Origin of the sequence: Rossellomorea arthrocnemi, assembly GCF_904424705.1 — a bacterium.
GTDB classification, from domain to species: domain Bacteria; phylum Bacillota; class Bacilli; order Bacillales; family Bacillaceae_B; genus Rossellomorea; species Rossellomorea arthrocnemi.
This window is the reverse complement of the sequence record NZ_CAJGBF010000007.1, coordinates 1-199,119: the sequence shown is the minus strand read 5'-3', so window position 1 is coordinate 199,119 and position 199,119 is coordinate 1. Positions and strand designations below refer to the sequence as shown.

The window sequence follows — 199,119 nt, the reverse complement described above, 5'->3', positions numbered from 1 at the left end:
TACCAGGAATGGAAGTAAGGTAATCAAAGTCAGGCAATTCACGGGCAAGGGCGATAAGTCTTTCAGTAAGCGAGTGGATCTGTGATTCATACATGGACAATTGGTCAAGTAACATCCTGATTTCCATACGTGCCATTTCCGGACTGTCTTGAAGTCCTATAGAATGCTTTGCCACTTGAAGTAGTCGTTCTACTTTCTTCTTTGACAGATAACGAACGCCCTTTTCCTGAAGAAAGCCAATCAGTTCTTCAGGAGAGAAGATCAAGAGGTCTTCTGGTAAAGGGGCATATTTCAAGATAGCCTGAGCCTGTTTTCCAAGACCTTTAATTACGGAAGCAAACTCAGGGAAATAAAGGTCAATCCATCGTCGGATGCGGTTTTGAATGGAGGCCGATTCTTCTTTTAAACGGGCCCGATAGGCCGTCCCCCGACGAAGCTCTGAATCGATTTGAGTCATTTCCCTTGGGATACTGTAATATCCTTGTGGCATCATTTTTGCGATAACCCGGGCATCTTTCAGATCGTTTTTACTCTGTAGGTTATCGTCTAGCTCTTTGGTTTGCTTCACGTGCAGAGGATTGACCAGGACATATGGAATGCCATGTTCTGTTAGAAAAGCTGCGAGGTTCATCCAGTAATGTCCGGTTGGTTCAAAGCCAACGATGATTTCCTTTTTCTTATGAATACCCATGAGCTTTAGGATTGTGGCGTAAAAGCTTTCAAATCCTTGAAGGGATTGACGGATGACAAAGCTTTTCTTGAGTTCACGCCCACGCTCATCCACGGCACAGGCGTAATGGTTACGCTTGGCTATGTCGATACCGACAACCAGTGTAGTGTCAGAAATTTGATTAATACGGTGATTTCGATTATCATGCATGTGAAGATCCTCCTTAGTTATGAGCGATTGGTTAGCACCTGCATCATAACGGAGGGTCTTTTTTTATGCAATAGATGAATTCTCATCTCACAGGAATAGCTCCTGCGGGAATAGCGGGAAATGCAGAAAAGCGGAGGCGGCTCGTTCAGTCCCGACAAGCATAAGATGAATGGGCTAAGAAGGCGTTCTTTGCCTTCTTGGTCCATTTAGCTTATGACCTCGAGGGGCTAGCCGCCGAAGCTAGACAAGTTGAGACCCCGGAGGGCAAAGCCCGAGGAGGCTCAACTCACGCCCCGCGGAAAGCGAGCACCTGGAGGGGAAATCAACTAGCACTCACTAATTAAAATGAAAAAAAGTTTGCGAAAACAGCCTAATGGAAAGAAGCAGCCGTCGTCTGATCGGTTGCTTCTTTTTTGAATTGATGCAGCACCAGTTGGGGCTTACTGACCCTCACTTTCCGTTTATTGACCGTTCATCATTTTCTTCAAAAATCGTGCATAAACTCCCGGCACTCAGTCAAACTAAACACCACCTTCAAAAACAAATGAAACCTCCCCGCCCCTTCATCCGTATATACACTATAACCACAATCGCAACCTTGAAAGGGGAACACTATGGGAAACATCTTACTATTTTCACTGATCGCCGGATTGGTCATGGCACTACTCCTCGTACCGATGGCCATCATGAAAAAACAAAATAAAAAAGAGGGATATCCATCCTTCTCGGCCCTGTTCGGAGCCATCCTGCTCATCGCTACCATTGTTGTATTCGTCTTCTATTATCTGACGAATCTCGATCAGAACTTTACAAGCATCTGGATTCTCTTGATCATTGCTTCAGGATTTGGGGCCATACTGGCAACGGGGAAAGAGCGTATGGTGAAAGGAATTCTGTTCCTGGCAAGTCTATTTGTCGGTGCCTACTTCCTGACAGCTTTCGTCTTCAATGCCGATGAGAAATTCGAATCGGCCAAAATGGAGGTCAAGACAGAGATAACAGCATTTGATGAAAAGGAAACGCCGGCAAGCGTACCTCCACAATTCGCCCGGAACAAAATGAAAAAAGCCTTCGGTCAAGTACCGAATACGAGCTATTATGAGCTTGGAAACCTGCAAATCCAGAAGGTGGACGGTGAGTATGTGTACATCGCACCGGTAGAATTCTCCGGTTTCTTCAAATGGTTCAAGGGAGATGAAACTCCTGGGTACTTTAAGCTAAGTGCCACGGATTCAAACGCTAACCCTAAATTCATCAAAGAAAAAATGGTGTACACACCGTCTGCTTATTTCAATAAAAAAATCGAACGTCACATTCGCTTGAATTATCCGAAGGAAATTTTCAACGGGGATGTGCAGCTTGAGATTGATGATGATGGAAAACCGTTTTATATCCAGACGTATGGTAACTTCATCTCCGCCCGTAACGGATTTGAGGTCGAAGGGATCGTCATGGTCGATCCTCAAACAGGTAAAACAAAGTCCTACACTATCAAAGACGTACCGGCATTCATCGATGGCGCGGTATCACCTGAAACAGTCAGCCTGCAAAACAGCTATTTCGGTAACTATGTGAAAGGTTTCTGGAACAGTCGCTTCGGTAAATCGGATGTGAAACTTCCTTCAGATGAAGGGACGGAAGCAAATGTGAGTCCAATTTTCGACGAAAATGGTGACATGTATTACTTCACCGATTTCACTTCTCCAAAAGAAGGCGTCGATTCCATGCTCGGCTATTCCCTGACGAACTCAAGAACGGGAGAAGCGACGTTCTATACTGGTAATCTGGAAGAGTCGTATATGGATTCACAGGGAGCCCTGCAGATTATCCAGAAGAAATTCATCGAGAAGAAATGGGACGGAGAAATGCCTGTGCTGTATAATTTCTACGGGGAAGCAAGCTGGCTGACACCAGTGCTCGATGCAAATGGTTTCTTACAAAACTACTTCATCGTCTCAGCCGCCAATCCTGAAATCTCCGCCTATGCAGGCACGCCGAACCAGGCATTGAAAGCCTATAAAACCGCTCTCCAACGTGGTGGCGGAAGTGTCGACGGAAGTTCAAAATCCGAAGAGAAACAGGCAAACGGAACGGTCGTCCGGGTATACAAAGAAAAATCCGGTGACTATACCGTCGTATCCTTCCTCCTCGATAACGGGAAAAACTATATCGTCTCTTCCGAAAATAGCTTACTTGCCATCTATTTGAAGGAAACCGATAAGGTCAACGTCACATATATGGATACAGGAGAAGCATTCCTGCCTGTAAAGGACATGACGATCGAAGGACTACAAGAATAAATGAAGGCCGGAATCATTTAATGATTCCGGCCTTTTCACCTATTCATTCTCCTGCATTCACATAGTACACCAGATTATCCGTCCACTTCCCAAACTCATAAATGAACCCTTTTCGCGTACATTCATACTGCATACCTACACTTTCAGCCAGGCGGATCGACGGCGTGTTATCCAGATTGATATGCGCTTCGATCCGATGATAATTTAATTTGACAAACGCCAGTTGAAGTGCCGCTTTCACCGCTTCTTTGCCGTATCCCCGACTCCAATAACGGTTGTGGATAGTGTAGCCGACTCTTCCCCAGTTGAAGTTGTATCTCATGAGCGTTGAGAAATCGATGGTCCCGATATTCGTCCCATATTCCTTCAGAAAGATTCCAAGAATATAGACCTGATCCCCAACAATCATGTGATCATGCTTCTCAAGCATCTCTCGAAACCAGAACTCCGTGCACTCGCTCATATTCTGATATCCCACATCGTATTTATGTTGTGAAGGGAGCCGGTTCAGATGTTCCCTTAACCAGTTTTCATAATCCCGGTTCACAAATGGCCGGATCACCAGTCGTGGTGTTTCGATGGTTAAGTCCTTGTGCTTCATCTTCTGCCCCCCCCTATTATGTGAAATTCACACTGTATTATGTTAATAGTACCAACCACCCCAGTAGAATGGTAGCTCTTTTTCATAAAAACGGGAGGCGTCCCTTCACCGAGAAACGCCTCCATCGTTATTTCTCTTTATTCCACTCTTCCTCTAATTCCTTCTCGATTTCCTCATCAGATAAATACTCCTCATCCATCTGCTGCACATGCTCGGTGATCCGGTTAAGCTTGGAATGCACGATCCAAAGGCTGATTACCACGAATACCATGAAAAAAATGATGATAAGACCCACATCCATATAATCGACGCCTCCTTTACCTATATTTATTAAAGAAATATAGGAAAAAGAAGACTTTAGTCAGAAAAAGTCCGGAACGGTCCGAAAGTCCCCCGCTTATCCGGAACTTACGAAATACCAGTGTTCATAAAGCTGCTCGATCTCAATGAAATCTCCTCCAAAGTCACCTGTCCGCGGTTTTTCCCCTGAAGATGAATAGACAAACCCGGAGAAAGAATCGAGAATTCCGCGAAAGGTAAAAAAGAGGACCATCCATTTCTGCTTCTTCTTTTCTACCAATATATCTCCCCCGCCACTGGATAACTTTTCATATCGTTTTGGCAGGTGAATAAGAGAATCATTGTAAGAGGCGTTTGAGGTGATTGCACCTTCTTGCACTTGCTTCACCACTGTCTCCCGTTCAGCACGTTTTTTCTCGAAATCCATGTTCAAAACGACTTTGGTGAACGGGAAAAAGATGATGAATACTATGGTCAGGGATTGAATAAGAACCGGTTTCCATCCTTGTCTTTTAATAACGGCAATGATGGAAAAAATCATTGTGACAAGGAAAAAGCCTCCTGCCATCAACCAAAGAAACGGCATTAAAAACGGTGTCAGGATGTGGACGAGGTGCCACTGAAAAAACGCCAGTGCCACCACCATCACACTGCTGACCACAGACAAAATCAAAATGATTTTCCCCATACTCAATACGCTTTCGCCCAATATACCAAATGTATCGCTTTATTTTCACAACACACACATGTATCGGATACCGGCTCCTGTTTGAACGGCATGCATCGTGAAGTAGCACCTGTTTCTTCCTTGATTTTGTCCTCGCATGCACGATCTCCGCACCACATCGCTTTGACGAAGCCGCCTTTTTCCTTTACGATTTCTTTGAATTCTTCAAATGTTTTCGCCACAATCGTTTTTTTATCACGGTGAATTCTCGCCTTTTCCAACAGATTGTGCTGGATGTCCTCGAGTAGTTCAGTGACTTTCCCCTCCAGCTCCTCCATCTTGGCTGTGATTTTCTCACCGGTATCGCGTCTTGCCAGCACCACTTGCCCTTTTTCAATGTCCCGCGGCCCGACCTCCAGACGTAGAGGGATCCCCTTCATTTCATATTCATTGAACTTCCAGCCAGGCTTTTTATCACTGGCATCGATGTCAGCACGGGCAACGCCTGCAAGCTGACTTTTCAGGTTATAAGCGAAATCAAGGACTCCCTCTTTATGCTGGGCAATCGGGACGATCATGAGTTGAGTAGGTGCAATCCTTGGTGGTACCACCAGCCCACGGTCATCTCCGTGGACCATGATCATGGCCCCGATGATCCGGGTCGTGAATCCCCAGGATGTTTGCTGAACATGTTGAAGCTTCCCATCACGGTCCGTAAATTGAATACCGAATGCTTTCGCGAATCCATCACCAAGGTGGTGAGATGTCCCTGACTGCAACGCTTTCCCGTCATGCATCAAGCTTTCGATCGTATACGTATATTTCGCACCGGCAAACTTTTCTTTTTCCGTTTTCTTCCCTTTGATGACAGGGATCGCAAGCAGCTCTTCACAAAGTTCGGCATACACCTCCAGCATTTTCACCGTTTCATCATGAGCCTCCTGATCCGTTTCATGACACGTATGGCCTTCCTGCCACAGGAATTCCAATGTGCGCAGGAATGGACGTGTCGTCTTTTCCCAGCGAACCACATTGGCCCACTGATTGTAGAGCTTAGGCAGATCACGGTAGGAATGGATGATGTTTTTGTAGTGCTCACCGAATAATACTTCTGATGTTGGACGCACACACAGTCTTTCGGCTAATTCCTCTTCCCCTCCATGGGTCACCCATGCCACTTCCGGTGCGAAGCCTTCAATATGATCTTTCTCCCGTTGCAGCAGACTTTCAGGTATGAACATAGGCATATACACATTTTCATGCCCTGTTTCTTTGATCTTGGCATCAAGAGCATCCTTGATATTTTCCCAAATCGCATATCCGTAAGGTCTGATGATCATCGAGCCGCGGACACTTGAGTAATCGATCAGCTCCGCCTTCTTGACGACATCCGTATACCACTGGGCAAAGTCTTCATCCATGCCCGTTACATCTTTTACAAATTCTTTAGCCATTCGTGAGCACCTCTTTTTTTTATTTGATTGGTATTATAGGAGAAAAATTAAATATATCTGTGGGATTTCTGTTTTATCAGCGATTCCCCCGATTTATAAGCGAAATTTACTCTTTCCCAGCGAATCTACCTTCTCCCTAAAACAAACAAAAAAGCCCTGCTTCTCATCAGGGACCATTTCTGGCGGTACCACCCTGATTCAAAGCAGGAGCTTTACACTCATTACATGATAACGGTTTCAGACCGCTGATATCTTCAATCGATACAGAACTTAGAGGCAGGTTCAAAGGTTCATCAATGGGAGCTTCTCACCAAATCGCTCCCTCTCTTTAAAGACAAGATCCCTTTACTGATCCTCTTCAATGTTTCAGTTATTTTAGATGATTATATAGAGATTTGGTGGAGGTGTCAATACTTGTTACATGGAATAAAACCTCTCCATCTCCCTGTCAAAGTAATCGTTCCCATTTCTCTCGTCAAAATCTCCCGCTATCTCCTCAGCCACCTCACTCATCACGTCAACGGCGAAGCCTGGACGATGCCCTGCTTCCACTAGCTTACGGTGGAGGACGATACTGCTCATATAAAAATAGAACATCCCATACGGGTCCTTCCCGCTGTCTGCATACTCGATGTGGCGCTCTAATACCTTTACGCCCTTAAGAGGTTCCGTTAAAGCAAGAAACCGGATATGCTCAGAGGCCTCAACAAGAAAGTGCGGTTTATCGTAAATGAAAAAGTATCCCTCGGACTGGTAACGTACGGCTTCCTCCACCAGGCCGTCCTCATGATAGGGAAGGAGCAGCTTACTATACGTAAGATGAGGAATTTCTCCGCAGCACACTTCTTTGGATAATAAAAGCTTTTCGATAGGTCCTGCTTTGCCCTTCTCACCTGTAAAATAGTAATACTCTAGCTCTGTCTGATATTCACACGCTTCACAGTCTGCAAGGGAATCACCTTCAGCCGCTATCCACTTTTGATAATACATTTCCGCATCAACCACTTCGCCTGTCTTCAAAGCCCGTTTGTGCTGGTACTGATAATAGGGGCGCAAACTATAGCCATAACGGTCATACGCTTCTTCAAAATCCTTGAAAAAAGCGTCCAGAAGCTCCATTTCAATACCCGGCATCTTCACGAGATGCTCCGCCATCCATTTATAAATCCAGAGGAAGCTTTCCACCCAATCCCCAAGATTCTCTTCATTATCCAAAAAGAATCCGTTACACCACTCGAAATGGTCGAATAATTCCTCATACTCCCCAAGGTAGTTGACGGTCCCCATAATCCCGAACCGGCAGCAAAATTCCTTATAGAGATCCCTTTCTTTTTGGGCGATGAACAACAGATCCTCTAATCCGTTCCATTTTTCAAAGCTCGCTTCACTCCGATTCATCAATTCTTCCCATCTGTCCCAATATTGATCCACTGTCATCTTCATCCGCGAACCCCCTTTTACCATCTTTTTTATTTATTATAACATTCAGAATTATAACGTAACTGTTTTCCCAAAGATTTCTTCCTTAATGATGCCCATAACACCAAAGTGATACCAAGCATGACTATCGAACCTGCCGCCACGGCAAATCGTATCGACACCATTTCTGCGCAAGCTCCAATGAGGACAGTTAACAGGATGATGAGTATCCCTTCAAGCAACCCGTACAGGCTGCCCACCCGACCCATGATCCGGACAGGAATGTGTTCTTGATAAAAGGTCTCGAACCCTGTCGTTGCAAAGGCCAACGCGAAGGATAAAAGAGCGAATCCAACCGCTGTCGTTATAAAATCATAGGAGTACGAATAGATGATATATCCCAGGGAAACGACCACAGAACCCACGCCCATCAGGTGCATATGATGAAATTTATGAGAAAACGCTGTATTCAGGAGTGATCCCAGTACAAATCCTCCCCCTGCAATGCTCACGAGATATCCGTACGTACTATCGGAGAGGTGCAGGACCTCTTTTGAAAAAGCGGCTTCTAGGGAATCAATTACGGCAGTCATCACCAGCATGCATGTGAACAATACATACAGCATCATCACATACGCTGCACGACGGCTAAAGGCCCATACCACTCTCCAATCATCCTTGATTACCTCCCATTTAGTACTGCTTGTGTAAACAGGATCTCCATCTACCAAATTCGGTAAAAAGAGGGTGAGCACACCTGATAACAAGAGGGCAAGGGCATTCATATAAAGGGCAAAGTAGGGGGTTCCCACTATGAACATCAACCCGGCAATCCCAGGTCCGATCAAGAATGCACCCGACCCGATCAGTCCCCGAAGAGCGTTGAACCGTTGCCTGTTCTTCCCCGGAATCAGAGTTGTGATGTAGGCCATGGATGCAGGATAAAAGACAGCACTCCCCATATTGATGAAAAGCACAACCGCATACATCCACCAATCCGAGGAAAGGAATGGTAACGCAGCAATCAATACCGCCCTAAAAAAGTCGAGAGACGCCATCAGGTTACGCTTGTTGACACGGTCAATCAAACTCCCCGCCCAACCGTTCGTGAAGAGTGCCCCAAGTGGCTTCAATACATATAACATCACAACTGCCACCGGAGACCCCCACTCATTCAACACAATCAAATTAAGAGCGATTAAATAAATCCATCCCCCTATACTCGAAATCCCGATTCCAATCAACAACAACACAGAATCCTTCCATTTTTTCATTATCTATTCCTCCCCGCGAATGTTGTAAAATAAAAAAATCCCACCCCCAAGACATTCATCTTGGGGGCGAGATTTCCTATCGCGGTGCCACCCCAGTTCGCCTGTATGTCACCATACCGGCCTTTTCGGGTACGGTCATAGACGTATACCCTAGCTCCATAACGGAAGCTCCCGTCACACCATCCCCATTCCGGTTCCGATGCGCTGCTCAGAGTCTTGGTTCAACATCGTCCTTCCTGCCCCTTTTCAGCTTCCGAGGCTCTCTTTAAAGAAGTCGGGATATCTACTCTTCTCTTCATGACATTTTTTTGAAATTTTTATAATGGTAGCATGGGTGGGGTGGGAAAGTAAATGAAAAATTACATAATCAGCTTTGGTTTCAGTATATTTTCAAACCCTGGTTTTTGTTTGATGATCTGAATGAGAATCTCACAGAGTTCATCGAGCTCTCTGGCGTCCGCAGTCGTATTGCAGTCTGAATAGCGGTATTCATGTGTTTCCTGATTCATTCTGATTTTCATTACAAAGCTACGACTCGGCTGAATGGCACAGTGTTTTCCAACTGAAAGGTTTTTCATTTCTTTGACATCCAAACTCTCCACTTTCGAATAAATCTCCTCTATTTCCTCCTTTGTGAAAATCAGCTCCTTCCTCTGTCCCTCCTCGCTTATTAGGGAGTCAGAAAAAGTACTTATCATCATCCCGCTGTCATATCGTATCTCTACATCAAAATTAGATTTATTAGTAAAGAAACCACTCAGCTTCTCACTCCCTAAGACCCCCCATTGCTCACCCTTCACTATTGAAAACACAAACATTAAGAGGAGGATCATCATCAAACTGATAAGTGGAGCATACCATCTGCGGCGATATTCCTTTTTCCGTGTCTCATCGCCTACTCTATTCCTAACCTCTTCCTTCATTTTATTGTTAAAATTGAAGCCGCTCAATCCCTCATCCGTCATTTTTCTAATCTGCCGTTGAAGCTCCCTATCCATTATAAGGCACCCCTTTTGGATACAATTTTTGCAATTTTTCTTTTCCTGTTTTCAATCTCGTTTTAGCTGTATTGATGTTTATTTCCAAGCAATCGGCGATCTCTGAGATTTTAAGCCCTTCATAATAAAATAAAAATAGAACTTCCCTATACTTAACCGGAAGAGACAGTAACTTCCTATGCAGCTCCCTGCTTATTTCTTTATACAGAGCTTGGTTTTGGGGATCATTTCCCCTGAACTCTTGAATTATTTCATTTAGTTTATTCGTAAACAGAAGCTTCCTTGTTTCCCATTTCTTAAGATGATCCTTGCTCTGATTAATAGCAATCCGAATGATCCATGTCTTTAAAGAAGATTCATTTCGAAACGAATCATACCGTTGATAAAATCTGATAAATACCTCTTGGGCAATATCTTCTGCCAAACGGTAATCCTTCACATATGAGTAAGCTACATAGAGCACTTCTTTACCATATTGACTCATTGCTTCTTCAAGTAGGTCATCCTTAGACAAAGTTGATTCGTAAACGGTCTCCTCATTCAATAGGGGATCACCTCTTTTCTAGTACTTGGACGACTGTGGAGGGAAAAAGGTTTGATTTTTTTCCACAAAAAAAGAGCACTCCCAATCCGAGCGCTCCTTTCCTTTAGCTTCCCATCTTACGGCGGGTATTGCTAGGCTTCTTCGTCTGCTGACTTTGCATGCGTTGGTTGGATGCTTTGCCGCCTGTTGACTGCTTACCGCCTGCCTGGGCTTCTTTCTTCTTCGCAAGCTGCTGTTTCATCGCTTCCTGGAGGCTGATTTTTTTCTTTTCTGGCTGTATTTGTTGATCATTATTATTCGACATGTTGGGATCTCCTTTTGAGACTACTAAATTTTTGAAACTATCTCCATTATAATACATCCTACAGAATAAAGACATCAGCCTTCCAAATAAAATAAGCCAACCCCCTAAAGGGATTGGCGAAATATTTCTAGTGGTATCCATTCTGTCCGTTTGCAGAACCGGATGTTTTGTGTTTTGGTTTGTGCTTGCCGTTTTGCTTTGTACCGCCGTCTTTTTTCGTTTTCTTTGTCATGCAGAATCACCCCTAAGACATGGTTTGTGAATCATTATTATTTTGTACAAAAAGAGAAAAGAGTTTCCCGGTAATAACCGGAAAACTCTCCATTTATGCTGCGGACTGTGGAACGTCTTCGTCGACCTTAATAACGCTTCCATCGTTTAAGCGCTTTCGCAATGTGTAGATAAAGGCAAGGATCGCCACGATGGTCACGATAGATGCACCCATATAAGCGGTACCCATTGAAAGTCCGAATCCGATCGGCGCGTTCAGGATATACGTGAACGTTACCATCGTCATGAAAATAGCCGGGATTGTCGCGACCCAATGTGGTTTCTTTTGCAAACCGAGATACATGGCGCCTACCCATAGAGCAATCATTGCCGTCGATTGGTTTGCCCACGAGAAGTATCTCCACAAGAGATTAAAGTCCATGCGTGTCAGCACGACAGAAATGACGAACAGTGGAATCGCAATCCACAAGCGGCTGGACATTTTCACTTGTCCTACCTTGATATAATCGGCGATGATCATACGCGCACTTCGGAATGACGTATCCCCTGATGTGATCGGCAAAATGATCACTCCAAGAATAGCAAGCGTTCCGCCAATTGAACCAAGCATCAGAACAGACACTTCACTTACGACTGCTGCCGGTCCGCCTTCTTTTAAGATAGCATTCAATTCACCAGGCTCAAACAGGCTCATCGCTGCTGCTGCCCAGATCATTGCAATGATCGCTTCTAAAATCATCATACCGTAAAATATTTTGCGTCCGTTCTTCTCGTTTTGCGTCGTTCTTGAGATGATCGGTGATTGTGTTGCATGGAACCCTGAGAGTGCTCCACACGAAATCGTCAAGAATAATAAAGGAAAAATAGCGACGGAATCAGGGTGCATATTTGTTATGGAAACCTCAGGAATATCTGCTCCCGTGATCACCAATCCTGCTCCGATCCCTACCGCACTGATTAAAAGCAGCCCTCCAAACAGAGGGTATACCTTACCGATGATTTTATCGATCGGTAAAAGCGTTGCAACAATGTAGTAAATGAAGATCGCTGCGATAATGACACTAATTGAAATCCATGCTGGTGTTAAATTCGCAATCAGTGCTGCAGGTGCTGTCACGAACACGGTCCCAACCAATACAAGTAAAAGAATCGAGAATGCATTCACCACATGCTTCATTGTTTTACCAAGGAATCGACCTGCAAGCTCCGGTAAATGAGCTCCCCCGTTACGGATTGAAATCATTCCAGTCAAGTAATCGTGAACTGCCCCGGCAAAAATCGCACCGAGTACGATCCATAGGAAAGCAACCGGTCCATATAACGCTCCCATGATCGGACCGAAAATCGGACCGACACCGGCAATATTCAACAGCTGGATCATAGAGTTCCGCTTCGTGTCCATTGGCACGTAATCAACACCGTCGGCCTTTGCATACGCAGGCGTCGAGCGCTTTTCATTAATTCCAAAAATCTTTTCAATTAATTTTCCATATGTGAAGTAACCAATAATTAAGACAACAATCGAGACCAGAAATGTGACCATGTATATGATCCCCTTTCGTTCATTTATGAATACGCTTTCATTATAGCAAGCGTTTTCACTATTTCGTCACATTCTGTTCAAGATGTTAAAAATCGGGGTTGAGATGTGGCAAGTGGTGATTGACGTGCATGGAAAATGACCGGTGCCAGGCACTAATCGGCTTTTTTGTGCCTGGCACCATCGAACCTATTTGTGCCTGGCACCATCGAACCTATTTGTGCCTGGCACCATCCAACCTATTCGTGCCTGCCACCATCGAACCTATTCGTGCCTGGCACCATCCAACCTATTTGTGCCTGGCACCATCGAACCTATTTGTGCCTGGCACCATCGAACCTATTTGTGCCTGGCACCATCGAACCTATTCGTGCCTGGCACCATCCAACCTATTTGTGCCTGGCACCATCCAACCTATTCGTGCCTGGCACCATCGAACCTATTTGTGCCTGGCACCATCCAACCTATTTGTGCCTGGCACCAACAAACCTATTTGTGCCTGGCACCCTTCAACTGGTTCTACCTGGTAAACTCTATAACTCCAACCGTTCCCTAAGTTCCTTCACATAATTCCGGCTCACAGGGATCGCCTCGTCCGCTCCGTAGACCTTCAGCTGGTACACTCCGCTCCCCCAGGGAATCAATTCTTCCACAAAGGGCAGCTGAACGAGATAGCTTTTGTGGATACGGAAGAAAGGATAGGTGGCGAGCTTCGTTTCCAGATCCTTGATCGGCAGTCGACATGTATATTTCTTTTTTTCCGTACAGATGACCGTTTCCCGCTCTTCCCGGAAAATATAGAGAATGTCTTCCGGACGGATAAACACAATCTTATCCTCATCCTGTACGGCCAGTTTCCCCAAGGATGGACTCTCACGGGTCTCTATCTTCAATAATGACTTCAGCCTCTCCATCGCTTGAGCCAGCTGATCCTCTTCAAATGGCTTTAGTAAGTAGGCGACAGCCTCAACACGGAATGCTTTAAGGGCATAATCCGGATATGCGGTGGCGAAGACGATTTCAGGCTTACGCTTCATTTTCTGAAGTGCCTCCGCAAGATCCACCCCGCTCATACCGGGCATCTCGATGTCCAGAAATAGGACGTCCGGTTCTTTTGTTAAAATAATCTCCAGACCTTTCTCTCCTGAGCTTGCTTCCCCGACAACCTCAACCCAGGGATAACTGCTTAGAAGATGCTTCATCTCCTCACGGCTGTATGGTTCATCATCGATTATTGCGACTTTCATTCCTTTTCACTCCTTACGGAAAATTCAACTGTAGTGCCGTTTTCTTTGGAAGATGAGATCGACAGTCCCGCTTCTTTTCCCATCATCATTTCCAGACGTTTGTTGACATTATAGAGACCAATGCCTGTACCAGACAGTGATTCCACAGGCTCTGACAAAAGTTTACTCACTCTGCTCTCATCGATGCCAGTCCCGTTATCCTCGATCCGTACTGTTACTGCCTCGCCGTTACTCATAATTGAAATCTTTAATACAAACCCTGCTTCCACATTCTTCATCCCATGCTTGATTGCATTTTCAACAAGAGGCTGCAGTGTGATGGATGGTACTCTTGCCTGTAAAGCTTCCTCATCTATTTGATACACGACCTCCAGCCTGTCAAAAAATCGTGCTTCTTCAATGGCGAGATACGCTTTTACATGCTGTCCTTCTTCTTTTAAGGTTGACGTTGATTTCGTGCTTCCCGTCAGGTTCTGCCGGACGAATTGAGAAAGGGAGATCAAAAGGGTCCTTGCCTTATCCGGATTGATCCGCGTCAAAGACACAATGACATTGATCGTATTAAAGAGAAAGTGGGGATTGATTTGAGCCTGCAGTGCCTTGACTTCCGACTCTTTCGCAAGCTCCTTATGTGTATCGATTTCCGCAAGCTCCAGCTGATGACTAAGGAGGGTGGAAATCCCCTTCGTGAGCTCCATCAGGATCGGTGTGATTTCCTTTTCTGAATGGAAATAAAATTTAAGGGTCCCGACGATCTCATCCCCTTTTAACAGTGGAGCCATAATGGCAGCTCCTAATGGGCATCCATTCCGGTCACATTGTATGTCTTTTCGCCCAACTTTCATTAATTCTCCGGTTCCGATGACCTTCTTTGTTGCTTCCGTTTGAATCGGACGCCCTTCATGGTGATGATCTGAAGCCAGTCCGACATGGGCGAGGATGTGTGTCGTATTCGTAATCGACACGGCCAGCGCATTTACATCCCTCATGAGGATTTCACATGTTGCCTGGGCTGACAATGCATTCAACCCTTTCCGCATATATTTCACTGTACTGTCTGCCAGGCGCAGTGCTTTTTGGGATTGAGCCGCGCCCATCCGTTCCTCTTCATAAAAAACGCTTTTAATAATAAGCAGGAAGATCCCGGTTCCAATTCCATTGGCCAGAATCATCGGCATTCCAATATCAGACACGAGTAAGTAGGCATCGTCAAATGGCTTTGACAACAACAGAATGAGAAGCATCTGCATTCCTTCTGCAATAAAGCCTACGAGAAATGCTTTTTGAGGGGACACCAGTCTGTTTTTCTTTTCCCTCTTCCCGATCCAGCCTGCCAATACCCCGGCTAAAACCGTTGAGATACCACATGAGAACGCTGTGAATCCCCCAAGGAAATAACGATGGACACCGGCCACCAATCCCGCACCGAGCCCGATCCATGGACCACCGAGCAATCCGGCTACCACGACGCCGATTACCCGTGAATTCGCAATGGCTTCATTCTGCTGTAGATGCCACTGCCATTTCGTATATTCCTCTTGAAACGGATTCACGATCAATCCTGTATATGTACCAACGATCCCAAAGAAACCAAACAGCATAATAAGGAGGAAGGTCTGTGACTTCTTAACATGGGTCCGTTTTTCGATCAGATGACGGAAGAAGCTGATCCTTGTCATCACAAAGGCTATCGTCACGATGATCCCAAGCCGTTCGACCATTGCAGCAATTAACATTTGTCCCCACCTCACTTTCTATATCGCATAAAAAAGGAAGACCCTTTTAAACACGTATGTTTAATAGAATCTTCCCCTGCTTCAACACTTACTATGTCCGGGGAGTGATTTCCCCTATTTTAACACGAATCATTATCTTTAATCGTGACCAATGCATTGATTTCTCCACCGATCATGATGATGATTCCCGTTAAATAGAACCAGATCATGAGGACGATGATTCCGCCTATGCTGCCGTAAGTGGCGGAATAATTCCCAAAGCTTCCCACGTAATAAGAAAAGGCCAAGGACGCCAATACCCAGCCAAGCGTCGCAAAGATCGCTCCCGGAAACGCACTTAAACATTTGATCCGTTTACTCGGAGCAAAATAATACAAACCGACGAATATGATGAAGAGAATGATGGGAGTGATCGCCCAGCGAATCCCGTTCCAAATCGTCAGAAATTGCTCTGAAAATCCGAATTGAGAAAATAGAAAAAGACCTATTTGCTTTCCAAATACCGGGAGTAAAAGTGCAATGACAAATATCAGGATCATGGCGAATGTCAATAGTATGGACATCAGGCGCGTGGCAATGAACGACCTTGTTTCCTCCACATCATAGGCCCGGTTCAGGCTTTTCACGATGGCATTCATCCCGTTGGAAGCCGACCAAATCGTGGCGATGATACTGACAGACAGTAGTCCGGAATTACGGTTGGACATGACATCCTGCAGCGTTTCCTCAATCATCGACATCGTTTCACCCGGAGCAAAGTCCCTCACCAGCCCCAAAATATCTCCCTGTTCAACGGGCAGATACGGTAGGAGTGTTACGATAAAAATCAGCAGTGGAAAGAGCGATAAAAGAAAGTAATAGGCTATTTGCGCGGCGAGCCCCGTTACGTCATTCGTACTGATATTCGCGAAAAGACTTTTCGAAAATCCTTTCCATCCTTTGACCGTCTCATCCGACATGCTTTCACCTCATTTCATTAATACCCCTTAAAAGAAGAAGCAACGGGCTGGTTTTCTTCATCCTGGGCAGTTAGTTCATTTGATGGTTCTTGGCCAGAAAACGTATCTTTGTATGCTTCGGAAGAGTCTTCAATCGTTTCTTTCGTCTCTTCGATGATCTCTTTCACCTGAGGGGTCATCCCTTTGATTTCATCTACTTTTTCACTGATGAAGTGGATGTCTCTGCTCACCTGATCGGCCGTCAAGCGTAATTTCTCATATACTTCCCTGGATGACTCGACCAATCTCTGAGGATTTTTTGAATAAGTGGAAATATAATTCCCGCTATTTTTTAAAGTGGAACCCACTTCCTGACGCGTCGATCTGTCTAAGAGTGAGAGAAGCCCTCCCGCAACAGCACCAAGCATAACCCCTTTGAAAAATTTATTACTTCCCATATATAGTACCCTCCTTCAAATGATTGTCATTTTTTATTGTATTCAGTAATCGGCTGCACCCGGTTTCCACAAGATCATACACTTCCTGAAAATTCCCGGTGTAGTATGGATCAGGGACGTCCTTCTCCCGGCTTTCGCCCACTAGATCGAGAAGCTTGAACACCTTCCCGTGAAAATCCCGATCAAGGATCTTCTTCATATTCTGTTCATTTGAAGCGTCCATGGCCACTATGTAATCATACTTCTTGTCTTTTCCATGGAATTGCCGCGCGATGAGGCCATCGCTCTTTATATTATTTTCTCTAAGAATGGCTAAAGTTCCTTCATGAGGTTTCTTTCCTACATGCCAGTCTCCTGTCCCTGCCGAATCCACTTCGATCACATCACCTAGATTCTCTTCTTCTACTTTAGCCCTGAATATAGCCTCTGCCATCGGAGACCTGCAAATATTCCCCAAACAGACAAACAACACCGTTACCATGAACTCATCCTTTTCTACCGTATTAGTGTTTCTACTCATTTCCCATTCCTTCATAGTGTAAAACATTCTCCGAAAAAAATCCTCCAAGAATCACCGAACCGAGGGCTTGTTGACAGGATGAGCGAATCATGGAAAGATAAATGGTAGTAAATGTACGTAGGAAAGGACGATTCAGAGATGAATTTATCACAAAACACAACGGAAAATATTGAATTCATGGTCACAGCCATTAAAGAGAAATTAAGAATGGTCAATGCAGGTGCCGTAAAGCCGGAAGACTTTAATGAAGAAATGTACGAGGACCTTCACGACCTGTATATCATGGTAAGTCGCAAGGATCACTTCAGCCCGAGCGAAATGAATGCCATCATCGAAGAAATGGGTAACCTTAGAAGAAAAGCGTGAATTGAATGGCTATAAAAAGGGGACATTCCCGCCAAAGGTTAAATACCTTGGGGAATGTCCCCTTTCATTCATCTTTCCTATTTAGAAAGCAGCGCCAATGATTCACGGTTGAATGCCGGAAGATCATCCGGTGTCCGGCTTGTTACAAGCTGATTGCCGCAAACGACGACTTCTTTATCCTCATACGTAACACCCGCATATTCCATATCGACTTTAATGGATTTGAATCCCGTCGCTTTTCGTCCTTCCAGGGCTTTTGCCGTGATCAATAATTGGGGACCATGGCAAATCGCGAATACCGGTTTCATCTCATCCATGAAATGCTTCGTGAATGTCACAAAACGGTCGTCTGCACGGAGTTGATCAGGAGAGAACCCGCCTGGTAATAACAGGGCATCAAAGTCTGATGGATTGACGTCCTCGATGCTTTCATCGATCTTCACCGTTGCCTCCCCCTGCTTCCCTTTGATTGATTTTCCTTTTTCCTTTTCAATGGTTACGACTTCGTGGCCAGCTTCTTTAAACGCTTTTTCAGGATCTGTAAATTCTACGTCTTCAAACATGTCTGTGATTAACGTTGCTATTTTAGCCATAAAATGAAACACTCCTATTTTTCGTTTGTATTTATCACATTTGTACTTTACCCTGCATTCAAAAAATAAAACCCTTATATATCCATCGTGAATTGAGAAAAGATCGTATTCCGTTGTACCTCATATACGTTTTCTCCGACAATGTCATTGATGATCTGTATATTTCGATCAACTGCCAAACCGAGATTCGTGGCCCCGGCACCGTGGGAATGCTCCAGATTTGTCACGGTGTAGAAATGATGTCCACGGTTTGATTCCTCTTTAAACTGAATCTTATAGTTTCGCGAGACTTTATATTTCTTCTCATCTTCCCAGACGATTTTGTCCTCGAATTCATCAAAGAACCATCCGGGGATATTCGGTTTGTAGCCTGTCGCTAAAATCACTTTATCACTTTGATAAGAAAAATCACGATCTTCCTGCCATTGTCGGCAATTCAAGACATATCTGTCCCCTTCTTTGCGAATCTTATTCACTTCCGTCAGAGGCTGAATCGTGATGCTCGGTGATTTGTCACTCACTGAATGGTTATAAAGGATATTATAGATATTGTTGAGTGTGTCAGGGTCGATCCCGTTCCTGAGCTGATCAAGGGTTTTCAATGCTTCCATCCGCTTTTCATACGTCAATCCATGAAAGTAGTCCACGTAATCAGGAGCGAAAAATTCCTGTCCAAGCTTTGACGACTCAAGCTGAAGTATCCCTTCGGAACGGGTTAACCACGTCAGCTGATAGGAATGATTTACTTGTTCTGTCAATAAATCTAAGAATACCTCGGCTGCACTTTGACCGGACCCCACAATGGTAATTGAGGACCCTTTTATCGTGGTGTTTTTATGAAACAGATACTGGCTCGTATGATGGACGTCTCCAACCGGCAGCCCTTTCATTCCATCCAGTATAAGCGGCTTGCTGCCCGTCCCCATCACCACATGTTTTGCATAATAAATTTCACGCTCATCCGTCAACCGGTTATCAATCAAAACCTTATAGCAGTCGCCTTCATCCGTGACACCGATCACTTCGCTGTGAAATTGACAAGAACGGAGCTGACTCACCACCCAGCGGGCATAATCATTGTACTCCTGTCTCGGAATTTCAAACTTTTGAAAAAAGAAAAATTTATATAAACGATTATGGGTATGTAAATAATTCAAATAACTGTATCGACTTTGAGGATTCGCAAACGTCACCAGGTCCGCGATAAATGGAACCTGCAAGTCCGTCTGATTGATCAGCATACCCGGATGCCACTGAAACTCCGGTGTCTGATCGAAAAATTTCACCTTCAATTCTGTCTTTTCCTCCATCAGTGCCGCCAAGCTCAAGTTGTATGGACCGATTCCAATCCCGATACAATCATACATTTCATGTCTACTCAATTGGCTCTCCTCCGCATTCAAGATCTACCTTTCTATTTTTACCCTAAAAAGGTAGGGGATTACCCTCTTTCATGAAAATAATTTTGAGGGTTGTGTGGGCATTGTGTTCAACTGTTGATTTCCATTAAATATTCAGAAGCTGATTTACCCCCACCCAGGAAAGCACACAGAACCATTAGACATTTCCACTCTAAACAAAAAAACCGATCCCCCCTTACCAGGATCAGTTTTTCCTGAATATCATCACATACCATCCTCCTTCTTTCACAATCGGTTCTACAGACTCGACCCTGAATTGGGTTTTCCCTGCAAGTGTCTCCATCTCCTTTTGGGAAGGGATCGGAAACAGGTTCTCGAATGTCATAAAGAAGCTGTTGAATGCGCTGGAGAATTGCTTACCGTGCTTGGACTTCTGCATCGGGGTCAATACGAAGAATAATCCTTCTGACTCGAGCCATGTTGCTGCTTTCTCAAAGAATTGCAGACGTTCAGATGGATCGATATAGTGAAAGAGATTGTTGGCCATGACCATCTCAAAGCGCTGTTCGGGTTCATATTCATGTAAGTCGCGACAGAGAATCTCTACATTATGAAAATCTTGAAGGGATTGTTCTGCCGACTTGGCGACTGCTTCATGGATCTCGATTCCCACCATTCTCTTTTCAGGATAACGATTTCCTATTCTCTTCACATACCCTCCCTCACCACAGCCTAAATCGAGGATGGAACCTACTTTGTATTTTTTTATTGCTTTTTCTACTTTAGGGAAGGCAAAGCGTTCTAATAGAATCGATGTCTTCGCTACCGTGGAGCCATGGACATCGGAGTTGAAATGCTGTTTCGTCTGATTCCGCAGTAATTGAGGATACGATAACAGGGCAGGTATATGCAGTTCCATCATTTCTTTCAGCAGAATCCCCGAAGAGTGGGGATCTTTTTTGGAAGTCGGCAGCTTCCATCTGTTTCTCGTCGTGATTTTCGCATCATCTACCCGCTTTAGATGCTTGATCGTAATACCGACCTCCACCCATTGTTCGAGGAGGTCCATTTCGATGTTTTTTGAAAGTGCCACTTCCTGAATGGAAGCAGGCTCTGTAAAATGGTCGAACAGGTCCATTTCATATCCGACATAGGCATGCCAGCTGTATAAAAATGGGACATTCTTTTTCATCCAGGTTCTTGCCCTCCATACTTTCACCATTTCTCCAATCATTGTAAGCCCTCCTTTCCTTTCCAGGGATAATCTTGATCTTCTGTAAATGCAGTCGACGTTTTCTCTTCTTCTGTTAATGAATCATGTCTGATCGGGAGCATCCCTCCTTGGATCATCCGGTCAAACAGGGTCTCCCTCCACATGCCGAGACCTGAGATATTCAGCATTTGTTTGTAATGGGAAATCGAATCTCTTTCCATCCTCTGAAGGCTCTTATTGCGCAGCCAGCCCACCGGCCGGTAAGGGTAGGAATAGACGAGTGCCGATAAGTGACTGAGGTGCATCTGATGTGCCACCCTCTTTTTTCTGACCTTTGGATACCATTCCAAATTGGAAGGATTTAATTTTTCTTCTGCATACATATCACATAATAGTTCCCCCAGGATGCTTCCATCCTGAATCGCCATATTCATCCCCTCCCCCGCCATGGGATGGACTGTATGAGCGGCGTCCCCGATGAGGGCTAGATGATTTTTCACATAGATATCAGCATGATATTTCAATGGGACCATGAGCTGGATCTTTTTCCAATCCTCTATCTGGTTCACATATCCATCCAGATCGGGGCACATTTCGATATAAAGTTTATGAAACTCTGAAACCGGTTTTTTCCGGAGTGTTTTGTATTCACCAGCAGGGATGAGGTAAACCGATCTTACTTCATTGTTTGGGAGCGGAAATAAGCCTAAAAATGATTGATATGTAGAAATGATGCGACCTTTCACCAGTTCCTTAGGGCGCGGGAAGGTGACCGTCAGGAAGTGATGATTATACTTTTTCTCCTTCACCTCCACTTCCATATAATCACGGGTGACCGAGTTCCTCCCCTCTGCTCCGATGATGAAGTCACTATGAATCTCCTGTTCTGCCTTCGTCTCCCGGTCTCGGATGGTCACGGTTTGACCATTTATCTTTTTACAGACCGTATTCCGCCGATAATGAAAGGACGGATACGCTTCCCCTTTTTTCCGCAGGATATCCTTTAACGTTTCATGATGGATCATGAGGGAAAATGGGTATGGAGTCGGAAGGATGGAATAGCTCATGGTTGAATGTTCGGCTTTCGATTTAGCACGTTTCAATTCAATCAGTTCCAATTCAGAAATGGTGTGCCCGTATTGAAGGACTGAGTCTAGGACACCGAGGGAATCGAATATTTCCAGACTTTTGGGTTGTAAGAGCTCACCCTTGTAGACGGAACCCCGCCCTGGCAATCGCTCCACAACGGTTACATCAATATCACACTGAGCTAGTTTCAGTCCGAGTGTCAAACCGCCAATGCCACCACCACTAATAAAAACGTTCGTCTTCATTTCCTCACCTCTTTCCATTCATTTATCCCATTTCCATAATGTTGAAACGTGCCGATGTGCTCTGCCATGAGGTGACACATTCTTTCAAAACAGATCCCCATGCAGAAATTTGTAGAACACACTATTTCCCGGAAAATATGCACTTTCTCTATGTGATTTCCACTTTTATTGTCGGAATATTCCCTTTTAAATATCGACATTAGACGGGGAAATAAAAAAACTCCACGACAAGATTCAACTCTCATCGTGGAGTACGTTCTATCTATTCTCTTTTGCAATTGGCAGAAGGATTGTGACAGTGGTCCCTTCGCTTACGTTGCTTTGGATGGATAATGATCCGTGATGCTCTTTGATGATTTTTTGACAAATCATCAGTCCGAGACCAGTTCCCTTTTCTTTTGTGCTATAAAAGGGCTCACCCAGATGCTTCATGCGCTCAGGTGGGATACCGCTTCCATTATCCTGGATCAAAATTTTCCCATAGCCGTCTTCTTTTTCAAGTTGAACATTCAGGAGTCCACCGGCAGGCATAGCTTCCAGGGCATTTTTCATCACATTCAAGATGACCTGCTTCATTTGATGGGAATCACAGTAGATTTCGGCTTCCTCCACTGAGAATCTCACATCGACTCCCTGCTTCAGGCACTCCATCTTAATGAATTCAACCGAGCTTGTCAGAAGAGTCGTCAAGGATGTCAGTGAGAACTTGACAGCCCTTGGTTTCGCCAACGCCAGGAATTCATTCGTGATGATTTCGATCCGGTCAAGTTCCCCCTGAATGACACCGAGATAGAAGTCATCCCCTGCGTTTTCCTTCATGAGTTGAAGGAAGCCTTTCAGCGTGGTCAGTGGATTTCTGATTTCATGGGCCACACCCGCTGCAAGCTGTCCGATCATCGCCAACTGCTCTGACTTCTTCAGTAAGTCCTCATTTCGCTTTTTCTCTGATAGATCACGTATGATGGCGGAAATCCCGATCAATCGTCCGCTGTCATTTAGGATGGGATTCATGTTAAAGGCGATTTCTACGGGGGAGCCGTCTTTCCTGTAGCGGACGGTTTCGTAATCTTTAATCCGTTTCCCTGCCTTTACTGTAGCCAGATTCTGTTTGAACTGGCCGACCTGATTTTCCTGATGCAGGAACGTGATTTCCCTGCCCGTAATTTCTTCTTTCGTCCAGCCGAACATGGATTCAAACTGTTGATTCACCTTCAATACGTTTCCCTCTGGATCCAGCAGGGCGATTCCGTCTCCTGCATGTTCAAAGTACGCTTCCAGTAATTCTTTCGCTTCTTTCAGTTCTTCTTCCATCTGCAGTTTTTCCGTGATATCCTGGCCGAAGCCGTAGATGCCAATGACCTCATTTTTGACGCGGATGGGAATATTGGTTACCGCTACATGGCTTTTGCCACCTTCTCCATTTTCGAAGGTGGTCACAAATCTTGATGCTTCTCCCATAAGGGCGACTTCAAATTGTTTGATTGCCGTCTCTTTGCTTCCTTTTGCAATGAAATTACTGAAGTGACTGCCGATCATATGTGGTGATATGTAATCCCACTGAGTTTTAACAGCGGGGTTCACTTCTTGGATGATTCCATCGGTGTCGACCATATAAATGTTGTCCGGACTGTATTTGACGATCGATTTATACTTTTGCTCACTTTCGATCAGCTTTCTCTGAATATCTTTGATCAGGGAGATATCCGATATGGAAACGATGATTTCCACCACTGCACCTTTCTGGAATACAGGGACAATGGAAGCCAAATACTCTAGTTCCTTGTATTCATCCTCATACGTCAGCTCTTCTCCTGTATCCCAGATCCGTTTAAGCTTCGGCTGTATCTTTCCTAAATGATGGGAATCGAACACTTCCTGGATGGTTTTTCCGATGACTTTGGACGGTGTCAGGTTCAGCTTTTTCAAGAGCTCTCCTGCTGCCATTTCAATGACGAAATCCTGATCGCTTTTTTTTATCTTATACGTGATCGTCTTTTGAAGGCGGAGTGTGTTTTCGAGTTCAACCTTCAAGGACATCAATTCATTTTCATACTTCTTCTTTTCCGTGATGTCGTGGAGAATGATTCCTACACTGTCCACGGTTCCATCACTTTTATAATTGGCCGGGGAAATCGTGATATTGCAAGTGATCTTACGTTTCCTCCCCATTTCGAAAGTCACTTCTTCACCTGTCGTATTCAAGCCCTTCAAACCATTCATGACGATGGTGATGAATGATTGATTCTGAAGCGGGGTCTGTTTGCACAAAGATTCACCGAGAATATCATCGGAAATGCGGAATAATTCTTGAAAGGAAGAATTCATTTCCATGACTTTTCCGTTTTTGTCAATGATGCACACACATGTCGGAGTATTGTGTATGAGGGATTCATAAACCGCCGAATGAGAGTGCGTCGAATCGTGTTTAACTCCCTGTGGGATCATCATGACAAGTTCCTTTGATTCTCCGAGTTGTTTACGTTTGAATCTGTAGGATTGATGATGTATGCGGATGGAATAGTCCTCATCTCCTATTATCTTCAAGAGAAGATTGTCTTCCTTCAGGATGATTCCTCTCCACTCTTCATTTTCTTCTATATACGATGGGCGCTTTACATCGATGATTGCTGCCGGGACGGGAATTGAATCAACATTCAATGCATGATAGGGGTGCATTTCAGCCATAGTACCTTCCTTTTTCGTAACGTTATTTACCATCATTTTACCCTACCTCTACCAACATATAAATGGCGAATGTCAATTCATTCAAAAAACCCGGGCATCCCTTTTTGCCCGGGTTCCGTACGATTATCCGAAATTAAAACGTTTCTACTCTACTCAGCTTAGTATATTGGACAGCAACCTCAGCCCCGATATAGGCATTATGCTTCACAAGGGCGATATTCGCTGTCAGGCTTTTCCCGCCGGTCAGCTCTTTCACTTTCCCAAGCAGGAAAGGCGTCGCTTCTTTGCCTTTGATTCCTTGTTCCTCCGCTTCTTTCAATGCTCGTTCAATGATGCGAGCCATTTCGCTTTCATCCAGGGCGTCCCCTTCTGGAATAGGGTTGGCGATTACTACCCCTCCCTTTAGACCAAGATCCCATTTTGCTTTTAAAAGCTCCGCTGTCTCTTCTGGCGATTCGACTTTATAGTTCACGGAATAAGGACTGGTCCGTGTATAAAACGCCGGCAATACGTCCGTTCCATACCCTAAAACGGGTACTCCCTTCGTCTCCAGATATTCCAGCGTTAAGCCGATATCCAAGATGGATTTTGCCCCTGCGCACACGACGGCTACATTCGTTTCAGAAAGCTCCTCAAGATCTGCAGAAATATCCATCGTCACTTCTGCATTCCGGTGCACACCACCGATCCCACCTGTCACAAAGACCGGGATGTCAGCAATTTCTGCGCAAATCATCGTCGCTGCTACCGTGGTCGCCCCATCCTTTTTCGAAGCAAGGATATAAGGAATATCCCTGCGGCTCGCCTTGATCACGTTGCTTGCCTGTCCCAAATATTCCAGCTCTTCGTGGGATAGGCCTATTTTTATTTTCCCGTTCAGAATGGCAATCGTGGCAGGAACTGCACCCTTTGATCGAATGATATCCTCCACTTCCCTCGCCGTCTGCACATTTTGCGGATACGGCATCCCATGAGAAATGATTGTGGACTCCAGTGCCACGATGGCCAGACCCTTTTTCTTAGCTTCCATTACCTCTTCTGAGTATTCTACATATGACTCCATATTCACACATGTTTCCCCCTTAATAATAAAGACTGAATTCCTGTTGCAGCTTGCTTGTGTTTAGAGTAGGTGCCACCGTATGTCTCGACTGAAGTGTGATCGATGAACAGATCACACCGATCCTGCACGCTCCGTCAGTATCTGATCCCTTTAAATAGCCAAATAATATGCCGGCGACGAGAGCGTCACCCGCTCCCGTCACATCCTGCACTTCTACCTTAGGAGGCAGGATGGCCGTTGCCTCTTTGTAGGTGGTGTAATAAATCAGCCCCTGGTCTCCACGGGTGATGACAGCACGCTCCGCACCTCTTAGAGTTAGTTCCTTGGCCGCTTTAAAGTAATCACCCTCGGTTTCAATCTTCATGTCCAGATACATTTCCGCTTCCCCTTTGTTACAGATGAACCAGGTAACTCCTTCTAATGAAGCGGGGAGTTTCTTAACCTTGGGAGCGGATACCGGAATCACCGTCAAGGGTATCCCTTCGGACTGACATCTCCGTATAATATATCTCAGCACCTCTTCTGGAAAATTCGTGTCCAACAGCACCATCTCAGACGATGAAATCACCCCCCACCTCTTCTCGATGAATTCAATGTCAACGCTTTCATAAATATTCATGTCAGCCAGGGCAAACATCATTTCACCGCGTTCATCCAAAATGGCCGAATAGGCTCCTGTACTTTCATTCAATTGCCTCTGGGAACCGGAAATTTCTGCGAAGGACTTCGTTTGCTGCAAGAGCCAGCTGCCTTCTGTATCCTCCCCTACCACAGTGATTAAACTGGAAGACTTCCCCAGCCTCCCTAGGTTCTCAGCAATATTCCTTGCTACTCCCCCACTCGTCTGTTCTGATTTAGCGGGGTTGGATGTCTCCGGGATCAATTCCCCCTTCAACTGCATCTTACGGTCAATATTCGCTCCCCCTATGCAGGTGATCCCGTTTTTCTTCGGCATCACATACGCACGCCCTAAAATTTCTCCCTGTCTGACCAAATTGGAAATATAGCCGGCCACTGCAGACCGTGAAATCCCACTCCGCTCTGATAATTCTTGCTGCGTCATAAACGGATTCTCTTCAATGTAAGACAATAAAAGCTTCTCTTTCTCGTTCACTTTCTCCCACCCCTATTAAGAAAAGTAACTTTTGTTAATATTCTAAACTTTTGTTTAAATTTACACAAGGTGGAAGGTAATAAATGCAAAAAAAATAGACTTGCTCTTCCCACCGGAAAAACAAGTCTATCAGTTTAAGATATTTTCTTTTCTTTCACTTTACCTGTGTCCTTCAAATAGTATTCATCCGAAGTAAAGAATTCATTAGTGAGCCTCTTGACTTCTTTACTTAACAGAAGGACCGCAATGATATTCGGGATCAATATGGCTGCAAGGGCTAAATCAAGGAACTGCCAGATGACCTTTGCCGCACCGACGGATCCAAGGATGATCGCAAGAGTATAAACCAATTTGATTCCCTGGGCCGCTTTCCATCCGAATAGGAATTCAGCCTGCTTTGCTCCATAAAAGACGATGACGATGATCGTGGACAGAACGAAGAAAATCAGCGAAACCGTGACAAGGATCCCTCCAAATTCACCAAAATAGTTCGTAAAGGCTTCGGTTGTTAAGGCTGACGGATCATCCAGAGCATTCTCTGCTGTCCAAACACCTGATGATAAGACAACAAACGCCGTCGCTGTACAGACGATGAGTGTATCGATCACGATTCCGACAATCGCCCAAAGCCCCTGTCGGACAGGGTGATCGGTTTGCGCCGCTGCATGGGCAATCGGCGCTGTTCCAAGTCCAGCCTCGTTGGAATACAATCCACGTGCAAACCCCCACCTGATCGTCTCAGCTACGGCCACTCCGGCAAAACCACCCATGGCAGACATAGGCTGAAAGGCGTTGGACAGTATCAGACTGAAAAATTCAGGTACAGCATCAACATTCATAAACAGAATCACTAATGCGCTCCCGACATAAATCAGGGCCATGAACGGAACAAAGATCTCTGTTACCTTACCGATTCGTTTAATCCCTCCGAAAACGATTAATACGACGATGAGGGCAACCACAATACCCGTGATCAGGCCGTCGACATTAAATGTTTCTTCTACCGTTGAAGCAACGGCATTCCCCTGCACCATCACACTTGGGATCAACTCGATCATCAGGGCAAAGGCGAACCAGACGCCCAGCCACCTCATGTTCAATCCTTTTGTCATATAGTACATGGGTCCGCCTACATACTCTCCCTTTTCATTCTTCTCTCGATAGCGGACCGCGAGCACACTTTCCGAAAACTTAAGGGCCATTCCGATGAGGGCAATCACCCACATCCAGAAAACGGCTCCCGGACCCCCGAACATGATCGCAGCCGGGACACCCACGATGTTCGCCGCCCCGATCGTAGACGACAATGCCGAGGTCAATGCCTGAAGTGGAGTGACCGTTCCTTCCCCCTTCGGCTTTTTAAACACACTTCCCACCGTTTGCTTAAAAATGTACAAAGGATATCGAAATTGTATGAATTTCAATAAAAATGTTAAGTACAAACCTGTCGCACCCAGGACGATGATTAACGGGGGTCCCCATAACCACGCCGAAACTTTACCTATGATGTCAAAAAACGTATCCAATCGTGCTCCTCCTTTTGCAGAGGCAGTGGCTAAATTTCGGTTGATAGTCCGGGGCATTCGTAGTACCAGAGTATGTATAAGTCTTTAATTTTTAACAGAGACCCCGAATCCTGACAAATTAGCCACTACTTCTAAATGCTTTCCAGACTTTTCCCTAAAATGGGAACGATGAAACATTTTTCAGAAAAATTCTTATAAAAAGAAATCACATAATCTGGTCGTCGATCTCATTCTACAGATAACGACACCCCCCCTCCATTTCCCCGGAAATACGTCAATAAGCGCACCAAAAAAAACCGCAGCCTATAATCAGCTGCAGTTACCTTTTTCTTATTCTGTCACCCTTGGCAATATCAACACTTCCACCCGACGGTTTTGTCCCCGACCTTCTGCTGTTCCGTTGTCAGCGATCGGTTCAAATTCTCCGAATCCCTTCGCGCTGAACCATTGGGGATCAAGGGCAGGATTGTCCAAGATGATTTTCATGAAATTGACCGCCCTCATGACGCTGAGCTCCCAATTCGAGTCGAATTCCGCATTCTTGATGGGCACATTATCTGTATGACCGCTAATGATGATGTTACGAGGCGGATTCATGACGAGGAGTTCCGATAATTCCCCGGCTACGCTCAGGTCACTCCCCTGAACCGTGGCAGACCCAGAGTCAAATAGTACATTATCACGAATCGTCAGAAGCAGGCCTTCATCAGTCAATTTAGTGATGAATTGAACCTCCAGATTATTCGTTTTGATGTATTCATTAATTTTTTTCTGAATCTCCTTCAGCTCTTCCTGATCCTTCAGAAAGGCCTGCTTATCCAGTTCTTCTTTACTCAGTTCCTTCTCTTTTTCCTCTTCTTTTCCTGATGAGGCCGCCTGCTTTTCTTCTTGGTCACTGGACTGCTGGGGTGCGACAGGACTCGGATACTCCATCATTCCCGTACCGCCTGTGAAAATCTCACTGAACACCTGGGAGAGTTCCTTAAACTTCTGAGCATCCACTGAACTGGATGCATACAAAACGATAAAAAGGGCCAATAACAGGGTGAGTAAGTCCGCATAGGGAATCAGCCAGGACTCATCCATATGCTCATCGTCATGTTTCTTTTTACGCCGCCTCATCCTCATCCCCCTTTAGTAACATGATTCGTTCACTTGCAGGTAAATAGGATGCAAGCTTCTGTTCGATGACCCGGGGAGATTCCCCCTCAATGATAGACAGGATGCCTTCCACCATCATCATCTTCATCTGAACCTCGACCTTCGATTTCCTCTTTAACTTATTGGCAAACGGGTGCCACAGGACGTATCCCGTAAAGATCCCGAGGAGTGTTGCAACGAATGCCGCAGAAATGGCATGTCCAAGTTCTTCGGTATTGTCCATATGACTGAGAGCAGCGATCAAGCCGATGACGGCCCCAAGCACCCCCAGTGTCGGTGCGTACGTCCCCGCCTGTGTAAAGATGAGGGCCCCTGCACTGTGCCGCTCTTCCATAGCATCGATTTCTTCATGTAATACATCTCTTATATAATCTGCACTCTGTCCATCCACTGCTAATGAAAGTCCGTCCCTGAGGAATGGATCGTCGACCTCCTGGGTTTTGGCCTCTAGTGCGAGAAGTCCTTCTTTACGGGCAAGGTCCGCCACCTGTGAGAAGAATTGGATCGTTTGTTTCGGATCCTGCAGTTTTTGTTCTTTGAACAGTATGCCGAAAAGCTTCGGTACTTTTTTAATTTCGTGGGTTGGAAACGCAATGGTCACTGCGGCAACAGTCCCCAGTACAATAATCAAAATGGCTGCAGGGTTCAATAAGGCAACCGGGCTTACCCCTTTGAATACCATCCCCACCCCAACCGCTATCAATCCTAAAATGACTCCTATTAAAGACGTCTTATCCATCTGATCGCTCCACCTTACTCATCGTAGTCTACTACTAATATCGGACGGGACCGCTGATTATTAAGTGGAAGTTCCATTCGAAATTTTCTTGAAAATACCTTAAAACGTTATAAACACACAACCTATTATTGTCGATATATGGAACATACGGGTTTTATTAAAAGGAGAGAAAATATCATGACCCCTAAGCAATTGAAAGAAGTCGATAGTAAAAGAAAGAACCTTCTGCTCTTGATAACGTACGGAATAAGCCTTGCATCAGCCCTCTCGTATTCGGTCATCAATGAGTCAGGAACCATTACCGTAATGATTTTCGCCCTGCAGATTGCTTTTCTTGCCGTCTATTTTGTTGTGCTGCAATTGATTTTAAAGAAGCCGCATTCCTATGTTTATTTCAGCATTCCGACTGTGTATGCCCTGATGGGGGTCTGGCTGTTTCTCGAAGGATCCAATCCGACCGATTTAGTCACGCTTCTCTTTTTAGCCGTGATCAGTGCCATTCACTTTGACCCTTTGATCTTTGGTATCGGTTACCTGTCGGGTCTTGTCCTGATTGTCTTGAATGGAATACTCGCACCAGAAGGCGATGTCATATTTGCCGAGTTATTTATTCCTGCCCTCCTTGTCTATATCCTGATCGGTGTCGTCCTTGGAGTCGTCATTCATTTAAACCGCACGCAATTCAAACAGCTTAAGGAATTTATTCACTTGACGGAAAATGAAAGCAGGAAAAAAGAGAACCAACAAACCTTTTTACAAAAGGAGTTATCCTCCATTACTGGAAGTATCCATCAAATCAACGAACAGATTCAAACCCATCTTGTCTCACATGATGAGATGAAAACAGCTGTGAATGAGATTTCAGCGGGAAGCGTCACCCAAAGTGATCAGATCAATAACATCGCTCTCGTCACAGAAATGACGATGAGTAAAATGGAAGAAGTCTCGAAGCTTTCTAATGATCTTACTATCCATTCCACGGATGCGAACAGCGTTGCCGTTTCAGGTAGTGAAAGGGTCATGGATCTTCAGGAAAACATGATCGAACTTAAAAATATCATTGAAGGCCTTCATCAGACCTTTAAAGAACTCACGAGTAAGATCGAAGAAACCAATACCTTCATCGGGAGCATTCAGGATATTACGGATCAAACCAATCTTCTTGCACTGAACGCATCCATCGAGGCGGCTCGGGCAGGGGAAGCCGGCCGAGGATTCAGTATAGTGGCAGATGAAATACGAAAATTAGCCGAGATCACCCGGAACACGGCAACCCGCATCAATGATAACCTTGCTTCCGTTAACGCAGTGAACTCTTCTGCTGTTGAAATCATGAATCTAAGCTCTGAAAAGCTCAATGAAAACGTAGGGGCAACAGGAGAGGTGACATCGTATTTCACGACACTCCGCGAGAAGCTTGATACCCTGTCAAATGAGTTCCAACGCTTAACGTCCACGGCTTCTGATGTAAGAGGACAGACTGAAGAAGCCGAGCTGTCAACGAAGGAACTGGCTGCTGTCATACAACAGACTTCTGCCGGTCTTGAAGAAATCAGTGCCACCATCGAAACCCTTCATGGTGACAATCGGATGATCGCTCAATATGTTCAAGATACTGCCACAAGTGCAGAGCGAATTCAGAACAGTGTCAACGCTTGATCTGTGGTAAACTAAGAGCAATAGTTTTAAAGGATGTGGCACTTTTGAAAAAACGATTCACCATGATCATACCCATCATGATACTCGTGGCCGTTGCATCTTATTGGATGCTGGGCAAATATTATTCCGAAATTGAGCTTGGTTCGAAAATCATGCTCATCATCGGAGGTACGCTCCTATCCGGCTTGATTTCCTTCTTCTTATTCAAAGAAGACCGGGAGACATAAAGAAAAACACCACTTTCCGGATGAAAGTGGTGTTTTCTTCATTTCAGAAGCCTGTTTTCCAGTTTATGCTCATAATTTTTGAACAATGAACTATTCGTATTAATGCGCTTCTTCGAAAGCATTGCATTGTATTTCAGCATTTTCTCATTCAGGTTCTGCTCCAGCTCATGCCTTTTGACATCATCATCACATACCTTGATCAAATCCTCGATCCGCATCATTTCTTTTTTTACGTTCATTTCATCCGTTGTATATCCTGCGTTCTTCATCATCCGGTGGGCCATCTTCAATTCCTGAGGCACACCTAAATCATCATCCAGATTAAGCGGTTTCCCATAACCGGGAAGTTGTTTAAACTCTCCGTCCTCATACGCTTTCTTGATTCGATGCTCCGATACAATCATTGAAAAATCCAACTAAATCCCTCCCTGGCGGAATCGATTGTTTCTTTAGCAGCGGGAATTCCCACATGTTACTACTAGTATATCCAATCGGACGGATTGCTGAACATAAGAGATGAGTCTATTTTCTGACAATTCATTTCACATATTTTCGTATCAGCTGGAAAAACTACCTGTATCACGAACGAAAAGGAGTGGCTGACATGGCACGTGGTAAATCATTCGAATCAAAGAAAAAGGGGCATCCAGGTAATTTCCTTCAAAATAGTACATCTAAAAAACATTCGGAAGATGCAGTGGGTGATGAAGAATTGATTGTCACACAGGAAGCATTTAAAAATCGTGAAGATAACGATGAACACCGCTACTGAATCAGAAAAACGCTAGGAATCCTAGCGTTTTTTTGGTTCCCCTATTGAAAGATGCCCCGTATTCAGGTTCAATTACATTTTCATTTTCAAAACTGATGATTTTATTTTCAGAAATTCCGAACTTTATTTTCAAATCGTTAAACCGTGACACTCTCTTTCTTACTTAAATCCATCGCCGGACCGAAGAATTCATAGCTCACCTTAGATACGCCCATTTCCGCCAACATTCCGATAACGGCCTTCATAAACGGTGCCGGACCGCACACATAGCATTCCGTCCCCTCGGCTACATACTGCTTCAGGATTTCTTTGTTCACGTATCCTGTAAAATGGGATCCGGATTTTTCCCGTGGATTTTCATAAATATAACACGCTTCCCCATTCACCATCTCGGTCATAAGTTGAGCGACTTCATCTCTAAAGGCATGAACCCCTTCATGTTTGCTCGCATGAATAAACGCTGTTCTCCGTGCCGGTGTGGTTTTTGCCACTTGTTCGAGCATACTCATCATAGGTGTGATTCCAACACCTCCGCTTATAAATGCAACAGGCGCTTCTCCATTTTCTAAATAAAAGTCCCCAGCTGGTGCACTGACTTCGATTTCACTTCCTTCGGCAACTTTGTCATGTAAGAAATTGGACACCTTCCCATGCGGATCACACTCTGCTTCCCTTTTAACAGAAATTCGGAAGAGATTCTCCATTGGTGCGCTTGATAAACTGTACTGACGAATATGAGTGAACTCTTCACCAGGGATCGTCACCCGCACAGAAATATATTGACCTGGCATGTAAGTCGGGACATTTCCGCCTTCTTTCGGTTGAAGATAGAAAGATGTGATAACCCCGCTCTCCTCTACCTTCTTTGCGACGATAAACGGTTTAAAGTCTCTGTATCCTGCGTCTTTGTTTTCCGTTTCTTTGTACATTTCTTCTTCTACATCAATGAATACTCCGGCGATGACACCGTATGCGTCCCCCCATGCTTCAATGATCTCATCCGTCGCTGCCTCTCCAAGGACTTGCTTGATTGCTTGAAGCAGGTGCTCCCCTACAATTGGATAATGTTCAGGCTTAACACCTAAACTTCTGTGCTTATGGGCAATCTGCTTCACTACAGGAAGAATACTTTCGAGTTTATCGATGTTCTGTGCAGCCGCATACACCGTATTGGCGAGTGCGGTTTGCTGTCTTCCTTTTTTCTGATTAGCATGATTGAAGATATTTAATAACTCTGGATGATTGGTAAATAAATTTTTATAAAAAGTGGACGTTATTTCCGTTCCTTTCACTTCTAAGACAGGAGCAGTCGATTTCACGATTTCAATGGTTTTTTGAGATAGCATGTAGGTCACCTCTAAAGATATATTTTAAATGCATCTTTAGACTACTCCTACTCATTTGTTAAAGCAATATATAAAATACATCTTTAACAAAACAGTCACATTTAGACACAGACTTACTTCCTTCTGTATAATGAAGATAATGGAACGGAAAGGTGAGATACATGAGACTAACTTTATACACTGACTACTCACTGAGGGTCCTGATTTTCCTGGCTTCAAAACCGAAGGACGAACTCTCTAATATAAAAGAAATCGCTGATGCCTACAGCATCTCAAAGAATCACCTGATGAAAGTGACGTATGAACTTGGAAAAATGGGGATGATTGAAACGATTCGTGGCAGAAACGGAGGAATCAAACTTGCAAAGTCCCCTGAAGATATAAATATAGGAAAACTGGTCCGTGCGACAGAGGAGGATTTCCATCTTGTCGAATGCTTCGACGCCGAAAACAACTCCTGCATCATCACGCCCGTCTGCGGATTAAAGCATGTTCTCGGCAAAGCATTGAACGCCTACCTTTCAGTCCTCGACGAATACACCCTGGCCGACCTGATCCACAACCCCATGGATTATCGTTTTCTCTTTCAGGAGCAGGAACGTGATGAAACGTCAACATGAGAAACTTTCCACCGACAACCGGTGGAAAGTTTTTTTATAAGGCTCTTTTCACAAAGATTGTTGTTATTGCTCAGACATTGAGTTTGTGCTGCAGGGTGGTGGGAACAATAATCAGAGTTTGTTATATGAAGAGGAATCCTGGTGCTGAACCTGATCACCTTAAAATAAAAAACCTGCCTCCCAACCGGAAACAGGCTCCTCTTTACTCTTTACTTTTTACTCTCACTGTACTTAAATGTCATCAATAAAAACAGGAAAAAGCTGAGTAACAACGTGCTTCCCCCGACAATATAAAAAACGGTCGTAAAGCTTGACGGAAAATTGAACGGATTTAAGTTGTACATCCACATCCCGGCGGTCAATCCAATAGAACCGATGATTGCTGTCCACACATGGGCAAATGCCAGTTTAGAAGACTTCGGTACTTGATAGGAACGATAATAAGACGAATAAGCAAATAAACTCAACCATCCGACAACTAATATATGAGCGTGGATGGGCTTGAATGCATACGATCCCGCTCCTGCCATATGAGACCCGAGAAATGCTCCGATAAACCCATATATGGCGGACATTCGTAATAATAGGACATTCCAAGGCACGTATCTTTTCCCCCTTTGATATAATCTTGCTCCCAACATTATAGTATAGTTGTCCGATTGTATGCCATTCTTCTTGACCCAATGCCATAGAACGTTCATATTCATAACGCTTCTTCACAAATACTTTTTCATTCATTTGCATACGATACAAAGATAGGTGTAAACACTTGCAAACCGTGTGGGCACTGATACAATAAGAATGTAATAGAACATTCTGAAAAAAAGGAGAATACATAATGACTAATTTTCAACAAAATCTTGAAAAATACGCAAGTTTGGCTGTAGAAGTCGGAGTGAATGTCCAGAAGGGTCAGACCCTTGTCATCAACACATCCATCGATTCTGCAGAATTTGTACGCTTAGTAGTTAAAAAAGCCTATGAAGTAGGAGCTAAGCACGTATATGTGAACTGGAGTGACGATATCGTCAACCGCACGAAATATGACCTTGCCCCGGAAGAAGCTTTCCAGGAGTTCCCTCAATGGAAAGCGCGTGAAGTGGAAGAGCTTGCTGAAGGCGGAGCTGCATTCATGAGCATCGTCTCTTCAAGCCCCGACCTGTTAAAAGGAGTGAATCCGGATCGCATCTCGAACTTCCAAAAGGTAGCCGGCAAAGCGATGTCAAAATACCGTCAGTTCATTCAATCGGATAAAGTCAGCTGGTGCGTACTGGCCGCTCCTTCGAAAGATTGGGCTGCAAAAGTATTCCCGGATGCTACGGAAGAAGAACAAGTGGACCTATTATGGGAAGCGATTTTCAAAGCGGTGCGTGCTGACCAGGCTGACCCTGTACAGGCATGGAAGGATCACGACGCAAACCTTCACGAAAAAGTCGAATACCTGAATGAAAAGAACTATCAAAAACTTCATTACACAGCACCAGGGACGGACCTTACCATCGAACTTCCTAAAGGTCACCTGTGGGTCGGAGCCGGAAGTGTGAACGAAGATGGAACGACTTTCATGGCAAACATGCCGACGGAAGAAGTATTCACTGTTCCACTGAAAACAGGTGTAAATGGTACAGTATCAAGCACGAAGCCACTTAGCTACGGCGGTAACGTGATTGACAACTTCACGATCACATTTGAAAACGGACGCATTGTGGACGTAAAGGCTGAAGAAGGCGAAGAAATTCTAAAGCGCCTTGTGGACACAGATGAAGGATCTCACTACCTTGGGGAAATCGCCCTAGTTCCTCACCAATCACCGATCTCTCAATCGAACGTGTTATTCTACAACACATTATTTGATGAGAACGCATCAAACCACCTTGCGATCGGTAATGCCTATGCATTCTGTATCGAAGGCGGAAAGAAAATGAGTGAAGAAGAGCTGGAGAAAAACGGCTTGAACAACAGTATCACTCACGTAGACTTCATGATTGGTTCAGACAAAATGAACATCGATGGAGTGAAGGATGACGGCTCGACTGAAGCAGTATTCCGCGATGGCGGTTGGGCGTTTTAAGGAGAATATGTAAGGTAGGATCCCGGAAGGCGGCTTGTGCTGCCTTTTGGGGTTTTATTTTGGAAGAGGGTTGGTTGGCGTTGGTTGACTGATACTTTTGTATAACGACGCAAATACCGAAATTTTGACGCAATTCCTTTCGATAATGACGCAAATATCAATAAAATGACGCAATAAATTTTATTTTGACGCAATCATCTTAAAAAATGACGCAATTCCCATTTAATCTAAGTTTGATTTGTCCACCGCCTTCAGCCAAACAACTAAGATCCGTTCGTATTAGAAATGAATCCTTATTATTTAGTAATCTCCTTCCTCTTTCAATCCAAAATTATTCTCTATCCATACTCTTTCGTCAAGGCTATTGCAGCAATTGTCGCACCTGCTGCCTGGGCATAGCTTCCGAATGCAGAGATCTGCAGTCCAGTATCCTTCATTTCCTTTAGAATATATACTTCTCCTATTGCTTCAAGGGCCGCCCCTAAAGATTGAATCGTGTTTCCAGCAGCGAGGAGTTTGGAATAGGCGCGTGTACTCAAGGTGGCCCCGAATGCTTCCAGTCCTGCTCCGACGGACTGTACGGTATCCCCGAATATATCCAGATTCAATCCCTCCAGCTCTTCCCCTGAAAATTGAATTTCAGCAGCAATTACATTCGTCACATTCCCGGAAGCTTGCATCCAGTCACCAATCATACGGTAGGTCTCCCCTATGGAACCATCTGACAACTTTTCGGCACCGACTGCCTGCAGGGAATTCCCCGCCGCCTCAAATCCATTTCCGATGGAGACCAGTCGAAATCCGACTGGCTCCTGGTCCAATCGTTCTTCTTGAATGATCATCGTTTCACCAATTGCCGCAATTACAGTCCCGACTACCTGAGTCCACACTCCCGTAATGAGAATTAGTCTATCTATCACCTCCGTCCACCGTTCCTTTCCCAGTCAGTACTATTAATGTATTCAAAAACGTGCGAATGGTATCTCAAGCTCACGAAACACAATGAGTAAATATTATGTAAATACCAGTAAATGAGTCTTGTTTATTTTGTCCTATCAGGCTATGATATTCTAGTTCATCTAGTGTTTCATGAGGGGAGGAATTTAGATGAGAATTCGGGATTGGGACCGCAACTTAAAGGTCCGGCTGTTTGGGGAAGCAGCAATTAACATTACGTTCTGGATGTTCTTTCCGTTTTTGACGATCTATTTTACAGAGTCGTTTGGAAAGCAGACGGCAGGATTATTATTGGTCCTGTCACAGGTTTTCGCCGTTCTCGCGAATCTGATGGGAGGCTATTGTGCGGACCGCTTCGGGCGTAAACGGATGATGGTCATTTCGGCCTTCGGACAAGGCTTTGCTTTTTTAATCTTTGGCCTTGCCAGTTCGCCGTGGCTGGATTCTGCCATGATCGGATTTATCTGTTTTAGTTTGGTCGGGGTATTCGGTTCGTTTTATTGGCCGGCAAGTCAGGCCATGGTCGCCGATGTAGTGGATGAGAAAGACCGGAGCCATGTGTTTGCTGTCTTTTACACATCCATTAATATTGCCGTCGTCGTAGGACCGATATTAGGGGGCATTTTCTATGTTCACTACCGGTTTCAATTATTAATTGCCGCCGCACTTATTTGTATGCTTTTAGCTCTTCTTCTATATAAAATGACGAGGGAAACGGCACCGGCAGATAAGAATAAACTACTTGTCACAGAAGGAAAAAAGAAAGCCTGGCATAGTGTGATGTCGGATCAATTCAAAGATTATAGTGTGATTTTTAAAGACAAAACGTTTTTATTGTTTATTTTAGCCGGGGTCCTCATAGGTCAAACGTTCATGCAATTGGACCTGCTGATTCCTGTATATATTAAAGATACTATGGATAAAGCCACTCTGTTCAGCTTTGGGGACTGGTCACTGACCCTCGTGAGCGAGCAGGTATTCGGACTGATCCTGTCGGAAAATGGCTTCCTGGTGGCGCTTCTCACCGTGGTGATCACGCGGTGGATCACGAAATTCCGAGAGCGAAATGTATTCATCTTATCTTCTATCATCTACGCAGTTTCGATCTTTATGTTCGGGCAGACCAGCTCTGTTTGGATGTTTGTAATCAGCATGGCGGTGTTCACTTTTGCAGAACTGATGACTGCCGGCATCCAACAAAGCTTCGTATCCAAGCTTGCACCGGATCATATGAGGGGACAATATTTTGCCGCAGCCAGCCTGCGTTTCACGATTGCAAGGACCATTGCACCTCTATCCATCACCCTGTCTCTTTATGTAGGGTATGATTGGACGTTCATTACACTATCGATTCTTGCCCTTGTGAGTGCCGGCCTCTTCTTCATCATGTTCGAGCGCTTTGAGAAAGAAGAACTGGAATTGAAGAAAGCTGTTCACTAAAAAAAAAGGAATGATCCACGCAGGATCATTCCTTCCTTTTCTATCACAGTCCTAAATCAAAACCTTCATCGTCTGACTGTAACATTGTATTTAGACCAAGATCTGTCGAAAGACCAAGGTTGAACTCACTGTCTGAAGACTCTTCATTTTCCCATTGAGTGTAGCTTGCATCTGCATTTACACCAAGGTTTGATAGAAGAGAAGATTCGTTGTCCTCATCAGAGGATAAAAATCCAAGAGCTGTATCCGTACCTGCATTTAAACCGGCACTTGTATACTCTTCTTCTTCAGAATCCATTGATTCAGCCCATAGTCCCGCTTCCACTGCGTTCATGACAGTAGCAGCCGATTCATTGTCTTCATCTTCCGTCATAGCTCCAAGCATCAGGTTATTCGCGGCATTCGCTTCGAACTTTGAATAGTCGTCGCTGTTTTCAACAGTTGTCATGACAGAAGTATCGTTCATTGCTTCTACTTTAGAAGAGTCACCATCTTCTTTGTCTTCTGACCCCAATACAAGACCATTTGCAGATTCAGTACCAAATGAAGCTTTAGAAGAATCATTTTCTTCGTTGTTTTCGGCACTTACCCAAACATTTGAATCGGTCATAGCATCAGCCATTACTTCTTTGTCTTCATCAGATGCAGAAGCATTCAGACCGGAAGTAAGGTTTCCAGAAGTAGTAGTGGCATAAGAATCTTCTTCTTCATTGTATATTGTTTCATTCATGATTCCAGCGTCAGCCATAGCGTCAACAGCTGCTGATTCGTCTTCTCCTTCAACTGCTGCATTTACATCCTGGGATGCTCCCGCTTCAGTCTTGGAAGTGAAAGAATCGTCTTCTTCACTGTATGTCGTTTCATTCATGACAGCTGCATCAGTATCGGCTTTCACTTCTGCTGATTCGTCTTCTCCTTCAACTGCTGCGTTTACATCCTGGGATGATCCCGCTTCTGTTTTGGAAGTAGCTGAATCTTCTTCTACTGTCGTTTCATTCATGACAGTTGCGTCAGTATCTGCATTTACTTCCGCTGATTCGTCTTCTCCTTCAACCGCTGCGTTTACATCCTGGGACGCTCCCGCTTCTGTTTTGGAAGTAGCTGAATCTTCTTCTACTGTTGTTTCATTCATGACAGTTGCGTCAGTATCTGCATTTACTTCCGCTGATTCGTCTTCTCCTTCAACCGCTGCGTTTACATCTGAATTCGCCTCTGCACCATTATTCGTTGTAACAGAATCATTTTCTTCATCAACGACGGTTTCGTTTACGACATTTGAATCAGCATCAGTACTGACATCCGTATTTGATTCTTCATCTGATCCACCGATGTTCAATCCATTTAATAGACCATCTTTAGAATCAAGGATGTTGACATTTTCCAATAATCCATCATCGCTGTTAAGCAGTGAATCATTCCCTGCCGCTAAGCTTGTGTGACCTCCGATAGCTAGACTTGCTGCTAATCCACCTGTCATGACTAATGTTCTAAATACACTTTTTCTCATTTTTAATTCTCTCCTTTTAAAAGTTTTTAATTTATATACTTTTGAAAAGAAGAGATTGTTGAGGTGGTTGGGACGGTGGTGCGTTTAACCACTGATCATAGTAGCGATTATTTTTCTCATACATATTGGCTGTTTGGAAGTTGACGGTAACTGCCTGCTGATCCGACACATACCATAAAGAGGTTGATCCGCTTACCTGGCCACTCACCCCACTTGTACTGGAAGACTGACTTGTAGAATTTAGAGTAGTGGTCGTGAGGACAGGTTCCATCTTTTTAACAGGTGTGAAGGGAAGTTCATGCTGCTTTTCTGACTCTTCCACTTTGGCAGGTTCTTTTTGCTCAACTTCAGCCGGATTTGTACGTAAGGATTCCTTTACTTGTTTTGCTTCGCTCAATCTGAGGGAACTTTTCTCTGCTTCTTCAGCAGATCCTTCGACTGGAACCTCTTGTTTTACCGGTTCCTTCGGAGCGTCTCCTCTCTCCACTTCGACTTCATCATTTTCTTTTGGCCTAGCCACAGAGGGCTCATCTTCCACTTTTGCTGATGGTTCGTTTGAAACATCGGCCTCGAGTCCCCCGGTTTCCACTTTCACCTCAGGTTCTTTTGAAACTTCAATATCGACATTTCCTGTATTTATTTTCACTTCAGGATGATCCGACAAGTCTACGTCCAATAGAGGCTTATCATCTGCCAATGAATCTGAGACAGATTTCGTTGTTTCTTCCACGGTATCGGTGACCGTCTTTGTCGTTGAATCCACCGTACCGGTTACAGATTTCGTTGTTTCTTCCACGGTATCGGTGACCGTCTTTGTCGTTGAATCCACCGTACCGGTTACAGATTTCGTTGTTTGTTCAACAGTATTTGTAACCGCCTTGGTCGTATTGTTCACCGTTTCCGTTACAGGAGCCGCTGATTCTCCTACGATATCTGTAACCGGTTTTGTCGTATGCTCAACGGTTTTGTCCACCGCATTTCCTGCGGTCCCAGTTGCGGCATCCACTGTATCAGCAACTGTTCCTGTTGTCTGATCAACCGCGGCTGTCACCGAATCAACCGTACCTGAAAGTAAGTTTCTTTCTGAGTGATTCTCATCCTCAGAGGTTTCTTCAGCGGACAGGACTTCGTTCGAAGTCGTCGCTTTGTCAGTGACTGCGTTGACTTCATTCGTCACATTGGAGAGGAGCCCCCCTTCTGCCGAGGCAAAAGTAGGAATACTGATGACTCCCAAAAAGAGAAAAGCCTGAATTAGGTGTTTTTGCACTGCGTCTTGTCACCTCCTTCTGATTCAATTATTCGGATGCTCATGCGCAAAGAATGTTTACCCTGGTATACAATGGATTAAACCCGACCTGTACACACTCTGCATCCCGTTTTCATAAAGCTAACGAAGGCGGTTCATATTTGGATCACTTTTTTTATAAAAAATTAATTTTCCCCGAAAAATTTTCAGAAAAGGATGAATCCGAAAAATTCCGTTTACCCCCTTTTCCCATAAAAACTGAGATGTTACAATGTACAACCGTAAGCAATCTTAACGTAGCTCTTAAGATCTTAAGCTGGAGCTAGTCGGAGATTCCATTTAATATAACGCAAAGAAAGGATGTTTATTTCAATGCATATCGGAAGCAAAGGCTGGTACGTAGAAGAACTAAAAAAAGCGGGAGTGCGCCGCTACGAAGAACGCAAAGTAGAATCCTACAAAAAACACGTTCTCGCAAACCTGTTAGAACGTACAAAATAATGGAAAGAGGGACGGACCTTCATTCCTATGACCAGGTCATAGGAATGAAGGTCCGTCCCTCTTTTTGGTAAAATAAAAAAACGGTTGTGGAGAGCTTTCATCCTGTGGTAGAGTAGAGAACATATTTTTAAATTAACTTCATACGAATTCCTTATATATCTATGGTGATATGGACCATAAGTCTCTACCTGGCAGCCGTAAAGTGCCGGACTATAAGGAAAGTCTGTTCTATATACTGTATAAAGGTGTGTGGAGACTTTCCCTGGTTTATTAGAGAATGTCTTCATGCACTTTTTTATTTTGATTTTTGAGAAGTCTGACATCATACGACATCAACGTGAGGATTCGATGAAGAAACCACTTTTGGAGGATTGGTATTGTGAGTTTAGTGTATGGCATCTTATCTTTACTTGGCGTTCTATTTCTGGCTTGGGCCTTGAGCAGCAACCGCTCGGCCATCCAATGGCGGACGACCATCATCGGCATCTGTCTTGAATTTCTGCTTGTTTTATTTGTTTTAAAGGTTCCATTCGGCCAAACGGTTTTAAAGAAAGCCGCTTTGGGTGTTCAGAAGGTCATTGATTACAGTAACGAAGGAATCATGTTTGTATTCGGGGGCTTCTTTGAAAAGGGGACGAACATTTCATTCGTGTTCGCCATCAATGTACTCGGGGCTATCATCTTTATTTCAGCCTTGATCTCTGCCCTTTATTACTTACGGATCATTCCGTTTTTCGTTAAATATATCGGAATCGGATTAGGGAAAATCCTTGGGACGACCAAAGTTGAATCGTTTAACGCAATCGGAAATTCGTTTCTCGGGTTAGCGGAAGCCCCCTTATTGATCAAGCCTTATTTAGTGAAGCTCACACGATCTGAACTTTTTGCCGTCATGGTCGGGGGAACGGCTTCAGCAAGTGGAGCTATTCTAATCGGGTACTCACTGATGGGGATTGATATGAAATTCCTTCTATTATCTGTATTCAGTGTTCCCATCGTATCCCTTGTCATCGCGAAGGTGATCGAACCGGAAACAGAGGAATCCCGGACAAATGGGGATATTTCATTAGGGAAAACCACTCATACGAATGTTTTTGAAGCGATTTCCGAAGGTGCCCTGAATGGAACTCAATTAGCGATTAATATCGGTGGTCTACTGATCGCATTCATCGGAATCCTCGCTGCCGTCAATGGACTATTGGGATTGGTCGATACGAGCCTTTCGACTGTATTTGGTTACGTATTTTATCCACTGGCTTTATTAGTCGGGATTCCGATGGATGAAGCATTCCGTGCAGCATCCATCATCGGAACGAAGCTTTCTGTGAACGAGTTTGTGGCTTACCAAGAACTTTCAGGAATGATGAGCGAGCTTTCACCAAAGACTGTTGCGATTCTTTCTGTCGCCCTCTGTAATTTCGCCAACCTGTCTTCCATCGGACAGCTGATCGTCGGACTTGGTTCTTTAGAGCCGACGCAAAGACCAATGGTGTCCAAACTAAGCTTAAAAGCCATCCTGGCAGGAACACTTGCAAGCTTTATCACAGCCATTATCATTAGTATATTTCTATAACTTTTTGCGAAATTTATGTTTCTTCCGTTGCTGTTTAGTGAATAGTATAAGGTAGTAATCTTTTTTCACATTGACAACGGAAGGTGAAACCATTGAGAGAAAAAAAGACGATGAAAGAAACGAAAACAAGTAAAACGACCCACGTTCTTCCACCTGATACGAACCATCACGGTACGTTATTCGGTGGAAAACTGATGGCCTATATAGACGACGTGGCCTCCATTGCCGCCACCCGTCATGCCCGCAAGCCCGTCGTAACGGCCTCTACGGATTCCGTCGACTTTCTTCAGCCCATTAAAGTAGGTGATGCTGTTACGTTAGAAGCGATCGTCACCTATACAGGACGCAGTTCCATGGAAGTTTCCGTAAAAGTGACTTCAGAAGTTCTTCTTACAGGCGAAACCAATGTGGCAGCCATTTCCTTCTTGACCTTTGTGGCACTGGAAGGCAACAAGCCGGCCATCATCCCTGAGGTCGTTCCTGAAACAGAAGAAGAGAAGTGGCTGAACGAAACAGCCAAAAATCGTGCCGAGCACCGTAAAGCACGCAAAAAGCACAGTGAAGAGCTGGCGGAATTTTTCCGTAAAGCCTATTAGCTTGAAGGAGATGCTTGTTAAAGAGCATCTCCTTTCTTATGTGGTAAAATTGAAAATTCTGCCGATCTCCTGTTCTGTAAGTACAGAATCTTCATCACTTCCCCCTATTACGATACGCCACTACCAGACACTAGCCGCTACCCTCCCTCACCTTATTTTTTTCTTTCTTCTCCCTTCAAAAAAGGTCCGTCCCTCCGATAATACAGAGGTACGGACATATAAAGTGTCTTATTATTACCATATTTGGAGGTTACGGTTTGAAGAAGATTATCAGTATGTTTCTTCTTGTCATGCTTTTTGTGGCAGGGTGTTCTACGCCTATGACGGAAGAAACCAACACAGAGAAACAGCATAGTATCGGGATCCTGCTCTCGGATACAGGACTGGGGGATGGCTCATTTAATGATTCCGCCTTCAGGGGACTGGAACGTGCCCGGGATGAATTAGGTATTTTATTTGATTATAGAGAAGCTCCTGACGGGGATTTTGAAGGCGCTCTTCAGGAACTGGTTGAACAGGATCATGAACTTGTGATCGGACTTGGTTTTTCAATTCAGGATGCTCTTGAAAAGGTAGCCAAGGAGAATCCGGATCAAAAGTTTCTTTTGATAGATGGTTTTTCAGAAATGGACAATATTACGTCGATTACGTTTAAGGAACATGAAGGAAGCTTCCTTCTCGGTATGGTTGCCGCAATGAAATCCAAGACAGGTACAATCGGATTCATTAGCGGGGCCGATGTACCGGTCATCCAGCGATTTGAAAAAGGCTATATACAAGGTGCGAAATATATCAATCCTTCTATTAACGTGTTAAATGACTCCGCCAATAATTTCGGTGACGCAGCACTAGGCAGACAGATTGCCGAGAAACAAATGAAACAGGGTGCTGATTTTATTTACCCAGCTGCCGGTTTTACAGGGGTCGGGGCAATCCAGGCTGCTCAAAAAGCAGGGAAATATTCTGGAGGAGTCGATTCTGATCAATATTTCATTGCGGAAAAATCCGTTGTTACTTCCATGGTCAAAAAAGTCGACAACGCTGTTTTTAACATAACGGAGGAACTCATGAACGATCATAAGATCTCTCAACATGCTTATGAACTCGGTCTTAAAGAAGATGGCGTCGGCCTTGCCCCGATCCGCGTCACCAGTCTGTCTCCTGAAGAAACAAAAAAACTGGAAGACGCTAAAAACAAGATCATCTCGGGAGATATCACGGTCAACATGGAATAAATTCATCTAAGGAGTAATGTCATGGCACTAAAAAAACGTTTACTGATTTTGGGGCTGATCCCCCTTGTCCTTTCTACCATTATCATTGGTTACATCGTCTCGCAACTGATTTCACTCCAGAATTCTGCAAAAGAAGACGTACAGATGCTACTCGAGACCGAAACATTACGAGGGGATCTCATCGTAACGAAACAAGCCCTTTCGAACTACTCGGTCAATTCGACGGAGGAAAATAAACAAATGGTAGAAAGTTTATTGGAACAAACCTCGGCTCAAATCACTGAGTTGAAGAAATCGATCTCAGTGAAAAATCAAAAACAGACCCTGTCTTCCATAGAGTCCAAATTCACCGATCTGAAATCGGCTTCGGATAAAGCTCTTAGTGAAATGAACAAAGCAGAGATCAAGCGACAATCGATACGGATTTCCGGTGTCCTAAACGATATGTATCTATTAAATAAACAAACAAGCGAATGGTATCAAAATTTGTTAAAAGAAAACAAGAGTCAGATCCAGTTCATCGTATGGGCTTCCATCATCGGCTTTATCGTGACGATTATCGTCTCTCTCACAGCATCAAATCTGCTCACACGGAGAATCGTGAATCCTTTGAACAAGATGGTAGCGAACGCTGAAAAAATGGCCGACGGAGATTTAACGATCACAATCGACTCGGTTAATGAGAAAGGCAGCCGATTCGAAGTCGATAAGCTCCAAACGGCGTTTCACCATATGGTAGAAAACCTTCGGAGTACGGTCCAATCCGTCCATGACATCGGATCTAATGTAGAGAGATTCACTCAAGATGTCCGCTCCCAGATGACGAGTCTGACGGAAAGCAGCCATCAGGTCGCTCTCTCTACGGAGGAGCTCGCCAAAGGAAGTCAATCGATCTCCGAGGATATCCAATCAACCGCTGCCCTTATGGCAGTAATGGGTGACGATTTCGCTCAAAATGTCAAACAGAGCGGGGAATCATCGGAGAGCAGTAAAGTGGCGCTGGAATCGGTCGGGCGCGGTCGTTCTTCATTGAATAAGCAGCAGGAATTTGCTGAAATGATCGCTGACTCTTCGACCTCCATCATGGATTCCGTCGAGTCCTTCGCTCAATATACAGGTGAAATCGAGAATGCCGCCCAGGCGGTCCGGGAAATTGCCGATCAAACCAATCTCCTTGCGTTAAATGCAGCCATCGAAGCCGCCCGGGCAGGTGACGCAGGAAAAGGATTCGCCGTCGTTGCCCAGGAAGTTCGTAAGCTCGCAGAAGACTCTTCCATTGCAACGGAACGTATCGGCAGTATGGTAGGGAGTATTAAACAAGGCATTCAGTCGATTATGGAAGCTTCACAAAAAGGGAAAAACCTGTCTACTCAGCAGGTCGATTCCATGAATGTGACCGAGCAGGCTTTTGAAGAGATTTCGGGAAATGTTTCTACTATTTTCGATACTCTTACGAAGCTCGAAAACGGAATGCTTGCTTCCACCGAGCGTACCAACCAGGTGACGGCCGCCATTGAAAACATTTCAGCCATTACCGAAGAAACCGCGGCTGGCACAGAAGAAATCTCATCCTCCACAGAAGAACAGCTTCGATACTTTGAACGAATGAATGAGCAAGTGGGCGAGCTGAACAAAATGACGATCGAGATGAAGAAACAATTGGAGCGGTTTACCCTTTAATAGAAGGAGAGAATGCCTTGTGATGGGGCATTCTCTTTTTTAGGTTTAGTTTCGCTGATAAAAAAGGATTTTCGCTGATATATCGAAATTTCCGCTGATATCCAGCCTCGGAACGCCCGTATGCCTGTCTTCACCACACAACTCCCAAATTCCGACAATAACTTCACACCATTCCCCTACGACTCCCCTCCCCGGGTTCGTTTTACTAGTCAAAATCACCCCTATCATTATTACAGAACGTTTAAATTTTTTTAACGAACAATAAGGAAAGGTCCGTCCCTTTATACATATGGAGGTATTCGAAATGGCTCTGTAAGGACGTTTTGTTTTTTTCACAGCGCTTTCACTTCTGTCACACTTTGTAACATTTTGTCGGTGGTAAATTTCTCCACATTCATAACCCTCAAAAATCTCCTATACTGTATAGAAGGTTATACTGTGTAGAATTCTTATAGTTGGAGGAATACTGATGTTATCAAACTCTGAAATTGGGATCGATTTAGGAACTGCAAATATACTTGTTTATAGTAAAAATAAAGGAATTATACTTAATGAGCCATCTGTTGTGGCGATTGACACGGAAAATAAAACGGTATTGGCTGTTGGAACTGAAGCCAAAAGCATGATCGGGAAAACACCAGGCAAGATTGTGGCTGTACGTCCCCTTAAAGATGGCGTGATTGCCGACTTTGACGTAACAACTGAAATGCTGAAACAAGTCATGAAAAAAGCGAGTAAAAAGTTAGGATTCTCTATCCGTAAGCCAACGGTGGTTGTTTGTACCCCTTCTGGTGCTACAAGCGTTGAAAGAAGAGCGATTCAGGATGCTGTTAGAGGAAGCGGCGCGAAATCCGTGACTCTGATTGAAGAGCCTGTCGCAGCCGCAATTGGTGCAGATCTTCCAGTCGGCGAGCCTGTTGCCAACGTAATCGTCGACATCGGTGGAGGAACGACGGAAGTGGCGATCATTTCTTACGGTGGTGTTGTTTCTTGTAATACCATTCGTATCGGTGGAGATCAAATGGACGAAGATATCGTTCAATATGTGCGTAAACGCTACAATCTGTTGATTGGTGAAAGAACGGCAGAATTAGTCAAAATCGAAGTAGGTCAAGCATTGATCGATCACGAAGAAAGAACGATGGATATTCGCGGACGTGATCTTGTCACCGGTCTTCCAAAAACGATTGAACTATCGTCGAATGAAATTCAGGATGCATTGAAAGAGTCTCTTCTTCATATCCTGGAAACGATTCGTGCCACATTGGAAAATTGTCCGCCTGAATTGAGTGGGGACATCGTGGACCGGGGTGTCATCTTAACTGGTGGAGGAGCCCTCCTTAACGGACTTCAGGATTGGCTGAGTCAGGAAATTGTCGTACCGGTTCACTTAGCTCCAAACCCGCTTGAATCTGTGGCAATTGGAACAGGACGTTCCTTATCCGTGATTCACAAATTGCAAAAAGTAAAATAAGTAGACCATCCCCCATTTTAAAATGGGGGATTTTTTTACCAACACCAACCCACCTGTTTACCCCACTAACATTTTCTCAAACACCTGTGATCCAATTTCTTATTTCCCTCGTTAGCTTATTAAAATTGAGTTCCTCACCGTTGTTTAGTATCCTTATTTTATATGTCAAAGATAAGGAGCGTAATATGCCCAATCATCGTCAGGATATCGAATTGTACCAACAAGTTTTAGCCAAAGATTCGACTGCATTACGACAGCTATACCAACAATATGAAAAACTGATTTATTCATTTTCATATAAGATGACAGGAGACAGGGAAATAGCAGAGGAAGTGATCCAGGAGGTTTTCATGAAGCTCTGGAAGAAACACTCCCCATATGACCATAGCAAAGGAAAATTTTCATCATGGCTGTTAACGATGACCCGGAACACCTGCCTGGACGCGATTCGCAGACGAAAGAAGCATGAATCTGTTGAATATATAGAAAAAGACTCTCTTCAGGTCACCTATGAGACACCCGCCGATCAACTGGAATGGAAAGAAAAAGGGATCGCTATCAGACAATGTATACAATCCCTGAAAGAAGATCAGCAAAAAATCGTACAATTATTCTATTTTAGGGGACATACACAGCAATCCATTGCTGAATCCACTGACACTCCAATCGGTACGGTTAAAGGAAGGATACGTTTAGCTCTTAAACATTTACACACGTGTCTAAAAGGGAAAGGAGGTACATTCGAATGACTACACAACAATGCGATCATTTACTGGATTACTACAACGGTCATTTATCTGAACTTGAGAAAGCTCAATTCGAGAAACATTTAAAGAGCTGCCCCCAGTGTCAGGAAGAACTTCTTGAACTGGAGCAGCTAATAGCATTTATGCCTTTCGCATCTGATGTTGTCGAACCTCCCAAGGACCTGGAAGACCGTGTCCTTTCCAATATTCTTGGAGATGAGAAAACAACGGCTGCCCATGAACCTTTCTCCAGAAAGAAAAAGAAGGCATGGTTCCTCCCTTCTATCGCGGCAGCATTAGCCCTTTCCCTTATCGGCAATGCGTATTTGTTTACACAGCTGGAAGATCAGGATGAAGTAGTGGAACAAGCAACGATCGATCAAGTAGTCCAATACGTCGACCTTGCCGCTGTTAATAGTAAAGCCAAAGGAACCGCAAGCATCATTAAACAAGGTACCCAAACGAGCATGGTCGTCCAGGCTTCTGAACTACAGGAACTTTCAGACGACGAAGTGTATCAGGTATGGCTCATTAAGGATGATAAGCCTGAGCGCGCAGGTACATTCGTCACGAGCAGGGATGGAAAGGGTTCTGTGGTGTTCAAGTTTAACGAAGAATTCACGAAGAAGGATTGGGATACCGTAGCCATCACCCTTGAGCCGGATGCCGATAGCCAGCTTCCTCAAGGAAACATCGTGTTAGCTTCCGAAATTTAATAAATGTTTAATAAATCTTGTTTCGTCCGGCGGCCCTTTACTGCCGGGCTTTTTTATGTCTTATCGGTGGTTTCTTATTTTTTCGCATATCGAAGTGTTTGAGATAAATGTTATGATCTACTCTATTTTATTTTTACGAGGAAACATAGAAAAGACTTACCCTACTTTCCACCTAATTAAAAAGAATAGAAAAAAGTTTCAAAAAAATGTGATCCATGTTCCAACTTCTCTCGTTAGCTCTATGAAAATATATAACAAAAAAAGGAGAGATTCGATTATGAAAATGAAAAAAAGTTATTTAGCCGTCCCTTTAAGCATGACATTATTAATTCCAACTGCTGGTGCAGTATCAGCACATAACGGCGAAGATCATTCTATGACGAAAGTAGATACGCCGGCCGGGGAATTAAGAACAACATTAGATCGATTACTTACTGAACATGCTTACTTAGCGGTTGAAGCAATGAGACGGGGAGCTGAAGGCGCTGAAGATTTCGATGCGGCAGCTGGGGCATTAAATGATAACGCAGCCGACTTAAAAGGCGCGATCGCTTCTGTATATGGTGAAGAAGCCGGGAATCAGTTCAACACAATCTGGACGAATCATATCGGATTCTTCGTCGATTATGTAAAAGCAACGGGTGCGAATGATCAAGCTGCAAAAGATGAAGCCCTTGAGAATCTGGCAGGATATAAGGAAGAGTTCTCTAATTTCCTTGAGACAGCCACTGGTGAACGATTGAAATCTGATAGTCTGGGAGAAGGACTTCAAATGCATATTAACCAATTAATCGGTGCATTTGATAGTTATGTAGCCGGTGACTACGAAAAGGCTTACGAATATGAACGGGAAGCAATCGGTCATATGGCTATGGTATCAAAAGGATTATCCAGTGCCATTACGGACCAATACCCGGACAAATTCGAGAATACGATGGCTGTGACTCCGGCAACGGATTTGCGTTCCACTCTTAACCACCTGTTAACGGAGCATGCTGCCCTTGCCACTATGGCAATGCAAAATGGAATCGACGGATCAAAAGACTTTGACGCTTCTGTTAATGCCTTGAATGCCAACACGGAAGATCTTTCTGCAGCCATTGCTTCTGTATATGGTGAAGAGGCTGGTAACCAGTTCAAAGAAATGTGGACGAAGCATATCGGTTTCTTCGTGGACTATGTAAACGCAACGGGTGCTGAAGATGAAGCCGCAAAAAAAGAAGCGATTAAAAACCTTGATGGATACCGTGCTGAGTTCTCTAAATTCCTTGAAACAGCCACAGACGGACGTTTGGATTCCGATGCTCTTGCAGACGGTCTTCAAATGCACGTAGAACAACTGACTGGCGCATTCGACAGCTACGCAGCGGGTGACTATGAAAAAGCATGGGATGAAATCCGTATGGCGTATGAGCATATGCTAAACCCTGCTAAAGGTCTATCAGGAGCATTCGCTGATCAATTCCCTGACAAATTCAAAGCAAACATGCCATCTGAAATGCCTAACACTGGTATGGGCGGCACGGCCGACAGTAACGAATTCCCATTTGAATTCCTTCTTGCAGCCCTGTTGATCATCGCTGGCGGAACAACACTTGGAATGAAAAAATACGCTTCACACAAACAATAATCTTTAACATGAGAGGGACGGACCTCAATCAGGTCCGTCCCCCAGTGTGAAGATGAAAGGAGTGGCTTCACATAATGTATACTATGAGGGTTGTACTGCTTGTGCTTGTACTATTGCCCATTTCTGCATGTTCTGCTGGATTTAGTTCAAATCCAACAGAAGAAAAGGTGAAAACCTCCGAGGGTCAGGAAAAGCCAACATCTCAGATGGCCAGTACTACCACCTCCCCCTCTCCTTATGCAGATACCATCCTTAAAGATGAAAGAAGCGGAATCGTACCCTCTACAATGGAAATCCCTGCCATTGATGTAACCACGTCCATAGAAGCTGTTGGATTGAAGGAAAATGGTGAAATGGCTGTAACAGAAAGCTTTGAGACGACTGCATGGTATCAGGGTGGCTACAAGCCCGGTGAACCCGGTAATGCTGTGATTGGCGGTCATGTAGACAGCCGGAATGGTCCCGCCGTTTTTTATAAGCTGAACAAGCTTTCAAATGGAGATGAAATCATCGTCAAAAATAAAGATGGTGAAAAGAGAACCTTTGTTGTAATAGATAAGAAAGAATATCCATGGGACGACGCTCCCCTGAAATCAATCTTTGGTTACTCCTCTGCAAGCTCCCTTAATCTCATTACTTGTACCGGTGACTTTGACCGCTCTGCAAGGAATTACAGCAAGCGACTCGTGGTATACACTGAATTGAAATCCTGACAGAAACAGCACGGACTTCCTCCGATGCTGTTTTTTTATGGATATTTTCAGAAGGAACAGAAATCCTAAGAGTAAGGAAGGTGATACCATGAACGAGGAGCAATTAGAAGATCTGTTCAGCTTCTATGGATATGAGGATTTATATAAGAGATTTAAGACTCCCCTTTATGTCACCGGAATCATGGACGATGCCGACACCGGATTAATTGAAGATTTCTTCGAGAACTTCACATTCGATGGTCCTGTTTTATTCGACGAATTCAGGTTCTGGTTTCAATATTATGAAGTATCCAAGCGGCCGCCGCTTACTTTTTAACGAATAAAAGCTGTCTTCTGCCTATTCACAGAAAACAGCTTTTCTCAATATGGCTTATCCTGGTAATAGTAATTGGTAGAATCCCACGTATTCTCATATTCCTTATGAAAAATATGGGTCGCCGCCGGTGAAACAGGCGGAATCAACCATGTCCAGTCACCGGTTACATTACGTTCTGCACTCTTCTCATTCTCTTCAAATAGACGGAATTGCTGAGCCGCCGTATGATGATCCACAATGCTTACACCCATTTCTTTAAAAGAATGAAGCACAGCGATGTTCAATTCGATCAGCGCTTTATCCTTCCAAAGGGTTGCCGCCCTTGATGTATCAAGTCCCATACAGCTCGCCACTTTCGGGAGTAAATTGTAGCGGTTCTCATCTGCCAGATTCCGCGCACCGATTTCCGTTTCCATATACCAACCGTTAAATGGAGCCGCCTTATATGAGATCCCCCCGATTTTCAATTCCATATCAGAAATAATCGGGACACCGTACCACTTCAATCCGAGATCCCTGAACCATTCAAACTCGGGATGACCGATGGGTACCTGCAGGGCGAGCTGAGGCTTAACTTCCTTCAGCTGTGGAGCTCTTTCCCCAATCTGCACGACGAAAGGAAGGACATCGTGGTCCGTCCCTTTCCCTTTCCAGCCAAGCTCCTTGCATTTTTTGGTGAATTCAATGGAATGAGGATCCCCGGTGTATTGGCCATTTTCCTCATAGCCCGCATACCGGATCAGTTGATGATTCCATAATCGGATGTCTGGCTTATTTGGATCGGAGGGTCTGAACACTGTAATCGTTGGCCGTATCCTGCCGCCGTTCGTCGCATAGTCCAAGTGATGCTCAAGTGCCTTGAACACTTCCTCCTCCGTATCGGCTTCCCGTTCGTCAAACACGTTCAGCGAATTCCAGAACAGACGGCCTATGCAGCGATTACTGTTTCTCCAGGCCATCTTTGCTCCGTGAACAAGTTCTTCGTTGGTATGGGTATAGGTTCCCTTTGTATTGAGTTCATCGTTTATTTGTTGTAAGCGAAATGTGATCTCAGAATCGCTTTTATTCAACTCCTGATAACATTGTTCAATAAAGGCCTTCGCCTCTTCCATAATCGGTGTCAATATAATCGCTTCCCTACTATCTTATTCAGCGCATACTGTACCTGCAATTATATCATTTTTCCCATACCTTTTTCCTTGGTACATTTGAACAAGCACTGAATGCTAGAAACGCACCGCTTTCTCATAACATCGATATTCCTGATGTCCCCCAGGCTTAGAGGTGAAATGGACCGAGCCACGGTACTCATACCCCATTTTCTCATATAGATAATTCGCTCCCGTGTTTCTGGAGTAAGCATCCAACCGGATACTCCTGTACCCTTTTTCCCTGGCCAGTTCCTCGCATTTCTCCATAAACGTCGTACCAAGTCCCCTGCCCTGCTGAAGAGGATCAAGAAACAAGGCATGAATCACCCATTCGTCATCATGCTTCCACAGGATTTCAGACCATTCGGGTGACTGCCACTCATTCAACGTAGCAGACCCGGCCACTTCCCCGTCCACCATTAATACATAAAGGTTTCCGTTATTATTCTCGTCTTCAAAATACGCCCTGCTCGGGTATTGGTCATCCCATTGCAGCAGGCCCTGTTCATCGAGGTTGTTTTTACACCTGATATATATATCCATAATGGTGCCGAGCTGATCTGGAGTTGCCTTGATTAATTGTATCTTCATTTTTTCCCCTGCTTATCGTTTACTAATGTAGTTTTTTGTAGTGTTTGTTCAGGATCCCGTCGTTATGCAGACTGATCATATTCCCTTTTAGTTTCTCCGCAGCTCTTCCCCCTGCTGAAATCCCAGATAAATATGCACTCTCAAAGCGCGTTCTTCCTGCTTCATCATTGTTCCGGAGAAAAGCATCTCCACATAGGATGATCTGGCTTTCGTGACCCATTTCCACGAAAGGTGTTCTGACCACTTCCTCTGCTTCTGCATATTTCCAGTGTTTCAATCCCGCTTCTGTAATCTCACTTCCCTTTTCAAGGTAACGTTCAGCCACCTTTTGAATTTCCACCAAGATCTCATGGTCCTCCAACCTATCGTTTTTCTTCGACCAGTCCCCTGTCATATATACACTCAGGGTAACAGTGGAGGATATGCCTTTCTTACGGTGGTCCACCACCCTTTCCACCCCGTCAGGCAGCTTTTCATCCAGATGACCTGGTGAAGGGATCCTGCTTGCTCCATCGAAGGAGAACATGCCCACGAAGCAAGGGGCAAAAGAAATAGTGGAAACCTGTGGCAATGTCATTCCCTTAAGTAATGATAAAGCCTGAGGGACGGGGGCCGTCACCATGCAAAGCTTCCCCAGGACTGATCCACCATTCTCAAGTTTCACTTCAAGAGGTCCGTCCCTCCCATCATGAATAGCAGATACTTTTGTGTTCAGTTTGACAGGGATGGTTTCTGCCAGTTGTTTCGCCAGTGCGTTCATTCCATTGACGGATGTGTACCTGGGATAGGGGGTTCCGAACCATCGTTTTACCCATCCAGCTTCCAGCCATTTCTCCACATCCTTTTTAAGCTCAGAAGACCTGACTGTGAAGAATTGTGCACCGTGATCTGCTCTCCCTTCACCGACACGCTCCGTGGCAAGCCTTCCACCGACACTGCTGCTCTTCTCTAGTATGAGGATATCCTCTACCCCCTTTTCTATGAGGGTTCTGGCCGCCATGATTCCTGAAAGGCCACCTCCAATAATGATCACTTCTTTTGTCGACATCGTTTCTCATCCTCTCTTTGTCTTCATTATACGAATTCCTTCTGAAAGAATGGAGGAGAGATGACTCCTTTCGTCATCTCCCTTTGCCTATGCCAATAATTCTTCCAGATCCTCATACAGTTTGTTCCGTTCCTGCTCTTTCTGTTCTTTTTCCCTATACAGCTCCTGAAGGACATCCAAGTCTTCCTGAGAGAGAAGCTTTTCTTCGATGGCAAAGATTTCTCCTTCCACCCGTTCGAGCCCTTCTTCGATTTCCTCCATCGTTGGCGAAAGCTTGACCTGACCTGCTTTAGGCATTGTTTCTTTTACCACCTTCACGACAGGCTCTTTTGGCGCGATTTGCGGAAGCTTTTCCTTCGCCCAGCTGTAAGGTCCGTCGAAGAAATAAAGCTGACCATTATGGATCCAATATGTTTTCTTAAACAGCTTATTCAAAAAATACCGGTCATGGGATACGGCAAGGATTGTGCCTTTGAAGTCTTCCAGTGCATCCTCTAATACTTCTCTTGAATCGATATCCAAATGATTCGTCGGTTCATCAAGAACAAGGAAGTTGATGTCCTGATGCATGAGTTGTGCAAGTCTGAGCCTCATTTTCTCCCCACCGCTCAAGCGCCCCACCTTCCGGAAGACATTCGGGCCATAAAATAAAAACCGGGCAAGTATGTGCCGTGCATCCCCCTCTGTCACAGGTACCTCTTCCCTGAACGCATCAATCAATCGTACGGAAGGGTCTGCGACTGTAAAGTGCTGAGATAAATAACCAAGTTTCACATTGCTTCCTACCTTCACCACGCCACTACCCGCAGATTCTTCTCCCAGGAGCATCTTGATGATCGTCGATTTTCCCGTTCCGTTCTGACCGACGATCGCTGTCCGGTCTTTGAAGTGGACAAGAAGACCCGCCTCCTCAAACAAGGTCTTTTCTCCATAGGCTTTAGACACATTCTCCATGGAAAATACGATCTTCCCGCTTCGATCCGTTTCTTCAAATTCCAACCCCATCTTCTTACGGTCCAGGATCGGCCGCTTGATTTTCTCCATCCGTTCCAATGCCCTCTCCATATTACGTGCCCGCTTGTGAAGCGCTTCATTCGGAGGGTTTGCTTGATTTGCCCATTCCCTCAGCCTTTTGATGGCCTCCTTCATCTTCTTGATTTTCTTCTGTTGTTCCTGATACGCCTGGAACTCGATCATCAAACGTGCTTCCTTTTCCTTCACGAAATCGGAATAGTTTGTATGATAGATCGTCAGCTCCCCGTCCTCTAAGTCATATACCTTTGTAATGACGTGATCAAGGAAATATCGATCATGTGAAATGCACATCACAGTTCCTTCATACTCTTTTAGAAAGCCTTCCAGCCATTCGACTGCCCCGATGTCAAGGTGATTCGTCGGTTCGTCAAGAAGCAAAAGGTCCGGCTTTTGCAGAAGGATCAGACCCAGGCAAAGCTTCGTCTGCTCCCCACCGCTGCAGTCATTGAAGTCCTTCTCAACCAGCTCTTCAATAGCAAGTCCGTTCACGACCTTCGCAATATCCGACTCCATTTCATACCCCCCGGCAATGGTGAATTGATCTTGAAGCTTTCCGTATTCCTCTAATAATCGATTGAGAATATCGGGGTCATTCTCCATCCCCATCAGATTTTCCAACTCTATTAACCGCTCACCTTTTTGAATCAAATCGGAAAACGCAGAACGCAATACGTCGATTCCATTCGTCCCTTCCTTGTACTGTGGGATCTGTGCCAAGTATCCCACTTTTGCTCCCTTTTTGAGATGAATGAGCCCCTTATCCGGCGCTTCCACTCCTGACACTAATTTAAAGATCGTCGTTTTCCCTGTCCCGTTCCGGCCAACAAGGCCAATCCGGGCTCTTTCGGGTATCTCAAAGGATAAATCCTCAAATATTAAGTGACCACCAAACATTTTACTTAATTCCTGTGCACTGCATAGTATCATTTTCCTCTTCCTTTCAGGTATCAGTTTAGAGGTAAGAGGTTCAAAAAAAAGCCATGAGGGAGCAGAAGGCTCACCCATGGCTTTACAGAAATGCGGGATTGACTGCTCCGCACTTCCCCTTTTATAAAAGAAGAATAAAAAAAGAGAGCGAAAACGCCCCCTTTTTCCGATTCTTTAATAGAAAAGTGATTGGAATTGAGACCTCTTACCGTTCAGTATTCATATCATTTTACTAAAAAGGGCATACGTGTCCCCTTGAACGCAAATGTATGAAAAATTGCACGGCAAAGGTATATAAAGTCTAAATACTTCCCACGCAATCCTACTGAACGATTCATCTCAATTCCACCTCCTTTTTACTAAACGAATGTTGTTGATACCATCATTATATAATTATTCAGAAAGCTTTTGCAACGTGTTTATTCCTTTTTATACAAAATCCTTGAAAGCACGAGGCCGATGACACCGATCGGTATCAGGATCATGGCACGGATTGTGAAATCCAGGAATACAAGATCAGCCAGGAAGAATTTCACTAAAGCGAGAGCCAAAAAGCTGATTCCCACCCAGCGGTAGAACACATCCTTCATACTTTCCCCATAAATGAGATATCCGATGGACAGTGCAGCAATTGCTACGGTGAAGGCCGTCGTCCGCGGTGTGTAATCCCAGTCCATCACGATGTAATCCGTCAACCGCAGTACGAGGAACATCACGAGCCCTGTCATCACGACTTTCAACATAGCCGTTGAAATATTCAAGAAGGTAGAATCTTGCCTGTTAAAATAGGAAACCACATACACATATAGAAAAGCAAGGATGAAAATCGGGAGCTCCACCGTAAAGAAGTCATTTTGTCCTCCTGTCATCATTCCAAGGAACGAGAACAGTATTAACAGAAATGAACCGGCAAACCCCGTATAGCTCTCCCTTCTTCCCGCCAGCCATAATAGAGCATTCGCCTGGATGGCCACCAACACGAAGCGCCAATCGTATTCAAACAGTTCAAATAAGAAAAGAAGCACATGCAGGAATCCTAAAACAAGTAAGACATCCTTCGTTCGCTTCTTTTCCTTTGGTTCCATGAAAGACACCCCGATATACACCGCCGCAAAGATTACATAGAAAAACAGAGGAATCTCAGCATAAATGTCATTCAACAGTCCAAGAAGAATGAAGCACCCTGTCACCAAAGCAGGAATCATCTCAGCGCTCACCCGTTCATCCCGGTTAAGGACAATCAGGAGTAAGAGATACCCGTGCTGAATCGCAAATGGGATGAGAACGGTCAGTGTGACCTCGCCGACCCCAAAAGCCGCAAAGAAAAACAGGGAAAAGTAAAGGAGATAATAATGAATATTCCAGGCAAACCGATACCTCTTCAACGTGCTGAACGTCATCAACACAAAGAACAGCACAAGTTCATACCCGTAAAACAGCCACTCATTCCGCTCATCCCCTGCGAAAATAAACGGAAACAGATATGCCCCTGCCCCAATCAAACACAAGATCACTTCAGAATTATGCTTATGAGAAGCCCACAGCCCGACGGAAATGATGACGATTAATAATAGATTCGTCAGGAGTCCGCCTATATACCCGTACAAAATGTTAGCGGAAAATAAGGTAATGATGGCAAGGACGATACTTCCCGAAAGAAGCGTGATGGATAATTTACGTTGATCCCGACTATACCTCTCTCCAAGAGCGTACATCACTATACTGATCAGAGCACCGGTCAACACCCTTAGCCCCGGCGTCACCCATCCGTTTTGAGAAGCCGCCATGAACCCCCATATGCTTCCTATTAAAAGAACGAATAAGAATACTTTAGGCAGCCAGCGCTCCACCGAGAAGTCAAATGGCTCTTTTTCTGCAGAAGGTTGTGCTGTTTCAGCAGGAATCTGTTTTTCAGGCTCCGTGTAGATCTCTGCTTTTTGTATGACAGGTGCTTCACTTTCACTCTTCGCCTGAATCAACTGCCGTTTCACAAGATAAAGCTCTTTTTCCAGAAAGCTGATTTTTCGTTCCAGCCGCTCTAACTCTTCCTTTTCCATATTTCCACCCCCCTACTTCTATTTATACAGGAAGGTTGGAATATTTTCCTTTATTTTTTAAAAAGTACAGAATATTTTTCATATTAAAAAACTCCACCTTCTAAAAGATGGAGTCTTATATCTATGCTAATCGTTTAAAGTTTTGACCCAATATTTCATTCATCGTGTGAACCGTGATGAATGCCCGATTATCAACCTGGGTAATGAAGCCTTTTAGCTTGGAAAAGTCCTTGCGGCCAAGGATCGTTGTGATGACTTCCTTTTCATCAGACGTGAACGCACCCGTTGCTGTATGAATCGTCGCCCCTTTTCCAAGTTCGTGAACGATATACGACTTGATTTCATCACTGTACCGGCTGATGATCACAATCTCTTTATTTGAGTTGAATTGCTGAAGTGCGTAGTCGATGACCAAGCCATTCAGGATGACCCCGAAGAAGGCATACATTCCGACTTGCGGCCCGAACAGAACAGCCGAAGACAGGGCGATGGATAGGTCCGCCAGAAGGACGCCCCTTCCCACATCTATATTGAAATATTTATTAAAGATCAAGGCAATGATATCCGTTCCACCCGTTGAAGCCTGCTGATTGAACACGATAGCCATACCGGTTGCGGCAATGCATTGACCGATGATCAATTGAATCAATATGTCATTACTGAGCGGCGCACTCATTGGGGCGAAGCTCTCTAATAACCAAACATAGAATGAAAGGGCAAAACTCGCGTAAATTGTTTTCGCACCGAAATTAAAGCCGAGAAAAATCACACCGACGATAAACAGGATGACATTAATGATAATCATGAACAGTCCAAGGGACATTCCCGGAAACAGATCGTTCATGATGATCGACAATCCACTGACTCCCCCTGTCGCTAAATTATTAGGCGATAAGAAAAAATGGACATTCACTGAAACAAGAAATGCACCAAGATTCATCATTAGGAAGGAAAATATTCTTTGTCGCATCACCGCAACCTCCTTTTTCTTTTCATTTTTTTGGTTTTCCGTAAATAGTGGAACAACGGGATTATAAAGCCCATCAAGACCCTTTGTAAAGGGAATCCGGTTAAAAAAATAAGGTTTAATAATTGTGAAAATTGGAAGGGTTTGCAGATGTGTTGAGGCTAGGGTTTTGGTTTAAGCGTAACTATTTAGAGTACGGTGGATATTTAAGCTCCCATATTAAAATAGCTCCCTTCACAAGAAGAGAGCTTTTTGTTTACCCAAACTGTTTTCGATTCCGGACTGGCCCCAAATGAAATTGAGGTATGGCAATTCCGATCAAGATCAGCAGGATGCCCATGCACTGCGCGAATACTACTTGTTCATGAAGAATCCACATGGCTGCAAGTATAGCTGCCGGAAGTTCCGCTGCTCCCATGATCGTTGAAAGACTCGAGTCGATGTGCGGGGTCCCGATGGCGAAAAAGACGACAGGAAGGATACTCCCGAAAATACCGACAAGCAGACCAAAGTCGGCCATTTCAATTAATTGAATCGGTTCTTCCAGAAAAGAAGGGCGAAACGCAATGAGGACGACAAGTAATCCTCCAAGCGAAATCATCATGCTTTTTTGAATTGTAGGCACGTCTTTCGCTACCTTACCACTGAAGAAAATAAACAGTGCAAACGTGATGGCTGCCAGGAAACCAAACAAGATCCCCAAGCCGTTATCCGTCCACTTAAACCCTGAAGCAGAGCCGATCCCACCAGCGAGCAGAGTCCCCAACCAGAGGAATAAGACAGATATCAGTTTCTTGTTCGAAGGAAGCTTCTTCATATAAATGGATTCAATCAAGACACCGATCCATGTAAACTGAAAAAGCATGACAACCGCAATGGATGCGGGAACCTCATGTAGACTAAGTCCATAAAAAATTCCCGTCATGCTGAGCAGAACCCCGACTCCAAAGAGAGAAATCCAATGCTTTTTACTAAGACTTATTTTTTTCGTAAAAAGGAATGCCAAGAACAGCACAGCCACCCCAAATAAATATTGAACACCCGTCACTTCCGAAACCGAGTATCCTTCTGCGAATCCGAGCTTCACGACGGAAGCATGGACACCGTAAGAGCTCGCTCCGATCAACACACAAAGAGATGCGTTTAATGGTTTCATTCCGGCCCCTCCTTCTCTATATCTAAAAGCAAGTATAAGTCCCGGTATTTATTTCGGCAATCGAAATATTCATGTAAAAAAGAACGATTCCTCTTCAGAATCGTTCTTCTATCTTATCGATTATCGACCTTTTCCGGATACAAATCATGATTCATCAAGCGGTGATCTGCCATCGTTTCGTATTTCGTACCAGGCTTTCCGTAGTTGCAGTATGGGTCGATGCTGATTCCGCCGCGTGGGGTGAATTTCCCCCATACTTCGATATATCTTGGGTCCATCAATTCAATCAGATCATTCATGATGATATTCATGCAGTCTTCATGAAAATCTCCGTGATTACGGAAGCTGAAAAGATAAAGCTTCAGTGACTTGCTTTCCACCATTTTTTCACCTGGGATGTAGCTGATATAGATGGTGGCAAAGTCAGGCTGACCGGTCTTTGGACAGAGGCTGGTAAACTCAGGACAATTGAATTTCACAAAATAATCCCGGTTTGGATGCTTATTGTCAAATGCCTCCAAAATGTGTGGAGCATACTCAAATAAGTAATTTGTTCCTTGATTCCCTAATAATGATAAATCTGTTAAATCTTCATCTTTTCTTCCTGACATGTAAAAAATCCTCCCCTTCAGAGTGCCTCGAATGAAGGAGGACATAGCATTAGCCTAAGAATCGGAGCAACAGGACGCATAATTGCAAAAATTGTTGAATCCTGTTACGCTTAAAGGATAACTTGGCGTGTATTTGGCCAAGTCAGATTCATAGTTCCATAGTTTTTTATAGAGGGTTAATGCTATGAACCTCTCTCAAATTGTTGAGCGATATAAGTGTTACAGAGGTTATATTAAATAAGAATAAAGGGAAAGTCAATCCAATTATAAATTGAATACCGGAGCAGGAATTTCAATTATATCTATGGAATATAGTAATCGGTCTTTTCGCTGGGAGTGATCATAAATGAATCAGCTGGTCCAGGCTTTCACCAAGTCTATTCTTGCAGGGGACGTGCATTCATTAATGGAATTGCATTCGTCTTCCATTCACTCAAAAGTAGATCATTTTACATTTTATGAAAAAATCATTAAACCATCCATGTATAGAATTGGTGATCTCTGGGAGAAAAATCAAATTACCGTTGCAGACGAGCACCTGGCCACTGCAACCCTTAAATATTTACTTGCTACTGTTTTTACCCATCAACAAGCTTTTGAAAACCATCCGAAAGCTCTTTTGTTCTGTATAGAGGGTGAACATCACAGCCTTGGGCTTGAGCTTGCAAACGAAGTATTTAAAGAAAAGCAATGGAATACCCGTTACTTGGGGTCCAACGTACCCGTCAAGGACGCATTATCTTTCATCAGTGCATGGGAGCCCCATGCCGTTGGTATATCCATCGGTATGACGACAGAACTGACTAGATTAAAAGAGTGCATCGATGAAATAAGAGCACGTCATCAAGAGATTGAAATTCTTGTCGGGGGCAGACTGATTTCTACCTATTCCCTTGATTTCTTGGATAAATCAAAGGTAACAAGCTTTCACGACCTGTTAGAGCTTAATGAGTATCTAACCGATATGTCTGGCGGGCTTGTTTTTAAAGGGCTAACTCCTTAATCACATGCGGCCTAACAATATAAGGTTCTGCTTCATGTCTTCTGACATCGTGGAACCTTTCACTCAGGAGTGATCATCTGGAAAATTTACACTTATGCCCAATCCCTTATCTTCTGTTGGATCGGCAATTTAATTTAATTGATGCTTCTAATTCAGGCTATGACTTTTTAATGCCGGGTGAAAATTTCATGTCCATCGTTGAAGAGGAAAGCTCACCAAAATTTGCCCGGATCATTCATAAGCATACTCAAGGTGAAATGGAACTGAATTTGAAGAAAAACGACTCATTTGAGTTGTGCGATTTATTCTTCCAGTTTTCGGATCTACAGCAATATTTCCACATAGCCGTTATCGCAAAAGATCAACAGTATAAAAAAGTATCAAATCAAATGAATGATCTGTTCGATCTGATGGGTAAATCCACTTTTCCCAGAAAAGAACCGAACCTGACAGAAGTGCTTGCGAAAGTATCATCTTTGTATTTAAAGCTTTCCAATACATCTGATTGGAATCGGCAAGAAGTTATGGATAAAATAAAAGAGATTGAACATCACATTCAGCAGAATGTGAAATAACTTTATTTAATAGGAGAAGACGATATGACTTTATTAGCGAACATACTAGATTACAACCAGCAATTTGTAGAAGAACAATCGTATGAAGAATACCGGACAACCAAGTTCCCCGACAAGCGCTTAGTGATTCTGACTTGTATGGATACTCGTTTAGTAGAGCTTTTGCCTAAATCCATGAACATGAAAAACGGCGACGTGAAGGTCGTCAAAAACGCAGGTGCGGTGGTAAGTCATCCATTCGGAAGTATTATGCGCAGTCTGCTCGTTGCAGTCTATGAACTTCAGGCAGACGAAGTACTTGTGATCGGTCACCATGACTGTGGAATGAGTGCCATCAACAGCCACCAGATCCTGGACAAAATGAAGGATCGTGGTATTTCAGAAGATACTCTCGACACCGTCAACTACTCTGGAATCGACCTACACGACTGGCTGAAAGGCTTCGATTCGGTACAGGAAAGCGTCGCCCACAGCGTCGAGATGATCAAGAACCATCCATTGATGGATAAAAAGATCCCTGTTCACGGACTGGTTATCAGCCCTGAGACAGGAAAGCTTGATCTGGTTGTAGAAGGATACTAAAAGAAACGAAAGCTTTCAACACTCACTACAGCAGCAGGACCTAAAAACCCCCTAAAAGGCCATTTTGCCTTCAGGGGGTTTTGGTGTTTTTGAGTGTTTTTGAGGGACGGACCTCATACTTCAACCGAAATCCTTGCTATATAAGCCTTCTTATCCATTATTTAAGGTCCGTCCCTCCAGAAAAATTCTTCAATTCATTTAGAATTGGCATTTTGTCCATTTCTTCTTCGGTTACGTGGTCCCATTCGATCCCTTGAGGTTTTTCATATGGGGTGCGCGTTTCGATGATGCCTTCTTCTGTTACGATCCAATCGACTGCCAGGTCATAGGAATCCCTCGGTATATCATTCTCTACTAGCTGTTCACTATGAATGGTGGTGATGACCGGTACTGCTTTGTTCCCGGTTTCCCGCAGGATGGCGTATTCACGATCGGCATACCCCTCTCCCTTCCCAAGCCTTCTTCCATCGCGATGAATGGCGACAGAACCCACTACAATAAGGTCAATGTCCGGGATATCAGTCAAAGGCACGACTTTCCCATATGTATTCATATGCTTGATGCTCGCTGCTTTTCTTTCCTCACCATCGGGGACATATTCAGGCTTGATCATGACGAATCCATCCTTCAAGCGGGGAGTTGGAATCAGCAATGTTTTTCCGTCTTTTAGTATGGCTGCACGCAGGGGAAGCTGTGGCGAATCAGGGTTCACTTTCACTACATCGGCTGTTTGGTAGATGTCCATACTTTGAACAAATGATGCAGCCTTTTCCGCCCCTTTAAAATTAGGGATCCTGCCGACTAACGGAAAGGGGAATCGACCCCGCTTTTTTTCTGTCAGTCGATTCCACACTTGATGCCTGATTTCATTTTTACTGCTCATTTTGCGACCTCCCTGGAGATAGTTTTTTCCTATTTCATTTACCATTATATGTATAAAAAGCATAACCACATGAAAATGACGCAATCATCACTGAAAATAACACACTAATCATCATTTTACCTTACTCACTCCCCCTTTTACTATCCGGGCTCAACTTGGAAATCGTCCATATTTATCTTAAAACACCTCCTTTTTCACAGATCACCATGCCATTTACCTCGATATTCTTACCAATCTCCCCCTCCAATTCTTTATCGTTCAAATAATTTACCTCTCCGTCATGTTATCGCCCGGCTTTCATAAAATAGTAAGTGTAAGGAGTGATTTGATGAAGGTATCTCGTGCTCGCCTTTCAGACTTGGAAGGACTTGTGGAACTGTTTAATAGTTATCGTATGTTTTATCATCAGATGTCGGATAAAGTTGGGGCCAGACAGTATCTTGAAGACCGGCTGTCACATGATGAATCCGTCATCTTTGTCGCCATTCAGGATGATGTATATGCAGGCTTCACCCAGATGTATCCTTCTTTCTCCTCCGTTTACATGGAACGGATCTGGAAACTGAATGACTTATATGTATCCTCTCATGCACGGAACCGGGGGACTGGCCAGATGTTGTTGGATGCTGCCAAGGCACATGCTGAACAAACCAATGCAAAATTCCTCATTTTAGAAACGGACCGGGACAATATTCAAGCACAATCATTGTATGAAAGGAACGGATATCGAAAAGAAGAATCGGTGTTTCATTACACCCTGCACTTTAGATAGAGTGGATAAAGAAGGTCCGTCCCTCAAACGGACCTTCTTTGATTTTTATATCCAAGAGCGGCTGTGGCTGCACCTTTCGCATCGATTTGCTTTGCACTTTACCCTCGTCTGCAGCTGCATGTATTGATAGAACAGAAAAGCGTGACGTCCCTTCCGGGTATGAGGATTGATTTCAGTCTTCAATTTCTTTATGAACATTCGATCACACTCACAGGTGGGGCCGTACCGGTCATAGCAAAGGTCATGTGCTCTGCAGGCGGCATCCACTGAATTGACCGGTACACCGGGCCCACTGCATCCCGGCCCGCACCACTTGTATTCAGGGAAAATACATAATTTTGCGCTTTCAGTGTTTCTTCTCATTGATTTCTTCCTTTCCGGCTTTTCGGCATAGCTACGTTTTAATTCTCACATAAAGGGAATTACACTCTATGTAAGTAAGTACAAGTACTATACTGTATGTAAATCGATCTGGTCGGGTTTGTCCTAACGCCTATTTGACTGGAAAGAAAAACAATAGGAGGAATGAATAATGGCAACTTTTCAATTAAAAGATACGGTACCAAATTTCACGCTCCCAGCAGTTTCAGGTGAAACATTCTCGTTTGAAGATCATCAGAAAGAACATCAAAGCTGGCATCTCATCGTCTTCTTCAGAGGATCATGGTGCCCCGTATGTCAGGAAGAATTAAGGGAACTTCAAGCAAACAAAGAATACTTTGAAAAACAGAACGTTCATTTACTGACAATCTCAAGTGACAAAATGGCAGATTTACAAGAGTTTGCCAACAAAGAAGACCTTACATTCCCGGTCTTAGCGGATGAAAAATTAGAAGCGATTAAAGCTTATGACGTTTTCTATCATGGCGAAGATGCGCCATATGAAGATCACGGACAGCATGGTGAACCTGCATACTTCCTTGTTAATGAAAAAGGACAAGCCATGTATCAGCAAAGACAAACCAGTCCATTTGGACGTCCTCATGCTAATGAACTCCGTAAAATTGTGAAGTATATTCAAAAAAACGTGAAGTAAGAAAAAAGCCGGGTTGACGAATAGTCAACCCGGCTTTTTCATGTTAATGCAAGCTTCAAACTGTTCTGAGCTTCCATCACTGTTTGAACCTGCTTTTCATGGTAGCCATAAAGAAGTAAAATCACGTTTGTATAAACGGCTTTAAATCGTGCGTATTCCAATTCGATCTCTTCTACCTGTCCATATTCATTTAAAAATTGTTCCCTTCCTCTTGGAGTGAGAAAACTGTATATAAGATTTAAATCGATGGCTCGATGACCAAGGTGTACATCCCCCCAATCGAGAATCCCTGATAAGACGCCATCTTTGTTCACCACGATATTTTTACAGTGAAGATCGCCATGTACTAAAGTGGTTTCATGGGGCAAGGACTTTTGGGGTAAGTGCTGAAGATATCTCTCCAATTCTCCCACCTGTTCAAACAGGTCGAACTCCTTGATTTCATCCGTATTTTTCTTCAGGATCACCTGGCGCTTCCCAACATCCAAGCGAGCCAGCTCATCGTAAGGTACTTCTTGTTTTTTTGCTTCTATCACATTCACTCCATGAAGATTTTTAAGAAACCGGGCCATTTTGATGGCAGACTCCCCATCTCTTACTACAGAGTCCGCCTCGGGTGGAATCCTTCCCTTCACAAAACGATATCCGAGAAAGGGCCATTTATATTGATGAGATGGATTTCCGAAATAGGCCGGAACCGGAATCTGAAGATACGGACCGCACCCTTCAAGGAGTGGCAGGAGCTTCCCTTCTGTTTCTAATAGTCTTACAGCGATCTCCCGCCTTGGAAACCGAAAAATCCAATCGTTATTTACTTTCATTACCGTATTGTCAAAACCATAATCAATGATTTCGATGTCAGCAGGGATTAATTCTGGAAACTGAGACTCAATTAATTTTTTAGCCATACAGGTGGTGACAGCTACCTCTGCATCCCATAGATGTGCCATATTTACCACACCTTTCTCAAGTGTTATCTTTTGTAGAACCTAAACTTTATGTGATAAGTTTCAAGTAATCGAAAAAATCCAACCGAAATTCAAGGAGGAATGTTTATGTTACCTGAAACACAGCAGCAGATTCAATTAGTTTCCCGCCCTGAAGGAATGCCTGTAAAGGAGGACTTCCTGTACAAGGAAATAGAAGTGCCAAAACCCTCTAAAGGAGAAGTATTGGTAAAGACTCTTTACCTTTCCGTGGACCCTTACATGCGAGGACGAATGTCGGATGCAAAGTCGTATGTAGCTCCGTTTCAATTAAATGAAGCGTTGGCTGGAGGAGCAGTTGGAGAAATCGTGGAATCAGAATCTGAACACTTCCAAAAAGGGGAGTTCGTAGTAGGTATGCTCCCATGGCAGGAGTATTCCCTTGCAAATGAGAAAGAGGTCCGTTCAATCGATCCGAATGTGGCCCCCATCTCCACACACTTAAGCATACTTGGAATGACGGGACTGACTGCATATTTCGGATTAATGGACATCGGGCAGCCGAAAGAAGGCGAAACCGTGGTTGTTTCCGGCGCTGCAGGTGCAGTTGGCTCCGTGGTCGGTCAAATCGCCAAGATTCAAGGAGCCCGGGTTATCGGGATTGCAGGCTCTGATGAAAAAGTCAGCTATCTGACCGACACACTCGGATTCGATGCAGGAATCAATTACAAAACAACGGACAATATCTATAAAGCGTTAAAAGAAGCATGCCCGGACGGCATCGACGTATACTTTGAAAATGTAGGTGGTGAAATTGGTGACGCTGCCTTCAGTTTACTAAATAAACATGCCCGTGTACCAGTGTGCGGGGCGATTTCTTCCTATAACAAAACAGATCGCGACCTTGGCCCCCGCGTTCAAACGAAACTGATTAAATCGAGCGCGCTCATGAAAGGCTTTGTCGTCAACGACTACAGTGAACGCTTCAAAGAAGGGGCAACCGAGCTTGGCCAGTGGCTGTCCCAAGGAAAACTTCAATACGAAGAAACCATCACAGAAGGCCTCGACAACGTAACCGACGCCTTCCTCGGACTCTTCCAAGGCAAAAACATCGGCAAACAACTCGTCAAAATCGCCGACCCAAGCAAATAACAGACGAGGGACGGACCTCCATTTCCACACCCAAAACCCTGATATATCAATGTTCAGGTATGTGTGAGGGAGGTCCGTCCCTCTTTCCTTTGCACACTATGATGTTTACTCCTCCCCTTTGAACGGGAAAAGAGGAAGATACGTGATGAAACAGTTTAAGAGGAGGAGTAATGGTGAATAGGTATCAGTTATATATCAATGGAGAGTTTGTTGACAGTACTTCAAATGAGACGATGGATGTCATTAATCCTGCGAATGAGGAGGCGATTTCTTCCATACAATTAGGGACGGAAGAGGATGTCAACCAAGCAATCGAATCAGCACATACGGCTTTCCTTTCATGGAATAAGGTTCCGTCGAAGGAACGTGCTTCTTATTTATATAAAATTGCCGACAAATTGGAAGAGCAAAAAGAAAAGTTTGTTCAGTTGCTGACGGAAGAAAACGGGAAGACATTGGATGCCTCTGAGGGAGAGCTTGACTTTGCCATCGAGTATTTCCGCTACATGGCAGGATGGGCGCTCCGTTACGAAGGCGAAATCCTGGAGAGTGAACGGTCAAACGAGAACATCCTTGTTTATAAAAAACCCATCGGGGTCGTCGCAGGAATTGTGCCCTGGAACTTCCCTATGTTCATCCTTGCCAGAAAAGTGGCCCCGGCGATCGTAACAGGTTGTACCGTTGTTCTGAAACCAAGTCAACATACACCGAATACCGCATGTGAGTTTGCTAAAATCATAGATGAAGTAGGTCTGCCTAAGGGGATCTTCAACCTAGTTACAGGGAAAGGATCTGATATCGGGAGTCCGATGTCCAGCCATCCTAAAGTACGAATGGTGTCCATGACGGGAAGTTATCCAGCAGGTTCAAAAGTGATGGAAGCAGCATCAAAATCCATCACGAAAGTTAACCTGGAACTTGGCGGAAAAGCTCCGGCCATCGTTACGAAGCATGCAAACATTGATCTCGCCGTCGAAAAAATCAAGACATCCAGAATCACAAACTCCGGTCAGGCATGCACCAATGCCGAACGGGTATATGTACATGAGGATGTGGCAGAAGAATTCATCAGTAAAATGACGGATGTAATGAAAAATACAACTGTCGGAGATCCAACAAATCGTGATAACGAAATAGGACCCCTTGTGAATAAAGACCGACTGGAGACCGTGACAGAAATGGTCAACACCGCTGTCAAAAACGGAGCAAAAGTCCTTACAGGCGGGAAACCGGTTAACGTAGAGAAAGGCTACTATTATGAGCCTACTATTCTTGTCGATGTGAAGCAGAATATGGACATTATCCAGGAAGAAATATTCGGTCCGGTCCTGCCGATCATGACGTACAAGGATTTCGACGAAGTGATCGAGCTTGCAAATGATACAGAATATGGTCTTTCCTCTTCGATCTTCAGTGAGAACCTTCATGAAATTATGAGAGCCGCAAACGAGCTTCAATACGGGGAAACCTTCGTCAATCGCGAAAATTTCGAAGCCATCAATGGGTTCCATGCCGGCCGGGGCCAATCAGGAATCGGTGGTGCAGACGGGAAACACGGACTGAACGAGTACCTTGAAACACATGTTGTTTATCTGGAATACGATGAAAACTACAAGAGTTAACAAAACGGAAACGAGGCTGGGACAAAAGGGTTTCAGATAAAGAAAAATCCGAACGAGTGATTTAATAAAAATCTAACTCGTTCGGATTTTATATTTTTGGTGCAAAGCTTAATCCATGTATTAAGCACGTTCTAGCTATTGATTGGAAGTGCAAGACGAAGACCCCTGCGGGAAAAGCAGAATAGGTGAGACCACACAGGAACGTCACACGAGGAAAGCGAAGTCTTGCACGGAAATCAAAAGCGGTGTAACACGTAATTTTATTGTTCGTCTTTAGAATGTATAGATTTAGTTATATCCCACCCTCGTTTCTTTATGTATTTACTCCAACAAAAAAAAGCCCTACTCAGACATTAGGACTTTTCAAATCAATTACATTCATTATGAGATAATAAAGAAATTTGCTAAAGCAATTAATAATAGAATAATAGCAACACCTGAACTCATCCAAAGAATATCGTTAAAATCCATCTTCATATCAACGAGTTTATCTTTATTTAGCAACGGACTTCACTTCCTTTAAGATTTTCAATAAAACCGATGACTTTAAATAGGGATAGATCCATTTTAGGATCGGTCGATGAAGAGCAATTCGAACACTCTATCTGACTTACATTTATCGTCGAACGGAACTCATTCGCACAACGAGTACACTCCAGTATATGTAAATCCTTCGTTTTACCTTTACGATCAAATTGAATGCGCTCTCTACCCTGGTTAATATAGCTCATCATTTTCTCTCCCGTCGAATGTTATTTAATACATATTTACCCGATGTAAAGAACATAAAACCCGATTTATCTGATTTCTTACAGAAATATGGTATCGCGGCACATTGACCAATTCGCACTATGCTACAATTCATATATAACCTTACTGAAAGGAGGCAGTGCTATGTTCAATCAACCTGCCGGCTTTTGGATACGACTCGGAGCCGGAATTGCCAATGGATTCTTCATCAATCTCCCTCTCCTTGTGATATTCGCTATTGTGACGGATGAATTTAACGCGGACGATCCCATCGTTTCGTTTATCATGTTTCTCTACTTCTTATTAACACCCGTCTTCTGGAAAGGGTACGACGTAGGAAAAAAGACCATGGGCATTCGGATTGTAAAAAAAGATGGAAGCAACGTACATATCGGAAATATGTTAATGCGCAATGTGGCAGCAGGAATTTTTTATATGATAACATTTGGAATAGGTGTGCTTGTCAGCGCTCTTTTCGTGATCTTTCGCGAGGATAAACGTTCCATCCACGACTTCATGGCCGGCACCTATGTGACTAAAATGACGCCGGAGGAAATGGCGGGCTATTTAGAAATGTAAAAAACCAGCCGAGGCTGGTTTTTTACAATCGTTTCTCCATAAAATGCTGACTCTGTCCCTTCGGAAAATCCTTCAGCACCCCAAACTCTTTATACCCCAGCTTTTTATAAAAATGAGGCGCCTGAAAGCTGAACGTATCCAGCTTAACGAGGTGACACCCCTTTTCTCTTGCATACTCCTCTACTTGTTGAATTAATTTCGCACCATAGCCTCCTTGCCGATACTCCTCTGACACCCAAAGAAAATCAACGTGAAGATGATGCCAGAACATTTCCCCAGTTACTCCCCCAACGACTTCACCTTTCTCATTCCTCATGACAAAACTGACCTTTTCAAGTGGTGTCTTCGTTTCGTCATCAATCTGGGACATATTGTACTCGATTACCTTTTTGCGTATGTAATCACTATCTTCCTGAATCCATTGTTTCTTGATTTCCATCTTTATCACTCCTCTATCACTCTATTCTTCCTTAACATAGATTCCCAGTCAATTCCCTTTATTTGCAAAAAGATGTTTAAACAGGGGCTCAACCGTTTATATGAAAAGTAAGCATTCTATAAGGAGGAGTTCCATGTCTTTAAATAAAACAATGAGTGTTCTGGAAAATTTATACTTACAGAAGCCGGATAAATTATTAACGATCTACTTAAATACCGACCGCAGCGACCCGGATCAGCAGGGTGGAGAATGGAAGATCGCCCTCAAGAACGGGTTCAACCGCCTTGAAGAATACCTTGAAAGCGCACCGGAGGAAAAAGAAAGACTCCAAACCATCCGCCTAAAAGTGGAAAACTACGTTCACAGCCTGGAACGTGAGCTGCCCAGGAGCTTCATCATCTTCGCTTCAGCCGACAGTGGTATATGGGAAACGTTCGAACTTCAGGTGCCGGTTGACACGAATTTCTATTGGGAGGAGAACCCTCATCTCGGTCAACTGAAAGCTCTCCATAACGAATATCCTTATACAGGTCTCGTGCTTCTTCAGCAAAATCAAATCAAAATCCTCACTTCTGTATTCGGGGAAATTCAGTCCAGTGAATTCATGGAGTTCGATTTAGAGACCGATGACTGGCGTAAGTACGAAGGTCCGCATCATGCAGATGTCAGCATGGGAAGCGGCGGTGGAAAAGCCAATCAGCAGGAAGAATTCGAAAATCGATTGAAAGCGAATCAACAGCGCTGGTGGAAAAGTCTCGGCAGCATCCTTGACAAAAAAGCAGCCGATGAAAAATGGGAACGGATCGTCCTCGTTGGCGACAAGGAAGAAGCAGCAGTTTTGGAAGCCAGCATGAATAAAGAAGTTCATGAAACGATCGGGAAAAACCTGTTGAATGAGAATGAGCATAAAGTGGTGGAGAAATTGCTTGCATAAATAATCTTATTAGCCAGCCCCCGTCTTCCAAAAGACGGGGGCTCTTTCTGGTTGAAAAATGGAACTCATCATCCCTCAAAACAGGCACACACTACACCATCCTTCATACACTAAAAGAAGGAGGTGTGTGTCCGTGCTTTCACGTATAAAATGGTTGTCCTTTTCAATTGAATTATTTTTGGCAGTTCCTATCTTTGGTAATATTGCCGGAGAATCAATTCCTTTTCTCCTCTGTTTAATAGCTCTGTGGCATGCAAGCGTATTGTATATTTCCAAGTCGGAAGATCAGCCGATCCTCGGAAGCATCCTTGGTATCCTTGCTTCCTTCCTGAACTTCTTCCCGATTATCCGGTTGATTGCCCATGCGATCACTGCAATTGTACTTATCTTTGAAATTCAGAAGGCTCCCGGAATGGAATGATTCAGGGAAAAGGATGATCCTCATAATGAAGATCATCCTTTTTTATTGTTCTCTTTCGAAAGAAACCTTTAGTGAAAAGAAATGGATTTTATTCACAAAAAAAAAGCAAAGTCTTCTCCAGACTCTGCCGTTTACAATTCGATTTCCCATTCTTCCACCAACATCAAGTACAAGAGAAGAAGTGTATCTTCAAGTTCTTTATACGTCATGCCTTCCATATCGATTCCCAGTTTCGGAAACAGAATATCGGCCAACTTTTTACTCAGTTGATTACGTTCTGTAAGGGGAAGCTGAGAGAATCGATTCGCGTATGTTTTCACCAGGTTCCATTCCTTTGCACCGATTTGCTTCAAAGTCCAATCTTCAACTGACAGGTCTTCTTTTCGCAGACCCCTCTGGCGAATTTCTTTTTCGATGGCTTTCTCTTTCTTCTTTCCTTTGACCCGACGTTCATGCACGACGATGGTTCCTGCCACGATGTCCCCCAGCCTTTTATGCTTGGAATGAAGGAAGATCATGATCATTCCGAGAAAATAGGAAACGGGCAACATATCGATGATTCTTAATAGATTCCGGATGAAACAGGATAAAAGTGTTATACTGTGACCGTTCTCCTGCATCACACGGATGCCCAATAAGCGTTTACCTACCGTTTTCCCACCCCAGAAGTATTCAAGGGCAAAGAAATATCCCCAGTTCAATACAAAAAGGGCGATGATGGCGATTCCCCAAAGGGTTGAATTAATTTCAAACCTATACCACGCAAATAGGCTGTTGTCACCAGTGGTAGCGAAAACCAGGATCACCACAATCAACATGTTCATGATACCCAGGATGATTTGATCGATCAAGAGGGCTGCGGCACGGCTCCCTAAACCTGCCGGTTGAAATTGCAGGGAAACATATTCGGGGGTCCTGATATCGACTTGTCCTTCTTGCATGTCTATTCCCTCCTTTTGGATGAATTTACCTTTAATGGTTTCTATTTTTTTCTAAACTTACTATAATAAGAGGTAAGAAATCAAAAGAACAAGTAGGTGTCACAATGAATGTGAAGCAATTTGTCAAACAGCACCGGGACGATTGGAAGGCGCTTGAGGACCTCCTCGGAACCCTTCGTAAAAGGAAGAATATGACGGGAACGTCCATTGACCAGTTCAATCGCCACTATCAAAAGGCATCCCAGAATTTATCGTACAGCCAGACCTATTTTCCCGATGAAGAGGTGACAGATTATTTAAACGGCCTCGTGTCGAAATCTCATAATCTCTTATACAAAGATCAAATCTCCAGCGGAAAACAGGTCAGGCATTTTTTCTCCACCACATTTATCGGTCTGCTTCTCGAGCAGTGGACATTCGTTCTCCTGGCAATGCTATTATTTACAATCGGAGCACTTGGCGCCTTTCTTTCCGTTGTGAATGATCCCCTGCACCTTTATTCCATTCTACCACCAGAAATGTCCCAGGGAGTGGATCCGGGGAACCTGGGAAAAAGTGATGGGCAGGTGGATTCTTCCATCATGTCAGCAGGCATCATGACCAATAATATCAAAGTGGCCTTTCTCGCATTTGCAGGCGGTGTCACATTTGGTTTAGTAACGGTATATATGCTGGTATATAACGGGATCATTGTCGGCGCCCTTGCAGCCGTCTTCTGGCATCAGGGTATGAGCTACGAATTCTGGGCATATATAGTGCCCCACGGAATGATTGAACTTACGGCGATATTTATTGCCGGTGGTGCAGGCTTGCTGATGGGCTATAAGCTATTTGTCCCTGGACGCTTCACAAGGGGGTATCAATTGAAGGAACAGGCAAAACGTTCTGTCCAGCTTCTCCTTGGAACGATACCTTTATTTGTCATCGCCGGGATCATCGAAGGCTTCATTACACCGGCTGCAATTCCACTTCCTGCAAAGTATATGGTCGCATTGTTGACGGTCTTTGGCCTGATTCTCTATATGATCATCGGAAAGCTTCGCCTAAACAGAATGATTCTACACTAAACCCCGGTTCATCATATCGATATAATACGAAACGGCCGTCGTTGCCAGTTTCTCTTCACGTGCCTCCACCATCAGGAGGCCCTGTTTTTCCCACTTGGCTTTCTCCCTCTTTTTGACGAGCATCTGTTTCTGAGCCATACTCTTCATCATCGCCCGTACTTCATCGACTGGCTCCACTTTGATTTGTTTCACCAACCTATCATCTTCTATTCCTATCATTAAAAAGAGATGCTGTCTTCTTAAACGCTGAAGATAATAAAGCGCATTATCCTCATGGAGGAATGTATGGATGTCACTGAATAACAGCAGCAGACTCCGTTTCTTCTGCATCGTCTGGACATAGTGAAGGACCGCTGCGTAATTGGATTCCGCCGCGTCTACTTCAAGATTATAAATGCGGTGAAGAATGGTCTGCAGATGGGCCATCCCTTTCGCTGGGGGAATATAGACCTTCACTTTCTTACTGAAAGCGATGACCGACACATAGTCCCCGTTCTGTAGGGCTGCCGCCGTAACGGTCAGAGCAGCTTCAAGGGATTTTTCCAGACGGTTTCCCTTTTTCAGTTCGGCCCCCATCATTCTTCCGCAATCAATCAGGATCGTAATATACTTTCCATGCTCAGGTTCGTATTCATTCGTCATCACTTCCCTGAGCTTTGCCGTTTGACGCCAATTGATCTTTCGCGGATCGTCCCCGACCACGTAATTCCTGATTTTCGAAAACTCCCCTGCTCCACTCTGCTGCTTTCGGATTTTCACCCCTTCATACAGTAAAAACCGCTGGGCATCTTCCAAAACCTTTCTCGTTTCCGTGAGATCGGGGATGACTTTCACCTTATCCATTGTTTCCACTGTTTTTTGCTTTTCCCATAACCCCAGTGAGCTCCAGTAGCGGAAATAGAGCCTGGTTAACTGATAGTCCCCTCGTACAGGTGTCACCACATGATAGGAGTGACTCCCTGTTGATAGACCTGCAACATTCCCTCCGAGTGGGAAAGTTGTTTGAAAACTTTGGGGTGTCCCGTCTAAGAGACGGTACGATAGATCCCGTTGAGATGTGTTATTTATCTTCAACTCAACCGTGTAATCAAGCCCTCTTTCCATTTGATCTGGAATGCTCCGCTTTACCTCCACACTCTTATTAGCAGGGGAGAACATTAAATCAATGAGACTCAACCCGAGAAAGAAAGCATTTAAGCTAAAAATCCACATCCATGACAACCCAATCAACGCCCCCGTTAAAAGGAGGCCTGAAAAGCACACATAAACGATCAATAACCGGGATGTCGGTAAAATACCCTTATCTTGGAACAGTAATCGACCCAATAAGCTCCTGGATGACTTGGTCAATGGTCAGTCCCTCCAATTCTACGTGCGGGGATAACTGTACGCGATGCCTAAGCGCCGGCCTTGCCACCATCTTGATATCGTCCGGGGTGACATATTCCCGTCCTGACAGATAGGCCCACGCCCTTCCCGCTTTCCCGATCGAGATGGCTGCCCTTGTACTCGCACCGAATCGAATCGACTCGGTTTCCCGGGTCTTCCTTACAATTTGCATGATGTAATCTAATACAGCGTCGCTCAGCGTTACTTCCCCGATTTCCCTCCTGATCATTAGGAAGGTTTCAATGTCGAGGACCGCCCCCACCTCACTCCGGTCAACATGATTCTCGATCACCTGTTTTAAGACTGATTTCTCTTCCTCAAATGAAGGAAAGTCAATATCAAGCTTGAACAGGAATCGATCCTGCTGTGCTTCAGGAAGGGGATAGGTTCCTTCGAATTCAATCGGATTTTGTGTTGCCACCACAAAGAATACCTCTTCAAGGGGATACGTCGACCCTTGGATCGTGACCTGCTTCTCCTCCATGGCTTCAAGTAAGGCGGCCTGGGTCTTCGCCGGAGTCCGATTGATTTCATCCGCCAGAAGAACATTGGTAAAGATCGGCCCTTTGATCGTTTGGAAGCTGCTGTCCTTCATGTTGTAAATCGTACTTCCTGTTATATCACTCGGCAACAGGTCCGGGGTGAATTGAATGCGGTTAAAGCTTCCCCCAAGCAAACGTGACAGAGTCTTCACCATCTGAGTCTTTCCAGTGCCGGGTACCCCTTCAATCAACACATGTCCTCCTGCCAGAATGGAAGACAACAAGAGTTTAAGATTCGTTCCCTGCCCTACGATACGCTCTTCAAATTTCTCCATTAAGGATGTGATTTCTGGTTTCAACGATCCTCCACCTCTTTCCTGAATAATTCAAACCTTTTCGACCACAACACATATTCCTGCTTGCTGATTCGTTCTTTCCTTAACATACTTTTCATTTCCGTTAAAAAGGAATCGAGTTCCTTTTCCGATACGGTGTGCAGTCTCCGTACCAGTGGTTCCTTAAGGTCCACCCACTCTTTACTCACCGGGAGCCCCCACCGTTCTTGAAACAGAAGTCTTACATAATCAGATTGGATCAACAGGGAGGCCTTGTATTGTTTTCCTTTCAAATACCATGCTGAGAGAGCCTTGATACGCTCATCACTGAACCGCACCATCTCTTCCCGGGGGACGAGAATGCCTCCGAACCGCTTCCCCTTCATCCAAAGTCCCAAAAGAGTGAAGATGATTAATTGGAGGAGAATCAACAATAACCATTGAGGGTAAAGAGTCGAGAGGGATGCCTGACTTTCTCCTCCGTGGAGATATTCATCCATCAGAATCGGTCCCTCTTCTGCTCCTCCGTTTTTTAACAGAAGGAGAATCATGGAAAGATGATCCTTTTCAAGGATGTTCCCATTCATCATCCACGCCGGTGTGGTGGAGACAATCAATTGACCCTTCCCTATCTCAGACTTGTAGGCAATCGTGCCCGCCTCATCATCCAATAGAATCGTATCTCCATCTCCTTCTTTCAACCTGACGTTTGATAACATATCGGCTTTATATGTATTACCCTCTCTATCACGGATACGAATAGGCGTTGAGTCATTTCCTATGACTTCCGTCTTCGTATGGAACATCCCTTTTGGATTATCTTTAAACAGGAGGATTGTATTCCCCCGTCTTATGAAATCCTCGTACTTCTCCATATCTTTTTCTTCCGGAATCGAAAACGGCTCTGCCATAATCAAGAGCTGACCTGATTCTTTTTTTGACAGCCGGTCTGGTGAAAAAGTCCAGCGTCGAACCGATTCCCCTTCACTATCTAAATAGGTGTAAAGAGCTTTCACCCCTGTAGGAGAGGGGGATTCGGATACATAGGCCGGATACTCCTTCAGCTCCTCCGGTGAAAGAAAGACTCCGATCCCGATGAATAACCCAAGAAGACCCAGTAGCCAAATCCACGCTTTGATAGTTGACTTCAATGCTCTTTCCTCCCTCCTTTCTCTCAAACTGCCCGTCTATGAATCTTCATTCCCCAGCCAATCAAGTGCTTCCTGTTTATAGTGAAGATACTCGTTTTCGCTTACCTCATATTCACCATATGCGACCTCGTCGAATAAGAGGGCAAGCCGGTAAAATCGATCCGCCCACTTTAGATTCACTTTACTCAGTTCGTCGTAATACTCCCAGTTCGTCTTCCACACCCGTGCTTCCAGATACTCCCTCTCATGGAAATAAAGCAGAAGTGCCAGGAACATATGACGAGTTGCTTTCGGATAATCTCCGAGAGTCTCCTGCTTATGGGCTTCCTCCAGATGACTGGAATAGGACCATTCCATCTCGTTCATAGATTGAAAGGGTTTATGCGAACGGAACTTACGCCTTCTTACCCCGTTGCGGACGGCAATGAATGCGAAGCTGAGAAGTACTGCGACGATAATCACGATCACCGCGATCAGGATACCCGATGCACCCCCGCTTGTCGGTTCAAAAGCAGGATTTATCTTCCCCAGCATTTCCTGGATCCATTCCTTTGCCCTTTCCCACCAGCTGGACAGCCATCCCTGATTCTCCTGAAGGTAGGCTTTGTATTCCTTTCCATCCAGGATGTCCTCGAGTTGATCCCTTGCTCTAGTTTCATTCAACACTTTCTTCACCTAGCTTTCAGATCAAAAGCCCGGGAACCCGGGCCTGACTGGATACTTCCTTGGTTAAAACGAATTGTAGTCATCGATCATTTCATTTAAATCATCTGCGTCATGTCTTGTTTTCAGGTCAAAGAAGATGACCCCGAACACGACAGCACCGAGCATCGTCGTAAATAACGATACAACGTTGATAATCATTCCGTACAGAACACTGTTCCCCAACACGAGGCCAAACGTAAATTCGAATGCGGTATTGATAATCCCGATGATCAATCCGAACACAATATATAATCCGATAATGGTAAAAGCGCGCTTCTTTGTCAATCTCCAGCTTCTGCCGAGTCCAGGTGCGTCATTCTCGATGGCTGCAGCCCCCAAGTAGAAGCTCCAGCGTGTCAATAAATAAGCAATGACGAGAGCGAAGACAAGAAACAGGATGATGGACGTGACGATTATTCCCACACCCGGGTCAAGAAAGACAGTACCAAATACTCCGGCAAAAATCCCTGTGACAAGAGGAATGAATACCAAGCCAAAAATGATCAGGCCGAATAGGATACTGCTTCCGATGATTGGCCAAAATCGGGAGAAAGCCTCTTTGAGGACAAGCTTTACTGAGTATTCTTCATTTTTTCTCATATGATTCAGGCTGAATAATATCGCGGCTTGAGCCATGGGTGTAAGGATCATCGTGATAAACCCTATGAGCCCCGTTCCCAATTCCGCCGCCAAGTTCACTTTCTGCCCGGATTCAGCGGAAAACTCTCCCGAAAAGCTGTTTAAAATTCCATCGAACCAGGTTTCCCCTGCCCCGACCGTTCGAAAGAAACTGACACCAGCCGCCAGTTCAATGAGAGCCTGCAGTAAATATACTGGTCCCAATAATATAAGGAATATAAGGAAAAAATCTTTAAAACGGTTCTTGCTTAATCGAAATGTATGATCCAGAATTTCTCCGAATCTTTTTGGTTTGCTGAATTGTGCGTTCACGTACTGATCCCCCTACTGGTCATTTTTCAAAATTTGACAATATATCGCTTATTTTAACATTATTCCTCCTCCAGTTGATGAAATATTTGTCATTTTTCTACACTTGTTTCCTAACCGCATCCAGGCTTATTAAATGTATATTTTTGAATTGGTTTCTGATGCAAGTCGAAATCTGTTTACTTTCTTCTTTCTATACGAAAAAGTGACCCAAAAAGTTTTATTTTGGGTCACTTTCTTTTTTATTTAGCCAAATCATGTTTAAAGGCATAGATTACAGCCTGCGTTCGGTCTTGTACGTTGAGCTTTGAGAGGATGTTGCTCACATGGGTTTTCACTGTCTTCAAGGCGATGAATAATTCATCGGCGATTTCCTGATTTGTTTTACCTTGGGTCATGAGCAGGAGGATTTCAAGTTCGCGGTTCGTTAGTTCCTCATGGGGATGAGAAACAGTCTTCTGTCTCATTCGTGTCATCATTTTCCCCGTCACTTCGGGCTCAAGGATGGATTGACCGTTATAGGTCTTCCTGACCGCTTCAGCGATTTCACTCGCTTTGGACGTTTTCAGCATATAACTGACGGCCCCCGCTTCAAGGGCAGGATACACCTTATCATCATCCAGGAAGCTTGTCACGATGATAATCTTCGCCTCCGGCCACTCTTGTATGATTTCCTTCGTCGCCTGGATGCCATCCATTTCTTTCATCACCAGATCCATCAGAATGATATCCGGCCTCATTTCTAGGGCGAGCTGAACGCCTTCTCTACCGTCAGACGCTTCCCCGACGACATCTATATCCGCCTGGGCAGACAGATAAGATGACACCCCGATCCTCACCATTTCATGATCATCGACAAATACCACTTTAATCATTAATTTCACCTTCATTCTCTACAACGGGAACTTTCACTTCCAAGCGGGTCCCCTTATTCGGCACACTGATAATTTTAAACGTTCCACCGATTTCAATGGCCCGTTCTCTCATATTCTGAAGCCCGTAAGAACTCGTTACCTTCGATTCATTCACATCAAAGCCCCTGCCATCGTCCACCACTCTTAAAATGATAATGGATTCCCTTTGTATCAGTCGGATATCCAATGAAGTCGCCTTTGCATGGCGGAGAGTGTTCGAAACGGACTCCTGCAAAATACGGAACAGGTGATCTTCAATCCCTTTATCCAGACTCATGTCTTCAATCTTCCACTCAATATCAAGAGGCACCTTCTGAGCTAATTCAACCAACAGCTCCTTCATTCCTTCTTGAAGATTCTTTCCTTTTAACGCAACAGGACGAAGATGAAGAAGGAGTGCCCTCATTTCAAGCTGAGACTGATGAATCATTTGTTCGACCATACTAAGCTGTTTCTCTTCATGGGGGGTTCGGTGAGGGGAGGAGGTTTCCGTGATCGCTGACATGAGCATCGATGCTGCGAATAACTGCTGACTGACCGAATCATGCAACTCCCTTGCCAAACGGTTCCTCTCTTGTGACACAATCTCCTGTATTCTTTTTTCCTGCTCCTCGGCTTTTTCATTAGCGAGTTTCTGGGAGTAGCGGGCTTGATCGGTGAGATGCTTTCCTAAGGCATCTACCTTTTTCCAGACCTGCTGTACTTCAGAGGTTGCTGTTTCAGGTATCGTGATTCCGCGTCCTTGTTCCACATGGTGGAGGGCATCCTCCATTTCTCTCAGCTGACGCTTATCCTTCAAACCCGTCCGTATTCCAAAAACAATCCCGATCATGATGCTGACAACCAGGATAAATCCCGCTCCCGGTATATCCATGATCTCTACTTCCCACAAGAGGGACCAATCCTTTAACGGATACAAATAAAAGAAGGAAAGAGATAAAAACAACACCATCACAAGAGAAAAGAGAATACCTGCAACGACCTGCTTACTGACCGTACTCATATTCTCTTCACCTCTAGATCCCCGATCCACATGGACGTGATGATCTTCACCCGCTGAACGGCCTCATCATACCCCGGTGTTTGATAATAGAGAGACTGATTGATCGCTTTCGGTTCCACTTCATCAAAAATCTCAATGGATCCAGCCAGGACAGAATGATGCACACTTACTTCCACGTCATACGGGACCAACACCTCGATATTCCCCAGTATATTCCGGATCGACACCACTGAAGTCCCTTTAGGGAGCACCGTATTGCCGATATCGATGACCGAATCCCCGATGACGCCCTGGATGTTGATATCATTCCATTCAAACACATCTTCAGGTGTCCGTTTTGGACCGAACCATTCATTCTGAAGAGCAGATTTTTTCATCATGAGTGGTTCTTGGGTTTGAGTGAAGGTTTCCTTAATTGTTGGAGAGATGTACTTAGGATGCTTCTTGGAATCGGCAAATCTGACGATAATAAAAAGAAGAATGCCAAATAGCAAAAATTTAAAAGCGACCGTATTAAAGATATTGATGGCTAAACTGATGATCCCGAACCACAGAAGAATCTTCCCCGACGTTCTCGGCAGTTTTTTGCGTCCTATATAAATACAGAAGGCAGCAATCGACAGAAAGACCAGAACCCCCCCATCATAAAAGGAGACTTCCAGCAGTATTAAAAGTGTCCCGATTAAAATGATCCAGCTGATTCCGTCAGACCGTAAACGATTGAACAAGGGGGTTCCTCCTTTCTGATTATGTATTTGCGAGGTATAAAGATTTTACGACGAAATAGTATTCATTTGGGATGTTGATTCATAAATCTCATATCTGATGATTAAACGGGGTGAACCCATAAGTGGGCTCCCCCTTTTTTACCGTTATGATGTTTTTCTTAACCTAGAATACCATGTTTTAGGATGGAATGGCTTCTGTTTCCTCATTTTTCGTGTCTTTTTCAAGTTTTGCGATTTTTGCATCGATTGTGTTTCGGTAGTAGGAGGAATTCACTCCATGCTCCAGTTGATCTAAGTATGTTTCAATTTCATCAAACTTAGAAAATGCCTGGTTGTTATAACCTGAAGATGATTCAATGACAGAATTCATTTTGTTATGGGCACGGGCAATATTTTCTCTGCCCATCAGCTCCATGCGCTTGATATACATATCCTTCAGCTTATGCTTCATCTCTTCGTATTTCCGCTCAAGCTCTTCTAGCTCTTTTGTCGCTTGCATCTTCGATTCCTGGATTCGCAAGGCACGTTCTTCATAGTATTTTTGTTCCTGCAGGGCAAATTCATACAAGCCTTCTTCACCCGCTTTGGACGCTACCTCTGCCTGATACTTTCGTTTATCAGCTAAAACGGAAGCCTGCTGATACTCTTTTTGAAACTCTTCTTTTAAAAGGTACTGTCTTTCGACGAGCTTTCTAACTTTTTCAACTTCCTGTTCGCATTGTCTTAAGTAATGGTTCAGGACCGCGATTGGATTTTTCTTTTCCTTTTTATCTAATGCTTCGTGAAGGTCGGACATGACTGTATTTTTCAAACGTTGAAATAGGTTTGTCATAGTATAATCTCTCTCCTTTAGTTTTTTAATTGGGACCATTCTCTTTCAAAGTTGGTGAATGGATCAGATGTTTTTTCTTCCATGACGATTTCTTCTTTCTTCCAGTTCTTATAAATTACATACAGGACATACAGAGCAACCAGACCGATGATCGCCGGGAAGTTCGATACAGTTGCACTGAATGCTGCAAGACCGATCAATGCCCACAGGATCTTCTTTCCTGTTGAATCCGTTTTTACGAAGCCTTTAAAGCTGTAATACATAATCAATAAAGAGATCGCAAGGCCCACAATCGGCCCCAAATTGGCAAGCAGTACAATCGCCGCGATTCCTCCAGCTAAAAGCAATCCAAATTTCTTCATATGTTATTGCCTCCTTTCTTCTTCATGTCTCTATCCTACCTATTTTCCGGATTTCCCATAACGAGCCGGAGCTTTATTTTCGTATCAGACTTGAGGCTTAGAAGTAATGGGACTTTGCGTTTTTAATGAGGAATTGTTTTTCTGATGTGGCATGATGGGAATGGAATTTTGTCTTTTTATATGAATGGTCCATATATATTGAAGATAGGGTTGATAAACCTAAAGAAAGATCGACAAAACAAAGGTCCGTCCCTCAAATACAGGGACGGACCTCAATCGATTTCTTATTTAGTTTGTCAGTTCGAGGAATTCATCCACATCGGCAATGCAGAGGTTGATTCCTTTTTCCCAGAAGTCTTCTTTGGTTATGTCTTCACCAAGATGTTTCATGGCAAGGTCTTCTACGCTCATGACGGCTGTGTCACGGAGTAAGGCCATATATTTCTCTTCATAGCTTTCGCCTGATTCAAGTGCCTTGGCATAGATGCTCAGGGAGAACAAGTAACCGAATGTATACGGGAAGTTATAGAACGGCACCCCGGTAATATAGAAATGGAGCTTCGATGCCCAAAAGCGCGGATGTACTTCGCCAAGTGAATCGGCGAAGGCTTCCCTCTGAGCTTCCACCATCAGGTCATTCAACGCATCGACAGAAACGATTCCTTTTTTACGCGCTTCATAGAAACGGGTCTCGAATAAGAAGCGGGCATGGATATTCATGAAGAAGGCGACGCTCCGCTGAAGTTTATCTTCGACGAGGGCAATCTTCTCTTCCTTCGTTTTGGCTTCTTTCACAGCAGCATCTGCTACGATCATCTCGGCAAAAGTAGAAGCCGTTTCTGCGACATTCATGGCATAATTACGGTTCAATGCATGCATCGGCTTTAACGCATGGGAATGGAACGCATGTCCCAGTTCGTGGGCAAGTGTAGATACATTCGACATCGAGCCTGAGTAGGTCATGAAGATACGTGATTGGTCGCTTAACGGGAATGAAGTACAGAAGCCGCCAGGACGTTTCCCTGCACGGTCCTCCGCTTCGATCCATTCATCCTCAAATGCTTTCTCAGCAAACTGTGCCATCTCACTTCCAAAGAGAGAGAACTGCTTCAAAATGAATTTTGCCCCTTCATCGTATGACATGGTACTCGTCGATTCTGCCACTGGAGCGTCCAGGTCATACCAGTCCAACTTGTCTTTGCCGATTAATTTCGCTTTTCGATCCAGATACTGAACAAACGGCTTTTTGTTCTTGGAGATGGCCCCCCACATGGCATCGAGGGTTTCCTGCTTCATCCTGTTGTATTCCAAAGGCTCCTTCATTAATTCGTCCCATCCCCGCTTTTTATAAACATTCAGACGGAAGCCGCCAAGATGATTGAGGGTGCGGGAGAATAGCTCTTCATTCTCTTTCCAAGCTTTCTCCAATTCATCAAATACTTCTTTACGGGTGTTCGGGTCCGGACTAGAGAGTAAGTTATTTGCCTGACCGACTGACAGGGTCTTGTCATCATGAGTGATGTCCATCGATCCGACGATCGTATCATACATCTGCCCCCAGCCGTGATAACCGTCGACTGCCAGGGCTTGAATCAGAGATTCTTCACTGCTTGAAAGCTTATCCTTGGCTTTTTGTCTCCACTCATTCAGAACAAACGTGATCTCCTTCAATTGATCATGCTGCAATAGTTCTTTCCATATTTCTTCTGTGCAATCGGAAAGCTGCTGCTGAAACTTTGTAAAGGTAGAAGAAAAGTCGGCACTCAAACTTGTAACTTCACCGCGAAGGGAGTCGGCCTTCCGGTCATGCATGTTTTGAGCTTCAAGACAGCTGACGAAAGCACCAGCCTGTCGAAGGTACATCATTACCTCCTTTGCTTCTTCAATCAGCTTCCATACGAGCTCAGCATCATTAGCGGATTGAGGAGGATGGAATGCAAGAGCATTTTCTGCAAAATCCTTCTTCTTCTTTTCCAGAGTATCCAGATGCTGCCTGAATTCCGGTGATTCACTTCCACCTTTGAAAAAAACATCTAAATTCCAAACATTTGAATATGTATGAGTTGTATGGTCCATATTGTCCCCCTAAATGAATTGTGTAAATTGTCCCTATCCTTTTTCTAATTCTCGATAAATCCTCTAATTCCTTCCTGATTTTATACAATTCCTTGTACCTAAACTCTCTTCACTTGTTTTTTAACCATATAAAAGTGGAATAGTATATAGAGCACAACAGGTGTTGCCCACGAATGATTATTTTCAAAGGAGGATGCACAATGAAATTAATATGGAATTTTTTAGCCTTCACTTTGCTGATTGTGATGAACACTCTGGCTGTCACCTTGCCTTTGAATAATCAATCCACTGGAGAAATCAGTAACAGGCTGGATATCATGATTACTCCTGCAGGATACGTCTTTTCCATATGGAGTCTTATTTACCTGCTACTTGCCATCTGGATCATCCGTCAATTTCCTAAAACCAGGCGGGATCTTCCCCTTTACCAGGAAACAAGCCGTTTATTCATCCTGAGTTGTCTTTTGAACTCAGCTTGGATTCTGGTTTGGCATTATAACTATTTCCTGATTTCGGTCTTTATTATGCTCGGACTTTTAGTAACCCTGATCGGCCTATATAAGCGAATGAAAAGCACAGGTCCGTCCCTCTTGGATGCTGCCCCCTTTTCCATTTATGTAGGATGGATTTCGATTGCAACAATTGTAAATATCACGTATTTTCTTACGGAGATCGGCTGGAACGGGTTTGGGATTTCCGGGCTTGTTTGGGCATACCTTGGAGTGATTGTCGCTACTGTACTTACTTTCTGGTTCCGCCTCACCCAGCATGACCTCCTTTATCCACTCGTATTTGTATGGGCCTTTATCGGGATCGGAGTGAAGAATATGCAAGAGCATTCTACCTATTCGTATACTGTCTATGCACTTGCTGTCATCATCCTCGTCTTTGACCTTGTATACAAACGGACCCGCCAGTAAATTGACAGGTCTTCCCCTCAAGTTAGAGGGACGGACCTGCCGTCACGCATAGAATATCACCCCTTGACTTACATTAGTAATAGGGGGTGTTTGGATGAATCAGCAAAAAAGGAACGTATCAAAGGCAGGGACGGATATTAATGAGGTCAAACGTCAAAACGCACATTCCGGCCTCACGTACAATCAAGTGAAACAACTGTTAGGGGAGCAATATAGCGGCAATAAGTAAAGAGAAGCGCCGACTCAGTCGGCGCTTTCTTTGCCTTTTTCTTTGTCTTCTTTTGCTTTTGTTTCCCGCTGAACGGTGAGCTTCTCTTGAATCTTATTGAGCTCCTTACAAGGCTGAGTCAGACTGACAATCACATCTCCCTGCTCGATCTTCGGTGAAGTACCTTCCGTGAAGAATTCAATTCTTCCCGTCGGTTTATGAGTGAACAAGAGTAAAGTATTTTCATCTCGTTTCTGCAAATACTCATCAAAGGTGTATTTCTCTGTAATATTCGTCTTTCTGAATACATCTCCCCGTTCGACACGTTTATTCAGTTCTTCCCACGTCACGTGATTTTGAAATAGAATGCGCCCACCTATTGTATGGACCATATCCTCCAGGTCATCATCATTCTTGCTTCTAAGGCTCAGCTGGAACAGGTTGTTCCTTCCGACCTCAGGAACGAATGTTGTACAAACAAGGGCGTTATACGAATCGAGTTCAGTGGCTGCAATCATATACTCATAAGGAGTCATGTCCAAATAATACTCGGTTTGCTCTGACAAGATTTCTCCCCTGTAAAAAGGAATCCCAGCTTTTCTGACTGAAAATAACCGCTGCCAGGATGAATCCGTAATCAGAACCGGAATCTTTAAATCTTGAAGTGTCTTCGCAAATTCAGTACTGAACTTACTTCCCCCTACAATGACTACTCCAGGCTGGTCACTGATGGCCAGGTCGAGCTTTTTGGCCAGCCATTTAATCGAAAACCCGTGTGCACATACCGTTGAGAAGACAAGGGCAAAAGTGAGGGATGTCAAAATCGCTGCATCCTCAAACCCCTTCTCTAATAAAACAGATGCGAAATAACTTGAAACGGTCAAGGCGACAATACCCCTCGGTGCAATCCACCCAACAAGGATCTTTTCCTTGACGGAGAGGTCCGTCCCTATCGTAGACAGCCAGATGGAAATTGGCCTTACGATGAATAGCATGAGGAGGACGAATGCTATGATGTTCCAATTGAAGATTTTGAATAGGGTATCGACGGTTAAGGATGCTGTAAGCATTACGAATATGGTCGATATGAGCAGCACCGAAATATTTTCTTTAAAGTGACGCATATCGTCGATGGATGAAATATGCATATTCGCTAACGTCATCCCCATGGCGGTTACAGCAAGCAGTCCGGTTTCATGCGTGATATGATCTGAAATGGCGAAACAGGCAAGGACCAATGCAAACACCACGGGTGACTTTAGGAATTCCGGAACATGTCCATTTTCAAAGATAAAGCCGGTGAATTTTCCCAGCGCCCATCCGAAGACGACAGCAAACAGGGAAGCGGCAAAGAAAAGTAATAAAGAAAGTCCGGTTACATCATCACTAATTAAAAAGTTGATGATTTCAAAGGCAAATACAGCAATTAATGCCCCAAATGGATCGACGACAATTCCTTCCCATTTCAAGATGGCTGCAGGTCTCGGTTTAAGCTTTGCCTGCCGGAGCAGCGGCAGGATAACCGTTGGACCCGTTACGATGAATAATCCACCGATCACAAAGGCCACCGCCCAGGATAAACCGGCGATATAGTGAGCCCCGAGTGAACCCAGTATCCAGGCTAAAAGGGCTCCGATCGTGACAATCCTGAAAACCGGTTTCCCCAGTCCCCTCACTTCGCGAAAATCAAGATTTAAGCTTCCCTCAAAAAGGATGATGGCAACAGCCATTGATATAATGGGCTTAAATACTTCTCCGAAATCGGCCTTTGGATTGATGAGGCCGAAGATCGGACCCACAAGCAACCCGACGATGGACATGACGACGATGGCTGGCAGCCTGAATCTCCAGGCAACCCACTGGGACGCAATACCCAGCACTCCGACTAACATGATGTTAAATAAAATAGAATCGATCATAGCTTTCTCCTTTGGAGGTTATGAAATGAGCCATCATAACAGCAAATAGTATGTAGGTGTCACTGAAATACAATAAGATTAAAAGGTCCGTCCCTCTTTAAGTAAAACAAATCTCTTTGGCCATCACATTTGTTTTGTATTAGTTTACATTTTTATGGCTGTTTTTAACCAAAGAGTCGTTTCCAGTTCCCGACAGATGGTTACATAGTGGAGCATGGCTATGAGCACCGCTCCGGCGTTCATACCAAGAATGACTCCCTCCATTCCAAAACGGGATCCTAATAGGTAAATGAGTGAAAACGAGAAAATGCTCGACCAAATCGTATGAAGGAGAGCATCCTTTACCAGGCCCAATCCAATCAGAAAGGCTTGAAGAGGGAATACAAGAAAATGAAACAGGAAATACGGCCAGAGCAGCTTTAAATAATAGGCGGAAGAAACAGAGTGAAAAAACGTCTCTGTTATGTAATCCCCGAGAGTATAGTAAATAAACACGGCCGGTACCCCGTAGGCCAATGTAATCCACATTACCTGCTTTAGATGCGTCAAAATTCCATCAAAATCTTTCGATGATACCTTTTCCGAAACAGTGGGGATCAGGACGATCAGCATGGAAAACGCAATGAACGACGGAAAGAATCCGATGGTAAGGGCAATCCCCGCGAGCATTCCGAAATGTTCATTCGCATCCACCGCCCCCATCCCCGATAGAACCAGGGCCCATTTAATCAGGAATGGCTGTATGGCATGGGTCAGTGCATGAAAAATACGCAGGACGGTAGTTGGAATGGAAACGGATAGCACTGACTTTCTCATTTCAATCGTTGATAGTGTAGAATGGCTGTTCTTTCTTTTACCCTTAATTTCAAGAACGTAAGCATGAATCAAATAAACAAAAACGACCGCTTCACTCGCAATTAACGTACCAAGGGCAATGAAGATGGATGTATCAATGCCAAAGGATAAAAATTTATAGATTGATACTAATAAAAATAATTGAATTCCCTTTCGGAGAAAATTAGCTGCCGCAATTTTTCCCATCTGCTGAATTCCCATGAAATATCCTCTGGTGATGGAAGTGAAGGCCACAATCGGGATCACGACCATAATGAGCCAGCGGATTCCTGGGTGATAATCTTGAAATAACGGAGTCCAGGCATAAACCATTACCATGACCATCAACAAGATGCAGGTTGTGATCACCGCAAATCGAAAGGCATAATCAAGCATTCCCCGGTGATACCGCTCCTCCCGCTCAGCAAAGAATTTGGAAAGGCTTATCGGCAGTTCCATGCTCGATAAGATGACGATCAAAAACACCGTCGGGAGAATCGACATATATGTACCAAGACCCGCCTCCCCAAGCTCACGGGCCAATATCATATTTATCACAAATTCCAGACACTCACCAACGAAAGCTGTTACAACCAACACCAATGTACCCCTTAAAAACAGACTCATATGCTTGTACCCTGCCTTTGTATAAGATGGTCTATTCTATGATGGTTGTCCATGGAATATGTGATGGAGAGCCGGCCGATGAGGAAGAGTGTGCTTGTGATTGGGATGGCAATCATTGTTTATCGCCATGTTTTGAAAATATGTACATTAGGAAGATGTTTCACTTTTGGCGTTTAGTGCTCCATTTTCAGCAATACGGGTGCCAATTTGTGAATAACTTTCATAAATAAACCTACAAAAAAGCAGCCCCGCTACAGGACTGCTTTTCTCTCAAATAATTATTCTTTCACTGTTTTTCGTTTACGTCCACCGATCTTCCCTTTGATTTTCATCAGGATTTCATACACAATCGGTACGATCACAAGCGTTAAGAGGGTCGAACTGGTCAATCCTCCGATAACGGTGACACCGAGACCTTTTGAAATCAATCCGCTTCCTTCAAGACCCAATGCCAATGGGAACAGGGCTCCGATTGTGGCAATGGCCGTCATGAGGATCGGACGGAGTCGGGTAGAACCAGCTTCGAGTAATGCTTCCCGTGTAGATAGACCTTCTTTTTCTTTATGAATCACACGGTCGATCAGAACGATAGCGTTTGTGACAACGATACCGATCAGCATCAGTGCTCCGATCATAGAGGAGATACTGATCGTTTCTCCTGCAATCAATAACCCTACTAATGCTCCGATAATCGTGAATGGCAGTGAGAACAGGATGGCAAATGGTGCAAGGCCGCCACCGAATGTGATGACAAGAATCAAGTAAACGATGGCAATGGCTGCAAGCATCGCTAATCCCAGTTGCGTGAAGGATTCCTTGATGTCTTCTGTTACTCCACCCATATTCACGTCGATGCCGGATGGAACATCCATTTCATCGATTTCTTTCTGGATATCCTGAGAAGCTTTTGATACATCATCGGTTTTCAGTTCTCCACTCACTTGAGCAAAAACTTTACCATCCCGACGTGAAACTGTATCCGACGTTTTGCCTTCTTGAACTTCAACAACGTCTTTAATTGGAACCTCCATACCCAGTGGTGATTGGATGGTTTTATCCGTTAAATCGTCGATACTTTCATACTTTTCTTTTTCAACGTCCAGGTAGACATTCACTTCTTCTCCATCTTTTTCAATGGTCGTGAGGACTGGTCGCTGACGAGTCTGACCAAGTTCCATGGCGATTTGTCCCGCAGTCAGACCAAGCTCACTCAGCTTTTCCTGATCAGCGATGAACGAGTATTCGTCATAGGATTCGGAAATACTTGATCCGACCTTTTTGAAATCTTTCTTGTCTTCCATCATGCCTTGAATATCGTTTACGACAGGTTCGATCTCTTTCAGGGTTTCACCATAGACGTACACGACAATTTCATTGCTGCCTGCACTTGCAGAGAAGTCTTGTGAGGCCCATTCTCCTTTGTCTGTTGCTTGTTGCAAGTCTTTGATGACCTTTTCTTTTTCTTCAGAGAAATTATCTGTATCGTCGTTATACTGAACGTAGAAGATCGCATTATTTGAACTTCCCGGACTCATCGGATTTTCTCCACCGACAGAGTACTGAATCGTTTCAGCCCCTTTACGCCCCTGGAAGTACTCTTCTGCATCCTGTGCAATTTTATTAACTTCTTCTTCCGTTTGACCCGGATCTGGTTTATACGTAGCCATGACCATCTTTTCTTCATCTGATGGAAGGAAACTGACTCCAATCAGTGGTACTAAGAACAGACTTCCCACCAACATGGCGATTGCCAAGATGGACGTAATGATCTTATGGTTTAGCGTCCAATTCAATACACCCTTATACCAATTCGCCAGACGGCTTTTCTTTTCTACATGCTTCTTCCCTACACCCTTTTTAAACATAGAGTGAGCAAGCATAGGCACGATTGTAACAGCCACAAGAAGGGAGGCCAATAAGGCGAACACGATCGTTAAAGCGAACGGAAGGAATAGTTCCCCGATCATCCCTTGAACCAATCCTAATGGAAGGAATACGGCAATTGTGACAATCGTGGAAGACGCGATTGGAACGAACATTTCTTTCGTTGCTTCCCGGATCAGGTCTTTTCCTTTAAGTAATTCACCTTTCAGTGACATTCTTCGATAGATGTTTTCCACTACGACAATGGAATCATCGATCACCCGCCCAATGGCCACGGTCATCGCTCCAAGAGTCATGATATTTAACGTAATATCCATCTGTTTTAATAGTAAAATCGCGATTAAAAGCGACAATGGAATCGATACGACCGAGATCAATGTCGATTTGATATCCCGAAGGAATAGAAGAATTATGATGACTGCAAACACAGCACCGAATAATGCCTTGTTCAGCATTGTGCTGACGGATTCTTCAATGGGTTCCCCCTGGTCAAAGGTAGAAATGATTTCTACTCCATCGATGTCTTTTTCAAACGTTTTGACTTCTTCTTTGACAGCATTGACAACGTCCACCGTATTGGCGTCTGCTGTTTTCACCACTTGAAGTCCGATGGATTCTTTCCCATTCGTTCTGGAAATGGACTCTGCTTTCCCGATCAGTTCGATATCAGCAATGTCTGATAGTTGAATTGTTGGAATCTTCATGCCGGCAGGTGCTTCCCCGGTAGCAGGAGCTTGAGGAGTCTGTCCTTGTCCTGAAGGCTTCTGACCCTGTGAAGCTTCCGTCGCTCCTCCTGTACTTGGGGTTACAGGAATCTTCATTTCTTTCAAATCTTCGATCGTCGTAATATTCCCGTCAATCATAACGGATTTTTGGCTGTCTTTAAACGTGTACAACCCTAATGGAGTGGTCACATCAGAGCCTTTGATAATATTTTGAACAGTTTCTTCCGTTAATCCATATTGTGCAAGTTTATCCTGATCAAAGACGACTTGTGCCTCTTGCACTTGTTGACCTGATGCCTGAACGGAAGCTACCCCGTCCACTCCCTCAAGCTGAGGAATGATGGTATCTTCTACTGTGGATGTCAGTTGAGCTAAAGATTGGTCTTCATTCGCTACACTAAGAGCGATGACCGGGAAGGCGTTGAAGCTGAGTCGTGATACTTCCGGTTCATTGACCCCATCTGGAAAAGGGAGATCCGAGAGAGCCTCTTCGACTTCGGTCTTTGCTTCTTCCATATCTTTCGAAAACTTGTACTCTATTTGAACGGCTGAAGCATTCTGGTAAGAAGTTGAGCTGACAACATTTACCCCATCTAAATTCTTCAAGCGTTTCTCAATTGGTTCGGAGACCTTGGCTGCTACATCTTCAGGGGTAGCCCCCGGATACACGGTTGTCACACTGACAATCGGGGTATTGATGTTAGGCAAGGTTTCGAGCTTCATATTAAATCCTGAATATAAGCCTGCAATAATGACGATGATCGTCATCAGCCAAACAGCAAACTTATTTTTAAGTACGAAATTGATAATACTGTTCACGTTTTATTCATCCCTTCTCTCTTATTCTGACCAACTAGTCATAACATCATCTAATATAACTGACTACTCAGTCACAAGTCAATATCATTATAAAATAAAGGTTTATTTTTTGTGACCAATCGGTCATAATAATGGTAAGGAGTTTTTCAAGGAGAGGAAAGTATGAAGGAAAAAGAAAAATTAATTATCGAAACATCCATTAAGCTTTTTGCCTCGAAAGGATTCAACGCTACCTCCGTTCAGGAAATCGTGAACGAATGTGATATTTCCAAAGGGGCCTTCTATCTATACTTCAAATCAAAGGAAGCTCTTCTGCTGGCCATTATGAATTATTATTTTAAAATGATCACAGACAAAGTGAACGAGATCGAAAACGAGGATTTATCTCCTTATGAGAAATTCCAGAAGCAATTAGAATGCCAACTAATTGAAATTTGCAAACATAAAGAATTCATCATCATGCAGATCAGAGAGAATGCCATGCCTTTTAACGATGAAATTCATGATCTCCTCAGTGAAATGAAAATGAACACACACAGGTATTATAAAAGGAGATTGTTCGGAATTTACGGTAAAAAGATCGAGCCATACTTCTGGGACATCACAATGATGATTCAAGGTTTTTTCCATTCTTATTTAGAATTGGTCATGCTTGATAAAATCGAGCTGGACTTTTCCTACTTATCCCACTTTATCTTGAAACGAACGGATGACTTAGTGGAAGGGTTACTTAGAAGCGGAGATCTTCCTGTGCTTTCCTTTGAGAAGTTGGATGATCTGGTTAAGGACTTTACGTCTTCAAATAGAATAAATGAATCTACACTTGTTCATATGATCGAGGATGCCCTGGAAGTGGCGGAGGATGAAAATATCCAGATATCACTGGAAGTCATGAAGGAAGAAATCCAGAAAGACGCAACACGTCCCGTCGTCATCAGGGGAATGCTTGTGACCGTTGATGAGGATCCTTCATTGAAATATCTTGTGAATGCCTTGAGACATTTTTATAAAATCCAGTGATGGAAGACCCACTTTTTCCTTAAGGTGTTGCGATTCAATGAGCTAATGGGTTGCGGTATGCTCGCTTTCCTCGACGCGTGAGTCAAGCGCTTAATAGTCCTTCTCCCCCAGGAGAAAACTTAGTCCGATTGTTCAGGCTTGATTAAAGACGCCGATCATTTTATGACCGGCGTCTTTTTTATGTAGTGCATCCGCACTCTCATGAAGTGGCATTCTCGACATATTCTACTTCCTATATCTCTTCATTTTCAAAAAACTGCTGTAGCTTCTCATCTTGTTCAGGACTCGCATTTTCCGTGGCATACGGATTATCCTTGACCCCTGCTGTATCCATATTTGTTTTGATTGCGAAAAAAGGACCTTTCGGTTCCTCTGCTATGACACGGTCATTCAACTCTTTGAAGTCCGGCATTTCTTTGTTTCCTTCCATATTATCTCGCTCCTTTCACACTTCTATCCGTGTGTTTATAAGCAATCAAGACGATGTCATCCGCTGATTGCTGACAAAGTTCATTTTCCATACTCTTCACTTTATTCAAGGTATCTTCGGACAAATCCGCTACAGGATAATCTTTCTTATTCAAAGTTGTCATCTCCTATCCATTTTCATTCGCTTGACCGATGACTTTCTCTGCGATGACCCCGTTCCCTTCTTCAACCGCATGATGTTCTTCCAATGATTCACCCGGAACATACACCTGGCTCGGGTTGCGCAGCCGGTCATTCATGGTGAATTCAGGATTCAACGGGGTGTCCATATGCAGATCTTCTGATTTCTTGTCCCTGCTCATTCATACCACCTCCACTATTTAGTATGGCTAGTGACGGAAGAATCATTCCAATCAAAAAAAAGCGTTGAGCAACCTCCGTCCCTCAACGCCAATAGTCAGTTCAAACCCACGTGTAATCCTTTCCCCAGCTTTCCCTGGCAAGGTCCTTGATTTCGTCTACTATGTCATTCTCCACGGCAAAGGCATCTCCCTGTTCATAGGGGTTATAGTGAAAGGCATAAAGCCGGGAGACAAATTCATGAAACGAAAGCGAGCATTCTCCTTCCAATTCCCCATTATCCATAACAGAAGGCTCGATCCCCTGTCCCCAGTTTTGCGAACCGTCATTGTTTGGATTATAGAAATAAACACGATACCCACCCTGGGGATCTTGAGTGATCCGCAGAATTGAAACGGCGTGGAATCCAAGTAGCTTGCCGTGGACATTTGTTATAAAAATCCCGACTGGATTTGGGTAGATCAATCCATAATCATCATTATATTCAGGATGATGAGTAGCATAGAACAACCTCACAAAACCCGGATAATCAGAAATGAGCCCGGTTAAAGGATCAATCACCGTGCTGAATCCCTTCTGGACCCAATCTCCATAAAATTCAGGATTCACCCAACGGTGGCCATCTTCCCCTCTAAGGGAAACCCTCCTCATCATTTCACTATAGATCCTGTCAAGGTGGGGGACGAGCACCAATGAAACAGGATCCAGCTCCTGATGAAGATCAGGTGCCAACCCTCCGCTCAATTCCTTTGAATGAACCGGTGTTCCTTCAAACATGATATCGATGTCCCCGTCCCTTGCCGCCCTTGGAATCAGTTCAAGTAAATATCCAGGGGCATGCTGCGCCCAAAGGCTGATTCCCCGCGCAGCTTGACAGGTCGGGTTCAAGCCTTGACCGATACCGATCGGCTGTCCGAGTACATTGATGACACCTGCAAGGAGGACGGAGTTTGCCGTGATACCGTCTCCTGTTTTACATGTATTTAGAAGCGTTTTTCTTACTTCAGCTCTAATATCAAGTTCGATCAGTCTTTTGAGTCCCGGGGAGACAGGTGACGATGATAGCACCCCTCGTTCAAGCATGAGGGCGAGCCCATAAACAGATTGCTTCGTTGCAGGGTAGATCGCCACTTTTACGAGCTGAAATACGAGCTCTGCATGTTCATCGAGGTTTGCCTTTCCTTTATCATTTAATTGAAGAGCCGCCGGTACAAACTCAGGGGTTTTTCTGCATAAGTATCTTAGGAGAATCGCATGCTGAGGAGCAACCAGACCCGTTTCGCGCATGGATCCGGCGAATGCAACCGCCTCCTTCTCCAGATCTTCATGAGAAAGGTCCATCAACTTCTTACGATATTCACCCGGCTGGACAATACTTTTACTCAAAGGGGACGGACCTTCAATCGCTGATACGTATTTCTCCAATACCAGCCGCTCCGCTACACTAAGGTCAGAATGAAGCATTTTCTTGGCCGTCTTGATCATGGCTACCGTACGTTTCACCATGATGGGCCGCTGGGCGGTCAATCGTTCGATCTCTTTTATCAACGTCGTCGTAAGGGCTTGGTAAGACAGCTTATCTGAAAGAAAATGAAATAACTCTGTAGCCCTTTCACTTTGCTCCCCCCCTTCGATACGCGCCGCTTCCGTCGATTCCGGGAAGAGCAGGTTCAGATTCAGGACCATTACTTCGTTCAGAAAATCCTGTGCCATCTCGGCAGTTACGTCGGGATGTTCATATTGAGCTTCTGCAATGGAAAGCATCCTGAGCTCGCTCAGAATTTCGATAATCGAAGGCAGCCCCTTTGCCTGGAGGGAACCTGCCACAAGAGGCGGTTGAAGTCTGGATGCTTTTTCCCATGGACCATCCTGGAATACCCCGGCTCTTTCAAAGCGACTTGCACTTCTGTATAAGATATCGAGTCCTTCTTCTGTATCAAGCAATCTTTGGGCTTCCTGATAGACGTCTGTTTGATACATGGATTTCGCAAATGACGCTGCACTTTCCAGTTCATTAAGCGCCTGCAAAAATCGTTCTTCCAGCTTTGACGTTAATTCAAATGCCATTTCAAAACTCCTTTATCGATCAGAATATCAGATACGCTGTTTTCCCAAGGATGACCGCACTTAATTATAAAAATTAAATTGTTCGTATTCTTTTAATAACTCTCTCATGACTTCGCTATCTTCCCCATAGAAAAAGATCGTTCCGTAATGATTCCCAAAACCGATCCTCTGGGCCACTTTTCCTTGTGCCGGACTGAACATATCATGCTTCTCAAAATAAGGATGATTCTCCAGTTCATCAGGAACCTCGAGCTTTTCTACATAATTCACATGGGGATGCACCATTAAACACCCTGCATGGGCCTTCGCTTTCTCACCTGTTGACGGAAAAAACTCTCTAAGCTCTTCTTCTGTTGTATTCGGATCTCCACAAAGGATCTGTGCCTGATACGCGTTAAAACCATAAGCTCTTTCAATCAGATCAAAAATATGACCGCCCGGCACCCTTGCTGCAACTTCTCCGAAATGAAGTGTCCCGTCGGACGTAATAAAATATTCAGGATGAATCACACCGTATTCAATCTCGAAAGCATCTATAAGCTGTTGAATCGCCTCACGGATAATTGGTCGCTTTTCTTCAAGTGCGGGTGATGCCGGGACGAAGTTGGAGTATCCTAATCGGACGTACTCCGTTATATTTAAAAATTGAATCTTTCCTTTATGGATGAACGCTTCACATGAGAACTCCTGACCATCTAAATGACTTTCCATCAACAGCGGAAACTCAGACTCTGTGAGGGCATCTATATCTTCCGGATTCTCAATGGCCCGGTGGCCGACGGATCCAGCTTTATCAAGGGGTTTGACGTGGATGGGATCGTTCTTATCTCCTTCTACTTTTAAGAGGGCTTCATTCACACGCTTCAAGAAACGCCTTACATCTTCCTTATCCCGCGCTTCTTCAAATACACCCACTTTGATACCGGCAATTTGAGCTTTTCGCTTCATCATTCCTTTATCCCTTAACAGGAGAGAGCGATTAAACACCCGGGGTTCACTTCTGAAACGGGAATTCAAAGCCCCCGCCCACTCTACACATTCTTCATATAGTGGTATGGCGACCTCGGCCCCTAGTGTCTTCAGCTGCTTATAAAGATGATCTGAACCTTCATTCAACCGATCAAAGTCCCAGCCGATAAAGGCGATATCGTGCTTTTCTGCGTATGCTTCAAAGTCAGGCGGTCCAACAACGACGAATGGTCTTTCTAACTTGGTACACGCCTCGATTGCCGGCAGACTCCAACCGATCAGTGCCGTTAAATAGGGTTTGGTTTTGTCCTTCACATTCTGTTCTGCTTGCTGCATTTCAAGTTGATCAAGTCCCATAATTTCCTCTCCCTCTTTCACGTATTTATTCAGATTCACCTTTAGCATAACAAAGCAAATGAGGTTAATGAAGTAATATGCTGAATTTTCAATCTATTCGACAAATAAAGTGGTAAACTGACATAAATGGGGGAAGAGAGGCTTTTTCTATCATAAGAAAACCCCCGGTGCATCCGGCACCAGGGGTTCTATTCTACTCTATTATTCACCTAAATCGACATTATGATAAACCTGCTGAACGTCTTCCAGATCTTCAATCGCATCAATCATTTTTTCGAATTGAGCTTGATCGTCTTCTTGAAGCTCAACGTCATTCTGCGCAAGCATGGTCAGCTCTGCCACTGTAAACTCAGTGATGCCGGCACCCCTAAATGCTTCTTGAACAGCATGGAATTGATCCGGCTCAGCATAAACGATCACGGAATCTTCTTCTTCAATGATATCACGAGCGTCCAGGTCTGCTTCCATCAGGATTTCCATTATTTCTTCTTCGGATTTTCCTTCCATACCGATTACAGCCGTAGCATCAAACATATACGCAACAGATCCACTCACACCCATGTTGCCGCCATTTTTTCCGAAAGCAGCACGCACTTCGGAGGCTGTCCGATTTACGTTGTTCGTTAAGGCATCCACGATAACCATGGAACCATTCGGTCCGAAGCCTTCATATCGGAGCTCATCATAATTCTCTTCAGAACCGCCCTTTGCCTTTTCGATGGCACGGTCCACAATATGTTTTGGTACACTATAGGTTTTCGCACGTTCAAGGACGAATTTCAGTGTCTGATTCAGTTCCGGATCCGGCTCTCCCTGCTTTGCCGCCACATAAATTTCACGGCCGAATTTGGCATAAATACGACTTGTATTCGCATCCTTTGACGCTTTCTTTTCTTTAATATTATTCCATTTACGTCCCATTTGGTTTCACTCTCTTTCACATTTATCTATAGATAATCTCTGGATAATAAAAGGTATATTCTTTTCTATTATACATGAAAGTGACTCTTTTTGGCTAAGTGATCCCTTTCAATGTTTCTTTCTAAGATGCTGTTTTAGTCGTTTTTTGTTGTCTTAGAGGAGTGTGTAGTAGTTGATTTCCGCTTCAGGATGCTCGCTTTCCGCGGGGCGTGAGTTAAGCCTCCTTCCGCTTCAATCAACTTTCTGAGCTTGCATCCTTAAAAAGCCATAATAAGAACAACTGTTTTTGCAAACATTCATATCTTATATGAGTAGTGATTAATTTCTTTATCAGGAAAATGAATCATGTGTCTATATAATTGAGCTACGATACCTCTTCCTTAAAGCTCTCGTAAGAAAATCTTTTATAAAAAGTGGAGGAACTGCATAGTCTTCCTCCATAAAACGGACGTTCCGAGCCCCCCGAAGCGAAGGAGTTCACCTCACCATCCAGCACACACTAGTTCAAAGACCCTAAGCTGACGATAGGTTTATGAACAACAAGCATCTAGTTAATCTCTCCGAAAAAAGCCGACTCAATGAGTCAGCTTTTTTCCTGGTAAGCACTGATGGCTTCGTATTCTTCTTCTAATAACCGTGGTATACGAATGAATATCGGCATCAGTCTGGTATAGGCATGGGTTGCTTTGGGATCAGGCTGATGTGAATGAACCGAGCCGACCATCTCTCTCACTTCTTCAAGGGAATCGATCATTCCACTTCCGTACATTCCAAGCACTACGGCGCCAAGACATGAGCTTTCGAAACTTTCAGGTACTTCCACTTCTTGATCGAACACGTCGGCGAGCATTTGTCGCCATAATTCAGAACGGGCAAATCCTCCCGTAGCCTGGACCCGTTTCGGAGTCCCGATTAATTCTTCCAGAGCAAGCAGAACACTGTATAAGTTCATGACAATCCCTTCCAGGACTGCACGGATCATATGCTCTTTTTTGTGATGCATCCCAAGTCCAAAGAAGGAGCCCCGGGCTTTTGCGTTCCAAAGGGGAGCCCGTTCCCCCGCCATATAAGGATGGAAAAGCAGCCCCTCAGATCCGGGTTCCACTTTAGCGGCAATATCCGTGAGCACTTCATAAGGATCCTTCCCTAATCGTTTCGCCACTTCCACCTCACCGGAAGCCAGTTCATCCCTGACCCATCTGAAGATCATTCCTCCATTGTTCACTGGTCCCCCGATAACCCAGTGTTTCTCGGTCAAGGCATAGCAGAAAATACGGCCCTTCGGATCTGTCACCGGCCGGTCGGTCACGGCACGGATCGCACCACTCGTCCCGATCGTCACCGCTACTACACCAGGTTCGATCGCATTCACACCAAGATTCGATAGAACCCCATCACTGGCTCCTACAACAAATGGTGTATCTGCAGGTAAACCCAGCATATCGGTGTATTCGGACTTTAATCCAACGAGACTTTCTGTTGTGGATACCGGAATTGAAAGCTGGTCCTTCAATACACCTGCAACTTTCATGGCTTCTTCATCCCATGCCAGGTTTTCCAGGTGGAACATCCCTGTTGCCGAGGCAATCGAATAATCGACTACATATTTTCCGAACAAACGATGGAAAACAAACTCCTTGATCGATATGAATTTTGCGGCTTTCTCAAACAATTCCGGTTTCTCATCCTTTAACCATGCGAGCTTTACAAGGGGAGACATAGGGTGAATCGGGGTGCCTGTCCTTCTATAAATCTCCATTCCGTTCATTTCTTTTTTTATCTTCTCGGCCCAGCCTGCGCTTCGATTGTCAGCCCAAGTAATGGATGGGGTCAGCGGCTGATCGTTCTCATCTACCAGAATCAAGCTGTGCATGGCGGAACTGAACGACACAAATGAAATTTTTTCTTTCGTGTTCAAAGTCACTTCTTTAATGCATGTAATGACAGCACGAAAAATTTCTTCTGGATCCTGTTCCGCAGTCCCAGGTGCAGGTGTATGTAATGGATATTCGACCCCGTGACGATCGATCGCTTTTCCTTCTTTATTAAAAAGTACTGCTTTTGTACTCGTGGTCCCGATATCGACACCAATCATAAATTCTGACATCTTCGTTCCTCCTAAATAAATAGAGAAAAGGAAGAAGCGACATGGCTCTTCCCTCTTCTGCTATATTCTATCCTATTTTAGCTAATGAATATCCCTAAAATGAATGCTACGGCAAACCCTACAAAACCGATGAGGGTTTCCATCACTGTCCATGATTTTAACGTATCTTTCACGTCTAATCCAAAATAACGGTTCACTAACCAGAAGCCGCTATCATTAACATGGGAGAAGACCGTTGCACCTGAAGCGATGGCGATCACCATCAAACCAAGTACCGGACCTTGCATACCAAGGGTTTCAATCAGTGGGCTCATCAATCCTGCTGCTGTTACCATCGAAACAGTCGCTGAACCTTGTGCCACACGAACGACCATGGCAATCAAGAAGGCAAGGGCGATCGGAGGCAGGCTTGAACCCGCCATCATTTCCCCAAGGACTTCACCTACACCTGAATCGATCAACACTTGCTTGAAAACTCCACCGGCACCGGTTACAAGAATGATGATCCCGGCAGGTTCAAGTGCTTTCGTCGCAATATCCTGAACATCCTGGCGTGAGTATCCACGCTTTGTTCCAAGGAAAACGAACGTCAGTAGTGTCGCGATTGTTAACGCAACGAAAGGATGCCCTAAGAACGTCAAGATTGAGCGAACGACATTATCTTCATCTAAAATTACACCCGAAAGCGTATTCAATAAAATCAATACTAAAGGAATCGAGATAAGAGATGCAATCAATGCAAAACTTGGCAGTTCTTTATCATACTCCATCTCTTCTGCCTGCATATATTCCGGTACTACTGCATGAATTCGTTTCGATATCCATTTCGCAAATAGTGGACCTGCAATGATCATGGATGGCACTCCGGCAATTGCACCGAACAGGATCACCCATCCAAGGTCTGCCCCGATCAAATCAGCTACCGCAATCGGTCCTGGAGTCGGCGGAATGAAGCTGTGTGTTACGGCAAGACCCGCAAGTAAAGGAATTCCATAGTAAAGGAGTGACTTTCCAGTTTTTCTGGCTAAACCATACACAATGGGTACGAGAATAATAAATCCTACATCAAAGAATACGGGAATAGCGACTAAGAAACCTGTAATACCAAGTGACCATTGTGCTTTATCTTCCCCAAATTTGCTAATCAGAGTCTGAGCCAATCGTTCCGCTCCCCCTGATACTTCAAGCATACGACCGAACATCGCACCTAAACCAACGACGACGGCCACAAACCCGAGGGTTCCACCCATTCCGCTTTGAATTGATGCCACTACTTCCTGAAGCGGCATTCCAGCGGCAATCCCTACGATTAAACTTACTAATAACAGGGCAACAAAAGCGTGAAGCTTTGTTTTAATTACTAAAAATAATAAAAGGAAAATTCCGGCCAGTGCTACTAAAATGAGCATTTGATCTGACATTGTGTATCCCTACCTTTCTTTCGTCACGACAGCCCGGCTGCCAATTTTTTTATAACCTTTGATCCAGTTTCTTTGTTAAGGTCGGAGAGATAAAGCGTTTGCAGAACACTTTATATAACTACCATTCTCTCATTTCAGTAGAGAAATGCTTTTACCAACGAACAAAGCCGTCAGGAAAATTTTTTTCTGTCTATCTCTATTATAAAAAATATTTTTCTATTTGCAACCGTTTACAGAAATTATTTTTATTTTTTCTTTGAATCTTGTATAATGAAACTATGAAAACCCTTACAGGAGTGGTGTCAATGAGTCAACATCAACATTGTTTAGCAAGTATCCGTTCTCACTATCCCCAGTTCAGTGTGACGGAGAAAAAAATTGCTGATTATATACTTGAAAATCCAAACGAAATAATCCATTCAACGATCAATGGTCTGGGCGAAGATTTAGGAGTGGCCGACTCTACTGTTTTCCGCTTTTGTAAGCGAATCGGCTTCAAAGGATATCAGGCGATGAAAATTGCTCTTGCCTCAGAAATCGTGACAGGACTTAAGGACATTCACGAGCGCATAGATGAAGGTGACACGGCCCAGACGATTGCCACAAAAGTATTCCGCTCCAATATTAAAACCATTGAAGACACTTTGATGGTTGTAGATGAGAAGAAGCTGATGAAAGCCGTGGATATTATGAGCGACGCCCGTACCATCGAGTTTTTCGGGAGTGGCGGATCCGGTGTCATCGCCCTTGATGCCTATCATAAATTTATCCGGACCGGTTTGAGGGTGCATGCTGCAAGTGACAGTCATATTCAGCTTATGACCGCTTCCCAGATGACGAGTGAAGATTGTGCCGTGTTCATATCCCACTCAGGATCGACAAAGGACATTCTCCAGCTGCTCGACATTGTCAAAGAAACCGGGGCAAAGACGATCTGCATCACCAATTTCGCAAAGTCCCCACTAAGTCAGAGAGTCGATACGTCACTTTTCACCGTTTCTGAAGAAACCGACTACCGCTCAGAAGCCTTATCTTCCCGTATTGCTCAATTAACATTAATTGATGCCCTCTACGTCAATCTGATGATGCAGAGAGAAATGGAAGGTCAGGATGCACTCAGGAAAATGCGGAAGGCCATTTCCGTTAAAAGGTTATAAAAAAGAGACTGGCCATAACTAAATCAACCCAATCTAAAGACGAACAATTCATATAAAATAGTCTTTAGAATCACACTTGTTACACCGCTGCCCGATTCCATGCAAGACTTCGCTTTCCTCGGGCGGAAGGCGCGCTTCCTCGTCGCTCCTGCGGGGTCTCACCTATTCCGCTTTTCCCACAGGAGTCTTCGTCTTGCACTACAATCAACAGCTAGAACCAGCAAAATACACTAAATATGCTTTATTAAAAATAATAAAAACCCGAACGATTCCAATTTTCACAAGAGAATCTAGAATGATCGCTCGGGTTTTCCTTTGACTAAACACATTTGTCTCAGCCTTTTTTAACTTTAAGAATACTCAAAACACAGTCGACGATATGAATATTTATACCTATAAAACCCTATCGGGTAATAGGTATAAAGGATGATTTCTTTCTTTTTCTTCACTGTTATTTATTTTAAATTTCCGATAATTCCTTCTATTTCTGTACCAATTGATCTGTATAGCCTTAGCGTTCATCCCACTTTTTCCCACCTTATGATTTCCAGCTGGAAATCTTGTCAAATCAAGCTTTTAAACCATTTTTTATCAAAATAAATCTGTGCTAAGGTTAATGAGCAATGTTTTTACGTGAGACAAGCATTCATGAAAAACATCACAACGAAAGACATTTTCAAAGCCTCTTACAACCTCTAGACTCATATTCAATAGTTTTAGATTTTTTAATTGTTTGGTAGAACGTTCTACCTTCTCTTCAGGCTAAAAATGTGTTTATCTTTTCACCGGTGATCGAAATTGTGATTAAGAAATGAATCAACGTTCTCTCGCGTGAACAAATCTTGTTCAGGAGATGATCGTTTTATGGAATTACAACAAAATCCACATTTACTTTGGTTTATAGGGATATATGCGGTGCTCATGATTGGTATCGGAACCTATATGTCAAAGAAAGTATCCAGCAGTAATGATTTTATTCTAGCAGGAAAAAGTCTTGGTCCTTTTGTATTGATGGGGACACTACTTGCAACATGGACTGGAAGTGGAAGTATTTCAGGAGGAGAAACTTCTGTAGCATACAGCTTTGGAATTATTCCTTCGTTAATGCTTATGATTCCAACTCTTTTAGGAATCGGGATTCTTTACCTCGTTGCACCGAAAATTCGTGCATTCAGTAAATATACGGTTTCAGCAATCTTAGAAGAAAAGTATGGTTCCACTGCACGAAATCTTTCAAGTGCCATAATCATCTTAGCGTATGTCGGCATTGTTTCTTATCAGATGAAAGGTTTCGGTTTTATTCTTAATTTAACGACAGGTATGTCTGTTGGTCTTGGTACGACAATTGGTGCTGCTCTCATCATTTTTCTAGCGATGATAGGTGGTTTGCGTTCTGTATCACAAACAGATGCACTCAGTGGCTTTCTCATGGTCGGTGGTTTAATCATTACCGTTCCAACCATTTTCGTCATTGCTGGAGGCTGGGATGAAATTGTCAAAAATGTTCCCGCATCCCATATGTCCGCCACAGGAAACTTATCGATCATTCAATTAATCGGATATTTATTGCCGTCTCTCTTCTTATTGCTTGGTGACCAAAACATGTACCAACGTCTGGCTTCATCCAAAGGAGATTCTTCATCAAGAAAAGGGCAAATCGGGTGGCTCATTGCCATGATTATCATTTCTCCTGCCATCTCTTTAATCGCTTTTGCATCCCGTTCTCTCTTCCCGGAAATTGATCCAGGAATGGCCTTAATGGCCACGACGATTGCGATGCCGATTGGAATTGGAGGAATTCTATTGGCAGCAGCAGCTTCCTTTATCATTACAACAGGAAATTCCTATCTATTGTCTGCTGCAACGAATTTAACCTATGATATTTACGGAAAATATATTAATCCAAATGCTTCAGATGATAAACAGTTGAAGATCACCAAGACTTTCATTGTTGTACTTGGAGCTTTAGCATTTATCATTATCAATTACTTTCCAAGTGTGCTCGATGTTCAAATGTACGCTTACACTGTTTATGGAGCAGGCATTACCCCAGCCGTATTAGCCGTTTTCTTCTGGAAACGAGTGAATGCTGCTGGAGGCGTTTCTTCAATGGTAACAGGAGTTGTATCCACATTGGTTTGGGAGATTGCTCTTCAGAAACCATTTGATCTAAACAGCGTTGTCATCGCTGTTCCATTGGCCATTATTGTGTTGATCGTAGTGACTCTTATGACTACAAACAAAAGTGATGATCAATTACAACAAACTGCATAATATCATGATAAAAGGCATTTTCGTAAGCTTTGTTGCTTTTTCTAAAATAGCGAGCTAATCATTAGACCAGTCTCCAGATACAAAAGTGTACCTGGAGACTGGTCTTTATATTATTATAGAAAGGTCAATCTAAATGACTCATCAATGTAGCCTCATACTCGCTCAATGCTTCATCCAGCATCCTCAGTCCATCATCAATTTGTTCTTTTGTTACAGTAAGCGGTGGAATCATGCGAATCACTTCACTATGATTGCCGCACAGGTAGAATAATACCCCTTTTTCCAGCGCCCGATCAAGGATGTTCATTAAACCTTCCTGATTTGGATTTCCTGTTTGAGGATGTACGATTTCAATACCGATCATTAACCCAACAGCTCGAATGCTCCCGATCACATGATGTTTTTCCTTTAAACGCTCAAGTCTGGAAACGGCATAAGCCCCCATCGTCTTCGTATTATCAAGAAGGTTTTCCTCCTTCATAACTTCTAATGTAGCTAGGCCAACCGAGCATGCGATCGGGTTTCCACCAAACGTCGTCCCATGGCTTCCAAGAGGCCACTCTTTCATCAGTTTATTGGATGCTACCGTTGCGCTCAAGGGAAGGCCCGATGCAATACCCTTTGCAATCGCCATAATATCCGGCGTCACGTCGAATGTTTGTGCTGCGAACCAATTGCCGGTACGGCCGAAGCCTGTTTGGACTTCATCGAAAATCAGTAAAATATCATGCCGGTCACAAATCTCCCTTACCTTTTTAAGCCATGTCTTCGGAGGGATGATATATCCCCCTTCCCCCAGAACCGGTTCTAAAATGACACACGCGACTTCCTCAGGAGTTACCTGGTGATTAAAAAGCATTTCAAAATCCTTCTCAAGCTTACTGACAACATAACGGGCTGAATCCTCTCCCTCTGGACACTCCCGTTCATTCGCATAAGGAATCTGATACGTTAATCCTGACGGTTGCATAAACTTTCGATACTTACTTTTTGAAGTCGTTACACTGAGTGCCCCCAGGGAGCGACCATGAAAACATCCGGTAAAGGAAATAACATAAGGACGCTTCGTTACATATTTAGCAAGCTTGATCGCCCCTTCAATCGCTTCCGTCCCGCTATTGGCAAAAAAGAAACTATCCAAATCACCTGGAAGGATTTCTGCCAGTTCATCTGCCAGGCGAAGGATCGATTCATACATGATGACACCTGAAGGTCCGTGCATTAGACCGTCCGCTGCATCTTTGATTGCTTGTACAATTTTCGGATGGCGATGTCCCACATTCGTCACGGCGATTCCAGAGGTGAAATCAAGATATTTTTTTCCATCCAGTCCATAGTAGTAGCAGCCTTCTTCTTTCACTACGGGTAAATTCGGATGATCCTTTGCCATACTTGGTGCCAGACGTTCAGGCATACGCTCGATAAGCTGTTCAAACGTTCGTTCCATTTCAGTAACCCCCATATTCTTCTTTTTGTCTAAATCGAGGTTTTACATAAAGTTGCTTTCATAACGTTGTTAAAAGGAAAGTGCTGATTGATTTCCGCTCCAGGTGCTCGCTTTCCGCGGGGCGTGAGTTGAGCCTCCTCGGGCTTATTGCCCTGTGGGGTCTCAACTTTCCCGCAATTCCCGCAGGAGTCGAGCACCTTCCGCTCCAATCAACTTTATAAGCATGAGTTTCTCAAATAACTAATATCGATACCAACTTTTCACGTACGGAATTACCATTAGCATACAACAGTCAATAGCTTCTGTAGTAGAGAGCCTGTTCTTTCCAGGTTTTTTTGTCACTACTGAGCTCTGTCACACTCATCCTTGTTTAGATGGTGAGGGGAACTGCGTAGACTCCTGCGGAAAAACGGGCGTGCCGAGACCCCGGAAGCGAAAGCTGAGGAGGCTCGGCCGTACGTCCGCGGAAAGCGAAGCAGTCCCCCTCACCATCCTGCACTTACAAGTTGACAGAGCCTTTGCATAATCTGATTTTAAAGTAACAATTTCTGCAAAAAGGGTCCTACATAAAGAAGAAGTGCGCGAGTAATGCTACGATCGGTAACGTAATGATTGTACGTTGGATGAAGATGATAAAGAGATCTAAGAAGCTGATGGGAATTTTGGATTTAATTAATAGAATCCCGATCTCAGACATGTAGATTAATTGAGTCAGAGACATGGCAGCAATCACAAATCTCGTTAACTCACTCTCGATCCCGCTGCCCACCACTGCCGGGAGGAACATATCGGCAAACCCGACAATCATCGCAGGGGCAGCATCAGCAGCCTGGGGGATTTGCAAAAGTTCAAGGAGAGGCACGACCGGGTATGCCAATACATCAAACACCGGAGTATACTCTGCAACGACTAAAGCAAGTGTTCCAAGGGCCATGACGAGGGGAATGAGTCCGAACCAGATGTCCAGTACGTTCTGCAGCCCTTTTTTCGTTACTTCTCCAATACTCTTTACTTCGGATGCTTTTTCCACGGCCTTTTCAAAGCCCCATTGAAAACGGGATACATTTTCAGGGACCGTTTCAGAAATCTGCATGCCGACCGGTTCATAATACGTGTCTTTTTTACGGGAAAGGGGTGGAATCCGCGGACATATCACTGCAGCTGCAATCCCTGCAATGACGACCGTTCCGTACAATTGAACAAACATGGATTCCAAGCCTATGAAACTGACGATCACGAGGCTGAAAGCGATGGATGCAACGGAAAAGTTTGTTGCAATCACGGCAGCTTCCCGTTTTGTATAGTAGCCTTCTTCAAATTGTTTCGTTGTAATCAGAACGCCTACTGTCCCGCTCCCCATCCAGGAAGCAAGGGCATCGATGGATGAGCGACCCGGCAGCTGGAATAGGGGCTTCATGATTTTCTGAAGCAGAGTTCCAAAGAAATCCATTAATCCGAAGTCTAAAAGCAGTGGCATCAATAAACCGGCAAACAGGAACCAGGTCGTTAAAACAGGTACTAACGAATACAGTACAGTTCCGCCTGTAAAATCAGATATAATCCATTCCGGGCCGATTCCATTGACAGTCATAATCGCAAAGATTGACCCAAGTACACGAATGGTGATCCAGAAAGTACCTACATCGAAAAGTCCTTTTAGAAATGGTTGTGTGACGATCCACTTCGGATGAAAGAATTTCGTATAAATGGCCATGAGTGCTGATATACCAAAAATGATCGTCATGAATAATGGTAATACATCTTCTAACACCCCTTGAAAATAGGAAGCAAAGATCCCGACCCCTATGGTCATGTTCCCTTCATATGTCACAGGGACCAAAAACAGCAAGACGCCTATCAAGGAAGGAATGATAAATTTCATTGCTTCCTTTGCCGATTTTCCGGACTCGGTTTGTAATTGACTAACATTCTGTTTTCCAACTTCCATTGTCAAACACCCCTTTGAAATTTTATACCCTGGACCTGGCACCTCTGTGCCCCGTTCCCCTTTCATGCTATCCTCTTCATCACCTTAGTACTTGCAAGTATCATGCCAATCTTTTATTTTATTTTGTATTTTTTAAGTTTTCTGACGATTGAAGGCTGGCTGACTCCTAGACTTTGTGCCATTTGAGTCGTTGTTTTATGCTTGTGCCTCGCTTTCTTCAGCACCTGCTCTTCAACCGATTCAAGAATGTGTTTTAAGGTTTGGCCATCATGGTCAATCTCAGAAAGGTAACCCGGATGTTTTGTGTATTGTCCCGGGAGGTTCCCCATTTCAATTAACTGCCTGGAAGATGTCACGATCAGTCTTTCAATCAGATTCATCAACTCTCTGACATTCCCTTTCCATTCCTGAATGAGCAGCTGATGAACCACCCCTTCATCCAGGGTTCGCCGGCGCTGATATTTCTCACAAAAATAGTTCACAAAATAATCGAGCATCGTAATAATATCCGATGTTCTCTCTCTTAAAGGCGGAATGGTAATGGGAACTACATTCAAACGAAAGAATAGATCCTGCCTGAATTCCCTCTTCTCTACTGCCTTCTCCAACTCCCTGTTCGTGGCTGCCAAGACTCGAAAGTCCACCTTCCTTTGCTTCGTCCCGCCGACTCGGTAAAATTGTTTCTCTTGAATGAACTTTAGAATTTTCACTTGATTTGATTGTGATAGTTCCCCGATCTCATCGAGGAAAAGCGTCCCGCCTTCTGCAAGTTCAGCAAGCCCTATCTTCCCCTTACGATCTGCTCCAGTGAATGAGCCAGGTTCATACCCGAAGAACTCAGCTTCAAATAAGGACTCCGGAATAGCCCCGCAATTGACCTCTATGAACGGTCCCCTTTTTCTTTGACTTTTGTTATGGATGAATTTCGCAATATGGGACTTGCCAACACCGGATTCCCCTAATAGGAGAACGTTCACATCCACTTCTGCTACTTGAAGTGCAACCTGCAGCACCCTCTTCATCTCATCGCTGGTAGCGATGATGCCGTCAGAATAATAGTGACGGCTCCTGAGAATTTCAAGCTCACTTTTTACCCTTTCCATTTCGTCTTCCATATCCATCAAATATTTTTTCATATTCAATAGTTCCGTTACATCGTGTGAATAGCTGACGATCCGTACAAGTTCACCATTTTCATGGAAGACAGGAATCCCTGTAACCAGGAGTTTTTTTCCTTCTTTACTTGTTTGAACCAACGTAATTTTCTTCTTTTCCTTTAAAACCATTGGAGTTAATAACGGAGTGAAGATTCCTTCTTTTTCGAGATCATAGACGGACTTCCCCACCATATCTTCAGACTTCACATTATAGATGCCACCGGTTGCCTCACTGACTTTCAGAATGATCCCGTCTGTATTCGTTACTAATATATCGTCCTGCAGTGAATGAAGAATCGCTTCGTTTTCATTCCAGCTTTTTTTTGTTTGTGTCAAGGATGTTCCCTCCTCTAATCGTCTGAAAATTATTCAGTTATGAATAATTAAACTGAAATAAATGATAATAACTCATTTATACCAGACTATTTTGAGTTTTTATACATTTTTGAATTATTTATTCAAAAATGTATACTCTCAACTTTAAAAATCCGAATAATTATTTTACTATTCAAATCATTTCGATTATCATTTTGGTAAGACTGTTGAAGGTGGGATAGGGATGACATATAGAGAAGAAAAGACAATGAAACATGCTCGGGAGCTGGATAAACAGGACTCTCTGGCTCAATTCCGCAACGAATTCTACATCAAGGAAAACCACTATTATATGGATGGAAACTCATTAGGACTGCTTTCAAAGCGCGCTGAACAGTCGTTGCTGACCTCCTTGAATGATTGGAAGGAACATGGAATCGATGGCTGGATGGACGGGCACGAGCCGTGGTTCTATTATTCCGAGAAACTTGGAGAGATGACGGCCCCTTTAGTGGGAGCAGAAAAGGAAGAAGTCATTGTGACAGGATCCATCACGACAAATCTCCATCAATTACTGGCCACATTCTATCAACCCCGGGGAGAACGCACTAAGATTTTGGCAGATGAACTGACTTTCCCTTCGGATATATACGCGATTCAAAGCCAGCTGGAATTAAAGGGATATTCACCTGATGGGCATTTGGTCCAGGTGAAAAGCGGGGATGGATATACATTAAAAGAAGAAGACATCATTGCGAATATGACGGAGGATATTGCCCTTATTCTTTTACCGTCCGTTCTCTATCGAAGCGGACAGCTCCTTAATATCAAACGATTGACAGCTGAAGCCCATAAACGTGATATTGTGATCGGATTCGACCTGGCTCATTCCATCGGGGCCCTCCCTCATCAGCTGCACGAAGATGGGGTGGACTTTGCCGTTTGGTGTAATTACAAATACTTAAATAGCGGGCCTGGTGGTGTCGGGGGATTATACGTTCACAGCAGACATGCAGGGAAAAAGCCGGGTCTTTCCGGCTGGTTCAGTTCCCGGAAGGATACGCAGTTTGATATGGATCATACCTTACATCATGCTGATTCTGCCGGAGCTTTTCAAATTGGCACCCCTCATATTTTGAGCAGCGCTCCTTTACTTGGCTCCCTTGAATTGTTTGAAGAAGCCGGGATGGATAATCTGAGACGGAAATCCCTTTCTCTTACAAGATTCATGATGGATTTATTCCAACAAGAACTCTCCGGATACGGGTTTACCGTTTGCACCCCCCTTGAAGATGATCGCCGGGGCGGACATCTCAGCTTACAGCATGAGGAAGCGGCAAGAATCTGTAAAGCCTTGAAAGCAAACAGGGTGACGCCTGATTTCCGTTCACCTAATGTGATCAGGTTAGCTCCTGTGGCCCTTTATTCGTCGTACGAGGATGTATGGGAGACGGTTCAAATCCTGAAGAGGATCATGGAAAATGAAGAATACAAGCAGTTTGAAAATACGCGGAATGTTGTCGCGTAACGCGGAAAGGATGGTGCAATCATGAAGATCATCGATATTTCAAGACCCCTGCACAATGATACACCTGTTTGGCCAGGTGACACCCCCTTTGCCTTCTCACTGAATTGGACGAAGGAGGAAACAGGGTCTGTCAACGTCGGACAGCTGAAGATGAGTTCTCATACAGGCACCCATGTTGATGCTCCCTTCCACTTTGACATTGACGGGAACCGAATACTTGATATGACTTTGGAGCGGTTCATGGGACCGGCAATCGTCGTTTCGGTGGAGGATTCTACGGAAATCAGTCCAGAACTGTTAATGGAGATCGACTTTGCTAATGTTAAAAAAGTTCTATTTAAAACCAATGCCTGGAAGGATCCAAATCGATTTCCCGAGCATATCCCCCCTATAAGTAAGGCGCTGGCTCCCTTTTTAAAGGAAGAGGGCATTGATCTGATCGGGGTGGATCTTCCTTCTGTTGATCCTTTGGATAGTAAGGAATTGGAAGCCCATCATTCTCTGTGCGATCATGACATTGGAATTTTGGAAGGAATCGACCTTACTCACGTGAACCCGGGGTTATACGATCTGGCTGCCCTCCCCCTTCCACTTAAAGAAGGGGACGGGTCCCCGGTTCGTGCTATTTTGATTGAGCGTACGTAACAATCATTTCTTTTTCCTGAATGGTTTTTGTCCTTAAGGTCGAATATATCTCCACTCCTTTTTCATAGACTAATATAAGACGTTTACAATCAAGTGACGATAGCTAGAAAAAAAGGAGTGGGGTTTATGGGAATTACCATCACCATCGGTTTTATCGTGATACTTGGAATGATTATGGGGATCCTTATTTATTTCTTGAGACAGGCTTTGGATTCGGATGACTCCAAAAAGGTTGATTCGCGTGATGATCATTTTTCGCAATGATGGTTTGGTTCATTGATTCGGTTGGTAAAATGAAGGAACGGTTCATAAATCCCTTTAGAGTTTGATGTTTTTCTAAAAAGGTCGATTAAAACCACAAAAAATCCCGGCATCTGATCCTCTCTCCAGGACGCCGGGGCTTTTTTTATTCCGTAATTTCCTTTTCCCCCAGTTTCATCGGGCTTGAACAAAGGGGACAAACCTTGGACTCTGTATCCTCGTGGGTTTCCGGCCTTTGCCAGGCGATGCATTCGGGACTTGTGCAAACCCAGGCCAAAATCTTACTAACCTTTCCACTTCTCGCCTTTTTAGGTCTTTTCGGTTCCACTTGGGGTGTATGGTTGAATAAGTCCGAAAGAAAGCGCGAGCATTTCCTCTGTTCCCCCTGATAATAGGCGGGGGAAGAAATGAATAATTTTTCTTTTGCCCTCGTGATGGCTACATAAGCAAGACGTCTTTCTTCCTCCACCGCTCCCGTCGCCTTCTCCTTTTGGTTCGGGTCCATATACACCTTATCTTCAAGCTTATTGGCATTGAGAGCTGAGCTGTGGGGAAGATTCCCTTCGATGGCGCCGATTAAAAATACGACAGGAAACTCTAGTCCCTTTGACCGGTGAATCGTCATAAGGGAAACGCTGTTGGTGTCCTTGTTCCCTCGCTGATTCGAATAGATTTCCTCATACTTCGCTTTCATCTCATCAATAAAGGTAATGAAGCCTGAAATCGTATCAAATCGCTTTGCCGATCCTTCAAGCTCGTCCAGCATTTCCTTAATGAGTTCCTTCTGTTCTGTCACCACGTGGGATTCCTGGGCATCGATGTATTGATGATAGAATTCCTTCCGGATACGCTTGATCGCACTTTCCGGTGATTGGTCTCCTATTGCCTTCAGGAACTTCATCCGTTCTTTCATATTCTTCACCTGGAAAGGCTTGAGTCCCGGTAAAGTGGTTAAGTGAATGAGCGGATACTTCTTCCGCTCTTTTTGCTCTTCTTCCAGGATATGAGCCATTCCCCGGTCTCTTCGGATAAAAAGGGTGGGAAGGAGCGATTCAATGGCCGCAAAGTTTCTTGGGACGATTGATAATCGCAAGTAGTCCACCACGGGTTTCACGGTCCAGTTATCATAGAAAAGAGAATCCTTTTGATTGTAGGGAGTGAACGGAATCTCCTTTAACAGGAGCTGTTCGAAGACAGCACGCCCACTGCTCATGGTGCGATGGAGAATGGTCATGTCCCCGTAACCATACCCTTCCCCTGCTAATCTATGAATCTCTTCTGTAATCCAGACAGCTTCTTCATCTGCAGTGGCGGGTCTTGAATAGAGAGGCTTCTGTCCTTCCGCTTTAGTAGCAATCAGCTCTTTTTTCCGTCGGTGTTCATTCCGCCCGATCACTTCATTCCCCAAACCGATAATATAGGCATCAGAGCGGTAGTTTTCTTTTAATGTCACGATTTTCGCATCCGGAAACTCTTCATCAAAGTCCAGAATAAATTCGTTCCGGGCCCCATTAAATGTGTAGATCGTTTGATCATCGTCCCCGACGACGAACAAATTCCGATGGGCCGCAATTAATTTAATCAGCTCATATTGAACAAGGTTCGTATCCTGAAACTCATCGACCATTACATATTGGAACCGGTGCTGGAGGGAAGTTAGCAAATTCGGATTCCCCAATAGTAATTGAAATGCCTCTGTCAAAATATCATCAAAATCCATTTTATGATTCATGCGCTTCCACTCTTCATATTTTAAGAGGATGCTCTTCACTTCTTTTTCAGACTTGGATTTCTCAGGAAGCTCCCGTATATCTTTCTGATTCAGCTTATAATGAGAGAGTTTAGCAAGGAGTGTCTCGGCATCATATGGATCATATATGTTCATTTCTCTTTGGATTTGCTTCAAAATAATTTGTTTATAGCGCTCATTCCCGATTACTTCCTGCGTATAGTGACGGGATCTCAATAAATAAAGGAACAGGGCATGAAACGTGCTGGCATGAACCTGTCCCCCATGTTCTGCACCGGGTAGCCTTGCGATCCGCTGCTTCATTTCTTCCGCTGCTTTCTTCGTGAATGTGACAAGCAGAATATTTCTTGGTTGAATATCCTTCACATTCATCAGATATCCTGCGCGGCAGACGAGAACCGTCGTTTTCCCCGTTCCTGCGCCGGCGAGGGTCAAGCACGGGCCATTGACATGACGAACGGCATCAACTTGAGAAGCATTCAGGTGGATGCCCGCTTCTTCCATCGTCCGAAAGAAAAAAGCATCCTCGTCATGGGAGGATACCAGTTGCTTTGTAGTCTCTCCCTTATGAAGCGGCGCCACTGGGATTTCCTTCTTTTCCGCTTCATATGGATAAATAGAATAGTTGGTTAATACTTTATTCAAAGCTCATTCTCCTAGCTTTCCTTTACGATTCATAACCTTCTCATCATAACAAGAGCCCTTCAAAAATAGCAATGACAATCTCAGGATGATTGGGATGAACTACTGGATTTGAAATTACTGTTAAACGATTGTTTAATCCCTTGAACCCTAGTAGAATAAATGTTTTGAATAGCTAATCAAACGTTTGTTTAAATCGGATATGCTCCCCGGGGATTAGCATATTGAAAGAAAAGGTAATAGAACATTAGGTGATAAATGATGAATCTAATAAATTGGGGCTTTACCCGCTTCAACAGTATAAAAGCAGAATTTGACCTGTTCCCCCACTCCCTTGTCATCCTCAGGAAGATCAGAAACTATTACTTCGTCAATAAAGTTCACTGGTCCCACCTCGATCCTGTCGTGGAAACACATCATCTCGAAGAAATGGAACTGCTTGTGAACCGGGAACTGGACTTGGAAATGAATTATCTTAATAGAAGGTTGGATTAATGACTTATTTTTTGCTCACTGAAAATTGCCCAAATGCGCTTTCATGTTTTCGTCTATCGACTATTATAAAAAGTAATAATGGCGTTGCACAGAGTGGATTGTAGCGAAAGGTGCTCGACTCCTGCGGGAAAAGCGGGACAGGTGAGACCCCGGAAGCAAAGCTGAGGAGGCTCACCGCCCGCCCCGCGGAAAGCGAGCACCTGCAGCGGAAAGGAACGGTCTCTGTCTTATTGAATGCAATTTACAGGCTACTACATCCTATTGTTAAAAATCTTAAAAAAAGAGATATTTTGAGATAAAGTAAGATAACCGCCCATTTCAATATAAAAAACAGCCCAGATCCCATTATATTGATTATTCTGAACATTTGCATTAATATTAGAATTTGTTAATATATAATTAATAAAAGATTTACAAACACAATCTTTAAAGGAAGGCGTGATTCCAATGAAGTAAGCTAGCAAAGCATGTCAGCATCACATCTCGCTTTTGAGATCGGCCCGTGAAAACTGATTTCAAGATGTGTGGATATGCGGGAATGCGCAATCTTATTTCAGGAGATGATTCCAATGAAGAGTGCAAGCGAAGCATGCTACATCATGGTACGCAAGAGGATAGCCTGTGAAAACTATCTTCGTAACATGTAGGTGTGTGGGAAAATCATAAGCAAAATGAAAATAAACTAAATATTACATGCAAGACCATTAATTAAATTGAATGTTAAGTATGTGTATTAGTAAGAAAGGATAGTAAAGTTAATTGAATAAGGGTTACTTAAGTTAAGGCGCTGTTTATGTGATAAAGACATAAGCAGCGTCTTAAATTTGTGGTCAAAATTCTTCTTTTAACAGCGAGCAGACAGCCGCATCACAAAAGATGCCTTTTTCAAATGCCGCTTTTCGTAAAACACCTTCAAACGTAAACCCTGCTTTTTCAAGACTTCTCTTCGAGGCCACATTTTCGGGATCGTAATACGCTTCAATCCGATTGAGATCCATTTCTTCAAAACCGTATTTCAGGATCGGTCGTAATACCTCTGTTATGACTCCTTGTCTCCAATGGGACGGATGAACCTCAAAACCTATCTCGGCTTTAAAATGTTCTTTTTCCCATTCGTGAAATCCGCAGCTCCCGATAATCTTGTTTGATGCCTTTAGCGCAATCCCCCAACGGATTCCTTCATTTATATGAAACCTATTGTTCCAACTCTCGATGATCTCTACTGCTTGTTTTTCATCATGAAACGATTCCAGATCATAATATCGGGTCACTTCATCTTTTGAGAAATAATCAAAAACATGGGGTGCATCCCCTTCTTCCATCTGCCGTAAGCGAAATCTTTCTGTTTCAAGTGCCGGAAAGGTTCGTGTCAACATACTCATTCTCCTTTTCTCCTTGTTCTCCTTATGTATTCAACATTGGATTTTCCAATGCCTTCTTGAAAGAGAAAATTTTCATAAAATTGCAGTTTGTGTTCTTTCCTTAATCTGGTTACAATCGATGTAATAGACTAAAAAGGATGGGAATTTCGATGAAAGCCGAAAAAATTTTGGTAAGTACTGCCCTATTCACCGGAAATACAGTTTCCCCCATCGATGGCTTTGTGGCGTTGAAAGATGACGTGATCATTGGTGTCGGTCCCCGTTCGGAGATCGAGAGTTTTGCAGGGCCATACACGGAAGTATGGGACGTAGGAAACCGTCTAGTAGCAGCAGGGTTTCATGATTTTCACCTTCACTGGTTTTTGGGAGCGATGTTTGAGGGTTTTTGCCAACTGACTTTCGGGTCTACAGAGGAATTGACGGCGAAGATGGTGGCAGAGTATGCCCGGGAAAACCCCGATGAGGAATGGGTGCTTGGATTCGGATGGCATCATGTTCGCTGGCCAGGGCAGACTCTTCCGACTCGCCATTCATTAGATCAGTACCTGCCCCACCGCCCTGTTGTACTTCTTAATGAAGAAGCTCACAGCGCCTGGTTGAATTCGGCTGCCCTGGAGAAATTGGGGATTCACCGGGATACACCCGAACCTCCCTTCGGTAAGATCGAAAAAGATGATCAAGGTGAACCAACCGGCTTTCTATATGAGACGGCTGTACAGTATGTGGTGGATGCTTTCACATTTGATAAAAAAGTGAAAACAAGATTGATGAACGGCATGTTGAAGAAGACGGCATCCTGCGGGATCACTTCCGTCTCCGATATGCTTCCTCTTCCCGGTTATACTTTAGGGGATCCAGGCTTCTATCAAACATTTGAGGAAAAAGGGTTGCTGACGACTCGCATTCATTTCCTTGATGTGCTGGATGGTAATCTTGAACGCGGTATTTATTTTAGAGAGAAGTATCAGTCAGATAAGCTTCAATTTTCAGGATTGAAGCAGTTTCTGGATGGTGTCCCCCTGACGTATACCGGTTATCTGCTTCAGCCCTATGCTGATCGCCCCAAGGAAACAGGTGGAACCATTTTTGAACCCGATGTTTATCGAAAATGGATCGAGGATGCTGACCGGGAAGGGTTCAGGATCCGCCTGCATGCATGCGGGGATGCGGCAGTCCGATTAGGCCTGGATGTGTATGAGCATGCACGGAATGTCAATGGAACCCGGGACTCAAGGCATACGATCGAGCATATTGAAGTGTGCGATCCACACGATTTCGAGCGATTTGCCAAACTTGGAGTCATTGCATCCATCCAGCCTGAGCATCTCACGTCTGGTTCGATGGATACCCATGCCTATTTGGACAGACTTGGCATGGAGCGTGCACGATACACTTGGCCGATCGGCTCATTGCAACAGAATAACGCGTGCATTGCCTTCGGTACGGACTTTCCAATTGTGGATTTGAATCCAATGCCCGGTCTATACAGGGCCGTCACCCGGAAGCACGAAGACGGTTCTCCTCTTGGCGGATGGAATCCTCATGAGAAAATTTCATTGGCACACGCCCTGATCCATTACACGAAATCCCCTGCCTACGGAAACTTTCGGGAACATGAGTTAGGCACGATCGAAGCAGGAAAGAAAGCTGATTTAGTCGTTTTGGACCGAAATCCATTCGATGTTGATTCGGAGGAAATCCTTGAGATGAATGTGTGGATGACACTGATGGATGGTAAGATTGTGTTTGAAAAGTAGTCGCAGAACGGAAAATAAATAGAGGTCCGTCCCTCATATCCGGGGACGGACCTTTATTGTTATTTTGTTTCTGGTTTTTGTAGTCCGCCACCGCGGATGGTTTTTTCCTCGAATGGGAGGTTGAGTTCTTTGCTTAGTTTTTCAAGGAAGCTCAGTTCACGCTTCGATACGAGACAGATGACGGTTCCTTCTGCCCCCATGCGGCCGGTTCTTCCTGAACGGTGGATGTATTGCTTCGTGTCACTCGGGAAGTCGAAATGGATCACGTGGGTGACATCCGTGATATCAAGACCGCGCGCCGCAACGTCAGTTGTCAGAAGCATGGACACTTTCCCTGAGCGGAAACGGTCCAGGGATTGCTTACGCTCCATCTTGTTCGATTCTCCTGCGAGTACTTCGAGCTCGACCCCCTTATATTTAAGCTTCTCTTCCATTTCAGAGAGCTTTTCCAATTGATTAAAGAATACAAGTGCTTTAATCCCTTTGAAATAAGAAATGCTTCTGAGGGCTTCCATCTTATCCCGCAGCTCACTATATACAAAGACATGGTCCACTTTCGAATTGTCAAGATTGGTTTCCATTTTGACGGTCTCGTGATTCTGCAACAGGGATTCAGCTACCTGCTCTGTTTCATCCGATAACGTAGCAGAGAAAAATAGGACCTGCCTCTCTTTTAATGTCGATTTGATGATATCCTTCACTTCCCGGATATGTTCTGATGAAATCATTAAATCAAACTCATCAACGATGATGGTTTTCACTTCATGCATCTTCAGTTTTTTCATTTTCATCAATTCGATCAGTCGACCCGTTGTTCCGACTACGATATGTGGCTTTTTCTTCAGCTTCTCGACTTGCTTTTTAATGTTCGCCCCTCCGATGAAGGCAGCACTCGTTACGTCAGTCCCCTTTGCCCATTTCTGGATTTCCTGGTGGATCTGCATGACTAGCTCTCTTGATGGCGCAAGGATGACAGCTTGTGCCTGTTTTCTGGATGGGTCCATTGCCTGGATGATCGGCAGTAAATATGCCAGTGTCTTTCCAGTTCCCGTAGGTGATTCACAAACAACATCTTTCCCTTCCATGATAAGGGGTACAACTTTTTCCTGTACGGGTGTAAACGCAGTAAATCCTGATTCTTCCCAGTTTTTTTGTAGAGCCGGGGAATTAATCATGTTTGATAGTGAATTCATTTGATTCGTCCTTTCTTAATCAGCAATGGCAGAAGGATCCTCATCCCCCTCAATAGGTAAACTGATTTCCACTGCCGTTCCCTTTTCTTTCTCACTTTGAAAATGTATATTTCCTTTATGGCGCTGGATGATTTTCAGGCATACGGCAAGTCCCAGGCCTGTACCTTTTTCTTTCGTCGAATAAAACGGCTCACCAAGATGTTCGATTCTTTCAGGCTCCATCCCGACTCCATTATCCTTTACGATTACCTGAGCGTTCGTCCCCTGCTCTTCCAAGGTGATTAAAACCCTGCCATCCATGCATGTAGGAATCGCTTCCACGGCATTCTTAATGATATTGATGAAAACCTGTTTAAGCTGGTTTGATTCCCCTAACACATACAAAGGTTTTTCAGACAGGTTCATATATGTAATGGACACATTATCAAGATTAGCCTGTGCTTCCATCAGGACCAGGACCTGCTGGAGGATATCATCGAGTTTCTCACTACGGAAGTGTGTTTCCTGTTGTTTTCCAAGTATCAGCATCTCGCCTGAAATCAAGTCAATTCGATCCACTTCAGAGAGCATAATGTTCAAATGATCATGGTTAATGGTTTCAGTCGTCTGCATAAGTTGGATGAATCCCTTTAGAGAGGTGAGCGGGTTGCGGATTTCATGGGCAACGGCAGCTGCTAATTGGCCAATGACGGAAAGTTTTTCAGATGCAACGACCATTTCTTCATTTTCCCGATTCAAGGTGATATCCCTTGCAATTGCGAACATCCCTGTCACCTCTCGATTAATGATAATCGGAACGAGGGAGCATCGCAGGAGCTTTCTCTTATAATCGCCGATGTGGATCTTCGTTTCAAAGGTGGATGCCAATCCATTGAACGTGACGAAAAAGTATTCTCTGACGCGCTTCAATTCTTCGTCATCCAAGAACTTACTGAATTTCACTTCCTCCAGCTCTTGATGTGTGAATTCAAGCAAGCCCTCAGCTTCTGCGTTTACTGATACGACATTCCCATCTAAACTCAGCTCTAAGACGGCATCGGGGTTTTGTTCAAACAATGAATGGTAATGCTGATTCCTTATTTGGAGCTGCTTCTCTTTTTTCGACAATTGCTCATTGGAAAGAAAGAGATCTTTAGTCCTGCGGTATATCAGAAAAAAAATGATGATACCTGTAACAAATGTAAATAACCAGCCCTTATAGCGCTGAAAATAAATATACATACTAAGCTTTTCATGTGCAATGATCATGGAAGCATAATCCGATAGCACAATCCATAATGCGCCTAACAATACATAGGTGACGGATATTTTTAAGGCAATATCTTTCGCTTGTTTCATTATGTGATGTTCACCTAAATTCAAATAGTCTTTCCCCTATGGTTTCTCAGTTCTTACCCATTTATCATAAAATTTTCATAGGATTGAAATTAGAAGTATTTTCTTTGGTTTCAATTACTTGAACAACACACATAATAATAACATAAGGAGCCAGTGTGATGAGAAAAAATCATAAGATGAACCTGCGGATTCCATGGATCTGTTCACCCTTAATCGCCCTCCACCCTTTCAAATTGCTGATTATATCTTTCTAATACCCCTATTCAAATAGAGGTCCTCCGTCCTTTTTCCTAATCTTTGAAATTTACGTTTATTTTTCATAGCGAAGGTAAAAAGAGAAGATATGATAGGGAAAGCAGGTGATGCGAATGTTACATATGATGTATGGAAGCAAACCATTCAGTAAAAACGGCACGATTACACTTCCCCGTAAGTGGAGACAGAAGTTTGGCCTGTTGCCGGGAAAACTTGCAGAGCTCGTCTATCAAAACCATTGCCTCTATATTAAGCAAGCCTTGAAGGACTCCACCCATAACCAACGCTACATCTCAGAAAAAGGAACAGTCCATATTCCCAAGGAAATTCGGGATGAAATGGGCATGATATATCCATCCACCTACAGCTTGCATGTCAATGAAAAAGAGAATTGTTTTATGATCACCCTAGAAAAATAGCGAAACAACAACAAGGTCCGTCCCTCACTGGTTTAAAGCGATGAGGGACGGACCTTTGGTTGATGGATGGTGATGCTGCTTCCCTTTTGGGAGATGGATAGTTTGCGGACGTTCATGGTCGGGAATGATTGTTCGAGTTGACGGAAAAGCCACTCACTTGCTTCCCGTTCCACAAAGCAGGCTATCGTCGGGCCGGCACCGCTTAGAGCAACACCGAAAGCACCGAATCGATCCGCCACTTCTTCTACTGCATCGTAATGGGGAAGCAGCTTTCTCCGGTGAGGCTGATGATATCGATCACGCTTCATCATTTTCCCGACCATTTCCCAATCACCGGTTAAAAACGCTGCTACTAACACATTTGATATCGCTCCAGCCTGTACGGATTCTGTAAATGAATGAGTGGACGGAAGGACATTTCTCGAATCTGATGTTTTCAACTCCGCTTTCGGGATGACACATACCACTTCAATCGGAAGGTCAGGCACTGTCACCAGGTTAACGCCTTTTTCATGCTGACAGCTGACGACAAACCCCCCGTATAGTGACGCCCCGACATTATCTGGATGGCCTTCATACCGATTTGCAATGGCCAGCTTCTTTTCCTGAGTCAGGTTAAGGCCGCATAATGCATTTGCGAGTTCTATTCCTGCCACGACAGCGGCTGCACTGGATCCGAGCCCCCTTGTCAAAGGGATATCACTTGATACATACAAATGGCACGGAGCCGGCTTCTTTCCATATTCATCCGCCACCTCCTTTACCACTTCTACAATGAAATGAGAATCATCAGCCGGAAAGACCTTAAGGGCCGATGACAATGGTATCACCATCCAAGCGTCAGCTTCATGGGCCTCAACGGTTAAAAATACATTTAAAGCCAAACCAAGCGAATCAAATCCGGCACCTAAATTAGCCGTACTTCCCGGGACGACAATTTTCCAAGAGCGTGCTTCCCGGCTTTTCATACCCCTATCGTTCCTTTAATATAATCCTTCACAAGTTCACGATCGTTGGGAAGCTTCACCGGTGAGACCGGGCTGCACTCCATAGCAGTAACCGGATCTTTCAGACCATTCCCCGTCAGTACTGCGACTACCTTCGACCCTTGTTCAAGCAGACCCTTCTCCAATGCTTTCTTTACTCCTGCGATGGAAGCACACGAAGCCGGCTCTGCGAAGAGCCCTTCTTTCCTGGCCATAAGCTGATAGGCTTCCAGGATTTCTTCATCCGTCACTTCATCGATGTGTCCGTTTGATTCTTTCAACGCGTCAACGGCCAATGTCCAGCTTGCCGGGTTTCCGATCCGGATCGCAGTGGCAATCGTTTCAGGCTGGGGAAATACGCGGTCATGGACGAGAGCTGCAGCCCCAGAGGCTTCAAAGCCAAACATTCGAGGCAGTGCAGTAGCGTTTCGATCTGAATATTCTTTAAATCCCTTCCAGTATGCTGAAATGTTCCCTGCATTTCCGACTGGGATCGAAAGCACATCAGGAGCTCCACCTAACCCTTCAATGACCTCGAAAGCAGCTGTTTTCTGCCCTTCTAATCGATATGGATTCACTGAATTCACGAGGGTGACGGATTCGGTTTTGCTTAACTCACGTACAATCTCGAGTGCTTCATCAAAATTGCCTTCGATTGCAATGATTTCGGCCCCGTACATGACAGCTTGAGCCAATTTCCCTTGAGCGATTTTCCCCTCTGGGATGACGACGATGCATTTGATCCCCGCCCTCGCTGCATAGGCCGCAGCAGAAGCACTTGTATTTCCCGTCGATGCACAAATGACCGTTGAACTGCCGGATTCCACCGCCTTTGCAACTGCAAGTACCATTCCCCGGTCTTTAAAGGACCCTGTCGGATTAGCTCCCTCCACCTTTGCATAAAGTTCGATGCCCCATTCCTTGGACAAGGAATTCAGCTCGATCAACGGGGTGTTTCCTTCGTTCAAGCTTAAAAGGGGAGTATCCGCATTTAATGGAAGATGTTCTTTATACTGCTCCAGTAATCCTTTCCACCTCATCCTTTTTCTCCTCCTTCTACGCGGTATGAGCTTTCAATCGATTGAATCGCTTCATAATCCTTCAACTCCATTAAAATATCCTCGTAATGATCCAAAGAAGCCTTATGAGTCACTAGAACGATTTCGGCAAACTCTTCACTGTCCAGTGGGTTCTGAAGTATTTTCTCGAAGCTGACTCCGTGATTTGAGAAGATGGACGTCAGTTTAGCTAATACGCCTACTTCGTCTTGAACGTGCAATCGCAGGAAATATTTTGAATGAATTTCATCCCGTTCTTTTAGTCTCTTCGGGAACTGCGGGTTCACAGCACTCTTTCCCGTAACGCCAAGCCTCATATTTTTCATGATTCCTACCATATCTGAAACGACGGCTGTCGCCGTTGGCAGACTGCCTGCACCTGGTCCATAAAACATCGTCTCCCCTACTGCTTCTCCGTACACATACACGGCGTTATATTCGTCATGTACGGAGGCAAGGGGATGTTCATTTTGTAGAAGGGTAGGCTCAACGCTTACCTCGACTTTCTCCCCTTCACGGTGAGCGTAACCGATGAGCTTCATTGTATACCCAAACTGTTCAGCATATTGAATATCATTCCCAGTTACTTCCGTGATGCCTTTCACTTTCACATCGGCCAGATCCACGTTCATGGAAAACCCCAGTGTTGAAAGGATAGCCATTTTCCTTGCAGCATCCAGCCCGCCGACATCTGCCGTCGGATCTGCTTCAGCATAGCCAAGATCCTGAGCTTCCTTCAATACATCATCGAAGGTCCGTCCCTCTTTTGTCATCTTTGTCAAAATGAAGTTGGTCGTACCGTTGACGATTCCCATCATTTTGGTGATGCGGTCAGAAGCTAGACCATCTACCAAACTTCTTAAAATCGGGATGCCTCCTGCTACGCTTGCTTCGTAGAATAAGTCACAGCCATTTTCAGAGGCTGCTTTTAATAATTCCGGTCCGTGGAGAGCCATGAGATCCTTATTTGCGGTGACGACATGCTTCTTCTGGTTTAAAGCATGAAGGAGATGTTCCTTCGTCGCTTCGATTCCACCCATGACCTCGACCACAATATCAATTTCAGGATCAAACAGGACTTCCTCAGGATTTAAGGTCAGTATGCTGTTTTCAATATCCAGTCCCCTATCTTTTTCTAAATCCTGAACGAGGGCTTTTTTTACCGTTACCGGGCAGCCGATTTGATGGGACAGTTTATCCTGATGATTCTCTACAATCTTCACCACTCCCGCTCCCACTGTTCCAAGTCCTAAAAGTCCGATTGAAATTGATTCCATTAGCCGAAAACCTCCGTTTGTTTATTTCTGATGTACATTTGTTCTTGTATAGTGGACATTATAGTTGAAAAAATTACCTATTACAATAGGTTTTTGCGTATTTTCAGAATGTAAGAGTTTTCATTTTTCTTAGATTGGAAGAATTATTTTAACTAACTCCAAACCTTATAAACAGAGGACCGCTCCTAACTAACAATGTAGTTAAGAGCCGCCCTTCTTTTACACAATATGGTGCAGCTGTCTCGCCATTTTGGATAAATCACGATATACGGGAATCTTACTTGGATCGGCATTTCCGCCACTGATGACACAGCCGACTTTCTTGCCCTCCACCTTGACCTTTTGGCACATGGCCGCCGCTAAGGAAGCTGCCCCTGCGCCTTCAACCAGAGTTTTTTCCCGTTGAAGCATAAACATGATGCTATAGGAGATTTCTTCATCCGTAACCGTGACCATATCGTCTACATACTGACGAATGATCGGAAACGTAAGCTCTCCCGGCCTCTTGACGAGAATCCCATCAGCGATGGTGTGAACATGCTCAAGGGATCCTTTGTTTCTTCCTGTAAAAAAGTTATACGTAGCCGGCGCTCCCAGTGCCTGCACGCCTACAATTTGTACTCGGGGATTAAAGGCCTTTACGGCGAGTGCCATCCCTGCCAGCAAACCACCGCCGCCAACAGGGACGAGGATCATGTCTAAATCACTGAGCTGTTGAAGCATTTCAAGTGCGACTGTTCCTTGTCCAGCCATCACCTTATAATCATCAAATGCATGAACATACGTCGAGCCGTTTTTAATTTTCTCCTCAAGCGCTGCCCCGTAGGCTTCCTGATAGGTGTCTCCTGTTAAAACGATTTCAGCTCCGTAATGTTTTGTTGCCGCAACTTTAGTAGAAGGCGTGCGCTTTGGCATGAAGATTTTAGACGGTACCCCCCGCTTAGAGGCAGCCAGCGCCACACCCTGGGCATGATTCCCTGCCGATGCAGCAATGATGCCCATTCCCGCCTCTCTTTCAGACAATGACATGATTTTATTCATGGCGCCTCTCACTTTGAATGACCCTGTCCGCTGCAGATTCTCCATTTTCAAATAGACCTCTCCACCAGTGAACATATTCAGCGTTGATGATTGCTTTAACGGTGTTCGATGCACCTGATGACTGATTCGTTCCATCGCTTCTACAACTTCAGTATTATCCATTAAATTCCCAAGTCACTCACCTCATATTTTTTTTCGTAGTCTTCGATATTTTTACCGTAATGCAATGTCAAATCGATTTCATCCAGTCCTTTTAGAAGCATCGTTTTCCAATATGGATCGATATCAAAGGAAACACGGAACCCTTCCGAGTCACAAATCGTCTGATGTTCAAGTGACACTTCTATTTTATATAAATCTACCTGACTCTCATTTTTCAGAAGAGCGTCGACTGTTCTTTCCTCCAGTTGAATCGGAAGGATACCGTTTTTCAAACAATTGTTATAAAAAATATCAGCGAAGCTCTTTGCAATGATCACTTGAAATCCATAGTCTTGAAGGGCCCAAGGTGCGTGTTCCCTAGAGGAACCGCAACCAAAGTTTTTCCCGCCAAGAAGAACCTCAGCATCCCGGTATTGAGGTGTATCCAATAAGAAGTCCTTTCTCAGGGACTTTCCATCGTCTTCAAACCTCCAATGATAAAATAAGTACTGTCCGAATCCTTTTCGTTCGATCCTTTTTAAAAACTGCTTCGGAATAATTTGATCCGTGTCTACATTGTCTCTCCTGAGAGGAAACACGGTACCTTCCACATGATTAATTGCCACCTTTGCACCTCCTATGAAATCGGCATTTTTTCAAGTTTTCGTACATCTGTCAGTTTACCTGTCACTGCCGCTGCCGCTGCCATGGACGGACTCAGTAAATGGGTTCTCGAACCATTTCCCTGCCGTCCTTCAAAGTTTCGGTTGGAGGTAGATGCACAGCGCTTGCCCGGTGGAACGATGTCGTCATTCATGGCCAGGCACATGCTGCAGCCCGCTTCCCTCCATTCAAAACCAACTTCTTTGAAGATCATATCCAATCCTTCCACTTCGGCCTCTTTTTTCACTTTATAAGAACCCGGCACAACCAAAGCGGTGACGCCCTCCTTAACTTTATGGCCCTTCACCACTTCTGCCGCAGCTCTCAAGTCACTCAAACGGGAATTCGTACAGGAACCGATGAACACATAATCAACCTCAATGTCTTCAATCCTCATCCCCGCTTCGAGCCCCATGTAATGAAGAGCCCGCTCAATCCCTTCTCTATCAGAAGGATCTTCGTACAATTCTGGATGAGGGACGGACCTCGAAATCCCGGCGCCCATTCCAGGATTCGTTCCCCAAGTGACATGCGGTTCAATTTCTTCACCCTTTACAACGATTTTGTGGTTATAGGCCGCATCGCTGTCGCTTGTTAGTGATTGCCATTCCTCCTTGCACTGTTGGAACGATTTATCCTTAGGAAGATATTCTCTCCCTTCTAAATACTCAAAGGTCGTCTCGTCAGGACTGATCAACCCGGCTTTCGCCCCTGCTTCAATGCTCATATTACAGACGGTCATTCTTTCTTCCATGGAAAGATTGCGAATCACATCACCGGTGAATTCGATGACATATCCAGTTCCAAATCCTACCCCGTAAGTAGAAATGATGTTTAAGATCACATCTTTGGCTGTGACACCGAACCCCAACTCTCCCGTCACTTCCACCTGAAGAGTTTTCGGCTTTGATTGCCAGAGGGTTTGGGTTGCCATAACATGCTCGACTTCACTCGTTCCGATCCCGAATGCCAGTGCTCCGAATGCCCCATGGGTTGAAGTATGACTGTCTCCACAAACAATCGTTTTTCCCGGTTGTGTCAGACCTAGCTCAGGTCCGATGACGTGGACAATTCCTTGATCAGGATGGTGAATATCGGATAAAGTGACACCAAACTCCTCGCAGTTTTTCTTTAAGGTATCCATTTGCAGCCGGGCGGTTTCATCCCGGATGATGTGGCGCTCCCTTGTCGGAACATTGTGGTCCATTGTGGCATAGGTTAAATCCGGTCTCCGCACCTTGCGATTTTTTAAGCGCAGCCCTTCAAATGCTTGGGGAGACGTTACTTCATGTACAAGGTGCAGATCAATATACAATAGATCCGGCTTTCCTTCTTCTCTGTGTACAATATGCTTTTCCCATATCTTTTCGATGATATTTTTCCCTGCCATGAGCTCCCTCCTGGTTTAGTAAGATTTTAATTTAGTTAAGACTGTATTGGTGAAGTTGTCGGTAAGTGAGTGGAGGTTTATTTCCACAACATTACAAGTAAGCTGCCAGGATGGAAGACAGGGCATGATCCGCTTCCAGCCTCTCTACAACCAACTGGCTCATAGAACCCGTTCCAACGACGGTTCCCTGCCCCATCGTCCAAAGGTCTCCTGTCCGGTATCCTGCATTCAGCACTTCCTGAACCGCCATTTCTATCATTTCTGCCTCTTCTTTTAAGCCGAAGGAATGTCTAAGCATCATGGCAACCGATAGAATCATAGCCAGTGGATTGGCTTTTCCTTTTCCAGCGATATCAGGGGCCGATCCGTGAACCGGTTCGTAAAGACCGAAGGAGTCTCCCCGAAGGCTTGCTGAAGGCAGCATCCCCAGTGAACCTGTAATCATGGAGGCTTCGTCACTCAGAATATCCCCGAACATATTCTCAGTCACAAGCACATCGAATTGCTTCGGCTGATACATCAGCTTCATGGCAGCCACATCGACCAGCATGTGTTCCACTTCCACATCCGGATATTCCTGAGCTACTTCATTCACGACTTCCCGCCACATACGACTTGTTTCCAGGACGTTGGCCTTGTCTACGGACGTTAACTTTTTCTTGCGTTTCTGTGCCAGCTTAAATGCTTTATGAACGATTCGTTCGATTTCACTTTTTTCATATACAAGGGTGTCAACTGCTACTTCGTCTCTCTTCCCTTGGCGACCGGAAGGCTGACCGAAGTACAGTCCTCCGGTCAGTTCCCTGACAATCACTAAATCTACTTCTTCTACAATCTCCCTTTTAAGCGGAGATGCACCAAGTAAACTTTCAAATGCTTTCACCGGTCTCAGATTCGCGAATAGCTCGAACTCTTTGCGGATCTCCAGGAGACCTTTTTCAGGACGTAGTTCTTTCGGAAGATGCTCCCATTTCGGACCTCCTACAGCTCCTAATAAAACGGCGTCACTTCCTTTACAAAGCTTGATCGTTTCAGGAGGTAATGGTGTACCGAAGCGATCAACGGCAGATCCGCCGATGTGTCCTTTCTCCACTTCGAATTCATGGTTGAACCAATCACCTACTGCCTTCAGTACTTCTAATGCCCCGTCCATAATCTCTTGACCGATTCCATCTCCTGGTAGTACAGCGATTTTTTTCTTCATTAGAATTACCTCCTGTTTTTTGGGTTTGAATGAGGAACCTTGAATCTCAAGGCTCCCATCGGTTATAGGCTGGCTTCCACCGCTTCTTTTTCCCTGGACGATGACCGCTGTCGGGATCGATTCACAGCGTTTAAATAAGCACGGGCTGATGCTTCCAAAACATCCTGGGCGGTTCCGCGTCCACTTGTCTTTTCTCCGTTATACTCAAGTCGGACGTATACTTCTGCAAGAGCATCACGTCCGCCGCCGACTGAATTAATCTTGTAATCAAGCAATTTGGATGGACCTGGAAGGATTTTCTCAATAGTATTGTAGATGGCTTCCACGCTTCCCGATCCCGTCGAAGCAAGGCGGGTGACACTTCCGTCCTCAAACTTCAATTCGATCGTGGCCGTCGGGATATTGTCCATGCCATATTGAACCTGCATTCTTTCTAATGTATAGCCGACTCCACCGGTCATTTCCGTTTGTTTATTCGTCAGAATGCTAAAGAGATCTTCATCGACGATTTCCTTCTTCTTATCCGCCAGATCCTTGAATGCATGAAATGCTTCATTAAGCTTCTCATCTGAAAGTTCAAATCCCAATTCAACCACTTTATTTTTAAAGGCATGACGTCCTGAGTGTTTTCCCAGCACCAGTCGGGTTGCATTCACTCCAATCAGTTCAGGGGTGATGATTTCATAGGTTGTTTTTTCCTTCAACATTCCGTCCTGATGAATACCTGACTCATGAGCGAATGCATTATCACCTACTACTGCTTTGTTTGCTGGTACTCTCATCCCCGTAAGCTTGCTGACAAGAGAGCTTGTTTTCTTAATTTCATCCAGTTTCAGGCGGGTGGTGGCTCGGTAAAAATCTTCCCGGATTCTAAGAGCCACTGCAATTTCTTCCAGAGCTGCATTTCCAGCCCTTTCCCCAATCCCATTGATCGTTCCTTCAATTTGATCGGCTCCGTTTTCAATGGCAGCCAGTGAATTGGCTGTAGCCATCCCCAAATCATCATGACAATGAGCCGATAGCTTTACTCCGTCGATGTTCGGAACATTTTCTCTTACGTACCGAAACAATTCACCGTATTTATGAGGGGTGATATACCCTACCGTGTCGGGGAGGTTAATGACGGAAGCACCTGCTGCAATGACCTTCTCCATGATCTTCACTAAGAAATTCAAGTCTGTCCGGCACGCATCCTCTGCCGACCACTGAACAACCGGGAAAAATTTCTTCGCGTATTGTACGGCCTGAACGGCTGTATCAATGACCTGATCCGGTGACATCTTTAACTTATGGGTCATGTGAATCGGTGAGGTTGCAAGGAATACATGCAATCTTGGTTCTGAAGTACCCTTAAGAGCCTCCCAAACTGCATCGATATCCCGCTGCTGAGCTCGCGCCAGACCTGTAACCGAGCTGTTCTTGATCGTGGAACCGATCCGCTGCACGGCATCGAAATCTCCTTTTGAAGCGGCAGGAAACCCGGCTTCAATGATGTCCACTCCCAGCCTTTCCAACTGTTTCGCCACTTCGATCTTTTCAATCGTATTAAGATTTACACCCGCTGACTGTTCACCGTCCCGTAGAGTTGTGTCAAAAATTTCAATGGTTCGCACTCGCAACCACTTCCTTTTCTTTAGTAGAAGGTTTCTGTACAAATGGCATCATTTTACGCAGCTCTCTTCCAACGACTTCGATCGGATGCTGGCTTTCACGCTGATTAATGGCATTGAATTCCGGGCGATTCGCCTGGTTCTCCAGGATCCATCCCTTCGCAAATTTTCCTGTTTGGATATCCGCTAATACTTCCTTCATGCGGGCTTTCGTTTCTTCGTTCACCACCCGTGGTCCAGAAACGAAGTCTCCCCATTGTGCTGTGTCGGAGATCGAGTAGCGCATTCCTTCTAATCCCTGCTCATACATCAGGTCAACAATCAGTTTCAGTTCATGTAAACACTCGAAATAGGCGACTTCTTTCTGATAACCTGCTTCGACGAGCGTTTCGAATCCTGCTTTGACTAGAGAAGTCACTCCTCCGCAAAGGACTGCTTGTTCCCCGAACAGGTCGGTTTCCGTTTCTTCCTGGAAGGATGTTTCCAGGATTCCTGCGCGTCCTGCCCCTACACCTTTTGCATACGCAAGCGCAAGTTCAGCGGCTTGGCCTGTCGCATCTTGATAAACTCCATAGAGTGCGGGAACTCCAGCTCCTTCTTCAAATGTCCTCCTTACCAGGTGTCCCGGTCCTTTCGGTGCTACCAGGAAAACATCTACATTTTCCGGGGGAACGACTTGATGGAAATGGATATTAAATCCGTGTGCAAATGCCAGTGCTTTCCCTCTAGACAATGCAGGCTTGATTTCTGCCTCATACACTTTCGGCTGATGCTCATCCGGCAGGAGAACCATGATGACGTCCGCCTGTTCACTTGCCTCCCGGACGGAGTAGACATCGAATCCGTCTTTTTCCGCCTGCTCCCATGACTTCCCTTTTCTTAATCCGACTACAACATCAAATCCGCTTTCCTTCAGGTTCTGGGCATGTGCGTGACCCTGTGATCCATAACCGACTACCGCTACCTTCTTCCCTTTTAAAACCTCTTCATTTACATCTCCGTTATAATATACCTTTACCAATTCCCTCATCCTCTCCATTTTTTGAATAATAAGTTTTTTAGACTACTTCTAATTCACAATCGAATACTGCTTCAGGTCCGTGACCGACTTTCCATTTCCCCTTGCAAAAGCCGTGATGCCTGTTCGGGCGATTTCTTTGATTCCGTAGGGTCTTAACAAATCGATGATGGCTTCTATCTTGGAGGTTTCCCCTGTTACCTGGACGGTTACGCTATCCCTTGCCACATCGATGATGGCGGCTCTGAAAGGTTCTACGATTCCATTGATTTCAGATCGGGTCTGTCCTGTACTCAATACCTTGATGAGTACCAATTCCCTTGCGACGACTCCTTGATCCGTGATGTCGGATACCTTGAGGACATCAATTTGTTTATGAAGCTGTTTTAACAGCTGCTCGATTTTGCGATCGTCTTCTACATTGACAACAAAGGTCATCCTCGAAATCCCCTCCGTTTCTGTGTATCCGACTGAAATACTTTCAATGTTGAACTGACGCTTTGTAAACAATCCGGTCACCCGGTTCAAGACACCACTCCGGTTATGAACGAGAGCCGTTACAATCCGTTTCCTCATGGTTTCACTCCTAACATTTCGTGTAATCCTTTTCCTGGAGCTACCATCGGGTAGACATTTTCCTTCGGATTCACCAAGCAATCGATGAGCACTGGTTCATCACTCGTTAAGGCTTCTTTTAAAACAAAGTCCACTTCTTCCTGGGTTTTAACCCGATAACCTTTGATTCCGTATGATTCAGCCAGCTTTACAAAGTCTGGCTGGGTGGAAAACACCGATTGGGAATATCTCTCTTCAAAGAATGTTTCCTGCCACTGCCTCACCATTCCAAGAGTACCGTTATTGAGTAGAACTACTTTAACGGGAAGGTTTAACTCTTTTAAGAGAACCAGCTCTTGAAGGGTCATCTGGAATCCACCATCCCCTACAAAGGCAACCACTGTCTTTGTAGGGTCCGCTAACTGAGCCCCGATTGCTGCCGGAAACCCGAATCCCATCGTGCCAAGGCCTCCGGAAGTGACCCAATTATTCGGCTTTTTAAAAGAGTAATACTGTGCCGCCCACATCTGATGCTGTCCCACGTCTGTTGTGACAACCGCTTCTCCGTTTGTCATCTCATACACCTGCTCGATGAGGCGTTGAGGTGACAGAACATCGTGGGACTGGTTATACCAAAAAGGATATTCCCTTTTGTATGACTTAAGATGATGATGCCAGGCATTGAAATCGGGCTTCTCTTCTTCATGTTGAAGGAGTTTTCCAAGTGCCTGTTTGGCATCGGCTACGATCGGAATTTGTGTTTTGACATTCTTACCGATCTCCGCGGGATCGATATCGATATGGACAACCTTGGCCCTCGGCGCAAAGGTTGTGAGGTTCCCAGTCAACCTGTCGTCGAAACGGGCACCAATATTGATGAGCAAGTCACATTCGTGGAGGGCCATATTGCTTGCATAACATCCATGCATCCCGGCCATACCGAGAAACAACGGGTGATCTGCCGGAAAACCACCTAAACCTAAGAGGGTGTGGATCACCGGGATGTCATATTGTTCTGCGAAAGTCTTCAGTTCTTCCGTTGCCTTGCCGTGAAGGACGCCTGCCCCGGCCAGGATGACCGGCTGCCTGGATACTTTAATGGCTTCCACCAGCTTCTTGATCTGGAGTGGATTCGGATAGAAGTTAGGCTGGTATCCCGGTAAATCCATCTCCACATCCTGTACGGGATAAGCTTGCTGCAAGGTCAAGTCTTTCGGGATGTCGACAAGCACCGGCCCAGGCCTGCCGGTTGATGCGATATGAAAGGCTTCCTTCACGATCCTCGGTAAATCTTTAATATCACGCACCTGATAATTATGCTTGGTGATCGGCATCGTAATCCCGACTACATCCGCTTCCTGGAAGGCATCAGTTCCGATGACCCCTGAAGCCACCTGCCCGGTGAAAATTACTAGAGGCAGTGAATCCATCATGGCATCGGCAATCCCTGTCACTAGATTCGTTGCTCCCGGTCCTGACGTGGCAATGACCACCCCGGGTCTCCCTGAGACACGGGCATACCCTTCTGCCGCATGGATGGCGCCTTGCTCATGACGAGCGAGAACGTGCTTGATCGGGGCTTTGTATAGAGCATCGTAAATCGGCAAGACCGCTCCTCCGGGGTACCCAAACAGAATTTCAACCTTTTCCTCTTTCAAAGCTTTCATGAGCATATCAGCACCGTTGACATTTTCTGTTAGTGTCTGTGAAGCCGGATCTGCTTCAACTTTTGCTCTCATTGCCTATCTCCTCCTTTTTTTTAAAGCGCAGGCGGCTTGGTCAGAGGCGACAAGCATAAAGCGAACATGCCGGAAAGGCGTTCTTTGCCTTTTTGGTATGTTTGATTTATGACCTCGAGCCTCTAGCCGCCGGAGCTGGATATACTAAAAGCGCAGGCGGCTCGGTCAGAGGCGACAAGCATAAAGCGAACATGCCGGAAAGGCGTTCTTTGCCTTTTTGGTATGTTTGATTTATGACCTCGAGCCTCTAGCCGCCGGAGCTGGATATACTAAAAGCGAAGGCGGCTCGCTCAGAGGCGACAAGCATAAAGCGAACATGCCGGAAAGGCGTTCTTTGCCTTTTTGGTATGTTTGATTTATGACCTCGAGCCTCTAGCCGCCGGAGCTGGATATACTTAAAGCGCAGGCGGTGAATCACCTGAGCTTTATTCATCCTCTTTCCCAAACAAAAAAGACCTTTTCACCCACTACGACAGAGTTCATCCTTCGCAGGGGCGAAAAGGTCTTCGATCCTTTCCACGGTACCACCCTAATTCAGAGACGCCATTGCGTCTCCCTTTGCAGGCTGATCGGTTTCATCAGCCTTTGTTTTTGTAACGAGTATCATCTACTCGATCGTTCCTACTTACACGGTTCAGAACGACACTCAGAGGGGATGTCGGTATTGGATGTATTACTGGTTTGCAGCACCACCAGCTCTCTGAAAATACGATTCCCAATCCTTTTACCTCTTCAACGCTTTCCTTTATTCCGTTTTCAAGATTCCACCTGTACTCGCTGATGTAACAAGTTTTGCGTATCTTGCAAGATAACCTTTTTTAATTTTCGGAGGAGGCTGTACCCACTCCTGTTGTCTGAACTTCAACTCTTCTTCAGAAACCATAAGGGAAATCGTCCGGTTCGTGAGATCAATGAAGATGGGATCCCCATTTTCCACCACTCCGATTGGTCCCCCTTCAGCCGCTTCCGGTGAGACATGACCGATTGAAATGCCCCGGGATGCTCCTGAAAAACGGCCGTCTGTCATGAGTGCCACTTTCTTTTCAAGGCCCCTTCCTGCAATGGCTGCTGTCGGTGCCAGCATTTCCGGCATTCCAGGACCACCCTTTGGTCCTTCATACCTGATCACCACGACATGACCTTCTTTCACTTCTCCACTTTCAATGCCTGAAAGGGCGTCGTCCTGAGATTCATATACAATCGCTTCACCCATGAATGTTTTAATGGAAGGATCGACTGCCCCTACCTTGATGACACCGCCGTTTGGAGCGATATTCCCGAATAGGACGGATAATCCTCCCACTGGACTGTGGGCATTTTCCCTTTTCCGGATGACGTCATCATTTTGTATATGGGCATCCTTCACATTTTCATAAAGGGACTTTCCGGTAACGGTGATGCGATCTTTGTGTACAGCTTCCATTTCACATAGCTCTTTAATGATGGCACTGACCCCCCCGGCATTATGGACATCCTGCATGGAGTAATCAGATGCCGGGCTTATTTTGGATAAATACGGCACTCGTTCTGCCACTTTATTGATCCGATTGATGTCGTAATCGATTTCTGCCTCATTCGCAATCGCAAGTGTGTGGAGGACCGTATTCGTTGAACCTCCCATGGCCATGTCTAACGCGAATGCATCGTCGATGGTGTCTTCCGTTATAATGTCTCTCGGTTTGATATCTTTTTTCACCATTTCTACGAGGTATTTCGCTGCATCCTTGATTAACTGGTGACGTTCTTCAGAAGTAGCTACTATCGTTCCATTTCCCGGAGGAGCCATTCCGAGCATCTCCATCAGGGAATTCATGGAGTTCGCCGTGAACATCCCCGAGCATGATCCACAGGTCGGGCATGCATTAGCTTCAATATCAAGAAGCTGTTCCGCCGTCATCCTTCCTGATTGATGGGCGCCGACTCCTTCAAAAACGGATACGAGTGATAATGGCTTCCCTTCACTGGAAACCCCTGCTTCCATCGGCCCTCCCGATACAAAGACCGAAGGGACATTGGTTCGGACTGCCGACATGAGCATTCCCGGTGTGATCTTGTCACAGTTCGGAATGTAGAACACCCCGTCGAACCAGTGTGCGTTGATGACGGTTTCTGCTGAATCGGCAATCAGTTCCCGGCTTGGCAATGAGTATCTCATCCCGATATGCCCCATGGCGATCCCGTCGTCAACACCGATTGTGTTGAACTCGAACGGGATCCCCCCGGCTTCCCGGATGGCTTCTTTCACCACCTGGGCAAATCCGTTTAAATGCATATGTCCGGGGATGATATCGATGTAAGAGTTGCACACCCCTATAAATGGTTTTTCCATGTCTTCGAGCTTGACTCCCGTTGCGTATAGTAAACTGCGGTGGGGAGCACGATCGATTCCTTTCTTAATCATGTCACTTCGCACGTCATCACCTCCAACTCAGCCAACTTGAGCATTTTGTTTGTAAACTTTTCTTCCATCCTGCGTGACAGTGTTTCTGAACTCCTGCAATAATTGGGTAGTATACTTTCCAGGCTTTCCTTCACCGATTATACGTCCGTCAACCTTTACAACGGCAATGACTTCTGCGGCTGTTCCTGTTAAGAACACTTCATCCGCTGTATACACATCATGACGGGTAAAGACTTCTTCCTTCATCTCGAACCCTAATTTACCGGCGATTTCAATGATGGCATTACGTGTGATCCCTTCAAGAGCTCCTACATATCCTGGGGGAGTAAGGATCTTTCCTTTTTTGACAATGAAAATGTTGTCTGCAGACCCTTCGGCTACATATCCTTGATCGTTCAACATTAATGCTTCACTTACACCAGCAAGGTTTGCTTCGATTTTTACAAGAATGTTATTTAAGTAGTTTAAGGATTTAACCTTTGGTGAAAGAACGTCCGCACGATTTCGGCGGCTGGCCACCGTTACGATATCAATGCCCGTTTCGTACAAGGATTTCGGGAAAAGGGCAAGTTGTTCAGCAATGACGATGATTTGTGGCTTTCTACAAGTAAATGGATCCAATCCCAAGTTTCCAACACCTCTAGAAATGACCACACGTATGTAGGCATTTTCCAGTTGATTCTTTTTCAATGTATCGACAATGATATCGCTCATCTCTTCTTTAGAAACTTCGATATGCAACATGATGGATTTAGCTGAATCATAAAGGCGATCAACATGTTCATCCAGACGAAAAACGTTACCATCGTACATTCGAATCCCTTCGAACACTCCATCTCCATATAGAAAACCATGGTCGTACACAGATACAACTGCGTCTTCCTTTTTTACAAATTGTCCGTCTAAGTAGATCCACTGTTCGTTCATGTTAATCATTCCTTCCTGGTTGCGATTTATTTGATTATTCAGAAATTTATTGTTGCAACGCAAGTACGTTGACTTGAATATTACTTTAGCAGGCGGCTTGGTTCGGGTGTTGCTGCCGCTTCCTGCCGGCTCAGATTTTTTTTATTGAGGACAATATTACTCCCGTTTCCCGGTAAGGTCAACAGGCTTTTTGTAAATTATTTGACTATTTAGATTAATCTGATTATAAGTAAACGCTTACATCTTTGTCCTAATACAGTTTGCCGGGATAAAAAAATATTTGAGATTTTTTTATTTGAGGAGGTGAATGACGCTTCACATCCGATGAGGAGCCCTTTTAAAAATTTTTCGACAAAACCCTATGGGAAGGGGAGTTAGGGGAGTTTAGACCTGTGTGTTTCTGACTGATTTATTCTCATTATTTTTTTATAATTGAGAATTCATTTTCTTTTAAAAAGGAGGAGTGAATTTTTATTAATCTTGAAAGCACATCATCAATAATTATCCATTTTAATACAAAACCTTTTTTCCCTTAATCCGTAACGCCTTTATCATTATAATTTCAATTTATTTTTTCTGTAACGATGAATAATCTTTCGTAAAGAAATGTATTCTCTCAAAAAGTAACCACCCCCTTTTTTAAACTTTTTATAAATAAAAAGAATCAACCCAAGTAACCAAACGGCCTTTGGATTGATTCTTCCTTTACACCCATGTAAACATATAATTCGGATCTTCGACATCCTTTGCTTTTTTAACGATCTTCAACGGTTTGAAAGTATCGATCATCACGGCGAGCTCCAGTGTTTCTTTTTTCCCGATACTGGCTTCTGTCGTTCCGGGGTGAGGACCGTGTGGAATCCCGCTCGGATGGAGGGTAATCGATCCTTCTTTGATTCCCTTTCTGCTCATGAAGTTACCTTCCACATAGTACAGCAGCTCATCACTGTTCACGTTGCTGTGATTATAAGGAGCCGGAATCGATTCCGGGTGATAGTCGTATAATCTTGGAACAAAAGAGCAGACAACGAAGTTATGCCCTTCAAACGTTTGATGAACAGGAGGCGGCTGATGCACGCGTCCTGTAATCGGCTCAAAATCCTCAATGTTGAAGACCCAAGGATACAAGTAACCATCCCATCCGACTACATCCAATGGATGGTGATTTAGAACATGGGAATGAAGCGCTCCTCTTGATTTGGTGATCACTTCGAATTCGCCCTCTTCATCCATGGTTGCAAGCTTCTCAGGTCCCCGCAGATCCCGTTCACAAAACGGACTGTGCTCCAGTAACTGTCCGTACTCATTGCGATAACGGCGAGGTGTGGTAATCTGACTGAAAGACTCGACGATCAGCATCTTCGTCTCCTCTTCAGGAACGACACGATAGATGGTCCCAATCGGAATCACCACATAATCCCCTTTTCCATAGGTGAGCGTCCCGAACATTGTTTCTACCTTCCCTCTACCATAATGGATATAAAGCATTTCATCTCCATCACCATTTCGGTAAAAGCTTGTCATCTCTTCTGTGACATGGGCGGTTCCAATCAATAAATCGGAATTACCAAGTAAATATTCACGGCTCTTTAAGGCACAGCCTTTTTTCTCAACTCTATCTGTAAAGAAATGTCGATGACGAAGGGCACCCTCATCCTCAAACTCCGGCATATAGCTCCCTAAATACTCTGTTTTCGCGACAGCCGTCGGCAAATGATGATGATATAAAATCGACTGTGTCCCAGAGAATCCCTTCGTTCCCATGACCTGCTCCCTGTAGAGCGAGCCATCGTCCTTTTTAAACATGGTGTGACGTTTGTGAGGTATTTTCCCCATTTGACGATAGTACATGATCTTCCTCCCCTCTTTTTTCTACAATCATATTCCTCAAGACTCCCAATCCCTTAATCTCTAATTCCACCACATCCCCGGCCTTCAACCATGGATGCTTCTCAGTCCCCAGTTCCAAGATGCACCCTGTTCCTACAGTACCGGATCCAATGACCTCACCGGGGTATAGGGTGACGTCTTCCGAGGCACGCACGATCATGTCTGCAAATGGATAATGAATATCCTGATAATTCCCCTCTGATAAGAGTTTCCCATTCACTTTTGCCGTCATAGGAAGATCAAAACGGTCTCCCTTACGATAGGTTTCCAGTTCATCCTTCGTCACTAAGTAAGGACCGAAAGAAGTGGCAAAATCCTTTCCTTTGGCGGGACCAAGTCCGACTTTCATTTCATGCTTCTGGATATCTCTTGCACTCCAGTCATTCATGATGAAATAGCCGTAAATATACTCTTCTGCGTTCTTTTTTGATATGTTTGTTCCTTTTCTTCCAATTACGCAGGCGATTTCCAATTCATAATCGAGCCACTCACATCTGGCAGGTTTCGTGATGTGATCGCCAGTGCCTTTTACAGCTAAGTGATTGGTGTAATAAAAGACGGGGATGTCATACCACTCCGGCACCACATCAAGTCCCCTTCGTTTACGGGCCGTTTTCACGTGTTCTTCGAATGCATAGAAATCCCGGATGCTGACAGGTCTTGGTATCGGCGACTTCAGTGTAACCTCACATAGTGAATGCACTCCCTCGTCTTTTTCCGAAAAGGTGCCGAGCTCCTTCATCCGTTTTAGACCTTCGTCTCCAAGGTCGATAATGGATAACATATCTTTAGGGAGCAAACCTCCGCTCACAGCATGGATGTCTACGACAAATTCATCCTGAACGATCCCCGCCCTTACTTCTCCTTCATTTAAAAAACTGACCAGCTTCACTTGTCATCACCTTTTTCGAATCAATTCAAATGAATCGGTTAATGGTTTGGTATACATTTGACCGGCAAGCCTTCCTACCGGTTTGAGTTTCTCTGAATCTATCTTTCCATCATAATAGAGCTCATCATTCATCCTTACACACTCCACTTTCCCGATGACCAGACTCCCTGCGCCAGGATGATCGCCAAAGTGAAGAACTTCATGAAGTACGCATTCCAATTGAACCTTGCTTTCGGATACGCCAGGAGGTTTTACCGTAATGGACTCTTTCTTGGAGAGCCCGACTTGTTCGAATTCATCCACGTCTGAGTCAAATTCAATGGCACAGTTGTTCATTTCTTCTACAAACTCTTCACTGACGATATTAATGACGAATTCCTTCGTTTTCTCGATATTTTCAAGTGTATCCTTTTTGCTGCCATCCTTGCCTCTTCTCATGGGGGAGAAGCAGACGAGCATAGGCTCTGCAGAAATGGCTGTAAAGAAGCTGTACGGCGCCAGATTCGCATTCCCACGTTCATCAAGGGATGAAACAAAGGCGATCGGCCTAGGCAAAATCGAGCCGATCATCAATTTATAAGCAGACTGCCACGCAAGCGTCTGGGGTTTGATATCCATTTAGCTCACCCCTTCGTTTTGCAATATGTCTTCAAGCGCTCCAACGAATCTCTTGTTATCATCCTGTGTGCCAATCGTGACACGAACCGTGGTCGGATATCCGAGAAGAGTCCCCGAACGGACGACGAGCCCTCTTTTCACAAGTTCATATGAGACCGTGTCACCATTCATCCCTGTGTCCACCATGATAAAGTTCGATTGAGACGGGAAATAGGATATCCCCAGACGATCAAATTCACTTTCCAAATAAAGACGGCCCTGCTCATTCTTATGGGTACATTCTCTAATAAATGCTTGATCTTCCAGGGCAATGATCGCTGATTTCTGAGCAACGGTATTCACATTGAAGACATCCTTCACTTTACGGAGCTGTTCAGCGACCTCTTCATTCATGACACCGAACCCGACTCTTAGCCCGGCTAAACCATAAATTTTTGAAAATGTCCTGAGGACAATCAGATTATCGAATGCCGACAGAAGAGGGAGAGTTTCTAAATAATCATCGGTTGTCACATACTCCATATAAGCTTCATCCACCACAACCAGTATGTTCGACGGCACGCTCTCGATAAATTGCAGGAGTTCTTTCTTCCCGACGATCGTTCCCGTCGGGTTATTCGGGTTACACACAAAGATCAGCTTTGTTTTTTGCGTAATGAGCTCAAGCATCCCTCGTAAGTCATGGGTACCGTCTTCAAGAGGGACAATGACCGGAGTGCCTCCCTCTAATGACACATTGGTCTGGTATCTCGGAAATGTGACATCGGCCATGATCGCTTCATCCCCGTTGCTCAAATAAGCCCTCGTCAGCAATCGGATCACTTCATCGGAGCCGTTTCCGAATACGAGCTGTTCTTTCGGGACCCCAAGAAACCCTGATACCTTATGACTTAAATCGACTGCCGCCCCGTCCGGATACAGAAACAGGTCGCTTCCGTTGTCTTTAAACCACTGCTTCACTTTCGGAGAGCAGCCGTATATGTTTTCATTTTCTGACAGCTTCCTGATTGAAGAGAGACCATGCTCCTTCTGTAAGTCTAAAAGTGTCTTCCCCAGCACATATGGAGCAATATGTGTGACCGCTTCCCTTGTTTTGAACTTTAATGTCATACATGCTTCCCCGCTTTCCTCATGGATGAAGGGGGTCGACTCACGTGTTAGCTTATCTTCACGTTTTAATATAGTACTTGTAATCTGTACGATATTTAGCGTAGAAGCAGCTAATCTCTTCATGAGTTAACCCCCTGACCGGTCCTTTGACCCCCGTTATATATGCTCTCTTTATCTAGTTAATGTTTATAGGTTTCCTCTGCGTTCCTGCTCGCGCTCGATGGATTCGAATAGTGCTTTGAAGTTTCCTTCCCCGAATCCTCTTGCCCCTTTACGTTGGATCACTTCGATGAATAATGTAGGACGATCCACGATAGGCTTCGTGAAAATTTGAAGAAGGTACCCTTCATCATCCCGGTCTACTAGAATATTCAACTCTTTGATCTTCGAAATCTCTTCATCGATTTCACCAACACGCTCTGAAAGCATTTCGTAATAGGAATCAGGAGTGTTGAGGAACTCGACTCCATTTTCTTTTAGAATACCGACTGTCTTCACAATGTCCTCTGTTAAGATAGCGATATGCTGCACCCCTGGGCCACCGTAAAATTCAAGATATTCCTGGATTTGTGATTTACGTTTTCCTTCAGCAGGCTCATTGATCGGGAATTTGATACGCCCGCCGTTATGCATGACCTTGGACATAAGAGCGGAGTATTCCGTTGTAATGTCTTCATTTGTGAAATGACGCATTTCCTTGAAGCCCATCACTTTTTCATAGTACTCCACCCACTCTTCCATGCGTTCCACGTTTCCAACTACATGGTCGACAGCAATGATACCGGCATCTTCATGTTTCAGGGCAGAGTCATACTTCTCGAATCCAGGCATGAAAACCCCTTTGTAATCTTTACGTTCCACAAGTGTATGGATCGTGTCCCCATATGTACCGATCACGGCTTTTTTCACTTGTCCATTATCGTCTTCCAAGGATGAAGGAGGCATGATTTCAATCGCACCGCGGGATACCGCTCCACTGTAAGCCTTTTCAACATCATCCACCACAAGGGCGATGTCTTTGATGCCGTCTCCATGCTTTTTCACGAATTGGGACACACGGCTTCCTTCATGAAGGCTTCCTGTAATAACCAATCGTACTTTGTTTTGTTGCAGTACATAAGATACTGTATCTCGATTTCCCGTCTCAAGTCCTGAATAGGCAACGGTTTTAAATCCGAATGCTGTACAGAAGAAATGGGCTGCCTGTTTTGCATTTCCCGTATAGTACTCTAAATAGTCAACATCTCTTACCGGAAATACCTCTTCTACTTTAACCTGCTTTTTTGCTACATTCTCTTGCATCCTAATCCCTCCATTAAACGTAAGTATATTCTGAATTTTATATTAAATTGTTTTATAGAACTTCTCAAGAGCGGCTAGTAAAGCTTAAACGCTTCTCTGTAATGAAGTCCGTCCCCCTTTTCACCTTGCGGGCTCCTTTTTTCTGGGAGACATATGCACAGCGTCCCCCTTTAATCCTTCGACCGCTTCCAGCAGGCATTCATTCATACTCGGGTGCGGATAAAGTGGAAAGCGAAAGTCCTCATCCCTCGCCGCCATTTCAAGGCCCAGCATACCTGAGGTGATGAGCTCGACCGCTCCCATTCCCATCATATGAATACCAAGGACCACATCCGTTTCACTGTCTGACACGACTTTTACGAATCCATCCTTCTCCTCTGTGAGTTGGGCGTACCCATTTCCTCTCAAAGGGTTCTCACTCACTGTGACCGAATAACCTTCCTTACGTGCTTCTTCTTCTGTAAGGCCCGCAAACGCAATCGGTGGAATCATCTGCACCACAGTCGGCACAAACTGCAGATCCACTTCCACACAAAGACCGGACATCGCCTCAGCGGCCACCTTTCCCTGCTTGATCGCCTTGACTGCGAGGGACGGACCTTGCGTCGCGTCCCCAATCGCCCAAATATGCGGAATCGAGGTCCGTCCCTCCCGATCTGTTTGGATATAACCCTGCTCCGTTATTTCCATACGGAGTCGGTCGAGACCGAGTTCCGGCAGGTTTGGCTTTACTTGTCCGCTTATGACAAAGTGGGACCCTTCTATTGACACTGTTTCTCCATCGTCTTTTTCAAGCTCGACGATGACGTGTCCGTCCCTTTCACAGGCCTTACTCAGTACGGAGTTCTTGATGAGATTGATTTTCTGTTTTTTCAACTGCCTGAATATCTCTTTTAAGACAGCGGAGTCAAATGGAACTTCCTCATTCAAGATGAGAGTGACACGGCTTCCTAATATAGAGAAAACAGACGCGATCTCCAGTGAAATATAATCTGAACCATACACAATCAGTTCCTCAGGGATCTCCTTCAGATTAAAAATCTCTCTTTCTTTCAGGACGTAATCGGGATGAAACACGACTTCACCCGGGTAGTGAAAGTCTCCTCCTGTCGCGACAATCGCCTCTTTGAAGTTGAAAAGGGAAAACTCATGTCCGTTTTCGACTCCGACACGGGATTCTGAAAGCAAGGAAGCCGAACCTTTAACGATCTCAACCATATTCGCTTTGCACAGCGATTCCACACCTTTTCGAAGCTGGGTGATTTTCTTATTTTTATAGTGTTGCAGAGTAGAAAGATTCGCCTCCACTTCTCCAAACTCCATTCCCATTTCCTTCAGGTGTTTCGTCTTTTTGTATTCCTGGACAAAATGGGTGAATACCTTTGAAGGGATACACCCTTTATTTAAACAGGTCCCCCCCAGGTCCTCCCGTTCGATCAATGTCACCTGTCTCCCAAGACTCGCGGCTCTGATGGCTGCGTGATAGCCTCCTGGACCTCCTCCGATGACGACAACGTCTTTCTCTTCGGTAATCTCTCCCACTACCATTTACATCAACTCCAAAAGCATGGATTGAGGCTGTTCAATCAAATCTCGTAATCGGTTCGTAAACTTCACGGCTGTCCCGCCATCTGCCACTCTGTGATCAAAGGACATGGATACATTCATCATGGAACGGACGACAATGTCATCGTGTTCATTCACCATCGGACGCTTCTTCGTTTTATGAAAGGCGACGAGGGCAACTTCCGGCTCGTTAATGATCGGGGTGGCTCCGATTGAACCGTTCAACGGACCGACATTGCTGACCGTGAAGGTACCTCCTTTGACTTCTTTCATCGTGAGTTTTCCATCCAATGCTTTGACTGTCAGGTCCTTCATTTCAGCTTGGATTTCTCTCATTGTTTTCCCTTCCACCTGTTTGATGACAGGCACGATCAGACCTTCCTCAGTGTCTACTGCGATTCCAATATTGTGGTGAGCCTGTAGCTCGACGCATTCTTCCTCTTCGTGGAGTCGGGCATTGAAAATCGGAAACTCTTTTAAACAGACAGACAGGGCTTTGATAAAATATACTCCCATTGAAATGGAGACGTCCCCCGCTTTCAGAGTATCTTTCCAGATTAATAGATTCGTAACGTCGATTTCTTCAAAATGGGTACAGTGTGGGATCGTTCTGAGTGACTGTGACATTTTGGAAGCAATCTGCTTACGTCTTCCACGGAAAGGGATGGTTTTTACGTCGGTCTCTTTTGACGGCAATGGGGCAACCTGCTTTTGTTCTTCTACCTGCATAGGAGCTGTCCCGCGTTCTCCTTTCATATAAAGGAGTACGTCCTCATCGACGATCCTTCCACCGGATCCGGACCCAACCACTTCTTCTATGTTGACGTCATTTTCCCTCGCGATTTTTCTTGTATAGGGGGAGGCAAGAATCCTTTTTTTCTTAAATACTTGAGTGGTTTGCGGGATGATTCGGCGGCTTTCATTTTTAAGTTCTTTTTCCATCAACAAAACCGTCGATCCGACTGGAATCGTTTCCCCTTCACTTACGGTAAACTCCTTGATCACACCGGAAAAAGGTGCCGGGATTTCTGCCGTCATTTTATCTGTTTGAACCTCCACCAGTGGTTGATCCGCTATCACAACATCCCCCACTTTTACAAGAAAGTGATTGACATTGGCTTCGGTCATCCCTTCCCCAATATCATGAAGCTTTACTTCCATAGTCTCCCTCCTTGTCTAATAGCGAGCTACGTTTTCCACTGCAGCCAGTACTCGTTTACTGTCAGGTAAATAAAAATCTTCAAATCCGAAATACGGGACAGGGGTATCGAATCCTGTTACCCGTTCTGTAGGTGCTTTTTGGTATAAAAAAGATTTATCATTGATAATCGCCAGTACATCATTTCCAACGCCGCCCGTGGCATGGGCTTCATGAACAATGACGGTTCTCCCGGTCTTCTGTACCGAGCTTGAAATCAAATCTTTATCAAGGGGGTAGAGAGTTCTTAAATCGAGTACCTCGCAGGAAATCCCTTTCTTGTGTGCTTCCTTCGCTGCATCTTCGGCGACCTTCACCATCGCTCCCCATGAGATAATTGTGACATCCTCCCCCTCTGTGACTACCTTCCCTTTCCCGATTTCCACTGTGAACTTTTCTTCCGGCACTTCTTCTTTGGAAGAGCGATAACATCTCATGGGCTCAAGGAATAGAACGGGATCGGGATCCTCAATGGCCGCTATCAATAGCCCTTTTGCGTCATACGGTGTGGAGGGACACACCACCTTGATTCCCGGCATGTGAGTGAAAAGTGCTTCGGTACTATCGGAGTGAATCTCAGGCGCCCGGACCCCCGCCCCATAAGGAGCCCTTATCACCAACGGGCAGGTGAAATGTCCAAGGGTACGGGCTCTGATTCTGGATGCATGAGTCATGATTTGCTCATAGGCAGGATAGATGAATCCTAAAAACTGGACCTCCGCTACCGGGCGAAATCCGTTCAATCCCATCCCGATGGCCGCCCCGATAAAACCTGCTTCACTTAATGGTGTATCCAGAACCCGGACTTCACCGAATTCTTGTTGCAGACCATCAGTCGCACGGAATACTCCACCATTCATCCCGATATCCTCACCCATTAACAGGACATCTTCATTTTCCTGCAGCATTACTCTCATGGCATCCGTTATGGCCTGAACCATCGTAAGTGTCTTCATTTTCGTTAAGGTGCTCATTCTATTCACCTCTCAATCGCTCAAGGAGCTTTTCTTTTTGTTCCTGAATCGTCCATGTTGGAGTGGCAAACACATAATCAAAGATTATACTCGGGTCTGCTGCCGGATAGGCTTCCAGCTCCTCGACGGCGAGGTTCACTTCCTTCACACATTCCTTTTGAACAGAAGCGATCCACTCTTCATCCAGCCAGCCTCTTTGTTTCATGAATGCCGTTAAGCGGTCGACAGGATCGTTATCCTTACGTCTGGACTCACTTTCCTGTTGGTCACGATACTTTGTTGGATCATCTGCTGTTGTATGGGCACCGTATCTCCAGGTCACCGACTCGATCAAAGTAGGTCCGTCCCCGTTTCTTGCTCTCTCCAATGCTTTCAACGTTTCAAAATAAACAGCAAAAATATCATTGCCGTCGATGCGCACGCTTGGGATGTCATAGGCCAACGCTTTTTGGGCAATGGTTTTTGTTTTCATTTGTTTGTGCAAAGGAACAGAAATCGCAAACTGGTTATTTTGATTAAAGAAAACAACCGGCGCATCCCAAACACTCGCCAGATTCAGTCCTTCGTGAAAGTCTCCTTCAGAAGTGGCTCCATCACCAAAATACACAATGGCTGCATTTCGTGTCCCCTTTCTTTTCTCTGCATAAGCTGCCCCCACCGCGTGTGGAAGCTGGGTCGCGATCGGAATACCCGGAGTGAAAATATTCTTTCCTTGAGGGGGCACACAACCTTCATTTCGCCCTTTCCAGAAAAGAAGTATGTGAAGCAGGGAATGTCCGAATGTCATGGTGGCGCCATGATCCCGATAGGATGGAAATAACCAGTCTTTATCCTGGAGGGCAAGTGCGCTCCCCACCTGGGAAGCCTCTTGCCCTTCATACGGTGCATACGTTCCGATTCGCCCCTGACGCTGTAAACTTACCGCTTTGCGATCAAAAGTACGAATCCTGATTAAATGTCGATAAAAAGTCCGAGCTAAACCTTCCGAAATATCCTTTTCAAACTCGCCTTGAACCAGTTGTCCTTGTTCGTCCATCACCTGGACCAATTGAAATTCCTCGATCATTCCATCACCTCATGTGGTGCTTTATTGTTAAAAATTGGAGTTATTCCTATTTTTATAAAATAATATCAGGATTTACGTTCTCACCGACCACTTCGGACGTTTAGCATGAGAGAAAAAGCTGTTCCTTCTTGTTCTTGAATGGATTCGGTCCTCACAGAAACGGTTGGCTGCTTCCACCGTGGTCATGTGCTGGTTTTCTGATTGCAGATAAATATTCTGAAGACTATTGTAAATTGCACTTGTCTTTTGAAGGACACGTTCCTTATTCGGCTCGTATAATTCGTCTGCTACCTGGATCAGTCCCCCTGCATTAACGATGTAATCAGGGGCATACAGGATCCCTTTTTCGTGAAGCTTCATTCCATGGGACAGGTCTAATAATTGGTTATTGGCAGAGCCTACGACCGCTTTTACTTTCAGCTGATCTACCGTGTGATCGTTAATGATGCCTCCGATGGCACAAGGAATAAATACATCTGCATCCACAGAGTAAATCTCTTCTCCCGATACGACCTTGATACCGGCTCCCATGTTTTTCGCTTTCGCAACCAATAGATCGATGGATTTCTGACTAATATCCGTTACATACAGATCTGCTCCCTCTTCCAACAGTCGCTCAGCTACTTTATACCCAACTTTCCCAAGCCCTTGAATGGCATAGCTTTTTCCATGTAGATCTTTTGAGCCCCACACATTTTGGTTTGTCGCCTGCAAGCCATAAATGACACCAAGGGCAGTCGGGATGGATGAATCACCGCTCCCTCCGTACTCTTCATTGACGCCGACGATACAATTCGTTTCTTTCAAGGCGTATACGAAATCTTCGGGCGTAGTACCCATGTCTGTCCCTGTATAGAAACGTCCGTTAAGGGATTCAACGAATTGACCGAATGCGCGGAACAGCTCCGGATGCCTATCTTTTTCCGGATCCCCGATTATGACCGCCTTCCCTCCACCGAAGTCCACATCGGCTGCGGCGCATTTATAGGTCATACCTTTGGATAAACGCAGAACATCCTCAAGCGCTTCATCTACTGATGCATACGGCCTCATCCGACATCCGCCAAGTGCTGGTCCAAGAGTAGTGTTATGTATGGCGATGATCGCTTTGAGCCCTGTTTCTTCATCGTTGCAAAAAACAACCTGCTCATGGTTTTGAATTCTTTGGAACATATCCATTTCATTTCCCCCTACAAGCCCTCTGTTTGTAACCGCTTTCAATTCAGTCGATATATTAGACACTCCGTTTCCTCCTTTTACAATGTGTTATTAAAGTGGATCTAGCTCTCTTTCATTCTCTCTTTGATTTTCTCTTTAGGGAGCACCACTTGTTTTACTTCACCTTTTCCAATGAGCCTGCCACTCTCTTTATCTCTGACAGTTACTTCGGTGAGGATGATGTTCCGTTCATATTTTATGACGTTCGCTCTAATTTCAAGACAGGAACCGGTTTTCGCCGGAGCGTTATGCTCGACGGTTACCTTTGCCCCCATCCCTTCTTCATGATCTTCCAAATAGGGTAGAATGATTTTCCTTGATGCCCATTCCATGTGATACACCATTGAAACCGTCGAATACACGGGGTGAACCACGCTTCCTTCAAATTGGGCATACATGCTGGGGATTACTTCAGTCGTTACGACGGCGGTATGTCCCACTGCTAATCCAGACTTCATTGCTTTCCCCCTTTAAACCAACGAATCATATATTTTTATATAACGTTAATTCAACGATATAATAACATTTTGTTTTATAAATAGTCAATAAATTGTTAAAATATTTAAAATATTATATTAATATAAGTTATGCAGAGGGACGGACATACCCCAAAAGCGGAGGCGGCTTGAACAGCCCCGACAAGCATAAGATGAATGAGCCACGAAGGCGTTCTTTGCCTTCTTGGATCATTTAGCTTATGACCTCGAGGGGCTAGCCGCCGGAGCTGGATGAACAAAAGCGCAGGCGGCTCGACCAGCCCCGACAACCATAAAATGACCCCCTCCTCCAAAATAAAAAGCAACGGGAACAATATCCCGTTGCTTTTTACAGAAGGTTGTCTATTCTTTTTCTCTCCTATGAAAGAAGTGCCCGGTCGCTTGCCAGCTTACTTCCTCGGATCCGCTGGAATTCGTGGAGCAGTCCTTCGACAGTAAGGTGCTTCTTCTCCTCTTCGTTCACTTCCAAAATGATCTGGCCTTTATCCATCATGATCAAGCGGTTCCCGAGATCCAGGGCCTGCTGCATATTATGGGTGACCATCAAAGTGGTAAGGTTATACTTTTTTACAATCTCTTTCGTCAGGTTCGTAATCAGATCCGCTCTGGCCGGATCCAGTGCAGCCGTATGTTCATCCAGCAGGAGGATCGACGGTTCGGTGAAGGTGGCCATCAATAAAGAAAGCGCCTGTCGCTCCCCTCCAGATAGTAATCCGACCTTCGCATTCAACCGATTCTCAAGCCCAAGGTGAAGTGTTTCCAGTACTTCCTTAAAAAACACTTTCCTTTTTTTGGTCACACCCATTTTAAAGGTACGTGTTCGATTTCTGGAATACGCCATAGCCAGGTTCTCTTCAATAGTCATGGATGGAGCAGTTCCTGCCATGGGATCCTGAAACACACGACCGATCAGTTTTGACCGTTTATACTCAGAAACCTTCGATACCTCGTGATCGTCAATCAACACGTTTCCGATATCAGGAAGCAGCACCCCTGAGACGATATTCATCAATGTCGATTTTCCTGCACCGTTACTTCCGATGACCGTGACGAAATCCCCTGGTCTCAGAGAGAGTTGAATATCGTCAAGGGCGATTTTTTCATCCGGTGTCCCTTCATTGAATACCTTATGAATTCGATTTAATTGTAACACGGCCATCACCCTTCCTCTCTGAAATCGACGCTTGGTTTATCCGTTCCGCCATTCTCTGCGCCTTCCGTTTCTTATCTTTGTAACGATCCATCACCTTTGGCATAACAAGAGCAAGAATAACGATGGTCGCCGTGATCAGCTTCATATCACCTGTTTCAAGGAAATCGACACGAAGTGCCATAGAAACGACCAATCGGTAGATAATTGCCCCGCCTATAACGGCTAAGGTCGTACGTGCGATCGACTTGGTTCCGAATAATGCCTCACCGATGATAACCGAAGCAAGTCCAATGATGATCATCCCAATTCCCATTCCCACATCGGCAAATCGGCTGTACTGGGCGATCAAGGCACCGGATAAGGCCACCATCCCATTTGAAATCCCTAAACCTAAAATGATCATCAGATTGGTATTGGCAGAGAAGCTGCGGATCATCCGCTGATTATCCCCCGTCGCCCTTAAAGCCAACCCGACTTCCGTTTTCAAAAATCCGTCTGTCAAAAATTTGATCACAAGCGTAATGATCGTCATGATGAATAGAATGCTCCACGTTCCCGGAACAGGTTCCCCCAGTCCGACGGCCATCCACACTTTATTTAGGACGGCATCGATTCCCAGTGGTGACCAGAAACCTTCAATTCCTGTAAACGCAGTATCCTGACTGAGAAGGGGTACATTCGATCTCCCCATGATCCGGAGATTGATGGAATATAGTGCGATCATCATTAAAATTCCCGACAATAAGGCATTGATTTTACCAAACGTATGAAGTAATCCAGTTATACATCCTGCTACAAATCCGATCACTATCGCCGTAATCGTTGCAATAACGGGGTTTACGCCACTGACAATCATGGTTGCAGCGACAGCGGCTCCGGTAACGAAGCTGCCATCGACTGTTAAATCAGGAAAATCCAATATCCGAAAGGACAGGTAGACTCCGAGGGCCATAATAGCGTAAATGATTCCAGATTCAAAGGATGCGAATATAGCTGTTGGCACGAATCATCATCCCTTCCTATTTTTCTTCTATAAACTTCCCAAGATCTGACCAGGCTTCCTGTACTTCCACACCTTGTTCTTCAGCTGCTGCTTTATTGAACATCAACTCGAAGTTTTCAGGAGCCTGTACAGGGATTTCAGAAGGTTTTTTCTCACCTTTCAAAATCTTCACTGCCATTAACCCAGTTTGGTAACCAAGATCTTCATAATTGAATCCACTCGCTGCGATTGCCCCTTTTTTCAATGAATCGAGTTCCCCTACAAACAGAGGAATATCTTTTTCATTTGCTACAGTGATGACTGATTCCAACGCTGAAACCACTGTATTATCTTTCGGGATGTAAATGGCATCCACTCTTCCTACCAGGGATTCAGTTGCCTGTTTCACATCAGCGGACGTTGAAACCGTAGCCTCTACCACTTCCACACCTTTTTCCTCGGCAAGCTTATTCACTTCAGCTACCTGAACGACAGCATTTTGTTCGCCGGAATTATACACAATCCCAATCTTCTTGGCTTTCATTTCATCCGTTATAAACTGGATGGTCTTTGAGATCGCTTCAGGATGAGTATCGGTCGTGCCCGTAATATTCTCACCAGGCTCGTCAAAAGATTTCACCAATTCAGCACCAACAGGATCCGTAACAGAAGTAAAAACGATCGGAATATCTCTTGTTGCATTCAGAGCGTGCTGTGCACTTGGGGTTGAGTTAGCAAAGATCAGGTCGACACCATCTCCAACAAAGTTCTTCGCAGCACTTTGTGAATTACTTTGATCTCCTTGGGCGATTTGAACATCATATTTGACATTTTCGCCTTCTTTGAAACCGTTTTCACCCAAAGCTTTCTTAAAACCTTCAAACGCCGCATCCAAAGATGGATGTTCCACAATCTGGGTTACCCCGATCACATACTGCTTCTCACCATCTCCATCTCCGGAACTCTTATCACTACCACATCCTGATAGAACCAGCATTCCAAATAGCATAGAAATGACAATAAGTAATAAACTCTTCTTCTTCACAGAAATCCCCCTTTTTCTCTTCCTGATATATGATGAGTAGTCTACAAGACTAGCAAATCCAGATATGATAAAAATACCACTCAACGTAAATACAACGTTATATTATCACTCCTGTCACAAAATAGTCAATAATATTCCGAAAATTTAAAAATTAATACTAGTATAGTCGGTCTTGAGGGGAATATCTAGAGTGAATTGAGGAAAATTTTTCGGGAAGAGTGGAGGTTGAATGGGGAGTCATGGCTTTGGGCTTACTTTGTCTAGTATTTGTGGAATCGCCAATTCATTGAGATTGTAGTAGTTTTTATGAGACGACCAACCTCGCGTGGCCTCATTTTCAGTTACAGCTTATTCAATCGTTTTTTGCTATAGTTTTCTGACTTGATAGTGGAAGATAGTTAAACCTGTTCCACTAAAAAAGCGCTCTCCCTACAAGGATCAGCGCTTCAATTAAAATTAAAATTGCATTCCTTTACTGGAGAGCTCTCTAAAAATCTCTTGTGCATCCCCTATCATTCTCTCCAGTAGCTCTGCTACCGTCGGAATATCGGATACAAGCCCAGACACCTGCCCGCCGTTTATAAAGCCCTGATCCAGCTTCCCTTCAAGTGCTCCGATACGATGATAATCCTCGGAAGTCATCCGACTGAACTCATCAAGGTCCACCCCTTCCTGCTCTGTTTGAAGCAGTCCTGCTGCATATGGGGTCTTCATCACCCGTCTGACCCTGCCGACAGAACGGCCTACGATGACTGTACCATCGTCCTTAGCATCTACCAGAGTAGATTTATAGTTTTCATGAAAAGGAGCTTCTTTTGTCGCGATGAACCGTGTTCCCATCTGTACCCCGCAGGCGCCAAGGGCAAGCATGGAAGCAAGCCCGCGACCATCACCGATGCCCCCTGCTGCCGCCACGGGAATCTTCACCGTATCGACGAGCTGAGGGATGAGAGCCAGGGTGGTCGTTTCAAGATTGGAATTGATGCCGGCAGCTTCATATCCTTCCGCCACAATCACGTCCGCTCCTGCTTCTTCCGCTTTTTTTCCCTGTTTTTTTGAAGCGACGACGCAAATCACCTTAACGTTGTGTTCGTGGAAATAAGGAATGAGGGGAGCCGGGTTTCCTGCAGATAAGGAAACGACCGGTACCCCGTGTTTTACGACGAGCCTGATCATATCCTGCAGGTGAGGAGTGATGGAAATCGGGATGTTCAGAGCGAAAGGTTTGGTGGTTCTCTTTTTCGTATCTAAAATGATCCCCTCTACTTCCTCCACACCCATAGTACCGACACCGATTGTCCCTAATGCGCCGGCCTCGGAGATAGCCGCCGTCAGCGGAGCATTACTGATATTTCCCATGCCGCCTTGAATGATGGGATATTTTATATGTAAGACGTTCGTTAGGTTATTCATTATAATCCTCCTTCGTTAATTTTATGTTATACTTTTTGGAATTGTTCGACAAGTGTCACCCTCGGATTCTAGAGGTCCGTCCCTCAAAAAAAACACCTGCCGAATGGAACCGACAGGTGGACTTGTTCAATCCAGCAATAATGGATGGGTCATCACATTATAGCTCAGGTCTTTGTTTTTCAGTTCATTGCCGTCTTCAAATACACTTTCGAAGAAGCGGGATGCCGGTTCTGCGAGTTCTTTGTAGTATTCTCCGAACAGAGTGGCAGCGTGTGCTCCAAGCCATTTCTCTGGAAGAAGTTCTTCCGGCAGGCCTGGATCGACGAAGAGGAATTTCCGGTATTCGTGGACAAGCTTCGTTCTTTCAACGAAACATTCAGCATCTGTCATTTGCCCTTTACCGATTTTACTCTTATCAATCATATACTGCTGACTGTAGCGGGAGATGAATTCCTGGTAACGGTCATTGATATCGTTCAGGTCCCAGCTCTTTTCAATCAATCGCTGATTTTCATTGGGGCCTTCGTACTCGGCGATAAAGAAATCGACGTATTGTTTGATATCATATTTCCCTATCAGGGACTGCACTTGTTTCTCAAGGTTGTTAGGAGAAATCCACGTGCTTGTTGATAGAGTGCCAAATCCGCTCCAAACCAATTCCTTTCTCAGCTCATCCCGGATACTCCTGATTTCCTCAGGAATCGAATACATAAGGATTCTCCATTTTCCGTCCCATTGCTCAGGCTTCAGCTTAAATATCCTGTTTGCCGCCTCTTCCATGCGGGCCACTCCACGTTCTGTGAGAGAGTAGTAGCTTTTGTTTCCCTGTTTCTCCGCCTTGACCCACCCCTGCTTATTCATCCTTGAAATCGCGGCTCGGACGGCTTGATCGTTATGACCAAATTCATTGAGGAGACGGATCAAACTGCCAATCCATATTTTATTTCCATAATGCCGGATATAGTCCCCGTATAGTGTAAAGATCATTGACCTTGTATTCATTGCTGCCTCTCCTTTTGTTATATCTCATTCTTTCATGACGTTAATTTTACGTTTAGTTAATATAATATCACAAACCTCCAGGGGAGATAAATGAATCTTCTTGAATGAAGGTATACAAACAAAAAAATCAGGCTCTCCCTTAAAGCCTGACCTTCAATGATACACCCTCAGCATCTCCAACATCTTCACAAAATCATATGTGTTCACAATTTTCTCCTGGGACCAGTTCTCATCGATCCAGTTCACAAGCTCTTCCTGGCTGTTGAACACTTCTCCGCTTGTGTCGGCTTTCCGTATCATGAACCTTCCGTTATCCTCGTCTGCAACTACAAGACATGGGATTTCACTCTCCACTGTCAAGATTTCAAATTCCATCTGAATCACCTCACATCTATCTTTTCTATAAAAGAAATGTCTTAATCACAAAAAGCCCTGCATAAACAGGGCACTTACGATTCTATGTTTTCCACTAAGGTCGCGATACCCTGCCCCACTCCAATGCACATGGTAGACAGGCCGTATCGGACCTTCCTTTTCTTCATTTCATATAGAAGAGTGGTAAGGATGCGTGCTCCACTTGCCCCGAGTGGATGACCAAAGGCAATGGCTCCTCCATTGACGTTGACGATTTCTTCATTCAGTCCAAGTTCACGGATACAGGCGATGGACTGGGCTGCGAAGGCTTCGTTCAACTCGACTAAACCAATCTCGTCAAGGGCAAGACCTGAACGTTTCAGGACCTTCTGTGTAGCATAGACCGGTCCCAGTCCCATGACAGAAGGCTCAAGGCCAGATGTTGCTGAAGTCACGTAGCGGGCAAGTGGCGTTACGCCTAATTCATCCGCTTTTTCCCTGCTCATTAATAAAAGGGCCGAAGCACCATCATTTATGCCGGAAGCATTCCCTGCCGTAACGGTTCCTCCTTGAAACAGCGGCTTTAGCTTTTGCAGCTTCTCACTATTCGTTTCGGGTCTTGGGTGTTCATCCTTCAAAAAGGTAGAGACATTCCCTTTGCGATCCTGTAATTCAACTGGTACGACCTCTTCGTTAAAACGTTCTTCGTCCATGGCACGTTTCGCTTTCATTTGACTCCAATACGCAAAATGATCCTGTTCTTCACGGGAAATGCCAAACTGCTTCGCTACGTTTTCAGCTGTTTCCGGCATAGAATCGGTCCCGTATTTTTCTTTCAGCCGGGAATTGACGAAGCGCCATCCGATTGTCGTATCGAACATTTCCATATTGCCTCTTGGAAAATCCTTCGAAGGTTTCGCCATGACGTACGGAGCACGAGTCATGCTTTCTGTTCCCCCTGCAATGAAGACTTCCCCTTCATTCGCAAGGATGGCTCTTGCTGCATAGTTCACAGCATCCAGTCCTGATCCGCATAGACGGTTGATGGTAGTCGCTCCGACTTCGACAGGGAGGCCCGAGAGCAGAGTCGACATCCGTGCGACATTCCGATTATCCTCTCCGGCACCGTTGGCATTTCCAAGTACCACTTCTTCAATCGCATCCACGGGCACCGTTGGATTCCGTTTCACAAGAGCTCTAATGACGTGAGCTCCTAAGTCATCAGGACGGACCTCTTTTAAGGAGCCTTTGTATTTTCCAATCGGGGTCCGGACGGCATCGACAATGACAACCTCTCTCATGATTGATGCTCCTTTTCCTTCGTTTCGGTATAATCATAAACCCCTTTACCTGTTTTCCTCCCGAGGCGGCCAGCCTTCACGTATTTCTCTAACAGGGGTGCAGGTCGATACTTTTCCCCAAGCTTTTCATGAAGGTACTTAAGATTGTTTAATCGTGTATCCAACCCGACTAAATCACCAAGCTCAAACGGCCCCATCGGATAATTAAGGCCGAGCTTGATCGCCTTATCGATTTCCTCCGGAGATCCGAGTCCTTCCTGCAGCATATAGAACGCTTCATTTCCGACAAGTGCCGAGATTCTGCTTGTGACAAATCCGGGGAACTCATTGATCACCACCGTTTCTTTCCCCATCAGGCGGGCGACCTGCTGGATGACCTCTGCTGTTTCATCACTTGTTTCCAATCCCCTGATGATTTCAATGAGTGGCATTTTATGTACAGGGTTGAAAAAGTGCATGGCGATTACTTTGTCTGGCCGTTTCGTAAAGGAGCCGATCTCAGTCGGACTCATAGTGGAGGTATTGGTCGCCAGATAGCAATATTCGGGGGCATGGGCATCCAGCACTTCGAACACACCACGCTTGATGTCTGTCTTTTCCGGAACGGCTTCGATCACGACGTCGGCATCCCTGACGGCAATGGATAAATTCGTTGAAAAGCTCATCAACTCTTTTGTTTCCACGTACTCCTGCTGAGTGAGCTTGTTTCTCTCAATCCCTTTTTGAAAAATGACCCCAATCTCATTTCTCGCATGATCTAACTGCTCTTGATTAATATCAACCAGTGTGGTCCTGAATCCTCCTGTTGCACTTACATAGGCAATCCCTCTACCCATTACACCGGAACCTACTACCACGATATGCTGTGTCATACTTCATTTCCCCTTTCTTGCAATAAGGGGTTGACCCTGATAGGACAACCCCTGCTGATGCTTCTTTCTTATACGCCAAATGGATTTAACGGACGGTTTCCAAAGTACGAAATGATACTCTTCGTTTCTGTGTAAAGATCGAGTGTTTCTACACAAAGCTCGCGGCCGAATCCCGACTGCTTGTAGCCTCCAAATGGAGTACCCGGGAATGCGGAGAACGGGCAGTTCACCATGACGATTCCTGCCTGGATCGCTTTTGATACTCTTGTAGCACGACCATGATTTTGCGTCCATACGGCTGAACCCAGTCCATATTCGCTATCGTTTGCCATTTTGATGGCTTCTTTTTCATCCTTGAACTTCATCACGACCACAACAGGTCCGAAGATCTCTTCTTTGACAACCTTCATGTCGTGATTCACATCGGTGATGATCGTCGGCTCATACCAGTAGCCATTCTCAAAGCCTTCTACCTTGGCCGTGCTACCCCCGGCTAAGATCGTGGCTCCCTCATCTTTGGCAGACTGAACATACCCATCGATTGTATCAAGCTGATCCTGGTTGATGATCGCTCCGATATGAGTGCCTTTATCATGAGGGTCGGCAAGCTTAAGCTTCTTCGTCTTTTCAACGAATTTCTCCATGAACTCATCGTAGATGTCTTCATGTACATATAACCTGGAGCGCGCTTCACAGGATTGTCCTGTATTATAGAAGATTCCGAATAGGGAACCGTCAACGGCTGCATCCAAATCAGCATCATCAAATACGATGTTAGGGGATTTTCCGCCTAATTCAAGAGTGACCCTCTTTAACGTTTGGGATGCTTTTCCCATGATGTTTTTACCGATCGGAGTTGAACCTGTGAAGGCTACTTTATCAACCTTTTCATGTTCCACTAAGCAATTACCCACAGAAGATCCAGCTCCCGGGATGATGTTAACAACCCCTTCAGGTACTCCTGCTTCAATGCAGATTTCCCCAAGAACGATGGCCGTAAGTGGTGTAAGAGTTGCCGGTTTCACTACAACCGAGCAGCCTGCGGCGATGGCAGGAGCGATTTTCCATGCTGCCATCATCAAAGGATAGTTCCAAGGGATGATCTGAGCACAGACACCGACCGGCTCTTTTTCAGCAACATTCGTGAATTGTCCTGGAACGTTATTGACCGTTCCACGATGACCCACGATGGCTCCTGCATAAAATTCAAAGTCTTCGATCGCCTGCATCACTTGGCCTTGTGCCGCGGATAGCGATTTGCCACTGTCCATGATTTCAAGGGAAACAAGTTCATTGAAACGGGATCTCATAATGCCTGCAATTTTATTGAGCACTCGTGAGCGCTTGTTGATCGGGAACTTCTTCCATTTACCGTAATCAAATGCGTTTCTTGCTGCCTCTACCGCTTTTTCCGCATCTTCTACCGACGCCAGTGACACGGTGGCGATGGCTTCGCCAGTTGCCGGATTGTAAGTCGTAAAGGTTTCACCAGAACCACTCTCCATACGTTGACCGTTAATCACCAATGAGTAATGTTCTCTTTTCATTTCAAGGACTTCAAAGCTTTGCTCTTTTACTGTAGACATCATTCCATCTCCTTTAGGTTGGTTTATTTTCCGTGAAAGGCTGGTTTTCTTTTCTCCAAGAAGGCTGTCACACCTTCACGATGATCTTCTGTAAGTCCCGCTATCCGTTGGGCACAGGCTTCTTTTTCCAGGTATTCGGTAAAGGAAAGATCTCCGCTTCCCTTTAATAAACGCTTCATCATGCCGATTGCCTTTGTCGGCATAGAGGCAATTCTTTCGGCAAAGGCAGAGGTTCCATCCTGCCACTCATCAATTGAGATGATTTTGGTGACAAGACCCAGTTTTTCTGCATCGACCGCCTTTATTTTCTCGCCAAAAACGGCCAACTCAAGCGCTTTGGCATATCCAATAATCTTAGATAAGTAATACAAATTCCCTGAATCCGGGACCAATCCTACATGGACAAATGCTTGCACAAAGCTCGCTTTCTCAGACACAAGCCTGAAATCACAAGCGAGGGCCAAACTGAAGCCTGCTCCTGCAGCCACTCCATTGACGGCTGCGATGACCGGTTTTTGACACTGCTCGATTTCTTTCACCATCGGACCATAATGATGGCGCAGCACTTCACCGTGATCCATGGATTCATCCACTTCACTCAAATCTTGCCCTGAGCAAAACGCCCTTCCTTCTCCCGTGATGACAATGGCTCTCACGTCTTCATTTCGCGAAGAGTCCTTCACAGCCTTTTGGATTTCCAGATTGAGTTGTCGGATGAAAGCGTTCAGCTTATCAGGACGGTTCAAGGTAATCCAGGCTACGTTATTTTTCACTTCATATTTAATCGTTTCGAACATGATGCAGCCTCCTTATTTCCCTTTGAAATCCGGTTTCCGTTTTTCCACAAAAGCCTTCATGCCTTCTTTCTGATCTTCAGAGGCGAAAAGCAGATAGAAGTTCTTGCGCTCATACTGCATTCCTTCATAAATCGGGGAATCGACGGCTTTATGTACCGACTCCTTTATCAAGCGAAGGGAAAGTGGAGGCTTAGCAGCCAGTTTCCTGGAAAACTTCTCTGTTTCTTCCACCAATAATTCTTTCGGAATCGTCCGGTTTATGACTCCCCATTCGAGTGCTTGGGTGGCTGTAAACATGTCTCCCGATAACAACCATTCCATTGCTCTTGATTTCCCTATCAGTTTTGTCAGCCGCTGTGTCCCGCCTGCCCCGGGCATGACCCCAAGATTCACTTCAGGAAAGCCTAAGCTCGCATCCTCGGAAGCGAATAACAGGTCACAGCAAAGGGCAAGCTCGAACCCTCCACCTAGTGCAAATCCCTGGACCGCACCGATAATCGGCTTTTTGATCCATGCCAGGCGGTCCCATTCGGTGAACTGATTCAAGAGCTCCAGGTCAATGGCGCCGTCATCTGCCATTTCATCGATGTCTGCTCCTGCAGCAAACGCTCTGCCCCTTCCTGACAACACTATCACTTTTACATTGTCGTTCTTGTCAAATGCCTCGAAAGCATGAACCAACTCTGATACCATAGGACGATTGATGGCGTTAAGGACGTTCGGTCTGTTCAATTCTATGAAACCAAGTCCGTCCCTCTCGTCCACTACAATATATTCGTACTCTTTATTCATTCACTTCTTCGCCGATCATTAGGGTGACGAGTTCTGCGGCAAAGCCCATAAGGTCCTTCCCTGAAGCTTTTCCTTCATCGGATTTCATGGCTGCCTTCAATGCTTCATGATTGTCATAATACATTTCGCACATTAAATAATATTTGCCTTCCCCTCCCATGGGAGAACCGACGATCCGTGTAACATCCATCTTTTTAAGACCAGGGATCTTCGCCGTGATTGGACCGTGGGTATTGAAGTAGTGCTCATCGAATTTCTCTTTGTTTTCAGGGTGCTTATATAATGCAATCAGCTTTACCATAGTGGAATCTCTCCTTTGATTTTCAAAATATGTTTTATCTTTTAATAAAAAAGTAGTAATAGTTGATTTCAGTTTCCTTTACGGCTTATAAAATCCAATCTTACTTCACATCATCGTCGATATCGGCTTCATGGCTTCGAACGGGTTACGGCACTCTTTGCAGTAGAGGATGCTTCTGCAGGCGGTCGGTCCGAACAGGTTCTCCATCGAGGTAAAGAGGGAATCACAGTATGGGCAATGAATCTCCCAATCTTCTTCCCCTGTAAAATGTTCAGGCGGAGGTGCGATGCCGAATTCCTTCAGCCTCTCACGGCCCTTCTCAGTCAATCGATCCGATGTCCAAGGCGGAGAGTAGACGAACTCAACCTGTACAGATTGAATCCCAAGCTGCTCCCTGCATGCCTTCTCCACATTGCCTTTAATGATATCCAGTGCCGGGCAGCCTACAAAAGTGGGAAGCAGTTCGATCACTAGAATGTCTTCCTGATGATCGATGCGATTGACCATTCCGAGGTCCACAATGCTGATGGAATCTATTTCAGGATCTTTCACAGTTTGAAGAACATCTAAAGCGGTTGCAGTCATTTTCCTTCATCCTTTACCAGCTTGCTGCGGGATTTGTGTTATAAACTTCGCTTAATGTGGAAAGTGCTGTATCCAGTTCAGGAGTGTGTTCACCTAAGCGTCCATTCCCCTTCTTCATGCTTACAATCGGTGGAAAGGATAGTTGAGACGATTGGAATACCGGTTGAATGGCCATCTCCCATCGTTTCTTTAAGCTTTCTTCACCTTCGATCAGCGCCATAAGAGACATTTCTTTCCCCATTGGTCCCAGGGTCAGGACTCCCTGAAATTCATCCAGCACTCGTTCCATTGCCTTATTCATGCGTTCCCTTGCTTCCCCTCCGGCATTCATTAACTGAATGAACCAGGTTTTCCAGTGAAGCAGGTGATAGTATAATTCTGTGTTTATCTTAATGGCCATATCGGCGAGTGGTTCATAGGAGGAATTCTTTAATGCGTCAATCCTCACCTTTTTCGCCACGCTGTAAAAATAATGTCTCACCACAGCAAAGGCCCAATCATAGCGGGGTTCCTCCATATAGTTTCCAGGTCCATTCACTTCTTCAAGTATGATGGCATTTCTTCGTTCAGTCGCTTTCCGCCCATGAGCGAGATGGTCTTGATCCCCTTCTCCCAACTCTTCAAGGAGCTGATAAAACATGGTGGCATGCCCCATCGTATCCTGGTTGATGGAAGAAAACGCAACATCTTCTTCTATATGGGGAGCGAGCCCCAGCCATTCAGAACCTCGGTAAGCAAGGATAAAATCATCATCGGCCAGTTGATAAAGGAGGCTCAAAAGGGCTTCCTTATAATCCTCGTTCGGAATATCATCAGGACGTTTCACTTTCATTTCTTCTTCACCAGCTCTCCCCATGACATGATTTCTTTCTCATCAAGCATTTCCTGTTGGTACTGTCTCCACTTCTTTTTCAAATAGCCGTAACCTTTGGCGTTTCGGTAGTCTTTATTATCAAGGCGTGAGACACTCTCTCTTTCTTCGGGTGTCATCATTCTTACATCCGAACGCTTCACTACCCATATATCCGAAACAGGCTCTCTTCTCATGAAGTTCTCTTGAGCCATGACCATGGCTAGCTCATGATTCGGAGCCAGCAGACTGAATTGATGCTGCATCTGCGCCCCGTCCGACCTTTTACTGAACACTTCAAATTCCTGATAAAAGTTCTGCCCCTTGTCTGACATGCATTCTCATTCCCTTCTAGCTTACTTGGTCACCAGGGCTCAACGCTTCACGGACCCATGCATTGTTATCGTAGGATAATTCCCTCAAACGGAGGCGGTCCTTCGATTTCGGCCCATTATTGCGGATGATTTCCTTAAAGCGGCTCCAGTCAGGCTGCTTATAGATCCACCACTCTTTATCTTCATCGAAGTACATCGTTTCATCCGGAAGCGTGAGCCCCAATGACAGCATTCTTGGCACATATTTCGTGAAGAAATCCTGACGCAGTTGTTCATTTGTCTTCGTGCGGATATTGTACTTGATAGTGATATCCTGCTTAGAAGAACCGGTTGTCTTCGCATCACCCGGTCCAAAGAACATCAGAAGAGATTCCCACCAACGGTCCACTGCATCCTGGACCAATGCTTTCTGTTCGGGGGTTCCTTCTGTAAGAGCCATGATGATCGCCTCACCATGCTGGGCATGGAATACCTCTTCCGCACAAATCCTCTTTAATGCCCTGGCATACGGACCATAGGAAGCTTGAAGCATATTTGTTTGTGTGATAATCGCTGCCCCGTCCACTAGCCAACCGATCAACCCCGCATCTCCCCAGGTCGGCGCTTCCATATGAAAGACGTTATGAAACTTTAAATCTCCCGAAAACAAATCTCTCATGATATGCTCCCTTGTTTTCCCATAAGGCTTCATCAGATCTTCCGCAACACGAAGCAGAAGCTGTCCGTGTCCCATCTCGTCCTGTACCTTTGCCATGATCCCCAGTTTTCGCCTTAGGGTCGGTGCTTTCGGAACCCACTCTTTCTCAGGAAGTGCCCCCATGATTTCACTGATGCCATGCATGGATATCAGCTTGATCAGTGCATTCCGGTATTCATCGGGCATCCAATCATCGGCTTCGATTTTTTCGTCCTTCTCGATTTTTTTCATGAAATGAGCCATACGCTCATCTTCCTTCAATGGTTGATTTGTCAATACGTCACTCATTGCAGCCCCTCCTTTATCACACCGTTTTCACGGTATAGATAAATTGTGTGATAACTATTTTCCTCAAAAAAATTTATTGAAGCATGGCTTCTCCTCTAAAATCGACAATCCGGATGGCTTTTCCTTCTGAGCGGGGAATTTCCCTTGGACCTCTGATTTTCACATCCATGGAAACGTAACAACGATCTTTCATCAGACTCTTCACTTTCATTTCCAATTGATTCAAACGGTCATGATGCAAGTCGTTCGACACTCCATTAAAGCATTCATCCGTGACCTCCACCTGAAGCTCCACCAAATCGAGTGCCCCTTTTTTCTTTAAGTGAACTTGATAATGTGGTGCAAGCTCATTTATTTGAAGCAGAAAGTGCTCCATTTCGGATGGAAACACGTTCACACCCCTGATGATGAGCATGTCATCGACTCTTCCTTTCACCCGGGACATCTTCACCGTTGTTCGACCACATGAACATGTGCCATGTTGAATCGAAGCGATATCACCGGTTCTGTAGCGGATGATCGGAAAGGCTTCCTTCGTTAAGCTCGTAAACACAAGCTCACCGACTTCCCCTTCCGGCAGAGTCTCTAACGTATCAGGGTTAATGACTTCAACAAGGAAGTGATCCTCTGCAATATGAAGACCGTCCCGTGCCTCATGGCATTCCATGGCCACCCCCGGTCCAATGACTTCACTTAACCCGTAAATGTCGCATGCTTTAATATCCATCTTCCGCTCCAGCGTCTTCCTCATCGAATCTGACCATGGCTCGGCCCCGAAGATTCCATATTGCAAGGAAAGGGAAGCGGGATCTTTTCCTTGTGATTCCATTGATTCGGCTAAATTGAGAACATATGACGGCGTGCCACAAATGACCGTTGGCTGAAAATCTTCCAATAATGTTATTTGTCTCGACATGTTTCCACCCGATACCGGTACCGTGATCATCCCGAGCTTTTCACTTCCATAATGGAGACCCAGACCACCTGTGAATAATCCATATCCATAAGCGTTATGCAGGACATCCCCTGGTTTCCCGCCTGCCATAGCGATGGCCCGTGCGACAATTCCACCCCACATGTCAATATCATTTTGAGTATAACCAACGACTGTGGGCTTTCCGCTCGTACCGCTCGATGCATGAACTCTTACCATTTCCTCACGCTTTACCGCAAACAGGCCGAATGGGTAATGATCACGGAGATCTTTCTTTATTGTAAGCGGTAACATTTTTAAGTCCGACAAAGACTTTATATCCTCAGGCCTAATGCCCCTTCTCTCAAACTGTTCCCGGTAAAAAGGAACTCTTGTATAAACGACTGAAGCAACATGTTGAAGTCTCTCTAGTTGAAGGCGTTCCATTTGCGATCGACCGGCAGTTTCAATCTCATGCAAAATCAATGTATCGGCCTCCCTATCGTATATAAAAATATATTTATATAACGTTAATAATTCGTTTAAACAAATATGTGTTATATTTAACTACTCAAAAGATAACGTGTCTGCTGAAAATTGTCAATATATTTTCAGAAAATTTAATTAAAGTGAAAACGTGGTAGAGGTAGTTCGATTTCTCATCGTGAAGAATTGTTTCGCCGAAATATTTGAAATTTCGCCGTTAAATGTGGTGATTTCGCCGTTATATTTATAATTTCGCCGTTAAAATGAACACTTCGCCGTTATCCAAATTGATTCAACTAAAGTAGTAACCACAATCGTAGAACAAATAAAAACCCTGCTTTGACATCATTCAAAGCAGGGTTTTTCACTATTATTCAGTAGCCGGTTTAAGGATTGTCTCTTCCTTTTCCGCTTCTTCCTGTAACTCTTTATCACGTTTAATTTTCCCGTTTCCAACTGACAGGGCCACTCCAACACCGATGGCAATAAAGATCAAACCGGTTAGGAAGACGGTTGTAAATGCATCGGACCATGCGGTTTCAATCGAAGCAATCACGATACTTCCGATTTCTTTCGGTACTTCCAGTAACCCTGGCGTTACAAGTAATCCGAACAAAGCATCCGTTTTCTCACTTAGACCTGAAAGAATCTGACCAGCAGCAGGATTTTGTTGTTGTGCTGCCACGTCTTTCATATTTTCTTGAAGTGATTGATTCATCACTGCATTTAGTACGGTGATCCCGATTGTTCCTCCGATTGACCGGAAGAAGGTTGCGGATGAAGTTACTGCCCCGAGTCGGGATTTAGGGAATTCATTCTGAACTGCAATCATGAGTGTCGGCATTACAAGCCCCATTCCGAATCCCATAACAATCATATACATATATGCTGTATATTCCTTTGATGCGGGCCCCATCGTACTCATCAAAAAGAATCCAAATACGGTGATCAGCATGCCGGCCGTTAATACTGTGCGGTATTTTAATCGTAATAATAATCTACCGCCGATGATACTTGCCGTGATCAAAGCAATCATCATCGGTGTCATGGTGGATCCCGCTTGAGTCGGAGTCACACCCAGTATTCCCTGCATGAACATCGGAACGAACATGATCGCTCCGAACATTCCTAACCCGAGAAGGAATCCCAATGCATTCGTTGTGGCAAATACTCTATTCTTAAATAAGCTTAAATCAAGGATCGGCTCCTTCGCTTTGTTTTCAATGAAACCAAAGATGAGAAGCAATACAATAGACCCGCCAAAGAGCATGAAGCTCGTTCCAGAGGTCCACTCGAATTTGTCTCCACCGAAATTCAGTCCTAGCAATAAGAGGACTAATGCCGGAATTAAAGTAATGATACCAAGGTAATCAATGCTTACTTTATCCGTCTGGCGTCCGACATTTTCATATTTCAACCCGATGAATAATAGAAGGGCGGATAATATACCAAATGGTACGTTAATTAAGAAAATCCAGTGCCAGCTGATCGTATCGACGATGAAACCGCCAATGAACGGACCGATGACAGAGCTCAAACCGAATAACGCTCCGAATACCCCCTGCCACTTCGCACGCTGCTCAGCAGTGAAGATATCCCCAATGATGGTTTGGGATAATGGCATGATCATACCTCCGCCAATTCCCTGAAGTCCGCGATACAGTACGAGTTGCTCCATGGAAGAGGCCGTGGCACATAAACCTGAACCGATAATGAAGATAATGACCCCGATCAAATACAATAATCGTCTGCCATATAAATCCGAAAGTTTCCCAACGATCGGTGTAACCGTTGTGGAAGTGATTAAATAAGCCGTGGTTACCCACGCAAAGATGGAAAAACCGTTCAGTTCCGCGATGATCGTTGGCATCGCTGTCCCTACTACCGTTTGCTCAAGGGCACTAAAAAACATCCCGATGATCAATCCGGCCAGAACTAAACGTTTATTAATCCCTGATTGTACTGACATATGTGTTCTCTCCTTATTCTTCTGTATTGTTCTCAACTGCTGCAGCCAATTTCTCATAAATCATCACGAGTTGATTGACATCTTCTTCATCAAGATAAGCCAGATAGCGTGAGAATATTTCTCTTCTCTTCGCTTTCGCCTTCTCAAAAACATCTTGCCCAAGAGAAGTAAGTTCCAGCTTCACGATTCGGCGATCCTTCTCATCTCTTTGCCTTGAGACAAAATCATTCTTTAACAACCGATCAATCATGACGGTGATCGCACTGGGCTTTACTTCTAACTTCTCTGCCAGTTCCGTCGACTTTGTTCCTTTTGATGTCGACAGAATATATAGAATGAAGAACTGGGGTGCAGTTAAGTTCATTTCTTTCAATGCCACAGTCATTTCTTGTTGTATGTGACGATTCGAAATTTGAAATGCTGAAAATAAACGATCTATATAGGAATGTTGGATACGCTCCGGCTCCACTTTCACCCTCCATTTCTTTTCATTCATTTAATATTTAACCTGTTTAAATATTAATCACCTTAGGTAAAAAAGTCAACCATTTTTTCTCTCAATATTTCACTCCGAAAAATGTCAGAAAACATCCATTATATTAACTTTTATAAGTAAATGCTTTCATAAGAATCTTTTTCATTTACATGGTCGTTTATACTCTTTTTAATCGGGTTGATTGTTTTCATACTAATAAAAGTGCTTACTCCATAATGAAACAAGTTATACACAAGTTATACCCTTACACACCATAAATGATATTCAAGATGAATTTTCGCTTAAGAGTCTGATCCACTTGGTTTCTCCTCTCATGAAAAACAGGATTATGGTTCAGACTCTTTTTCCTATATGATAGAATTTAGGAAATAGTAGATTGAATGGATGATGAGAGTGAAAAAGAGACAAACTGCAGAGTTAAGAGTATACGCCCGCTTGAAGGACGCCTTGCTTGCCCGTAAGATTGCCCCTGGGACACAGCTCGTGGAGCAAATCATTTCTTTGAAGATGGCCGTCAGCAGGACCCCTATCCGTCATGCATTGAAACGACTGGAATCAGAAGGACTCGTTCAGATCATCCCGAATCGGGGTGCGTTTGTCGTTCATCCTACAAAAGAAGAAATCATTTCCTTCTTTGAATTGAGAAAAGAATTGGAATTCCTGACGGTGAAATATGGACTCCCAAAGGTGAAGAAATCGGATCTATCAAGGCTATATACGTTCCTTAAAGAGGAGCAGGAAACCTATAAACAAAAGGACCTGTTGAAATACGTCGAGCTCAACAAGCAGTTTCATTTGTTCCTTGCGGAGGTGAGCGGGAATAAATTCCTAATGAAGTATATGGATGAAATGCTGACTCAATCCAATGTGTATCTGTTTTTATTCGATGTATTCTATCATGTAGAGCCGGGTGAAAACGTCCGTTTCCGTGAACATGAAGAAATGGTGAAGGCTATTGAAAATAAAGACCGGCAAACCCTGCTGGAACTGATCGACCTTCATATGAAGCACAGCTTTGATGATTTGCGGATGGAGGATAAAGGGTATTCGTCCCTGGAGGCTGTTTTGATAGAGTAGACACGCACACAAAAAGCCGATCCCTGTCGTGTACAAGGGTCGGCTTTTTGAATTAGAATAATTTTGTCGTCCAGTCTTCGCAGTTCCATACTTCGGTCGCTACATCCTGATAGAATTCCGGTTCGTGACTAATCAGGAGAACGGTCCCTTTGTATTCTTTAAGGGCGCGTTTTAATTCTTCTTTCGCCTCGACGTCCAAGTGGTTGGTCGGTTCGTCAAATACAAGGACATTCGATTCTTTGTTCATCAATTTACAAAGTCGTACCTTCGCCTTTTCCCCACCACTCAACACTTCTACCTTGCTTTCAATATGCTTCGTCGTCAGGCCGCATTTTGCCAGGGCTGCGCGGACTTCCGCCTGGTTAAAGGATGGGAACTCGTTCCATACCTCTTCAATACAGGTGTGATTATTCTTCGTTTTGATTTCCTGTTCAAAATAACCGATATGGAGATAGTCTCCCAGCTCCACAGAACCTGCTATCGGTTTGATCTCGCCAAGAATACTTCGTAATAGAGTCGTTTTACCGATTCCATTGGCTCCTGACAGGGCAATTTTCTGACCACGCTCCATCTTGAGGTTGAGAGGCTTGGATAACGGTTCGTCGTATCCGATCACAAGTTCCTTCGTTTCAAAGATGACCCTGCCGGCTGTTCTCGCCTGTTTAAAGTGAAACTCCGGCTTCGGCTTTTCCGCAGCCAGTTCGATCACATCCATCTTATCAAGCTTCTTCTGACGGGACATGGCCATGTTCCGGGTCGATACCCGGGCCTTATTACGGGCTACGAAATCCTTCAACTCTGAAATTTCCTGCTGCTGTCTTTTGAAAGCCGACTCAAGCTGCTGCTTCTTCATTTCATGAACCCGTTTGAATTCATGATAGTCCCCTGCATAGCGATTCAATTCCTGATTTTCCATATGATAGATAAGATTGATGACACTGTTTAAGAATGGAATATCATGAGAGATCAGGATAAACGCATTTTCATATTCCTGCAGGTAGCGTCTCAGCCAGTTAATATGTTGTTCGTCTAGATAGTTGGTCGGCTCATCTAATAATAGAATATCCGGCTTTTCAAGTAATAGCTTAGCCAATAAGACTTTCGTCCGTTGTCCCCCACTCAAATCGTGAACATCTTTATCCAACCCGATATCATCCAGCCCAAGCCCCCGGCCGATTTCTTCCACCTTGGCATCTATGATATAGAAATCATTATTCGTCAGGGCATCCTGAAGGGTCCCTGTTTCCTCAAGCAACTCTTCAAGCTCTTCAGGAGTTGCCTCCCCCATCTTGGCAAACAGCTCATTCATTTCTGTTTCCATATCAAACAAGTATTGGAAGGCTGTCTTCAACACGTCCCGGATCGTCATACCTTGCTTCAACTGAGCATGTTGATCCAGGTAACCGATACGGATTCGCTTCGCCCATTCCACTTTTCCTTCATCAGGCTCAAGCTTTCCTGTAATGATATTCATAAATGTAGACTTTCCTTCTCCGTTGGCACCGACCAAGCCGATATGCTCACCCTTCAACAAACGGAAAGAAACGTCATTAAAAATCGCACGGTCACCGAAACCGTGAGTTAAATTTTTGACTGTTAATAAACTCATGTCGTAAACACCTTTTCTTTATATACTAAAATTCGCTTTCTCTATTATAATGGTCATTTCCCTTAGAAGATAGGGGGGAAATGAGCTGGTGCTTATTCTCCCCCTTACTCGACGGCTCCCGCTACATCATAATCGGCGGGATCGAGCTCAGTAGGTTCACCCATTACCATTTTGGCAAGTTCTGATCCAAGGTACGGACCAACCGTCAATCCCGTTGCCCCAAGACCGTTGGCTACCCACACATCCTCCAGTCCCGGCATGACACCGAAAACCGGAAGGAACCCGGGAGTGAAAGGGCGAAAACCGACTCTCATCTCCACTAATTCCCCATCCCCAATTCCCGGTGCCACTTCCATCGCTTTCTGGAGGATTTCATGGACCCCCCCCGCTGTTATACGGCGGTCAAAGCCGACATCATTTTCATGTGTGGCTCCTGCCACGACTCTTCCTTCAGAGAACGCAAGAAGATATTGGTCATTCGGCGGCATGACGACCGGCCACTCATCCGTTTCATTTCCCCCAGCGTTCAAATGAAGGATTTGCGCCTTTTGAGAAGAGATCAGAAAGTTGATTCCAAGTGGCTGAAACAATTCTTTCGCCCATGCACCGGCGGTCACAATCACCCCGTCTGCCTTCAAAATTTCTTCCCCTAATGCGACACCCACTATTCGATTGTGTTCGTTTAATAGTCTGGCCTCACCTTGACGAATGAATGCCCCATGCTTTTTTGCCCCTTTCAAAAGGGCATCCCGCATCGCTCTTCCATCTACCCTTGCCGCACCACTTACGTGAACAGATTGATACTCGTCAGAGAGAAGCGGAAAACGTTGACGGGTTTCTTCTGCAGTCAGCATGGTGAGTTCACCGATTTCCGGAGCGTCCTCCCTGCGTTTCTCTGCTCTTTCCACCATCTTAAGTAGTTTCTGCTCATCCGTATGAAGACAGACCGCTCCTACGCGTTTATAGCCGGTTTTCGTTTCTCCGTCTGCTTTCAGTTGGCCGATAATATCCGGATAATACTTTGCCCCACCTTTTGCCAGGCGATACCAGACTTTATTCCTGCGCTGTGACAGCCACGGACAGACGATTCCCGCTGCTGCATCCGTTGCCTGTCCGGGATCCCGGCGGTCTACGATTGTGACCCCGGCCCCTGCCTTAGCAAGATGGTATGCCGTAGAAGCACCCAGAATGCCGGCACCAACGATAATATATGATTTCATGTAAAACACCTTTTCATCTCATTTTCTTTCATTTTACTTGAGAAGGAGAGGGAACTCAATGGAGCCCCGTCTAGATGGATGAACCAAGTGCCCTTGATTAACGTTCAGCTTTTTGTTCCAGGTACATTTTCATGATATTGAACCAGACGCCTCCATCAACAAATAAAAAAACCTCCAATTCCAGACAATTCTCACTATTTTTCGCGAAATAGATTGACAAGTTGTTTTGATTCATGATAAAAATTGTATAACCTAATATTGAATAAGCTTTGAAGGAAACAAGTAGCGAGCATTTCCCTGTTAAAGAGAGCCGGTGGTTGGTGTGAACCGGTACAAAGATGATGCGTGAATTTCGATTCCGGAGCTTCTTTTGACGAGATCAAAAGACGGTTAAGGCCGTTATGTGTGAAGAGTGATGAGAATTTTTTTCTCATAACTAGGGTGGTACCGCGATATCCAAATCGTCCCTACGATATGTAGGGGCGATTTTTTTATTTGGTTAAAATAACCCCTTTACACGTCAATAAAAACAGAAAGGAGCATGAGAATGAGTCAGCGCGAACAATGGTCATCGAAACTCGGTTTCATCTTAGCGGCAGCCGGGTCTGCCATCGGTTTGGGGGCCATCTGGAAATTCCCTTATATTGCCGGTGAAAATGGAGGCGGAGCATTCTTCCTGATCTTTATCCTATTTACTTTACTACTCGGTCTTCCATTACTATTGGCAGAATTCTCAATTGGGCGAACAGCCGGAAGTAATGCTGTAGATTCCTACAGAAAGATTGCTCCTGGTTCAAGATGGCACTGGGTCGGGATTCTTGGGATGATTACTTCCTTCATCCTGCTTTCCTTCTACAGTGTAATCGGGGGATGGATTGTTGTTTATTTATTCAAAGCCGTTACAGGGCAATTAAACGGCCTTTCTTCGGATCAGTATGCCGAAGTATTCGGAGCAACGATTTCAAATCCCGTGATCAGTGTATTCGTTCAACTTCTCTTTATCTTGATGACTATCATTGTTGTGGCCAAGGGGATCGAAAAGGGGATTGAACTTGCCAGTAAAATCATGATGCCGGCATTATTTATTCTATTTATTCTGTTAGTGATCCGCGCTGTGACCCTTGATGGTGCAAGTGAAGGGGTTACATTCTTACTTCAACCGGATTTTTCTAAAGTAACGTCACAGACAATTTTAGAAGCGATGGGACAATCGTTCTTTACGTTAAGTGTCGGGGTATCGGTAATGGTGACGTACAGTTCCTACCTTCCGAAAACTCAAAGTCTGCCCCGTTCGGCAATCTCTATTGTGGCGATGAATATTTTCATCGTATTATTAGCCGGACTTGCCATTTTCCCTGCAGTCTTTGCCTTTGATTTAGAGCCTGGTGCGGGTCCTGTGCTTCTATTTAATGTACTACCCACTGTGTTCAGTCAGCTTCCTTTCGGGATGCTCTTCTTCATCGCATTTCTTGTGCTCTTCTTGTTCGCAGCGTTGACGTCCGCCTTTTCGATGCTTGAAATCATCGTTTCGGTTATTTCGAAAGGACAACCTGAAAAGCGCACGAAATGGTCGTGGATCATCGGTCTTGCCATCTTCGTTTGCGGTATTCCATCTGCCTTATCTTTCGGGGTTCTTGGTGATATCACATTGTTTGGTAAAACCATTTTTGATTTAGCTGATTTTGCAGTAAGTAATGTACTGCTTCCCATCGGATCATTGCTTATCGCTTTGTTTGTACCTATCAAAATGAAAAAGACTGCTCTATATGAAGAGTTGAAATTGGGAAGTGGATTAAAACGTGGATTATTTGAAACCTGGTTCTTCCTGATCCGGTTTGTGGCACCGGTGTTAATACTATTCGTAATGCTTGATGTATTGGGAGTATTTTAATCCCTTGAGCTCCAAACAAAAGGGTTGACCCCTGAAACGGTCAACCCTTTTCTTTATGATGCTCCATACCCCATGATCACTCCACACGCCAATCTTTTTCCTGCATCTCCTGAGGGCTGTGATCTGAAGTCGTCTGGGTTTTGATGGATAATGACCCCTTTCCCTATCACATCTTTCACTTTAAATTTATTTGTAAAGAAGGACATTTTAGCATAGCCGTCATTCGAAAATAAAACGGGGAAATCTCCCGCATGATTACCATGTGGCTGATGGGTCGGATTCCAATGCCCTCCTGCAGATGTGAAAGGTTCCTTTGGATCCCCTATCTCACAAACCCCTTTCTCATGGAGATGAAATCCATGTGGACCGATCGGCTTCTCGTCACCCTTTCCTTCTTTATAGGATGGTAAACCTGTCACTTCGGCAAATACTTCCACACCATTTTGCACTTCCCGAAAAAAAACATATCCCTGCAGTCTTGGAGCGAGTGGCCCTCCCTGAATGTGAGCGTAGGCCATATTAGGAGTATTTCGGTAATAGGAATAAGCAGGATAGCCGTATTGATAATAATTCATCCCTGATCCTCCTTCCTTCACCCTATTTTATGTTGGAACCGGTGATGACATGATGGAAAACCTTTAACATCATTATTAACCAAACGTTTGTTTAAACCCTAGAACCCTTTATATATCAAGGGTTCGAACCATTAGTCAAACGTTTGTTTATATTTTTTTCATCCCCAACGATTGAAACATTGCCCGGTCTCCCCGAGGGCCTCACGTATAGTTGGATTACACCACCTCACCCCTTGCTTCCTCTATGCAGTGCAAGACGGAAATATGATTGGTTTTATTTTCCTATTACTATTCTCCCTTTTCATTCTGTCCAAAAAATGTTATATTTTCAGAAACTTCTGATTTCTATTCTAATACGCAGCACTATTTTAGGAGGGATTTATATGCAAGGTGAAATTAGGTTAATTCCATACTTCATGGATGAAATGATTGTTGATGCAAATGAAATTCCTAAAGGCGTTGATTTAATCCAAGCTCCTAGCATGTGGAAGAATGGGTATAAAGGAAAAGGTGTAACCATCGCCATCCTTGATACAGGATGCGATATGAATCACCCGGACCTTACCGGGAAGGTGAAGGGCTCCCGGAATTTCACCGACGATGATGACGGTGCAGAAGATAATGTGACGGATTACAGTGGACACGGCACTCATGTGGCAGGAACGATTGCTGCAAGCGAAAATGGTGATGGTGTCATTGGAGTGGCTCCACAAGCTGATTTGATGATTATTAAAGTTCTTGCCGGCAGCCGTGGAAGCGGTAAGTACGAATGGATCGTAAACGGTATTTTGTATGCGATTGAGCAAAAGGTGGACATCATTTCCATGTCCCTGGGAGGCCCAACAGATTATGAGCCTCTGCATAAAGCGATTCAAAAAGCGGTGGATGCCAATATTCTAGTGGTCTGCGCTGCTGGGAATGAGGGTGACTCCAATAGCAGCACAGATGAGTTTTCATACCCTGCATGCTACAATGAAGTCATTTCAGTAGGAGCCATCGATCTTCAAAGAAAGTCTTCCTACTTTACTAATTCCAACAATGAAGTTGATTTAGTGGCCCCTGGTGAACAAATCTTATCGACCATCCCTGGTGATAAATATGCCAAGCTTAGCGGAACCTCCATGTCAGCCCCCCACATCTCGGGAGCATTGGCCCTGATCAAAGAATTCGAACAGGCCTCCTTTGACCGTAAGCTTTCTGAATGTGAAGTATATGCCCAACTCATTAAGCGAACGGTGCCTCTTGGCTTTCCGAAAACATTGGAAGGGAATGGACTGATATTTTTAACCGCTCCGGATCTTCTGCGCGAGCACTTGAGAAACCAGCCCCTTGCACAGATTGGGTGATGGATATGGAGTATGTAACTAGTTGATTATCAACTCATTTCCGCCTAAACGAAAAGAATCCCCGGCACAGATACATTTGTGCGGGGATTCCTTTCGTCTAGGAGAACTTTCAGCTTTGCCGAAGGTACGTTTTCAATAAAATGAGCCAAAAATCGTGCACTCAATCCTCTTATTATTTTGATACAAAAAAGAACAGCCATCAATGACTGTTCTTTTTGTGTTGTAACATTTCAACTATTGTAGTCTGCTTTCGACTTCTTGGCAGATTTGATCGGCACTCAGTCCGCTTGCTTCGATGACAGGGCCTTGAGTTGCTACATTTTGAATACCCATTACGTTCGTATCCATTCCTGTCATGACACAGCAGTCACAGCCGTTTGCATCTGATTCCTGCTTCAATTCTACTACTTCATGCCCTTTTTCACGTAAGGCTTGTACAACGTTTTGTAAGGATTGTTCAACACCAATTCTCATGCCTTTACACCTCCTGGTTCTACATATAGGTTTTTCTTTCGGTGAAAAAGATATTCGTCATTTATTTTTTATTTACTTGTCTGCCACTTTTTTTCTGACTTTGCCCTTTAGTATTTCCAGTCTGGGTATCAGATGCAAATTCCACATCATTCTTAGCTTTTTGTTTCGCTAATTGTTCTGATGTTTGGTCCATACTTTGCTTTCCCTGTTTTGACATTCTCATCCCTCCTCTGACTTTTATAGAATTAGAATCCCCATTTACAGGCAAAATATTTGAAGGGCATTCAATTCCCTTCGTATGTTTATTTCTTCCCTATACCGGGTAAATAGTCTGTATAACAATAAAAAAAGGGTGGTATTCACATGGATGAAGCAAAGTTAAATGAGTTAATTGATGGATTAAATGAAGATTTAGCGAATGAATATGCTGCAGTCATTCTTTACACAAATTATGCTGCTGTTGTGAGCGGCTTGTATCGTCAAGTATTAAAACCCTTCTTTGAAGAGGAAATTCCTGATGAACAGGGACACGCATTATACCTGGCTGAAAAGATTAAAACATTAGGCGGGCAGCCGACAACGACGCCTGCATCGGTTAAACAAACGGATGATGTGAAGGAAATGCTGGAAGAAGGCCGTAAAGCCGAAGCAGATACAATCGAACGATATAAGAAACGCAAAGAACAGGCTGAGGAATTAGGTCTCGTAGAGCTTGGCATTAAGCTTGATGATATGATCGCTGATGAAACTCATCACCTTGAAGAGTTCGACCGCCTGTTAAAGGATCCTTCTTTTAACTAATGACAAAAGACCGCTATTTCAGCGGTCTTTTTTACGTTATCACACGATAATCTTTCCATTCTTCAAGCAATAAGGAACGGTATTTAGAAGTTAAGTATCGATCATCGATCAACTTCAGTACTCCCGTGTCTTCTTCCGAACGAATGAGTCTTCCCCCTGATTGGAAAACTTTATTCAGTCCGGGATATACATATGCATAGTCATACCCGTTCATCCCCATGGCATTAAAATAATCCTTGATGATTTCCCGTTCCACAGAAGGCTGGGGCAGCCCTACCCCTACCACGATCACACCCTTTAACCGTTCTCCTTTCAGGTCTATCCCCTCTGAGAATATCCCTCCCAGGACTGCCAGACCGATAACAGGTCGCCCTCTATCACTTTGAAACTGCTGGAGAAATTCTTCCCTCTCTCCCTCATTCATATTGGGTGCCTGGATAATGATAACCGCATGCAATGACTCTTTATTCAAGCTTTCATACGCTTCCTGCATATAAGCATAGGATGAAAAAAAGACCAGATAATTGCCTTTGTATCCATTGAACGTTTCTTCTATGGAACTCGTAATGAAGGGCAGGGTCCGTTCCCTATCCTTCATCCGGGTCGAAATCGGGTGGATGCCAATCTGCCACTGGTTATACTTGAATGGTGAAGGGATCAGGAATCGATAATCTTCTTCACTCCCGCCAAGCTGTTGATAATAGTATGAAAACGGATGCAGCGTAGCAGAGAAAAATACCGATGATTGATACGGGTGTGTGACCTGTTTAATAAGCTTCGATGGATCAATACAATAAAGCTTCACTTCTAATTCATTGGAGCTTCGAAGAATGACAAAGCGATGTTCCTCAGAAAAGAGATTCGATATTCTCACAAAACTGATGGCATCAAAATACAACTGCATGAATTCCTCTGACCACTCACCGCCTTCTTCCCCCAAACATTTTTCAGCTATTTCAATGAAACTGACAATCGATTCAACGAATTGTTCGTCCAATTCACCACGGCCATGGGCACCATCTTCTTTTTTAATCCGCAGGAATTGCTTATTAACCGCAGCAACCCCCTGCTTCAATGCTTCATGCTCAGGATATAGCTTTTTGATTTGTAAGAATGCTGACTTTTCTATAGAAGCTGAAAACATTTCTCTTCCCCTGTCTACAAGATTATGGGCTTCATCAATGAGTAGAGTCGTCTTTTTCTTACTTACATCGCTCATTCTTTTCAGGGAAACCTTCGGATCAAAAATGTAATTATAATCACAGATCACACCGTCCACCAGGTAGGAAAGGTCGATTGAGAACTCAAAAGGACAAACTTTGTGATTTCCGGCGTATGTTTCGATGATGGGACGAGTGATGATGGTTTCGTTTGTCAAAATATCGATCAATGCTCCATTAATGCGGTCATAATAACCGTTTGCAAATTCACAATACTCTTTTTGACATATGGCTTCCTCTTTAAAGCAGATTTTATCTCTCGCCGTTATGGTAACGGTCCTGTGGGATAACCCCTCCTGTTCCAACAGCAACATAGCCTCTTCAGCCACAGTACGGGTGATCGTTTTTGCCGTCACGTAAAACCATTTGGCATCCCCTTCTCTTATTGCTTTTATGGCTGGAAATAGAGTGGAGATAGTTTTACCAGTTCCCGTTGGGGCATTGGCATAAAGTGATTTGGTTTCGGATACGGTTTTGTATACCGCCCCTGCGAGTTTTCTCTGCCCTTTTCGATAGGAAGGAAAAGGAAACTCCAGATCGTTAATACTTTTCATTTTGTTTTCTACATTTGTCAAAAGCACATTGGCAAACGGTGAATAAGCGACCAGGATTTCGTTCACGATCTGTTCAAGCTCTTCTAAGGAATAAGTATAGTTGAATGACTTCGTTTTCTCTGATTCAACCTCTATGTATGTTAATTGAACTCCAACCCGGGAAAGTTGCTTTTCTTTTGCCAATAAGTATGCATAGCATTCACCTTGAGCACGGTGGACGGGACTCCCTTTTTCAATCAAGTCCAGACTTCTTGCCGTAGACTTGATTTCCTCCACGGTCACTTTTCCGTCGTCATAGTGAATGCCATCACAGCGGCCCTCCAGTTGATAGATGACATCCCCAGCTACTTTCTCCCCTTTCAGAAAGACTTCCTTCTCGTCTCCTTCTTTATATTCTTTCTGGAGCTTCTGATGGAGTCTTGTACCAATTATCATGGAGGAACGTGCCTGAAATTTCAGGTCAATGCTTCCTTCCTTATATACGAACTCTACCAGTTCCCTGATGGATACCTTCATGCTTTTCTTCATGGACGTTTCACCTCCACTTTACATACGAAAATGATGATTCTAACTTATTTCAAATGTACATATATATTAGACAAGCTGTTTGGAACGGAGGATTCGGGGGATGAAGGCAAGATTTTTCTTTTATTGTGTAGGATTACTGGTTCTATCGTTAGGTGTTTCACTTATTATCAAAGGGGATTTGGGGGCAGCGCCCTGGGATGCACTTGCCGTCGGGGAATCCACCCTGCTTCACCTTTCAATCGGGACATGCATCTTCATGAATGGATGTATTCTCATTCTTATAAACGCACTCTTATTAAAAGAAGCGGTTCAATGGTTAGCAGCCATCTCCATTTTTGTGATCGGGATGATGGTTGATTACTGGATCTCTACTGGCCTTAAGACAGTTGAGCCCATGGGATTCGGACAGCAATTATCTTTTGTTTTGATCGGGATCCTGCTCCTTGGCATCGGAATCTCTATTTATCTTCAAGCCAAGCTTCCTTCCAGTCCCATGGATACCTTTATGGTGGCGATCCATCAACGATTTGGATTGAATTTACGCAATTCCCGTTTATTAAATGAAGCGATTGCCATTACCCTTGCCATGGTCTTCCATGGGGCTGTCGGCATCGGTACAGTCATTGTCGCCTGCACGTTAGGCTTTATCATTCATATCTTCTATCCTATCATGGAACGTATGTACGAGGAATGGAGTTGAGAGATTTGATTGATTATAATAAAAAAACACTTAGTCCTTCCCCTAAGCGTTTTGATTATTCGTATACGTGTTTACATGATTCGAATCGAATTTTGCTACTCTGTCACTATTTAACGGAAGACTTATCGTTGCAACGGTTCCTTTATTTACAATGCTTGTATAATGAACATGCCCCCCCATGGCTCCGATAATACGAATGGACACGGATGTACCTAGACCGGTGCCCTGGTCCTTGGTCGTGAAAAACAGCGTTCCGAGTCTCCCTATCTGTTCTTTCGTCATTCCCTTTCCTGTATCCGTGACCGTGATGATCACCTGGGTATGGGTGACTTCTAATTTTACGGTTACGCTGCCTTGGGGAGGAGTTGCCTCAATGGCGTTCTTTATGATGTTAACAAAGGCTTGTTTTAATTTATTACGGTCCGTTAATAGATACCCATCTTCATTTAAATCCGCTTCAAGATAAACCCCTTCTTTCAGGGCGTAGGCATTGAGGAGCACAGTGACATCAGAGAGAACTTCTTTGACATTGATTTTCTCGACCTTTTCAAACTCCGGCTTGGCAAAATTAAGATAATCGTTAATGATTTCCTCTGCCCTCCCCAACTCACTCAATACAATCTTTAAGTATTCATCGTGATCACCGGTTACCTGCTTTTTCATCAACTGAAGAAACCCTTTCACAACCGTAAGGGGATTACGAACTTCATGAGCAATGGATGCCGCGAGTTCACCGAGAGTATTGAGCTTTTCCGATTTCATAATTTCTTCACGCAATAACTTCTTTTCTATCATCCATTCATTCAGTTGAGCAGCAAGTCCCACTCCCAGCACTTGGATTCCACCGAATATGATGATATAGATCCCCATCTCCTGGTTGCCCGATACAGGGACACCTGATAGGAAGGCAAAGGAAAGCAGAATTCCGAGCATGACTAATGCCGGCCAAAAACCCAGTAACACAGCAAATGTTACTCGTTTTCGTGGAGGAAATGACCAGAAACGATTAGAAATCAAAAATGGCAGGAGCCCGGCTAAAAATGCACTAATGAACCCGAAGACGATTGCATCACCACCATTGATGATACGTGCCGACAAAATAAAAACAAAGACAATGACTCCAGCCTTCCTCCCCCCATATAACATGGAAAGAACCAATGGAATATATCTGAAATCCCAATACAACCCAAAGCTTTCATAAGCGAAAATCAAACACATAAACGCTGCAATCCCATGTAATACACCAATGAAAACAGGGGATTTCCCCAGTCTATGGTTCTCCAGGAGAGAGGTTTGAATGAGTACAGGAGCCAATATAATCAGTACATGCAATAAAAGTTTCTCGATCAGCATCGATCTATCTCCCAGAAAAAAGTATTACTTTACACATACGACAAAATTCTGATAAATCCTCTATCACCCCCCATAAAATCACGAAAAAAAGTCATGGAAGAGGGACGGACCCCGGGCATTCCAGCCCGGGGTCCGTCCCTCACAAAATGGTTAATTCAGTTGTCCTTTGTAGGTGAGGTCTTTGAGGTCCAAATGGTTGTAGTGGCCTTGAAGTATTTTTTGAATGTCTGCGATGGTTTGCTGTATCGGTACGCTTTGGCCTTTAACCTTAGTGAATTCCTCTGCTACGAAGAATGGCTGGCTCAAGTATGCTTCGAGTCTCTCTCCTATTTGAAAAATCTCAAAATCTGCTTCCGGAATTTTATCCTTACCGATTGTGTTCATCAGAACGCGAATTTCTTTATATCGTCTTAATACTTTCTTTGCCCTCTTGTGCGTCGTTGTGTGGCTGGAATCCAACGCATCATCTTCCAGCAAAACGGATGTGGACTGCACTGGATGGATAGCCGGATACATCCCCCGGGTAGCCAAATCTATATCAAAATAACAGAGGGTATCAAGTGGACCGAACGGGTCATCTTCATCCACAGCTTCCCCGCTTGGGTCGAATAATATTGTGGTGATGTCCGCATAATCCTCTGCTTCGAATCGCTCTCTTAATTCATACAACTCCCCTGACACGATATATGAACGGTCAACATACAACAGAATGCTTCCCTTGTCATCTACCAGGGAAACCTCTGCAAAGGCATCTTCGATCGTATGGCATTTTGCATTCACGAATTCTTCAAGATCACTTAAACCCGGATAGGTTTTATCCGGAGTTAATAAAATCGCATGGTAACCTTTCTCTTTCAACCCTTGGGTCATTTCAGCCAAAACGACAAATTGACCAACCTGAGATCTCGCAACGAATCCGTTGGTTCCTCCGTGAACAATGGGCGCAAATACATCAAGCGGTTTAATCCCGGTTTCAATCATACTTAATTTCCCTCCTTGAATAATTAATTCATCCAGCGTGCAATTCGCCAGGTTTGCAAGCGTCACAATCGTTTTCACTTCTGCACGGGCGACTGAAATCTTCCCTGTACATAAATTGGATACTGTCGCCGGCCTCAACCCCACGGTTTTAGCAGCAGTTGTCAGATTTGGTACACGCTTACGCAACAAAGACACATTTAACCTTAGATGATCTTTCATGATAAATATCCCCTCCTTACTTTATAAAGTAATATATTTTACTTTTAAAAGCAAGATTTTTTTGGTTTATAACGTAATTTTTTTACTCCATAAAGTAAAAACGCAACAAATTATCCCTCTTTGTCTTATATATCAATCTAAATTCCTACAATTTTATTGTCCTAAATATACAAGGTCATACCTATAATAAAAGATAAGAATCTTTTCAATAAAAGGATGAAAGTGGATGAAAAATACGAATCTCAAACTGCCTGAATCTATGAAAAAACAGCGCATCATTATCATCTTGATAACGATCGCTTTCTTTGTCTCCTTTTCCATCATTGTTTATTGGCTGCCTGTTGAAAAGGTCATGCCACCCCCTTTCTTGGCAAAAGGGAATGAGCGTCCCCTTGTCATCGCCCACCAGGGGGGGAAGCTTCTTGCACCTGGAAATACCATTGAAGCGTTCCAAAATGCCGTTGATTTGGGGGCAGACGTAATCGAAACGGACATACATATAACCAAAGACGGCCATTTGGTCACGATTCATGATCCTACAGTTGATGCGACAACGAATGGACGGGGATTGGTAGAAAACTACACATTGAAAGACCTCCAACGACTCGATGCGGCATACTATTTTCAGGACCTCAAGGGAGAATTCTCCTTTCGAGGGAAACATATATACGTCCCAACCTTGGAGGAAGTGTTTCAACGGTTTCCGAATATGAGAATCAACATTGAAGTAAAAGACGACAATCCAGAAGAACGGACAGAGGAAATCGTACAGAAATTAATGAAACTTATAGAAGAATACGATATGGAGGAAAAAGTCCTCATTGCTTCGTTCGACCAAAACATTATTAATTTATTTGAAACATACTCTAAAGGGCGGGTTGCCACTCAAGGGGGGAAACAGGAAGCGAAAAAATTCGTCATTCTCCACAAACTATTTCTAAGAAACCTTTATCAATCAAAAGTCGATGCCTTTCAGCTTCCAATTCAAGAGGGAAATCTTGACCTGACACAGCCGATTCTGCTCTCTGGAGCCCACCGCATCGGCCTCCATGTCCATTATTGGACCATTAACGATCAAGAGACCATGGAAAAACTCATTAACATCGGTGCCGACGGGATCATTACAGATAGACCTGATTTATTATTGGACATACTGGAGAGAAAATAATTTAAATTATTTCAACAATTTCCATGACTTTTTTCACAAGGATGTTTCCTTAAAATATATTTGCTATAAAACTAGCGCGTACTGGCTGATTACAGCGGGAGGTCTTCACTTCTTCCCCTAGGAATCTTGTGTATGAATCAACACTTGTATTGATTAATCACTAAAATCCACAAATGAATTACAAATATAGTTGTAATACCGATACTATTGACCTATATAACTATTTGTCAATCTCTGTTACGCTTAATTTAAGTCAAATGACGAAAGAAGAATAAATATGACAGTAAATGTGTTTTTAGACGATTATCGACACTGTCCTCAAGGGTACATTCTCGCCAAGGATATTGATGAATGTATTGACCTGCTTTTAAATTTTTCTATCGCTCATCTCTCACTGGATCACGACTTAGAGAGCAAGACCCGTAATGGCTTAATGCTCGTCCACTACATGGTGGAAAAGCAGTTGTTTGCAGAAAGAATCACGATTCATTCCGCAAACTCTGTTGCTGGAAAAAAGATGTTCAAGTATTTAAAAGAGGCACAGAACGATCGGAAGATGCCTCAGTCAATCACCATTCTTTTGCGGCCTTTACCTCTAAGATGAGTTAACTTATATAAAGAACTGTTCCCTGAACAGTTCTTTTTTTGTCAATTTATTTAATTTGGTTTTTTCTTACTTTATAATGGGTACACAGTCTTTTGTTAAAGAGGGGTAAATCATGGGTTTTCTGAAAAAATTTCAATTTGTCGGGGGAAGGATTGCTAAAACAGGCATTGCCGTTTTTCTAACAGCCTTTATTTGTGAGGTGATGAACTGGCCGGCGACGTTTGCTGTTATTACCGCCATCGTCACGATTGAACCAACTGCAGCCAATTCGATCAAAAAAGCATTTATTCGTTTTCCTGCTTCTGCTATAGGGGCCCTATTTGCCGTGATCATCACTCACACATTAGGAGACCACGCCGTTACCTATGCACTGGTCGCACTCCTGACGATTATAACCTGCCATAAGCTTCATCTCGGTGCAGGGATTTTGGTGGCTACATTAACGGGAATCGCCATGATCCCAACGATACATGATCATTATGTAGCGACATTTTTCATTCGTCTTGGAACGACTACAATTGGCCTGATTGTATCGACTTTAGTAAACCTGTGGATTCTCCCGCCTAAATATGCCAGCACGATTTCAACCAACATCCATAACCTCTATTTCAAAACGGGCAACTTGTTAGAGAAAAGGGGCTCTGAGGTCCTTCAGAACCACTCCTTGCACAGGGAGACGAAACTGATATTCAATGATATTTTAAGAGAAATTGAAACAACGGATACCCTTTGCGATTACCAGAAAGAAGAATGGAAGCTTCATCGCTCAAACCGTCAGGAATTGCGTTGTTTTAATTATGAATATAAAAAACTTAACCTTTTAAGACAAATCCTTTTCCATATCGGAAACCTGATCTATCTTCCGGTTCAATCTGCTTTCAATGAAGACGAAAAAGAACGAATCATGGATGCAACACTAAGCTTAAAAGGGATTATGCACCACCCCTCGTTTCATATACCGGAACAGCATTTCACCCTAATGAAGAATCTGCTGGAAGAATTCTGGGAAGATCATGAAGGGCACCATATGAAACCGTTCCAATCCATGAAGCATCACTTCTCTTGTGAAACCGTCATGCTATATGAATTATTATCCATTCACGACCTCATTGAAGAACTGAGTGAAATTCACACCCTGGAAGCTCAGCATCAGAATGTACTGGAAAAAACATTGCATCCTGAATGATCCCCAAAACACTAAAAGGGTATGGACTTCTTTGTCTATACCCTCTTTGTTTTTCAGCGTTTATTTTAATGCATTATTCGCTAACATCCCAATGACCATATCATCCATAGGGGGATTATGGAGACCCGCTCTCACATCACGGTAATACCGTTGCATTGGATTTGAACGGAAAAGGCTCTGTGACCCTACAATTCTCATGGCTGTGTCTACGATATGAAAAACACTGTTCGTGACCACATGCTTGACAGAAGCAAGCTCAGAAGCCATGTCTGCCCGTTTTGCCGGCTCCCTTACCCACTTATCCGCTACTGAATATAGAATCTGTCTTGCCTTAAACAGCTCTAATTCAATTTCACCGATTTTCCGTTGGACTTCAGGAACATCCTTAATCGGACCAGGCAGACTGTTCGGGGAATAGTCTTTCGCAAACTGGATGGCATAGTTACGTGCCGCAACCGCCGCACCTATATAGCAGGCGGGTATATGAAGCAGCCATGCCTTAGGAAGGACATTCCCGATAGATGTGGTGCTGTCCCTCTCTACAAGGGAAGAAGCCGGTAACCGGACATTTGTAAGGACGAGGTCATCACTTCCCGTTCCCTTCATAGAAATCGTATCCCAAGTCTCCTCGACGCTTACCCCTTCCATACTATGATTCACGAGGAAGAAGCCTTTCTCCTCAGTGTCACCGATCACGGCCGATACTAAGGAATAGTCCAGGACTCGCGCCATGGAAGTAAAGGATTTCCTGCCGGTTACCATCCATCCGTCCTCTGTTTTCACCGCCTTGGTTTGAGGCAGTCCCCCACGGGTGGGACTACCCGTTGCCGGTTCTGTTGCCGCACGGTTAATGAGCGCATTGTTTGTTACGATCTCTTCACAAAGTTCCTTGAAGATTCCTTCATCCCATGTCCGGGTTTCCGTAACCTCCATCAATCCACCCAAATGCCAGCCGATGGATAATGCCGTAGCGGCATCCCCTGTAGCAAGCCTCTCCTGAATCATCACAAGCTCATACAGGGTGATCTCTTCTCCCCCATATTCTTTCGGCAGAGATAGTTTTCCATATCCACTCTTTTTAAGGTCGTTGAAATTTTCATAAGGGAACCTATCCTCCCTGTCGTAAACTTCCCCCCGTTTAGAAAATGCATCAGCCAGCTCTCCTGCTAAATCAACCAGCTTCTTTTGGCGTTCATTTTGTATAAATGGTTTATATAAATCCAATGATACAGCACCTCCCATTGATTGAATGACGTTTCTCTTCTCCCTTTATCATAATCAACTTCATTGTTGGACTCAAAGATATTGTTTACTAATCTTATCGGATTACATTTTACCTTTATCCGTATAATTATTTTTCCCATTAACCACTCTATAGGTAAGATCAATCATCATCAGTAAGGGGGGAATCATCTTGAGTCAAAAAAGAAATAAACGTTACATATTGATATTGATGCTCATTTCTTGGGCATTTCTCTTATTGGCAGGAAAAGAGACGTTAAAAAGATATTTACCCGCTTCAATGTTCATGTCACTCCTTGTGTATTCTGAAAATGTGCTGGCGGAGAAAATAAAATGGTGGACCATCAAAACAAGGCTTTTCCCAAATGTGAATGGTATAATGCCCTTTGTCATCGGAGTTTTCCTGACAGGCTCAGTATGGATTCTGAAATACTCTTACAAAAACATATATCTTTATGTATTCGTCAATATTCTGGTTGATTCATTCTTTACATACCCTTTTTACTCCCTTTTCAAGAAGTTCGGTGTATGGAAGTTGACTCATCTAAAGCAATACCAGCTATCCGCTCTGTTTTTCATAAAATCATTACTTATGTATGCTTTTCAGAAATATATCGGGGATTGGCTTTATTCTAAAAGCAATGGCTCCCTTTCATAAAATGAATAGTAAAACAAAGAAACCTGCTGCCACCTAGGCAACAGGTTTCTTTCTATAAATTAAGATGCATTTTCTTTATCTTCAACCTTATACTCCTGCTCCCAGAACTCTGCATTTTTGATGCCGAGTTTTTTAGAATTGAAGACTGGATCAAGACCTTGCTTCTTCTGTTCCTCATAATCTTTCAATGTTTTAAGAGCTGGTTTGGCCAGGATGAGTATCGCGATCAAGTTCAGCCATACCATAAGCCCAAGGCCAATGTCGCCTAATGCCCACGCAAGGGCTGCTTCTCTTACTGCTCCATAGAATGTGGCACCAAGAAGAACCACCTTCAAGACCCCCATGGCCACCTTGGAGTTCTTACCTCTCAATAAGTAAGCAACATTCGTTTCTGCCATATAGTAATAAGCCATGATCGTTGTAAAAGCAAAGAAGAATAAGGCAATTGCAACGAAAGAGGCTCCAAACCCCGGGATGACTGACTCAATGGCCGCCTGTGTATACCCGGGTCCCGCTTCGATCCCATCTAAATTGTTCGCAAGCATCGTTCCATCAGGCCCTTCTGTATTGAAGGATCCCGTGAACAAGATCATGAATGCCGTTGCCGTACAAACAAGTAGAGTATCGATATACACTGAGAAAGCTTGAACCAATCCTTGTTTAGCAGGATGGGATACCTCTGCAGCCGCTGCCGCATGGGGTCCGGTCCCTTGACCTGCTTCATTTGAATAGATTCCGCGTTTCACTCCCCATGATACGGCCATACCGATAATCCCACCGAATATTGAATCGGCTCCGAATGCACTTTTGAAAATAAGAGCAAAAACAGCCGGGATTTCAGCAATATTCATTCCTACAATAATGAGCGAAAGAAGAATATAAGCAATTGCCATGAATGGTACCACATAAGAAGCTACTCCCGCGATCCGCTTCACTCCACCAAAAATGATAACCCCAATTAACACGACAAGACCTAATCCCGTTACCGTAGTGTTAAGACCAAATGCATTTTCAAGTCCTAATGCAATGGAGTTTGACTGAATCCCCGGCATTAAGATACTCATTGCAAGCAAAGTTGCAAATGAAAATAATACGGCGTACCACTTCCAGCCGATTCCTTTTTCAATGTAATAAGCAGGTCCACCTCGGTATTCCCCGTCCTGCTTTACTTTATAGATCTGAGCAAGCGTTGATTCAATAAAGGCACTGCTGGCACCGATAAAAGCAATCGTCCACATCCAGAAGACAGCTCCCGGACCACCGAATGCAATTGCCGTAGCCGTACCGGCGATGTTCCCTGTTCCGACACGTCCGGATAATGAAAGAGCCAAAGCCTGGAAGGACGAAACCCCTGCACTGGAGCTTCCACCCTTAAACATTTGAACCACCATATCCTTAATCAAACGGACCTGCAAAAACTTCGTTAAAATAGAAAATAATAAGCCTACTCCCAAACAAAAGTAAATCATGACAGGAGACCAGAGTATTCCTACCAACTTGCCAACGAATTCTTCCACGGCATTTCCCCCTTTTTCTTTATAAAAATTTTCTAACTATTAAGAATTATATTTTATCCGACACAATATAGACAATCTTTTTTTATGACGAATTTTTTATAATCGTAGAAAAACCCTTATATGACAAGTCTTTATAGTCATAAAAAAAATTTAGGGCAACCTAAAAAAAGAGGTGATAAAATGGCAAAAAGAAAAATTCTTGTACCTGAGTCACGTGTTGCAATGGATCAGCTGAAAGCGAAAGTATCCGGTACCCGAGATCCAAACGAAGCCAAATATGAAATCGCAAAAGAACAAGGCATTCCTCTTCAAAAGGGGTACAATGGCAAATTAACGTCTGAACAAGCAGGGAAAGTCGGAGGAGCCATTGGCGGGAACATGGTGAAAGAGCTTGTAAAAATGGCACAGGCTAATCTATCAAAAAAATGATCACTAAAAGTTAAAGAAAAATCCGAACGATCACTCGAAATTCTTTTATGAAAATCGAAGTCGTTCGGATTTTTAATAAAGCACATTGTTGTTGATTGGTTCGCAAGAGGAAGACTCCTGAGGGAAAGTAAAAAAGGAAAGGACTTTGACCAGGGGCGACAAGCATAAGACGAGACTACCGGAATGGCAGATAGGCTTGACTTATGACCTCGAGCCCACTAAGCCCTGTAGCTGAACAACTCGAGGGCAGGAGGAGACTCACGGGCTACCTGAGGAAAGGGTAGTCTTGCACGGAATCGGGCGGCGGTGTAACCATTAATTCAAAAGACTATTTTATATGCATGGTTCGGCTTTAGAATGTATCGATTTAGTTATGTCCCAGCCTCTTTTCGCTGTGTTTAAGTATTTTTTTCAAATGGTCAAGATCTTTATAGATATCTTTTTCAAGCGAACGATTATAGAAAATCGACGCTGGATGATAGGTTGGGAAAATGGAGTAGGTGTGTTCACTCCATGTCCATTCATTTGAATCAAGATCCTTCAACTTCCTGACCTTGGAATGGATCAACCTGCCATGTACTTCCGAAATCGTATAGTTCCTCCCCAACAATCTTTGTAATCCTATATTCCCCAACGTGACAAGCTGTTTCGGCTTCACATGCTCAAGTTCATAATCCAATATCGGTGCATGGGCAAACTGTTCTTTAAGAGTCGGTGCCCTGTTATATTTCTTTTCGATCAGTTCATCGTCCCTGGATTTCTTTTGTACGATTTTGTAAGGTCTGCTTCTGACAGTAGAGGTAAAATAAATATCCTCTCTCTCTACACCTACGTAATGAAAGAACTGATCGAGGACCTTCCCTGCATGACCGCTGAACGGCATTCCATTATGAATTTCGGTTTCTCCCGGCGCCTCCCCCACGATCATGATGGCAGGACACATCGGTCCCCTCCCATACACAAACCCTTCACATGCATAGGGTTGCATCCTCTTCTTGCAAAGATCGACCAGTGTTTCCGGTATCACAGGCATCATTCCTCATTTCTTGTTATTTTCGTTATTCCCGATGAGCTTATGATCTACACATCCCCATGTTTATTTCATCATAAGAAAAGGAATAGTATGGGTAAATGATTCAATAAAGGAGATGAATTGTGTGTCACAAGCTGAACTGAAACAACAAATTCTAAAGGTGCTTGACGATAGTAAAGTGGGCACCCTGGCGACTGTGAAAAATAATAAGCCTCATTCCCGCTATATGACGTTCTCACATGACGACCTGATTTTATATACCCCTACGAGCAATGAAACGCATAAAACCGATGAAATAGAAGATAACCCGAATGTCCATATCCTCCTTGGCTATGAAGGGGAAGGCTACGGGGATACCTTCGTAGAAATCGAAGGACGCGCATCCATTGAAGACTCTCCCCACTACAAAGAAAAATTATGGAACGACCATATGAAGAGATGGTTTGAAGGTCCGGACGACCCGAATTACATCATCCTGAAGATCCAGCCTACTGCCATCCGCTTGATGAATGATGAAGAAGACTCGCCGCAGTCCCTTGAATTATAAAGGTTTGCCTAAATGTTTCGCCATGCAATAACTATGTTGATTGGAGCGGAAAGCGGAACTCAACCACTGGTCACTCCAGTCAATATAATTTCATTTCTTAAAAAAACTTGACATAACATACTCGAGATGATATATTTAGTTATTGTAATCTTGTAACATAATAATTTGAAACGATAGAGAAGATAATTCGTAATTCTATTCTGTTTTGATTTAACAACTTATTCACACTGGATCGGCTTCGGAGCCGTTAGGATGTAAGAGAGGTAGGGCTTACGTCGTTTAGGTATATCAAACGACTCAAGGAATTGCCCGCGGCTGTTTATTATCTGCAAACAACGTTCAAGATATAAATATATTACTTGTGATGTTGCAAGTTACAGAATTGCCTTTATCCGATTAAGGGCAATACCAAAGGGATCGCTAACGGGATGATTAGCCCCTTTATAAGGAAAAACACCTCAAAAGAATCGACTTTTGAGGTGTTTTTTTATGTTCCTGAATGAATTTCTCCGCTCTCTTCACCTGTTTATTTCAAAATTGTAAATTCCCATGCATATTCATACCGATCTATCAGCTGCTCTCCTTCAACTGGCTATGATACAAAGCATGGTAAAATCCCTTCTGCTTAAGAAGTTCTTCATGAGATCCCCTTTCAATGATCCTGCCTTGTTCAAGGACCAGGATTTGATCAGACTGACGGATGGTGTTAAGACGGTGTGCGACTACTACGCTCGTTCGACCCGTCATCAATCGTTTGAGGGCTTCTTGAATCTTCAGCTCTGTAATTGTGTCGATACTGCTCGTCGCTTCGTCAAGGATCAGAATGGACGGATTGGAAAGGATCGCCCTCGCAATGGACAATAGTTGCTTCTGTCCCTGACTGATCCCGCTTCCATCAGCCCGCAACATGGTGTCGTAGCCCCCTGGCATCTTTTCGATAAAGGTATGGGCGTTGGCGAGCTTTGCCGCATCCCTTACCTCTTCATCGCTTGCATCGAGTCTGCCATAACGGATATTGTCTGAGATCGTCCCCTGGAACAGGAAACTATCCTGGAGAACGAAGCCCATCTGCTGACGTAAGCTTTTTCGTTTAATGGTCTGAATATCCCGGCCATCGATCTCTATACTCCCTTCGTTCAGCTCATAAAAACGGGACAGGAGATTGGTGATTGTCGTTTTTCCCGCTCCTGTCGGTCCAACCAGGGCAACGGTCTCACCCGGTCGTATGGAAAAGGTTACATCCTCGAGCGTCCGCTCTCCTTTTTCGTAAGAGAACGAAACTTGTTGAAACTCAATCTTTCCTTCGACGGAATTGATTTCTACAGCATTTCCTTCATCCTTCGCTTCTTCCTCTTCGTCTAAAATTTGAAACACACGCTCGGCTCCGGCAATCGCTGAGAGCAGGGTATTATACTGATTGGCGAGCTCATTCAATGGACGCGTGAACTGCCTGGCATACTCAGCGAAGATGACGATGACTCCGATCGTGATCATTCCGTTAAGGGCGAAAATCCCTCCGACTCCGGCAATGACGGCAAAGCTGAGATTATTCAATACATTCATAAGCTTCGGGATGAATCCCGAGTAAGTATCCGCCCAATACGCAGCCGTCCTCAGCCGTTGATTTTTTTCACCGAAATCATTGATCGCCGTTTCTTCACGGGAAAAGGTCTTGATGATGCTGTGGCCTGAGATCGTCTCTTCAATATACCCGTTCAACTCACCGATATTCTGCTGGTATTGTTTAAATAATCGACCTGTCCGTTTCGTGATCCACTTCATACCAAGGTACATCAGAGGAACAATGGTCAGGGTAATCAGGGTCAGCAGCGGGCTGAGCCAAAGCATAATCGAGACAGTCCCTACTAAAGTAAGGATACTGGATATGATCTGGATAAACGAGCTATTCAAGGTCGCACTCACATTATCAATATCATTGGTCACCCTGCTCATCAACTCGCCATGTTTCCGTTTATCAAAGAAAGGGATGGAGAGTTGATGCAATTGATGGAAGAGATCTTTCCGTAACCGGTAGACCGTATCCTGGGCAACGCCGATCATCCAATAATTCTGGAACCATACGGAAAGAGAATGCAGGATATACACTCCGATCAAGCCTACAACAAGCCGGAACAAGCCTGTTGCTTCCTTCGTGACGATATATTCATCAATCGCTTTCCCTACCAGGAACGGTCCCAGAAGCGCAGCTGACGAACTAATGAACACCATTAAAATGACAAGATACAAAATCACCTTCATTTTGGAAAGGTAGTTCCACAGTCGCCGCAATGTCCCTTTTGTATCTTCAGCCTTGTCGTTTTTCCCCAATTTTTTTCGAACATGCCTAGACATGATGGATTTCCCCCTCTCCGAATTGAGACTGGTAAATGCGCTGATAGAGGACGGAATCTTCTAACAAGGACTGATGCGTCCCCTCTCCGATCAATACACCATCTTCTAAAAGCAGAATACGGTCCGATTCCATCGCCGTACTGACTTTTTGAGTGACGATCATGGTTGTACACTCATATTGGTTCAATGCATGAAGGAGTCTCGACTCTGTTGTTAAATCCAATGCACTCGTACTGTCATCCAGTAAAAGGATCTTCGGTTTTCGGATAAGGGCCCTGGCAATCGACAGCCTCTGTTTCTGTCCCCCTGAAAGATTGACCCCTTTTTGACCAAGGACAGTATCATATCCGTTGGCAAGATTCAGGATCGTTTCATGAATTTGGGCATCCATTGCCGCTTGGATCATTTCTTCCCTTGTAGCATCTTCCTTCCCCCATAGAAGGTTTTCAGAAACAGATCCGGAAAACAGGATAACTTCTTGTGGGACGTATCCTATATTCTTTCTTATTTCTTCCAAAGGAATGGACCGGATGGGTTGTCCATCCAATTGAACAGTCCCCACCGTTGCATCGTAAAGACGGGGGATGAGCTGAAACAGGGAGGTTTTACCGGATCCCGTAGCCCCTAATATAGAAACGGTTTCGCCTGCCCCCACTTTAAATGATATCTCTTGGAGCACATGTTTCCGGGTGAAGGGATATTGAAACGAAACATCTTTAAACACAATCTCTCCTTCCGTCACTTTGTTGTTCTGATCTACTTCCTCACCATCCTTCAAATCGATCTCCGCAGCGAATACTTCCTCTACCCTCTCTGCCGAAGCCCTTGCTCTTGAAAAACTAGTGATGATAAATGAGAAAATGGAAAAAACAGAAGAGATTCTTGTTACATATGTGACGATTGCCACCACTTCCCCAACCTTCGCTCCTCCTGCGGCAACATCTATACTACCGAACCATAAAACGGAGAGGAGGGCCATGTTCATCACAAGCATCAGCAGAGGCATAATGATTTCCATGAAACGAAGGGCTTTGGCCGTTCGATCCTTCAAATCTTCATTCGCACTATGAAAACGACCTTCTTCAAATTCACTTCGCGTATAAGCTTTAATCAATCTCATACCCGAGAGGTTTTCCTTCATAACTTCATTTACTCTATCAAGCCTTGACTGAACTCTTTCAAACAGGCTCCATCCCCGTTTCAGAACCCATAACAAAAACAACCATAATACTGGAATCACGATGACTAATACAAGGGCAAGCCGGGCATCGACGATCAGTGCCATGATGGTCGATCCCACTACAAGCAATGGCGCCCTGAGCATGATCCGAAGACTCATGAAGATCGTATTTTGCAGCTGCCTTACATCATTTGTCATCCGTGTGATGAGAGAAGATGCGGGAAGCTTACTAAAACTTGCAAAAGAAAACGACTGGACCTTCTTATACAAACTCTCCCGCACATCATAGCCAAACCCCTGACTCGTATGAGCAGCGAAAAATGAATTCGTCACACCTGATAAAAAGGCAATGAGGGACATACCCACCATGACGAATCCCCATTTCAATACGATATCCAAGTCCTTATTAAGGATTCCTTCATCGATGATCCGTGCCATGAACAACGGATTCAATAGTTCTACAGCAAGCTCTACCAGCATTAAACTCCAGGCAATTGCCATGGCGGCACGATATGGCTTTAAGAAACGTGTGACCTTCAAGCGAACACCCCTCTAAACAAATCTCTTCCATTATTTATATGTATCATCATATCGTTTTTTTATTCTGGGTGGTAGTCGTAAGTACCGGCCCTGCCCTCCGGATACCATGTTACCAAAAAAGAGACCACGACGTTTCGGTGGCTAACCCCAAAAGTTAGAGTTTTGTTATGCAGCTGATTGGATGGACTGAGTTCGGTATTCGACTGGACTTAGTCCATCCAATTTTTCTTTTGAACGTTCATGATTGTACCAGTGGATATATT

The 199,119-nt window shown here is 44.4% G+C and carries 186 protein-coding genes, 1 pseudogene, 2 riboswitches and 4 other annotated features; of the genes and pseudogenes, 53 read left to right on the top strand and 134 right to left on the bottom strand.

The window, feature by feature from the left end; translation table 11 throughout:
* The coding region (locus BAA9072_RS12170) for an IS110 family transposase (protein ID WP_201714938.1) at window positions 1-880 on the bottom strand (880 nt) is incomplete at its 3' end.
* Between the two features lie 614 nt (window positions 881-1,494).
* Here BAA9072_RS12170 and BAA9072_RS12165 point away from each other — a divergent pair.
* On the top strand, window positions 1,495-3,180 hold the full coding sequence (locus tag BAA9072_RS12165) for an MATE family efflux transporter (RefSeq protein ID WP_201714937.1): 1,686 nt from the start codon (window positions 1,495-1,497) through the stop codon (window positions 3,178-3,180).
* Window positions 3,181-3,223: 43 nt separating this feature from the next.
* Here the strand turns inward: BAA9072_RS12165 and BAA9072_RS12160 are convergent, their stop codons facing one another.
* The 15 genes from BAA9072_RS12160 to BAA9072_RS12090 all read right to left on the bottom strand — a co-directional run bounded on the left by BAA9072_RS12160 (window position 3,224) and on the right by BAA9072_RS12090 (window position 17,372).
* Window positions 3,224-3,781 carry a GNAT family N-acetyltransferase gene (locus tag BAA9072_RS12160; RefSeq protein WP_201714936.1) on the bottom strand — a complete coding sequence of 186 codons (558 nt, stop codon included), beginning with the start codon at window positions 3,779-3,781 and terminating at the stop codon, window positions 3,224-3,226.
* Between the two features lie 127 nt (window positions 3,782-3,908).
* Window positions 3,909-4,082, bottom strand: a complete 174-nt coding sequence (locus tag BAA9072_RS12155; protein WP_201714935.1) for a hypothetical protein — start codon at window positions 4,080-4,082, stop codon at window positions 3,909-3,911.
* A gap of 96 nt (window positions 4,083-4,178) precedes the next feature.
* Window positions 4,179-4,754: a hypothetical protein gene (locus BAA9072_RS12150; RefSeq protein WP_201714934.1), complete on the bottom strand. Its 576-nt coding sequence runs from the start codon at window positions 4,752-4,754 to the stop codon at window positions 4,179-4,181.
* 17 nt (window positions 4,755-4,771) lie between these two features.
* Complete coding sequence (gene proS, locus BAA9072_RS12145; RefSeq protein WP_201714933.1) at window positions 4,772-6,202, bottom strand: proline--tRNA ligase; 1,431 nt, start codon at window positions 6,200-6,202, stop codon at window positions 4,772-4,774.
* 165 nt (window positions 6,203-6,367) lie between these two features.
* Window positions 6,368-6,573: a binding site (T-box leader), on the bottom strand.
* A gap of 46 nt (window positions 6,574-6,619) precedes the next feature.
* Window positions 6,620-7,645: a hypothetical protein gene (locus BAA9072_RS12140; RefSeq protein ID WP_201714932.1), complete on the bottom strand. Its 1,026-nt coding sequence runs from the start codon at window positions 7,643-7,645 to the stop codon at window positions 6,620-6,622.
* A gap of 26 nt (window positions 7,646-7,671) precedes the next feature.
* Window positions 7,672-8,895, bottom strand: coding sequence for an MFS transporter (locus BAA9072_RS12135; protein ID WP_201714931.1), 1,224 nt, complete (start codon window positions 8,893-8,895; stop codon window positions 7,672-7,674).
* 59 nt (window positions 8,896-8,954) lie between these two features.
* Window positions 8,955-9,203, bottom strand: a binding site (T-box leader).
* A 51-nt stretch (window positions 9,204-9,254) separates the two neighbouring features.
* Window positions 9,255-9,893 (bottom strand): hypothetical protein, encoded by a 639-nt coding sequence (locus BAA9072_RS12130; protein WP_201714930.1) that lies wholly within the window; start codon window positions 9,891-9,893, stop codon window positions 9,255-9,257.
* Window positions 9,886-10,437, bottom strand: coding sequence for a sigma-70 family RNA polymerase sigma factor (locus BAA9072_RS12125; protein ID WP_201714929.1), 552 nt, complete (start codon window positions 10,435-10,437; stop codon window positions 9,886-9,888). Before BAA9072_RS12125 ends, BAA9072_RS12130 begins: the two co-directional genes overlap by 8 nt.
* Before the next feature lie 103 nt (window positions 10,438-10,540).
* Window positions 10,541-10,741 (bottom strand): hypothetical protein, encoded by a 201-nt coding sequence (locus BAA9072_RS12120; protein WP_201714928.1) that lies wholly within the window; start codon window positions 10,739-10,741, stop codon window positions 10,541-10,543.
* Window positions 10,742-11,066: 325 nt separating this feature from the next.
* Window positions 11,067-12,515: a carbon starvation CstA family protein gene (locus BAA9072_RS12115; protein ID WP_201714927.1), complete on the bottom strand. Its 1,449-nt coding sequence runs from the start codon at window positions 12,513-12,515 to the stop codon at window positions 11,067-11,069.
* A gap of 530 nt (window positions 12,516-13,045) precedes the next feature.
* Window positions 13,046-13,759 (bottom strand): LytR/AlgR family response regulator transcription factor, encoded by a 714-nt coding sequence (locus BAA9072_RS12110; protein WP_201714926.1) that lies wholly within the window; start codon window positions 13,757-13,759, stop codon window positions 13,046-13,048.
* Window positions 13,756-15,495 (bottom strand): sensor histidine kinase, encoded by a 1,740-nt coding sequence (locus BAA9072_RS12105; protein ID WP_201714925.1) that lies wholly within the window; start codon window positions 15,493-15,495, stop codon window positions 13,756-13,758. Before BAA9072_RS12105 ends, BAA9072_RS12110 begins: the two co-directional genes overlap by 4 nt.
* 119 nt (window positions 15,496-15,614) lie before the next feature.
* A complete protein-coding gene (locus BAA9072_RS12100) occupies window positions 15,615-16,454 on the bottom strand; it encodes a YihY/virulence factor BrkB family protein (protein ID WP_201714924.1) in 840 nt (279 codons plus the stop codon).
* Window positions 16,455-16,471: 17 nt separating this feature from the next.
* On the bottom strand, window positions 16,472-16,891 hold the full coding sequence (locus BAA9072_RS12095; RefSeq protein WP_201714923.1) for a hypothetical protein: 420 nt from the start codon (window positions 16,889-16,891) through the stop codon (window positions 16,472-16,474).
* Entirely contained in the window at window positions 16,881-17,372 is a 492-nt protein-coding gene (locus tag BAA9072_RS12090) for a low molecular weight protein-tyrosine-phosphatase (protein WP_201714962.1), read from the bottom strand. The genes BAA9072_RS12095 and BAA9072_RS12090 overlap by 11 nt, the downstream gene beginning before the upstream one ends.
* A 177-nt stretch (window positions 17,373-17,549) precedes the next feature.
* On the opposite strand from BAA9072_RS12090, the gene BAA9072_RS12085 reads away from it, so the two are divergent.
* Window positions 17,550-17,777: a DUF1128 domain-containing protein gene (locus tag BAA9072_RS12085; RefSeq protein ID WP_201714922.1), complete on the top strand. Its 228-nt coding sequence runs from the start codon at window positions 17,550-17,552 to the stop codon at window positions 17,775-17,777.
* Window positions 17,778-17,854: 77 nt separating this feature from the next.
* Here BAA9072_RS12085 and BAA9072_RS12080 read toward each other — a convergent pair whose 3' ends face one another.
* From BAA9072_RS12080 to motA, 10 genes are all read right to left on the bottom strand, one after another.
* Window positions 17,855-18,370: a type 1 glutamine amidotransferase domain-containing protein gene (locus BAA9072_RS12080; RefSeq protein WP_201714921.1), complete on the bottom strand. Its 516-nt coding sequence runs from the start codon at window positions 18,368-18,370 to the stop codon at window positions 17,855-17,857.
* Window positions 18,371-18,444: 74 nt separating this feature from the next.
* Window positions 18,445-19,752: a lysine N(6)-hydroxylase/L-ornithine N(5)-oxygenase family protein gene (locus BAA9072_RS12075; protein WP_230980844.1), complete on the bottom strand. Its 1,308-nt coding sequence runs from the start codon at window positions 19,750-19,752 to the stop codon at window positions 18,445-18,447.
* A gap of 223 nt (window positions 19,753-19,975) precedes the next feature.
* Window positions 19,976-20,965 carry a class I SAM-dependent methyltransferase gene (locus BAA9072_RS12070; RefSeq protein WP_201714920.1) on the bottom strand — a complete coding sequence of 330 codons (990 nt, stop codon included), beginning with the start codon at window positions 20,963-20,965 and terminating at the stop codon, window positions 19,976-19,978.
* Window positions 20,962-22,278: an FAD-dependent oxidoreductase gene (locus BAA9072_RS12065; protein WP_201714919.1), complete on the bottom strand. Its 1,317-nt coding sequence runs from the start codon at window positions 22,276-22,278 to the stop codon at window positions 20,962-20,964. Before BAA9072_RS12065 ends, BAA9072_RS12070 begins: the two co-directional genes overlap by 4 nt.
* A gap of 258 nt (window positions 22,279-22,536) precedes the next feature.
* Window positions 22,537-24,999, bottom strand: a complete 2,463-nt coding sequence (locus BAA9072_RS12060) for a PAS domain-containing protein (protein ID WP_201714918.1) — start codon at window positions 24,997-24,999, stop codon at window positions 22,537-22,539.
* A 97-nt stretch (window positions 25,000-25,096) separates the two neighbouring features.
* Window positions 25,097-26,026 carry a pseudouridine-5'-phosphate glycosidase gene (locus tag BAA9072_RS12055; RefSeq protein ID WP_201714960.1) on the bottom strand — a complete coding sequence of 310 codons (930 nt, stop codon included), beginning with the start codon at window positions 26,024-26,026 and terminating at the stop codon, window positions 25,097-25,099.
* 19 nt (window positions 26,027-26,045) lie between these two features.
* On the bottom strand, window positions 26,046-27,140 hold the full coding sequence (locus tag BAA9072_RS12050; RefSeq protein ID WP_201714917.1) for a carbohydrate kinase: 1,095 nt from the start codon (window positions 27,138-27,140) through the stop codon (window positions 26,046-26,048).
* Between the two features lie 134 nt (window positions 27,141-27,274).
* Window positions 27,275-28,666 (bottom strand): alanine/glycine:cation symporter family protein, encoded by a 1,392-nt coding sequence (locus BAA9072_RS12045; protein WP_230980843.1) that lies wholly within the window; start codon window positions 28,664-28,666, stop codon window positions 27,275-27,277.
* A 330-nt stretch (window positions 28,667-28,996) separates the two neighbouring features.
* Window positions 28,997-29,788 carry a flagellar motor protein MotB gene (gene motB, locus BAA9072_RS12040; protein WP_201714915.1) on the bottom strand — a complete coding sequence of 264 codons (792 nt, stop codon included), beginning with the start codon at window positions 29,786-29,788 and terminating at the stop codon, window positions 28,997-28,999.
* Window positions 29,775-30,566 carry a flagellar motor stator protein MotA gene (motA, locus tag BAA9072_RS12035; protein WP_201714914.1) on the bottom strand — a complete coding sequence of 264 codons (792 nt, stop codon included), beginning with the start codon at window positions 30,564-30,566 and terminating at the stop codon, window positions 29,775-29,777. The genes motB and motA overlap by 14 nt, the downstream gene beginning before the upstream one ends.
* Window positions 30,567-30,743: 177 nt before the next feature.
* On the opposite strand from motA, the gene BAA9072_RS12030 reads away from it, so the two are divergent.
* A complete protein-coding gene (locus BAA9072_RS12030; protein ID WP_201714913.1) occupies window positions 30,744-32,225 on the top strand; it encodes a methyl-accepting chemotaxis protein in 1,482 nt (493 codons plus the stop codon).
* Window positions 32,226-32,269: 44 nt separating this feature from the next.
* Entirely contained in the window at window positions 32,270-32,452 is a 183-nt protein-coding gene (locus BAA9072_RS12025; protein WP_201714912.1) for a histidine kinase, read from the top strand.
* Between the two features lie 38 nt (window positions 32,453-32,490).
* Here BAA9072_RS12025 and BAA9072_RS12020 read toward each other — a convergent pair whose 3' ends face one another.
* On the bottom strand, window positions 32,491-32,868 hold the full coding sequence (locus BAA9072_RS12020; RefSeq protein WP_201714911.1) for a DnaJ family domain-containing protein: 378 nt from the start codon (window positions 32,866-32,868) through the stop codon (window positions 32,491-32,493).
* Between the two features lie 188 nt (window positions 32,869-33,056).
* On the opposite strand from BAA9072_RS12020, the gene BAA9072_RS12015 reads away from it, so the two are divergent.
* Window positions 33,057-33,224, top strand: coding sequence for a hypothetical protein (locus tag BAA9072_RS12015; RefSeq protein WP_201714910.1), 168 nt, complete (start codon window positions 33,057-33,059; stop codon window positions 33,222-33,224).
* Window positions 33,225-33,361: 137 nt separating this feature from the next.
* Here the strand turns inward: BAA9072_RS12015 and hmpA are convergent, their stop codons facing one another.
* Complete coding sequence (hmpA, locus tag BAA9072_RS12010; RefSeq protein WP_201714909.1) at window positions 33,362-34,570, bottom strand: NO-inducible flavohemoprotein; 1,209 nt, start codon at window positions 34,568-34,570, stop codon at window positions 33,362-33,364.
* A gap of 161 nt (window positions 34,571-34,731) precedes the next feature.
* Between hmpA and BAA9072_RS12005 the strand changes: the two genes are divergently transcribed.
* Window positions 34,732-35,190, top strand: coding sequence for an RrF2 family transcriptional regulator (locus BAA9072_RS12005; protein WP_201714908.1), 459 nt, complete (start codon window positions 34,732-34,734; stop codon window positions 35,188-35,190).
* A 209-nt stretch (window positions 35,191-35,399) separates the two neighbouring features.
* On the opposite strand, the gene BAA9072_RS12000 is transcribed toward BAA9072_RS12005, so the two are convergent.
* Complete coding sequence (locus BAA9072_RS12000) at window positions 35,400-35,765, bottom strand: hypothetical protein (RefSeq protein WP_230980845.1); 366 nt, start codon at window positions 35,763-35,765, stop codon at window positions 35,400-35,402.
* Between the two features lie 263 nt (window positions 35,766-36,028).
* Between BAA9072_RS12000 and BAA9072_RS11995 the strand changes: the two genes are divergently transcribed.
* Window positions 36,029-37,261, top strand: coding sequence for an aminopeptidase (locus tag BAA9072_RS11995; RefSeq protein WP_201714907.1), 1,233 nt, complete (start codon window positions 36,029-36,031; stop codon window positions 37,259-37,261).
* A gap of 338 nt (window positions 37,262-37,599) precedes the next feature.
* Here BAA9072_RS11995 and BAA9072_RS11990 read toward each other — a convergent pair whose 3' ends face one another.
* Window positions 37,600-38,181, bottom strand: a complete 582-nt coding sequence (locus tag BAA9072_RS11990; RefSeq protein WP_201714906.1) for a DUF6944 family repetitive protein — start codon at window positions 38,179-38,181, stop codon at window positions 37,600-37,602.
* Between the two features lie 187 nt (window positions 38,182-38,368).
* Here BAA9072_RS11990 and BAA9072_RS11985 point away from each other — a divergent pair, with 187 nt between their 5' ends.
* Window positions 38,369-39,658 carry an MDR family MFS transporter gene (locus tag BAA9072_RS11985; protein WP_201714905.1) on the top strand — a complete coding sequence of 430 codons (1,290 nt, stop codon included), beginning with the start codon at window positions 38,369-38,371 and terminating at the stop codon, window positions 39,656-39,658.
* Between the two features lie 43 nt (window positions 39,659-39,701).
* Here the strand turns inward: BAA9072_RS11985 and BAA9072_RS11980 are convergent, their stop codons facing one another.
* Window positions 39,702-41,165, bottom strand: coding sequence for a hypothetical protein (locus BAA9072_RS11980; RefSeq protein WP_201714904.1), 1,464 nt, complete (start codon window positions 41,163-41,165; stop codon window positions 39,702-39,704).
* Between the two features lie 31 nt (window positions 41,166-41,196).
* Window positions 41,197-42,432: a hypothetical protein gene (locus BAA9072_RS11975; RefSeq protein WP_201714903.1), complete on the bottom strand. Its 1,236-nt coding sequence runs from the start codon at window positions 42,430-42,432 to the stop codon at window positions 41,197-41,199.
* Between the two features lie 351 nt (window positions 42,433-42,783).
* Here BAA9072_RS11975 and BAA9072_RS11970 point away from each other — a divergent pair, with 351 nt between their 5' ends.
* The 5 genes from BAA9072_RS11970 (at window position 42,784) to BAA9072_RS11950 (ending at window position 47,996) form a co-directional block, all read left to right on the top strand.
* Complete coding sequence (locus tag BAA9072_RS11970; RefSeq protein ID WP_079530789.1) at window positions 42,784-42,912, top strand: YflJ family protein; 129 nt, start codon at window positions 42,784-42,786, stop codon at window positions 42,910-42,912.
* Between the two features lie 131 nt (window positions 42,913-43,043).
* Window positions 43,044-43,145: riboswitch (purine riboswitch) on the top strand.
* Between the two features lie 146 nt (window positions 43,146-43,291).
* Window positions 43,292-44,485, top strand: coding sequence for a NupC/NupG family nucleoside CNT transporter (locus BAA9072_RS11965; protein WP_201714902.1), 1,194 nt, complete (start codon window positions 43,292-43,294; stop codon window positions 44,483-44,485).
* Between the two features lie 92 nt (window positions 44,486-44,577).
* Complete coding sequence (locus BAA9072_RS11960; RefSeq protein ID WP_230980842.1) at window positions 44,578-45,081, top strand: acyl-CoA thioesterase; 504 nt, start codon at window positions 44,578-44,580, stop codon at window positions 45,079-45,081.
* A 257-nt stretch (window positions 45,082-45,338) separates the two neighbouring features.
* The gene (locus tag BAA9072_RS11955) at window positions 45,339-46,316 is read left to right on the top strand and encodes a BMP family lipoprotein (protein ID WP_201714901.1); all 978 of its coding nucleotides are present in this window, start codon (window positions 45,339-45,341) and stop codon (window positions 46,314-46,316) included.
* A 21-nt stretch (window positions 46,317-46,337) separates the two neighbouring features.
* On the top strand, window positions 46,338-47,996 hold the full coding sequence (locus BAA9072_RS11950) for a methyl-accepting chemotaxis protein (protein WP_201714900.1): 1,659 nt from the start codon (window positions 46,338-46,340) through the stop codon (window positions 47,994-47,996).
* 45 nt (window positions 47,997-48,041) lie between these two features.
* On the opposite strand, the gene BAA9072_RS11945 is transcribed toward BAA9072_RS11950, so the two are convergent.
* Window positions 48,042-48,209 (bottom strand): hypothetical protein, encoded by a 168-nt coding sequence (locus BAA9072_RS11945; RefSeq protein WP_201714899.1) that lies wholly within the window; start codon window positions 48,207-48,209, stop codon window positions 48,042-48,044.
* Window positions 48,210-48,465: 256 nt separating this feature from the next.
* Here BAA9072_RS11945 and mreBH point away from each other — a divergent pair, with 256 nt between their 5' ends.
* The 6 genes from mreBH to BAA9072_RS11915 all read left to right on the top strand — a co-directional run bounded on the left by mreBH (window position 48,466) and on the right by BAA9072_RS11915 (window position 53,591).
* Window positions 48,466-49,470, top strand: a complete 1,005-nt coding sequence (gene mreBH / locus BAA9072_RS11940) for a rod-share determining protein MreBH (protein ID WP_034761217.1) — start codon at window positions 48,466-48,468, stop codon at window positions 49,468-49,470.
* Window positions 49,471-49,655: 185 nt separating this feature from the next.
* The gene (locus tag BAA9072_RS11935; protein WP_201714898.1) at window positions 49,656-50,219 is read left to right on the top strand and encodes an RNA polymerase sigma factor; all 564 of its coding nucleotides are present in this window, start codon (window positions 49,656-49,658) and stop codon (window positions 50,217-50,219) included.
* Window positions 50,216-50,932, top strand: a complete 717-nt coding sequence (locus BAA9072_RS11930; protein WP_201714957.1) for an anti-sigma factor — start codon at window positions 50,216-50,218, stop codon at window positions 50,930-50,932. Before BAA9072_RS11935 ends, BAA9072_RS11930 begins: the two co-directional genes overlap by 4 nt.
* Before the next feature lie 277 nt (window positions 50,933-51,209).
* Complete coding sequence (locus BAA9072_RS11925) at window positions 51,210-52,562, top strand: copper amine oxidase (protein WP_201714897.1); 1,353 nt, start codon at window positions 51,210-51,212, stop codon at window positions 52,560-52,562.
* 74 nt (window positions 52,563-52,636) lie between these two features.
* Window positions 52,637-53,275, top strand: coding sequence for a class F sortase (locus tag BAA9072_RS11920; protein WP_201714896.1), 639 nt, complete (start codon window positions 52,637-52,639; stop codon window positions 53,273-53,275).
* Window positions 53,276-53,363: 88 nt separating this feature from the next.
* Entirely contained in the window at window positions 53,364-53,591 is a 228-nt protein-coding gene (locus tag BAA9072_RS11915; protein ID WP_201714895.1) for a hypothetical protein, read from the top strand.
* A gap of 44 nt (window positions 53,592-53,635) precedes the next feature.
* On the opposite strand, the gene BAA9072_RS11910 is transcribed toward BAA9072_RS11915, so the two are convergent.
* The 9 genes from BAA9072_RS11910 to queF form a co-directional block, all read right to left on the bottom strand.
* Complete coding sequence (locus tag BAA9072_RS11910; protein ID WP_201714956.1) at window positions 53,636-54,703, bottom strand: nitric oxide synthase oxygenase; 1,068 nt, start codon at window positions 54,701-54,703, stop codon at window positions 53,636-53,638.
* A gap of 114 nt (window positions 54,704-54,817) precedes the next feature.
* Window positions 54,818-55,333 carry a GNAT family N-acetyltransferase gene (locus BAA9072_RS11905; RefSeq protein WP_201714894.1) on the bottom strand — a complete coding sequence of 172 codons (516 nt, stop codon included), beginning with the start codon at window positions 55,331-55,333 and terminating at the stop codon, window positions 54,818-54,820.
* 22 nt (window positions 55,334-55,355) lie between these two features.
* On the bottom strand, window positions 55,356-56,381 hold the full coding sequence (locus BAA9072_RS11900) for an NAD(P)/FAD-dependent oxidoreductase (RefSeq protein WP_201714893.1): 1,026 nt from the start codon (window positions 56,379-56,381) through the stop codon (window positions 55,356-55,358).
* A gap of 87 nt (window positions 56,382-56,468) precedes the next feature.
* Complete coding sequence (gene abc-f / locus BAA9072_RS11895; protein ID WP_201714892.1) at window positions 56,469-58,343, bottom strand: ribosomal protection-like ABC-F family protein; 1,875 nt, start codon at window positions 58,341-58,343, stop codon at window positions 56,469-56,471.
* A 224-nt stretch (window positions 58,344-58,567) separates the two neighbouring features.
* On the bottom strand, window positions 58,568-58,681 hold the full coding sequence (locus BAA9072_RS24600) for an RAxF-45 family protein (protein ID WP_330999291.1): 114 nt from the start codon (window positions 58,679-58,681) through the stop codon (window positions 58,568-58,570).
* A gap of 81 nt (window positions 58,682-58,762) precedes the next feature.
* Entirely contained in the window at window positions 58,763-60,400 is a 1,638-nt protein-coding gene (locus tag BAA9072_RS11890) for a DUF2339 domain-containing protein (RefSeq protein WP_201714891.1), read from the bottom strand.
* A gap of 121 nt (window positions 60,401-60,521) precedes the next feature.
* Complete coding sequence (locus BAA9072_RS11885; protein ID WP_201714890.1) at window positions 60,522-61,370, bottom strand: YitT family protein; 849 nt, start codon at window positions 61,368-61,370, stop codon at window positions 60,522-60,524.
* Window positions 61,371-61,623: 253 nt separating this feature from the next.
* Complete coding sequence (locus BAA9072_RS11880; protein WP_201714889.1) at window positions 61,624-62,523, bottom strand: EamA family transporter; 900 nt, start codon at window positions 62,521-62,523, stop codon at window positions 61,624-61,626.
* 113 nt (window positions 62,524-62,636) lie between these two features.
* Window positions 62,637-63,134, bottom strand: a complete 498-nt coding sequence (gene queF / locus BAA9072_RS11875; RefSeq protein WP_201714888.1) for a preQ(1) synthase — start codon at window positions 63,132-63,134, stop codon at window positions 62,637-62,639.
* Between the two features lie 152 nt (window positions 63,135-63,286).
* A riboswitch (PreQ1 riboswitch) is annotated at window positions 63,287-63,333 on the bottom strand.
* 147 nt (window positions 63,334-63,480) lie between these two features.
* Between queF and BAA9072_RS11870 the strand changes: the two genes are divergently transcribed.
* The 3 genes from BAA9072_RS11870 (at window position 63,481) to BAA9072_RS11860 (ending at window position 65,294) form a co-directional block, all read left to right on the top strand.
* A complete protein-coding gene (locus BAA9072_RS11870; RefSeq protein WP_201714887.1) occupies window positions 63,481-64,137 on the top strand; it encodes a cobalamin B12-binding domain-containing protein in 657 nt (218 codons plus the stop codon).
* 188 nt (window positions 64,138-64,325) lie between these two features.
* Complete coding sequence (locus tag BAA9072_RS11865) at window positions 64,326-64,712, top strand: hypothetical protein (protein WP_201714886.1); 387 nt, start codon at window positions 64,326-64,328, stop codon at window positions 64,710-64,712.
* A 24-nt stretch (window positions 64,713-64,736) separates the two neighbouring features.
* Entirely contained in the window at window positions 64,737-65,294 is a 558-nt protein-coding gene (locus BAA9072_RS11860) for a beta-class carbonic anhydrase (protein ID WP_201714885.1), read from the top strand.
* A gap of 157 nt (window positions 65,295-65,451) precedes the next feature.
* Here the strand turns inward: BAA9072_RS11860 and BAA9072_RS11855 are convergent, their stop codons facing one another.
* Window positions 65,452-66,177, bottom strand: coding sequence for a 5-formyltetrahydrofolate cyclo-ligase (locus BAA9072_RS11855; RefSeq protein ID WP_201714884.1), 726 nt, complete (start codon window positions 66,175-66,177; stop codon window positions 65,452-65,454).
* Window positions 66,178-66,505: 328 nt separating this feature from the next.
* Between BAA9072_RS11855 and BAA9072_RS11850 the strand changes: the two genes are divergently transcribed.
* Window positions 66,506-66,949: a GNAT family N-acetyltransferase gene (locus BAA9072_RS11850; RefSeq protein WP_201714883.1), complete on the top strand. Its 444-nt coding sequence runs from the start codon at window positions 66,506-66,508 to the stop codon at window positions 66,947-66,949.
* Between the two features lie 63 nt (window positions 66,950-67,012).
* A complete protein-coding gene (locus tag BAA9072_RS24595) occupies window positions 67,013-67,219 on the top strand; it encodes a hypothetical protein (RefSeq protein WP_201714882.1) in 207 nt (68 codons plus the stop codon).
* Here the strand turns inward: BAA9072_RS24595 and BAA9072_RS24590 are convergent.
* Window positions 67,220-67,312 (bottom strand): annotated as a pseudogene (locus tag BAA9072_RS24590) (phospholipase); the annotation flags it as partial. It abuts the gene before it with no gap.
* A 169-nt stretch (window positions 67,313-67,481) separates the two neighbouring features.
* Here BAA9072_RS24590 and BAA9072_RS11840 point away from each other — a divergent pair.
* Window positions 67,482-67,985 (top strand): peroxiredoxin family protein, encoded by a 504-nt coding sequence (locus BAA9072_RS11840; protein WP_201714881.1) that lies wholly within the window; start codon window positions 67,482-67,484, stop codon window positions 67,983-67,985.
* A 38-nt stretch (window positions 67,986-68,023) separates the two neighbouring features.
* Here the strand turns inward: BAA9072_RS11840 and BAA9072_RS11835 are convergent, their stop codons facing one another.
* The gene (locus tag BAA9072_RS11835) at window positions 68,024-68,935 is read right to left on the bottom strand and encodes a phosphotransferase (RefSeq protein ID WP_201714880.1); all 912 of its coding nucleotides are present in this window, start codon (window positions 68,933-68,935) and stop codon (window positions 68,024-68,026) included.
* Between the two features lie 105 nt (window positions 68,936-69,040).
* Here BAA9072_RS11835 and BAA9072_RS11830 point away from each other — a divergent pair, with 105 nt between their 5' ends.
* Both BAA9072_RS11830 and aldA read left to right on the top strand, forming a co-directional pair.
* Entirely contained in the window at window positions 69,041-70,063 is a 1,023-nt protein-coding gene (locus BAA9072_RS11830; RefSeq protein ID WP_201714879.1) for an NADP-dependent oxidoreductase, read from the top strand.
* A 170-nt stretch (window positions 70,064-70,233) separates the two neighbouring features.
* Complete coding sequence (gene aldA / locus BAA9072_RS11825) at window positions 70,234-71,685, top strand: aldehyde dehydrogenase (protein ID WP_330999290.1); 1,452 nt, start codon at window positions 70,234-70,236, stop codon at window positions 71,683-71,685.
* A 497-nt stretch (window positions 71,686-72,182) separates the two neighbouring features.
* On the opposite strand, the gene BAA9072_RS11820 is transcribed toward aldA, so the two are convergent.
* Window positions 72,183-72,419: a hypothetical protein gene (locus BAA9072_RS11820; RefSeq protein WP_201714878.1), complete on the bottom strand. Its 237-nt coding sequence runs from the start codon at window positions 72,417-72,419 to the stop codon at window positions 72,183-72,185.
* Between the two features lie 160 nt (window positions 72,420-72,579).
* On the opposite strand from BAA9072_RS11820, the gene BAA9072_RS11815 reads away from it, so the two are divergent.
* Window positions 72,580-73,014 (top strand): RDD family protein, encoded by a 435-nt coding sequence (locus BAA9072_RS11815; RefSeq protein ID WP_201714877.1) that lies wholly within the window; start codon window positions 72,580-72,582, stop codon window positions 73,012-73,014.
* A gap of 22 nt (window positions 73,015-73,036) precedes the next feature.
* On the opposite strand, the gene BAA9072_RS11810 is transcribed toward BAA9072_RS11815, so the two are convergent.
* Window positions 73,037-73,453 carry a GNAT family N-acetyltransferase gene (locus BAA9072_RS11810; protein ID WP_201714876.1) on the bottom strand — a complete coding sequence of 139 codons (417 nt, stop codon included), beginning with the start codon at window positions 73,451-73,453 and terminating at the stop codon, window positions 73,037-73,039.
* A 133-nt stretch (window positions 73,454-73,586) separates the two neighbouring features.
* Here BAA9072_RS11810 and BAA9072_RS11805 point away from each other — a divergent pair, with 133 nt between their 5' ends.
* Both BAA9072_RS11805 and BAA9072_RS11800 read left to right on the top strand, forming a co-directional pair.
* On the top strand, window positions 73,587-74,387 hold the full coding sequence (locus tag BAA9072_RS11805; protein WP_201714875.1) for a VLRF1 family aeRF1-type release factor: 801 nt from the start codon (window positions 73,587-73,589) through the stop codon (window positions 74,385-74,387).
* A gap of 133 nt (window positions 74,388-74,520) precedes the next feature.
* The gene (locus BAA9072_RS11800; RefSeq protein WP_201714874.1) at window positions 74,521-74,808 is read left to right on the top strand and encodes a hypothetical protein; all 288 of its coding nucleotides are present in this window, start codon (window positions 74,521-74,523) and stop codon (window positions 74,806-74,808) included.
* 131 nt (window positions 74,809-74,939) lie between these two features.
* On the opposite strand, the gene BAA9072_RS11795 is transcribed toward BAA9072_RS11800, so the two are convergent.
* Complete coding sequence (locus BAA9072_RS11795) at window positions 74,940-75,749, bottom strand: RDD family protein (protein ID WP_201714873.1); 810 nt, start codon at window positions 75,747-75,749, stop codon at window positions 74,940-74,942.
* A 104-nt stretch (window positions 75,750-75,853) separates the two neighbouring features.
* On the opposite strand from BAA9072_RS11795, the gene BAA9072_RS11790 reads away from it, so the two are divergent.
* Complete coding sequence (locus tag BAA9072_RS11790) at window positions 75,854-76,816, top strand: stage II sporulation protein M (RefSeq protein ID WP_201714872.1); 963 nt, start codon at window positions 75,854-75,856, stop codon at window positions 76,814-76,816.
* On the opposite strand, the gene BAA9072_RS11785 is transcribed toward BAA9072_RS11790, so the two are convergent.
* From BAA9072_RS11785 to BAA9072_RS11735, 11 genes are all read right to left on the bottom strand, one after another.
* On the bottom strand, window positions 76,808-78,166 hold the full coding sequence (locus BAA9072_RS11785) for a DUF58 domain-containing protein (RefSeq protein WP_230980840.1): 1,359 nt from the start codon (window positions 78,164-78,166) through the stop codon (window positions 76,808-76,810). The genes BAA9072_RS11790 and BAA9072_RS11785 overlap by 9 nt on opposite strands.
* The gene (locus BAA9072_RS11780) at window positions 78,117-79,046 is read right to left on the bottom strand and encodes an AAA family ATPase (protein WP_201714871.1); all 930 of its coding nucleotides are present in this window, start codon (window positions 79,044-79,046) and stop codon (window positions 78,117-78,119) included. Before BAA9072_RS11780 ends, BAA9072_RS11785 begins: the two co-directional genes overlap by 50 nt.
* On the bottom strand, window positions 79,043-80,173 hold the full coding sequence (locus BAA9072_RS11775) for a DUF4350 domain-containing protein (protein WP_201714870.1): 1,131 nt from the start codon (window positions 80,171-80,173) through the stop codon (window positions 79,043-79,045). The genes BAA9072_RS11780 and BAA9072_RS11775 overlap by 4 nt, the downstream gene beginning before the upstream one ends.
* A 36-nt stretch (window positions 80,174-80,209) precedes the next feature.
* Complete coding sequence (locus BAA9072_RS11770) at window positions 80,210-80,839, bottom strand: DUF4129 domain-containing protein (protein WP_201714869.1); 630 nt, start codon at window positions 80,837-80,839, stop codon at window positions 80,210-80,212.
* Window positions 80,840-80,902: 63 nt separating this feature from the next.
* The gene (locus BAA9072_RS11765) at window positions 80,903-81,829 is read right to left on the bottom strand and encodes a hypothetical protein (protein ID WP_201714868.1); all 927 of its coding nucleotides are present in this window, start codon (window positions 81,827-81,829) and stop codon (window positions 80,903-80,905) included.
* Between the two features lie 239 nt (window positions 81,830-82,068).
* Window positions 82,069-82,701, bottom strand: a complete 633-nt coding sequence (locus BAA9072_RS11760) for a response regulator transcription factor (RefSeq protein WP_201714867.1) — start codon at window positions 82,699-82,701, stop codon at window positions 82,069-82,071.
* The gene (locus tag BAA9072_RS11755) at window positions 82,694-83,743 is read right to left on the bottom strand and encodes a sensor histidine kinase (protein ID WP_201714866.1); all 1,050 of its coding nucleotides are present in this window, start codon (window positions 83,741-83,743) and stop codon (window positions 82,694-82,696) included. The genes BAA9072_RS11760 and BAA9072_RS11755 overlap by 8 nt, the downstream gene beginning before the upstream one ends.
* Complete coding sequence (liaF, locus tag BAA9072_RS11750) at window positions 83,740-84,471, bottom strand: cell wall-active antibiotics response protein LiaF (RefSeq protein WP_201714865.1); 732 nt, start codon at window positions 84,469-84,471, stop codon at window positions 83,740-83,742. The genes BAA9072_RS11755 and liaF overlap by 4 nt, the downstream gene beginning before the upstream one ends.
* Window positions 84,472-84,649: 178 nt before the next feature.
* On the bottom strand, window positions 84,650-85,303 hold the full coding sequence (locus BAA9072_RS11745; protein WP_201714864.1) for a PspA/IM30 family protein: 654 nt from the start codon (window positions 85,301-85,303) through the stop codon (window positions 84,650-84,652).
* 17 nt (window positions 85,304-85,320) lie between these two features.
* A complete protein-coding gene (locus BAA9072_RS11740) occupies window positions 85,321-85,665 on the bottom strand; it encodes a lmo0954 family membrane protein (RefSeq protein ID WP_201714863.1) in 345 nt (114 codons plus the stop codon).
* Window positions 85,666-85,953: 288 nt separating this feature from the next.
* Window positions 85,954-87,741 (bottom strand): M3 family oligoendopeptidase, encoded by a 1,788-nt coding sequence (locus tag BAA9072_RS11735; protein ID WP_201714862.1) that lies wholly within the window; start codon window positions 87,739-87,741, stop codon window positions 85,954-85,956.
* Window positions 87,742-87,941: 200 nt separating this feature from the next.
* On the opposite strand from BAA9072_RS11735, the gene BAA9072_RS11730 reads away from it, so the two are divergent.
* Together BAA9072_RS11730 and BAA9072_RS24500 are read left to right on the top strand one after the other, a co-directional pair.
* Complete coding sequence (locus tag BAA9072_RS11730) at window positions 87,942-88,661, top strand: TspO/MBR family protein (protein WP_201714861.1); 720 nt, start codon at window positions 87,942-87,944, stop codon at window positions 88,659-88,661.
* Window positions 88,662-88,755: 94 nt separating this feature from the next.
* Window positions 88,756-88,890 carry a hypothetical protein gene (locus tag BAA9072_RS24500; protein WP_269139949.1) on the top strand — a complete coding sequence of 45 codons (135 nt, stop codon included), beginning with the start codon at window positions 88,756-88,758 and terminating at the stop codon, window positions 88,888-88,890.
* 14 nt (window positions 88,891-88,904) lie between these two features.
* On the opposite strand, the gene BAA9072_RS11725 is transcribed toward BAA9072_RS24500, so the two are convergent.
* From BAA9072_RS11725 to BAA9072_RS11715, 3 genes are all read right to left on the bottom strand, one after another.
* Window positions 88,905-90,788 carry a cation:proton antiporter gene (locus tag BAA9072_RS11725; RefSeq protein WP_201714860.1) on the bottom strand — a complete coding sequence of 628 codons (1,884 nt, stop codon included), beginning with the start codon at window positions 90,786-90,788 and terminating at the stop codon, window positions 88,905-88,907.
* Between the two features lie 144 nt (window positions 90,789-90,932).
* Complete coding sequence (locus tag BAA9072_RS11720) at window positions 90,933-92,249, bottom strand: oligosaccharide flippase family protein (RefSeq protein ID WP_201714859.1); 1,317 nt, start codon at window positions 92,247-92,249, stop codon at window positions 90,933-90,935.
* A 278-nt stretch (window positions 92,250-92,527) separates the two neighbouring features.
* Window positions 92,528-95,677: an efflux RND transporter permease subunit gene (locus tag BAA9072_RS11715; protein ID WP_201714858.1), complete on the bottom strand. Its 3,150-nt coding sequence runs from the start codon at window positions 95,675-95,677 to the stop codon at window positions 92,528-92,530.
* A gap of 162 nt (window positions 95,678-95,839) precedes the next feature.
* On the opposite strand from BAA9072_RS11715, the gene BAA9072_RS11710 reads away from it, so the two are divergent.
* Window positions 95,840-96,697 (top strand): TetR/AcrR family transcriptional regulator, encoded by an 858-nt coding sequence (locus BAA9072_RS11710; protein WP_201714857.1) that lies wholly within the window; start codon window positions 95,840-95,842, stop codon window positions 96,695-96,697.
* A 232-nt stretch (window positions 96,698-96,929) separates the two neighbouring features.
* Here the strand turns inward: BAA9072_RS11710 and BAA9072_RS11705 are convergent, their stop codons facing one another.
* The 8 genes from BAA9072_RS11705 to BAA9072_RS11670 form a co-directional block, all read right to left on the bottom strand.
* Window positions 96,930-97,127, bottom strand: coding sequence for a hypothetical protein (locus tag BAA9072_RS11705; RefSeq protein WP_201714856.1), 198 nt, complete (start codon window positions 97,125-97,127; stop codon window positions 96,930-96,932).
* Between the two features lies 1 nt (window position 97,128).
* Window positions 97,129-97,281: a hypothetical protein gene (locus BAA9072_RS11700; RefSeq protein WP_201714963.1), complete on the bottom strand. Its 153-nt coding sequence runs from the start codon at window positions 97,279-97,281 to the stop codon at window positions 97,129-97,131.
* 12 nt (window positions 97,282-97,293) lie between these two features.
* Entirely contained in the window at window positions 97,294-97,488 is a 195-nt protein-coding gene (locus BAA9072_RS11695) for a hypothetical protein (protein ID WP_201714855.1), read from the bottom strand.
* Between the two features lie 100 nt (window positions 97,489-97,588).
* A complete protein-coding gene (locus BAA9072_RS11690; protein ID WP_201714854.1) occupies window positions 97,589-99,553 on the bottom strand; it encodes a hypothetical protein in 1,965 nt (654 codons plus the stop codon).
* Window positions 99,554-99,613: 60 nt separating this feature from the next.
* Window positions 99,614-100,879, bottom strand: a complete 1,266-nt coding sequence (locus BAA9072_RS11685) for an ATP-grasp domain-containing protein (protein WP_201714853.1) — start codon at window positions 100,877-100,879, stop codon at window positions 99,614-99,616.
* Between the two features lie 201 nt (window positions 100,880-101,080).
* Window positions 101,081-101,800, bottom strand: a complete 720-nt coding sequence (locus tag BAA9072_RS11680; protein ID WP_201714852.1) for a YebC/PmpR family DNA-binding transcriptional regulator — start codon at window positions 101,798-101,800, stop codon at window positions 101,081-101,083.
* A 583-nt stretch (window positions 101,801-102,383) separates the two neighbouring features.
* On the bottom strand, window positions 102,384-103,895 hold the full coding sequence (gntK, locus tag BAA9072_RS11675) for a gluconokinase (RefSeq protein WP_201714953.1): 1,512 nt from the start codon (window positions 103,893-103,895) through the stop codon (window positions 102,384-102,386).
* 89 nt (window positions 103,896-103,984) lie between these two features.
* Window positions 103,985-105,328: a GntP family permease gene (locus BAA9072_RS11670; RefSeq protein WP_201714851.1), complete on the bottom strand. Its 1,344-nt coding sequence runs from the start codon at window positions 105,326-105,328 to the stop codon at window positions 103,985-103,987.
* A 305-nt stretch (window positions 105,329-105,633) separates the two neighbouring features.
* Here BAA9072_RS11670 and BAA9072_RS11665 point away from each other — a divergent pair, with 305 nt between their 5' ends.
* A complete protein-coding gene (locus BAA9072_RS11665) occupies window positions 105,634-106,485 on the top strand; it encodes a MurR/RpiR family transcriptional regulator (RefSeq protein ID WP_201714850.1) in 852 nt (283 codons plus the stop codon).
* An 864-nt stretch (window positions 106,486-107,349) separates the two neighbouring features.
* Complete coding sequence (locus BAA9072_RS11660) at window positions 107,350-108,759, top strand: sodium:solute symporter family protein (RefSeq protein WP_201714849.1); 1,410 nt, start codon at window positions 107,350-107,352, stop codon at window positions 108,757-108,759.
* A 124-nt stretch (window positions 108,760-108,883) separates the two neighbouring features.
* Here BAA9072_RS11660 and BAA9072_RS11655 read toward each other — a convergent pair whose 3' ends face one another.
* The 3 genes from BAA9072_RS11655 to BAA9072_RS11645 form a co-directional block, all read right to left on the bottom strand.
* The gene (locus BAA9072_RS11655) at window positions 108,884-110,206 is read right to left on the bottom strand and encodes an aspartate aminotransferase family protein (RefSeq protein ID WP_201714848.1); all 1,323 of its coding nucleotides are present in this window, start codon (window positions 110,204-110,206) and stop codon (window positions 108,884-108,886) included.
* Window positions 110,207-110,768: 562 nt separating this feature from the next.
* Window positions 110,769-112,154 (bottom strand): YjiH family protein, encoded by a 1,386-nt coding sequence (locus BAA9072_RS11650; protein WP_201714847.1) that lies wholly within the window; start codon window positions 112,152-112,154, stop codon window positions 110,769-110,771.
* A 113-nt stretch (window positions 112,155-112,267) separates the two neighbouring features.
* The gene (locus tag BAA9072_RS11645) at window positions 112,268-113,647 is read right to left on the bottom strand and encodes a sigma-54 interaction domain-containing protein (RefSeq protein ID WP_201714846.1); all 1,380 of its coding nucleotides are present in this window, start codon (window positions 113,645-113,647) and stop codon (window positions 112,268-112,270) included.
* Window positions 113,648-113,870: 223 nt separating this feature from the next.
* Here BAA9072_RS11645 and kynU point away from each other — a divergent pair, with 223 nt between their 5' ends.
* From kynU to BAA9072_RS11630, 3 genes are all read left to right on the top strand, one after another.
* Window positions 113,871-115,154, top strand: a complete 1,284-nt coding sequence (gene kynU / locus BAA9072_RS11640) for a kynureninase (protein WP_201714845.1) — start codon at window positions 113,871-113,873, stop codon at window positions 115,152-115,154.
* A gap of 21 nt (window positions 115,155-115,175) precedes the next feature.
* A complete protein-coding gene (gene kynB, locus BAA9072_RS11635; RefSeq protein WP_201714844.1) occupies window positions 115,176-115,799 on the top strand; it encodes an arylformamidase in 624 nt (207 codons plus the stop codon).
* A 126-nt stretch (window positions 115,800-115,925) separates the two neighbouring features.
* A complete protein-coding gene (locus BAA9072_RS11630) occupies window positions 115,926-116,063 on the top strand; it encodes a hypothetical protein (RefSeq protein ID WP_201714843.1) in 138 nt (45 codons plus the stop codon).
* A 142-nt stretch (window positions 116,064-116,205) separates the two neighbouring features.
* On the opposite strand, the gene BAA9072_RS11625 is transcribed toward BAA9072_RS11630, so the two are convergent.
* Complete coding sequence (locus tag BAA9072_RS11625) at window positions 116,206-118,455, bottom strand: UvrD-helicase domain-containing protein (protein ID WP_201714842.1); 2,250 nt, start codon at window positions 118,453-118,455, stop codon at window positions 116,206-116,208.
* Between the two features lie 255 nt (window positions 118,456-118,710).
* On the opposite strand from BAA9072_RS11625, the gene BAA9072_RS11620 reads away from it, so the two are divergent.
* Window positions 118,711-118,947, top strand: a complete 237-nt coding sequence (locus BAA9072_RS11620) for a hypothetical protein (protein ID WP_230980839.1) — start codon at window positions 118,711-118,713, stop codon at window positions 118,945-118,947.
* A gap of 830 nt (window positions 118,948-119,777) precedes the next feature.
* Here BAA9072_RS11620 and BAA9072_RS11615 read toward each other — a convergent pair.
* Entirely contained in the window at window positions 119,778-120,329 is a 552-nt protein-coding gene (locus tag BAA9072_RS11615; protein WP_230980838.1) for a GNAT family N-acetyltransferase, read from the bottom strand.
* A 149-nt stretch (window positions 120,330-120,478) separates the two neighbouring features.
* Between BAA9072_RS11615 and BAA9072_RS11610 the strand changes: the two genes are divergently transcribed.
* Window positions 120,479-122,086 (top strand): amidohydrolase, encoded by a 1,608-nt coding sequence (locus tag BAA9072_RS11610; RefSeq protein ID WP_230980837.1) that lies wholly within the window; start codon window positions 120,479-120,481, stop codon window positions 122,084-122,086.
* A gap of 59 nt (window positions 122,087-122,145) precedes the next feature.
* On the opposite strand, the gene BAA9072_RS11605 is transcribed toward BAA9072_RS11610, so the two are convergent.
* On the bottom strand, window positions 122,146-123,279 hold the full coding sequence (locus tag BAA9072_RS11605) for a DEAD/DEAH box helicase (protein WP_201714841.1): 1,134 nt from the start codon (window positions 123,277-123,279) through the stop codon (window positions 122,146-122,148).
* Between the two features lie 15 nt (window positions 123,280-123,294).
* A complete protein-coding gene (locus tag BAA9072_RS11600; RefSeq protein ID WP_201714840.1) occupies window positions 123,295-124,617 on the bottom strand; it encodes an ATP-binding protein in 1,323 nt (440 codons plus the stop codon).
* A gap of 368 nt (window positions 124,618-124,985) precedes the next feature.
* Here BAA9072_RS11600 and BAA9072_RS11595 point away from each other — a divergent pair, with 368 nt between their 5' ends.
* Window positions 124,986-125,291, top strand: coding sequence for an AbrB/MazE/SpoVT family DNA-binding domain-containing protein (locus tag BAA9072_RS11595; protein WP_230980836.1), 306 nt, complete (start codon window positions 124,986-124,988; stop codon window positions 125,289-125,291).
* Window positions 125,292-125,323: 32 nt separating this feature from the next.
* Here BAA9072_RS11595 and thrB read toward each other — a convergent pair whose 3' ends face one another.
* The 43 genes from thrB to BAA9072_RS11380 form a co-directional block, all read right to left on the bottom strand.
* Window positions 125,324-126,259: a homoserine kinase gene (gene thrB, locus BAA9072_RS11590; RefSeq protein WP_201714839.1), complete on the bottom strand. Its 936-nt coding sequence runs from the start codon at window positions 126,257-126,259 to the stop codon at window positions 125,324-125,326.
* Entirely contained in the window at window positions 126,256-127,317 is a 1,062-nt protein-coding gene (gene thrC / locus BAA9072_RS11585) for a threonine synthase (RefSeq protein WP_201714838.1), read from the bottom strand. Before thrC ends, thrB begins: the two co-directional genes overlap by 4 nt.
* Window positions 127,314-128,612 (bottom strand): homoserine dehydrogenase, encoded by a 1,299-nt coding sequence (locus BAA9072_RS11580; protein ID WP_201714837.1) that lies wholly within the window; start codon window positions 128,610-128,612, stop codon window positions 127,314-127,316. The genes thrC and BAA9072_RS11580 overlap by 4 nt, the downstream gene beginning before the upstream one ends.
* Window positions 128,613-128,831: 219 nt before the next feature.
* Window positions 128,832-129,815, bottom strand: a complete 984-nt coding sequence (gene ilvA / locus BAA9072_RS11575) for a threonine ammonia-lyase (RefSeq protein WP_230980835.1) — start codon at window positions 129,813-129,815, stop codon at window positions 128,832-128,834.
* Complete coding sequence (leuD, locus tag BAA9072_RS11570; RefSeq protein WP_201714836.1) at window positions 129,815-130,420, bottom strand: 3-isopropylmalate dehydratase small subunit; 606 nt, start codon at window positions 130,418-130,420, stop codon at window positions 129,815-129,817. Before leuD ends, ilvA begins: the two co-directional genes overlap by 1 nt.
* Window positions 130,421-130,431: 11 nt before the next feature.
* On the bottom strand, window positions 130,432-131,847 hold the full coding sequence (leuC, locus tag BAA9072_RS11565) for a 3-isopropylmalate dehydratase large subunit (RefSeq protein WP_201714835.1): 1,416 nt from the start codon (window positions 131,845-131,847) through the stop codon (window positions 130,432-130,434).
* A gap of 91 nt (window positions 131,848-131,938) precedes the next feature.
* Window positions 131,939-133,051 (bottom strand): 3-isopropylmalate dehydrogenase, encoded by a 1,113-nt coding sequence (gene leuB, locus BAA9072_RS11560; protein ID WP_201714834.1) that lies wholly within the window; start codon window positions 133,049-133,051, stop codon window positions 131,939-131,941.
* Between the two features lie 62 nt (window positions 133,052-133,113).
* Complete coding sequence (locus tag BAA9072_RS11555) at window positions 133,114-134,664, bottom strand: 2-isopropylmalate synthase (protein WP_201714833.1); 1,551 nt, start codon at window positions 134,662-134,664, stop codon at window positions 133,114-133,116.
* Window positions 134,651-135,682: a ketol-acid reductoisomerase gene (ilvC, locus tag BAA9072_RS11550; protein WP_330999289.1), complete on the bottom strand. Its 1,032-nt coding sequence runs from the start codon at window positions 135,680-135,682 to the stop codon at window positions 134,651-134,653. Before ilvC ends, BAA9072_RS11555 begins: the two co-directional genes overlap by 14 nt.
* A 48-nt stretch (window positions 135,683-135,730) precedes the next feature.
* Window positions 135,731-136,255, bottom strand: coding sequence for an acetolactate synthase small subunit (gene ilvN, locus BAA9072_RS11545; protein ID WP_201714831.1), 525 nt, complete (start codon window positions 136,253-136,255; stop codon window positions 135,731-135,733).
* Window positions 136,252-137,973 carry an acetolactate synthase large subunit gene (gene ilvB, locus BAA9072_RS11540; RefSeq protein WP_201714830.1) on the bottom strand — a complete coding sequence of 574 codons (1,722 nt, stop codon included), beginning with the start codon at window positions 137,971-137,973 and terminating at the stop codon, window positions 136,252-136,254. The genes ilvN and ilvB overlap by 4 nt, the downstream gene beginning before the upstream one ends.
* Before the next feature lie 487 nt (window positions 137,974-138,460).
* Window positions 138,461-138,718 (bottom strand) — a binding site (T-box leader).
* Window positions 138,719-140,386, bottom strand: a complete 1,668-nt coding sequence (gene ilvD, locus BAA9072_RS11535) for a dihydroxy-acid dehydratase (RefSeq protein ID WP_201714829.1) — start codon at window positions 140,384-140,386, stop codon at window positions 138,719-138,721. It abuts the feature before it with no gap.
* A 15-nt stretch (window positions 140,387-140,401) separates the two neighbouring features.
* Window positions 140,402-141,301: a branched-chain-amino-acid transaminase gene (ilvE, locus tag BAA9072_RS11530; RefSeq protein WP_201714828.1), complete on the bottom strand. Its 900-nt coding sequence runs from the start codon at window positions 141,299-141,301 to the stop codon at window positions 140,402-140,404.
* A 705-nt stretch (window positions 141,302-142,006) separates the two neighbouring features.
* Complete coding sequence (locus BAA9072_RS11525; protein ID WP_201714827.1) at window positions 142,007-143,152, bottom strand: homogentisate 1,2-dioxygenase; 1,146 nt, start codon at window positions 143,150-143,152, stop codon at window positions 142,007-142,009.
* Window positions 143,100-144,083 (bottom strand): fumarylacetoacetate hydrolase family protein, encoded by a 984-nt coding sequence (locus BAA9072_RS11520; protein ID WP_201714826.1) that lies wholly within the window; start codon window positions 144,081-144,083, stop codon window positions 143,100-143,102. Before BAA9072_RS11520 ends, BAA9072_RS11525 begins: the two co-directional genes overlap by 53 nt.
* A 6-nt stretch (window positions 144,084-144,089) precedes the next feature.
* Window positions 144,090-144,701 carry a flavin reductase family protein gene (locus BAA9072_RS11515; RefSeq protein WP_201714825.1) on the bottom strand — a complete coding sequence of 204 codons (612 nt, stop codon included), beginning with the start codon at window positions 144,699-144,701 and terminating at the stop codon, window positions 144,090-144,092.
* On the bottom strand, window positions 144,702-145,934 hold the full coding sequence (gene hisC, locus BAA9072_RS11510; protein ID WP_330999288.1) for a histidinol-phosphate transaminase: 1,233 nt from the start codon (window positions 145,932-145,934) through the stop codon (window positions 144,702-144,704).
* Window positions 145,935-145,997: 63 nt separating this feature from the next.
* Window positions 145,998-147,113, bottom strand: coding sequence for a 4-hydroxyphenylpyruvate dioxygenase (hppD, locus tag BAA9072_RS11505; RefSeq protein ID WP_201714824.1), 1,116 nt, complete (start codon window positions 147,111-147,113; stop codon window positions 145,998-146,000).
* 120 nt (window positions 147,114-147,233) lie between these two features.
* Window positions 147,234-148,661, bottom strand: coding sequence for a dihydrolipoyl dehydrogenase family protein (locus BAA9072_RS11500; protein ID WP_201714823.1), 1,428 nt, complete (start codon window positions 148,659-148,661; stop codon window positions 147,234-147,236).
* Window positions 148,662-149,840, bottom strand: a complete 1,179-nt coding sequence (locus BAA9072_RS11495) for a dihydrolipoamide acetyltransferase family protein (protein ID WP_201714822.1) — start codon at window positions 149,838-149,840, stop codon at window positions 148,662-148,664. It lies immediately after the preceding gene.
* A 15-nt stretch (window positions 149,841-149,855) separates the two neighbouring features.
* On the bottom strand, window positions 149,856-150,851 hold the full coding sequence (locus tag BAA9072_RS11490; protein ID WP_330999287.1) for an alpha-ketoacid dehydrogenase subunit beta: 996 nt from the start codon (window positions 150,849-150,851) through the stop codon (window positions 149,856-149,858).
* 1 nt (window position 150,852) lies between these two features.
* Entirely contained in the window at window positions 150,853-151,917 is a 1,065-nt protein-coding gene (pdhA, locus tag BAA9072_RS11485) for a pyruvate dehydrogenase (acetyl-transferring) E1 component subunit alpha (RefSeq protein WP_201714821.1), read from the bottom strand.
* 72 nt (window positions 151,918-151,989) lie between these two features.
* Window positions 151,990-153,096, bottom strand: coding sequence for a Leu/Phe/Val dehydrogenase (locus tag BAA9072_RS11480; RefSeq protein ID WP_201714945.1), 1,107 nt, complete (start codon window positions 153,094-153,096; stop codon window positions 151,990-151,992).
* A gap of 101 nt (window positions 153,097-153,197) precedes the next feature.
* On the bottom strand, window positions 153,198-153,593 hold the full coding sequence (locus BAA9072_RS11475) for a thioesterase family protein (protein WP_201714820.1): 396 nt from the start codon (window positions 153,591-153,593) through the stop codon (window positions 153,198-153,200).
* Window positions 153,594-153,990: 397 nt separating this feature from the next.
* Window positions 153,991-154,785 carry an ABC transporter ATP-binding protein gene (locus BAA9072_RS11470; protein ID WP_201714944.1) on the bottom strand — a complete coding sequence of 265 codons (795 nt, stop codon included), beginning with the start codon at window positions 154,783-154,785 and terminating at the stop codon, window positions 153,991-153,993.
* Entirely contained in the window at window positions 154,760-155,788 is a 1,029-nt protein-coding gene (locus tag BAA9072_RS11465; protein WP_201714819.1) for an ABC transporter permease, read from the bottom strand. The genes BAA9072_RS11470 and BAA9072_RS11465 overlap by 26 nt, the downstream gene beginning before the upstream one ends.
* A 16-nt stretch (window positions 155,789-155,804) precedes the next feature.
* Entirely contained in the window at window positions 155,805-156,776 is a 972-nt protein-coding gene (locus BAA9072_RS11460; RefSeq protein WP_201714943.1) for an ABC transporter substrate-binding protein, read from the bottom strand.
* A 492-nt stretch (window positions 156,777-157,268) separates the two neighbouring features.
* Window positions 157,269-158,225 (bottom strand): NAD(P)H-dependent flavin oxidoreductase, encoded by a 957-nt coding sequence (locus tag BAA9072_RS11455; protein WP_201714818.1) that lies wholly within the window; start codon window positions 158,223-158,225, stop codon window positions 157,269-157,271.
* Between the two features lie 126 nt (window positions 158,226-158,351).
* Window positions 158,352-159,227: a phenylacetic acid degradation operon negative regulatory protein PaaX gene (gene paaX, locus BAA9072_RS11450; RefSeq protein ID WP_201714817.1), complete on the bottom strand. Its 876-nt coding sequence runs from the start codon at window positions 159,225-159,227 to the stop codon at window positions 158,352-158,354.
* A gap of 153 nt (window positions 159,228-159,380) precedes the next feature.
* Window positions 159,381-159,602 (bottom strand): hypothetical protein, encoded by a 222-nt coding sequence (locus BAA9072_RS11445; protein ID WP_201714816.1) that lies wholly within the window; start codon window positions 159,600-159,602, stop codon window positions 159,381-159,383.
* 74 nt (window positions 159,603-159,676) lie between these two features.
* The gene (locus BAA9072_RS11440) at window positions 159,677-160,882 is read right to left on the bottom strand and encodes a thiolase family protein (protein WP_201714815.1); all 1,206 of its coding nucleotides are present in this window, start codon (window positions 160,880-160,882) and stop codon (window positions 159,677-159,679) included.
* Window positions 160,879-161,754 (bottom strand): 3-hydroxyacyl-CoA dehydrogenase, encoded by an 876-nt coding sequence (locus BAA9072_RS11435; protein WP_201714814.1) that lies wholly within the window; start codon window positions 161,752-161,754, stop codon window positions 160,879-160,881. Before BAA9072_RS11435 ends, BAA9072_RS11440 begins: the two co-directional genes overlap by 4 nt.
* A gap of 68 nt (window positions 161,755-161,822) precedes the next feature.
* Window positions 161,823-163,340 (bottom strand): aldehyde dehydrogenase family protein, encoded by a 1,518-nt coding sequence (locus BAA9072_RS11430; RefSeq protein WP_201714942.1) that lies wholly within the window; start codon window positions 163,338-163,340, stop codon window positions 161,823-161,825.
* A gap of 23 nt (window positions 163,341-163,363) precedes the next feature.
* Entirely contained in the window at window positions 163,364-164,137 is a 774-nt protein-coding gene (locus tag BAA9072_RS11425; RefSeq protein WP_201714813.1) for an enoyl-CoA hydratase-related protein, read from the bottom strand.
* A gap of 12 nt (window positions 164,138-164,149) precedes the next feature.
* Window positions 164,150-164,929, bottom strand: a complete 780-nt coding sequence (locus BAA9072_RS11420) for an enoyl-CoA hydratase/isomerase family protein (RefSeq protein WP_201714812.1) — start codon at window positions 164,927-164,929, stop codon at window positions 164,150-164,152.
* Window positions 164,922-165,230 (bottom strand): EthD family reductase, encoded by a 309-nt coding sequence (locus BAA9072_RS11415; RefSeq protein ID WP_201714811.1) that lies wholly within the window; start codon window positions 165,228-165,230, stop codon window positions 164,922-164,924. Before BAA9072_RS11415 ends, BAA9072_RS11420 begins: the two co-directional genes overlap by 8 nt.
* Window positions 165,231-165,335: 105 nt before the next feature.
* On the bottom strand, window positions 165,336-165,815 hold the full coding sequence (gene paaD, locus BAA9072_RS11410) for a 1,2-phenylacetyl-CoA epoxidase subunit PaaD (protein WP_201714810.1): 480 nt from the start codon (window positions 165,813-165,815) through the stop codon (window positions 165,336-165,338).
* Window positions 165,816-165,828: 13 nt separating this feature from the next.
* Window positions 165,829-166,647 carry a 1,2-phenylacetyl-CoA epoxidase subunit PaaC gene (gene paaC / locus BAA9072_RS11405; protein ID WP_201714809.1) on the bottom strand — a complete coding sequence of 273 codons (819 nt, stop codon included), beginning with the start codon at window positions 166,645-166,647 and terminating at the stop codon, window positions 165,829-165,831.
* Window positions 166,644-167,000 carry a 1,2-phenylacetyl-CoA epoxidase subunit PaaB gene (gene paaB, locus BAA9072_RS11400; RefSeq protein ID WP_201714808.1) on the bottom strand — a complete coding sequence of 119 codons (357 nt, stop codon included), beginning with the start codon at window positions 166,998-167,000 and terminating at the stop codon, window positions 166,644-166,646. Before paaB ends, paaC begins: the two co-directional genes overlap by 4 nt.
* Before the next feature lie 16 nt (window positions 167,001-167,016).
* Window positions 167,017-167,985 carry a 1,2-phenylacetyl-CoA epoxidase subunit PaaA gene (gene paaA, locus BAA9072_RS11395; RefSeq protein WP_201714807.1) on the bottom strand — a complete coding sequence of 323 codons (969 nt, stop codon included), beginning with the start codon at window positions 167,983-167,985 and terminating at the stop codon, window positions 167,017-167,019.
* Between the two features lie 73 nt (window positions 167,986-168,058).
* Window positions 168,059-169,384 (bottom strand): phenylacetate--CoA ligase family protein, encoded by a 1,326-nt coding sequence (locus tag BAA9072_RS11390; protein ID WP_201714806.1) that lies wholly within the window; start codon window positions 169,382-169,384, stop codon window positions 168,059-168,061.
* Window positions 169,385-169,754: 370 nt separating this feature from the next.
* Window positions 169,755-171,353 carry an MDR family MFS transporter gene (locus tag BAA9072_RS11385; protein WP_201714805.1) on the bottom strand — a complete coding sequence of 533 codons (1,599 nt, stop codon included), beginning with the start codon at window positions 171,351-171,353 and terminating at the stop codon, window positions 169,755-169,757.
* Between the two features lie 13 nt (window positions 171,354-171,366).
* The gene (locus BAA9072_RS11380) at window positions 171,367-171,849 is read right to left on the bottom strand and encodes a MarR family winged helix-turn-helix transcriptional regulator (protein ID WP_201714804.1); all 483 of its coding nucleotides are present in this window, start codon (window positions 171,847-171,849) and stop codon (window positions 171,367-171,369) included.
* Window positions 171,850-172,242: 393 nt separating this feature from the next.
* On the opposite strand from BAA9072_RS11380, the gene BAA9072_RS11375 reads away from it, so the two are divergent.
* Window positions 172,243-172,926, top strand: a complete 684-nt coding sequence (locus tag BAA9072_RS11375) for a GntR family transcriptional regulator (RefSeq protein WP_201714803.1) — start codon at window positions 172,243-172,245, stop codon at window positions 172,924-172,926.
* Window positions 172,927-172,978: 52 nt separating this feature from the next.
* Here BAA9072_RS11375 and BAA9072_RS11370 read toward each other — a convergent pair whose 3' ends face one another.
* Both BAA9072_RS11370 and BAA9072_RS11365 read right to left on the bottom strand, forming a co-directional pair.
* Window positions 172,979-174,535, bottom strand: a complete 1,557-nt coding sequence (locus BAA9072_RS11370; protein ID WP_201714802.1) for an ABC-F family ATP-binding cassette domain-containing protein — start codon at window positions 174,533-174,535, stop codon at window positions 172,979-172,981.
* Between the two features lie 104 nt (window positions 174,536-174,639).
* Complete coding sequence (locus tag BAA9072_RS11365; protein WP_201714801.1) at window positions 174,640-175,755, bottom strand: NAD(P)/FAD-dependent oxidoreductase; 1,116 nt, start codon at window positions 175,753-175,755, stop codon at window positions 174,640-174,642.
* Between the two features lie 260 nt (window positions 175,756-176,015).
* Window positions 176,016-176,227, top strand: a binding site (T-box leader).
* 75 nt (window positions 176,228-176,302) lie between these two features.
* On the opposite strand from BAA9072_RS11365, the gene BAA9072_RS11360 reads away from it, so the two are divergent.
* Window positions 176,303-177,646: a sodium-dependent transporter gene (locus BAA9072_RS11360; RefSeq protein ID WP_201714800.1), complete on the top strand. Its 1,344-nt coding sequence runs from the start codon at window positions 176,303-176,305 to the stop codon at window positions 177,644-177,646.
* Between the two features lie 53 nt (window positions 177,647-177,699).
* Here BAA9072_RS11360 and BAA9072_RS11355 read toward each other — a convergent pair whose 3' ends face one another.
* Window positions 177,700-178,221, bottom strand: a complete 522-nt coding sequence (locus tag BAA9072_RS11355) for a superoxide dismutase family protein (RefSeq protein ID WP_201714799.1) — start codon at window positions 178,219-178,221, stop codon at window positions 177,700-177,702.
* Window positions 178,222-178,604: 383 nt separating this feature from the next.
* Between BAA9072_RS11355 and BAA9072_RS11350 the strand changes: the two genes are divergently transcribed.
* Window positions 178,605-179,567 carry a S8 family peptidase gene (locus tag BAA9072_RS11350; RefSeq protein ID WP_201714798.1) on the top strand — a complete coding sequence of 321 codons (963 nt, stop codon included), beginning with the start codon at window positions 178,605-178,607 and terminating at the stop codon, window positions 179,565-179,567.
* Between the two features lie 234 nt (window positions 179,568-179,801).
* On the opposite strand, the gene BAA9072_RS11345 is transcribed toward BAA9072_RS11350, so the two are convergent.
* Window positions 179,802-180,041, bottom strand: a complete 240-nt coding sequence (locus tag BAA9072_RS11345) for a YkuS family protein (RefSeq protein ID WP_201714797.1) — start codon at window positions 180,039-180,041, stop codon at window positions 179,802-179,804.
* A gap of 61 nt (window positions 180,042-180,102) precedes the next feature.
* On the bottom strand, window positions 180,103-180,258 hold the full coding sequence (locus tag BAA9072_RS11340) for a hypothetical protein (protein ID WP_201714796.1): 156 nt from the start codon (window positions 180,256-180,258) through the stop codon (window positions 180,103-180,105).
* Window positions 180,259-180,404: 146 nt separating this feature from the next.
* Between BAA9072_RS11340 and BAA9072_RS11335 the strand changes: the two genes are divergently transcribed.
* Window positions 180,405-180,842 carry a ferritin-like domain-containing protein gene (locus BAA9072_RS11335; RefSeq protein WP_201714795.1) on the top strand — a complete coding sequence of 146 codons (438 nt, stop codon included), beginning with the start codon at window positions 180,405-180,407 and terminating at the stop codon, window positions 180,840-180,842.
* Window positions 180,843-180,873: 31 nt separating this feature from the next.
* Here BAA9072_RS11335 and BAA9072_RS11330 read toward each other — a convergent pair whose 3' ends face one another.
* Window positions 180,874-183,144: a helicase C-terminal domain-containing protein gene (locus BAA9072_RS11330; protein WP_201714794.1), complete on the bottom strand. Its 2,271-nt coding sequence runs from the start codon at window positions 183,142-183,144 to the stop codon at window positions 180,874-180,876.
* Between the two features lie 100 nt (window positions 183,145-183,244).
* On the opposite strand from BAA9072_RS11330, the gene BAA9072_RS11325 reads away from it, so the two are divergent.
* Window positions 183,245-183,844, top strand: coding sequence for a YczE/YyaS/YitT family protein (locus BAA9072_RS11325; RefSeq protein WP_201714793.1), 600 nt, complete (start codon window positions 183,245-183,247; stop codon window positions 183,842-183,844).
* Window positions 183,845-183,886: 42 nt separating this feature from the next.
* Here the strand turns inward: BAA9072_RS11325 and BAA9072_RS11320 are convergent, their stop codons facing one another.
* On the bottom strand, window positions 183,887-185,197 hold the full coding sequence (locus BAA9072_RS11320; RefSeq protein ID WP_201714792.1) for an ATP-binding protein: 1,311 nt from the start codon (window positions 185,195-185,197) through the stop codon (window positions 183,887-183,889).
* A gap of 150 nt (window positions 185,198-185,347) precedes the next feature.
* Complete coding sequence (locus tag BAA9072_RS11315; protein ID WP_201714791.1) at window positions 185,348-186,397, bottom strand: ATP synthase beta subunit C-terminal domain-containing protein; 1,050 nt, start codon at window positions 186,395-186,397, stop codon at window positions 185,348-185,350.
* 226 nt (window positions 186,398-186,623) lie between these two features.
* Between BAA9072_RS11315 and BAA9072_RS11310 the strand changes: the two genes are divergently transcribed.
* The 3 genes from BAA9072_RS11310 to BAA9072_RS11300 all read left to right on the top strand — a co-directional run bounded on the left by BAA9072_RS11310 (window position 186,624) and on the right by BAA9072_RS11300 (window position 189,358).
* Window positions 186,624-187,565: a glycerophosphodiester phosphodiesterase gene (locus BAA9072_RS11310; protein WP_201714790.1), complete on the top strand. Its 942-nt coding sequence runs from the start codon at window positions 186,624-186,626 to the stop codon at window positions 187,563-187,565.
* Between the two features lie 277 nt (window positions 187,566-187,842).
* Entirely contained in the window at window positions 187,843-188,169 is a 327-nt protein-coding gene (locus tag BAA9072_RS11305; RefSeq protein WP_201714789.1) for a cyclic-phosphate processing receiver domain-containing protein, read from the top strand.
* 115 nt (window positions 188,170-188,284) lie between these two features.
* Window positions 188,285-189,358, top strand: coding sequence for an aromatic acid exporter family protein (locus BAA9072_RS11300; protein ID WP_201714788.1), 1,074 nt, complete (start codon window positions 188,285-188,287; stop codon window positions 189,356-189,358).
* 60 nt (window positions 189,359-189,418) lie between these two features.
* Here BAA9072_RS11300 and BAA9072_RS11295 read toward each other — a convergent pair whose 3' ends face one another.
* The gene (locus BAA9072_RS11295; protein WP_330999286.1) at window positions 189,419-190,582 is read right to left on the bottom strand and encodes an acyl-CoA dehydrogenase family protein; all 1,164 of its coding nucleotides are present in this window, start codon (window positions 190,580-190,582) and stop codon (window positions 189,419-189,421) included.
* 190 nt (window positions 190,583-190,772) lie between these two features.
* On the opposite strand from BAA9072_RS11295, the gene BAA9072_RS11290 reads away from it, so the two are divergent.
* Entirely contained in the window at window positions 190,773-191,258 is a 486-nt protein-coding gene (locus BAA9072_RS11290) for a hypothetical protein (RefSeq protein ID WP_230980834.1), read from the top strand.
* A gap of 59 nt (window positions 191,259-191,317) precedes the next feature.
* Here BAA9072_RS11290 and BAA9072_RS11285 read toward each other — a convergent pair whose 3' ends face one another.
* Window positions 191,318-192,775 (bottom strand): alanine/glycine:cation symporter family protein, encoded by a 1,458-nt coding sequence (locus tag BAA9072_RS11285; protein WP_201714786.1) that lies wholly within the window; start codon window positions 192,773-192,775, stop codon window positions 191,318-191,320.
* A 180-nt stretch (window positions 192,776-192,955) separates the two neighbouring features.
* Between BAA9072_RS11285 and BAA9072_RS11280 the strand changes: the two genes are divergently transcribed.
* Window positions 192,956-193,204 (top strand): alpha/beta-type small acid-soluble spore protein, encoded by a 249-nt coding sequence (locus BAA9072_RS11280; protein ID WP_201714785.1) that lies wholly within the window; start codon window positions 192,956-192,958, stop codon window positions 193,202-193,204.
* 367 nt (window positions 193,205-193,571) lie between these two features.
* On the opposite strand, the gene BAA9072_RS11275 is transcribed toward BAA9072_RS11280, so the two are convergent.
* Window positions 193,572-194,240, bottom strand: coding sequence for a uracil-DNA glycosylase (locus BAA9072_RS11275; RefSeq protein WP_408015232.1), 669 nt, complete (start codon window positions 194,238-194,240; stop codon window positions 193,572-193,574).
* 121 nt (window positions 194,241-194,361) lie between these two features.
* On the opposite strand from BAA9072_RS11275, the gene BAA9072_RS11270 reads away from it, so the two are divergent.
* Window positions 194,362-194,784, top strand: a complete 423-nt coding sequence (locus BAA9072_RS11270) for a pyridoxamine 5'-phosphate oxidase family protein (protein WP_201714784.1) — start codon at window positions 194,362-194,364, stop codon at window positions 194,782-194,784.
* A gap of 570 nt (window positions 194,785-195,354) precedes the next feature.
* On the opposite strand, the gene BAA9072_RS11265 is transcribed toward BAA9072_RS11270, so the two are convergent.
* The 3 genes from BAA9072_RS11265 to BAA9072_RS11255 form a co-directional block, all read right to left on the bottom strand.
* Window positions 195,355-197,136, bottom strand: a complete 1,782-nt coding sequence (locus BAA9072_RS11265; RefSeq protein WP_201714783.1) for an ABC transporter ATP-binding protein — start codon at window positions 197,134-197,136, stop codon at window positions 195,355-195,357.
* Window positions 197,129-198,817, bottom strand: coding sequence for an ABC transporter ATP-binding protein (locus BAA9072_RS11260; RefSeq protein WP_201714939.1), 1,689 nt, complete (start codon window positions 198,815-198,817; stop codon window positions 197,129-197,131). The genes BAA9072_RS11265 and BAA9072_RS11260 overlap by 8 nt, the downstream gene beginning before the upstream one ends.
* 204 nt (window positions 198,818-199,021) lie before the next feature.
* Window positions 199,022-199,119: IS3 family transposase (locus BAA9072_RS11255; protein ID WP_201714309.1), on the bottom strand; the 98-nt coding region annotated here is incomplete at its 5' end.

Bases quoted from the DNA above. Each gene is read 5' to 3' on its own strand.
- BAA9072_RS12165 (WP_201714937.1), top strand. From the start codon at position 1,495: ATGGGAAACATCTTACTATTTTCACTGATCGCCGGATTGGTCATGGCA.
- BAA9072_RS12160 (WP_201714936.1), bottom strand. From the start codon at position 3,781: ATGAAGCACAAGGACTTAACCATCGAAACACCACGACTGGTGATCCGG.
- BAA9072_RS12155 (WP_201714935.1), bottom strand. From the start codon at position 4,082: ATGGATGTGGGTCTTATCATCATTTTTTTCATGGTATTCGTGGTAATC.
- proS (WP_201714933.1), bottom strand. From the start codon at position 6,202: ATGGCTAAAGAATTTGTAAAAGATGTAACGGGCATGGATGAAGACTTT.
- BAA9072_RS12140 (WP_201714932.1), bottom strand. From the start codon at position 7,645: ATGAAGATGACAGTGGATCAATATTGGGACAGATGGGAAGAATTGATG.
- BAA9072_RS12135 (WP_201714931.1), bottom strand. From the start codon at position 8,895: ATGAAAAAATGGAAGGATTCTGTGTTGTTGTTGATTGGAATCGGGATT.
- BAA9072_RS12130 (WP_201714930.1), bottom strand. From the start codon at position 9,893: ATGGATAGGGAGCTTCAACGGCAGATTAGAAAAATGACGGATGAGGGA.
- BAA9072_RS12120 (WP_201714928.1), bottom strand. From the start codon at position 10,741: ATGTCGAATAATAATGATCAACAAATACAGCCAGAAAAGAAAAAAATC.
- BAA9072_RS12115 (WP_201714927.1), bottom strand. From the start codon at position 12,515: ATGGTCACATTTCTGGTCTCGATTGTTGTCTTAATTATTGGTTACTTC.
- BAA9072_RS12110 (WP_201714926.1), bottom strand. From the start codon at position 13,759: ATGAAAGTCGCAATAATCGATGATGAACCATACAGCCGTGAGGAGATG.
- BAA9072_RS12105 (WP_201714925.1), bottom strand. From the start codon at position 15,495: ATGTTAATTGCTGCAATGGTCGAACGGCTTGGGATCATCGTGACGATA.
- BAA9072_RS12100 (WP_201714924.1), bottom strand. From the start codon at position 16,454: ATGTCGGATGAGACGGTCAAAGGATGGAAAGGATTTTCGAAAAGTCTT.
- BAA9072_RS12095 (WP_201714923.1), bottom strand. From the start codon at position 16,891: ATGGGAAGTAATAAATTTTTCAAAGGGGTTATGCTTGGTGCTGTTGCG.
- BAA9072_RS12090 (WP_201714962.1), bottom strand. From the start codon at position 17,372: ATGGTAACGGTGTTGTTTGTCTGTTTGGGGAATATTTGCAGGTCTCCG.
- BAA9072_RS12085 (WP_201714922.1), top strand. From the start codon at position 17,550: ATGAATTTATCACAAAACACAACGGAAAATATTGAATTCATGGTCACA.
- BAA9072_RS12080 (WP_201714921.1), bottom strand. From the start codon at position 18,370: ATGGCTAAAATAGCAACGTTAATCACAGACATGTTTGAAGACGTAGAA.
- BAA9072_RS12070 (WP_201714920.1), bottom strand. From the start codon at position 20,965: ATGATTGGAGAAATGGTGAAAGTATGGAGGGCAAGAACCTGGATGAAA.
- BAA9072_RS12065 (WP_201714919.1), bottom strand. From the start codon at position 22,278: ATGAAGACGAACGTTTTTATTAGTGGTGGTGGCATTGGCGGTTTGACA.
- BAA9072_RS12060 (WP_201714918.1), bottom strand. From the start codon at position 24,999: ATGATGGTAAATAACGTTACGAAAAAGGAAGGTACTATGGCTGAAATG.
- BAA9072_RS12055 (WP_201714960.1), bottom strand. From the start codon at position 26,026: ATGGAGTCATATGTAGAATACTCAGAAGAGGTAATGGAAGCTAAGAAA.
- motB (WP_201714915.1), bottom strand. From the start codon at position 29,788: ATGAGGCGGCGTAAAAAGAAACATGACGATGAGCATATGGATGAGTCC.
- motA (WP_201714914.1), bottom strand. From the start codon at position 30,566: ATGGATAAGACGTCTTTAATAGGAGTCATTTTAGGATTGATAGCGGTT.
- BAA9072_RS12030 (WP_201714913.1), top strand. From the start codon at position 30,744: ATGACCCCTAAGCAATTGAAAGAAGTCGATAGTAAAAGAAAGAACCTT.
- BAA9072_RS12015 (WP_201714910.1), top strand. From the start codon at position 33,057: ATGGCACGTGGTAAATCATTCGAATCAAAGAAAAAGGGGCATCCAGGT.
- hmpA (WP_201714909.1), bottom strand. From the start codon at position 34,570: ATGCTATCTCAAAAAACCATTGAAATCGTGAAATCGACTGCTCCTGTC.
- BAA9072_RS12005 (WP_201714908.1), top strand. From the start codon at position 34,732: ATGAGACTAACTTTATACACTGACTACTCACTGAGGGTCCTGATTTTC.
- BAA9072_RS12000 (WP_230980845.1), bottom strand. From the start codon at position 35,765: ATGTCCGCCATATATGGGTTTATCGGAGCATTTCTCGGGTCTCATATG.
- BAA9072_RS11995 (WP_201714907.1), top strand. From the start codon at position 36,029: ATGACTAATTTTCAACAAAATCTTGAAAAATACGCAAGTTTGGCTGTA.
- BAA9072_RS11985 (WP_201714905.1), top strand. From the start codon at position 38,369: ATGAGAATTCGGGATTGGGACCGCAACTTAAAGGTCCGGCTGTTTGGG.
- BAA9072_RS11980 (WP_201714904.1), bottom strand. From the start codon at position 41,165: ATGAGAAAAAGTGTATTTAGAACATTAGTCATGACAGGTGGATTAGCA.
- BAA9072_RS11970 (WP_079530789.1), top strand. From the start codon at position 42,784: ATGCATATCGGAAGCAAAGGCTGGTACGTAGAAGAACTAAAAAAAGCG.
- BAA9072_RS11950 (WP_201714900.1), top strand. From the start codon at position 46,338: ATGGCACTAAAAAAACGTTTACTGATTTTGGGGCTGATCCCCCTTGTC.
- mreBH (WP_034761217.1), top strand. From the start codon at position 48,466: ATGTTATCAAACTCTGAAATTGGGATCGATTTAGGAACTGCAAATATA.
- BAA9072_RS11935 (WP_201714898.1), top strand. From the start codon at position 49,656: ATGCCCAATCATCGTCAGGATATCGAATTGTACCAACAAGTTTTAGCC.
- BAA9072_RS11930 (WP_201714957.1), top strand. From the start codon at position 50,216: ATGACTACACAACAATGCGATCATTTACTGGATTACTACAACGGTCAT.
- BAA9072_RS11925 (WP_201714897.1), top strand. From the start codon at position 51,210: ATGAAAATGAAAAAAAGTTATTTAGCCGTCCCTTTAAGCATGACATTA.
- BAA9072_RS11920 (WP_201714896.1), top strand. From the start codon at position 52,637: ATGTATACTATGAGGGTTGTACTGCTTGTGCTTGTACTATTGCCCATT.
- BAA9072_RS11915 (WP_201714895.1), top strand. From the start codon at position 53,364: ATGAACGAGGAGCAATTAGAAGATCTGTTCAGCTTCTATGGATATGAG.
- BAA9072_RS11910 (WP_201714956.1), bottom strand. From the start codon at position 54,703: ATGGAAGAGGCGAAGGCCTTTATTGAACAATGTTATCAGGAGTTGAAT.
- BAA9072_RS11905 (WP_201714894.1), bottom strand. From the start codon at position 55,333: ATGAAGATACAATTAATCAAGGCAACTCCAGATCAGCTCGGCACCATT.
- BAA9072_RS11900 (WP_201714893.1), bottom strand. From the start codon at position 56,381: ATGTCGACAAAAGAAGTGATCATTATTGGAGGTGGCCTTTCAGGAATC.
- abc-f (WP_201714892.1), bottom strand. From the start codon at position 58,343: ATGATACTATGCAGTGCACAGGAATTAAGTAAAATGTTTGGTGGTCAC.
- BAA9072_RS24600 (WP_330999291.1), bottom strand. From the start codon at position 58,681: ATGAATCGTTCAGTAGGATTGCGTGGGAAGTATTTAGACTTTATATAC.
- BAA9072_RS11890 (WP_201714891.1), bottom strand. From the start codon at position 60,400: ATGGAAAAGGAAGAGTTAGAGCGGCTGGAACGAAAAATCAGCTTTCTG.
- BAA9072_RS11885 (WP_201714890.1), bottom strand. From the start codon at position 61,370: ATGCGACAAAGAATATTTTCCTTCCTAATGATGAATCTTGGTGCATTT.
- BAA9072_RS11880 (WP_201714889.1), bottom strand. From the start codon at position 62,523: ATGAAACCATTAAACGCATCTCTTTGTGTGTTGATCGGAGCGAGCTCT.
- queF (WP_201714888.1), bottom strand. From the start codon at position 63,134: ATGTCAGGAAGAAAAGATGAAGATTTAACAGATTTATCATTATTAGGG.
- BAA9072_RS11870 (WP_201714887.1), top strand. From the start codon at position 63,481: ATGAATCAGCTGGTCCAGGCTTTCACCAAGTCTATTCTTGCAGGGGAC.
- BAA9072_RS11865 (WP_201714886.1), top strand. From the start codon at position 64,326: ATGTCCATCGTTGAAGAGGAAAGCTCACCAAAATTTGCCCGGATCATT.
- BAA9072_RS11860 (WP_201714885.1), top strand. From the start codon at position 64,737: ATGACTTTATTAGCGAACATACTAGATTACAACCAGCAATTTGTAGAA.
- BAA9072_RS11855 (WP_201714884.1), bottom strand. From the start codon at position 66,177: ATGAGCAGTAAAAATGAAATCAGGCATCAAGTGTGGAATCGACTGACA.
- BAA9072_RS11850 (WP_201714883.1), top strand. From the start codon at position 66,506: ATGAAGGTATCTCGTGCTCGCCTTTCAGACTTGGAAGGACTTGTGGAA.
- BAA9072_RS11840 (WP_201714881.1), top strand. From the start codon at position 67,482: ATGGCAACTTTTCAATTAAAAGATACGGTACCAAATTTCACGCTCCCA.
- BAA9072_RS11835 (WP_201714880.1), bottom strand. From the start codon at position 68,935: ATGGCACATCTATGGGATGCAGAGGTAGCTGTCACCACCTGTATGGCT.
- BAA9072_RS11830 (WP_201714879.1), top strand. From the start codon at position 69,041: ATGTTACCTGAAACACAGCAGCAGATTCAATTAGTTTCCCGCCCTGAA.
- aldA (WP_330999290.1), top strand. From the start codon at position 70,234: ATGGTGAATAGGTATCAGTTATATATCAATGGAGAGTTTGTTGACAGT.
- BAA9072_RS11820 (WP_201714878.1), bottom strand. From the start codon at position 72,419: ATGATGAGCTATATTAACCAGGGTAGAGAGCGCATTCAATTTGATCGT.
- BAA9072_RS11815 (WP_201714877.1), top strand. From the start codon at position 72,580: ATGTTCAATCAACCTGCCGGCTTTTGGATACGACTCGGAGCCGGAATT.
- BAA9072_RS11810 (WP_201714876.1), bottom strand. From the start codon at position 73,453: ATGGAAATCAAGAAACAATGGATTCAGGAAGATAGTGATTACATACGC.
- BAA9072_RS11805 (WP_201714875.1), top strand. From the start codon at position 73,587: ATGTCTTTAAATAAAACAATGAGTGTTCTGGAAAATTTATACTTACAG.
- BAA9072_RS11795 (WP_201714873.1), bottom strand. From the start codon at position 75,749: ATGCAAGAAGGACAAGTCGATATCAGGACCCCCGAATATGTTTCCCTG.
- BAA9072_RS11790 (WP_201714872.1), top strand. From the start codon at position 75,854: ATGAATGTGAAGCAATTTGTCAAACAGCACCGGGACGATTGGAAGGCG.
- BAA9072_RS11760 (WP_201714867.1), bottom strand. From the start codon at position 82,701: ATGATTAAAGTGGTATTTGTCGATGATCATGAAATGGTGAGGATCGGG.
- BAA9072_RS11755 (WP_201714866.1), bottom strand. From the start codon at position 83,743: ATGAGTACGGTCAGTAAGCAGGTCGTTGCAGGTATTCTCTTTTCTCTT.
- BAA9072_RS11745 (WP_201714864.1), bottom strand. From the start codon at position 85,303: ATGACAAACCTATTTCAACGTTTGAAAAATACAGTCATGTCCGACCTT.
- BAA9072_RS11740 (WP_201714863.1), bottom strand. From the start codon at position 85,665: ATGAAGAAATTTGGATTGCTTTTAGCTGGAGGAATCGCGGCGATTGTA.
- BAA9072_RS11735 (WP_201714862.1), bottom strand. From the start codon at position 87,741: ATGGACCATACAACTCATACATATTCAAATGTTTGGAATTTAGATGTT.
- BAA9072_RS11730 (WP_201714861.1), top strand. From the start codon at position 87,942: ATGAAATTAATATGGAATTTTTTAGCCTTCACTTTGCTGATTGTGATG.
- BAA9072_RS24500 (WP_269139949.1), top strand. From the start codon at position 88,756: ATGAATCAGCAAAAAAGGAACGTATCAAAGGCAGGGACGGATATTAAT.
- BAA9072_RS11725 (WP_201714860.1), bottom strand. From the start codon at position 90,788: ATGATCGATTCTATTTTATTTAACATCATGTTAGTCGGAGTGCTGGGT.
- BAA9072_RS11720 (WP_201714859.1), bottom strand. From the start codon at position 92,249: ATGAGTCTGTTTTTAAGGGGTACATTGGTGTTGGTTGTAACAGCTTTC.
- BAA9072_RS11710 (WP_201714857.1), top strand. From the start codon at position 95,840: ATGAAGGAAAAAGAAAAATTAATTATCGAAACATCCATTAAGCTTTTT.
- BAA9072_RS11705 (WP_201714856.1), bottom strand. From the start codon at position 97,127: ATGGAAGGAAACAAAGAAATGCCGGACTTCAAAGAGTTGAATGACCGT.
- BAA9072_RS11695 (WP_201714855.1), bottom strand. From the start codon at position 97,488: ATGAGCAGGGACAAGAAATCAGAAGATCTGCATATGGACACCCCGTTG.
- BAA9072_RS11690 (WP_201714854.1), bottom strand. From the start codon at position 99,553: ATGGCATTTGAATTAACGTCAAAGCTGGAAGAACGATTTTTGCAGGCG.
- BAA9072_RS11685 (WP_201714853.1), bottom strand. From the start codon at position 100,879: ATGGGACTTGATCAACTTGAAATGCAGCAAGCAGAACAGAATGTGAAG.
- BAA9072_RS11680 (WP_201714852.1), bottom strand. From the start codon at position 101,800: ATGGGACGTAAATGGAATAATATTAAAGAAAAGAAAGCGTCAAAGGAT.
- gntK (WP_201714953.1), bottom strand. From the start codon at position 103,895: ATGATTGGTGTCGATATCGGGACCACGAGTACAAAAGCAGTACTTTTT.
- BAA9072_RS11670 (WP_201714851.1), bottom strand. From the start codon at position 105,328: ATGTCAGATCAAATGCTCATTTTAGTAGCACTGGCCGGAATTTTCCTT.
- BAA9072_RS11665 (WP_201714850.1), top strand. From the start codon at position 105,634: ATGAGTCAACATCAACATTGTTTAGCAAGTATCCGTTCTCACTATCCC.
- BAA9072_RS11660 (WP_201714849.1), top strand. From the start codon at position 107,350: ATGGAATTACAACAAAATCCACATTTACTTTGGTTTATAGGGATATAT.
- BAA9072_RS11655 (WP_201714848.1), bottom strand. From the start codon at position 110,206: ATGGAACGAACGTTTGAACAGCTTATCGAGCGTATGCCTGAACGTCTG.
- BAA9072_RS11650 (WP_201714847.1), bottom strand. From the start codon at position 112,154: ATGGAAGTTGGAAAACAGAATGTTAGTCAATTACAAACCGAGTCCGGA.
- kynU (WP_201714845.1), top strand. From the start codon at position 113,871: ATGACATATAGAGAAGAAAAGACAATGAAACATGCTCGGGAGCTGGAT.
- kynB (WP_201714844.1), top strand. From the start codon at position 115,176: ATGAAGATCATCGATATTTCAAGACCCCTGCACAATGATACACCTGTT.
- BAA9072_RS11630 (WP_201714843.1), top strand. From the start codon at position 115,926: ATGGGAATTACCATCACCATCGGTTTTATCGTGATACTTGGAATGATT.
- BAA9072_RS11620 (WP_230980839.1), top strand. From the start codon at position 118,711: ATGATGAATCTAATAAATTGGGGCTTTACCCGCTTCAACAGTATAAAA.
- BAA9072_RS11615 (WP_230980838.1), bottom strand. From the start codon at position 120,329: ATGAGTATGTTGACACGAACCTTTCCGGCACTTGAAACAGAAAGATTT.
- BAA9072_RS11610 (WP_230980837.1), top strand. From the start codon at position 120,479: ATGAAAGCCGAAAAAATTTTGGTAAGTACTGCCCTATTCACCGGAAAT.
- BAA9072_RS11605 (WP_201714841.1), bottom strand. From the start codon at position 123,279: ATGAATTCACTATCAAACATGATTAATTCCCCGGCTCTACAAAAAAAC.
- BAA9072_RS11600 (WP_201714840.1), bottom strand. From the start codon at position 124,617: ATGAAACAAGCGAAAGATATTGCCTTAAAAATATCCGTCACCTATGTA.
- BAA9072_RS11595 (WP_230980836.1), top strand. From the start codon at position 124,986: ATGTTACATATGATGTATGGAAGCAAACCATTCAGTAAAAACGGCACG.
- thrB (WP_201714839.1), bottom strand. From the start codon at position 126,259: ATGAAAAGCCGGGAAGCACGCTCTTGGAAAATTGTCGTCCCGGGAAGT.
- thrC (WP_201714838.1), bottom strand. From the start codon at position 127,317: ATGAGGTGGAAAGGATTACTGGAGCAGTATAAAGAACATCTTCCATTA.
- BAA9072_RS11580 (WP_201714837.1), bottom strand. From the start codon at position 128,612: ATGGAATCAATTTCAATCGGACTTTTAGGACTTGGAACAGTGGGAGCG.
- ilvA (WP_230980835.1), bottom strand. From the start codon at position 129,815: ATGGATAATACTGAAGTTGTAGAAGCGATGGAACGAATCAGTCATCAG.
- leuC (WP_201714835.1), bottom strand. From the start codon at position 131,847: ATGGCAGGGAAAAATATCATCGAAAAGATATGGGAAAAGCATATTGTA.
- leuB (WP_201714834.1), bottom strand. From the start codon at position 133,051: ATGAAGAAAAAAATCGCTGTACTACCAGGAGATGGAATCGGTCAAGAG.
- ilvN (WP_201714831.1), bottom strand. From the start codon at position 136,255: ATGAGGAAACGGATTGTAACGGCTCTCGTTCATAACCGGAGTGGTGTC.
- ilvB (WP_201714830.1), bottom strand. From the start codon at position 137,973: ATGAGAGCAAAAGTTGAAGCAGATCCGGCTTCACAGACACTAACAGAA.
- ilvE (WP_201714828.1), bottom strand. From the start codon at position 141,301: ATGAACGAACAGTGGATCTACTTAGACGGACAATTTGTAAAAAAGGAA.
- BAA9072_RS11525 (WP_201714827.1), bottom strand. From the start codon at position 143,152: ATGTACTATCGTCAAATGGGGAAAATACCTCACAAACGTCACACCATG.
- BAA9072_RS11515 (WP_201714825.1), bottom strand. From the start codon at position 144,701: ATGGATATCAAACCCCAGACGCTTGCGTGGCAGTCTGCTTATAAATTG.
- hisC (WP_330999288.1), bottom strand. From the start codon at position 145,934: ATGAAGAGATTAGCTGCTTCTACGCTAAATATCGTACAGATTACAAGT.
- hppD (WP_201714824.1), bottom strand. From the start codon at position 147,113: ATGCAAGAGAATGTAGCAAAAAAGCAGGTTAAAGTAGAAGAGGTATTT.
- BAA9072_RS11500 (WP_201714823.1), bottom strand. From the start codon at position 148,661: ATGGTAGTGGGAGAGATTACCGAAGAGAAAGACGTTGTCGTCATCGGA.
- BAA9072_RS11495 (WP_201714822.1), bottom strand. From the start codon at position 149,840: ATGGAAGTAAAGCTTCATGATATTGGGGAAGGGATGACCGAAGCCAAT.
- BAA9072_RS11490 (WP_330999287.1), bottom strand. From the start codon at position 150,851: ATGAGCACCTTAACGAAAATGAAGACACTTACGATGGTTCAGGCCATA.
- pdhA (WP_201714821.1), bottom strand. From the start codon at position 151,917: ATGATCGAGGAATTTCAATTGGTCCAGGTGATGGACGAACAAGGACAA.
- BAA9072_RS11480 (WP_201714945.1), bottom strand. From the start codon at position 153,096: ATGGATATGTTCCAAAGAATTCAAAACCATGAGCAGGTTGTTTTTTGC.
- BAA9072_RS11475 (WP_201714820.1), bottom strand. From the start codon at position 153,593: ATGAAGTCTGGATTAGCAGTGGGACATACCGCCGTCGTAACGACTGAA.
- BAA9072_RS11460 (WP_201714943.1), bottom strand. From the start codon at position 156,776: ATGCTATTTGGAATGCTGGTTCTATCAGGATGTGGTAGTGATAAGAGT.
- BAA9072_RS11455 (WP_201714818.1), bottom strand. From the start codon at position 158,225: ATGAATAACCTAACGAACGTCTTACATATAAAATATCCCATCATTCAA.
- paaX (WP_201714817.1), bottom strand. From the start codon at position 159,227: ATGAATACAAGGTCAATGATCTTTACACTATACGGGGACTATATCCGG.
- BAA9072_RS11445 (WP_201714816.1), bottom strand. From the start codon at position 159,602: ATGGAATTTGAAATCTTGACAGTGGAGAGTGAAATCCCATGTCTTGTA.
- BAA9072_RS11440 (WP_201714815.1), bottom strand. From the start codon at position 160,882: ATGAGAGAGGTTGTCATTGTCGATGCCGTCCGGACCCCGATTGGAAAA.
- BAA9072_RS11435 (WP_201714814.1), bottom strand. From the start codon at position 161,754: ATGACACAGCATATCGTGGTAGTAGGTTCCGGTGTAATGGGTAGAGGG.
- BAA9072_RS11430 (WP_201714942.1), bottom strand. From the start codon at position 163,340: ATGTCTACAGTAAAAGAGCAAAGCTTTGAAGTCCTTGAAATGAAAAGA.
- BAA9072_RS11425 (WP_201714813.1), bottom strand. From the start codon at position 164,137: ATGTTCGAAACGATTAAATATGAAGTGAAAAATAACGTAGCCTGGATT.
- BAA9072_RS11420 (WP_201714812.1), bottom strand. From the start codon at position 164,929: ATGAATAAAGAGTACGAATATATTGTAGTGGACGAGAGGGACGGACTT.
- BAA9072_RS11415 (WP_201714811.1), bottom strand. From the start codon at position 165,230: ATGGTAAAGCTGATTGCATTATATAAGCACCCTGAAAACAAAGAGAAA.
- paaD (WP_201714810.1), bottom strand. From the start codon at position 165,815: ATGACTGCAACCGCTTTAGATGTTCTTCAAACTGTGAAAGATCCTGAA.
- paaC (WP_201714809.1), bottom strand. From the start codon at position 166,647: ATGAAAGTGAAACGTCCTGATGATATTCCGAACGAGGATTATAAGGAA.
- paaB (WP_201714808.1), bottom strand. From the start codon at position 167,000: ATGTCAGACAAGGGGCAGAACTTTTATCAGGAATTTGAAGTGTTCAGT.
- paaA (WP_201714807.1), bottom strand. From the start codon at position 167,985: ATGAGTGACGTATTGACAAATCAACCATTGAAGGAAGATGAGCGTATG.
- BAA9072_RS11385 (WP_201714805.1), bottom strand. From the start codon at position 171,353: ATGTCAGTACAATCAGGGATTAATAAACGTTTAGTTCTGGCCGGATTG.
- BAA9072_RS11380 (WP_201714804.1), bottom strand. From the start codon at position 171,849: ATGAATGAAAAGAAATGGAGGGTGAAAGTGGAGCCGGAGCGTATCCAA.
- BAA9072_RS11370 (WP_201714802.1), bottom strand. From the start codon at position 174,535: ATGAGTTTATTAACAGTCAAAAATTTAACTCACGGTTTCGGTGACCGT.
- BAA9072_RS11365 (WP_201714801.1), bottom strand. From the start codon at position 175,755: ATGAAATCATATATTATCGTTGGTGCCGGCATTCTGGGTGCTTCTACG.
- BAA9072_RS11360 (WP_201714800.1), top strand. From the start codon at position 176,303: ATGAGTCAGCGCGAACAATGGTCATCGAAACTCGGTTTCATCTTAGCG.
- BAA9072_RS11355 (WP_201714799.1), bottom strand. From the start codon at position 178,221: ATGAATTATTATCAATACGGCTATCCTGCTTATTCCTATTACCGAAAT.
- BAA9072_RS11350 (WP_201714798.1), top strand. From the start codon at position 178,605: ATGCAAGGTGAAATTAGGTTAATTCCATACTTCATGGATGAAATGATT.
- BAA9072_RS11345 (WP_201714797.1), bottom strand. From the start codon at position 180,041: ATGAGAATTGGTGTTGAACAATCCTTACAAAACGTTGTACAAGCCTTA.
- BAA9072_RS11340 (WP_201714796.1), bottom strand. From the start codon at position 180,258: ATGTCAAAACAGGGAAAGCAAAGTATGGACCAAACATCAGAACAATTA.
- BAA9072_RS11335 (WP_201714795.1), top strand. From the start codon at position 180,405: ATGGATGAAGCAAAGTTAAATGAGTTAATTGATGGATTAAATGAAGAT.
- BAA9072_RS11330 (WP_201714794.1), bottom strand. From the start codon at position 183,144: ATGAAGAAAAGCATGAAGGTATCCATCAGGGAACTGGTAGAGTTCGTA.
- BAA9072_RS11325 (WP_201714793.1), top strand. From the start codon at position 183,245: ATGAAGGCAAGATTTTTCTTTTATTGTGTAGGATTACTGGTTCTATCG.
- BAA9072_RS11320 (WP_201714792.1), bottom strand. From the start codon at position 185,197: ATGCTGATCGAGAAACTTTTATTGCATGTACTGATTATATTGGCTCCT.
- BAA9072_RS11315 (WP_201714791.1), bottom strand. From the start codon at position 186,397: ATGAAAGATCATCTAAGGTTAAATGTGTCTTTGTTGCGTAAGCGTGTA.
- BAA9072_RS11310 (WP_201714790.1), top strand. From the start codon at position 186,624: ATGAAAAATACGAATCTCAAACTGCCTGAATCTATGAAAAAACAGCGC.
- BAA9072_RS11305 (WP_201714789.1), top strand. From the start codon at position 187,843: ATGACAGTAAATGTGTTTTTAGACGATTATCGACACTGTCCTCAAGGG.
- BAA9072_RS11300 (WP_201714788.1), top strand. From the start codon at position 188,285: ATGGGTTTTCTGAAAAAATTTCAATTTGTCGGGGGAAGGATTGCTAAA.
- BAA9072_RS11280 (WP_201714785.1), top strand. From the start codon at position 192,956: ATGGCAAAAAGAAAAATTCTTGTACCTGAGTCACGTGTTGCAATGGAT.
- BAA9072_RS11275 (WP_408015232.1), bottom strand. From the start codon at position 194,240: ATGATGCCTGTGATACCGGAAACACTGGTCGATCTTTGCAAGAAGAGG.
- BAA9072_RS11265 (WP_201714783.1), bottom strand. From the start codon at position 197,136: ATGTCTAGGCATGTTCGAAAAAAATTGGGGAAAAACGACAAGGCTGAA.
- BAA9072_RS11260 (WP_201714939.1), bottom strand. From the start codon at position 198,817: ATGGCAATTGCCTGGAGTTTAATGCTGGTAGAGCTTGCTGTAGAACTA.